This window comes from Shinella sp. HY16, from assembly GCF_028534175.1.
Classification (GTDB): Bacteria; Pseudomonadota; Alphaproteobacteria; order Rhizobiales; family Rhizobiaceae; genus Shinella.
Genome location: NZ_JAHYXL010000002.1, coordinates 57002 through 281814, shown reverse-complemented (window position 1 = coordinate 281814; position 224813 = coordinate 57002). Strand labels below are relative to the sequence as shown.

The 224813-nt window shown below is 60.4% G+C and carries 230 protein-coding genes and 10 pseudogenes (2 of these 240 running past the window's edge); 107 read left to right on the top strand and 133 right to left on the bottom strand.

Going from position 1 to position 224813, the window contains the following annotated elements; all coding sequences use genetic code 11:
• The 4 genes from K0P03_RS21580 to K0P03_RS21565 all read right to left on the bottom strand — a co-directional run.
• Positions 1-342, bottom strand: partial view of a hypothetical protein gene (locus K0P03_RS21580; protein WP_272790628.1) — the 5' portion only. 81 nt of this gene lie to the left of the window's left edge; 342 of the gene's 423 nt are visible here — the first part of the coding sequence; its start codon is at positions 340-342; the stop codon falls past the left edge of the window.
• A gap of 126 nt (positions 343-468) precedes the next feature.
• Positions 469-882, bottom strand: a complete 414-nt coding sequence (locus K0P03_RS21575) for an antirestriction protein (protein ID WP_272790627.1) — start codon at positions 880-882, stop codon at positions 469-471.
• Positions 882-1355, bottom strand: a complete 474-nt coding sequence (locus K0P03_RS21570; protein ID WP_272790626.1) for a hypothetical protein — start codon at positions 1353-1355, stop codon at positions 882-884. The genes K0P03_RS21575 and K0P03_RS21570 overlap by 1 nt, the downstream gene beginning before the upstream one ends.
• 79 nt (positions 1356-1434) lie before the next feature.
• Entirely contained in the window at positions 1435-3585 is a 2151-nt protein-coding gene (locus tag K0P03_RS21565; RefSeq protein WP_272790625.1) for a ParB/RepB/Spo0J family partition protein, read from the bottom strand.
• 144 nt (positions 3586-3729) lie between these two features.
• Between K0P03_RS21565 and K0P03_RS21560 the strand changes: the two genes are divergently transcribed.
• The 4 genes from K0P03_RS21560 to K0P03_RS21545 all read left to right on the top strand — a co-directional run bounded on the left by K0P03_RS21560 (position 3730) and on the right by K0P03_RS21545 (position 5891).
• On the top strand, positions 3730-3867 hold the full coding sequence (locus tag K0P03_RS21560; protein WP_156334215.1) for a hypothetical protein: 138 nt from the start codon (positions 3730-3732) through the stop codon (positions 3865-3867).
• Positions 3868-4180: 313 nt separating this feature from the next.
• A complete protein-coding gene (locus K0P03_RS21555) occupies positions 4181-4420 on the top strand; it encodes a type II toxin-antitoxin system VapB family antitoxin (protein WP_024271599.1) in 240 nt (79 codons plus the stop codon).
• Positions 4420-4863 (top strand): type II toxin-antitoxin system VapC family toxin, encoded by a 444-nt coding sequence (locus tag K0P03_RS21550; protein WP_272790624.1) that lies wholly within the window; start codon positions 4420-4422, stop codon positions 4861-4863. Before K0P03_RS21555 ends, K0P03_RS21550 begins: the two co-directional genes overlap by 1 nt.
• 273 nt (positions 4864-5136) lie before the next feature.
• Positions 5137-5891, top strand: a protein-coding gene (locus tag K0P03_RS21545; RefSeq protein ID WP_443020527.1) for an IS5 family transposase whose coding sequence is annotated in 2 segments (ribosomal slippage) — positions 5137-5478 and positions 5481-5891 — 753 coding nt in all. Because the reading frame shifts where the segments join, the coding sequence is not laid out codon by codon here.
• A gap of 167 nt (positions 5892-6058) precedes the next feature.
• On the opposite strand, the gene K0P03_RS21540 is transcribed toward K0P03_RS21545, so the two are convergent.
• Entirely contained in the window at positions 6059-6925 is an 867-nt protein-coding gene (locus K0P03_RS21540; protein WP_272790623.1) for a LysR family transcriptional regulator, read from the bottom strand.
• 110 nt (positions 6926-7035) lie between these two features.
• Here K0P03_RS21540 and K0P03_RS21535 point away from each other — a divergent pair, with 110 nt between their 5' ends.
• The 7 genes from K0P03_RS21535 (at position 7036) to K0P03_RS21505 (ending at position 12330) form a co-directional block, all read left to right on the top strand.
• Positions 7036-7443: a VOC family protein gene (locus K0P03_RS21535; RefSeq protein WP_272790622.1), complete on the top strand. Its 408-nt coding sequence runs from the start codon at positions 7036-7038 to the stop codon at positions 7441-7443.
• Complete coding sequence (locus tag K0P03_RS21530) at positions 7440-8111, top strand: SDR family oxidoreductase (protein WP_272790621.1); 672 nt, start codon at positions 7440-7442, stop codon at positions 8109-8111. Before K0P03_RS21535 ends, K0P03_RS21530 begins: the two co-directional genes overlap by 4 nt.
• Before the next feature lie 12 nt (positions 8112-8123).
• Positions 8124-9299 carry an MFS transporter gene (locus K0P03_RS21525; protein ID WP_272790620.1) on the top strand — a complete coding sequence of 392 codons (1176 nt, stop codon included), beginning with the start codon at positions 8124-8126 and terminating at the stop codon, positions 9297-9299.
• A gap of 17 nt (positions 9300-9316) precedes the next feature.
• Entirely contained in the window at positions 9317-10420 is a 1104-nt protein-coding gene (locus K0P03_RS21520; protein WP_272790619.1) for an alkene reductase, read from the top strand.
• A complete protein-coding gene (locus tag K0P03_RS21515; protein WP_272790618.1) occupies positions 10417-10764 on the top strand; it encodes a cupin domain-containing protein in 348 nt (115 codons plus the stop codon). The genes K0P03_RS21520 and K0P03_RS21515 overlap by 4 nt, the downstream gene beginning before the upstream one ends.
• A gap of 11 nt (positions 10765-10775) precedes the next feature.
• The gene (locus tag K0P03_RS21510; protein WP_272790617.1) at positions 10776-11177 is read left to right on the top strand and encodes a YbhB/YbcL family Raf kinase inhibitor-like protein; all 402 of its coding nucleotides are present in this window, start codon (positions 10776-10778) and stop codon (positions 11175-11177) included.
• A gap of 595 nt (positions 11178-11772) precedes the next feature.
• The gene (locus K0P03_RS21505; protein ID WP_272790616.1) at positions 11773-12330 is read left to right on the top strand and encodes a hypothetical protein; all 558 of its coding nucleotides are present in this window, start codon (positions 11773-11775) and stop codon (positions 12328-12330) included.
• Between the two features lie 23 nt (positions 12331-12353).
• Here K0P03_RS21505 and K0P03_RS21500 read toward each other — a convergent pair whose 3' ends face one another.
• The 7 genes and pseudogenes from K0P03_RS21500 to K0P03_RS21470 all read right to left on the bottom strand — a co-directional run.
• On the bottom strand, positions 12354-12926 hold the full coding sequence (locus tag K0P03_RS21500) for a hypothetical protein (protein WP_272790615.1): 573 nt from the start codon (positions 12924-12926) through the stop codon (positions 12354-12356).
• Between the two features lie 129 nt (positions 12927-13055).
• Positions 13056-13466, bottom strand: coding sequence for a SyrB-like regulator (locus K0P03_RS21495; RefSeq protein ID WP_272790614.1), 411 nt, complete (start codon positions 13464-13466; stop codon positions 13056-13058).
• Positions 13467-14186: 720 nt separating this feature from the next.
• Positions 14187-14933: pseudogene (locus tag K0P03_RS21490) on the bottom strand (IS110 family transposase); the annotation flags it as partial.
• 102 nt (positions 14934-15035) lie between these two features.
• On the bottom strand, positions 15036-16040 hold the full coding sequence (locus K0P03_RS21485) for a site-specific integrase (RefSeq protein WP_269704331.1): 1005 nt from the start codon (positions 16038-16040) through the stop codon (positions 15036-15038).
• Positions 16037-17404, bottom strand: coding sequence for a tyrosine-type recombinase/integrase (locus tag K0P03_RS21480; RefSeq protein ID WP_272790526.1), 1368 nt, complete (start codon positions 17402-17404; stop codon positions 16037-16039). The genes K0P03_RS21485 and K0P03_RS21480 overlap by 4 nt, the downstream gene beginning before the upstream one ends.
• Positions 17401-18630 carry a site-specific integrase gene (locus K0P03_RS21475; protein WP_269704327.1) on the bottom strand — a complete coding sequence of 410 codons (1230 nt, stop codon included), beginning with the start codon at positions 18628-18630 and terminating at the stop codon, positions 17401-17403. The genes K0P03_RS21480 and K0P03_RS21475 overlap by 4 nt, the downstream gene beginning before the upstream one ends.
• Before the next feature lie 157 nt (positions 18631-18787).
• Positions 18788-19042: pseudogene (locus K0P03_RS21470) on the bottom strand (IS110 family transposase); the annotation flags it as partial.
• A gap of 41 nt (positions 19043-19083) precedes the next feature.
• Between K0P03_RS21470 and K0P03_RS35700 the strand changes: the two are divergent.
• Positions 19084-19518 (top strand): asparaginase domain-containing protein, encoded by a 435-nt coding sequence (locus tag K0P03_RS35700; protein ID WP_367182433.1) that lies wholly within the window; start codon positions 19084-19086, stop codon positions 19516-19518.
• A gap of 98 nt (positions 19519-19616) precedes the next feature.
• Here the strand turns inward: K0P03_RS35700 and K0P03_RS21465 are convergent, their stop codons facing one another.
• The 4 genes and pseudogenes from K0P03_RS21465 to K0P03_RS21450 all read right to left on the bottom strand — a co-directional run bounded on the left by K0P03_RS21465 (position 19617) and on the right by K0P03_RS21450 (position 22104).
• Positions 19617-19913 (bottom strand): type II toxin-antitoxin system RelE/ParE family toxin, encoded by a 297-nt coding sequence (locus tag K0P03_RS21465; protein ID WP_272790612.1) that lies wholly within the window; start codon positions 19911-19913, stop codon positions 19617-19619.
• Positions 19910-20182 (bottom strand): annotated as a pseudogene (locus tag K0P03_RS21460) (type II toxin-antitoxin system RelB/DinJ family antitoxin); the annotation flags it as partial. The gene K0P03_RS21465 and the pseudogene K0P03_RS21460, both read right to left, overlap by 4 nt.
• A 143-nt stretch (positions 20183-20325) precedes the next feature.
• On the bottom strand, positions 20326-21111 hold the full coding sequence (locus tag K0P03_RS21455) for an IS5 family transposase (RefSeq protein ID WP_272790611.1): 786 nt from the start codon (positions 21109-21111) through the stop codon (positions 20326-20328).
• Positions 21112-21231: 120 nt separating this feature from the next.
• Entirely contained in the window at positions 21232-22104 is an 873-nt protein-coding gene (locus K0P03_RS21450) for a zinc metalloprotease HtpX (protein WP_272790610.1), read from the bottom strand.
• A 206-nt stretch (positions 22105-22310) separates the two neighbouring features.
• On the opposite strand from K0P03_RS21450, the gene K0P03_RS21445 reads away from it, so the two are divergent.
• The gene (locus tag K0P03_RS21445; protein WP_272790609.1) at positions 22311-22583 is read left to right on the top strand and encodes a hypothetical protein; all 273 of its coding nucleotides are present in this window, start codon (positions 22311-22313) and stop codon (positions 22581-22583) included.
• A gap of 438 nt (positions 22584-23021) precedes the next feature.
• Here K0P03_RS21445 and K0P03_RS21440 read toward each other — a convergent pair whose 3' ends face one another.
• On the bottom strand, positions 23022-23558 hold the full coding sequence (locus K0P03_RS21440) for a Crp/Fnr family transcriptional regulator (RefSeq protein WP_272790608.1): 537 nt from the start codon (positions 23556-23558) through the stop codon (positions 23022-23024).
• A gap of 114 nt (positions 23559-23672) precedes the next feature.
• Here K0P03_RS21440 and K0P03_RS21435 point away from each other — a divergent pair, with 114 nt between their 5' ends.
• From K0P03_RS21435 to K0P03_RS21410, 6 genes are all read left to right on the top strand, one after another.
• Positions 23673-25067: an ABC transporter substrate-binding protein gene (locus K0P03_RS21435; RefSeq protein ID WP_272790607.1), complete on the top strand. Its 1395-nt coding sequence runs from the start codon at positions 23673-23675 to the stop codon at positions 25065-25067.
• Positions 25068-25163: 96 nt separating this feature from the next.
• Positions 25164-26045 carry a carbohydrate ABC transporter permease gene (locus K0P03_RS21430; RefSeq protein ID WP_272790606.1) on the top strand — a complete coding sequence of 294 codons (882 nt, stop codon included), beginning with the start codon at positions 25164-25166 and terminating at the stop codon, positions 26043-26045.
• A 132-nt stretch (positions 26046-26177) separates the two neighbouring features.
• Positions 26178-26932 (top strand): IS5 family transposase gene (locus K0P03_RS21425; RefSeq protein WP_443020527.1). Its coding sequence is split into 2 segments (ribosomal slippage): positions 26178-26519 and positions 26522-26932, totalling 753 coding nucleotides; the frame shifts between segments, so codons are not numbered across the junction.
• A gap of 24 nt (positions 26933-26956) precedes the next feature.
• The gene (locus tag K0P03_RS21420) at positions 26957-27727 is read left to right on the top strand and encodes a carbohydrate ABC transporter permease (RefSeq protein WP_272790605.1); all 771 of its coding nucleotides are present in this window, start codon (positions 26957-26959) and stop codon (positions 27725-27727) included.
• Positions 27728-27736: 9 nt separating this feature from the next.
• The gene (locus tag K0P03_RS21415) at positions 27737-28819 is read left to right on the top strand and encodes an ABC transporter ATP-binding protein (RefSeq protein WP_272790604.1); all 1083 of its coding nucleotides are present in this window, start codon (positions 27737-27739) and stop codon (positions 28817-28819) included.
• Positions 28819-29880: an ABC transporter ATP-binding protein gene (locus tag K0P03_RS21410; protein WP_272790603.1), complete on the top strand. Its 1062-nt coding sequence runs from the start codon at positions 28819-28821 to the stop codon at positions 29878-29880. The genes K0P03_RS21415 and K0P03_RS21410 overlap by 1 nt, the downstream gene beginning before the upstream one ends.
• A 206-nt stretch (positions 29881-30086) precedes the next feature.
• Here K0P03_RS21410 and K0P03_RS21405 read toward each other — a convergent pair whose 3' ends face one another.
• From K0P03_RS21405 to K0P03_RS21395, 3 genes are read right to left on the bottom strand one after another with little or no spacing between them, the layout of a single operon-like run.
• Entirely contained in the window at positions 30087-33350 is a 3264-nt protein-coding gene (locus K0P03_RS21405; RefSeq protein WP_272791088.1) for an error-prone DNA polymerase, read from the bottom strand.
• A complete protein-coding gene (locus tag K0P03_RS21400) occupies positions 33347-34861 on the bottom strand; it encodes a Y-family DNA polymerase (protein WP_272790602.1) in 1515 nt (504 codons plus the stop codon). Before K0P03_RS21400 ends, K0P03_RS21405 begins: the two co-directional genes overlap by 4 nt.
• On the bottom strand, positions 34779-35537 hold the full coding sequence (locus K0P03_RS21395) for an ImuA family protein (protein WP_272790601.1): 759 nt from the start codon (positions 35535-35537) through the stop codon (positions 34779-34781). The genes K0P03_RS21400 and K0P03_RS21395 overlap by 83 nt, the downstream gene beginning before the upstream one ends.
• Positions 35538-35743: 206 nt before the next feature.
• On the opposite strand from K0P03_RS21395, the gene K0P03_RS21390 reads away from it, so the two are divergent.
• From K0P03_RS21390 to K0P03_RS21375, 4 genes are all read left to right on the top strand, one after another.
• On the top strand, positions 35744-37813 hold the full coding sequence (locus K0P03_RS21390) for an ATP-dependent helicase (protein WP_272790600.1): 2070 nt from the start codon (positions 35744-35746) through the stop codon (positions 37811-37813).
• Between the two features lie 3 nt (positions 37814-37816).
• Entirely contained in the window at positions 37817-38941 is a 1125-nt protein-coding gene (dinB, locus tag K0P03_RS21385) for a DNA polymerase IV (protein ID WP_272790599.1), read from the top strand.
• Between the two features lie 96 nt (positions 38942-39037).
• Positions 39038-39628, top strand: a complete 591-nt coding sequence (locus K0P03_RS21380; protein ID WP_272790598.1) for an SOS response-associated peptidase — start codon at positions 39038-39040, stop codon at positions 39626-39628.
• On the top strand, positions 39628-39885 hold the full coding sequence (locus K0P03_RS21375; protein ID WP_272790597.1) for a hypothetical protein: 258 nt from the start codon (positions 39628-39630) through the stop codon (positions 39883-39885). The genes K0P03_RS21380 and K0P03_RS21375 overlap by 1 nt, the downstream gene beginning before the upstream one ends.
• Positions 39886-39997: 112 nt before the next feature.
• Here K0P03_RS21375 and K0P03_RS21370 read toward each other — a convergent pair whose 3' ends face one another.
• The gene (locus tag K0P03_RS21370) at positions 39998-40249 is read right to left on the bottom strand and encodes a hypothetical protein (RefSeq protein WP_272790596.1); all 252 of its coding nucleotides are present in this window, start codon (positions 40247-40249) and stop codon (positions 39998-40000) included.
• 181 nt (positions 40250-40430) lie between these two features.
• Here K0P03_RS21370 and xth point away from each other — a divergent pair, with 181 nt between their 5' ends.
• Positions 40431-41213, top strand: a complete 783-nt coding sequence (xth, locus tag K0P03_RS21365) for an exodeoxyribonuclease III (RefSeq protein WP_272790595.1) — start codon at positions 40431-40433, stop codon at positions 41211-41213.
• Between the two features lie 2 nt (positions 41214-41215).
• Here xth and K0P03_RS21360 read toward each other — a convergent pair whose 3' ends face one another.
• On the bottom strand, positions 41216-42097 hold the full coding sequence (locus K0P03_RS21360) for a hypothetical protein (RefSeq protein WP_272790594.1): 882 nt from the start codon (positions 42095-42097) through the stop codon (positions 41216-41218).
• A 199-nt stretch (positions 42098-42296) separates the two neighbouring features.
• Between K0P03_RS21360 and K0P03_RS21355 the strand changes: the two are divergent.
• Positions 42297-42622, top strand: a pseudogene (locus K0P03_RS21355) (Ku protein); the annotation flags it as partial.
• Between the two features lie 306 nt (positions 42623-42928).
• Positions 42929-43380: pseudogene (locus K0P03_RS35695) on the top strand (IS110 family transposase); the annotation flags it as partial.
• 178 nt (positions 43381-43558) lie between these two features.
• On the opposite strand, the gene K0P03_RS21340 reads toward K0P03_RS35695, so the two are convergent.
• The 5 genes from K0P03_RS21340 to K0P03_RS21320 all read right to left on the bottom strand — a co-directional run bounded on the left by K0P03_RS21340 (position 43559) and on the right by K0P03_RS21320 (position 48035).
• The gene (locus K0P03_RS21340) at positions 43559-43930 is read right to left on the bottom strand and encodes a hypothetical protein (RefSeq protein ID WP_272790592.1); all 372 of its coding nucleotides are present in this window, start codon (positions 43928-43930) and stop codon (positions 43559-43561) included.
• 184 nt (positions 43931-44114) lie between these two features.
• Complete coding sequence (locus K0P03_RS21335) at positions 44115-44291, bottom strand: hypothetical protein (RefSeq protein WP_272790591.1); 177 nt, start codon at positions 44289-44291, stop codon at positions 44115-44117.
• 904 nt (positions 44292-45195) lie between these two features.
• Positions 45196-47001: a malto-oligosyltrehalose trehalohydrolase gene (gene treZ / locus K0P03_RS21330; RefSeq protein ID WP_272790590.1), complete on the bottom strand. Its 1806-nt coding sequence runs from the start codon at positions 46999-47001 to the stop codon at positions 45196-45198.
• The gene (locus tag K0P03_RS21325) at positions 46998-47771 is read right to left on the bottom strand and encodes an SDR family oxidoreductase (RefSeq protein WP_272790589.1); all 774 of its coding nucleotides are present in this window, start codon (positions 47769-47771) and stop codon (positions 46998-47000) included. The genes treZ and K0P03_RS21325 overlap by 4 nt, the downstream gene beginning before the upstream one ends.
• Positions 47772-47774: 3 nt before the next feature.
• Positions 47775-48035 carry a hypothetical protein gene (locus K0P03_RS21320; RefSeq protein WP_272790588.1) on the bottom strand — a complete coding sequence of 87 codons (261 nt, stop codon included), beginning with the start codon at positions 48033-48035 and terminating at the stop codon, positions 47775-47777.
• 153 nt (positions 48036-48188) lie between these two features.
• On the opposite strand from K0P03_RS21320, the gene catE reads away from it, so the two are divergent.
• The 3 genes from catE to K0P03_RS21305 all read left to right on the top strand — a co-directional run bounded on the left by catE (position 48189) and on the right by K0P03_RS21305 (position 51626).
• Positions 48189-50351 carry a catalase C gene (gene catE, locus K0P03_RS21315; protein WP_272790587.1) on the top strand — a complete coding sequence of 721 codons (2163 nt, stop codon included), beginning with the start codon at positions 48189-48191 and terminating at the stop codon, positions 50349-50351.
• A gap of 113 nt (positions 50352-50464) precedes the next feature.
• The gene (locus K0P03_RS21310; protein WP_023513649.1) at positions 50465-50965 is read left to right on the top strand and encodes a YciE/YciF ferroxidase family protein; all 501 of its coding nucleotides are present in this window, start codon (positions 50465-50467) and stop codon (positions 50963-50965) included.
• Between the two features lie 79 nt (positions 50966-51044).
• The gene (locus tag K0P03_RS21305) at positions 51045-51626 is read left to right on the top strand and encodes a cysteine hydrolase family protein (protein WP_443020590.1); all 582 of its coding nucleotides are present in this window, start codon (positions 51045-51047) and stop codon (positions 51624-51626) included.
• A 370-nt stretch (positions 51627-51996) separates the two neighbouring features.
• Here the strand turns inward: K0P03_RS21305 and K0P03_RS21300 are convergent, their stop codons facing one another.
• From K0P03_RS21300 to K0P03_RS21270, 7 genes and pseudogenes are all read right to left on the bottom strand, one after another.
• Complete coding sequence (locus K0P03_RS21300) at positions 51997-52305, bottom strand: DUF982 domain-containing protein (protein WP_272790586.1); 309 nt, start codon at positions 52303-52305, stop codon at positions 51997-51999.
• A gap of 163 nt (positions 52306-52468) precedes the next feature.
• Positions 52469-52663 (bottom strand): DUF2934 domain-containing protein, encoded by a 195-nt coding sequence (locus K0P03_RS21295; RefSeq protein ID WP_272790585.1) that lies wholly within the window; start codon positions 52661-52663, stop codon positions 52469-52471.
• Positions 52664-52740: 77 nt separating this feature from the next.
• A pseudogene (locus K0P03_RS35690) lies at positions 52741-53043 on the bottom strand (DUF982 domain-containing protein).
• An 88-nt stretch (positions 53044-53131) separates the two neighbouring features.
• Positions 53132-53515 (bottom strand): response regulator, encoded by a 384-nt coding sequence (locus K0P03_RS21285; protein WP_272790584.1) that lies wholly within the window; start codon positions 53513-53515, stop codon positions 53132-53134.
• Between the two features lie 281 nt (positions 53516-53796).
• A complete protein-coding gene (locus K0P03_RS35630; RefSeq protein WP_336314298.1) occupies positions 53797-54429 on the bottom strand; it encodes an HWE histidine kinase domain-containing protein in 633 nt (210 codons plus the stop codon).
• A 167-nt stretch (positions 54430-54596) separates the two neighbouring features.
• Positions 54597-54815 carry a hypothetical protein gene (locus tag K0P03_RS21275; protein WP_272790583.1) on the bottom strand — a complete coding sequence of 73 codons (219 nt, stop codon included), beginning with the start codon at positions 54813-54815 and terminating at the stop codon, positions 54597-54599.
• A gap of 97 nt (positions 54816-54912) precedes the next feature.
• On the bottom strand, positions 54913-56313 hold the full coding sequence (locus tag K0P03_RS21270) for a sensor histidine kinase (RefSeq protein ID WP_443020604.1): 1401 nt from the start codon (positions 56311-56313) through the stop codon (positions 54913-54915).
• A 286-nt stretch (positions 56314-56599) separates the two neighbouring features.
• Here K0P03_RS21270 and K0P03_RS21265 point away from each other — a divergent pair, with 286 nt between their 5' ends.
• Positions 56600-56980, top strand: coding sequence for a GFA family protein (locus tag K0P03_RS21265; protein WP_272790581.1), 381 nt, complete (start codon positions 56600-56602; stop codon positions 56978-56980).
• 111 nt (positions 56981-57091) lie between these two features.
• On the opposite strand, the gene K0P03_RS21260 is transcribed toward K0P03_RS21265, so the two are convergent.
• Positions 57092-57991, bottom strand: a complete 900-nt coding sequence (locus tag K0P03_RS21260; RefSeq protein WP_272790580.1) for a hypothetical protein — start codon at positions 57989-57991, stop codon at positions 57092-57094.
• Positions 57992-58262: 271 nt separating this feature from the next.
• On the opposite strand from K0P03_RS21260, the gene K0P03_RS21255 reads away from it, so the two are divergent.
• The 5 genes from K0P03_RS21255 to K0P03_RS21235 all read left to right on the top strand — a co-directional run bounded on the left by K0P03_RS21255 (position 58263) and on the right by K0P03_RS21235 (position 60605).
• Positions 58263-58922, top strand: coding sequence for a DUF6766 family protein (locus K0P03_RS21255; protein ID WP_272790579.1), 660 nt, complete (start codon positions 58263-58265; stop codon positions 58920-58922).
• A gap of 20 nt (positions 58923-58942) precedes the next feature.
• Positions 58943-59767, top strand: a complete 825-nt coding sequence (gene nadE, locus K0P03_RS21250) for an ammonia-dependent NAD(+) synthetase (RefSeq protein WP_272790578.1) — start codon at positions 58943-58945, stop codon at positions 59765-59767.
• A gap of 49 nt (positions 59768-59816) precedes the next feature.
• Complete coding sequence (locus K0P03_RS21245; protein WP_272790577.1) at positions 59817-60029, top strand: hypothetical protein; 213 nt, start codon at positions 59817-59819, stop codon at positions 60027-60029.
• Entirely contained in the window at positions 60019-60213 is a 195-nt protein-coding gene (locus K0P03_RS21240; protein WP_272790576.1) for a hypothetical protein, read from the top strand. Before K0P03_RS21245 ends, K0P03_RS21240 begins: the two co-directional genes overlap by 11 nt.
• Positions 60214-60392: 179 nt before the next feature.
• Positions 60393-60605: a hypothetical protein gene (locus tag K0P03_RS21235; protein ID WP_272791112.1), complete on the top strand. Its 213-nt coding sequence runs from the start codon at positions 60393-60395 to the stop codon at positions 60603-60605.
• 152 nt (positions 60606-60757) lie between these two features.
• On the opposite strand, the gene K0P03_RS21230 is transcribed toward K0P03_RS21235, so the two are convergent.
• From K0P03_RS21230 to K0P03_RS21210, 5 genes are all read right to left on the bottom strand, one after another.
• Positions 60758-61036: a hypothetical protein gene (locus K0P03_RS21230; RefSeq protein WP_272790575.1), complete on the bottom strand. Its 279-nt coding sequence runs from the start codon at positions 61034-61036 to the stop codon at positions 60758-60760.
• A gap of 11 nt (positions 61037-61047) precedes the next feature.
• Entirely contained in the window at positions 61048-61917 is an 870-nt protein-coding gene (locus tag K0P03_RS21225) for an SDR family oxidoreductase (protein WP_272790574.1), read from the bottom strand.
• Positions 61918-62112: 195 nt separating this feature from the next.
• Positions 62113-62364, bottom strand: coding sequence for a glycine zipper domain-containing protein (locus K0P03_RS21220; protein WP_272790573.1), 252 nt, complete (start codon positions 62362-62364; stop codon positions 62113-62115).
• A 97-nt stretch (positions 62365-62461) separates the two neighbouring features.
• Complete coding sequence (locus K0P03_RS21215) at positions 62462-63253, bottom strand: NmrA family NAD(P)-binding protein (RefSeq protein WP_272790572.1); 792 nt, start codon at positions 63251-63253, stop codon at positions 62462-62464.
• Between the two features lie 83 nt (positions 63254-63336).
• Complete coding sequence (locus K0P03_RS21210; protein ID WP_272790571.1) at positions 63337-64818, bottom strand: PQQ-dependent sugar dehydrogenase; 1482 nt, start codon at positions 64816-64818, stop codon at positions 63337-63339.
• A 535-nt stretch (positions 64819-65353) separates the two neighbouring features.
• Between K0P03_RS21210 and coxB the strand changes: the two genes are divergently transcribed.
• The 7 genes from coxB to K0P03_RS21175 all read left to right on the top strand — a co-directional run bounded on the left by coxB (position 65354) and on the right by K0P03_RS21175 (position 71899).
• Positions 65354-66301: a cytochrome c oxidase subunit II gene (gene coxB, locus K0P03_RS21205; protein WP_272791086.1), complete on the top strand. Its 948-nt coding sequence runs from the start codon at positions 65354-65356 to the stop codon at positions 66299-66301.
• Entirely contained in the window at positions 66298-68811 is a 2514-nt protein-coding gene (gene ctaD, locus K0P03_RS21200; RefSeq protein ID WP_272790570.1) for a cytochrome c oxidase subunit I, read from the top strand. Before coxB ends, ctaD begins: the two co-directional genes overlap by 4 nt.
• A gap of 5 nt (positions 68812-68816) precedes the next feature.
• Positions 68817-69194 (top strand): hypothetical protein, encoded by a 378-nt coding sequence (locus tag K0P03_RS21195; protein ID WP_272790569.1) that lies wholly within the window; start codon positions 68817-68819, stop codon positions 69192-69194.
• Positions 69191-69817, top strand: a complete 627-nt coding sequence (locus K0P03_RS21190; RefSeq protein WP_272790568.1) for a cytochrome c oxidase assembly protein — start codon at positions 69191-69193, stop codon at positions 69815-69817. The genes K0P03_RS21195 and K0P03_RS21190 overlap by 4 nt, the downstream gene beginning before the upstream one ends.
• Complete coding sequence (locus K0P03_RS21185; protein WP_272790567.1) at positions 69811-70875, top strand: c-type cytochrome; 1065 nt, start codon at positions 69811-69813, stop codon at positions 70873-70875. Before K0P03_RS21190 ends, K0P03_RS21185 begins: the two co-directional genes overlap by 7 nt.
• A 111-nt stretch (positions 70876-70986) precedes the next feature.
• Positions 70987-71604 carry a flavodoxin family protein gene (locus tag K0P03_RS21180; RefSeq protein WP_272790566.1) on the top strand — a complete coding sequence of 206 codons (618 nt, stop codon included), beginning with the start codon at positions 70987-70989 and terminating at the stop codon, positions 71602-71604.
• Between the two features lie 115 nt (positions 71605-71719).
• Positions 71720-71899: a hypothetical protein gene (locus K0P03_RS21175; protein WP_272790565.1), complete on the top strand. Its 180-nt coding sequence runs from the start codon at positions 71720-71722 to the stop codon at positions 71897-71899.
• Positions 71900-72230: 331 nt separating this feature from the next.
• Here the strand turns inward: K0P03_RS21175 and K0P03_RS21170 are convergent, their stop codons facing one another.
• On the bottom strand, positions 72231-73097 hold the full coding sequence (locus tag K0P03_RS21170) for a LysR family transcriptional regulator (protein WP_272791085.1): 867 nt from the start codon (positions 73095-73097) through the stop codon (positions 72231-72233).
• On the opposite strand from K0P03_RS21170, the gene K0P03_RS21165 reads away from it, so the two are divergent.
• The 5 genes from K0P03_RS21165 to K0P03_RS21145 are packed head-to-tail and all read left to right on the top strand — an operon-like array spanning position 72997 to position 76414.
• Positions 72997-73326, top strand: a complete 330-nt coding sequence (locus K0P03_RS21165) for a hypothetical protein (RefSeq protein WP_272791111.1) — start codon at positions 72997-72999, stop codon at positions 73324-73326. The genes K0P03_RS21170 and K0P03_RS21165 overlap by 101 nt on opposite strands.
• Positions 73296-74486 carry an MFS transporter gene (locus K0P03_RS21160; RefSeq protein WP_272790564.1) on the top strand — a complete coding sequence of 397 codons (1191 nt, stop codon included), beginning with the start codon at positions 73296-73298 and terminating at the stop codon, positions 74484-74486. The genes K0P03_RS21165 and K0P03_RS21160 overlap by 31 nt, the downstream gene beginning before the upstream one ends.
• A complete protein-coding gene (locus K0P03_RS21155) occupies positions 74483-74947 on the top strand; it encodes a cyclophilin-like fold protein (RefSeq protein WP_272790563.1) in 465 nt (154 codons plus the stop codon). The genes K0P03_RS21160 and K0P03_RS21155 overlap by 4 nt, the downstream gene beginning before the upstream one ends.
• Positions 74948-74964: 17 nt before the next feature.
• Entirely contained in the window at positions 74965-75360 is a 396-nt protein-coding gene (locus K0P03_RS21150; RefSeq protein WP_272790562.1) for a (R)-mandelonitrile lyase, read from the top strand.
• A gap of 37 nt (positions 75361-75397) precedes the next feature.
• Positions 75398-76414 (top strand): zinc-dependent alcohol dehydrogenase family protein, encoded by a 1017-nt coding sequence (locus tag K0P03_RS21145; protein WP_272790561.1) that lies wholly within the window; start codon positions 75398-75400, stop codon positions 76412-76414.
• Positions 76415-76887: 473 nt separating this feature from the next.
• On the opposite strand, the gene K0P03_RS21140 is transcribed toward K0P03_RS21145, so the two are convergent.
• The 8 genes from K0P03_RS21140 to K0P03_RS21105 form a co-directional block, all read right to left on the bottom strand.
• Positions 76888-77619: a Crp/Fnr family transcriptional regulator gene (locus K0P03_RS21140; protein ID WP_272790560.1), complete on the bottom strand. Its 732-nt coding sequence runs from the start codon at positions 77617-77619 to the stop codon at positions 76888-76890.
• 194 nt (positions 77620-77813) lie between these two features.
• Complete coding sequence (locus K0P03_RS21135; RefSeq protein ID WP_023512853.1) at positions 77814-78410, bottom strand: general stress protein; 597 nt, start codon at positions 78408-78410, stop codon at positions 77814-77816.
• 12 nt (positions 78411-78422) lie between these two features.
• Positions 78423-78740, bottom strand: coding sequence for a hypothetical protein (locus K0P03_RS21130; RefSeq protein ID WP_023512852.1), 318 nt, complete (start codon positions 78738-78740; stop codon positions 78423-78425).
• 210 nt (positions 78741-78950) lie between these two features.
• The gene (locus K0P03_RS21125) at positions 78951-79127 is read right to left on the bottom strand and encodes a hypothetical protein (protein ID WP_023512851.1); all 177 of its coding nucleotides are present in this window, start codon (positions 79125-79127) and stop codon (positions 78951-78953) included.
• Positions 79128-79156: 29 nt separating this feature from the next.
• Complete coding sequence (locus K0P03_RS21120) at positions 79157-79450, bottom strand: hypothetical protein (protein WP_023512850.1); 294 nt, start codon at positions 79448-79450, stop codon at positions 79157-79159.
• Between the two features lie 70 nt (positions 79451-79520).
• Positions 79521-79751: a hypothetical protein gene (locus tag K0P03_RS21115; protein WP_024271521.1), complete on the bottom strand. Its 231-nt coding sequence runs from the start codon at positions 79749-79751 to the stop codon at positions 79521-79523.
• A gap of 90 nt (positions 79752-79841) precedes the next feature.
• Positions 79842-80336: a BON domain-containing protein gene (locus K0P03_RS21110; RefSeq protein WP_023514019.1), complete on the bottom strand. Its 495-nt coding sequence runs from the start codon at positions 80334-80336 to the stop codon at positions 79842-79844.
• Positions 80337-80431: 95 nt separating this feature from the next.
• Positions 80432-80944 carry a sigma-70 family RNA polymerase sigma factor gene (locus K0P03_RS21105; RefSeq protein ID WP_023514018.1) on the bottom strand — a complete coding sequence of 171 codons (513 nt, stop codon included), beginning with the start codon at positions 80942-80944 and terminating at the stop codon, positions 80432-80434.
• Positions 80945-81083: 139 nt separating this feature from the next.
• On the opposite strand from K0P03_RS21105, the gene K0P03_RS21100 reads away from it, so the two are divergent.
• Complete coding sequence (locus K0P03_RS21100) at positions 81084-81314, top strand: DUF6894 family protein (RefSeq protein ID WP_023514017.1); 231 nt, start codon at positions 81084-81086, stop codon at positions 81312-81314.
• On the opposite strand, the gene K0P03_RS21095 is transcribed toward K0P03_RS21100, so the two are convergent.
• Positions 81307-82038, bottom strand: a complete 732-nt coding sequence (locus tag K0P03_RS21095; RefSeq protein WP_024271520.1) for a Crp/Fnr family transcriptional regulator — start codon at positions 82036-82038, stop codon at positions 81307-81309. The genes K0P03_RS21100 and K0P03_RS21095 overlap by 8 nt on opposite strands.
• 237 nt (positions 82039-82275) lie before the next feature.
• Positions 82276-82524, bottom strand: a complete 249-nt coding sequence (locus K0P03_RS21090) for a DUF6894 family protein (RefSeq protein WP_024271519.1) — start codon at positions 82522-82524, stop codon at positions 82276-82278.
• 375 nt (positions 82525-82899) lie between these two features.
• On the opposite strand from K0P03_RS21090, the gene K0P03_RS21085 reads away from it, so the two are divergent.
• Together K0P03_RS21085 and K0P03_RS21080 are read left to right on the top strand one after the other, a co-directional pair.
• Positions 82900-83082, top strand: coding sequence for a hypothetical protein (locus K0P03_RS21085; RefSeq protein WP_024271518.1), 183 nt, complete (start codon positions 82900-82902; stop codon positions 83080-83082).
• An 87-nt stretch (positions 83083-83169) separates the two neighbouring features.
• Positions 83170-83670, top strand: a complete 501-nt coding sequence (locus K0P03_RS21080; protein ID WP_024271517.1) for a YciE/YciF ferroxidase family protein — start codon at positions 83170-83172, stop codon at positions 83668-83670.
• A 164-nt stretch (positions 83671-83834) separates the two neighbouring features.
• On the opposite strand, the gene K0P03_RS21075 is transcribed toward K0P03_RS21080, so the two are convergent.
• The 4 genes from K0P03_RS21075 to K0P03_RS21055 all read right to left on the bottom strand — a co-directional run bounded on the left by K0P03_RS21075 (position 83835) and on the right by K0P03_RS21055 (position 86269).
• A complete protein-coding gene (locus K0P03_RS21075) occupies positions 83835-84800 on the bottom strand; it encodes an SDR family oxidoreductase (RefSeq protein WP_023516841.1) in 966 nt (321 codons plus the stop codon).
• A gap of 11 nt (positions 84801-84811) precedes the next feature.
• Entirely contained in the window at positions 84812-85168 is a 357-nt protein-coding gene (locus tag K0P03_RS21070; RefSeq protein ID WP_037409404.1) for a hypothetical protein, read from the bottom strand.
• Between the two features lie 400 nt (positions 85169-85568).
• Complete coding sequence (locus K0P03_RS21060) at positions 85569-85832, bottom strand: hypothetical protein (RefSeq protein ID WP_024271516.1); 264 nt, start codon at positions 85830-85832, stop codon at positions 85569-85571.
• A 149-nt stretch (positions 85833-85981) separates the two neighbouring features.
• Positions 85982-86269, bottom strand: coding sequence for a DUF2934 domain-containing protein (locus K0P03_RS21055; RefSeq protein WP_272790559.1), 288 nt, complete (start codon positions 86267-86269; stop codon positions 85982-85984).
• 265 nt (positions 86270-86534) lie between these two features.
• Here K0P03_RS21055 and K0P03_RS21050 point away from each other — a divergent pair.
• Positions 86535-88482: pseudogene (locus K0P03_RS21050) on the top strand (PAS domain S-box protein).
• A 97-nt stretch (positions 88483-88579) separates the two neighbouring features.
• Positions 88580-90118: a sensor histidine kinase gene (locus K0P03_RS21045; RefSeq protein ID WP_272790558.1), complete on the top strand. Its 1539-nt coding sequence runs from the start codon at positions 88580-88582 to the stop codon at positions 90116-90118.
• A gap of 9 nt (positions 90119-90127) precedes the next feature.
• On the opposite strand, the gene K0P03_RS21040 is transcribed toward K0P03_RS21045, so the two are convergent.
• The 3 genes from K0P03_RS21040 to K0P03_RS21030 are packed head-to-tail and all read right to left on the bottom strand — an operon-like array spanning position 90128 to position 92109.
• The gene (locus tag K0P03_RS21040) at positions 90128-90670 is read right to left on the bottom strand and encodes a DNA-3-methyladenine glycosylase (protein WP_023513066.1); all 543 of its coding nucleotides are present in this window, start codon (positions 90668-90670) and stop codon (positions 90128-90130) included.
• 27 nt (positions 90671-90697) lie between these two features.
• A complete protein-coding gene (locus tag K0P03_RS21035) occupies positions 90698-91384 on the bottom strand; it encodes a DUF72 domain-containing protein (RefSeq protein ID WP_023513067.1) in 687 nt (228 codons plus the stop codon).
• Positions 91384-92109, bottom strand: a complete 726-nt coding sequence (locus tag K0P03_RS21030; RefSeq protein ID WP_023513068.1) for an endonuclease/exonuclease/phosphatase family protein — start codon at positions 92107-92109, stop codon at positions 91384-91386. The genes K0P03_RS21035 and K0P03_RS21030 overlap by 1 nt, the downstream gene beginning before the upstream one ends.
• 85 nt (positions 92110-92194) lie before the next feature.
• Between K0P03_RS21030 and K0P03_RS21025 the strand changes: the two genes are divergently transcribed.
• Positions 92195-93127, top strand: a complete 933-nt coding sequence (locus K0P03_RS21025) for a lysylphosphatidylglycerol synthase domain-containing protein (RefSeq protein ID WP_272790557.1) — start codon at positions 92195-92197, stop codon at positions 93125-93127.
• On the opposite strand, the gene K0P03_RS21020 is transcribed toward K0P03_RS21025, so the two are convergent.
• A complete protein-coding gene (locus tag K0P03_RS21020) occupies positions 93025-94599 on the bottom strand; it encodes a phospholipase D-like domain-containing protein (protein ID WP_272790556.1) in 1575 nt (524 codons plus the stop codon). The two genes, K0P03_RS21025 and K0P03_RS21020, sit on opposite strands and share 103 nt — an antisense overlap.
• Before the next feature lie 134 nt (positions 94600-94733).
• On the opposite strand from K0P03_RS21020, the gene ku (K0P03_RS21015) reads away from it, so the two are divergent.
• Both ku (K0P03_RS21015) and ligD read left to right on the top strand, forming a co-directional pair.
• Positions 94734-95585, top strand: a complete 852-nt coding sequence (gene ku / locus K0P03_RS21015) for a non-homologous end joining protein Ku (protein WP_272790555.1) — start codon at positions 94734-94736, stop codon at positions 95583-95585.
• A gap of 2 nt (positions 95586-95587) precedes the next feature.
• Positions 95588-98131 carry a DNA ligase D gene (gene ligD, locus K0P03_RS21010; protein WP_272790554.1) on the top strand — a complete coding sequence of 848 codons (2544 nt, stop codon included), beginning with the start codon at positions 95588-95590 and terminating at the stop codon, positions 98129-98131.
• On the opposite strand, the gene ku (K0P03_RS21005) is transcribed toward ligD, so the two are convergent.
• The 13 genes and pseudogenes from ku (K0P03_RS21005) to K0P03_RS20945 form a co-directional block, all read right to left on the bottom strand.
• On the bottom strand, positions 98132-98929 hold the full coding sequence (ku, locus tag K0P03_RS21005; protein WP_130520285.1) for a non-homologous end joining protein Ku: 798 nt from the start codon (positions 98927-98929) through the stop codon (positions 98132-98134).
• On the bottom strand, positions 98929-99150 hold the full coding sequence (locus tag K0P03_RS21000; protein WP_024271507.1) for a hypothetical protein: 222 nt from the start codon (positions 99148-99150) through the stop codon (positions 98929-98931). Before K0P03_RS21000 ends, ku (K0P03_RS21005) begins: the two co-directional genes overlap by 1 nt.
• Before the next feature lie 21 nt (positions 99151-99171).
• Positions 99172-99612, bottom strand: coding sequence for a PPC domain-containing DNA-binding protein (locus K0P03_RS20995; protein WP_130520283.1), 441 nt, complete (start codon positions 99610-99612; stop codon positions 99172-99174).
• Between the two features lie 73 nt (positions 99613-99685).
• Positions 99686-100468, bottom strand: a complete 783-nt coding sequence (locus tag K0P03_RS20990) for an SDR family oxidoreductase (protein WP_130520281.1) — start codon at positions 100466-100468, stop codon at positions 99686-99688.
• Positions 100469-100479: 11 nt separating this feature from the next.
• A complete protein-coding gene (locus K0P03_RS20985) occupies positions 100480-101550 on the bottom strand; it encodes a DNA topoisomerase IB (RefSeq protein WP_130520279.1) in 1071 nt (356 codons plus the stop codon).
• A gap of 8 nt (positions 101551-101558) precedes the next feature.
• Positions 101559-103640, bottom strand: coding sequence for a glycogen debranching protein GlgX (gene glgX / locus K0P03_RS20980; protein WP_272790553.1), 2082 nt, complete (start codon positions 103638-103640; stop codon positions 101559-101561).
• 190 nt (positions 103641-103830) lie between these two features.
• Positions 103831-104877, bottom strand: coding sequence for a glutathione synthetase (locus K0P03_RS20975; protein WP_024271504.1), 1047 nt, complete (start codon positions 104875-104877; stop codon positions 103831-103833).
• A 9-nt stretch (positions 104878-104886) separates the two neighbouring features.
• Positions 104887-106734 (bottom strand): flavohemoglobin expression-modulating QEGLA motif protein, encoded by a 1848-nt coding sequence (locus K0P03_RS20970; RefSeq protein WP_023515298.1) that lies wholly within the window; start codon positions 106732-106734, stop codon positions 104887-104889.
• The gene (locus K0P03_RS20965; protein ID WP_037409346.1) at positions 106731-107561 is read right to left on the bottom strand and encodes an N-formylglutamate amidohydrolase; all 831 of its coding nucleotides are present in this window, start codon (positions 107559-107561) and stop codon (positions 106731-106733) included. Before K0P03_RS20965 ends, K0P03_RS20970 begins: the two co-directional genes overlap by 4 nt.
• Before the next feature lie 627 nt (positions 107562-108188).
• A complete protein-coding gene (locus K0P03_RS20960) occupies positions 108189-108482 on the bottom strand; it encodes a type II toxin-antitoxin system RelE/ParE family toxin (RefSeq protein WP_081870767.1) in 294 nt (97 codons plus the stop codon).
• Positions 108479-108787, bottom strand: a complete 309-nt coding sequence (locus K0P03_RS20955; protein ID WP_272790552.1) for a type II toxin-antitoxin system RelB/DinJ family antitoxin — start codon at positions 108785-108787, stop codon at positions 108479-108481. Before K0P03_RS20955 ends, K0P03_RS20960 begins: the two co-directional genes overlap by 4 nt.
• Positions 108788-109117: 330 nt before the next feature.
• A pseudogene (locus K0P03_RS20950) lies at positions 109118-109561 on the bottom strand (CoA transferase); the annotation flags it as partial.
• A 24-nt stretch (positions 109562-109585) separates the two neighbouring features.
• Positions 109586-111274, bottom strand: coding sequence for a GMC family oxidoreductase (locus K0P03_RS20945; RefSeq protein ID WP_272790551.1), 1689 nt, complete (start codon positions 111272-111274; stop codon positions 109586-109588).
• 160 nt (positions 111275-111434) lie between these two features.
• On the opposite strand from K0P03_RS20945, the gene K0P03_RS20940 reads away from it, so the two are divergent.
• From K0P03_RS20940 to K0P03_RS20920, 5 genes and pseudogenes are all read left to right on the top strand, one after another.
• Positions 111435-112361 (top strand): LysR family transcriptional regulator, encoded by a 927-nt coding sequence (locus K0P03_RS20940; protein WP_272790550.1) that lies wholly within the window; start codon positions 111435-111437, stop codon positions 112359-112361.
• Between the two features lie 402 nt (positions 112362-112763).
• Positions 112764-114302 (top strand): (6-4)DNA photolyase, encoded by a 1539-nt coding sequence (gene phrB / locus K0P03_RS20935; protein WP_272790549.1) that lies wholly within the window; start codon positions 112764-112766, stop codon positions 114300-114302.
• A 66-nt stretch (positions 114303-114368) separates the two neighbouring features.
• A complete protein-coding gene (locus K0P03_RS20930; RefSeq protein ID WP_023517552.1) occupies positions 114369-114830 on the top strand; it encodes a TspO/MBR family protein in 462 nt (153 codons plus the stop codon).
• 149 nt (positions 114831-114979) lie between these two features.
• Positions 114980-115522 (top strand): SDR family NAD(P)-dependent oxidoreductase, encoded by a 543-nt coding sequence (locus K0P03_RS20925; RefSeq protein ID WP_336314297.1) that lies wholly within the window; start codon positions 114980-114982, stop codon positions 115520-115522.
• A 179-nt stretch (positions 115523-115701) separates the two neighbouring features.
• Positions 115702-115968: pseudogene (locus K0P03_RS20920) on the top strand (IS110 family transposase); the annotation flags it as partial.
• A 95-nt stretch (positions 115969-116063) separates the two neighbouring features.
• On the opposite strand, the gene K0P03_RS20915 reads toward K0P03_RS20920, so the two are convergent.
• Genes K0P03_RS20915 through K0P03_RS20905 form a run of 3 tightly spaced genes read right to left on the bottom strand, consistent with a single transcriptional unit; the run spans position 116064 to position 119658 of the window.
• Positions 116064-117068 carry a site-specific integrase gene (locus K0P03_RS20915; RefSeq protein ID WP_269704331.1) on the bottom strand — a complete coding sequence of 335 codons (1005 nt, stop codon included), beginning with the start codon at positions 117066-117068 and terminating at the stop codon, positions 116064-116066.
• Positions 117065-118432 (bottom strand): tyrosine-type recombinase/integrase, encoded by a 1368-nt coding sequence (locus K0P03_RS20910; RefSeq protein ID WP_272790526.1) that lies wholly within the window; start codon positions 118430-118432, stop codon positions 117065-117067. Before K0P03_RS20910 ends, K0P03_RS20915 begins: the two co-directional genes overlap by 4 nt.
• Complete coding sequence (locus K0P03_RS20905) at positions 118429-119658, bottom strand: site-specific integrase (RefSeq protein WP_269704327.1); 1230 nt, start codon at positions 119656-119658, stop codon at positions 118429-118431. Before K0P03_RS20905 ends, K0P03_RS20910 begins: the two co-directional genes overlap by 4 nt.
• Positions 119659-119789: 131 nt before the next feature.
• Here K0P03_RS20905 and K0P03_RS20900 point away from each other — a divergent pair.
• Positions 119790-120578 (top strand): annotated as a pseudogene (locus K0P03_RS20900) (IS110 family transposase); the annotation flags it as partial.
• 676 nt (positions 120579-121254) lie between these two features.
• Here K0P03_RS20900 and K0P03_RS20890 read toward each other — a convergent pair.
• From K0P03_RS20890 to K0P03_RS20875, 4 genes are all read right to left on the bottom strand, one after another.
• Entirely contained in the window at positions 121255-121554 is a 300-nt protein-coding gene (locus K0P03_RS20890) for a DUF982 domain-containing protein (protein ID WP_130520265.1), read from the bottom strand.
• Between the two features lie 72 nt (positions 121555-121626).
• A complete protein-coding gene (locus K0P03_RS20885) occupies positions 121627-122100 on the bottom strand; it encodes an Hsp20 family protein (RefSeq protein WP_024271496.1) in 474 nt (157 codons plus the stop codon).
• A 247-nt stretch (positions 122101-122347) separates the two neighbouring features.
• Positions 122348-122638 carry a hypothetical protein gene (locus K0P03_RS20880; protein WP_130520263.1) on the bottom strand — a complete coding sequence of 97 codons (291 nt, stop codon included), beginning with the start codon at positions 122636-122638 and terminating at the stop codon, positions 122348-122350.
• Between the two features lie 94 nt (positions 122639-122732).
• Positions 122733-123005 carry an usg protein gene (locus K0P03_RS20875; protein WP_130520261.1) on the bottom strand — a complete coding sequence of 91 codons (273 nt, stop codon included), beginning with the start codon at positions 123003-123005 and terminating at the stop codon, positions 122733-122735.
• Positions 123006-123280: 275 nt separating this feature from the next.
• Between K0P03_RS20875 and K0P03_RS20870 the strand changes: the two genes are divergently transcribed.
• The 4 genes from K0P03_RS20870 to K0P03_RS20860 all read left to right on the top strand — a co-directional run bounded on the left by K0P03_RS20870 (position 123281) and on the right by K0P03_RS20860 (position 128276).
• Positions 123281-123595, top strand: a complete 315-nt coding sequence (locus K0P03_RS20870; RefSeq protein WP_130520259.1) for a co-chaperone GroES — start codon at positions 123281-123283, stop codon at positions 123593-123595.
• A gap of 60 nt (positions 123596-123655) precedes the next feature.
• Positions 123656-125284, top strand: coding sequence for a chaperonin GroEL (gene groL / locus K0P03_RS20865; protein ID WP_024271495.1), 1629 nt, complete (start codon positions 123656-123658; stop codon positions 125282-125284).
• Positions 125285-125459: 175 nt separating this feature from the next.
• Positions 125460-125681, top strand: coding sequence for an IS66 family insertion sequence element accessory protein TnpB (gene tnpB, locus K0P03_RS35685; protein WP_081870766.1), 222 nt, complete (start codon positions 125460-125462; stop codon positions 125679-125681).
• A 132-nt stretch (positions 125682-125813) separates the two neighbouring features.
• Positions 125814-128276 (top strand): PAS domain-containing protein, encoded by a 2463-nt coding sequence (locus K0P03_RS20860; RefSeq protein ID WP_272790548.1) that lies wholly within the window; start codon positions 125814-125816, stop codon positions 128274-128276.
• Positions 128277-128326: 50 nt separating this feature from the next.
• On the opposite strand, the gene K0P03_RS20855 is transcribed toward K0P03_RS20860, so the two are convergent.
• Both K0P03_RS20855 and K0P03_RS20850 read right to left on the bottom strand, forming a co-directional pair.
• The gene (locus tag K0P03_RS20855) at positions 128327-128581 is read right to left on the bottom strand and encodes a hypothetical protein (RefSeq protein WP_130520255.1); all 255 of its coding nucleotides are present in this window, start codon (positions 128579-128581) and stop codon (positions 128327-128329) included.
• 342 nt (positions 128582-128923) lie between these two features.
• Positions 128924-130312, bottom strand: coding sequence for an NAD(P)/FAD-dependent oxidoreductase (locus K0P03_RS20850; RefSeq protein WP_272790547.1), 1389 nt, complete (start codon positions 130310-130312; stop codon positions 128924-128926).
• Between the two features lie 135 nt (positions 130313-130447).
• Here K0P03_RS20850 and K0P03_RS20845 point away from each other — a divergent pair, with 135 nt between their 5' ends.
• Genes K0P03_RS20845 through K0P03_RS20825 form a run of 5 tightly spaced genes read left to right on the top strand, consistent with a single transcriptional unit; the run spans position 130448 to position 134185 of the window.
• Positions 130448-131086 carry a sigma-70 family RNA polymerase sigma factor gene (locus K0P03_RS20845; RefSeq protein ID WP_130520252.1) on the top strand — a complete coding sequence of 213 codons (639 nt, stop codon included), beginning with the start codon at positions 130448-130450 and terminating at the stop codon, positions 131084-131086.
• A complete protein-coding gene (locus tag K0P03_RS20840) occupies positions 131083-131736 on the top strand; it encodes a ChrR family anti-sigma-E factor (protein WP_272790546.1) in 654 nt (217 codons plus the stop codon). Before K0P03_RS20845 ends, K0P03_RS20840 begins: the two co-directional genes overlap by 4 nt.
• 3 nt (positions 131737-131739) lie before the next feature.
• The gene (locus K0P03_RS20835; RefSeq protein ID WP_272790545.1) at positions 131740-132555 is read left to right on the top strand and encodes a DUF1295 domain-containing protein; all 816 of its coding nucleotides are present in this window, start codon (positions 131740-131742) and stop codon (positions 132553-132555) included.
• Positions 132552-133589, top strand: a complete 1038-nt coding sequence (locus K0P03_RS20830) for an SAM-dependent methyltransferase (protein ID WP_130520246.1) — start codon at positions 132552-132554, stop codon at positions 133587-133589. Before K0P03_RS20835 ends, K0P03_RS20830 begins: the two co-directional genes overlap by 4 nt.
• Positions 133586-134185 carry a hypothetical protein gene (locus tag K0P03_RS20825; protein WP_245462384.1) on the top strand — a complete coding sequence of 200 codons (600 nt, stop codon included), beginning with the start codon at positions 133586-133588 and terminating at the stop codon, positions 134183-134185. The genes K0P03_RS20830 and K0P03_RS20825 overlap by 4 nt, the downstream gene beginning before the upstream one ends.
• On the opposite strand, the gene K0P03_RS20820 is transcribed toward K0P03_RS20825, so the two are convergent.
• A complete protein-coding gene (locus K0P03_RS20820) occupies positions 134150-134551 on the bottom strand; it encodes a DUF2177 family protein (protein ID WP_130520244.1) in 402 nt (133 codons plus the stop codon). The genes K0P03_RS20825 and K0P03_RS20820 overlap by 36 nt on opposite strands.
• A 120-nt stretch (positions 134552-134671) precedes the next feature.
• Here K0P03_RS20820 and K0P03_RS20815 point away from each other — a divergent pair, with 120 nt between their 5' ends.
• The 7 genes from K0P03_RS20815 to trpB all read left to right on the top strand — a co-directional run bounded on the left by K0P03_RS20815 (position 134672) and on the right by trpB (position 141591).
• Positions 134672-135052 carry a DUF2147 domain-containing protein gene (locus K0P03_RS20815; protein WP_130520243.1) on the top strand — a complete coding sequence of 127 codons (381 nt, stop codon included), beginning with the start codon at positions 134672-134674 and terminating at the stop codon, positions 135050-135052.
• Positions 135053-135071: 19 nt separating this feature from the next.
• Entirely contained in the window at positions 135072-135896 is an 825-nt protein-coding gene (locus tag K0P03_RS20810) for a DUF1365 domain-containing protein (protein ID WP_130520241.1), read from the top strand.
• 70 nt (positions 135897-135966) lie between these two features.
• Positions 135967-137250, top strand: coding sequence for an SAM-dependent methyltransferase (locus K0P03_RS20805; protein ID WP_130520239.1), 1284 nt, complete (start codon positions 135967-135969; stop codon positions 137248-137250).
• Between the two features lie 23 nt (positions 137251-137273).
• Complete coding sequence (gene hemH, locus K0P03_RS20800; protein ID WP_130520237.1) at positions 137274-138317, top strand: ferrochelatase; 1044 nt, start codon at positions 137274-137276, stop codon at positions 138315-138317.
• A gap of 209 nt (positions 138318-138526) precedes the next feature.
• Entirely contained in the window at positions 138527-139468 is a 942-nt protein-coding gene (gene msrP, locus K0P03_RS20795) for a protein-methionine-sulfoxide reductase catalytic subunit MsrP (RefSeq protein WP_130521559.1), read from the top strand.
• Positions 139468-140097 (top strand): protein-methionine-sulfoxide reductase heme-binding subunit MsrQ, encoded by a 630-nt coding sequence (gene msrQ / locus K0P03_RS20790; RefSeq protein ID WP_272790544.1) that lies wholly within the window; start codon positions 139468-139470, stop codon positions 140095-140097. The genes msrP and msrQ overlap by 1 nt, the downstream gene beginning before the upstream one ends.
• Before the next feature lie 267 nt (positions 140098-140364).
• A complete protein-coding gene (trpB, locus tag K0P03_RS20785; RefSeq protein ID WP_272790543.1) occupies positions 140365-141591 on the top strand; it encodes a tryptophan synthase subunit beta in 1227 nt (408 codons plus the stop codon).
• On the opposite strand, the gene K0P03_RS20780 is transcribed toward trpB, so the two are convergent.
• Positions 141503-144094, bottom strand: coding sequence for a YbcC family protein (locus K0P03_RS20780; protein WP_130521379.1), 2592 nt, complete (start codon positions 144092-144094; stop codon positions 141503-141505). The two genes, trpB and K0P03_RS20780, sit on opposite strands and share 89 nt — an antisense overlap.
• Before the next feature lie 4 nt (positions 144095-144098).
• On the bottom strand, positions 144099-145682 hold the full coding sequence (locus tag K0P03_RS20775) for a proton-conducting transporter transmembrane domain-containing protein (protein ID WP_130521381.1): 1584 nt from the start codon (positions 145680-145682) through the stop codon (positions 144099-144101).
• Positions 145683-145799: 117 nt separating this feature from the next.
• On the opposite strand from K0P03_RS20775, the gene K0P03_RS20770 reads away from it, so the two are divergent.
• From K0P03_RS20770 to tnpC, 9 genes are all read left to right on the top strand, one after another.
• Positions 145800-146717: a LysR family transcriptional regulator gene (locus K0P03_RS20770; protein WP_130521385.1), complete on the top strand. Its 918-nt coding sequence runs from the start codon at positions 145800-145802 to the stop codon at positions 146715-146717.
• Between the two features lie 73 nt (positions 146718-146790).
• Complete coding sequence (locus K0P03_RS20765; protein ID WP_272790542.1) at positions 146791-147699, top strand: DUF6671 family protein; 909 nt, start codon at positions 146791-146793, stop codon at positions 147697-147699.
• A 302-nt stretch (positions 147700-148001) separates the two neighbouring features.
• On the top strand, positions 148002-148472 hold the full coding sequence (locus tag K0P03_RS20760; RefSeq protein ID WP_130521327.1) for a fasciclin domain-containing protein: 471 nt from the start codon (positions 148002-148004) through the stop codon (positions 148470-148472).
• 7 nt (positions 148473-148479) lie between these two features.
• Positions 148480-148725 carry a hypothetical protein gene (locus K0P03_RS20755; RefSeq protein ID WP_229545361.1) on the top strand — a complete coding sequence of 82 codons (246 nt, stop codon included), beginning with the start codon at positions 148480-148482 and terminating at the stop codon, positions 148723-148725.
• Positions 148726-149017: 292 nt separating this feature from the next.
• A protein-coding gene (locus K0P03_RS20750; protein WP_443020527.1) for an IS5 family transposase occupies positions 149018-149772 on the top strand; the annotation gives its coding sequence in 2 pieces (ribosomal slippage) (positions 149018-149359 and positions 149362-149772; 753 coding nt in all).
• A gap of 74 nt (positions 149773-149846) precedes the next feature.
• Positions 149847-150374 (top strand): lipocalin family protein, encoded by a 528-nt coding sequence (locus K0P03_RS20745; RefSeq protein ID WP_272790541.1) that lies wholly within the window; start codon positions 149847-149849, stop codon positions 150372-150374.
• Positions 150375-150670: 296 nt separating this feature from the next.
• On the top strand, positions 150671-151081 hold the full coding sequence (gene tnpA / locus K0P03_RS20740; protein WP_037407864.1) for an IS66-like element accessory protein TnpA: 411 nt from the start codon (positions 150671-150673) through the stop codon (positions 151079-151081).
• A complete protein-coding gene (gene tnpB / locus K0P03_RS20735; protein ID WP_272790540.1) occupies positions 151078-151425 on the top strand; it encodes an IS66 family insertion sequence element accessory protein TnpB in 348 nt (115 codons plus the stop codon). Before tnpA ends, tnpB (K0P03_RS20735) begins: the two co-directional genes overlap by 4 nt.
• Before the next feature lie 45 nt (positions 151426-151470).
• Entirely contained in the window at positions 151471-153126 is a 1656-nt protein-coding gene (gene tnpC / locus K0P03_RS20730; RefSeq protein WP_272790539.1) for an IS66 family transposase, read from the top strand.
• Here tnpC and K0P03_RS20725 read toward each other — a convergent pair.
• From K0P03_RS20725 to K0P03_RS20690, 8 genes are all read right to left on the bottom strand, one after another.
• Entirely contained in the window at positions 153059-153553 is a 495-nt protein-coding gene (locus tag K0P03_RS20725) for a hypothetical protein (RefSeq protein WP_272790538.1), read from the bottom strand. The two genes, tnpC and K0P03_RS20725, sit on opposite strands and share 68 nt — an antisense overlap.
• An 84-nt stretch (positions 153554-153637) precedes the next feature.
• Positions 153638-154525, bottom strand: a complete 888-nt coding sequence (locus K0P03_RS20720; protein WP_272790537.1) for a cryptochrome/photolyase family protein — start codon at positions 154523-154525, stop codon at positions 153638-153640.
• A 47-nt stretch (positions 154526-154572) separates the two neighbouring features.
• Positions 154573-155280, bottom strand: a complete 708-nt coding sequence (locus tag K0P03_RS20715; protein WP_245462427.1) for an SDR family NAD(P)-dependent oxidoreductase — start codon at positions 155278-155280, stop codon at positions 154573-154575.
• A 38-nt stretch (positions 155281-155318) separates the two neighbouring features.
• Positions 155319-155927 carry a GTP cyclohydrolase I FolE gene (gene folE, locus K0P03_RS20710; protein ID WP_130521318.1) on the bottom strand — a complete coding sequence of 203 codons (609 nt, stop codon included), beginning with the start codon at positions 155925-155927 and terminating at the stop codon, positions 155319-155321.
• Between the two features lie 427 nt (positions 155928-156354).
• Positions 156355-156660 carry a hypothetical protein gene (locus K0P03_RS20705; RefSeq protein ID WP_130521316.1) on the bottom strand — a complete coding sequence of 102 codons (306 nt, stop codon included), beginning with the start codon at positions 156658-156660 and terminating at the stop codon, positions 156355-156357.
• Between the two features lie 186 nt (positions 156661-156846).
• Complete coding sequence (locus K0P03_RS20700; RefSeq protein WP_050746896.1) at positions 156847-158187, bottom strand: IS1380 family transposase; 1341 nt, start codon at positions 158185-158187, stop codon at positions 156847-156849.
• Between the two features lie 129 nt (positions 158188-158316).
• Positions 158317-159300: a TerC family protein gene (locus tag K0P03_RS20695; protein WP_165909502.1), complete on the bottom strand. Its 984-nt coding sequence runs from the start codon at positions 159298-159300 to the stop codon at positions 158317-158319.
• A gap of 387 nt (positions 159301-159687) precedes the next feature.
• Positions 159688-159906, bottom strand: coding sequence for a YdcH family protein (locus K0P03_RS20690; protein ID WP_130521312.1), 219 nt, complete (start codon positions 159904-159906; stop codon positions 159688-159690).
• Positions 159907-160005: 99 nt separating this feature from the next.
• Between K0P03_RS20690 and K0P03_RS20685 the strand changes: the two genes are divergently transcribed.
• Positions 160006-160917: a LysR substrate-binding domain-containing protein gene (locus tag K0P03_RS20685; RefSeq protein WP_130521310.1), complete on the top strand. Its 912-nt coding sequence runs from the start codon at positions 160006-160008 to the stop codon at positions 160915-160917.
• 168 nt (positions 160918-161085) lie between these two features.
• Entirely contained in the window at positions 161086-161346 is a 261-nt protein-coding gene (locus tag K0P03_RS20680) for a hypothetical protein (RefSeq protein ID WP_272790536.1), read from the top strand.
• A gap of 27 nt (positions 161347-161373) precedes the next feature.
• On the opposite strand, the gene K0P03_RS20675 is transcribed toward K0P03_RS20680, so the two are convergent.
• From K0P03_RS20675 to tnpB (K0P03_RS20620), 12 genes are all read right to left on the bottom strand, one after another.
• Positions 161374-161673, bottom strand: a complete 300-nt coding sequence (locus K0P03_RS20675) for a DUF982 domain-containing protein (protein ID WP_272790535.1) — start codon at positions 161671-161673, stop codon at positions 161374-161376.
• Positions 161674-161746: 73 nt separating this feature from the next.
• Positions 161747-162223: an Hsp20 family protein gene (locus K0P03_RS20670; RefSeq protein ID WP_130520328.1), complete on the bottom strand. Its 477-nt coding sequence runs from the start codon at positions 162221-162223 to the stop codon at positions 161747-161749.
• A gap of 151 nt (positions 162224-162374) precedes the next feature.
• Positions 162375-162629, bottom strand: a complete 255-nt coding sequence (locus K0P03_RS20665) for an usg protein (protein WP_272790534.1) — start codon at positions 162627-162629, stop codon at positions 162375-162377.
• 157 nt (positions 162630-162786) lie between these two features.
• On the bottom strand, positions 162787-163767 hold the full coding sequence (locus tag K0P03_RS20660; RefSeq protein WP_003501092.1) for an ExeA family protein: 981 nt from the start codon (positions 163765-163767) through the stop codon (positions 162787-162789).
• Positions 163764-165416, bottom strand: a complete 1653-nt coding sequence (locus tag K0P03_RS20655; RefSeq protein ID WP_003501095.1) for an IS481 family transposase — start codon at positions 165414-165416, stop codon at positions 163764-163766. The genes K0P03_RS20660 and K0P03_RS20655 overlap by 4 nt, the downstream gene beginning before the upstream one ends.
• The gene (locus K0P03_RS20650) at positions 165409-166011 is read right to left on the bottom strand and encodes a recombinase family protein (RefSeq protein ID WP_003501098.1); all 603 of its coding nucleotides are present in this window, start codon (positions 166009-166011) and stop codon (positions 165409-165411) included. Before K0P03_RS20650 ends, K0P03_RS20655 begins: the two co-directional genes overlap by 8 nt.
• A gap of 340 nt (positions 166012-166351) precedes the next feature.
• Complete coding sequence (locus K0P03_RS20645) at positions 166352-167272, bottom strand: LysR family transcriptional regulator (RefSeq protein ID WP_003501100.1); 921 nt, start codon at positions 167270-167272, stop codon at positions 166352-166354.
• A 12-nt stretch (positions 167273-167284) separates the two neighbouring features.
• Entirely contained in the window at positions 167285-168283 is a 999-nt protein-coding gene (locus tag K0P03_RS20640; RefSeq protein ID WP_003501101.1) for a phosphonate dehydrogenase, read from the bottom strand.
• 13 nt (positions 168284-168296) lie between these two features.
• Entirely contained in the window at positions 168297-169103 is an 807-nt protein-coding gene (phnE, locus tag K0P03_RS20635; RefSeq protein ID WP_006473411.1) for a phosphonate ABC transporter, permease protein PhnE, read from the bottom strand.
• Positions 169104-169173: 70 nt separating this feature from the next.
• Complete coding sequence (gene phnD, locus K0P03_RS20630; protein WP_046802286.1) at positions 169174-170022, bottom strand: phosphate/phosphite/phosphonate ABC transporter substrate-binding protein; 849 nt, start codon at positions 170020-170022, stop codon at positions 169174-169176.
• The gene (gene phnC / locus K0P03_RS20625) at positions 170019-170828 is read right to left on the bottom strand and encodes a phosphonate ABC transporter ATP-binding protein (protein ID WP_006473175.1); all 810 of its coding nucleotides are present in this window, start codon (positions 170826-170828) and stop codon (positions 170019-170021) included. The genes phnD and phnC overlap by 4 nt, the downstream gene beginning before the upstream one ends.
• A 208-nt stretch (positions 170829-171036) precedes the next feature.
• Positions 171037-171231: an IS66 family insertion sequence element accessory protein TnpB gene (gene tnpB, locus K0P03_RS20620; RefSeq protein WP_006473174.1), complete on the bottom strand. Its 195-nt coding sequence runs from the start codon at positions 171229-171231 to the stop codon at positions 171037-171039.
• A 596-nt stretch (positions 171232-171827) separates the two neighbouring features.
• Here tnpB (K0P03_RS20620) and K0P03_RS20615 point away from each other — a divergent pair.
• Together K0P03_RS20615 and groL (K0P03_RS20610) are read left to right on the top strand one after the other, a co-directional pair.
• Complete coding sequence (locus tag K0P03_RS20615; protein ID WP_130520419.1) at positions 171828-172142, top strand: co-chaperone GroES; 315 nt, start codon at positions 171828-171830, stop codon at positions 172140-172142.
• A 52-nt stretch (positions 172143-172194) separates the two neighbouring features.
• Positions 172195-173823 (top strand): chaperonin GroEL, encoded by a 1629-nt coding sequence (gene groL / locus K0P03_RS20610; RefSeq protein WP_130520332.1) that lies wholly within the window; start codon positions 172195-172197, stop codon positions 173821-173823.
• 375 nt (positions 173824-174198) lie between these two features.
• Here groL (K0P03_RS20610) and K0P03_RS20605 read toward each other — a convergent pair whose 3' ends face one another.
• The 5 genes from K0P03_RS20605 to K0P03_RS20585 all read right to left on the bottom strand — a co-directional run bounded on the left by K0P03_RS20605 (position 174199) and on the right by K0P03_RS20585 (position 176911).
• A complete protein-coding gene (locus K0P03_RS20605; RefSeq protein WP_130520334.1) occupies positions 174199-174474 on the bottom strand; it encodes a hypothetical protein in 276 nt (91 codons plus the stop codon).
• A gap of 97 nt (positions 174475-174571) precedes the next feature.
• The gene (locus K0P03_RS20600) at positions 174572-174952 is read right to left on the bottom strand and encodes a DUF6481 family protein (RefSeq protein ID WP_130520336.1); all 381 of its coding nucleotides are present in this window, start codon (positions 174950-174952) and stop codon (positions 174572-174574) included.
• 30 nt (positions 174953-174982) lie between these two features.
• On the bottom strand, positions 174983-175207 hold the full coding sequence (locus tag K0P03_RS20595; protein WP_130520338.1) for a hypothetical protein: 225 nt from the start codon (positions 175205-175207) through the stop codon (positions 174983-174985).
• A 120-nt stretch (positions 175208-175327) separates the two neighbouring features.
• The gene (locus K0P03_RS20590) at positions 175328-175537 is read right to left on the bottom strand and encodes a cold-shock protein (protein WP_130520340.1); all 210 of its coding nucleotides are present in this window, start codon (positions 175535-175537) and stop codon (positions 175328-175330) included.
• A gap of 372 nt (positions 175538-175909) precedes the next feature.
• Entirely contained in the window at positions 175910-176911 is a 1002-nt protein-coding gene (locus tag K0P03_RS20585; RefSeq protein WP_130520342.1) for a sensor histidine kinase, read from the bottom strand.
• Positions 176912-177075: 164 nt separating this feature from the next.
• Between K0P03_RS20585 and K0P03_RS20580 the strand changes: the two genes are divergently transcribed.
• Positions 177076-180186, top strand: coding sequence for a response regulator (locus K0P03_RS20580; protein ID WP_130520421.1), 3111 nt, complete (start codon positions 177076-177078; stop codon positions 180184-180186).
• A gap of 465 nt (positions 180187-180651) precedes the next feature.
• On the opposite strand, the gene K0P03_RS20575 is transcribed toward K0P03_RS20580, so the two are convergent.
• Positions 180652-180900, bottom strand: a complete 249-nt coding sequence (locus tag K0P03_RS20575) for a DUF982 domain-containing protein (protein WP_130520343.1) — start codon at positions 180898-180900, stop codon at positions 180652-180654.
• Between the two features lie 262 nt (positions 180901-181162).
• Here K0P03_RS20575 and K0P03_RS20570 point away from each other — a divergent pair.
• A protein-coding gene (locus tag K0P03_RS20570) for an IS5 family transposase (RefSeq protein WP_443020527.1) occupies positions 181163-181917 on the top strand; the annotation gives its coding sequence in 2 pieces (ribosomal slippage) (positions 181163-181504 and positions 181507-181917; 753 coding nt in all).
• Between the two features lie 144 nt (positions 181918-182061).
• Here K0P03_RS20570 and K0P03_RS20565 read toward each other — a convergent pair.
• The 5 genes from K0P03_RS20565 to K0P03_RS20545 all read right to left on the bottom strand — a co-directional run bounded on the left by K0P03_RS20565 (position 182062) and on the right by K0P03_RS20545 (position 186774).
• Entirely contained in the window at positions 182062-182364 is a 303-nt protein-coding gene (locus K0P03_RS20565) for a DUF982 domain-containing protein (protein ID WP_130520345.1), read from the bottom strand.
• Positions 182365-183249: 885 nt separating this feature from the next.
• Positions 183250-184851 (bottom strand): copper resistance CopC/CopD family protein, encoded by a 1602-nt coding sequence (locus tag K0P03_RS20560; RefSeq protein ID WP_272790533.1) that lies wholly within the window; start codon positions 184849-184851, stop codon positions 183250-183252.
• 57 nt (positions 184852-184908) lie between these two features.
• Positions 184909-185439, bottom strand: a complete 531-nt coding sequence (locus tag K0P03_RS20555) for a YcnI family copper-binding membrane protein (RefSeq protein ID WP_130520350.1) — start codon at positions 185437-185439, stop codon at positions 184909-184911.
• A gap of 222 nt (positions 185440-185661) precedes the next feature.
• The gene (locus K0P03_RS20550; protein ID WP_130520352.1) at positions 185662-186051 is read right to left on the bottom strand and encodes a DUF2946 family protein; all 390 of its coding nucleotides are present in this window, start codon (positions 186049-186051) and stop codon (positions 185662-185664) included.
• Positions 186052-186141: 90 nt separating this feature from the next.
• Positions 186142-186774, bottom strand: coding sequence for a hypothetical protein (locus tag K0P03_RS20545; RefSeq protein ID WP_130520354.1), 633 nt, complete (start codon positions 186772-186774; stop codon positions 186142-186144).
• A 695-nt stretch (positions 186775-187469) separates the two neighbouring features.
• Between K0P03_RS20545 and K0P03_RS20540 the strand changes: the two genes are divergently transcribed.
• The 6 genes from K0P03_RS20540 (at position 187470) to K0P03_RS20515 (ending at position 192737) form a co-directional block, all read left to right on the top strand.
• Complete coding sequence (locus tag K0P03_RS20540) at positions 187470-188144, top strand: helix-turn-helix domain-containing protein (protein ID WP_130520360.1); 675 nt, start codon at positions 187470-187472, stop codon at positions 188142-188144.
• Positions 188145-188230: 86 nt separating this feature from the next.
• Complete coding sequence (locus K0P03_RS20535; RefSeq protein ID WP_272790532.1) at positions 188231-188851, top strand: PepSY-associated TM helix domain-containing protein; 621 nt, start codon at positions 188231-188233, stop codon at positions 188849-188851.
• Between the two features lie 91 nt (positions 188852-188942).
• Positions 188943-190283, top strand: coding sequence for an IS1380 family transposase (locus K0P03_RS20530; RefSeq protein ID WP_050746896.1), 1341 nt, complete (start codon positions 188943-188945; stop codon positions 190281-190283).
• 103 nt (positions 190284-190386) lie between these two features.
• Positions 190387-191202, top strand: coding sequence for a PepSY-associated TM helix domain-containing protein (locus K0P03_RS20525; RefSeq protein ID WP_336314296.1), 816 nt, complete (start codon positions 190387-190389; stop codon positions 191200-191202).
• Between the two features lie 30 nt (positions 191203-191232).
• Complete coding sequence (locus tag K0P03_RS20520; RefSeq protein WP_130520364.1) at positions 191233-192153, top strand: copper uptake system-associated protein; 921 nt, start codon at positions 191233-191235, stop codon at positions 192151-192153.
• Positions 192150-192737, top strand: a complete 588-nt coding sequence (locus tag K0P03_RS20515; protein WP_130520365.1) for an SCO family protein — start codon at positions 192150-192152, stop codon at positions 192735-192737. The genes K0P03_RS20520 and K0P03_RS20515 overlap by 4 nt, the downstream gene beginning before the upstream one ends.
• An 88-nt stretch (positions 192738-192825) precedes the next feature.
• Here K0P03_RS20515 and K0P03_RS20510 read toward each other — a convergent pair whose 3' ends face one another.
• The 3 genes from K0P03_RS20510 to K0P03_RS20500 form a co-directional block, all read right to left on the bottom strand.
• Positions 192826-194223, bottom strand: a complete 1398-nt coding sequence (locus K0P03_RS20510) for an HD-GYP domain-containing protein (RefSeq protein WP_130520368.1) — start codon at positions 194221-194223, stop codon at positions 192826-192828.
• Between the two features lie 140 nt (positions 194224-194363).
• Positions 194364-195077 (bottom strand): anti-sigma factor, encoded by a 714-nt coding sequence (locus K0P03_RS20505; RefSeq protein WP_130520370.1) that lies wholly within the window; start codon positions 195075-195077, stop codon positions 194364-194366.
• A complete protein-coding gene (locus tag K0P03_RS20500) occupies positions 195074-195625 on the bottom strand; it encodes a sigma-70 family RNA polymerase sigma factor (protein WP_130520423.1) in 552 nt (183 codons plus the stop codon). Before K0P03_RS20500 ends, K0P03_RS20505 begins: the two co-directional genes overlap by 4 nt.
• Before the next feature lie 339 nt (positions 195626-195964).
• On the opposite strand from K0P03_RS20500, the gene K0P03_RS20495 reads away from it, so the two are divergent.
• Positions 195965-196690, top strand: coding sequence for a DUF4394 domain-containing protein (locus K0P03_RS20495; RefSeq protein ID WP_245462388.1), 726 nt, complete (start codon positions 195965-195967; stop codon positions 196688-196690).
• 508 nt (positions 196691-197198) lie between these two features.
• On the opposite strand, the gene K0P03_RS20490 is transcribed toward K0P03_RS20495, so the two are convergent.
• From K0P03_RS20490 to K0P03_RS20475, 4 genes are all read right to left on the bottom strand, one after another.
• The gene (locus K0P03_RS20490; RefSeq protein ID WP_130520372.1) at positions 197199-198086 is read right to left on the bottom strand and encodes a branched-chain amino acid ABC transporter permease; all 888 of its coding nucleotides are present in this window, start codon (positions 198084-198086) and stop codon (positions 197199-197201) included.
• Positions 198087-198108: 22 nt separating this feature from the next.
• Positions 198109-198813 carry an ABC transporter ATP-binding protein gene (locus tag K0P03_RS20485; RefSeq protein WP_165909459.1) on the bottom strand — a complete coding sequence of 235 codons (705 nt, stop codon included), beginning with the start codon at positions 198811-198813 and terminating at the stop codon, positions 198109-198111.
• A 116-nt stretch (positions 198814-198929) separates the two neighbouring features.
• Positions 198930-200084: an ABC transporter substrate-binding protein gene (locus tag K0P03_RS20480; RefSeq protein ID WP_130520375.1), complete on the bottom strand. Its 1155-nt coding sequence runs from the start codon at positions 200082-200084 to the stop codon at positions 198930-198932.
• A 19-nt stretch (positions 200085-200103) separates the two neighbouring features.
• Positions 200104-201978, bottom strand: coding sequence for a branched-chain amino acid ABC transporter ATP-binding protein/permease (locus K0P03_RS20475; protein WP_130520377.1), 1875 nt, complete (start codon positions 201976-201978; stop codon positions 200104-200106).
• 167 nt (positions 201979-202145) lie between these two features.
• Here K0P03_RS20475 and K0P03_RS20470 point away from each other — a divergent pair, with 167 nt between their 5' ends.
• Genes K0P03_RS20470 through K0P03_RS20450 form a run of 5 tightly spaced genes read left to right on the top strand, consistent with a single transcriptional unit; the run spans position 202146 to position 207242 of the window.
• Positions 202146-203027, top strand: coding sequence for a MurR/RpiR family transcriptional regulator (locus K0P03_RS20470; RefSeq protein WP_130520379.1), 882 nt, complete (start codon positions 202146-202148; stop codon positions 203025-203027).
• A 43-nt stretch (positions 203028-203070) separates the two neighbouring features.
• Positions 203071-203733 carry an isochorismatase family cysteine hydrolase gene (locus K0P03_RS20465; RefSeq protein ID WP_272790531.1) on the top strand — a complete coding sequence of 221 codons (663 nt, stop codon included), beginning with the start codon at positions 203071-203073 and terminating at the stop codon, positions 203731-203733.
• Positions 203734-203755: 22 nt separating this feature from the next.
• Positions 203756-205102: a glutamine synthetase family protein gene (locus K0P03_RS20460; protein WP_130520384.1), complete on the top strand. Its 1347-nt coding sequence runs from the start codon at positions 203756-203758 to the stop codon at positions 205100-205102.
• An 11-nt stretch (positions 205103-205113) separates the two neighbouring features.
• Positions 205114-205932: an N-formylglutamate amidohydrolase gene (locus K0P03_RS20455; protein WP_130520386.1), complete on the top strand. Its 819-nt coding sequence runs from the start codon at positions 205114-205116 to the stop codon at positions 205930-205932.
• Positions 205932-207242 (top strand): aspartate aminotransferase family protein, encoded by a 1311-nt coding sequence (locus K0P03_RS20450; RefSeq protein WP_130520388.1) that lies wholly within the window; start codon positions 205932-205934, stop codon positions 207240-207242. Before K0P03_RS20455 ends, K0P03_RS20450 begins: the two co-directional genes overlap by 1 nt.
• Positions 207243-207364: 122 nt before the next feature.
• On the opposite strand, the gene K0P03_RS20445 is transcribed toward K0P03_RS20450, so the two are convergent.
• The 3 genes from K0P03_RS20445 to K0P03_RS20435 all read right to left on the bottom strand — a co-directional run bounded on the left by K0P03_RS20445 (position 207365) and on the right by K0P03_RS20435 (position 218233).
• Positions 207365-208119, bottom strand: a protein-coding gene (locus tag K0P03_RS20445; protein WP_443020527.1) for an IS5 family transposase whose coding sequence is annotated in 2 segments (ribosomal slippage) — positions 207365-207775 and positions 207778-208119 — 753 coding nt in all. Because the reading frame shifts where the segments join, the coding sequence is not laid out codon by codon here.
• Positions 208120-209271: 1152 nt separating this feature from the next.
• Positions 209272-217680, bottom strand: coding sequence for a GH36-type glycosyl hydrolase domain-containing protein (locus K0P03_RS20440; RefSeq protein ID WP_272790530.1), 8409 nt, complete (start codon positions 217678-217680; stop codon positions 209272-209274).
• Positions 217681-217981: 301 nt separating this feature from the next.
• A complete protein-coding gene (locus K0P03_RS20435; RefSeq protein WP_130520392.1) occupies positions 217982-218233 on the bottom strand; it encodes a DUF1488 family protein in 252 nt (83 codons plus the stop codon).
• Positions 218234-218641: 408 nt separating this feature from the next.
• On the opposite strand from K0P03_RS20435, the gene K0P03_RS20430 reads away from it, so the two are divergent.
• Positions 218642-218983 carry a hypothetical protein gene (locus K0P03_RS20430; protein ID WP_130520394.1) on the top strand — a complete coding sequence of 114 codons (342 nt, stop codon included), beginning with the start codon at positions 218642-218644 and terminating at the stop codon, positions 218981-218983.
• A 128-nt stretch (positions 218984-219111) separates the two neighbouring features.
• Here the strand turns inward: K0P03_RS20430 and K0P03_RS20425 are convergent, their stop codons facing one another.
• From K0P03_RS20425 to K0P03_RS20395, 7 genes are all read right to left on the bottom strand, one after another.
• The gene (locus K0P03_RS20425; RefSeq protein WP_130520396.1) at positions 219112-219312 is read right to left on the bottom strand and encodes a hypothetical protein; all 201 of its coding nucleotides are present in this window, start codon (positions 219310-219312) and stop codon (positions 219112-219114) included.
• Positions 219313-219367: 55 nt separating this feature from the next.
• Positions 219368-219616 carry an acyl carrier protein gene (locus K0P03_RS20420; protein ID WP_130520426.1) on the bottom strand — a complete coding sequence of 83 codons (249 nt, stop codon included), beginning with the start codon at positions 219614-219616 and terminating at the stop codon, positions 219368-219370.
• Between the two features lie 144 nt (positions 219617-219760).
• A complete protein-coding gene (locus K0P03_RS20415; protein WP_130520397.1) occupies positions 219761-220051 on the bottom strand; it encodes a hypothetical protein in 291 nt (96 codons plus the stop codon).
• Between the two features lie 242 nt (positions 220052-220293).
• Complete coding sequence (locus K0P03_RS20410) at positions 220294-220806, bottom strand: hypothetical protein (protein ID WP_272816002.1); 513 nt, start codon at positions 220804-220806, stop codon at positions 220294-220296.
• Between the two features lie 465 nt (positions 220807-221271).
• Positions 221272-221559, bottom strand: coding sequence for a hypothetical protein (locus K0P03_RS20405; protein ID WP_130520403.1), 288 nt, complete (start codon positions 221557-221559; stop codon positions 221272-221274).
• A 46-nt stretch (positions 221560-221605) separates the two neighbouring features.
• Complete coding sequence (locus tag K0P03_RS20400; RefSeq protein WP_130520405.1) at positions 221606-222001, bottom strand: hypothetical protein; 396 nt, start codon at positions 221999-222001, stop codon at positions 221606-221608.
• A 220-nt stretch (positions 222002-222221) separates the two neighbouring features.
• Positions 222222-222797, bottom strand: coding sequence for a helix-turn-helix domain-containing protein (locus tag K0P03_RS20395; RefSeq protein WP_272790529.1), 576 nt, complete (start codon positions 222795-222797; stop codon positions 222222-222224).
• 245 nt (positions 222798-223042) lie between these two features.
• Here K0P03_RS20395 and K0P03_RS20390 point away from each other — a divergent pair, with 245 nt between their 5' ends.
• Entirely contained in the window at positions 223043-223363 is a 321-nt protein-coding gene (locus tag K0P03_RS20390) for a hypothetical protein (RefSeq protein ID WP_130520409.1), read from the top strand.
• Between the two features lie 108 nt (positions 223364-223471).
• Here K0P03_RS20390 and K0P03_RS20385 read toward each other — a convergent pair whose 3' ends face one another.
• The gene (locus tag K0P03_RS20385; protein WP_245462386.1) at positions 223472-224272 is read right to left on the bottom strand and encodes a helix-turn-helix transcriptional regulator; all 801 of its coding nucleotides are present in this window, start codon (positions 224270-224272) and stop codon (positions 223472-223474) included.
• Positions 224273-224757: 485 nt separating this feature from the next.
• Here K0P03_RS20385 and K0P03_RS20380 point away from each other — a divergent pair, with 485 nt between their 5' ends.
• Positions 224758-224813: the 5' end (the start) of a chemotaxis protein CheB gene (locus tag K0P03_RS20380; RefSeq protein WP_272790528.1), read on the top strand. It continues 763 nt past the right edge of the window; only the first 56 of its 819 coding nucleotides appear in the window; its start codon is at positions 224758-224760; its stop codon lies beyond the right edge, outside the window.

Below are 224813 nucleotides of genomic sequence, written 5' to 3'. Positions count from 1 at the left end.
GGCACGCTCGATCCAGTCGTCCGATGCCGCCCGGCCGGCCTTGAGGTCAGCGAGGAGAAGCTTCAGCAACCCAAGCAGGATTTCGAAGTGCCTGACCTTTCGCTCGGTCGTTTCCGAAAAGTGGGAGGGAATAGGGATTGCCTGACCGGAATAGGCGACATCGACCCCGTTCCATATGCCGGACACGTATGTCTCGCCGGCATCTTCGTAGCTCAGCTTCTCGCCAGACCAGTCATCGTCCTCGATGGCCTGCCGGCAGGCGAGCGCAGCGGTGTCGGCCTGGTAGGTGCGATGACGGTAGGCTGGCAAGCGGTAGCTTGTCTCAATGGTGTAGTCAGGCATCTCAAGCTCCTGAAACGAAAGAGCCCGGTCGCCGCTCTCGCGCCAACCGGGCTGGTGAAGTGTGAAACGATCTTTGAGTCTCAACTCACTGCGGAACGCCCGCGACCTCAGTCGTGCGAGTGGGCTTCAGTCGATTGCCTGGAAGATCTCCGAGGCCTCGGGATGATCCGCCGAATAGGCGTAGAGACGCTCATAGCCTTCGACGAGTCGATCGGACTGAAACTGGAATGACAGGTGCGAGAAGGCGAACATCGTGGCGATGATCCCGGCCGCCTCGGCGGAGACCTCGCCCTGGAAGCAGGTTACATCGCCGGTTATCCGGAAACGTGTCCGGGATCTGGGCGCGAGGAAAAGCGGCTTGCTCTCGTGCTCGTAGAAGTCCCAGGAACCGCCACGATAGTCGAGAGGGCTAAGCCTTTCCATCCAGGCATAGACGGCATTCTCGGCGACGATCAGGTGCGAAGGGCCGAAGAGGATTGGCAGGAAATCCTGACGGGCTGCGTCAGGGACGATCACCGCGCACGGGGTATCGTTCAACATCACGCCACCCTCCCTTCGACAATATCCGCGCAGATTTCCTCGACGCAAACCTTCTCGAGCCGGATATTGATGTGACCGCTCTCTTCGACCCAACGACGGGCGTCGGCCATGTTTGCGGCAAGGTAGAGCAGGATGCTGTGGGCGCCGTATTCCTGAAGGACACGAACTTCGCCGGCGAGGGGGCGACGGACAATCTCGAACGAAAGATCGCTATCGAGTGGGAAGGCTTCGCAGGCGGCGATCGCAGCATCGAGGTCCATTTGAAACTCGCCCGGTAGGAGCGAAATCGCGCCTGCCGTCGACCAGATGATGCTGGAACGAGGCGGCGTGCATCGCACGAGCCAACCGGCACCATTGCATTTCTTCCAGGCGGCGAGAGCATCGGCGTCCTCGTCGGATGGCCGCGGAACCGAATTGCGAAAGGAGATCATTGCGCCGATCGGCGCGCGTTCGTAGATGGTCAGGGCGGACATGTTCGTCTCCGAATTTCGAGAAACAGAAAGGCCCGGCGCGACGTCCGGGCCCTGGATCGATCGTTGGTGGTCCGAGGATTTATTCCGCGGCTTCGAGATGCCCGTCCTGATCGTCGTCAGCGTCGGCCGCAGTCTGCTCGCCATCCAGCTCCTCGGTCAGGAAGGCCGGCAGCACGACGTCGCCGGCTTCGACGGCCTTGTCATCGACGGTCACCGCATCGTTCGTCTCGGCAGTCCCAACCTCCTCAGCGACTTCGTCGGCGGGATAGCGCAACACTTCGGGGAGCCATCCGCTACCGTCGAGCAGCCGGGCCGCTTCGCGCGCCATGTCCTGCTTCTTCAGGTGATCGATAAGCTGGACCGACTGATCGCCCTTTGCTTCGCGAACGGCCTGCAGGATGTGCGCCTTGGTCACGCGGCCCAGATAGTTCTCGACCGTCGGCGTCCAGCCCGCACCCACCATGCCGAACCCGATCGTCTTGGCCAGCTGCACGGCATGCTGGTTTTCCCTGGTCCGGCGGTTCCATTGCTGGATCGTGGCGTTCAGCGACGTCGACGCGCAATGCGCAAACAGCGCCATCCGGCTGTCATGATCGAGGGCGATCAGATAGGCCCAAACCGCATCGGCGTCGCCAGGGAGATCGTGTCCCCAGTTCTCCTGGCGCTGTTCGATCTCCTTCGCCCAGACCGTGTCGGAAAGGCCCTGCGTCTTGGTCGAGACCGAATGCTGCACCGTGATTTCCAGGCAAGATGCCGTGCGGAAGTGATAGAAGGTGTTCAGCACGAGCAGGTGCAGCACGGTGATGAAGGCCATCATCGGCTCATTGGCGAGCGCATTCCTGAGCGCAAGCGTGCGGGCGGCGGTCAGGTCCTCGATGAGGCGTTCAGACAGCGGCCGGATCTTGCCGTCGTCCTCGTCCGGTTCCTCGACACCAACGGGCTTGCCGTTGATCGTCACACCACCACCTTCCGCGGCGGCCTCGTCGCCATCATCGCCATCGTCACCATCCTGCTCGTCGCTATCGCCTTCTTCCGCCTCGACGACGGGTTCGTCTTCCGGCCGGACGAAGCCGCGCTCGATTCTGACTTCGCCGTTGCCGGCCAGCGAGATGAAGGCGCCGCCGCGAGCGACATCCTCGGGATCGAGGATAAAGGGTCGCTCCTTCAGCGCCGTCAGCTGGGCGCCGAGATCCTCGAGATGCGCTTCCGTCTCCGCCGAATAGTCGTCGGCAGCTTCGTATTCTGCGTTGAGCTTTTCGAATTCTGCCGTCAGGGCGTCATGAAGCGTCAGCTCCTCCTCGGTGAGCTCCGGCTGCTTTCCGTAAAAGCGGCGAAGGCCGGCTGCGTGGCCGAAATGGAAGTCGATGGCGGAGTCGACCCACTTCCAGCCCTCGTCGGTCTTCAGCGCTTCGGTATCAGCCGTCAGCTTCTCCAATACGAGCTGTTCGAGCAGCGCCGGATCCTGGAGCCATCCGCCGTTGTCCTGCTCGAAGAGATCACGCATGACAATGCCGCCGGCGGCCTCATAGGCTTCGATGCCGACATAGACCGCACGGCGATCGCTCGCGCGGATCGCCGTTTCGGTGAGCAGCCGGCGGATATAAAAGGGGTCGGTGTTTTGCGTGCGCGAAACCGTCTCCCAGACCTGCTCCTGCCGGGCATGATCCTCGGTGATCGAAAACGCCATGACTTGGCCGAGTTTCATCTGGTCATCGCCATAGAGTTCGAGCAGGCGCGGCGACACCGAGGCCAGGCGGAGGCGCTGCTTCACCGTTGCAACCGAGATGTGGAAGCGAGCGGCGATCTCCTCCTCGTCGAGCCCCTGCTCGCGCAAAACCATCATCGCGCGAAACTCGTCCAGCGGATGAAGTTCGGTGCGCTTGACGTTTTCGGCGAGCGAATCCTCGGCTTCGAGCGTTGCGCCTTCGCTAACGATGCAGGGAACGCCCGTGGTCTTCGTCAGTTGCTTCCGATCGACCAGCAGCTTCAGCGCACGGTAACGACGGCCGCCGGCAGGAATGCGATAGATGCCGGTCTCCTTGCCCTCGGCGTCGCGTTCCGCGCGCACGTTGATGCTGGTCAGCAGCCCGCGGCGAGCGATGTCGTCGGCAAGTTCCTCGATAGAGACGCCGGCCTTGGTCTTGCGCACGTTCTGCTGGCTGAGGACGAGCTTGTTGAAGGGGATATCGCGCCCGACGTTGAGCGCGATTTTCTGAATGGCCTGTGCCATGTCAATTCTCCGCGGCGGACCGGCCGGAGCCTCTCTCCAGCCACCTCAATCCGCCACGAACGCCCCTTCCCCCCTCTCCCTTTTTTGCCGGCCCGCCACCCTCACCGTCTGCCACCAGCGCCCACGTCGCTCCTGGCGTCTCGCATGGACCTGTTCAGCCAGATCGCCATCTGCTGCCGCGTGATGGCGGTCGGCGCATGGATTTCCGTTATCGACGCACTGGCTGTCCTTGCCGCCCGAAACGCCGATGGCGGCGGTTGCGCCTTGCTCAAGACGTGCTGAAATCGAATGAAGGATGGAGATCGACGGGAAAGCGCGGGCAATCGATATCACATGCTACGTCTTTGGGTGCAATTCGTTGACGCGCGCATCCACATTCGGATTGTGACGCATGGTGCGGATCCATGGCGAGCAACCGGAGCCTCTGTCCAGCTCTCAACACGCCTCCGCCCCTCTCTCCCTCTTCCGTCGCCGCTCCCCTTTCCCATTCCCGACGCCCGCGCCATCGGCACGGTTCGGAAAATGGCGTGTTACGCACGGGGCTATTGAGGATATGAAAATAGGATATTATGATATCCTCAAAAGGATATGCTCCATGCCGCTCTATATCAAAGACCCCGAGGTCGACCGGCTCACGCAAGAGCTTATCAGCATCACCAAATCCAGCAAGGTCGATGCGGTCAAAGATGCTCTGAAACACGAGATTGCAAGACGCCGTGCCGCTTTGCCGCTCCGTGACCGGCTTGCAAAGTCCCTTGCCATGGCCCGCGAAGCTGGACCCTTTGCACCCGGGGATCACAAACGGGAAACCGATGAGATGTGGGGCGAAGACTGATGCTCTTTATTGATGCCTCCGTTGTCGTGGCGATTCTCTCCGAGGAAGAAGATGCCGCTGCCTTGATCGATCGGCTTGAGCACGACGGCGGCCCCTACTACGTCTCGGCCGTCGTGCGCATGGAGGCGACCTTGTCACTTGCGCGTCGGCTTTCTGAGGCTTCTGGACGAGACAAACCGGCTACCTCCGAAATGATGGGAAACGCACGTCGCCTTGTCGAGCAGTTCATAGCCGACCTGGACTGCAAGGAAGCAATGATTTCCGATGACGTGGGCACCATGGCCCTCGATGCCGCGCAGCAGTTCGGTAAGATCCTAAACCATCCTGCCAAGTTGAACATGGGCGACTGTTTCACCTACGCCTGCGCACGGGCTTATCGAGCTCGAATTGCCTACAAGGGCGACGATTTCACCTACACCGATCTTGGCTGGCACAACCATTAGGCTGGAGGCGTACCCCAGCCAAAGATGAGGTTCGCCGCCTCCACAAACTACATCGGCTAATGAGAATTCCGGCCTTCACCTTCATCCGGTTGATTAGGAGGTCGGGGCACAAAGATACCACCCGCCGCCGCTTTCGGCCGCTCCGCGACGTCCTCGCCTCCATCGATCGCCTGCTGGAGAAGTCCATTGAGAACATGCTAGGGTCCGGACCCAATAATTAGCTTTCCTTGAGCGCTGGGGCATGATTCATTGCCGCGACGAAAGGGCGGTGAGATGTCTGATTTCTTTTGGTTTTCCGATGCGCAGTGGGAACGGATCGAACCGCTCCTGCCAACGGATGTGCGGGGCAAGCCGCGCGTGGACGATCGTCGCGTGTTGAGCGGAATCGTCCACGCGCTGCGATGCGGTGGACGCTGGGCGGACTGCGCCGACGTCTATGGACCGAAGAAGACGCTCTACAATCGCTTCGTTCGCTGGTCCGAGCGCGGCATCTGGGAAGGCATCTTCAGCGCACTCGCCGGAGCCGAGGATGCGCCGGACAGATTGTTCATCGATAGTAGCTGCATCAAGGTCCACCGCTGCGCAGGCGGCGGAAAAGGGGGGCCATGGCTCATGGTATCGGCCGCACGAAAGGCGGACGGAACACCAAGCTCCATGCCGTCTGCGACGCGAAAGGTCGCCCTCACGTCCTGCTCCTGACGCCCGGCAACGTCCATGACTGCAAGGTGGCGAGGCTGTGTATCGAAGCCCTGCCGCCCACCGCGCAGCTCGTCGCGGACAAGGGCTATGACAGCCAGGCTCTGCGCGAGTGGCTCGACGAGCGCGGTACCGAGGCTGTGATCCCGCCACGTCGAAATCGCAAGGTCCAGTACGAGTACGACCGCGCCGTTTACAAGCAGCGCAACGTCATCGAGCGTATGTTCTGCCGTCTCAAGGACTGGCGTCGCCTCGCCACCCGCTTCGATCGCAACATCAAAAACTTCATGGGTGCCGTCGCTCTCGCCGCAGCCGTCATCTGGTGGCTCTAGTGAGTCCGGACCCTAAGAGGTTTACGCAGATTGCTTGCGTAGCTCCGGGCGACATCAAATAGCAGCGGCGGCATGTTCCTTAATTGCAGCCCGTGCTGATGCTGACCGATTAAGGCAGGATTGGCGGGGGACGGTTGAACCAATCCCGTCAACGAGATTAAGGATCATTAGATCCGTTCGGCGAGGAACTCAATGAATGCGCGGACCCGACGGATCGGATATGTGGCACGGGGGAAGAGAATTTGAAGGGCTGATTCAGAGGGTGGGGCAAATTCTTTCAACAGTTCAACTAGTGAGCCGTCTTCTAGGTTTTCCCGCACATCCCAAATCGATTTGAGGGCAATACCACGCCCTGCAAGGCACCACCGTCTTATCTGGGCGCCCGAATTGGCGATACGGTTTCCAGATACGCTTAACTCACATATCTGCTTACCAATGCGGAAAGACCACTCACGGTCCACGGCCTGCCCGAACTGCATGACGAGGCAATTGTGGTTGACGAGGTCATCCGGGTGCCGAGGTGTACCGTGTAGTTCAGTATAGGATGGCGCCGCGCAAATGACCCGGCGGTTGTCGCCGAGCTTCCTGATCATCAGGCTACTGTCCTTCAGGGCGCCGAAGCGTATCGCCAGGTCAAGCCCCTGTCCGACGATATCGACATAGCCATCAGACAACACCAGTTCGACGGTGACATCCGGGTGCAAGTCCATGAACTCGTCGATCAAGGGAACGATCCGGTTTTCGCCGAGATCGATTGGCGCGCTCAGACGGATCACGCCTGATAGCTGGTTAATTCCTAGCTTTACTTGCGTTTCAAGATCGTCGGCCTCCGCAACGAGCGTTCGGGCGCGTTCAAGCACCAACCGGCCTGCATCGGTCAAGCTTATGGAACGCGTAGTTCGATTGAGAAGCGTTGCGCCGTAATACGCCTCGAGACCAGCCAATCTGTCTGAGGCCGTTGCAGCCGACAGCCCGAAATCTCGACCGGCGGATGCGACACCCCGCTTTTCCACAATACGGATGAAAAACGCCAAGCTGTCCAATCGATCCATTATCCGAATATGCCGGATAATATTATCGAAATCTACTCAATTATCTTGGTTCTGCCGCTTCGCTATTTCTTCGAGCGAAAGGACGGCACCTCATGCAATTCGACCATCTCACCATCCGCACTCGCGATCTCGACGCCAGCAAGACGTTTTTCGAACAGGTGCTCGACCTCTCTGAGGGTCAGCGCCCGGCGATTATCCAGCGCATTCCGGGTTACTGGCTTTTCGACGGCGACCGGCCACTCGTGCATCTCATCGGAACAGTGCGCGGAGACCCCGGGCGCGCCGCAGAAGCGATTGATCACGTCGGCATTCGGCCCGACGGCTCCTACCACGATTTCCGCGCCCGCCTCGAACGGCTCGGCATTCCTTATTCGCTGATGGACGTGGCCGAGCTGCAGGAGCGCCGGGTCTTCTTCCACACCCCCGGCGGACCGCTCCTCGAAGCCGTTTTCGACGAGCCGGTACCCTCCCAACACAGTTCAAAGGACCAATCCCGATGACATTCACAGACACGTCCGTCTCCGTCGTCGTCGGCGGAGCTACCGGCATTGGCCGCGCGGTTGCCGAGGCGCTGAAAGCCCGCCCCGGCCGGGTCGAAATCGCTGGTCGCCGCAACAGCATCGACATCTCCGACGAAGCCTCGGTGGCGGCATACTTCAAGCAAGTCGGCCCGGTCGATCATGTGGTGGTCACCGCGGGGTCGAGCGCACCGGGTGGGGGCGTCACCCGGGTGGACCTCGGCGCGGCGAAAGCCGCCTTCGACGTCAAGTTCTGGGGATCGGTGATCGTCGCCCGTGAGGCCGCGAAACACATCCGCCCGGGCGGGACCATCACGCTCACTTCCGGGTTCCTCGCCCGCCGCACCGTTCCCGGTGCCTTCGTCAAGACGGCGATGAACGCCGCGCTCGAGGCGACGGCCAAGATGCTGGCGAAAGAGCTGGCGCCAATCCGGGTCAACATCGTCAGCCCTGGCCTGACCAGGACCGAAGCCTATTCCGGGATGGACGAAGCCGCGCGCGAACAGATGTTCGCAGGCGCCGCCGAACGCCTGCCCGCTGGCCGTGTGGCCGAGGCCGCCGACGTGGCCGCCGGCCATCTCTTTGTCATAGACAATCCCTCTGTCACCGGTGCCGTCATCGACATCGATGGCGGTGCGCTGATCAACTGAAGGACCAGAGGCATGTCACTCACCTCCAAGCTGCCGCTGCAGGTATGGATCCTGACACTGGCGGCCTTCGCCATCGGAACGGCTGAATTCGTCATTGCCGGCATATTGACCCAAGTTGCCGATGGACTGGGCATCACCGAAGGTCAAGCCGGTAATCTCATTACCGCCTACGCGCTCGCGATCGTCATCGGCGGTCCCATCTTGACCTTGTGGCTGGCGCGCTTTGGCAAGCGCAGGGTTCTAATCGGTCTGATGGTCTTGTTCGTTATCGCGAACCTGATCACGGCGCTGACGAGCGACTACAATGTCATTCTGTTGAGCCGCGTACTCGCCGGACTGACCCAGGGGCCGTTCTATGGCATCGGCGCCGTCGTCGCGACGCGACTGGTCGGCAAGGAACTGGAAGGTCAGGCGGTCGGCCAGATGTTCGCCGGGCTGACGCTCGCCAATGTGCTCGGCGTTCCGGGCGGTGCGTGGATCGGGAACCTCTATGGCTGGCAGGTTCCCTTCATGGTGGTGGCAGGGCTCGGCGTGCTGACGGCGATTGCGATCATGCTGGTCATCCCGCGCCAGGGTGCCGATGCGCCGCAAAGCGTGCGTAACCAGATCGGCGCTTTCCGCGACCGCAATCTCCTGGCGAGCTTGCTGATTACCGTTCTCGGCTGGGTCGGCTTCATGACTTTCTACGGATACATCGCCCCCGTTGCCGAACATGTGGCGGGCTTCAAGCGCTCGTCGTTGACCTGGCTGCTGGTCATCGTCGGCTTTGGCCTCGTCATCGGCAACAGCCTGGGAGGCAAGTCGGCCGATACCAATCTGCGCCGCGCCCTGATCGGATGGCCCGCCGCGACGATCGCCGCTCTGATCGTCATTGGCCTGGTCGCGCCGTTCAAGTGGCCCTTCGTCGTTGCGGCCTTCGTTTTCGGCATCGTCTCGTTTGCCAATGTCGCACCGATGCAGATGCGGGTCATGAAGTTCGGGAGTGCTGCGCCCGAACTCGCCGCGACCGCGAACATCTCGGCCTTCAACATCGCCAATGCACTTGGCGGCTTGATCGGCGGGGCTGTGATCGACAGCAGCTTCGGCGCCGCCGCTATTCCCTTCGCCGCCGCGATCGTACCGGTGATCGGCCTCCTCTTCATCCTCAGCCAGGAACACAAGCCCGCTCCTGTCGCCTGCAACGCCTGACCGAAAGGACTACCACAATGACTTCCTCTCTCTTCGAACCCTTCACCATCGGAACTCTGAACCTTCGAAACCGGATCGTCATGGCGCCGATGACCCGCTCGCGCTCGACCCAGCCGGGAGATGTGCCGAATGCGATGATGGCCGAATACTACGCGCAGCGCTACTCGGCCGGCGTGATCATCACCGAAGCCACCCAGATCTCTCCCGAGGGCAAGGGCTATTCCTTCACCCCGGGCATTCACTCCGACGAACAGGTCGCGGGCTGGACGCTGGTGACGAACGCGGTTCACGCCGCGGGCGGCCGGATCGTGCTGCAGCTCTGGCATGTCGGGCGGATGAGCCATGAGAGCTTCCATCCCGACGGCAAACCGGTCGCCCCTTCCGCCATCGCGCCGGGTGCGCAGGTGTGGATCGCCGATCCCGAGACCGGAGAAGGCGGCATGGTCGATTGCCCGACGCCACGTGGCCTGTCGACGCAGGAAATCGCGCGGGTCATCGACGATTACGGCAAGGCGGCGGAGAACGCCAAGGCGGCCGGTTTCGACGGGGTCGAGATCCACGCCGCAAATGGCTACCTGATCGACGAATTCCTGCGAGCGTCGTCGAACCATCGCACCGATGGATATGGCGGTAGCGTCGAAAACCGCATCCGCTTCGCGGTTGAGGTGGCCGAGACGGTGAGCAAGGTCATGGGGGCCGATCGCACCGGCATCCGGTTCTCGCCCTTCATCACGCAGCGCGGCATGGACGACCCGGAAGCGCCCGCCACCATCCTGACCCTCGCGAAAGAACTCGACCGGATCGGCCTTGCCTATATCCATCTCGCCGAGGCCGACTGGGACGATGCTCCGGAAACGCCACGCGACTTCCGGGTGGCGCTGCGTTCCGTCTTCTCCGGCAAGGTGATCGTCGCCGGCGGATACGACAAGGACAAGGCCGCGGCAATCATTGCCGACGGCCTCGCCGATGCGGTCGCTTTCGGCCGCCCCTTCATCGCCAATCCCGATCTGCCGCGCCGCTTCGCCGAAGGACTGACGCTGGCAGGGTTCGACGGGGCAACACTCTTCGGTGGCGATGCCGGAGGCTATACTTCCTATCCGGTCCACGGGGTCGCAGCATGACCGCACCGCTGACAGATCGGGAAATCGCGCAAGCCCGCGTGAACGACCGGATCGGCACAAATCTGGTGCTCGATACCGGGGCCATGCGCATCTGGCATCTGCGTCTGGCTCCGGGTCAGACCTTGCCCACGCATCGCCACGACCGGTCGTATTTCTGGACGGTGCTGACCGATGGGCGAGGCAGGTCTCGCTTCGACGACGGCCGTATCGCCAACATCAACTACCGCGCCGGCGACACGAAGCACTTCGATGATCTGAGTGCCGAAAACGGCTTCGTTCACGACCTCACCAACATCGGCGACGACGAACTCGTCTTCGTCACGGTCGAATTCGATGAAAAATAGAGGAAACTATCATGAAGACCATTTTTGCTGCCACAGCTGCGGCCACCACGCTCTTGGGCGTCATGTCGGCATCCGCCGATGAGTTCAACCTGACCAGCCCGGACTTGGCCGCCGGCGCGAGCATCGGCGCAAGCCAATATGCCAATGCGTTCGGTTGCTCCGGGGAAAATGCGCGCCCGGCACTGGCCTGGTCCGGCGCAACCAAAGGCACCAAGGGTTTTGCCGTGACCCTTTATGACAAGGACGCCCCGACCGGCAGCGGCTTATGGCACTGGGTTGTCACCGGCATTGCGGCTTCCGCAACCGGGATCGATGCCCAGGAACTGCCGGAGGGCGCGAAAGTCGGCATGAACGATGCAGGCGTCAAACAGTTCATCGGCCCATGCCCGCCTGTGGGCCGCCAGCATACCTAAGAGTACTCCGTCTATGCGCTGGATACCGACACGACACGCTGGGCGCACCGAACGATGCGACGGGCGCGCTGACGGGCTTCTTCCTCTGGCAGCACACGCTCGCCAAGGCGACGCTCGATTTCACCGCAGGTCCGCGCAAATAGCCAGCCGAATTACACATACACGAAAGGGAAGCACACCATGAAAGCCGTTGCACTCACCAAGTATCTCCAAGTTGACGATCCGGAGTCGTTTCTGGATGTCGAACTCGACACCCCTGAACCGACAGGGCGCGACATCCTGGTCGAGGTCAAAGCGATTTCGGTGACCCGGTCGATACAAAGATCCGCGCGCCCAAGGACAAGATCGAATAGACGCCGGGCGTGATCGGCTGGGACGCCAGCGGCGTGGTTGCCCGATGTCGAACCATTCCTTCGGCCGGCGAGCTTGCTCGCTTTCGAACTCGTCAGCCACGATCTGATCATCAGCGTCTCGTGCAAGCGAACCGGGCCGACATGTGCTGCTGCAAGAAGGTTGTGTTTTAGCACCAGCATCTGCTATTTGATCGCCTACGCGCCCTAGAGCGCCACATAGCTTCATGATCTGAGATATCTTCATGCGCTCGCAGCAACGCAACTTTGTCGTTGAATTCAAGTCCCGATCCCGGCAGAACAAGTCAAAGCCCACCTCTATATGGGGCGATACTGACCTGAAAGCCGTTGCACGTCAGGTCGAAGATCAGTCGGCGCACCTGTTTAAACGGTTCGAGGAAGCCGAACTGAAGAACGATACTCTTTTGCCAACCGATACGCTGCCTCACTTATCCGCTGCGGCGGCGATTGAATGTCCCGCCGATTTATTGGAGGGCAATGCGCCAGAGGTCGCCACAATATCAATCGCGCATGGCCCCGTAGACGCCCCTGTTGTTGAAACGCATCAGGCGAGTGAGCCCACTTTCATCGAGGCTTCCAAGGTTACAGCAAGAAGGAGAGCGATCCGACAGAAGCAGGCAAAGCGCTCTGCCGGCTTGCCCTCAGAACCGATGGATACATCAAGTTCAATTGCCGAACTTGCCGACCTAGAGGCGGAAAACAAGCGCTTGAAGGCATTGCTTCGCGAGCATCTGCTTGCAAGCAACAGGCGCCTCAAGGAAATGCTTCTACGCTTTTCGTGACACGGTTACGGATGCTCCCAGCCTCACGGCCCGCCGAAACGTGAAAGCAAGGCGCGCAGTTGCGCATTCTGGTGCCGCAGCTTCTCAGTTAACTTACGGGTCAAGGCGCGTATTTCTTCATCGACACCGGCAACCTCGATCTGAAATGGGTCGGCCTGTTGCCTTTCCGGTATGTCACGGCTCATCGGCCGCATTGTCATTCCGGTTGCGTCCTTGGCAGGGCTTCGTTTTCTTCGGTTGCCTTGCTTGGGCCTCGGTCTTGATGTTCTTAAGGGCGCCTCTTGCTCAAGTCCGTTCGAAGGTTTGTCTACGGGGGCGCCGACGAATTGGCGTTCCGCAGGCGCTCTTGGCCGATCATCGGGGACAGCATCCGAACCTGGAGCGCTGCCACTATCGATCAGGCTGACTAAAGGTGGAGAGGCACCTTTACCCTCAGGCGTCTCATCTGGTGCCAGTACCGGGATATATGGCGGCGCCTCTGGCGCGTCCGAAGTATCTGCCGATGATGTAGCGCCGTCAACCTTGACCGAAACCTGTTCTTCGGCCGCTTGACGCCTCGAAATCAGACTACTGATGATCTTCCAGGGTGACTTCATTGTGTTTCAACCTCGAGTGGGATCGCAACATGACGTCGCAAATCTCCCCTCCGGCTCACAGGTTGAGCCAGAAGCACACAGGGAATCTCTTTGAGCGGCCGAGCTGTTCCCCGTCGCGATTTTCGCCTCTTAGGCGATGCCCAGCCGCTTGCGCAGGTCCGTGTTTTCCGAGCGGAGCTTTTCAGCAAGAGACTGGCGAAGACGCTTGTTTTCTTCTTCCAACTGCAACAGTTCTGCCATCTCATCCATCGCCGACGCAGGCGCGATTGCGGCAGCAGCTTTGGTGGGTTTTCCAGGAGTGCGCCCTCGCTTGGCCTTGACCGGAGCCGGCTTGCTTACAGGAGCTGCCGAGTTGCCGGCTTTAGGACCACGCTTCTTGCGTTCCTTGACGGCCGCTTCCCCTTTGGGTGCTTCCTCAATCGCTGTTGCTTCAGCGATGGCTTTCGCGCGACGCGGTGCACGTGTTTTTTTCGCTACAGGCGCCACAGCATCAACCGATGCCACCTCGGATACTTCTGCCATATTCGTTTCGTCAGCCATAGTCGATCTCCCTCAAGCACACCATCCTTGTCCACCGCACGGAACGTCGTGTCAATACATTCCCCGAACTGCGGCTCAAGGCGCGAAGACAATGGCGAACAACGCGATGCAGTACACGACGCCAACATTAAGTTCGATGGCGCGGTGTTCCATGTTTCTGCTTTCCTTTCCGCTCAAACGCGCAAGTGCTGAAATAGCATTGACAGCGTGGCACACCGAAAATGCCAACACGATATCCAACTCCACGATGGCCAGGCTTCAACCTGAACTGATGGGGTGGATGCCCCCTCCAGCCGGCATCGGCATATGATGCCTGCTCAGCGCCATGGTGGCGCTTACGGAGGAGAGGCAGATGACAGCAGTCTACATTCTGGCGATTGACCTCGCGAAGCGTAGCTTTCAGGTCTGCGCGACGGATCGCGGCGGGGCGTGTGTGGATGCCCCCTGTTTGGCAAGAAGATTTTTTTGACGTCAGTCCGCGAACGAGGAATTCTATCGGTCGTGTGTCAGGCCTCATGATGTGGCCTGAGAGCCACGGGCCGGGATGCAGTTCGAAGAACAGAGACCACATCGGTTCAGAGAGCTTTGTGCTCGAGCGCCGGGACTGGTTTACCCCATTCTGAACATTGAAGTCCTTTCCGCATCGTTCCGTCAGTCGATCTTCTCACCGGGGCTTCTGGCCCCAGGCATCACCGCGTTGCTCTTCGAGAGAGCAGCGGATCACGCCATTCTGTAATTCTGCTCCCTCGTCATCATCGCCCAAATAATGCGGGCCATCTTGTTTGCGAGCGCGACAGCCGCGACCATTCGAGGCTTTCGTCCCAAAACGCCTCCCAGCCAATTGTCCGGCAACACGCCCTTGCGCACGATCCAGCGGATCAAGCTCATGGCTCCGACGATGAGCAATTCACGGATATCCGTTTGCCCCATCTTGCTCACGCCTCCCAGCCGGGTCTTTCCTCCAGTAGAATGCTGGCGGGGTACGAGGCCGAGCCAGGCAGCAAAATTCCGACCGCTTTTGAAAGCACGCAGATCGGGAGCAAACGCGAGGATTGCGCCCGCCGTCACGGGCCCGACGCCGGGAACAGTGCAAAGACGACGCATGTCTTCATTCGCCTTGGTGGCTTCTCGGAGCGTCAGCATCAGTCCGTCGATCTTTTCCGTCAGCAGCCCAATCTGATCCAAGTAAAGACGGCCAATCTCCCTGACGCTTTCAGGCAGATCATTCGTTTGGTCAGCGAGAATACCAACGACGGCAGTGAGATTGGCCGGTCCTTGCGCCACGGCGATCCCAAATTCGCCAAGGTGCCCACGCAACGCGTTAATAAGCTGCGTCCGCTGGCGGACAAAGCATTGATGGGTGCGGAAAGCCACGGCCCGAGCTTGGTGCTCTGCGCTCTTCACCTCGACATAGTGCATACTGGGGCGCAATGCTGCCTCGGCGATTGCTGCTGTGTCGGCCGCGTCACTCTTCTGGCGTTTGACTAATCACGAGGTCGTCGTAATGCGGAGGAGCGCGGCCTGATCGGCGGATTTTCGCCGTTCTTGTCGATGTTCCTCCGCATTATTTCAGAGTGTGTCGAGCCAGGCGAGCACGCTGGCATCGCGCTTCCAGGATGGCTGGCTGCCGGGTGTGGCTGGAACGGCGACCTTTTCCAGGGCTTTCCGCTTCGTTTCCAGATTGGCCCTGGCATAGTGGTTGGTCGTGTCGAGGCTGACATGACCGAGCCAGCTTCGGATGACCGTAATGTCGACGCCGGCCGAGATGAGGTGCACGGCGGTGGCGTGCCGGAAGGCGTGTGGCGTTACGTGCTTGGCACGCAGCGTTGGCATGGTTTCGGCCGCCGCCTTCACGTAGGCGGCGAGCTTGAACCGGACCCCGGAGGCGCTGAGCGGCTCGCCATAGCGGTTGACGAACAGCCGCTGGTCGGGCGCCCGTGGTTGCCGTTCAAGCAGTTTCCGCAGCAACATCACGGTTTCTGGCCAGAGCGGACAGATACGTTCCTTCCGTCCCTTACCGGTCAAACGCACGCAACTCGGGCTTTCGAACCGGATTGCTTCTGGGCAAAGGTCGAGCGCTTCCTGTATTCGTGCGCCGCTGTTGTAGAGGAACGAGAGCAGCGCATGATCCCGCATGCCCTCAATGGTCGAACGATCTGGCTGAGCGAGGATCGCCGTCACTTCCGCCGGATCCAGATAGCTCGGTTCCGACACCGGAGCGCGCTTGATCGGTATGTTGAGGATTTCCACGCATTGCGCGATCGATCCAGGATCCCTTGTGGCCACGAAGTGGAAGAAGCTGCGGATCGCCGCAAGCCGGCAGTTGCGCGTGCCGATCGTACCGCCACGGTCATGTTCGGCGTGACTGAGGAACGCGGCGACCTCGCTGGCGGCCAGATCGGCCAGCGTGATCATAGCCACCTTCTTCCCAGTACGCTGGGCGACGAACCGGAGCAACAACCGCCAGGTATCGCGGTATGATCGGACTGTATGGATGGATGCGTTGCGCTGCTCGACCAGCCATTCGTAGAAGAACGCGCGCAGCAGGGCCGGGAACCGGTCAACCTTGCTCATGGCCGCATCTCCTGCCCCATGCTGAGGCACGGTGCGCCAACTGCCCGGAACCGCTCATTCGCGTAATGCAGCAGCTCCTGCGTGACGGTGATGTAGACCAATGTAGAGTTGATATCCCTATGGCCGAGATAGGTCGCGAGGAACGGCAGGCGATCCTGCGGGTTGACACCCGTCCGGTACCATTCCAGGATTCTGTTCACGACCATCGAGTGGCGCAGGTCATGAACGCGAGGGCCCGCTTTTCCTCGCAATGGCTTCAACCCAGCGCGACGTATGACGTCAGAGAGCAACCACGTGATCATTTCCGGCGTGTAGTGACCGTCGCCTCGCTCGTGCCAGAACAAGCCGGAGCGCGCGTCCTGTGATCCACCGGCACGACGCCGTGCATCGACGTAGGCGCGAAGCTCGACTACAACGCTGTCGGGAAGCGGCAGTATCCGAGTCTTGAAGAACTTGGTCTGCCGGACGGTTACCGTACCGTCCCGCAGGTCAACGTCACCAAGATCGAGCCGGGCAAGCTCGCCGCGCCGCAAGCCTGCGCAATAGGCCAGCAGCAGCATTGTGTACATGCTCAGCGGCCGAAGCGGCACCCGTGGAGACGGATAGGTGCGGGCAACCTCGAGCATCCGCCGCACGTCGGCAGGCGAGTAGATATGAGCCTTTCGCCATTGCCTGGCCGCCTCCTTCCTCGGTCTCGGGTCCGGTCGCCGCACAGGTATCGACGGGTCGCGGTGACGAAGGATTTTCGCAAAGACGCGTTTGAGCTTTTCGCATTCCTCCACTTGGTGACGCGTGACATTCGTTGCCGCCCATCGATCAACCATGGCGCTCAGCGGTTCGGCCTCCGGTCCCGGATGCAGCTGCAGGAACCGGTCGAACCGCAAGAGCAACAGGGGCTGCGAAGTGTATTTGTATCCTCTGCGCCGCATCATCGCGACATGCTCAGCCATCATTTCGCCCAGCACGCTGCCGAACGGCCTGGGCTGGCGCAGTTCGGCGAGAGCCTGTTCCGGATCCCGCGACGCCAATGCCCGCCAGATGGGCATGCACTGCTTGATATTGCACGCATCTCGCAGAGCGGTGACGGGATTGCGTTCGATCGCGCCGATTTCCACCAGGCGTTCGAGGAACCGGTCAATGATGCGGGTGCGGTGTAGCCGCGTCGTCGCTGCCCAGCATTCGGCCGATTTACGCAGCCACGCAATCAGCACTTCCTGACCGAGTGCATCGTAACGTTCGGCCACATCCTGGAAGCCATGCAGGACCTGCCGATAACAGGCTCGGCTTTTCATGCTGTGCAGATCAAGGATCGCGACATGGCGGTCAATGATCGCGCGGTCGGGATCGGGCCAGCGGGCGGTCATGCCAGCACCTCCATTCCCGGCACGTCAAGCGCAATGGCCCTGAGGTCCTCGGTGGCGAGCTTGAGGTAGGGAGCCGTCGATCCCGTCGAACGGTGCCCCAGCACGTCGCCGATGACCTTTTGAGGCACCGCGACCCGCAACATCTCAACAGCGCGCGCATGGCGGAAGATATGGGGTCCACACTTACCAGGCGGTTGGACACCAGCGTCACGGAGCCACCGGCGAACCACGCTGTAAAGCTTGTCGAGCTTGCGATAGGGCGCGCGCGTGCGGAGGAAGATTTCCCTGGCGTCCGTCACGGGCCGCCCGGAACGCAGATAAGCAAGCAACGCTTCACCGACCGGCTCCATCAGGGGCAGCGATGTGCTGGCCCGCGTCTTGTGGTGGCGAACATGGATGGCTTCCGTCCGCCAGTCGATGTCCTCGATCCGCAGATTGCGGATCTCTCCAGACCGTAGCCCATATGTTGCAAGGAGTTGCAGGATTGCATGGTCCCGCAGCCCCGCTGGCGTCTTGTCCGCCCTCGCGGTTTCCAGCACCGCGGCGATCTGGTCTCGCTCCAGGATTGAGGGCACTCCTTCATATGCATAAAGCGTCGGAGCTATCACATGCCCTGACAGGTCCGTTGTGACGCGACCCGTGATGTGGAGATATCGCAGCAGCGAGCGAAGCCGCTCTGCGACAGACTTCAGCGAGCAGCGCGTCAGTTTCGGCGCGCGCAGATCCATGTAACGGTCTACGTCAACGACGCTCAGCCCCGCCAAGCCGCCGCTTCCGTAATCGATCTGCCAGGCAAGAAAGTTCCGGGCTTCCCACATCAGCGCTGCGACGCTGGAGCGAGCCAACCCGCGTTCCTCACGCAGCCAGATTTCGTATTCGTCACAAACTGCAAATCGGGCCACATCGGCCGCGCAGATAGGCTCGATTGCTGGCGGCCATTGACCGTGAGCAAGTCGCAACAGCGCATGAATTCCGGAGCGCGGAACCTCGTGCCAGCGTGCGCCGGGACGTCGACCACGCTCCTTTTCGAACTTTACGATCGCGTGCCGCAGGTATTGCTCTACCTGCACGTCGATCACGTCTGCGACCAGGATGCCCCGCTGTCCCAGATAATCGAGAAATCCAGATGCGTAGGTGCAGTAATTCCTCACCACGACCGGGCTGTATCGCTGACTGATAAGGGAGGAATTGAGTGCGGCAATTAGTTCGTGACGGATATAGGGCATTGGCGAGTCCTCTGTTGGTCGATTGACCCGCAGAGGTTCGGCACCGAATAATGCAAAGCAAGCCGATCGGAAAACAGCGAAAATCCGCCGATCAGGCCGCGCTCCTCCGCATTACGACGACCTCGTGATTAGTGAAGTTATGGCGAGGTGAGCATAACTTTACGAACGGCTTTACATAAATCGGCGGTATCAGCCGGACGTTGTGACCGCAGCCTTGCGCGACGCGACCCCAGAAATGACTGGTGGCGCAGGCCTCCATCGCGACGATGCAGGGCGAATGCTCGATCAAAAGCTGCTGCAAACGTGCCCGAGAAAGAACTCGATTAAATAGAACCGCCCCGCCGCGATCCGTCGCGCAGACCTGAAAGCTACGCTTCGCGAGGTCAATCGCCAGAATGTAGACTGCTGTCATCTGCCTCTCCTCCGTAAGCGCCACCATGGCGCTGAGCAGGCATCATATGCCGATGCCGGCTGGAGGGGGCATCCACCCCATCAGTTCAAGTACTCGCAGACATCATCCCGATAAACTTCCGTCAAATCGATAGTACAGCGGTCAGCTGTCAGGATTGGTCGGAGCTTGCAGAAACATGCTTGAAAATCGCGGCGGACCCTGATGTTGGAGGTATCGTTATCGGGCATGGCACAGCTAGTCTTGAAGAGACCGCTTGGGCGCCATCACTGGTCCTGAAGGTGAAGAAGCCGGTGGTGCTGACAGGTTCCACCTCGAGGACCGATTCAGGCCTGGTCGTCGATAGCAACCAGAACCACAGATCCAGCATCATTGCGGGCAGTGACATAGGGCCTGTCAAAGCGAGAATACTTTTGGCGTTATGTCTTGCGCGAGGCGACAGCAGAGTCGAGATCGAACGACAGTTCACGTCCTTGTAAAATGTCCTCCACCGGCGGAAGCGCGCACGTTCCAGAGATGCTTCCCGCTCTTGAAAGGAATCGAACCGTCGCCTCCCCTGCGAGAACGCATTCACCAACTAAGCGGTAGATGTCCCATGTACCGGCCATTCCTGCGCGCCGTGGAGTACGCGAAGAATTCGAACCGTCGTCTCGATAATAGCGTAGGGAGCGAGGTATGGCGTTCCATGGATGACGAGTTCGCGTGTCCCGTCAATTCTACGCACGCGCCCGCTGGCAGAAAAATCGAGCAGGCGGCGGGCGGCGGCTACGATCCGTTTATCGATCAGGACGGCTGCTGCGGGATTATCTGCCTCTACGTATGTGGAGATGGTGTCGCGATTCGACATCGCAAACGCAGACCAAGTAAGTTTCACGATTCTGGCACACCAGCTTTCAGGCGGGCCGCCGCTCGACGTTTGGCAAAGTGCGCCTCCGCCTCGTCGTCCGATAAATCCGGTCGAGTATCGTTTAACGCTTCAAGCACCATGGTCCGAAACCAGGCGTCATGTGCTTCACTGCCACAAAGGAGTTCAAGAGGCAGCGCCCCCTCGTTAGCAGTCCGGGTGAGCTTAATACGAACCGCATCAGATACCGTGAGGCTCATGCTTTCAAGCACTGCGGAAGCACGGCCCCGGACTTCGGAACGAGAATGTAATGCAAGTGAATGACGTTTTCCAGATAAAGTTTCACGTCGTCATTCCCTGCTCACGGCTCTCTGAATAGCCATTGATGGGAGTCTAACCTCCATAGAAAATCAAAATGGGGAAGATCTAGGGTCCGGACTCACTAGAGCCACCAGATGACGGCTGCGGCGAGAGCGACGGCACCCATGAAGTTTTTGATGTTGCGATCGAAGCGGGTGGCGAGGCGACGCCAGTCCTTGAGACGGCAGAACATACGCTCGATGACGTTGCGCTGCTTGTAAACGGCGCGGTCGTACTCGTACTGGACCTTGCGATTTCGACGTGGCGGGATCACAGCCTCGGTACCGCGCTCGTCGAGCCACTCGCGCAGAGCCTGGCTGTCATAGCCCTTGTCCGCGACGAGCTGCGCGGTGGGCGGCAGGGCTTCGATACACAGCCTCGCCACCTTGCAGTCATGGACGTTGCCGGGCGTCAGGAGCAGGACGTGAGGGCGACCGAGCGCCCGGTACAAGTCCTGAGGCGGCAGTTTCGTCAGATCCTTGGCGATCTCTTTGACGATAGCGCGTCGGAGCGTCGGCGGAAGCCTGAGACGGATGGCGCCGAGCATGCGTGGCTCGGCCACGACGACGATACGATCGAATTCCTGCGCGGCATAGGCCCGCATCAACGTATCCAGCATCATGCCGGCAAATCGAGCTTCCTGCTCCTGAACGGGGTCGGAGTGATACTCCATGGCGGAGCGCCGCGTTCCTTTTGCGGTGACGCTTCGACCCGGCCGATCCGCCATGATTTCACTCAGCTTCTTGTGATCGATCTCGAAGATCAGGTCGTCCAACCGGTCGCCCGTTTCCGCATCGGGCCGCAGCTGGCGGATGATCCTGCCGTGCGATCCATCGGCTATAAGTATCCAGGTCCTGTTCGTTCTCATCGGCTTTGCCCTCGCTTGTAAGCGGTCATGGCGCATCGGACCGCCGCCAGTCGATACTTTCTCCATTTTGACGATGCCGCAGCAAACTGCGTTGATGCTCGTCAATCCAGGCCGATGCCTTCACTGCCTGTTCGACAAGCTCGACAAAGGGCGGCGAACCGAAGTGCGGTTTCCCCGGTCGCCCAACCGTCGCACACGCTCGCGCGTCAGAGGATGTGTGCGCAGAATGCGGAGATCGGGCATGCGCCGGCCAGGAAACCTCGACTCCCAAAGATTTCTTTCCGCGCCTTCCAGCTTCCAGAGGGCGGCAACAAGCGCCTCCGGATCGCCCATCAGCTCGGCCGCGGTCGCGTCGGCCTGAAACTCCCGCGTGCGCGACAGCGCGAGCTGCAACAAGCTTGCGATCGTCGGCGAGACAATCAGCAGGACGATGGTCATCCAGGAAACCGGATTGTGCTCGAGGGCGGTCAGCGGAATGTTGAGGAGCAGCAAGAGAATGCCGGCATTTGCGAAGATCCCAGCCACCCGCGAGAATGCGTCCGCCAGCGCCATGATGCGCAGGTCGTTGTTGCAAATATGCGCAATCTCATGAGCGATGACTGCGACCTGCTCGCGCGGCGTCAGCAGCGCCAGCAATCCTCTGGAAACCATGATGGCCGCATTGGAGGGTACGCCGACAGTGAGAGCCTGTGGCGCGGGGTTCGACAGATACCAGATACGCGGAGTCGCGAGTAGACCGGCGCGTTCAGAAAGCGCTCCCGCAGCTGCCTGAAGATCGTGCAATTCGCGAGGGGAGAGAACGCGGGCGCCATAGGCGTAAAGAATCAATCGAGGCGGCAAGAACGATGCAATCGTCGCCCCCAGCGCAACAGTGAGGAAGGCAGCGAGCATCCCGCTCCAGCCCATCAGTCCGTAGGCGGACAGGGCCACGACGAGCGCAAGGCCAAGCACGATCGCCGCCGATTGCAGCGCGTCGATCAGTCGTTTTCCCAAGGAAGTTCGCGAAGCCACTGTGTTTCTCGGCTCGTTGCTGGCATCAGTTGACTAAAACCGAGAATCGGCGCCGCCGCTTTGACCCCCGTCAATGCCGCGCGACGCTGCGCATGTATTTGTTTCAACACAAGCGACTGCTCTGATCCTCATCAAGGATCGCAGCCGCACGGCTTATCAAAGGAACTTTGCTTGCGAAGGGGGTCGCTATGCCGCTGACGTTGAAATCCGGATTTCTGACATCTTCGGGAGACGAAGGAAGGCTGCTGATGGACTCTGGCGCGGGGATCGTGGTTGTCGAAATCTCCCACCACGCGCTTGAAGCCGTTGCCGACCCGCCCCGCGCTGACGAATTCAGACTGCAAAAATATATCGACACGTTCAGCCGCATCGCCAGCGAGAAGTACGACGAGAAGCAGCTCAATCCGGCCGGGCACATCCGCGTGACGTCGAAGGACGTTCGGACGTGGCACCCCGCATAGGCGCAACACAACATGGCTATCGCGGTTCCCGGTCGGGCAATTGCCCAAAAGGCTTGCAGCAGAGGCTTCGCAATCAGCTTCGACCAAAGACGACCGACGCTGCTCGCCAAATCGAGCTTCTCTCATAGTTACATTCAAAGGATTTTTAGAGAATCGTCCGTCTATTGTGTGGCCGGTTGCGCATTCGTGGGCAGAGTGGAATCAACCGGCGCAGACGCCGGCGACGTGAAAAACGAATAACCAACCAAAGCCAGGATGATCACGACAGCGGCATAGACCGCGATCTTTGCATTCCTATTCATGATAACCTCCATGATAGAATAAAATAGCCTTCTAAGGTTCGGCACTGGAAAGCGCTTTGCCGTGGATCAATCCGCCCGTGAAATCGGAGAAGCGAACATCTCCTCGCGGGCTTCCTCCTCTGGAGAACCCTGCCGTCTATCCCAGCAATTTCGCCTCTTCGAGGATTTCGAGGTGGCGAGGCGTCAATAATCGGATGACGCCGTCCCCCTCAAGCGCCCGCAACATGCATGCGAGCCTCGTGGTCGAAGTACCGAGATAGGCGGCCAGCGCGGTCCGATTGATCGTCATCGTCGTAATGGGATGGTGCCGGATGGAGACGACCGTGCGGTCCGTATCGAACGGCCGATATATCAGGCGTAGAAGGTAGTATCTGAGTTTGTCGAAGGGGGTTCCGCCGATCAGCGCGATCTGGTCGAGGTTGAGCGAAACCTGCGCCGTCAACGCCGCGAGAATATCTCTCGCGAGAGACGGGTCGGAGATCAGAGCCTCGTTCAACTCCCTTTGACTGATAAATTGAACAATCGCATCGGAAATGGCTTCCATTTCGACAGCCTGATGTCGAGAAAGCGGGAAGTGGATGACCTCGTTCGGTCCGTAGAGATCGAGAAGGCGCGTGTTACCGTTTTCCTGCAGGCGGCAAAGGCCGACGGCGCCACGGATCACCACGCCCATGGCGAAGACATGATCGCCGCATTGAGACAAGCTCGCTCCGCACGCAAATCGCCTGGTATGTCCAAGCCCACATGATAGCCATCCCACACCATCGAGCGCTGACGCTATTGCGGGATGAGATTTGAACGACGGATCGAGGAGGAATTTCCCGCTCTTCCTCTTCCCGTGATCGGCGAGCCGACCGACCTGCACGCCAAGCAGTTCGAAACGCTGACCGGCGCCGAGGTCGATGTGGTGCACATCCCCTTCGGCGATCTCTACCAGCGCATCATGATCCCGTTCCAGACGCAGCAAGCGGCCTATGACGTGTTGTTCTATCCCTCACTCTGGATCGGCGACCTGCACGATTTCCTCGCCCCGGTTCCGCCGTCCTACAAGGAGGTCAGCGGCATGAAGGACGTGACGGCCAACTACAAGGACGTCGCGACCTGGGGCGACAAGATGGTTCAATATCCGGTGGACGGCGACCGCCATTATATGAAGTACCGTTCCGATATCTTCGACAATCCCGACATGCAGGCGAAGTTTAGGGTGGAGACCGGCAAGGAGCTGCGTGTGCCGCAGACATGGGAGGAATACAACGCGGTCGCGAAGTTCTTCTCCGGATGGGACTGGGCGGGTGACGGTCAGCCGCATTTCGGCAGCGCCGAAGTCACCAAGCGCGACGATTTGATGTTCTCGGCATTCATCAGCCGCGTGGCGGCCTATGCGAAGAATCCGAGCGTCAAGGGCGGATTCTTCTTCGATCTGGAAACCATGGAGCCGCAGGTCAACAATCCGGGTTGGGTCAAGGGCCTGGAAATGTTCATCGACGCGCAGAAGGCCTTCCCGCCGGGCGGCGGCAATTTCCGCCTCGGCGACGAGATCTTTTCGTTCGGCGGCGGGCAGACGCTTATGAGCTACTCCTGGGACGACGCCTTCATTCAGGCTCAGGAGGCAGACAGCCCGATCCGCAACAAGGTCGGGGCGGCTCCCCTGCCGGGCGCGCATGAGGTCTGGAACCGCACGACCGGTAGCTGGGACAAGTTCGAAACGCCGAACGCACCGCCCTACATCACCTGGGGTTGGACATCGGCGGTGGCGAAGGCTTCGAAGAACCAAGACATGGCCTTCGACTATCTCTGCTTTTTCTCCAACGAGGCCAACACCACGCTCGACCTGCAGATCGGCCGCTTTGGGGTGAATCCGTATCGCACCACCCATTTCGATCCGAAGTTCTGGCAGGACAGGCTTGGCTGGGACCAAAAGGTGGCTGAAACCTACGTCCAGACGCTGAGCGGCATGGATGACAGTACAAACCGCGTCTTCGACCTACGGGTGCCGGGCGTCAACCAATTCATGTCATCGCTCGCCAACGGTGTCGCCGAGGCCATGGCCGGCCAGAAGAGCGCGCAGGAAGCGCTCGATGGCGTTGCCGCCCAATGGAAGGAAATCCGCGACAAGATCGGCACCGATCACCTGCGGGAGGCCTATGCCAACGTCGTCGCGCTCGAGGATCGCGGGCGCTGAGGCGACGCTCCTCACTCATACCGGGTTTTCCGGAAGGCGGGGCGGTCTCGACGCCCCGCCAGACCCTTCTCTTGCAATTGAAACGGACGGCCCGTCATGGACCAGACAGGACTTCGGTTCTACAAATCATGCTTCCTGCTGCCAGGCCTTCTGGTGCTGCTGGCGATCATCCTCTTTCCGCTCATTTTCACCATCCGGGTGTCGCTTTCCGGCTGGGACGCCATCTCGCCGGGCCTCGATTGGGCTGGCCTCGTGAACTACGCCGGTGTCTTCGCCGATCGACGGTTCTGGGAGGCGATGTGGCGGCTTTCCGCGATGGCGGTCAGTACCGTCCTTATACAGTATGTACTCGGTTTCGCACTCGCACTGATCGTGTGGCGCGAGATGCATTTCCGACGGTTCTTCCGTGTCCTGTTCCTCATCCCAATGATGACGACGCCGGTCATCATGTCGGTGATCTGGCGTACGATCTTCCATGAATCGCTGGGTCCGGCGAACGACTTTCTCGGCCTGTTCGGCCTCGGTCCGTATCCGTGGCTCACGTCGGCGAACTGGGCGTTCGCGGCCGTGATGCTGGTGGAAATCTGGCAATGGACGCCGTTCATGTTCCTGCTTTTGCTCGCTGGCCTGCTCAGCTTGCCGCGCGAACCCTTCCTGGCAGCCGCGATCGATGGCGCCGGGCCGATCCGCACCTTCTTCAACGTCACCTTTCCCATGCTGGCGCCGGTCTCTATCGGGGCGCTCGTCATCCGCCTGATCGAGGCGTCCAAGCTTATGGAAACGGTTTACGTGCTGACCTCCGGCGGCCCCGGAACAGCCACCGAGACGGCCGGCTACTACATCTACATTCGCGGCTTGCGCGATTTTGAGATCGGCTATGCAGCAGCGCTTTCCATCACCTATCTCGTCGTCATGATCGTGCTGATGACGATCATCGCCAAGCTCCTCGTTCGTCTTTTCATCGGAAGGAGCGCTTGATGTCGCTGTTCTCCACCCTGAAATATGCTGCCATCCTCATTTGGAGCTCCTTCGTTCTAGGGTCCGGACCCAATAATTAGCTTTCCTTGAGCGCTGGGGCATGATTCATTGCCGCGACGAAAGGGCGGTGAGATGTCTGATTTCTTTTGGTTTTCCGATGCGCAGTGGGAACGGATCGAACCGCTCCTGCCAACGGATGTGCGGGGCAAGCCGCGCGTGGACGATCGTCGCGTGTTGAGCGGAATCGTCCACGCGCTGCGATGCGGTGGACGCTGGGCGGACTGCGCCGACGTCTATGGACCGAAGAAGACGCTCTACAATCGCTTCGTTCGCTGGTCCGAGCGCGGCATCTGGGAAGGCATCTTCAGCGCACTCGCCGGAGCCGAGGATGCGCCGGACAGATTGTTCATCGATAGTAGCTGCATCAAGGTCCACCGCTGCGCAGGCGGCGGAAAAGGGGGGCCATGGCTCATGGTATCGGCCGCACGAAAGGCGGACGGAACACCAAGCTCCATGCCGTCTGCGACGCGAAAGGTCGCCCTCACGTCCTGCTCCTGACGCCCGGCAACGTCCATGACTGCAAGGTGGCGAGGCTGTGTATCGAAGCCCTGCCGCCCACCGCGCAGCTCGTCGCGGACAAGGGCTATGACAGCCAGGCTCTGCGCGAGTGGCTCGACGAGCGCGGTACCGAGGCTGTGATCCCGCCACGTCGAAATCGCAAGGTCCAGTACGAGTACGACCGCGCCGTTTACAAGCAGCGCAACGTCATCGAGCGTATGTTCTGCCGTCTCAAGGACTGGCGTCGCCTCGCCACCCGCTTCGATCGCAACATCAAAAACTTCATGGGTGCCGTCGCTCTCGCCGCAGCCGTCATCTGGTGGCTCTAGTGAGTCCGGACCCTAGCTACCCTCATGTGGGCGCTGACGACAAGCTTCAAGACCGCGAACGGCGTCACCGGTGGCCCGACATATCTCCCCTGGGCTGGCTATGACCCCTCCCTTTCCGGCTGGCGCAGCCTGTTTGGCGGCGCGGGTGGCATCGATATCGCCCGTCCCTATCTCAACAGCGTGATCGTCACAGGCAGCGCGAGCCTGATTTCCATCATGCTGGGTACGCTCGCCGCCTACGGTCTGTCACGTTTCACCTATCGCGCCGGCTGCGTGAAGAATGCTGACATCGTCTTCTTTTTCATTTCCCAGCGCATCATGCCGCCGATCGTGCTCGCAATTCCCTTCTTCCTGATGCTGCAGTTCATCGGATTGCTCGATACGAAGATCGGCCTGGTGCTCGTCTACATCGCCCTTCTGCTACCGATTGCGGTGTGGATCATGGTGGATTTCTTCGACGGCGTGCCCCGGCAGATCGACGAAATGGCGATGCTTGACGGGTGCACGCCCTTCGAGGCTTTCCTTCGTGTCGTTCTACCGAATTCGCTTTCAGGCATTCTCGTCGCGGCGATGTTCTGCCTGATCTTCGGCTGGAACGACTTCTTCTTCGCCTTCACGCTGACCTTCACTGATACCCAACTCCTACCCGTGGCGGTGGTATCGCTCAATTCGTCGGTCACGCCGTGGTGGAGCCTTTCGGCCTCGGCACTGGTCTCCGTCGCTCCGCTGATCGTGATCGCGATCGTCGTCGAGCGACTTCTCTCGCGCGGCACGCTTGCCGGCGCTATCCGCTAGGAAGATCCCATGAGCTTAATCCTGAATTCCCTGTCGCTCCGCCGCAACGGCGACATTCATCTCAACGACATCTCCCTGACGTTCGACCGAGGCCGCCTGACAACCGTGCTCGGCCGCACGCTTTCCGGCAAGACGACGATGATGCGCGCCATCGCCGGCCTGCAGGATATCGACGACGGCGCGTTGACACGCGACGGCAAGCCGTTCGGCGACCTGCCCACATGGAAACGTGACGTCGCGATGGTCTATCAGCAATTCATCAACTACCCCCATATGAGCGTCTTCGAAAACGTCGCCTTTCCACTGCGCAAGCGCAAAATGGCCAGGCATGAGGTCGAGCGCCGCGTGCGTACCGTGTTGGAGACGGTGGGCCTCAGCGCATTTCCGGAGCGCAAGCCCGCGCAGCTCTCGGGCGGACAGCAGCAGCGTGTAGCGCTGGCGCGCGCGCTCGTTCGCGAAGCAGGCGTCCTTTTGCTCGACGAACCGCTGGTCAATCTGGATTACAAGCTGCGCGAGCAGCTACGGGAAGAGTTCCGCGGTCTTCTGGCGAACCAGGCGGATGCGACGATCGTCTACAGCACTACCGAGCCCGCCGAAGCCATGATGCTCGGCGATCGGCTCGTCGTCATGCACGAGGGGCGGGTTCTGCAATCGGGTTATCCACCGGTTGTCTATGCGTCCCCAGCTTCCGCACTGGTGGCGTGCATCGTGACTGACCCGCCGATGACGATCATGCCTGGACGACTGACGGAGGATCGCATCGTCTTCGAAGGCGGATTGGCCCTAACCGCCCCGACCCGATGGCCCGCACTGGTGGAGGGGAACTATCGTTTCGGCATCCGCGCAAACGAGATCGTACCGGTCGACGAAGGCGGCATCAACGGGCGCGTTACCTTTGGCGAAGTCTCCGGGTCGGAAACATTCCTACATGTCGCGACCGCGCTGGGGGAAGCCGTCGTGCAACTCGAAGGGGTTCACCGTGTCGAGATCGGCCGCCAGATGGGCCTTTCCGTTGCGCCCGAACGACTGTTCGTCTTCGAGGATCATGAAGAGGGTGCCTTGCTGCATGCGCCCGGAAAGGGAGAAAGCTGATGGCAACGATCCAGCTTGAACAGGTCGGGCATCGCTATGGGACAGCAGCCTATGCGCTGGAGAAGACCGACATCATCTTTGAGGACAGCAAGACCTACGCCCTGCTCGGCCCTTCGGGCTGCGGCAAGACGACGATGCTCAACATCATCTCGGGCCTGCTCTATCCCTCCGATGGCCGCGTGCTCGTCGGAGGCGAAGACGCCACACGCACACCGACCGCGAAACGCAACATCGCCCAGGTATTCCAGTTCCCTGTTATCTACCAATCGAAGACTGTGTATGAGAATCTTGCCTTTCCCCTGCGCTGCCGGGGCTGGGAGACGTCTCGTATCGAGCCGCGGGTGGCGGAAATCGCCGAACTGCTCGGACTTTCATCAAGGCTCGGCCAGTCATCGCGGCGGCTGACGGCGGACGAAAAGCAGCTGATCTCGCTTGGCCGCGGCCTCGTCCGCAACGATCTCTCCGCACTCCTGATGGATGAGCCTCTCACCGTCATCGATCCACACATGAAGTTCGACCTGCGCCGCCGCATCAAGCAGGCGAGCGACAAAACGCGTCACACAGTCGTCTATGTTACCCACGACCAGAACGAAGCGATGACCTTCGCCGATGAGGTACTGGTCATGAGCGCAGGGCGCGTCATCCAGCGCAGCACGCCGCAGGACCTGTTCGAGAATCCGCGCAACCGATATGTCGGCAATTTCATCGGCTCGCCCGGTATGAATTTTCTCGGTGTCGAACGCCGCGACGACCGGCTTTACTGGCAGGAGCACCTTCTGTTCAGCAACCAACGCCTTTCCGGGCTGAGGTCGGACCAATGCGTACGGATCGGCATCCGGCCGGAACATATCGCCCTCGCTGCAGAAAATGAGGAAGGCATTTCTGCTGTCGTGCAAGGCGTGCAACATCAGGGCAGCGTCAATGTCATAGACATCGCCGTTGGAAACGAACAGCTGAAGCTGAAAATCGCCAGCCGCATCGCCATCGGCCCGACAATCCTCATCACCTTGCCGTCGTCAAGAATGCGCGTCTATGTGGATGATGCGCTGCTTGATCTGTAGGAAGTAGCGTTGTGTCTGGATGGCGCCCGCTTGGCAATGTAGTTTTGGAAGATGCTGAGCTTGCGGGTCAGGTGCAGTTACTATTTTGGGGCCGAGTGGGGTTTGTACGCTTCGCCTTGGCCCTACACTCCTACAACTGCAAAGCTCCTCGGCATCCGCTGCAACTGCGCTCGTTTCGTTCCGCAATGATCGGCTTGAGTTGGGAATTAATGAAAATTCCGGCTCTTTACCTTCAGCCGATCTATCAAGAGGTCCGGTAGGTAGATGTCACGCGCTGGCGCCGCCGCCTTCGGCCGCTCGCGCGGATCGGGCGCACCGTTACCGCGTGCGAACTCATCTCCTCGGCCATGAGGCAAAGGAAACTGCTCATCCCGCTCGCCCAGCCGGCCGAGATCGTCCGACAGGTCGAACAGCCGCTGCGCCACAAGATGGACGACATCCCCTTCCCGCTGGATCCTGCCGTTGATCGCCATCATCGAAGACGAGAGAAGAACGCGGCGCTGGCGCTCGAACAGGGAAGGCCAGACCACCGCGTTGACGATGCCGGTCTCGTCCTCGAGCGTGAGAAACATGACGCCCTTGGCCGATCCCGGCCGCTGGCGCACGAGCACCAGGCCGCCGGTCATCAGCCAGCGACCATCGCGCGTCCCCATGGCCTCGGCGCATGTGACCATGCCCTTCTGGCGAAGGTCATTGCGGAGGAAGGCGATCGGGTGCTGACGAAGGGTGAGGCCGGTGTGGGCATAGTCCTCGACGACCTCGTGTCCCGCCCTCATTGGGGGCAGGGCGACCGAGGGCTCTTGCACTTCCGCGACTTGATGCGCCTCGCGGTCGGCGGCGGCTGCCCAAAGCTCCAGCGGTTCGTCGCGCAGCGACTTGATCGCCCATAGGGCATTGCGGCGCTGGAACTGGAGTGACGGCAGGAAGGCGTCGGCCTCGGCGAGTTTCACCAGCGCGGCCGTCGGCACGCCTGATCGCCGCCAGAGATCATCGGCAGAGGAGAAAGGTTCGTCAGCGCGTGCGGCCACAATGCGAGCGGCATCTGCCGTCGAGAGACCTTTGACCACCCGCATGCCGAGACGGACGGCGCAATGACGGCTTCCTTCTATTTCCTCGAGCGTGCAGTCCCAGCGCGAGGCATTGACGCAGACGGGCCTGATCACGACGCCGTGCTGAGCGGCATCCCTCACGATCTGGGCTGGCGCGTAAAATCCCATCGGCTGCGCGTTCAAGAGCGCGGCGCAGAAGGCATCGGGGTGGTGACATTTGACCCAGCTCGAGGCGTAGGCAATCAACGCGAAACTGGCAGCGTGGCTCTCCGGAAAGCCATATGAACCAAAACCCTCCAGTTGGGAAAACGTGTTCTCGGCAAACTCGGTCGAGTAGCCGTTCTTGACCATGCCGGCGACCAATTTGTCCTTGAACTTCGAGACGCCGCCCGAGAACTTGAAGGTCGCCATCGATTTCCGCAATTGATCGGCCTCGCCGCCGGAAAAACCGGCGCAGACCATCGCCACCTTCATCGCCGACTCTTGAAATAACGGGATACCGAGGGTCTTCGACAGCACCGCCTCCAATTCGGGCGTCGGATAGTCGACCGGCTCCTTGCCCTCGCGGCGCCGGAGATAGGGATGGACCATATCGCCCTGAATCGGCCCCGGCCTGACAATCGCCACCTGAATGACCAGGTCATAAAATGTGCGCGGCTTCAGGCGCGGCAGCATCGACATCTGCGCCCGGCTTTCGATCTGAAAGGTGCCAAGCGTATCGGCCTTGCGGATCATCGCATAGGTGCGAGGGTCCTCGGAAGGAATGGACGCGAGATCCCATACCTCGCCCTTGTGCGCGGCCATCAGCGCGAAGGCCTTGGCCATGCAGGTCAGCATGCCCAAGGCCAGGACGTCCACCTTCATGAACTTGAGCGCCTCGATGTCGTCCTTGTCCCATTCGATCACCTGGCGATCGTCCATGCGCGCCGGCTCGATCGGCACGAGATCGTCGAGCCGATCATTCGTGAGCACAAATCCACCCGGATGCTGGCCAAGATGGCGTGGCGCGCCCATCAGCTGCTGCGCCAGTTCCAGGGTCAGCTTCAGCCGATAATCGGCGGCGTTGAGGTTGTTTTCCCGGATCTGGCGCTCGGAGACTCCTTCCGACCAACCCCAGACGCCGGACGAAAGCTGGCCGATCATGTCCTCCGGCAGGCCAAGCGCCTTGCCGACGTCGCGCAGGGCGCCCTTCGCCCTATATCGTGTGACGGTCGAACAGAGCGCGGCCTTGCTGCGGCCGTAGGTCTCGTAGATCCACTGGATGACTTCCTCCCTCCTCTCGTGCTCAAAATCCACGTCGATATCCGGCGGTTCGTCCCGCTCCTGGCTGATGAACCGTTCGAACATCAGATCGTTGGTATCAGGGTCGATGGAGGTGACGCCAAGGCAATAGCAGACGGCCGAATTGGCGGCCGAGCCCCTGCCCTGGCAAAGAATCCCTTTCGAGCGCGCAAAACGGACAATGGAATAGACGGTGAGAAAGTAGGGCGCATAGTTCATGGCCCGGATCAGCTCCAGCTCGTCCCGCAGGCACTTTTGCACTTTGTCGGGAATACCCTCGGGATAGCGATTGGCGGCCCCCTCCCAGGTGAACTTGACGAGCGACTGCTGCGGATCGAGTCCCGGCACGATCGCCTCTTCGGGATACTGGTATTGCAGCTCACCGAGATCGAACTTGCAGCGCTCGACGATCTCGCGGCCGCGCGCCAGCGCTTCCGGATACTCCGCAAAGAGCCGGTGCATTTCCTCCGGCGCCTTCAGAAAGCGATCGGCATGACGCTCCCGGTCGAAGCCGACATCGTCGATGGTGGTCCGGATGCGGATGCAGGTCACGACATCCTGCAGCTGGCGCCGGCTGGGATCGTGAAACAGCACATCGTTGGTGACGACAGTCCTGACCTTGAAGCGGGTGGCCATGGTGGCAATGCCGTGGAGGCGCATGCGGTCGTTCGGCCGGCGACGGAGGCACAGGCTGACATAGGCGTGGTCACCGAAAAGCTCTGCCATCTTGCGCAGCTGCACGCCACAGGTCTCGTCGGCCTCGTCGGGCACGAGCACCCCGATCATGCCGGCGGCGTGCTCGGCAACATCTGCGAAATCGATCAGGCACTTGCCCTTGCCGCCGCGCGCCTTGCCAAGCGAGAGCAACCGGGTCAGCCGCGAATAGGCCGGTCGATCCATGGGATAGACGAGGATAGACATGCCGTCAGTCAGATCGAGACGGCAGCCGACGACGAGCCGAATGCCGGTGGCCTTGGCCGCCTCCCAGGCGCGCACGATGCTGGCCAGGCTATTGCGATCGACGACGCCAACAGCATCGATGCCAAGCGCGGCCGCCGCCGCGAACAGTTCCTCGGCGCTGGACGCCCCGCGCAGGAACGAGAAATGCGTCGTGACCTGCAGCTCGGCATAGCGTGTCATCCGAACACCCCATGCACGAACCACAGATGCGAGCCGGTTTCCGGATCGATGCCGTCGCCGGCGCGATAGACCCAGTAGCGTTCGCCAAGCTCGTCCTCGACCACAAAATAGTCCCTGACCGCCTGGAACTCGCGCGGCCGGCGCCACCACTCCCCAAAAATCCGTTCCGGGCCGTCGGCGCGCACAACCTTCCGGCGCTTGCCGCGCCAGGTGAACACCGCCGGCGGCTGGTCCGGCAGCAGCGCGATCACCTCGATGCGCTCCGGGTGCGCGAAGAGCCGCGTCGGCCGCGGCCATTTGACGGCCCAGGCCTCGCCGACGTCAGGCGCGGTCGCCGCGATGCGCCGGACCGAACGCTCCGGCACGTCGGAGGCGACGGGCGCGACGCGAAAGAGCCGGTGGCCGCGAATGCCGAGAATATCGACCAGCGGCGTGATGTCGGCGATCTCCTCCTCGATCAGCGAGGAAGCGACCTGACGCTCCTCCAGCGGCTCGGCGAAAACTGCGACCAGCACCAGCTTCTCGATGCCGAAACCGGGATCGATGGTCTCGATGCGGTCGCAGAGCAACTTTGACAGCCGCGCCGGGTCGCGGACGGGTTTGGCAAGACCGGCTCGCAGATGCTGGCGTGTGTTGTCGACGCGATGGATGAAGAGGTCGCAGCGCCGCGCGCCAAGGCCGTTTTCCGCCAGCCGCGCCGAGAGCTGGCCGACCAGCCGGCGGACATATTTGGCGATGGTCTCTGGGGCACCGATCGGTTCGGCAAAATTCTTCGAGACCTCGATCAGTTCCGGCGTGCGGATCGGCTCGATCGGTTCGGCGATCCGGCCGAACATCTGGTCAAGCCGACGCGCCGGTTCCGGCCCGAACCGCAACGTCAGCGGTGCGCGCGGCATGGCCGAGAGCTGGCCGACCGTATCGATGCCGAGAACACGCAGGCCCCGGACGACCTCTGCAGGCAGCCGCAGGGCGACGATCGGCAGGTCGATGACCGCTTTCGTCACATCGCCCGACGGCACCACCGTCGTTTCCGCCGCCAGCATCCGGGCAAGCGCATGCGCGGCGCCCCAGGTGTCGGCGACAGCGGCGCGCGCCGTCAGCCCACGGCCGCGCAAGAGATTGATGAGGCCGGACACGAGAAGCGCCTCGCCCCCACGAAGATGATCGGCGCCCTCCGTATCGATGACGAGACCGTCGGCGCCGTCGACCGCAACGACGGGGCTATATTGCCGCAGCGTCCAAAGCGCCAGCCGCTCCAGCGCCGCCGCATCTTCGGCCGGGGCCGCATCGACCATGAGAAGATCGGCGACCATGGCCTGCGCTTTGCTGGCGGCCATGCCAATGCGCAGACCAAGCTTCTGGGCTGTCGGATCGGCGGCGGAGATCCATCGTTTCGATCCGCGGCAGGCAATCACGACCAGCGGCTTGTCAGCCGGCAAGGCTTCGCCAGCGCGCCGTCTGATCCGCTCGGTCGACAGCTGCGGGAAGTAGACAGATACGACCCTTGGCATCGGGGGCTCCAATTTCGAATTCGGCGCATTCGCCGGCCTTGACGCGCATCAGTTCCGCCAGCCAGCGCGCCCTGCCAACACCAGCCACCGGCAGTCTTTGCGACGGCAGGGTGCTGATGCGCCACCGCGTCGTCGAGGCCGTCGGCTGCCCATAGTCCGAAGCTTCGTTCTGTCGTCGCCATCGCCGAAGCACGATGCCCATGGCCCCTGTCTTCTCGGCCGCGAGCTGCAGGCGCCGTGAGACGGTCATCGGCAGACGAACGAGTTCACCGACAACGATCGCGAGGCCACGAAACGACAAGCCCTGCTCCATCGCGTCTAATACCTGCTCTTCACGGTCGCTTTCGCAAAACACCACACGATCCGGATGGAGCCCGGCCTGCGTCACGGCTGGGAAAAAAAGGTCCGGGCGCGTCATGCACCAGAGCACCTTGCCGCCGGACCGCGCCGCGACGCCCGCCACGAACAGTGCGGCCGCAGCCCCGTCGACCGTCCCTCCCCCGCCGCCGGCGATCTCGTGCAGCGCCCCGAAGGCGAGCCCTCCGCCCGGCAATGCCCGGTCGACCTCGGTAACCCCGAAAGGCAGCACCTGACGCGCGCGCGTTGCGCCGCCTTCGAGCTGCTCGATGCGCTCGCGAAGCTCGGCCAGCACGGGGTTGAGGGCATGGTTGGTCACGGCAGAATTGTTACTCCCTAGGGTTTCCAGCGGTTCTTGAAGCTGGTATGTTCATTATTTGTTCCGATTGCCCAACTGAGTCAATCGGGACTCCGGTCCGGAAGTTGCCCCTCGGCTAAGTCGTTGAAACGAATCCTTTAGCTGCATCAAGGAGATATCCCGCGATCGGAGGGGTAGGAAATTTTTCTTAGGCATGCTGGGGACAAATGGCGGCGGCGCATCTCGAAAAACTCAACGATCGGCAGCGCGAGGCCGTCGAACATGGCATTGGCCTGCAGGATGGAAAAATCGGCGGCCCGCTCCTGATTATCGCCGGCGCGGGCAGCGGCAAAACCAACACGCTGGCACACCGCGTCGCGCACCTGATCGTCAACGGCGCCGATCCGCGCCGTATCCTGCTGATGACGTTTTCGCGGCGGGCAGCCTCCGAGATGGCGCGCCGGGTGCAGCGCATCTGCCGCCAAGTGCTGGGCGACAATGCCGCCATCATGACCGACGCCCTGGCCTGGGCCGGCACGTTCCACGGGATCGGCGCGCGGCTCTTGCGGATGTATGCCGAGCAGATCGGCCTCAGCGTCGATTTCACCATCCATGACCGGGAGGACAGCGCCGACCTGATGAACCTCGTTCGGCATGACCTTGGCTTTTCCGCCAAGCAGAGCCGGTTCCCCACCAAGAGCACCTGCATCGCCATCTATTCTCGCGTCGTCAATTCCGAGGCCTCGATCAAGGAGGTCCTGAAATCCTCCTATCCGTGGGTATTGGAATGGGAGGAAGAGCTGAAGCAGCTCTTCGCCGCCTACACCGAGGCCAAACAAGCGCAGAACGTCCTGGATTACGACGATCTGCTGCTTTACTGGGCACAGATGGTTTCAGAACCGGAACTGGCCGAGGATGTCGGCAAGCGCTTCGACCACATCCTCGTCGACGAATACCAGGACACCAATCGTCTGCAGGCCTCGATCCTCATGTCGCTGGCCCCCGGCGGCCGCGGGTTGACCGTCGTCGGCGACGATGCACAGTCGATCTATTCCTTTCGCGCGGCGACCATTCGCAACATCCTGGATTTCCCGAAGGAGTTCTCGCCGAAACCCGCTGACGTCATCACGCTCGACCGCAACTACCGCTCGACGCAGCCGATCCTTGCCGCCGCCAATGCCGTCATCGAGCTGGCACGGGAGCGCTATACCAAAAACCTCTGGACCGATCGGGTCTCCGAGCAGCGGCCCATGCTCGTCACCGTCAAGGACGAGATCGACCAGGCCGCCTATATCGTCGAGCAGGTGCTGGCCAACCGGGAGATCGGCATGACGCTGAAACAGCAGGCCGTGCTGTTCCGAACCTCCAGTCACAGCAGCGCGCTGGAAATAGAGCTCACGCGGAGAAACATTCCCTTTGTCAAATTTGGCGGCCTCAAATTTTTGGACGCTGCCCATGTGAAGGACATGCTGGCGGTCATGCGATTTAGCCAAAACCCGCGCGACCGGGTTGCCGGCTTCCGGGTGCTGAAGCTGTTGCCCGGTATCGGGCCGCAGATCGCTGGCAAGATCCTCGACACGATCGCGACCGATCCCGAGCCGTTGCAGTCGCTCGCCGAAATCCCGCCGCCGGCCAAGACCGGCGACGACTGGCCCGCCTTCGTCACGCTGGTCACGGAGCTGCGAAAGGCGGAGGCCGCTTGGCCCGCGGAGATCGGCACGGTGCGGATGTGGTACGAGCCGCATCTCGACCGTATCCATGAGGATGCCGACACCCGCAAGGACGACCTGCTGCAGCTCGAACAGATCGCCAGCGGCTATGCGAGCTGCGAGCGGTTCCTGACCGAACTGACACTGGACCCGCCGGATGCGACCAGCGACCAGGCCGGGGTGCCGCTGCTAGATGAGGACTATCTGATCTTGAGCACGATCCATTCGGCCAAAGGACAGGAGTGGCGCGCCGTCTACATGCTCAACGTCGTCGACGGCTGCATGCCTTCCGATCTCGGCGCCGGCACCACCGCCGAACTCGAAGAGGAGCGCCGGCTGCTTTATGTCGGCATGACCCGGGCGCGCGACAATCTGACCCTTGTCACCCCGCAGCGCTTCTTCACGCATGGACAGTCTGCGACCGGCGACCGGCATGTCTATGCGTCGCGGACCCGCTTCATTCCCGCCACGCTCCTGCAGTATTTCGAGACGGCAACCTGGCCGAAGATCTCGGCCGCCGCCAGCGAGCGCAGCGCAAATCAGATCCGCGTCGATGTTCGAGAGCGCATGCGGTCGATGTGGAAATGAGCCATGCAACATGTCACGCTGATCGACATGATGGAGCAGAAGCCGGACCGGGAGGAGCGGGTCCGGCGCATCATCCATGTGGACATGGATGCCTTTTATGCCTCCGTCGAACAGCGTGACAATCCGGAACTGCGCGGCAAGCCCGTTGCTGTCGGCGGCGCGGCCGCCCGCGGTGTCGTGGCGGCGGCAAGCTATGAAGCGCGTGTGTTCGGCGTGCGATCCGCTCTGCCATCGATCTCTGCCAAGCGGCGCTGCCCGGATCTAATCTTCGTTCCGCCCCGCTTCGAAGTCTATCGAGCCGTTTCAGCCCAGATCCATGCGATTTTCGCCGAGCATACCGATCTGATCGAGCCGCTATCGCTCGATGAGGCCTATCTCGATGTCACCGACAACAAGCAGGGCATCCCGGTTGCGACGGAGATCGCCACCAGGATCCGCGCTCGTATCAAGGAGGTAACCGGGCTCAACGCATCGGCCGGTATCTCGTATTGCAAGTTTCTGGCAAAGATGGCCTCGGACCTCAACAAACCGAATGGACAGGCGGTCATCACGCCCAGGCATGGCCCAGCCTTTGTCGAGGGTCTCGCCGTCAAGAAATTCCACGGCGTCGGGCCGGCGACTGCCGCTAAGATGGAACGGCTCGGAATTTTGACCGGCGCGGACCTGAAAGCACAGTCCCTCGCATTTCTCCAGCAGCATTTTGGTAAGTCGGGCGCCTGGTACTACACGATTGCCCGTGGCATCGACGATCGGCCGGTCCGACCGGATCGAGAGCGCAAGTCCGTCGGCGCCGAAGATACCTTCATGACCGACCTCTTCGATCTCGATGCAGCGCGTGCGGAAATCTCCCCCCTAGTCGACAAGGTCTGGCGCCATTGCGAGGCCAAGAACCTTCACGGTCGGTCCGTCACGCTGAAGGTGAAATACACCGATTTCCAGATCATCACACGAAGCAAGACCGAAGCAGTCCCGTTCGGATCCGCGGAAGAGATCGTCGCTACCGTCCACTCCCTCCTTGCTCCGTTGTTTCCCACGGCGAAAGGGATCCGCCTTCTCGGCGTGACCCTGTCATCCTTCGGCGATGATATTGAACGGGGACCGGACGATCAGCTCCAGCTGGAGATCTAGGCGATCATTGATTGGCGCAGCCAATCGCATCGAAATCCTCAGTGCCCGCGCTAGATTATTGCCGAGCCAAGATATGACGGAGCTGCTGGAGGGATCATGTGCAACGATTATCGCCTGCTGGTCGAACTGGCCTCGGTCATCGAGGAGTTCGAGCATCTCAAGATGAATATCCGCTTTCCCGAGGGCAGGCCGAACATCGAGGCGCGCGAGGATATCAGGATCACCGACACGGCGCCCATCGTTCGCTCGGTCGAAGGCGAGCGCGGCGCTGGTGAACTTGACCAGCGGCGATGGAGCTGGCCGGGACCGAGCAGGAAGCCGGTCTACAATTTCCGGTCGGAAGGCCGCGAGTTCAGCTCGAACAGGGCTTTGATTTTGTGTGACGGCTTTTACGAATTCACGGACCCGGTCGAGAAAGGCAAAAAGCGCAAGAACAAGTGGCTGTTTCAGAAGGTCGGGGATCCGATCTTTGCCATTGCCGGCATCTGGCGCGCGACCGACGAGGTCGGCGAGGCCTTCACCATGCTGACCATGGAGCCCGGCCCCGATTTCGCAGCCTACCACGATCGCCAAATCGTGATCCTCGAGCGCGACGCCTGGGCAGACTGGCTCGATCCGTCCGTCTCGGCAGAATCGCTGATCAAGCCGCTCCCTGCCGGCTCCCTTTCCGTGGAGCAGGTCGGCTGATGCGTTTCTCCTTCCCGCATAGTCACGCCTTTCCCGGCGGCGAGGTTCGCGTCGAAGATGCGGAGGCTGCGGAAGGCATGTGTGTGGTCGAGTTCGGCGACGGGATCGCCATGATTGGAGAATGGCATCCGGACGGCGGCGAATTTCACCTTTCGGTCCCGGCCTATCGCACGGCGCGCGGTACGGATGTCGATGCGCGCCGCTGGCGGCTGGCCCGCGACAAGGATGGAACCTGGCGCTCGCGGCGATCCGCGTGATCCTGCCGGTAGCACTGTCCCGAAATGACGAAGGGCGCTCGAGCCTTTCGGGGAGCGCCCTTCTGACCCGGACGACTGCGAACGCGCGACGGATATCGTCGCTGCAGGCAGTTCATCGATGACGGGCAGTGAGCGATAAATGGGGAAAGCTATCCGGGAAATCAAGGCCATCGGGATTGCCGGTCACCTGTAGCGGTGCATCAAGGCAGGCATCGCAGATACCGCAGCCGTCATCGTCCATCGCCTGGTCCGTTTTTCCGCAACAGATGCAGGACGCGGCCTGTCGATCAGTCTTGGCGCACCGGCGCGGCAGAATGAATTCGGCCGTGTCATCAAAAAGAATATCGATGGGAATTGTCTTCATCGCGGTCGTCTCCAACGATCTTCAGCACAGATAGGAGCGCTCAAAATCTTTGCAATGGCAGGGAAAGACGTCCGGCGAGATCATCTTGCCGCACGCGTCCCTGGAGCTCCAAAGGCGCGGGGAACCTTTGAAATTCCGGGACGGTTTCCCCTTAGACCATCTCCGCGCGAGGAGCAGCTTCGTGAAACTCGCCACCTACAATGTCAACGGCATCAACGGCCGGCTTCCCGTCCTTCTGCGATGGCTGGAAGAAGACGCGCCCGACATCGTCTGCCTGCAGGAGCTCAAATCGCCGGACGAGCGCTTTCCCCGGCGCGAACTCCAGCGATTGGGATACGACGCCGTCTGGCATGGGCAGAAAAGTTGGAACCGTGTCGCGATCCTCGCCAGGGATGCAACCCCCATCCTGACGCGCCGCGGCCTGCCCGGCGATCCGGACAACACCCATAGCCGTTATATCGAGGCCGCTGTCGACGGCATCCTGGTCGGCTGCCTCTACCTGCCGAACGGCAATCCGGCGCCCGGCCCGAAATTCGACTACAAGCTGCGCTGGTTCGAGCGGCTCCACACCTATGCGGCCGATCTGCTGACTCTCGATCTTCCCGTGGCGCTGATCGGCGATTTCAACGTCATGCCGACCGATCTCGACGTCTATGCACCGGAGCGCTGGCGCGACGACGCATTGTTCCGCCCCGAGGTCAGGGCGGCCTATGCGGACCTTCTCGCCCAGGGCTGGACCGACGCCGTCAGCCACCTGCATCCGAAGGGACGGATCTATACCTTCTGGAAATACTGGCGGAACTCCTTCGAACGCGATGCGGGCCTGTGCATCGATCATCTTCTCCTCAGCCCGACGCTCGCGCCTTGGCTTCGGAAGGCGAGCGTCCGGCGTGGTCTACGAGGCTGGGAGCACACCAGCGACCATGCACCGGTGATGATCGAGATAGAGCCACCATCGGATTGAGGTCAGTCGGAAGTGCGTTTGCTCGCTCGACGCTCGCGCGCACTCGCCGTTCGACGCGCCTCACGCAACTCCTCAAGGGTCGGCAGCCACCAGCCCCGCCGACGTTCTTGTTCTCCCGGTTCGACCTTCGACGGCCAGGTGTGGACAAGCTCGTCAAGCGAAGGCGTTCGCCATGTGGCCCAGACATGGTCCTCGAGAAGGGCCGGATAGAGTTCGACGATGTCTTCGCGCTCGACCAGTTCGCCGTTGCTGTCGCTCACCACGACAATACCGTAGGCCGTGGTCGCAATCGGCCGATCCGGCGGTGGCAGATCGTCAACGGGAATCGGGATGCGCCGGCGCTTGCGTTCGGCCGCCCGGAGGCGGGAGGTCCTCTCCTCGTCCGTCCCTCTACGCGCCTCGGCGCGCTTGCGTCGTTCTTCAGGCTCGCACCGCTGTGCTTCCGTCTCGATGTCATGCCAGCGCTCGACGAGATCGTCATAGGAGGCAAAAGGCACCCGCCAGACCTTGTGCTCGCCATCCCAGCGCGCGAACGGCACCTGACGGATTTCCTCGACCAGCTTGCGCGAATAGGGCGTCTTGATGCGGAACCCTTCTTTGTCAACGCCAAGATAGGGGCTAAGGATCGGCTCGAACTCGAAGGCATCCCTGCCCCTCGCATCGGCATACGGATCGACACGCGACTCTTCCCTTGCCATCCAGCGATCTATGCGCCGTCGCGCGGTCTTTCCAGGGACGAGCCACGCCTTCCGCCGGTCGTTCCAGCGGGCGTGTGGAAAGGTTTCGCGAAACCGCTGTACCGTCATCCGGTCAAACGGAAACGAGACGGCGGCACGCTCGTCGTCCTCTATAGCGTCATGGCCAATGTCGTCACCGTCAACCATCCCATTGCCTTCCAGTTGCAATCCTCACAAAACGCACGCCATCTCGAAAAGATGCAGCGAATCAAAGGCATGATCGAGACTCGCAAAAGGAGAGGCGGAGATCGCTTAAGTCATTGATTTCCGATTCTTTTCGATGCGGAACAAATTCGCAAATGATTCGCTTGACTCGTTTTGGTTGCGTCGAGTCGGGAGTATCGAGATGGCCGGTCATCGTGCCCAGTGGAAGGGTTTCATCAAGTTCGGCGAGGTGAGTTGCGGTGTCGGCCTCTACACGGCGGCGAGCACGTCCGAGCGCATTGCGTTCCACACGATCAACAAAAAGACCGGCAATCGCGTCAATCGCGTCTTCATCGACAGCGACACCGGCAAGGAGGTCGAGCGCGAGGACCAGACCAAGGGCTTTGAGATCGAGAACGGCCAGTACATCATGATCGATCCTGAAGAGGTCGCGGCTACCATCCCGGAGAGCAACAAGACGATGACGTCTATTTCGACAAGCCCTACTATCTGGTGCCGAAGCGATTATCACGGCCGAAGGAAAGCTCATGACGGACAAGATCGATGCAACGCGTGAGCGGATGAGCCGGGCGATCTTCGATACTTGATATTGCTGATCTGGTGCGATTGATGCGCCACTTCGCTGATGCATTCAGGCAGGATCGGAATTAGGCACAAAAGGCCGGATCACGAGGCTTGCGCCCAATCCCCATTAAGAAGCCAAAAGAAGCGGAGAAGAGCCAAGATTGCGCACGATGACGTAGTTGCTGCCGGCATGTCTCAGTCTCCTCGTTGGTGGCAGACTGGTCCCAGTATCAACTGGAGGACATCATGATGAAACAGTATGTCGGATTGGACATCTCACAGAAGGAGACCGCCGTTTGCGTCGTGGACGAATCTGGTCGCCTTATCTTTGAGGGCCGGGCGAGATCGGATCCTGTTGTTTTGACGGCGCTTGTCGCGAAGAAGGCCCCACATGCGGAACGCGTCGGCTTCGAGACAGGTCCTTTGTCAAGCTGGCTCTGGCATGACCTGAGGCGGATCGGCGTGCCGGTGATTTGCATCGACGCGCGACGCGCCCATGCAGTGTTGTCGTCCCGATGAACAGAAGCTCTGAGTACGACGCGCGCGGCTTGGCCGAGCTGGTTCGCATCGGTTGGTATCGCGAGGTTGCGGTGAAGAAGAAGGCCAGCCAAAAGATCCGCTCTATGCTGATCGCGCGTCTCGCCATCGCGAGACAGTTCCAGCGCTGCGTCATCGAATCGACCGGAGACGGTCACGTGCTAATGGTTGCACCGCATCGAGGCTCAAGGGGCCGCAGTCGACACCGGGCTGCCCGATACCTACTTGCGTTGGTCGCAGTCGATCTACTCCGGCTACGGCACGCTCAAAACGAAGCAGGCTACCATTGTTGACCAGAGTGGCATCGTTGGGTTCCTTCGCAATGAAACGAACGCGTCCGCATCAATTTCCCGCACCGTCTGGGCTAACGCTCTGGCTATCATCGCCGGTGCTCGACGATTGGGTCGCATCACCATCGACAGGAACCGTTTCGCCGCCGCCCGGGACCGTATTGTCAATAGTATCCTGGGTGGGGCGCTGCATCTCTTTCGAGGTTGAGGATGTCTGTTCCGTATCAACTTTGGGGTCGGCGCGTTCGCCCCAAATCTCTACCGCTCCCCAGACAAGGAACGAAAGCGCCAAGCTGATGGCGAGCACTTTCACCACCGGCCGGCCAAGGCCGCCCTGCCGGGTTTCCCGCGCATTGTACTCCTGGCGCGCGGGATCGTGGGTGCGTGTCAACGGATCGCCGCGTTCATCCTGCTGATGAGTCATGGCTGGTACTCCCTGAAAATCGAGACAGGAAGGAAACTTACGGCGAAAGCTATTGTTCCGGAGAACTTCTTCCCGTCAAGAGGGGCGATAGATACCGGCGGTTCCGACTCCGCGCCACCTAGCCGAAGAGGCGTTCTATCCGCCCAACCTCAACCTTTCTCGCACGCTCCAGAGCATTCCTTCTTCAGCCGCGCTTCTCGCAAACGACGCGTTTTTTCTTCGCGGATCCTTCGTGGCGAAACTGCTGCGGGCTTCGGGGCATTTGGGAAACCAAGGCTGCGAGGTGATCTCGTTGTAGATTTTTTGCAGCGATCTCAGGTTCCTCGGGCTGGAACGTCCCCTTCAAGGGACGACTGTTCATCGTCGCCCCCTTTTGCCTGGGGCGGAAGCGCGCTACTGCTCACACGGATGGCGCCCGTATCAATTGCCACCCGCGTGTACACGATACGCTCGACCAGGCGAAAGTCCACCCCGCGAAACGAAACTCCTTCGACCACGGCTGGGGCGACCAATGCTTGACAGTCTGGCGCCGTTCTTACTCGTTGACGCCGTGAAACGTTCGTGCGGCCATTTCCACAAGAGCTGGATGTTTGAGTGGATCGTAGGTCGATCCCGGATACGTATCGAAGAGGTACTTCGCAAAGCTCTTCCGCGTCCGCTCGTCTTTCAAGAACCACGGTTTCGTCCTGATCTCGTCAAAAAAGCGCTTTCAGCGCGGCGAGTTCCTCGGGCTCGAAAGCACCAGCACTAGCTGGCCAGGACAAGGCGAACCTCATTTGGTTGCGGGCGCAACTTCAGCCAACCTGGAAAGCGCCCGGTACCAAATGCCACCCGTGGATGTTTCCTACATCGAGAGCACCAATTGTCGAGTCAATAATCAGGCGCCTAACACAATCATTCGTGAACAGATGACAACCGTCGAAAACCTTGGCACCAGTTTCCATACGATCGCAGAGGCCGCAAAAACTGAGGGGTTTGTGCTAATGGAGCACACTCTAAGGCTTCGCCTGTATCTCAAAGGATGTGGTGGTGGCGATCCCCGAGGGGTCGTCGTGCGCTACGCCGGTAATAAGCCCAGCCCCAGCTGTCTCAGGATGGCGGGTTCTGAACCGCCGTCGCGCAGAGCATCTCCTTCATCCGCTGAATCGCCAGGCGATCTAGATGCTATGCTCGTCATCGATCGCAAGCTCTTGTATGGCGCACGTCCTCAGCGCAGCGCCGACACGCGAACCGAGGTGGCGCAATGAAGTTCCGCGCCAACACCATCATGACCCAGCCTCGTCAGTGAAACTCCCCGAAGGCCGAACAAAGAGGAGGATCGACCAGGCGGGGACGGTATCCCGCTCCCCGTCCCGGCAGCTCGCATAAACGAGATCGCCGAGGTCTCCACCAAGGTCGCGAGGCTCGTCGGAGGCATTTGCCCGCAGCTGGAGCAGCCCGCCAATCAGCCGCCAGTCGACGAAGAGTTCCGCGTCCGTGTCCGATACGATGGTCCCCGCGTAGCCCTGGGCATCTGCGAGCAATGGGACCACGTACTGACGGCGGATGTCGATCAGCCGAGTCATGAATGCTCGCCAGTCCTCGCGCTCCGGCGCGTCCAGGTTTGACCAGTCGAGCTTTGACCCTGTGAAGGCCGTCCAATCGTTCGGATCCACGATATCCTCCGGCCCTGCCCCGGTGGGATAGCCTCCAAAATTCTCCGCCTCCCTGAATCGGTTCCGGTGGATGTCGGCGGCCAGATCTCCGCTATAGTCGGCAAAGAAGCGAAACGGACGGTCGCTGAGATGTTCGTCGCCCATGAAGACCAGGGGGATTTGCGGCGACAGGAAGAGAATTTCGGTCAGGAGACGATGAACCTTCGGGTCGAGTGACGCGTGTAGCCGGTCACCCAGCGCCCTGTTGCCGACCTGATCGTGATTTTGAAGAAAGTGTACGAAGGCTGTTGGTGCCAAGGATGCAGGATGCGGCAAGACTGAACCGACCGTGGCTTTGCCTTGGTTCAGATAGCCCTCCGTCAGTGCTTGCTTGATCTGCCGCCAAGGCCGCTCCTTGTAGGGCGCATAGTGGCCCTCGGCTTCTCCGGTCACAGCAACGTGCATGGCGTGATGGAATTCGTCGTTCCAGTCCGCCGCAAACAGGCGATGGCCATTTTCATTTGCCGCGAGCAAATCGCCGCCATTGCTGGAATTTTCTACAATAAGATGCACATGACGATCTGTGAACGCCGAATGCACCGTGTCGGAGATTTCCTGCAGAATGTGCGGCGTTCCGGCATCGACGATCTGATCGACGGCGTCGAGCCGAAGGCCATCGAACCGATACGCCTGCAGCCAATGAAGAACGTTTCCGATAAAGTAGGATCGTACTGCCGGCTCATCGAATGCAATACGAGGTCCCCACGGCGTGGGATCCTCACTATGGAAGAACTCGGGGGCATAGTGCGGCAGGAAGTTTCCTTCCGGTCCGAAATGGTTGTAGACCACATCAGGGAAGACCATCAGCCCGCACCGATGAGCAGCGTCAACGAAGTGCCGGAGATCGTCCGGCGTGCCATAGGCGTTGTGCGGTGCAAATTGGAATACACCGTCGTAACCCCAGCCCCAGCGGCCGGGAAACTGGGCGATCGGCATAAGTTCGATCGCGGTGAAGCCGATCTCCGCAAGTGCGGACAAGTGCTCGATTGCCGCGGTATAGGTTCCCTCCCGCGTGAACGTCCCGACATGGAGTTCATAGAACACAGCCTCTTCCCACGGGCGTCCGCACCAACCGGTTTGTTTCCACGCAAAACGGTCGGATGCGCATAGCAACGAGGGGCCATCGACACCCAGCGGCTGAAAGCGAGAGGCGGGATCGGGCACGCGCCTGCCATCGGATAGCACATAGCAGTAGAGAGCGCCCACAGGCTGATGGTCGAGACGGACCGCGAACCAACCTTCATCCTGCCGCTCCATCACCACCTGGCGGCCGTCGATGTCCAGCTTCAAAGAGGATTCGGCCGGCGCCCAAAGCCGGAACACTGTCGAGCCGTCCTTGCAAAAATGCGGCCCCCAGCCACCATCAACGGCCATCATCGCAGCAACCCCTGACCGCCGTCGACGAAGACCGAAGAGCCTGTCATATGCGATGCCTCGGCGCTGAGCAGAAAACGGATGACCTTGGCAACGTCGATTGCCTGGCCCGGCTTGCCATCGGTCAAGGGAATGCTGCCCTGCGGCCAAATGACAGGCACTTCCGTTTCCGCGCGGTTGCGGATTTCAGAGCCGGCGACAATGTTTGTGTCGATCGCTCCCGGGCAGACGACATTGACGCGGATGCGATGTTTTCCAAGCTCAAGGGCCAGCTGCTGCGCCATGGCCACCTGCGCTGCCTTGGACGCGCTATAGGCGGTCGCACCTGGATTGGTGAAAGTGTGTACCCCGTTGATCGACGATACGATGACAATTGCGCCGCCTCCAGCACGCTTCAGCAGCGGAACGGCCTTGTGAAGCGTCAGGTAAGTGCCGCGAAGATTGATGCTGATCGTCTCGTCCCATTCGGAGGGCATTAGATTCTCGATCGGTGCCCAGACGCCATTGATGCCGGCGTTCGCCACGACCGCGTCCAGGCGGCCGAAATGGGCCTTCGTTTTCTGGACGATATCACCAACGTCAGATTCATCAGACACGTCACCGGCAATCGCGATTGCCTCGGCGTCGGCCACAAGAGCCTCGCGCGTTTGGGAGAGAGCATTTTCGTCGCGGTCGAAGAGCACGAGACGATGGCCCGTTGACGCAAGAAGTTCCGCCGTCGCCCGCCCTATTCCAAATGCGGCGCCAGTAATCACCGTAACGGGAGACCCCATGGGTCAGCTCCGCACTTCGGACGTGAAGCCAGTGGTCTCGACAGCTTCCACGCTTATAGTCTCGTCTTCGATATCGCCTTGCTGTTGTGGATTGGAATCGAAAGCGGTGAGCTGGACCATGATTTCCTTGGCGCGCGTGACCGCGGCATCTTCAGATACATCATGCGCAACCATGCACACCGATACCTTCTCGCGGCCCTCCCCGACGAATTCAACCGTCGTCGTGCCTTCTGCGCTGCGAACATTCGTTTCGATGAGTTGCATAGTGACCTCCTATCAGGATGGTCAAAACCGAAGACGGGAGACGAAGTTCCTGTACGTTTGCGGACGGACCGGGTCGCCGAGACAACGAATGTGTCGGCATACGGAACCTTTCGCGGCTTGTGTTGTTGGCCATCCGCAAACAGGGAGCGCACCATGGCCAAGAGTACATCCTCGAAACCCGCATCAGCGAAATCCTCGAAAACCACGGCGACCACGGCGCAGGTCCACGATCAGAAGATGGCGCGTGGCAATGGCGGCGAGCTGCACCAGGTTGCCGAGGGCGAAACGCCCGTTCTGACGACGGCGCAAGGCGGTCCTGTCGCTGATGGCCAGAACTCGCTGCGCGTCGGCGCACGCGGGCCGCTGCTGGTCGACGACTTCCATTTCCGCGAGAAGATCTTCCACTTCGACCACGAACGCATCCCAGAGCGGGTCGTGCATGCGCGCGGATACGGAGCACATGGCTTCTTCGAGACGTATGAGTCCCTCGCTGCCTATACGAGGGCGGATATTTTCCAGCGCGCCGGCGAGAAGACCCCGGCCTTCGTGCGGTTCTCTACTGTCGCCGGCAACAAGGGCTCCTTCGATCTCGCCCGCGACGTCCGCGGCTTTGCCGTCAAGCTCTATACGCAGGAAGGCAACTGGGATCTCGTCGGCAACAATATCCCGGTCTTCTTCATCCAGGACGCCATGAAGTTTCCCGACATGGTGCATGCGGTGAAGCAAGAACCCGATCGCGCCTTCCCGCAGGCCCAGAGCGCGCATGATAATTTCTGGGACTTCATCAGCCTGACACCGGAAAGCATGCACATGATCATGTGGGTCATGTCGGACCGGGCCATTCCCCGCTCCTTCCGCTTCATGGAAGGCTTCGGCGTGCACACCTTCCGTCTCCTCAATGCGAAGGGTGAGCCCACGTTCGTCAAATTCCACTGGAAACCCAAGCTCGGTCTGCAATCCGTCGCCTGGAACGAGGCGGTGAAGATCAACGGCGCCGATCCGGACTATCATCGCCGCGACCTTTGGAACGCGATTCAGGCTGGTAACTTCCCCGAATGGGAGCTCTGTCTGCAGCTGTTCGATCAGGATTTCGCCAACAGCTTCGACTTCGATATCCTCGATCCCACCAAGATCATTCCCGAGGAGGTGCTGCCGGTGAAACCGGTCGGCCGCCTCGTTCTCGATCGCATGCCGGAGAATTTCTTCGCTGAGACGGAGCAGGTCGCCTTCATGACCCAGAATGTCCCGCCCGGCATCGATTTCTCCAACGATCCGCTGCTGCAGGGCCGCAACTTCTCCTACCTCGACACCCAGTTGAAACGCCTTGGCAGCCCGAACTTCACGCATATCCCGATCAACGCGCCGAAATGTCCCTTACATCATTTCCAGCAGGACGGGCATATGGCCATGCGCAACCCCGTCGGCCGGGCCAACTATCAGCCCAACTCCTGGGGCGAGGGACCGCGGGAATCGCCGTCGGCTGGTTTTCCGCATTTCCCTGCGGAAGAGCAGGGCCAGAAGGTGAGGCTACGCCCCGAAAGCTTTGCCGACCACTATAGCCAGGCGCGCCAGTTCTACATTAGCCAAACCCCAGCCGAGCAGCGGCACATCGCGGCCGCTCTGACCTTCGAGCTCAGCAAGGTCGAAACGCCAGTGATCCGCGAACGCGTCGTCTCGCATCTGATGAATATCGACGAGACCCTCGCCAACACCGTCGCCGAGAAACTAGGCTTCCAGTCCATGCCGAAACCCGCCGATGCCGCAATGCCGACACGGCAGGATCTGGAGGCCTCGCCTGCGCTGAGCATTGTGGAACGAGGACCCAAATGCTTCGAGGGACGCAAGCTTGGCATCCTCATCACGGACGGCGTCGATATCGACCTTCTGACCGGCCTGCGGGACGCCATCGCGGCGGAAAAGGCAGAGGTCGCACTGATCGCGCCGAAAGTCAGCGGCGTGACGGCGTCCGACGGTTCATGGGTGCCGGCGCAGTTCATGATCGACGGCGGTCCTTCGGTGCTTTTCGACGCGGTCGCGCTCCTGCCGGCCAAGGCGGCGATGGATGATCTTCTTCAAGAAGCGACCGCGCGGGACTTCGTCGCCGATGCCTTCCAGCACTGTAAGTTCATTGGCCACGTCGCCGATGCCCTCCCGCTCCTGCAGGTGGCCGGGATTGCCGACAGGCTCGATGAAGGTGTCATCGAACTGCCTGGCGAAAACGGCCTCTCTGCCTTCGTCGCGGAACTCGGCAAGCTGCGCCTTTGGGCACGCGAGCCCTCCGTCAAGCTTGGCAAGGCATCCGTTCCGCCTGCTTAGTCGGCAGCATTCTTTGCCGTGTGCGCGGGGAACAAAGGTCAGAAAGGCTGGTTGACTCCCCGCGCGATCGCGCCCGCCACTCTGGCAAACATTCACGACAACAGGAGAGACCCATGCCTACCAAGACAATGGAAGACCTTTTCCTCGACGGTATCAAAGACATCTACTACGCCGAGCGCAAGATCATTGCCGGCCTCAAGAAGATGATCCGCGGCGCCGAGGCCGAAGACCTGAAGGCCGCATTCGACAAGCACCTGCAAGAAACCGAGGGACAGGTCGAGCGGCTCGTGCAGGTGTTCGAGCTTCTCGGCAAGCCGGCGCGCGGCAAGACCTGCCCGGCCATCGATGGCATTCTCGAAGAGGGTCAGGAGATCCTCGAGGAATTTAAGGGCTCGCCCGCGCTCGACGCTGGTCTTCTTGCCGCCGCTCAGGCTGTCGAGCACTACGAAATCGCCCGCTACGGCACCTTGAAGTCCTGGGCCATGCAGCTTGGCAAGAACGACGTCGCCAAGCTGCTCGATCAGACGCTCGCCGAGGAAACCAAGACCGATCAGGCCCTGACGCAGCTTGCAGAGGCCAAGGTCAACCGCGAAGGCAAGACCAAGGCCGCATGATGCGGAACGGGCGGAGAGGCTGCTCTCCGCCCGTCCCTAAAATGCGAAAGACGCCCGGACCGATGCGATGGGAGTGGAGATGTACGGTGAGTGGCGACATATCTGCGTGGATATGCAGCGCATGTTTGCTGAAGACACGCCTTGGAAAGTCACCTGGATGGAGCGAGCCTCGCCACAAGTGCTGGAAGTCGCCAGCAACTATGCAGACCGAACGATCTTCTCCCGCTTTTTGCCGCCCGCCCGTCCGACCAATGCGACAGGCATGTGGCGCGCCTATTATGAGAAGTGGTGGATGATGACCGCCGAGCATCTCCCGGCCGAGATGTATGGCCTACTCCCCGAACTTGCCGCATTCACGCCGCCCGCCATCGTTTTCGACAAGCGGACCTATTCTCCGTGGATCGACGGACGGCTCAATGCGTTTCTAAGGGGCCAGGACGTCAAAACGCTTGTCATCACCGGTGGCGAGACCGATGTCTGCGTCCTTGCCACAGCGCTCGGTGCCATCGATCTGGGCTACCGTGCCATCATCCTGACGGATGCAGTCTGCAGCGGCACGGATGAAACGCACGACGCGTCGTTGAAACTGCTCGAAAGCCGGTTTACCGCCCAGATGCACGCCATGTCGACAGATGCGTTTTTATCATCGGTTTCCGGATAGGTCGGCATACAAGACTTCATAATTTCGCGATGAGACGAAGTGCACGCAGACAACCCGTGGGAACACCTTACCATTGGGGGCCGGCAGCGCAAACCGTCTTCCATACTGGATAACAGCTCAGATGACCGCCTCCATGCCACTGTAAGCGCCGGTTATGCCGCTTCACCTCCAGCACAACGCGGTCGCCGAGGCGCCGAGCCATGGCAAGCCTTCGGAAACGATCTGACAGCACGCCGGCGGTGCCGCTGCTTCGAACCCTTACGCTGGCATTTAGGAAGCTACGGCGACGGGTCATCCGGCTCTTAGCAAATAGGCGTCGCCCTCCAGGATGCGGGCGACTGGAAGCCGAAGACCGTCCATCCATTTTTCATCAGTGGCTAGATATCGAGCTCGTCCCAAGCGAACCGGTCGTTCGCATGATCGAGAGGATATTCGCTTCAACAGCGGCCGCGATAAATGCTTCCCGCGCTTGTGACAGTCCGTGATGTCCCTCCACGCACATCGCAGTCACTATGCAAGCCTGTTCGTAGCGCAGTCCGCGCTGAACGGGCCAACGGATCAAAAGGTAGTGTAACGCCTGCTCCGGGCCATGAACGGTTTCGCCACGCCCGGGTTGGAATTCGACGACGACAGGCGCGACCCACACACCCACAGTGGGCTTCTTCAATGCAATACCCATGATTTCCTCCCAGAACGTGGTCTGCATGGAGTGACAATAGGACTGGTTTTGGAAATTCAAATGACGGTGGCGCCTACTGTCCGATTCCGTACGAACGGAAAGCCGCTCGGCCCTTGCATTGGTCGAGCGGCTATTTGAAATGCTTTTGGTTGTACCTTCCGCCCTAACTGGGCGGCGGCGGGCGGCTCTCGAGCTTGTCAGGATCTCGTGCGCTCTCCTGCGTGTCGGCTCCAGGCTCAGCGTCAACCTCTTTCTGGGCCTGGATCCAGTGATCAAGCGCAACCCCATCCTGAGCGCCTTCGCGCTGCCAGATTGCATAGGCACGGGCGCGGATTTTGTCTTCACGATCGTTGGTCATCGGGCACCTCCTGCTGGTCATAAGAATTGAACCAGCGTCGTGCCGGTATGTTCCAACCGACGCGTGATGCGCAAACGCTAAGCGCTCATGCGCGGCGGCGATGACGGGCCAGACCGATGCCAAGTCGGCCGTAGGCCCTGAACGGGAAGGCCGGCTTCAAGGCAAGCAGCGACGAACGCCTCTCAAGCAACAGCGACCGGCGTCATTCGGTAAAGCGCCGCTCGGCATTTGTGACAAGCGCGTTTGTATCGCTCGCCATATCTGAGGGGCCATTCATTCTCGAGAAAGTCGACGGTTTCATGGACGCTTTCGAAGGAGCGCGTCACCCCATTGGGGAAAGATACCTGAAGGGGAACAGAGAAATATACGTCAGCCAGCATCGCAATCCTCCTTTCAATGACAATTCTGGCGCCACCTATTTGGTTTTGTGGCCCGGTTTTCAAGAGCCACTCAACAGCATCATCGAAGCTACCCGGCCAGTGCAAGAATCGAATTTACGAGCACTTTCAAATCCGTCGGCTTCCCGATGTTGCGAGCGTTGGAGAGTTCGGCATACTGAGCCAGTTCCTCGGGATCGCTGGCACTGGCAATGACGAACGGCACATCGAGCAGGTTCAGCCGATCAGCCACGGGCGTCACTTTTTCCCTTCCGAGATTGACGTCTAGCACTGCTGCGTCAGGCCGTCGTTTCGTGATAAGGTTGAGTGCGTCTCTTACCGATCCTGCCGGACCCAGAACCAGAAAACCAGCATCCTCAAGACATGCTTTCAGTTCCAGCCCGATGAACAGTTCATCCTCGACGACGAGAACGGCGAGCCTGCGTTCGATAGCATCTTTCGCAGGGTTGCTCATGGGACCTCACAGCGGGATTTGGATTGATGCGCTTAAACCGCTTCGATGGTAGTGAAGTTCCACGTGCCCGCCGAGATGCGCGGAGGTTCTCTCGATAAGCTCCGTTCCGTAGCCCCGCCGGCTCGGGAGCGACACAGGCGGCCCATCGATCCCCCGCCATTCGCATACCAGGTTGGAGGTCTCCTCAAGGCCCTCCTCCACGGCCCACGTGACATGGACCCGGCCACTTGCTGCAGACAAGGCGCCATATTTCAGCGCGTTCGTTCCCAACTCGTGGAAAATCATGCCGATGGCGAGGACCCGCGAACTGGGTACCTGGAGGGGGGCCCCGTGCAGTCAAGACGCCCCTCCCCCGCCTCGCCGACAGACCGGCGAAGCAGATCCTCAAAATCCGTCGCCTGATGGCTGGCGGCGATTTCCTGAGCGCGCAGCGTCGCCTGCAATCGTCCCAGCAGGCTATCGCGGTACTCGCCTGCCGTACGGTCCCGCGTCTCCGTCTGCACGGCGATGGCGCGGACGACCGCGAAGAGGTTCACCATCCTGTGGCGCGTCTCGGATATGATGAAGTCCTTTTCGGCGTCCCGGCGCTGGCGCTCGGTGACATCGCCGAAGATGACGAGAATGCTCGAACTGTTGTCGTCCGGATGCACCAGGCGCCGCGCATCCACCAGAAAGGTTCTCGGTCCGATCAACGGAAAATCGTGTTTCACCTCGAAGCCGACGACCGCCGCCGCCTTCGGGATCACTCCGGCGATCAGATGTCGCAGTTCGGGCAGGTTCCACTGACCATTGCCGAGGTCAAAGAAGTTCGTTCCAATAACCTCGTCGCGGTCCAGCCTGAACGCCTTGACAAACGCGTTGTTGGCCGTGGTCACGCACAGATTCTTGTCGAGAACGACGACGGCCTGACTCATGGGTATCGACGACACCTTGCGCCTGAACGTGGCCGGCCTTCAGCAGTCGATAAAGGTCCTCCAGCACCATCGTATCCACTCCTGGAATCGTCGCGCCGATGTCCTCGGACATCTCCTTTCCGACAGACTATGCCAGGCACTTCGTCCGGGATAGCCGGATTTGAAAATCATTGACGGATCTGGCCTTGCCCCGGGCCGGCCTCTTCATGCTTCGCCCGCCAGCGGGAGCAGGCCTCGTCAAGCTGCTCGAGCAGATCCTGAAACCTGTGGTCGGCTTCGCTCTCGACACGATACATGGACTGAAGACGACCACGCATTTCCGCGCTGTCGAAGAGTTTGTGTCGTTCCGACAGGGCCTTGCCGCTCTGATACCTGGACTGATGCAATGCCGTCTCCGTCAACCACCAATGGATCGGGAACAGGCAAGTGCACTGGATTGTTCCAGCGAAAGCCTGTCAACATCAGCTTGCGTCCAGGCTCGGGCTAGGACCCGGATATTTCGGCTCTCAGGGAGGCGTCCACATCGCAAATCAGGCCCGAGGGAGCAAAATCCAGCCGAACCTCGCCGTTGAGCTCGGCAGCAAGAAGACGTTCGATAAGCTTCGATCCGAATCCGCGCCGCGTCGGAACGACGACGTCCGGCCCGCCTTCCTCTCTCCACTGAAGCTTGAAACGCACGGTGTCCGGGCTGCCGTGCCAACGGATGCAAACGATCCCGCCCTCTCGCGACAGGGCACCGTATTTCGCGGCATTCGTTGCAAGTTCGTGGAAGGCAAGCGTCAGCGCCGTCACGGCATGCGCTCCGACATTGATCGCCGGCCCTTCGATACGGAACCGATCCGGCGCATAGGGCTGCAAAGCCGCATCGATCACTGTGCGCAGATCGGCCTCCTCCCAGTTCCCGGTTGTCAGCAGGTCATGGGCGCGCGCGAGCGATGCCAGGCGCTCGTCGAACGTCCTCACGGCATCGCGTTCGTCGTCGCCGTTGACAAATGTCTGACGCGCGATTGCCGTGACCGTCGACAGGATGTTTTTGATGCGGTGCTTTAGCTCGCCCATGGCCATGGCTTGAAAGCGCTCGAACTGCTTCTTCGCCGTGATGTCCCGCGCGATCTTCGACGCCCCGATGATCTCGCCCGCCCCACCATAGATGGGAGAAACCGTAAGAGATACATCCACGAGGGTGCCGTCACGGCGCCGGCGTCTGGTTTCATAGGGCGGCACATGCTCGCCCAGCCCGATCCGGCGAAAGAGGTCGTATTCCTCCTCGCCCTGGTCTTCCGGAATGAGCGTTAAAACCGACCAACCAACCATCTCTTCGGCACCGTAGCCGTAAAGCCGCTCGGCGCCTCGATTCCAACTGGTGATTGTCATGTCGAGATCGGCGCTCAGGATGGCGTCGTCGGTGGAAGCAATGATCGCCGCCAACCGTCGCTGCAGGACCTGCGCCCGCCTGAGTTCGGTCGTCTCGTTGACGATGCAGAACACGCCGGCGACCGAGCCCGTCGCATCGTGAACGGGCGAGTAGGAGATGTCGAAATAGACCGTCTCCGGGCCGCGCCCCCGCTCTATGTAAAATGGCCGATCCTTTGCCGAAACCGTCTCGCCCGTCTCCAATACCCGTTTGAGAAGCGGTTCGAGATCGGTCCATAGTTCCGCCCAATACTCGCGTGCGGGCCGACCCAACGCGTGCGGATGCTTGTCGCCGATGGTCGGTGCATAGGCGTCGTTGTAGAGGGCGAGAAACTGCGGCCCCCAGAACATGACGATCTGGAGATCCGCTCCGAGCATGATGTCGACGGCGGATCGAAGGTGCTGTGGCCATTCCGTGACGGGACCGATGCTCGTACGACTCCAGTCGAACGAACCGATCAACCGCGCCATCTCGCCCTTGTGGCGAGCAAACTCAAGACTCGACACAAAATTCCCCATCCGCAGGCAGGACCATTCAACGCGATTAGACAATCGCTACAGCACCATAGACAAGGCAAATCAGGAACATTGTCAAATGTTTGTGAGAAAGGCTATCGCGCATCGGGCAAACAACGGGATTAGGCGCGGAGTGGCGGATTGAAGCGAAGGCGTCTCTCGCCCGGGTCGCCGAGGCAGAACCGTCGACACGGGTGATCGTTATGGGCAGGCACCTTCACCGACGTTAGAGGACATCCACATGACAACCTTGTCAGGACAATGTCTCTGCCAGCAGGTTCGGCAATCTATCCATGGCGAACCGCTGCGAATAGGGATTTGCCATTGCACGGATTGCCGGAAGGAAAGCGGGTCTGCCTTCACCTTTTATGCCATCTGGCCGCGGGATCGCTTCCGCTATTCCGGCGAGACAGCCGCGCTGCAGGGCCGTTGTTTTTGCCCGCGATGCGGATCGCGACTGTTCTCTGTCGATGACCGGGAGGTCGAGGTCAAGCTCGGCATTCTCGACGATGCACCTACCTGCCTTACCCCAACCTACGAGCTTTGGGTCAGACGACGCGAACGATGGTTGAAGCCCGTGGAAGGCGCCGCACAGTTCGAAGAGGACCGCATTGAGCGCTGAAACGGTACCGTCCCGGCATTGGGATGGGTCCGGCCCTGCGTCGTCGGCAACAGGCGCCATGCTGCGCCTGATGCCATTTTTCGCGGGCAAGCCCGTCATCCGGCGTAAGACCTACGCCTTCACCACCAGTGCCGCCTCGTCATCGTCGCGCTGCCGTCCACCGAGAGCGGCAGCGGCGGAGGCAATGAAGGCGCCGACCAGCAAGGACAGAGCGCCGAGCAACGCGACCGTGGCGGCCGACTTTCGGGCATCGTCGGCAGCCTGAAGGACGGCATTCTTGGCGTCCTCGATCTGCTGCAGCACCTGGTCGACGCGCGTGCGGGCCTCTTCCTGGGGAATGCCAGCGCGAGATGCGACGATGGTCGCAACATAGGCGCGATCGGCTTCCGGAACCTCTCCCTTCGCTGCGCCCTGCATCAGGATGCGCGACACTTCGGCGGTAGCGGCCGCGTCGTCCGATTGCGCCCTTGCCGCCGCATCCTGCGAACGCAGGAGCAGATCCGTGAAGTATCCCGTTGCAAGATCTGGAGCCTCGTCGCTGCCGCCTGCCGCGGCCGTGGCACCGACGCTGGCGGGCGCTGCAACGGACGATGCCGCCTGCACGCCGCTTCCAACCAGCGAGGTGAAGGCGGACCCAGCAAGCCCGGCCACCACGACGGTCGCCAGCGCCCAGCTTAGAAAACCATGCGCGGTATCGCGGAAGAACACTTCGTCGGTATGGATGCCGGCCCATTTCGTGCGGAAGCGCCCGGTGAGATAGCCCCCAAGTGCCGAGGACAGCCACTGCACGATGACGAACCAGATAGCGGCCGTCACGCTGACCGTCGTGAACGAGGCGCTCTCTCCCGACCACGGCGAAACCATAGTGAGCCCGACGCCTGATCCTAGAAGGAGGAGGATAAGCGTTATCGCAGCCGCCGCTGTCGCGCCGCCGATGACCGGCCCCCATGCCAGAGCGGGAACATTGGATTCGATGCCGACGTCGGAAACGCCCGTCGAGTAGCTAGCCATTGTCGTCTCCTATCGCATGAACAGGACAAGCAGGATGACGATCGGCAGGGGAATGCCCAGGAGCCAGAGAAGAATACCGCGACCCATTTTGAAATCTCCTTCATGTCGTGAACGCGTCTTGCGCGTGGAAACGACAACCTCCACAGCGACCCAATGTTCCACGCCGTACCGATTGCTCGGTTTCACTGCCATTTCCAACACATAGCCTGGAGGAACATTGCCTTGCTCGCCGGGTTTCTGATGGGCGGGACCATGTGCGGAGTTTCGAGGAATGAAGGTGTTGAGAGAGAATGGTCTGACGATCGTGCTGATTGTCGCGACGATGACGACGCTCGTGGGAATGATGGCAACAGGAATCTCCGTCTACAATGACGAACTGGCGCGCCACCACCAGCCCGGCGTATCACTGGCTGCGTACCTTGCCAGCGGGCATTTCCTGTCCGCCCTCTTCGAGAACTGGGAAAGCGAGTTTCTCCAGATGTCCGCTTACGTTGCGCTGACGGCTTTCCTCTTCCAGCGGGGTTCGGCCGAATCCAGGGGTCCAGACGGGAGCGCGGAACAGGACGAAAATCCTGCCACCCACATCGGCGACCCGGATGCGCCGCTGCCCGTCAAGCTCGGTGGCCTCTCGCTCAGCCTTTATGCCTATTCCCTCGGCTTTGCGCTTTTCGCCCTCTTCCTCATGAGCTTTGCGCTTCACCTTAACCACAGCGCGGCCGCCGAGGCGGTCGAGGCGCTGAGTCACGGCAAGCCTCCACCGACGATCTGGCAGCATGCCGGCAGTGCGCAATTCTGGTTCGAGTCCTTCCAGAACTGGCAATCGGAGTTTCTGTCCACGGCCGTTCTCGTGGTCCTCTCGATCTTTCTGCGCTTTCGCGGCTCGCCAGAGTCAAAACCAGTTGCCGCACCCCATTCCAAAACGGGGGGATAGGCAATGTCCAAACAGACTTCATGGAGAAATGGGAAGTGATGGAGCAATCAGCGATCATCGAAGCTCTCGGGGTTCGACCCGATTTCGACTCCATGCATGAAATCAAACAACGGATCGCGTTTCTGAAGAGCTATCTCGTCGAAAGCCGGCAGACAGCCTATGTACTGGGCATCAGTGGCGGCGTCGATTCCCTCACGGCCGGCCTCTTGGCCCAGCGCGCCGTGCGGGAGCTTCGCGCGGAAGGGCGGGATGCCACCTTCCTCGCAGTTCGGCTTCCCTATGGCGTCCAGGCAGACGAACACGACGCCACCGCCGCGGTCGCCGCCATCGGCCCCGACCGCGTCCTTACGGTGGACATCAAACCCGCGGCCGACAGCCTGATGGCCGCCGTCGTCGTCGGCGGCATCGATCCTCTCCTGCGCCATCACTTCATCCTCGGCAACGTGAAGGCGCGCCAGCGAATGGTGGCGCAATATGCGATCGCCGGAACCGCATCCGGCATCGTCATCGGCACAGATCACGCCGCCGAAGCGCTTATGGGCTTCTACACCAAGTTCGGCGACGGCGCCGCCGATGTCCTTCCGCTTGCCGGCCTCAACAAAAGGCGGGTCCGCGCCGTGGCCGCCGCGCTCGGTGCACCGGACCACCTCGTCTGGAAAGTACCGACGGCCGATCTCGAATCTGATGCACCGCTGCAACCCGACGAAGACGTCTACGGTGTGACCTATGACCAGATCGACGACTTCCTGGAGGGTCGGCCCATCGCGCCGGCGGCGGCCGAGCGCATCCTCTCGGCCTACAGCGCGAGCGCCCACAAGCGCGCGCTTCCCGTCCCAGCGGGATGATGGAACATCGCGGGGGCGGATGGGTTAGGGTCTGGAAAGGAGATCCGACATGGGTATCGATAAACCCCGGGACGGTGCAACCGGCACGACTGACCAATCCCCGCGCTGGGAGGGCCCCGAAGAAACCCGGCCCCGCGGCTACCTTCCGGCCAAGGACGACCCGGACCGTGCGCGTGACGCCGCCGGTGAGACGAACAAGGACCCGGAACGCAGCCGCCCCTCCGACGCCTTGAAGGTGAAGGAACGCCGCGATGGAGAGTAAGCGCGAACGGAACGGCGCATTCGCGCCCTCTCAAGCCGATCGCAAGGCCGATGGCGTCGCCAGCGCAAAGCCGACCGTCATCACGGGTTCCGAAGACGCCACGGCAAATCGAACGCCACCCGGCAAGAAGCCACAAAAGGACTGGGACGTTGGTTTCGACGACGAACAACCCGACCGATCCTGAGGCGGCAACCATGAAGCACGACCCAAGGAACCTCGACAGAACGGCTGACGGCCGACGGAGGCCCGCATCGCAGGATTCGGACCGCGATGTCTCGGATCCGCATGCCGGCAGCGTTTTCGATGCGACCCATCCCGAAGCAAACGAGACCAAGCCTCCGCGGAACGAAGGAGACAGGAAACATGGAACACCGAACTGAATCACCGGCGGTAAAGTCGCTGCAGGAGGAGCAGGCTCATCAGGCAAGTGCCAACGCGAAAGGCACGCTTCAAAAAGGATTGGAAGATACGTTCCCTGCTTCTGACCCCGTTTCTGCCACGAACACCTCCACGGTGAAGACACATGTAGAACCGACAACGTCCGCTGAAGGCAAGCAATCCGAACGCAATAAATAAAGCACTGCCAGGAACAAGGCGGAGGCCATTCCGGAACAGTCGAGCTCGACGCGCTTAAATTCGATTGCCAGCGTCCCGCAGGGCCTCGGCAACCGCGTATCTGGCACGGGAGCCTTCCGTCAAACTTATATGAAGGTAGAAAAGCCCCGGTTTTACCGGGGCTCTTCTCGTCTGCCGACGGCGGCGGCAAGCAAGAGAAAGGCCGCCACACCGGCGACGCGTTGCCACCGCGCCATCCGTTCACCGTGGCGTCGGATTTTGATCCGCTCGCGCAGGCTGCCGACTTCGGCGCACAGCGCCGCAAGGTCATCGAGCACATCCTGATCGTTCGCGTTCAGGACGCCGACAAGAGGCGCCGCCTCCTCGATCTCCTGCAGATATTCGTGCCATTGCGCATCGCTCTCGAAACCATGTTTGCGTATGTCGGTCATCGTTTCCTCTCTCAGATCATGATTTCGCCGCCCGTGACGGGGATCACCGCGCCCGTCATGTAGCTGCCGAGGTCGGAGGCGAGCAGGACGAAGGCTCCTGCCAGTTCGGGGGGCTGGCCGGCGCGGCCAATGAGGGATTGCGTGCCGAAATCCTTCGTTTTCTCGGGTGGCATGGTGGAAGGAATGAGCGGTGTCCAGATCGGTCCCGGCGCGACGGCGTTCACACGGATTCCCTTGTCGGCGACCATTTCGGCGAGCCCTGCGGTGAAATTCGAGATCGCCCCCTTCGTCGCTGCATAAGCGAGAAGATGGGGCGACGGCTGGCGGGACTGGATCGAGGTCGTGTTGATGATGGCGCTGCCGGGCTTCATGTGCGGAATGGCCGCGCGGGCCAGGAAGAACGGCGCATAGATATTGGTCCGGAACGTACGGTCCCATTCCTCGGTACTGATATCGCCGATATCCGCATAGGTCCGCTGGAAAGCGGCATTGTTCACGAGGATATCGAGCTCGCCGAAGTTTTCCAGGCACTGCCGCACAAGATGGCGGCAGTGATCATCACTCGTAATATCGCCTGGAAGGACGATGGCCTTGCGTCCCGCCTCCCCAACCCAACGCGCGGTTCCATAGGCGTCCTGGTCTTCGCTGAGATAAGAAATCGCGATATCGGCGCCTTCACGCGCGAAAGCGATGGCGACGGCCCGACCGATGCCCGAATCGCCGCCGGTGATCAGTGCAACCTTCCCCTTCAGCCTTTCCGCTCCGACATAGGTCTCCTCGCCGTGGTCGGGAACCGGCTTCATCGCGCTCGTCAGGCCGGGTGGAGCTTGCTCCTGCGCGGGTTGCGGCGAAAGGGGGCGGCACGCATCGTTCTCGGACATCTCGGTCTCCATCGGCAACGGGCTTGCGCTTCGAACTAACCGCCCCTGGAGATGTTCCCGCATGGAGCGCAAACACCTGAAAACGTGACGCTCGTGCCGGGCAATCCTGATGAGAGGAAAACGTGGAATGGCATATGCCGGTGTGCGGGCAGACCCCAGAAAAAATGCCTGGGGTCCGCACCGGTGCGGTCGAACCTAGCAACGGTCGACGTACCTGTTACCGTACTGGTCCCTGTAGTAGCAGCGCCCTGGCTGATCCGCGACATTGCCAATCAACGCGCCGGCGACACCGCCGACCGCTGCGCCAACGGCTGCGCCGCGGACATTGCCGGTCGCAACGCCGCCGACAACGGCGCCCGTCGCGGCGCCAACACCGGCGCCCCGTTCCGTTGCCGTACATGCGGCAAGCGATAACCCGACGCAGGCAATAAGCATGAGCTTTTTCATGGTATCCTCCCTATCTCGACCTTGTGACAACCCGCAATCGCCCCACAAGTTCCCGGCCGTGGTGACCCGGATTGAAACGGAGGGCAGGCTTTGGTGCCTATTGTCCGCTCAGGCTTCTGATATGGTCGAGCAGGGCAACGTCGCCTCGCAGGAGAGCGGCCGGCAGGTGCGGCCCATCGACCGTCGCTGCGGTCATCCGCGCATAGGCACGGGCTGCTTCCGGCGAGAAGCCCACGGCGCGAAAGGTCTCCTCCCATTTGTCGCGTGGAATGGTCTCCAGCCGCACAGGGCGGCCGAGCGCCGTCGAGAGGGCGGTCGCGACATCGTCGAACGTGTACCGATGAGGCCCTTCGACATAGCGTATACCGACGTCGTCAGATTTGGAGAGAAGCCGGCTGGCGGCCGCTTTCGCGATGTCGACAGGCGAAACCATCGGCAGACGCATGTCGCCCGGAAAGAGTGTCTGCAGGACGCCTTCCCTCGCGGGTTCCAGCAACATGTCGAGGTTCGTGTAGTAGTAGGCCGCCCGGTTTATCGCCGTGGGAACGCCGCTTGCCTCGGCTTGCTGCTCGAAGTCGAACAGGACGGACAGGTCACCGATCCCCTCTCCCGGTTGGGCGCCATAGGTCGAGGCGACAACGATCTTTTCAAGGCCCGAACCGGGCAGGGCGTCCGTGATGGCACGCGCTGTCGCCGTTTCCGCTGCATCCGTATCGCCGCCCGGATCGTCCGGCGGATTGAGGAGAATGGCGCGGCGGCCTCGACGAAAGAGATCGTGCAACGGCGCGGTCTTCCCCACATCGAGAACGATCGGCTCGACATTCGCGGTGCGGATGTCGTCGGCCTTGCCGGCGTCGTGCACGATCGCGATGACCTTTCCCGGCCGCATAGAGCAGGTTCACGAGTTCGGACCCGACATGGCCGGTTGCTGCCAGAACGATGAACATTGTGCGCTCCTATCGCTTATGTCGTCTATTGTCCGTCTTCCGGCGAAACCGCAGGGGCGATATCAGTCTGGGCGGGCGTTGCAGATCCGTCGGCGGTCGCCGCATCCCCTGGCTTCTCGTCCAACGGCCTCGTCGACGTCCCTTCATTGGCAACCGATTCCGAAACCCTGTCCGTCGAGAGCGGCTGCGCCGTTATGGTCCCATCGGCGGCCGCGACGCGCCAGACGGTATTGCCGGCGTCATCGGCGATGAGCAGGGCTCCCGTTCCGTCCATGGCAAGACCGACCGGTCGGCCACGGGCCTCGTCGCCTGCTAGGAAGCCCGTCACGACATCCTGAGCGGCGCCGGATTGGCGCCCGTTGGCGAAGGGGATGAAGATGACGTTGTAGCCATTGAAGGCGTTTCGATTCAAGCTGCCGTGATTGCCGACGAAGGCACCGTCTCGGAACGCCTCCGGCATGGCGGAATCGTTGGCAAAGGCGAGGCCCAGCGCCGCGACATGGCTCGACAGCGCATAGTCCGGCACGATCGCCCGCTCGACCATGTCAGGACGCTGCGGATGAACCCGCGGATCGACATGCTGTCCGTAGTAGCTCCAGGGCCAGCCGTAGAAACCGCCCTCCTTCACCGAGGTGAGATAGTCGGGAACGAGATTGGGACCGAGCTCGTCACGCTCGTTGACCACCGTCCAGAGTTCGCCGGTCTGCGGGTGAAAGTTGAGGCCGTTGGGATTGCGCAAACCCGAAGCAAAGACCTTTGCCGCACCGGTCCGCCGGTCGACCTGCCAGATGGCTGCGCGCCCCTTTTCGGCCTCAATGCCCTGTTCCCCGGCATTGGAGTTCGAGCCAATGGACACGAAAAGGAAGCATGCGTCAGGGCTGAGGGCAAGGTCCTTCGTCCAGTGGTGGTTGATCGGCCCGCCGGGAAGCGGCGTCAGGATCTTCGGTTCTGCCGTGATCTCTCCGCCACCGAGCTCGTAGGAATAGGCGAGGATAGCGTCTGCTGCGGCGACGTACAGCGTTCCGTCATGCCATGCGACGCCGAACGGCGAGTTCAAATCCGTCAGGAGATCGCGCCGCTCATCCACCGTGCCGTCGCGGTTGGTGTCGCGCAGAAGCGTGATGCGGTTTGTCTCGCCGCCTCCCCCTCCGCCACCGGCCGCCATGCCCATGATCCAGCCGCGGATGATATCCTTCGGCCGATTCAGCGGCTTTCCAGGGGGCGCCTTCGATTGCACGACGAGGACGTCGCCGTTCGGAAGCATGTGTACGGTGCGGGGATTGGCGAGATCCTTGGCATAGGCGGAGGCCGAAAGGCCCACCGGGACTTCCGGTACTTGCCCTTCCCGCCAGCCGACCACCTTCGCCACCTTAAGCTCCGGCCACAGACTTTGCGACGGCTCAGGAAGTATCGGATCGGGGCCTATTTGACGCGAGGCATCAAAGTCATCGCTACCACTGCAGCCGGCGACCACAAGAGCAGCAAGAAGGAGTGCGCGCCTAGACATGAAAAGCCTCCTTCCGGCCCAACCAAGCGATCACGAGCATTGCGACCACGGTCACAATAGAGACCGCCAATCCATAGGGAACGACAGCCGTCCACCCGTCGGCTGTATGGATGAAGCTGTTCAATGCCGCCGCGAGGAGAACGACGATCCCCCGTAGGAGCGCGGGCCACGACGGGCGTACCGTCCAGATGGCGAGAACAAGCACCGCGATCACGAAGGCGAAACAGCCGAAGATCAACCCGGCAAGAAGCAGGCGACCGGAAATGACGCGAAAAACCGGTAGGCGGTGCGCATCAGGCAGCGGGTGACGGACGTTGTCTTATCAAGAGACATCGGCGCGAATGTGCTCCGTTTGAATTACCTCCTTACGCGCCAACGGATGGAATGTTCCGCGTACGGATTTCTTCGGAAGGCGCGGTCGTGTCGTGGCAGGATTGCCAACACACCCTTGCCGGCCTGCAAATGCGGGCCATATCGCTTCAGGAGATCCACAGGAGCGAGAACAATCTCCCGTCGCACCCTCCCCATCTTGCTGGTGCCATTGAGCGGGTGTTCCGGCGTCCAGTCGGCGCTCGCCCCCGCCGGTGAGGAGGCGGCTGCAACCTATCAGCTTCTTCTTGCCATGGTCGTTGGCGGCGTATTGATATGGTTTGCTGTGGTTGGACTACTTCTTCACGCAACACGGCGCCGGAAAACATCGTGGACCGAAGAGCAAGCGGGCCGGCTGATCCTGTTCGGAGGCGTTGCCTTTCCCGTCGCCATGCTGCTCGCACTCCTCATCTATGCCGTCTGGCTAATGCCGGCGATCCGGCCGTGGTTCGACCGGCAGACGCCGCAACCGGAGATGATCGAAGTCACCGGCGAGCAATTCTGGTGGCGCATCCGCTATCCGGCCGCCGACGACATGCCCGCCTTCGAGACGGCAAACGAGCTGCGTCTTCCTGTGGGCGAGCGGGTCGCCTTCTCGCTCAAGGCGGCCGATGTCATTCATTCCTTCTGGATTCCGGTGCTCGGCGGCAAGATGGATATGATTCCCGGCCGCACGAATACATCGTCCTTGCTGCCGACAAGGTCGGGTGTTTACCGTGCGCCCTGTGCCGAATTCTGCGGCACCTCTCACGCGTTGATGGCCTTTTCGGTCATCGTCATGGAACCTGCCGACTACGCAGCCTGGCGGCGCGCACAGACCACTGGTGCAACGGTCGGCGGGAGCGAAGGCGAGCGGCTTTTTGCCTACCACGGCTGCGCTGGCTGTCATGGCATACGGGGCATGACACCGGCGGTGAGCCTTGGCCCGGACCTGACCTTCTTCGGCCAGCGCCAGACGGTCGGGGCCGGTGTGCTTGCAAATACGGCCGAAAACGTCGCGCGTTTCATCCGCAATCCGGATGCCGTCAAGCCCGGCGCGAAAATGCCGGCCTTCGACATGCTGCCCGACAAGGACGTTGCCGCCATCACCGATTACCTCGTGAGGCTCAAATGACCGACACGGCCGAGCTTTCCGTCAGAGAACGAAAGGCACAGGAGGCCGAACTCCGCGACGTCTGGCGCACGCCCTCCGGCTGGCGCTACTGGACCTCGGTCAACAATACCGAGATCGGCCTGTGGTACGGCTCGGCCGCCTTCCTCTTCATGCTCTTTGCCGGAGTTCTGGCCCTTCTGGTGCGCGTTCAGCTCGCCGTTCCCGGCAACGATTTCCTCTCCGCCGACACATTCAACCAAGCCTTCACCCTGCACGGCACCGTCATGATGTTCCTCTTCGCCGTGCCGATCTTCGAGGCGGTGGCGATCTTCCTTCTGCCCTCGATGCTCGGCGCACGGGAACTTCCCTTCCCCCGCCTCTCCGCCTTCGGTTTCTGGAGCTTCGCGCTCGGCGGGATTTTCGTCTGCGGCTCCATCTTCTTCGGCGCAGCGCCCAATACGGGATGGTTCATGTACCCGCCGCTCGCCACCGACAAGGAATATTCGGGGATCGGCGCTGATATCTGGCTGCTCGGGCTTTCCTTCATCGAGGTCGCCTCCATCGCGGCCGCGGTGGAATTGATCGTCGGCATCATGAAGTGCCGCGCGCCCGGCATGCGCATCAACATGATGCCGCTCTTTGCCTGGTACCTCCTGATCGTCGCTGGCATGATCCTGTTCGCCTTTCCGCCGCTGATCGCCGGCGACATCCTGTTTGAAATGGAGCGGATGTTCGACTGGCCGTTCTTCGATGCGGAACGCGGCGGTGATCCGCTGCTCTGGCAGCACCTCTTCTGGATCTTCGGCCATCCGGAGGTCTACATCATCTTCCTGCCGGCGATTGCGCTCATGGCGATGATCGTGCCGACCTTCGCGCAGCGCCCCATCGTCGGCTATTCCTGGATCGTGCTCGCGGCCGTCGGTACCGGCTTCCTGAGCTTTGGCTTGTGGGTGCACCACATGTTCACAACCGGCCTGCCGCAGATTTCGCTCGCCTTCTTCTCGGCGGCCTCCGAGGCGGTAGCGATCCCCACCGGCGTGCAGATCTTTGTCTTCATCGCCACCATGCTTGCCGGTCGTGTCATCTTCTCCGTACCCATGCTGTTCGGGGCCGGCGGGCTTGCGATCTTCATTATCGGCGGCCTGACCGGGGTCATGGTAGCGCTCGTGCCGTTCGACTGGCAGGCCCATGACACCTATTTCATCGTCGCCCATTTGCACTATGTGCTGATCGGCGGCATGCTGTTCCCCGTCGTCGCCGGCATCTACTATTATTATCCGCTGCTGAACGCCCGAAAACTCTCCGACAGTCTGGGCAAGATCGCCTTCTGGCTGATGTTCATCGGCTTCAACGTTGCGTTCTTCCCGATGCATCTGGCGGGCCTGCGCGGCATGCCGCGGCGGGTCTTCACCTATCCGGCCGATATCGGCTGGGACTGGTTCAACCTGATCTCGACCATCGGCGCCTTCATCTTCGCGGCGGGCGTGCTCGTCGTCGTCGTCGATGTGCTGCGGCCGAAGCATCGCCAGCCAAAGGAAGAGCAGAACCCTTGGAACGCCGGTACGCTGGAATGGATCAGCGAACCGGAGGAGAAATGGGGCGTGCGATCCATCCCGATAATCGAGAGCCGCTATCCAATCTGGGACCAGCCGGACCTCATCGAAGGTATCAAGGCCGGCCGCTACTACCTGCCCGATGCGAAGGACGGCGCGCGCGAAACGCTCGTTACCTCCGTGCTCGATGCCGAGCCCATTCAATGCCTGCGTGTCGGCGGAACGTCTGTTCTGAGCATCCTCGCCGCGTTCTCGCTCGGCGGCGTCTTCATCGCGCTCACCTTCCATTGGTGGATCATGACGGCCGTCTCAGCCGTGATGACATTTGCCGCCATCGTCGCCTGGCTCTGGATGGGCACCGCCGTCATACCCCGGGAGGAGATGCGCGATGTCGGCCTCGGCAAGACGCTGCCACTCTACACCTCTGGGCCACAGTCGGTCGGCTGGTGGGCCATGTTCATCACCATGGCCGGAGACGGCACCGCCTATGCAAGCCTGATGTTCGGCTACTTCTTCTACTGGACCATCCATGACGATTTCACCGGTGGCCAGGCCGGCCCCGGCATGGTCTGGCCGCTGGCTGCCGCCGGTCTCTTCACGCTGGCCTGGTTCGCCATGCTGCTGGCGCGACGGGCCAATGGACGCGACGCCTCATCGCTCACCCACCTGTCGCTCCTCGCCTCCCTGCCGCTGACGCTTATGGCTGGGTGCGCCGGTCTCGCCGGGCCCTATTTCGCGGGCATGGACCCGACCGTCCATGTTTACCCCGCCATCGTCTGGGTCGTCACGCTCTGGACTGTGATGCATGGCGGTGTCGGTATTGTCATGCAGCTCTATTGTCTGGCGCGCAGCCTTGCCGGCCGGATGGATCGCCACCATGACATGGACCTGCGCAATGTCGTGCTCTACTGGCATTTCCTCGTCGTTACGGCGGTCACGTCCTTCGGCGTTCTCGGCCTCTTTCCGGAATTGAGGTGATGCCCATGCGCCTGATCCCGAAGGAAACCGAAAGTCTCTGGACCCTCTTTACCGCACCGACCATCTGGGCGCTGCATTTCCTCGCCTGCTACATCACCGCCGCCATCCATTGCGCAAAGGCGGACGCCGCCGCCTCCCTCGGGACGACGCGCCTCGTCCTCGGCATGATCACCGTCGCCGCCCTCACGGGCATTGCGCTCTCCGCCTATCTCGCCTGGCGGCAATGGGGGTTCGGCTCCGGCGATCCGCCGCATGACGAGCCGACACGCAGGGACCGTCTGCTCTTCCAGGGATTCGCGACCCTGCTCCTCTCCGGTCTCAGCCTCGTGGCGGTGCTCTTCGTCGCCGTGCCGCTCGTGTTCATCGGGGTGTGCCAGCCATGAAGCGCCTTGCCCGCATCCTTGGTTTCCTCCTGCTCGCGGCGCTCGGCGCGATCCTGCTCATGAGCTTCGGTGGCGGTTCGTTCACGGCTCACATGGTCGTCCATATGGGGATCGTCGCGATTGCAGCGCCGCTCATCGCCTATGGCCTTCGCGCCACGGTATTCGACCTGACGGACGGGGTCGGAATGACCCCCATGCTGGCCTCACTCGTCGAACTTGCGCTCGTCTGGTTCTGGCACCTGCCGGCGCTGAGAGCCATCGCCGAGGCGAGCCTTGCCTTCTCCCTCGTAGAACAGGCGAGTTTCCTGGTTGCCGGCGTCCTGCTCTGGCAGGCCTGCTTCCGTCCGAACGAGGGCCGCCTTGCCGGGACGATCGGCCTGTTGTTCACCTCCATGCATATGACGTTGCTCGGCGTTCTGCTGGCGCTCGCGCCACGCCCGCTCTATGGCGGCGGCGATGTGACCTGTTTCGGCATGTCCCTGCCGGCTGACGCCGACCAGCAGATCGGCGGTGTCGTCATGTTGATGGTCGGATCGCTCGCCTATCTCCTTGGCGGTGTCCTGCTTCTTGCCGGCGCCCTGCGCGACGGCGATGGGCTTGCCGTGGAGAAGCGGCGATGCTGATCGGCTGGAAACATTTCGTCGGCCTCCTTCTTGCCGGGGTACTGGGCGCATTTCTTCTCGCCTGGTCGGGGCTTATCGGTGTCAGTGCCAGCACCGGCCACTGGAAGGCGACCGACTGGTTTCTGCACTGGGTCATGCGGTCGTCGGTGCGCACCGCTGCTCTCGGCACGAAAGCACCGGCCTTCACCGAAGGCATGCTGCCGATGGCGGCGGGTCATTTCGAGGCGGGCTGCGCCATCTGCCACGGTTCGCCGGCCTTGGCACGGCCCGAAAGCGTTGGCAGGATGCTGCCCGCCCCACCCGACCTGAAAGACAAGGTTGTCACCTGGACTGACGCCGAGCTGTTCCAGATCGTGCAGCATGGCATAAGATTTACCGGTATGCCCGCCTGGCCGGTAGCGGATCGCGAGGACGAGGCCTGGGCCATGGTCGCGTTCCTGCGCCGCTATCCCGATCTCGATGCTAACCGATACCGCGCTCTCGCAGGCTATGCGGCCACGCAATCGACGACGGCGGATACGGCGCTTGAGGCCTGCAACGGCTGCCATATGCCGGAGCGCCTTAGCGCCAAAAGCCTCATTCCAGATCTCGCCGGACAATCGGCGCTCTATCTCGAGCAGTCCCTCGCGGCCTATGCGGATGGAACCCGGCCGAGCGGCACAATGGCCATGGCAATCCAGGGATTGAGTGAAGGGCAACGTCAAACGCTCGCCGGTCATTTCGCGCGCCAACCCTCGGCAAGCCTGCGATCAACGGCGGAGGGTATCCTCATCCGGCGTGGAGAATTGCTCGCCCTGAAAGGGGATCCCGGGCAACGCATTCCCGCCTGCCTCACCTGCCACGACAAGGCAGATGCAAACCCCGCCTATCCGCGGCTCTCCGGTCAGGCCGAAGCCTATCTCGCCAATCAGTTACGGCTCTTTGTCGGAAAGACGCGCGGTGGCGGCCCGTTCAGGGCCCTGATGATGCAGGCGGCCGCCCATCTCCAGGACGAGGACATTGCGGCGCTAGCCGCCTATTTCGCCGCGCGAGCGCGTCAGGATCCGGCAGCGCGATAATCGTGCTGGCTTCGCCGAACGACATGCGGCCCGCGCTCCCAATGTCTTGAGATGTGGGAACAATCGGCAGGGGAAGCGGTTGTGTATTCAACTCAACGTCGTGAGACAACCATGACCGTGACTGCGCTGGCGCTCAACTGCACCCTTAAGACAAAGCGGGCCGAAGACCCATCCTCCACCGATCGCATGCTGAAGCTGCTCGCCGCCGCGATGGAACCGCTGGGTGTGACAACGGAGTTCCTGCAGCTTGCCGACTACGACATCAAGTCCGGCGTTACCTCGGATGAAGGCAATGGCGATGCGTGGCCCGACATCCGCCGCAGGATTCTCTATGCCGATATCCTCGTCATGGGCACGCCCATCTGGATGGGCCAGCCTTCCAGCGTCTACAAGCGGACGCTGGAACGCATGGACGCCTTTCTGGAGGAAAAGGACGATGAAGGCCGGATGGTTTCGTACGGCCGGGTCGCCGCCGTTGCCGTCGTCGGCAACGAGGAAGGTGGACATCACGTCTCGGCGGAACTCTTTCAGGCGCTGAACGATGTCGGCTTCACCATTCCCGCCAACGCCGTGACCTATTGGGTCGGCGAAGCGAAGGGTTCGGTCAATTTCGTCGATTTGAAGGAAATACCAGAGGTCGTGCACGCCACACTAGACCTCGTCGCGCGCAACACCGTTCACGCTGCTCGCCTTTTCAAGGCGCAATCCTATCCCGGCCAGGTAAGCTGAGCATGCGAAGAAAAACCACCAACCGAGAGCCGCTCAGTCAACAGCCGAAGGGTTCGCCTCATTGCTCGCGATACGACATTCAAACGGCAGTGCGAGCCAAGTCAGGGAGACCAAAATGATCGATGATCCGAAATATCCGAAGCGGCCGGTGGAAGCTCCAGAGAAACCACCAGATTCGCTGCCCGATGTGCCCGAGCGCCCGATCGAAGAGCCGGGGCCGGACGTGGTTCCGGAAGAGACTCCGGACGTTACACCCGTTCCAGAGGAAGAAATTCCCGCGAAAATGCGGGGTTGAAGTCCCGATTGCCGGATAGCGCCAACCCCATGACATAGCCGCCCGATGGCGCCCGTCCTGAAGGATCTGTAACGATGGCACGCCCGCGGCTCGTGGCGGCGGGCTGCCCTTGGATTGGCCAGCCTTGCGACCGGCTTCCGATGCCTTTTCGCGGCCCTGCGCAAAATTGCCCTTTCCACCGCGACCGCTGTCGTTTTGATCGCGCTTGCCGGAAGCCTGGCGCGTCTGGTCACCCTTTTTGTGGCTCTGCTGACCAGCCTTACGATGCATCGTGATGCCGGCCCTGCGACCGACTAGGGGAAACAACACCTGGAAGTGACGTGTCCGAAGGCTATCGACACGCCTCACGGTCCCGCAAGGCGTCGAGCACGATTCTGAAAGCGGGGGCATTTTGCCGGCGGCTGGGATAGTAGAGATAGTAACCGGCAAAGGGCGGCGACCACGTATCGAGCACGACCTGAAGCCGGCCGGCGGCGATGTGGTCCGCCACAATATCTTCCGGCAGATAGGCAATGCCGTAGCCGGCAAGCGCAGCTTCGACCATTGGTAGGGTCGAATTGAAGGTAAGCTGGCCGTCTACACGCATGCGGATATCCCGATCGTCTCTCTGGAATTCCCAGGCGTAAAGCCCGCCGGCGGTCGTCAGGCGCAGGCAGATGCAATTGTGGTGCACGAGATCCTGCGGTGTCTGCGGAATGCCGCGCGCCGCAAAATAGCCCGGCGCGCCCACGGCAACCAGCCGCCAATCTGGACCGATGCGCACGGCGATCATATCCTTCTCCACCGTCTCGCCGAGCCGGACGCCGGCATCGAACCCGTCCTCCACGATATCGAGGAAACCGTTGTCCCGACTGAACTCGAGCTTGATATCGGGATATTCGGCAAGAACCGTCCGAAGCTTCGGCCAGACGAGATAATCGAGCGCGTGATCAGACAGGGTGATGCGCACCGTGCCGGACGGCGTGTCGCGATAGGCGGTCAGAGCTGCGATATTGGTTTCGATCTCGGCGATGCGCGGCGCCAGCGACTGGCGCAGCCATTCACCGGCCTCCGTCGTCGAGACGCTGCGCGTCGTGCGGGCCAGGAGCCGAAGCCCCATGCGCATTTCCAACCGCTTGATCGTATGGCTCAAAGTCGACTGGGTGATGCCGATCTTCGCCGCAGCCCTGGTGAAGCTGCGTTCCTCGGCGACGACCAGGAACCAAAGCAGGTCATTGAAATTATCGCGCATCGCCAACTCCGCAAGAGATGCATATCCAGCCTTATTTATGGGCCAGATCGATAAGTTCAAACGGATTCGCGCGACTAATTCCGGCAATCGCGCACTGCTATCTCTAGCGGCGAAACGGCCGGGCGAAGATCGCACCGGCCAGGTCTTTCAAGGAAAGCAGGCCGCATGGACGTTCCCTATGACGATCGACTGGTAAAGCCGCAGGCCGCATGGGGCGCGGTCTTCTCGATGGCACTCTGTGTCGCCGTCCTCATCGCCTCGGAATTCATGCCCGTCAGCCTGCTGACGCCGATTGCCAGTGATCTCGGCATTACCGAGGGGCAGGCCGGCCAGGCGATCTCGGTCTCCGGCATTTTTGCCGTCGCAACCAGCCTCGTCATCGCCAGCCTCGTGCGGCATATCGACCGCAAGCGCCTGCTGCTCTCCTTCTCGCTGCTCCTCGTCCTCTCCGGCCTCATCGTGACATTCGCCCCCACCTATACGGTGCTGATGATCGGCCGCGCCCTGCTCGGCATTGCCATCGGCGGCTTCTGGTCGATGTCCACCGCCATCATCATGCGTCTCGTGCCGGAAGAGGCCGTGCCCAGGGCATTGGCGATGGTCAATGCCGGCAACGCCATCGCCGCGACCGTTTCCGCCCCGCTCGCCAGCCTGCTTGGCGATCATCTCGGCTGGCGCGGCGCCTTCCTGCTTGTCGTGCCACTGGCGCTGCTCGCGCTCGTCTGGCAGTGGATCGGTATGCCGTCGCTGCCGCCCCGCGGGCGCAAGGGGCCGGGTAATGTGTTCCGGCTGCTCAAGCGCCGGCAGGTCGCGCTCGGTATGACGGCGATGTTCCTGCTGTTCATGGGCCAGTTCGCGCTCTTCACCTATCTGCGGCCCTTTCTCGAAACCGTGACCGGCGTCGGCATTTCCGCGCTTTCGGCAATCCTCCTCCTGATGGGCCTTGCCGCCGTCGCCGGCACCTGGGCCGTCGGCCATCTGCTGCGGTCACGGCTCGACAGCATCGTCATCGTCATTCCGCTCGTGATGGCGCTGCTCGCGGGCTCCCTGATCCTGTTCGGGTCCGTCCCGCCGGCCGTCACCGCGCTTCTGGTCGGGTGGGGGTTCTTCGGCACAGCCGCGCCAGTCGGGTGGGGCACCTGGCTCAGCCGCACGCTGCGCGACGACGCCGAGGCCGGCGGCGGCCTTCAGGTCGCCATCATCCAGCTTGCCATCACGCTCGGCGCAGCCGTTGGCGGCATCGTGTTCGACGGGTTCGGGTGGTGGAGCGCCTTCGCCCTCGCCGCCGTCCTTCTGTTCGGCGCGGCGCTTGCAGCCGCGGCCGCCGCTCTCGACCACGGGAGGACTGCCGCATGACACCATCCCGCATCACCCGCCGGACGGCACTTCAGGCCACCCTCTTCGCCGCCATAGCCCCGCCCCTCGGCCTTACCCGTTCATCCCATGCGCAGGAGGCCGTGCCCATGAACATCCGCATTGCATTCAACGGCCAGACGATGACGGCGACGCTGGAAAACAATCCATCGGCCCGCGACTTCGCATCGATGCTGCCGCTCCACGACCTCACGATCGACAACTATGCGGACAACGAGAAGATCAGCTACCTGCCGCGCAAGCTCACGGAAGAAGGCAGCGGCCCGTTCGGCAACGAGCAGCCCGGCGATCTCTGCTATTATGCGCCCTGGGGCAATCTTGCCTTCTTCTATTCCGGCTACCGCTGGTCACGCGGGCTGATCCGGCTCGGCCGCATCGACGGCAGCTTCGATCCTTTGCTGACGCGCGGGCAATTCCCGCTGCACATCGACCGTATTCGCTGAAAGACAGGAGAAATACCATGGAGATTCTACGCGCAGGAACACGCCCTTCCGCCAGAGGCCCCGAAAGCTGGTTCACGGGCACGGTGCGCATCGACCCGCTGTTCAACCCTTTCGATGGCGAGCGCGTGCAGGGCGCGCAGGTCACCTTCGAATCCGGCGCGCGAACAGCCTGGCACACCCATCAGCTCGGCCAGACGCTCATCGTCACCGCCGGCTTCGGCCGGGTGCAGCGTGAAGGTGGCCCCATCGAGGACATCCGCCCCGGTGACGTGGTCTGGTTCGCACCCGGCGAAAGACACTGGCATGGCGCTTCGCCCGAGGTCGCCATGACCCATATTGCGCTCCAGGAGGTCAAGGACGGCAAGGTCGTCGACTGGATGGAGCATGTCACGGACGCCCAGTACGGCGTTTGAGACAATCCGTTAAACCCGCCATTCAAAGGACGATCCCATGCTAGGAACAGTGCTTTACAGCCCCGGCGACATCCGCTGCGAGGAAGTCGCCGAACCGGAAATCCTCCACCCCACCGATGCCATCCTCAAGCTTGCCGCCACCTGCATCTGCGGCTCGGACCTGTGGCCCTATCGCGGGCTGCAGCCGCTGAACGGACCCATGCATATGGGCCATGAATATTGCGGCGTGGTCGTCGAGGTCGGCAGCGCGGTGACGAGCGTCGAGCCCGGCCAGTTCGTCATCGGCTCCTTCTGCTGCTCGGACAATACCTGCGCGCATTGCCGTTTCGGCTTCCCCTCCTCCTGCGAGAACCGCGAGTTCATGAGCCGGGCGCAGGCGCCGCTGCTGCGCGTGCCGCTTGCCGACGGCACGCTCGTCGCCACGCCGCATATGCCGGATGCCGACCTGATCCCGAGCCTGCTCGCCGTCTCCGACGTGCTCGGCACCGGCTGGTACGCCGCCGATGCCGCCCGCGTTCAGCCCGGCGGCACAGCGGTCGTCGTCGGTGACGGCGCCGTCGGCCTGATGGGTGTGCTTGCGGCGAAACAGGTGGGCGCGGAAAGGATCATTGCCATGAGCCGCCACAAAAGCCGGCAGGATCTCGCGCTCGAATTCGGCGCGACGCATATCGTTTCCGAACGGGGCACCGACGGCGTCGCCCGCATCAAGGACCTGACGGACGGCGTGGGCGCGGACTCCGTGCTCGAATGCGTCGGCACGCAGGAATCGATGTCGCAGGCGATCGCCGCCGCCCGCCCCGGCGGCTCGATCGGCTTCGTCGGGGTGCCGCATGGCGTATCGCTTGACGGCCAACAGCTGTTCTTCGCCCAGAAGAACCTGCTCGGCGGCCCCGCGCCGGTGCGCCGCTTCCTGCCGCATCTGATCGACCTGGTGATGAGCCGGAAGATCGATCCCGGCCGGGTCTTCGACATCGAACTCCCCTTGCAGGACGTCGCCGAGGGCTATCGCGCCATGGACGAGCGACGGGCTATCAAGACGCTACTGCGGCTATAATCTTCGCTGCTTCGCGTCAGTCCGCCGCAATTGGATCAGCAAAAGGATATACGCATATAAAGCGTTGAAGAGATACGAACCGATGCTCCTGCCATACCTCCAGAACACATCGATCTTAAACTGAAAATAGGTCGCGGTAGCTGTTCGACATGGCCGGCCCGCCAATCCCCATGATCCGACTTCTGGCCGGCGCGTTCACGGGCAACGGCAGAATCTTTGCGCGCTCGGTCCGGCTATGAGTATTCACTCACGCAAAGATTGCTGTTGCGCCCACGACAAACAGTATAGCGCAAGAACAATCTATGCCGGCGATTGGTCTTGCTCTTCGCCAGCGCGGCAATGCAAAGCAGGGCGTAATACGCCAGATTTAGGCCGGCCCATAGCACGAGATGACTGCGGGCCGAACGTGCGCAAAACACGTTGCAAATTTGCACTAGCTCATGATCTAAACGAACTCTCCTCCGGATTGCTTGTCACTTCACCATTTCCGACGATAAATCACTCATCAAACGCCGATATTCCGCTTCGGGTCGACCATAGCAATCATGTGCGAAAGCCTCGAGGGCCAAGCGATCGCGGATGACGACACTGCCCCGCAGTGAGCGGATGAGGCCTTCGCCTTCCAGGACGTGGAGCGCGGTCGTCACACTGGGGCGCCTGACACCGAGGAGCACCGAGAGGAGTTCGTGCGTTACGGCCATCTCATCGCTGCGGCAGCGGTCGTGGCACATGAGAAGCCAGCGGGCGAGGCGCGCGTTGACGTCATGCACCGCGTTCGAGACCGCCGTGTGCGCCAGTTGAACGGCGAACCCCTCCATGGACCGGTTCATGATTTGCACGAAAGGTTTGCTCTGGTCCATCCAGCGACGGAAATCATCGAACTCCATGCTGTAGCCTTCGGCATCGAGCTGAACCGTGACGTCGTACGAACTGATCCGCGCACCGGTGACCGCGGCAGTCGGGATATATCCGTCGAAGCCGAAAATACCGGCTTCCGCGCGCCGCCCAAGCGGCGTCATGATCACCACAGACCCTATACCGGAGGTCAGGAAATGCACTGCGTCGATCGGCTTGTCACGATGTGCCAGTGGCGTGCCCTTTGGAAAGACATTGTGTGTCAGATCCGGCGCCAGCATCTGGAAATCGATTTCCGGCAGAAGCTGCAGGAGATTGTTGAGGGGCGCTGAGCGCAATGGGGCGGTCATGTTCACGCCTCCAGTTTCTGGCCGAGGCTTGTTTCGGAGCGTCCGGCTCCCAGAGATAATGGAACGAATTTACGCCTTCTCGCCGCCCTGGCAAGGGCGGGCAAGAACCGGGCACACTGATCGACGGGATATAAGGATGGCCGGTCCGCAGCTCGCGGACCGGCCTTCTTCAAAGCGAGAAATACGGTTTGCAGTCAGCGCCGATAACGCAGACGCTCCTGCTCGATTTCTGCGGGTCCGTAGGGATCGAGCGTTTCGTCGAAGCGCGTCCAACCCTGTTCGGTATAGGCCGCGCGCCGCTCGACCGGATCGACCCAGTTCGACTGGCGCAGAACCGCCTCGGCTTCCGCATAGAGGTTCTCCTCGACCCGGGCGGTTACAAGCGTGCCGCCGCGGCGCACGCCTTCCGCATAGACATGGGCATGCTCCTCCGGCACGCCGGATTCCGTCATTGCACCGATGATGCCGCCTGCCGCGCCCCCCGCGACCGCACCTGCGGCAGCGCCGGCCGCGGTTGCGGCAAGCCAGCCGGCGGCGACCACCGGACCGACACCCGGTATGGCCATAATGCCAAGGCCGGTCAGGAGGCCACCGACGCCGCCGACGGCTGCACCGATCCCGGCACCCGTTCCGGCGCCTTCGGCGGCATTCGTGTCGCCGGTCTGCCGTTCGTCCACGTTGTTCGAGACGATGCTGATGTCATCCGAGGGAATGCCCCTCGCTTCGAGGGCGCGGACAGCGGCGCGTGCATCGGAGTAGTTGTCAAAAAGTCCGGTAGCGGTTTTCTTCATGGAAATATCCTCTTAGTTGGCGACGATGTTGCCCTGGTAGTCGAGCGCGACGTTGACGGACTTTCCGTCCTTCATCGCGGTGCCGCGCCAGAGGCCCTTGTCATCGAGCGTGAGCCCGGTGACGTCGGCATAGCCCGCTTCGACGATGCGCTCCCTGGCCTGTTCCTCGGTGAAGCTGTTCGCGCCTTCGACCGGCGCAGTGGCGTTCTTGTCGTCCGGAGTCGCGATCGCCGGGGTATCGCCATCGGTGGCAGGCGCCGTGGAGGTTTGAGCGAAGGCGCCAAGGGTCGATGCGCCGACAAATGCAGCGGCGAGCAAAAGCTTTTTCATGATGTCTCCTCGTGTTCAGCCGTTGAAGGCAAGGAGCAAACCGGGATACGGGCGTTTGGTTCCGCGTAAATTTTGAGATTTCTTAAAATAACTTCAGGCTGATGCCGGATTTTTCACTTGGCGCGAGCCGGCAGCAACACCGTCCAGCCCAGAGGACAAACGTGCCCCGCCGACGTGTTTCATTCGGCGAGGCCCAACGGGCTTTCCAGGTCAGCGAAGGCCAGTCTGTTTGGCCGGTTCGTCGTTCTCGTCGGGGTTCGGATTGGGCTCCTCATCGGGCAGGTACTCGGGCTCCGGCTCCTTGATCGGCGGGCTTGGCTCGCCAATGGGCGGCAGGTCGGGAACCGGATTCGGGCCGGGGCCGGGTTCGGTCGGAATAATAACCATGGGAAACTCCTTACTGGTTTGACAGGCCCCTATTGCGCCTTGACATTGCGCGCGCCGGCATGGCGGAAGGCCCGTTCGGCCTTGAGAAGATCGAAACGCGCGATATCGGCGGAAACGCGGATTTCGCCGTGGAGCGGCGCGTCGGCGCGGGTGGCGTCACCGCCGGAAGGCGCCGTGCCAGCCGTGTTTGCGTCCGTATCGGGCTCCACGAACACATCGGTACGGGCAATTCCGCATTGCTGTACGAGATGCTCGACAGCGCGGTCGGCGGCCTCTCGGGTCGCGAATGTCGCCCACATGGTTTTCGTGCTGTCATCGGACATTGCACCTTCTCCTCTTCTTCAGGGATCAGGGTTGCAACGCGGCAAGGGAGCGATGGTTCAGAATAGAGTGCTAGGCGCTATCCCGCGTGTAGAACATGCGGGCAGTGGCCTCGATGATGGAGCGGTGCTTGACGGGGTCGAAGGTGACGGCGGGGAATGTCTCGAAGAGATACTTGGCAAAACTCTCCCTCGCCTCCTCCGACGCATCGAACCAGGGTTGCGAGGTGAGTTCATCGAAGACCGACTTCAATGCGCCCAACTCGTCCGGCTCGAAAGTCCCCTTGGAAGTGTAGCTGCCCACGCCCGCCTCCTCTGTGCGACAGGCATGAGTTTAGGTCCGTATAGGTGCGATTCAAAGCGGCATCATGGTACGAAATCGTACGGAGGAACTTCAATCCGTAACGTCGCGAGGCAAATGGCTGTCGACACCACGCGCGAGAAGCCCGTCAGCCTCTACGTCACGCACCCCTTTCACACGGCGCAGGAAGCCGATGAGGTGGCGGCGGTCCTCTTCGCTATCGACGGCGCCGTCGAGCACCGCGACGCCGTCGCGGATCGTGAGCTCCAGCGTTGCAAGATCGACCCTGGCGTCGTTTTCGAGCGTGTCCATAATGCGCGCCTCGAGATCGTCGTCGCCGATGATATCGCCCGTCTCATCTGCAAACGACAGTGGCGCGCCGTCGACATCGCGTGCAGCGGGATCACGCGTGATCGAGACTCCCCCGTTGCCCAGCTGATCCAAATCAGCGCCGGGGCTTGCGTAAGGCAAGTTCTGCGCGGCTCGACGTGCATCGTCATCGTCCGGATAGGGCCAGCCGTCGCGGGTGTCCCGCTCCTCGTAGTCTCGAAAATCCTCCTTACGAGATACTGTCTTGCGATCGGCCATCGTCTTGCTCCGCGGTTTGATCTGGGAATGATGACAGCCAACCGCTCAGACCGGCCTTTGTTCCAGAGAACAGCCGCGACCGCGCCGCTATTTCGTCATTGCGCGCCGGGTCGGCCGATGTCGTCTTCGAGCATCTTGCGCGCACGGTTGACCCTGCTTTTCACCGTGCCGATCTCGCAGTCGCACAGCCGTGCGGTATCGATGTAGCTAACGCCCATCGCCACGAGCAGCAACGTACGGCGCGAGCGCGGCGGAAGGCGACGCAGGGCGCAGCGCAGTTCGCTGCGGCGAACCGCCCATTCCTGCGGCGGCATGATGCTCGCCCGTTCTAGCAGGCCGTCGTCCAGTCCGACAGGCTCCCGGCAGCGGCGGCGATATTCCGTGTTGAAGCTATTGCGCATGATCGTGAAGAGCCACGAGCGGAGTTTTGTATTGGGGTGAAACTGTTGCGAGGACCGAAGCGCTCGCATCACCGTTTCCTGGATCAGGTCCTCCCGGTCGCTCGCCGAACGGGTCAACTGCTGGGCGAAGCGCCTGAGCGCGGGCAGCTGGGCTTCTATGCCGGCGTAGACCGTCTGAGAAACGGGTTCGGAGACCAAGGCGTCCATTCATTCCTCCATTTCGAAGGAAACGAGACGGGCCCGCGGAGGTTGCCGTACGATAGCGTACAGATGGGGCTGGAAAGAAAATGGAACACTTGGCGGCTTCGCCAGTCCCTATGGGAGCAATGACGCTGCGAGGCGATCCATGACCCACTACTTCTTCCACATCTGCAGCCGAACGGAACGGATCGAAGACCGGGAGGGTGCGGATTTCGATACGCTGGACGCCGCCCTCGCTGAGGCCCGTCTTGCAGCGCGCGAGATTCTGGCCGAGGATTTGCGAAAGGGGCACGTCGATGAAACGCGTCTCTTCGAAATCGTCGATGAACGGGGGGAGCTGATGGCGCAGGTGCCCTTCAAGGAAGCGATCAGCTAGCCGGCCGCGAGACGACGGCGCCGATGAGCCGCTCGTATTCCTTTTCGCATTCGCCATAAGCGTCGCGCGCAAAGGCTTCCAGGCCAGCCCGGTTACGCACGCTGACGACGCCGCGCTCGGAGTAGATGAGCTTCTTACCCTCCAGCACATGAAGCGCCGTCGTCACGCTGGGGCGTCGCACGGCGAGCATGATCGACATGAATTCGTGCGTCAGGCTGATATCCGAACCGTCCACCCGGTCGTGGCACATCAATATCCATCGGGCGAGCCGTTCGTCGATATGGTGCACGGCATTGGAAAGCGCGGTATAGGCCTGCTGGACAGCCAGTGCCTGCGTGTAGCGCGCAAGCAGCCTTTGAACCTCGCGATCTTCCGTCAAAACCGCTTTTAAGTCTGCAACGGGAAGACGGTAAGCCTGGCCTTGCATCTGCATGTGGATAGAGAATGGGTCGGCGTCGACATCAAGGACCGCCGATACCGGACACATGCCGTCCCTTCCGATGATCCCGATTTCGCTACGCTGCCCCTCCGGCGAGCGGATGACGACGGATGCAATGCCGCTCTCGAAGAAATAGGCGTGTTCCATCGGCTGATGGGGGCAAGACAGCTGATGCGAACGGGGGAGATCGACGCACTCCAATTGCGCGGCGAACCGCTGCAGGCTTGCTTCCGCTAAACGCCGTAACAGGGTGTTTCGAAACCTGCCCTGCCATACGTCATCCATCCAACGATCCCATGCGGTTAAGCGACCGCATATCCGCCAGAGGCTTCGGTCTTCCTAAAGTCAATGGCTGTCCATCTATGACCATAAAATCGGCGAGACAACCCAGAGTCTGGCGTCGGTACGGAAGCGGACAGAGGAACGGAAATGTGTGCGCTGGTCGGCATGGGCCGCGAAGATGGCACGCCGGTTTTCGCCTGCGGTGAGTGACCGCGTCGGCGAAAGGGCCTGCCCCCGCTGTCACACCTCCTGGGCGCCGTGCGGGATCGCTTCAAGAACCAGCCGGAAGGTGACGATGGGAACGCGGTTGGCATCCTGCAATTCGACGGAAATACTGTCCACCGGCTCATTCGGCAAACCATCGATGGCCATCTCGGCGAGAAGCGTCCTTGCCTCGTCCTTGGCCTTTTCCATATCCGCGAATTCGAAACCGCGATCAGGCTGCAGTACGCCGTCCTGATCCTGGATCTTGAAATAATACCGTTCCATTGCCGCCTCCCGGATTGAGAAGACAATGGCAAAGCGGGGCAAACGTTCCGTAACCGAGCACGCCGCGCAAAGGATAGGGCGGCCAACGCTCGGGGGAGCTTTGGCAACGAAGGACTTGAGGCCTCCGCCCAATCGCCAAACGGCAACTGCGCCCTCCCTTGCGGGAGAGCGGAATGTGTCACGACGAAGAGGCGAGATGAAGCGGTGTGCCGACTTATGCCGGCTCCGTACGAAACCGTACCGACCCGCCGAATTGCAGCACCTTTCGGTTGGACAGAAGCCGGAACATGTACGGTTCCGTACAAACACTCAGCCGGCAGGAACATCCCCTTCCCCAATTCATTTACGTGACACCACCAGCGGGGGAGCGACGTCATGCAACATTTCGACAAGAAGCGTTCGAAACTATCCGTCAACGTGTTCGACGTCATCGCGTACTGCCGATCGCACAACATCGATGAGCGGGAGACCAGAAAGCTCGTGCTCATTGTCGGCCGTTTTGCGAGCAGGCTTGAAATCCAGATGAATCTTACGAAACGGCCTGCGCGCTTCCGATAGCGCTTTGTCCGGCACCCGGAACAATCACGGAAAGCACTTGATGAAACCGGAGCTGATCAACGGCTCATTCCAAGCGAGGAGATTGAAATGCCCACGAAAACAATGGAGGACCTCTTCTTCGATGGGGTCAAGGATATCTATTACGCCGAACGCAAGATCGTCGCGGCGCTCAAGAAGATGATCCGCGGCGCCAAGGCCGAAGAGTTGAAGTCCGCGTTTGGCAAACACCTGCAGGAAACGGAAGACCAGATCGAGCGCCTCGTTCAGGTGTTCGAAATCCTCGGCAAGCCTGCCGGCGGCAAAACCTGCCCGGCCATCGACGGCATCCTCGAAGAAGGCCAGGAGATCCTGGAGGAATTCAAGGAATCGCCTGCGCTCGACGCCGGTCTGCTGGCAGCCGCACAGGCCGTCGAGCACTACGAAATCGCCCGCTACGGCACCCTGAAGTCATGGGCCCTGCAGCTGGGGCACAAGGATGTCGCCCAGCTGCTCGAACAGACACTTTCGGAAGAAATGAAAACCGACCAGGCGCTGAGCCAACTCGCCGAAACGAAGGTGAACCGCGAAGGCAAGGCCAACGCTGCCTGAACGCGCGGGGTGGGCAGTTCGGTTGAAAAAATGCAGGAACCGCCCACCGCTTCATTGCGCAACACCCTGCCTCAAACAAAGGCTCCCGCGCTCGACGGGGGCCTCAATGCACAGACAACATCCTTTGAAAGTTGTTTCCAGGTATCGGCCTGGTAGCTGGCTGCTCAATAGCCGCCAATGATGGGGAGCACCTCGCCGGTGATGTAGCTGGAGCACTGCGGCGACGCGAGGAAGACATAGGCCGGGGCCAACTCCTCAGGTTGGGCAGGTCGTTTCATCGGCGTGTTAGCGCCGAATTTTGCAACGTCCGCCGCCTCCTTGTCCGAAGGGTTGAGCGGCGTCCACACCGGTCCCGGCGCTACGGCATTGACACGGATACCGCGCGGCACGAGCTGGCCGGCGAGCGAACGCGTAAAGGCATGAATGCCGCCCTTGGTGGTGGAATAGTCTAAGAGGTCTTTCGACCCTTTAAGACCGGTAACGGAGCCGGTGTTGATGATCGCTGACCCGGGCTTCATATGCGGTACCGCCGCCTGCGCCATGAAGAAGTAGCCGTAAAGGTTGGTCTTCAGTGTCTCGTCGAAATGCTCTTCGGAAAGATCGACGATGTCCCTGCTGTGAACCTGGAAGGCGGCATTGTTGACGAGAATATCGAGGCGGCCGAGATCCTTGACCACGCACTTTACCGTATCGGCGCAAAACGCCTTGTCCTTGACGTCGCCGGCAAAGGCGATGCAGCGCTGCCCTTCCGCCTCCACGGCAGCGATCGTCTCCGTGGCGTCGTTTCCTTCCGCAAGATGTGCGATCGCGACATCCGCACCTTCTCGGGCAAAGAGGACCGCAACCGCTCGTCCGATGCCGGAATCCCCGCCCGTAATCAGCGCCACCCTACCCTTAAGCTTCTCCGAGCCCTTGTAGAAGGGCGCGTCGTACATCGGTTGTGGGTCGAGCTTCGCCTCATCACCCGGCTTAGGCTGATGCTGCTTGGGAAAGGGAGGGACAGGATAGAGGCGCGCGCCGGCCTGCATGGCCTGCGGCTTCTCGACCTCTCCTTTGTGGTCAGCCTCCGCGACCTCTGCCTGAATATCACGCTGTTTCGCCGCTGTACGGGCGGTTTGACTGCGGGCCATGGCCGGTCTCCTCAAATCTCGGTTGGGCGAATGTTGTCGACGCGGACAGTGCCGGCGACGACCTCGCGCGGTCCGTCGACCGAATATGAGGGGTTACGCTCGTCAACCACCGTGTAGAGCTTTTCGTTGCGAAACGCGCTCGAAGAAGTCGTGGAGTTGCCGTCCCCTGGCAGGGCATCAATTTCCATGTAGTCGAGCTCGGCTTCCGCGGCCACAACACGCGCATCACCACTCGAGCGGGCGCGCACAACCACTTCGCCGTGATTGGGTGCAATGTCCCAGTTGGTGTCCGTCGCGGAAGCGATCGGAACCAGCCGGAAGAGCTTCAGCTCTTCAGGATCGGAATAGTTGGGGACGGGCGTCGGCATATCCTGGCGCGGAGCATTTTCGTCGAAACCCACGGACCAGTCCTGGCTGGGCGTTTCCACACCCGGCGGTGTGCGATGTATTGTGGCATCGTTGCTGCCCGTGATGACGCGCGGCTTCGCGCTGGATACGCCGTCATTGGTCCGGCCCGCCTGCGAAACCTTGAATTGCGGCACCGCATCGGCATGAATGATTTTTTCGCGGCCAGTCTGCGCCGAGACAACGCTATCTGCGCCCGGCATCACGCGAGGAGCAACCGGCACAACCTGATCGTCCTGCTCCCGATACGCGCCTTCTGTCTCCCGGCGGCCTCGGTCATGCAGCGCTTGATCACCCGTGACTTCGCCAGCCAGTTGTTTGAAATAGCCGGAAATCTTCTCGATCATACCCATAGTTTCATCCTCATGTCCTGGTTTCGAGGCGCGCTATCGCAGCCTTGAGAATTCTCCTGATCTCGTCATCCGCGATCTGCTGGGCGGCAAAGGCCGTATCGGGCTCCACGCCCGGATCCTCCTGATGGTCGATGACCGTCTCGTTATCTCGCGCCATGGCAATCAGGGCGTCGCGCGCTTCGGGAATCGAGCCGAGGATCGAAACGAGTTCGACAAGCAGCCGTCGGTGCGCGTTGATCCTGCCTTCCAGATGGGCTGATGTTTCGCCGGCCATGCACGCCTCCCGAGCTAGAACGCAAACGGGAGGAGTGAACGATTGTTCCATTTGTTGCCGCGGATGCGCGCAACCGGAACAGAGCCAATCCTCGCAGGGCCGCCATTTTACGTCCCGGTGGCGGCCGGTCTGCACCGGTCCCGCGCAAGCTACGGCCCTTCCGTGCGCTTGATCTTCCGGCGCGCCGGCTCTTTCCCGGTCGTGATCACGACCTCATTTGTGGCGGCAGCCGGCACTGCTTCGACAGCGCCTGCATTACCGCCGGCTCTCTCGCCCAGCACGGAAAATCCCCTGAAGGGACCTGCCGGCTTGTGTTCCTCATCAAACTCCGACTCGGCGATGAGCCAATGCCGCAGCTCGCCACCTGGCGGACACCCTTCAGCCTGCCAGATTTCATAAGCGCGTCGGCGAATTTGTTCGGGCTTATGCATGGTCATGAAAACTCCTTTTTGGACGGCGTGGCAGAGCCGACGCTTCGCCTTGGCAATAGGCAAGGGCCGCCTGCTCCCGCTTCTGCATGAAGGTTGTGAAATCCATCGCTTCCTCCGTGAACTCGAAGGCGGAAACGGTCGGCGACACGGAATGTTTCAATCCCTTTGGCTCCAATGCTGCACAGGCCTTCGGAGCACGAAAAAGTATCGGGGCCGCGGAACCTTTCCCAACCTTCCACGTTTGATGCAGTTGGCTTTGGTGGGGGACAGCATGAATGGGGATGGGGCATCGGCCCTTGTCGGTGAAGACCGGTACAAGCTGCTGGTTGATGCGATCACGGATTATGCCATCTACATGCTGGATCGGCAGGGCAATATCGTCAGCTGGAATGCCGGTGCGAGCCGCTTCAAGGGGTATGAGGCGAAAGAGGTGCTTGGCACGCATTTCTCCCGCTTTTACCGTTCCGACGATCGAGACAGGGGTCTTCCCTCGTTGGCCTTGAAATATGCCGCTGAAGAAGGCCGCTTTGAAGGTGAAGGCTGGAGGGTGCGCAAGGATGGATCCGAATTCTGGGCGCATGTCATCGTCGATCCCATACGCGATAACGGCGGCGATCTTATCGGCTTCGCGAAGATCACCCGCGACCTGACAGAGAGGAAACAGGCCGAGGAACAGCTTCGCAAGACGGAGCAGCAGTTCCGCCTTCTCGTGCAGGGCGTCACGGATTACGCGATTTACATGATGGATGCCGACGGTCACGTCTCGAGCTGGAATGCCGGCGCGGAACGCATCAAGGGCTACCGGCCGGATGAGATCATCGGCAAGCACTTATCCAACTTCTTTCCTGAACAGGACAGGCTTGCCGGCATTCCACAGCTGGCGCTCGAAACCGCGGCGGGATGGCCGGTATGAGTCGGAAGGCTGGCGGCTGAGGAAGGACGGAACACGCTTCTGGGCCAACGCCGTCGTCGACGCTATACGCAGCGACGACGGTTCGCTGATCGGCTTTGCGAAGATCACGCGCGACATAACGGAAAAACGCGATGCGCAACAGGCGCTCGAACTGGCGAGAGAAGAGCTTTTCCAGGCGCAGAAGATGGAGGCTCTCGGCCAGCTGACCGGCGGCGTCGCCCACGACTTCAACAACCTGCTGATGGCGGTTCAGGCGAGCCTCGATCTTCTGAAACGACGCATCTCACCCACGCCCGAGGCCCAGTCCCTGATCGACAATGCCTTGCAGGCGACGCGACGCGGAGCATCGCTGACTCAACGGTTGCTTGCCTTTTCCCGCCGTCAGGATCTGGATTTCGAACTCGTCGATCTCTGGGTGCTCATTCGCGGCATGACGGACATGCTGCAACGGTCCATCGGCCCGGCGGTCGTCGTCGAAACACATTTTCCGCTGAATCTGCCTTCGGTGCGAACCGACCCCAACCAGATGGTGAACGCCCTCCTCAATCTGGCGATCAACGCACGCGATGCAATGCCGGAGGGTGGCCGCCTGCTCATCGGCGCGCGGCTGGAGACCCATGCGCACAAAGCCCATCCCGAGCTGCGGGAGAAAGCCTATCTCTGCCTCTACATCCAGGATGAGGGACATGGCATGGACCCGGACACGCTGAAGAACGCCACCGCGCCGTTCTTTACGACGAAGGGCGTCGGCAAAGGCACCGGGCTTGGGCTCTCCATGGTGCAGGGCCTGATGGCGCAGTCCAGCGGCAAGCTGGTGCTTCACTCCGTCGAAGGCGCAGGCACGACAGCTGAACTGTGGCTCCCGATCGCTGAGGCCGGCGTGGAGGAAAAGCAGGAGGAGCATACTGTACCACCTCCGTTTCCGGACAAGGTCGATGCGCTTAGCGTGCTTGCCGTCGATGACGATCCGCTTGTGCTGATGAACACTGTGATGATGCTGGAAGATATGGGCCATAGCGTCTGCGAGGCCAGCTCGGGTACCAAGGCCCTTACGTTCCTCGCCGAACGGAACATCGACCTCATCGTCACCGATCAGGCCATGCCGCAGATGACCGGTTCCCAACTTGCCGACATCGTGCGGGAACGCTGGCCGGGCATCCCGATCGTGCTCGCTACGGGCTATTCGGAACTGCCGCCTGAGGCCCGCGCCGATCTGCTTCGCCTGTCGAAGCCCTTCGGCGAGCGGCAACTGGAAGATATCATAAAGCGGGCCATGTCCGGCGACACCAGGCTATCGAGGCGATAGGTACGGTAGATGACCGACCACGGTCGGCTTTACGAAAGGCGGGACAGAACTCAACCTTCCGGCTAAGGTTGACCGACGCACTTGGGGGATAGTGGTGTTGCGCGGGCTGAACATCCATTTCACGCTGGCGAGGGCGGCTGCGATGATCATCATCGCCATGTTCGTCTCGTTGCTCCTGATGCTCGGCCTGTGGCTCAACACAAGCTACCGGGACGCCGTTCGCCGCACCGAGGAGCGGGCCATTGCAGCCTCAAAGATCGTCGCAAGCAATGTTTCGCTGCTCGATTCCCTCGCGCGACAAGCCCTCCAGCGCATCGACGAGACGCTCGGCGAAAGCCTCACGCCACAGGCCTCCGCCACCGTGCGCAACATCAATGAGGCGGTCGCGAACCTGCCTGGTCAGGTGAAAGCCTATGTGGTCGACGAGAAGGGTACTACCCTCTATTCGACCGATCCCATGGTGAAGCCGATCAACATCGTCGACCGGCCCTATTTTTCGGATTTGGCGAAAGGCGCGAAACAGCATATTTCGAGTTTGCTGATCAGCCGCCTCAACGGCGAGCAGATTTTTGCCTTCAGCCGCAGGCTTGAGCGAAACGGCCGCTTCGCCGGCGCCGCCGTCGTTTCCTTCGAGGTTGGCGCGGTCCTCGCCGAAGTCTGGGAGGCCGTGGATCTTGGCCCGAATTCAACCGTGAGCTTCGTGCGCTCCGATGGCCAGCTCGTCGCGCGCTATCCGCTCGCCGACGGGCCGCTCGACATGAGCAAATACGTGCTGTTCACGGATTACCTCATCAAGGCGCCGGATGGCACCTACGAGGCCATCTCGCCGGTCGATGGCGCCCACCGTATCGTCGCCTATCGAACCGTCGACGGTACCGGGCTGATCGCGCTCGCTTCGGCTGACCACGATTTCGGCATCCAGCGATTCTGGCGGGATGTGACGGTAGCAATCTCGGTACTGGTCCTCGCTAGCGTCAGCCTGCTGGCCGCCGGCCAGTGGATTCGTCATCTGCGGCAGCGCGATGCCGCCCAGTCCCAATTGCTGCGAAATGCCCTCGCGGACAACCAGCTGCTCCTTCGCGAGATACACCATCGCGTCAAGAACAACCTGCAGGCCGTCCAGAGCATCATCCAGCTTCAGCGTCTGCCGGCGGAAATCCAGCGGTCGCTTGCTGACCGCATCTCCTCCATGGTCGCGGTGCACGAGCAGATCTACCGGCACGACGAATTCTCCCGCCTTTGCGCACGGGACCTCATAGCCTCCGTTGTCGAGAAGCTGGTAAGCGCCTATGGGGCTGCCGTTACCGTTGATTACGACATCGACGAGATCGCCGTCTCCACCGACAATGCGACCCCACTCGCCTTGCTGACCAGCGAACTTCTGACCAATACCCTGAAATATGCCTTTACCGATGGCCGCGAGGGAAGAATTTCCATCGCGCTCAAGTCAATCGGGGAGCGCCGCGCCCGCCTCACGGTGCGAGACAACGGCGTCGGCTTCGATCCGCAGACCATGCAACAGGGCATGGGAAGCCGCCTGATCAGAGGCGTCGTCAATCAGTTGAACGGCACCCACACCTTCGACGGAAGTGATGGAACGACTTTCACCGCCGAGCTTGATATCGTGGAATCGTAGGAGCGTGGCTCAAGTCGGGCGGCTCAGATAACGCGATCCCCTGACGGCGAAGCGCCATGGGCGCTCGGCAGCCTTGGTGATGCCGATACGCACACCACTTATCAAAGCAGGCACGTCGGAGGAAGCCTCCAGGGAAAAAGGATCGGCAAGAACCGACAACCCGTTCATTTCCCCGGTGATGGCCAGCGCCTTGCACAGATTGCCCGGCCCAGCACACAGCTTGCGTGCCTCGCCGACTGCCCGCCGCGCCATCATCGTCTCCAGCCCGTGTGTCGGTTCGAGCGCGCGAATGAGCACGGCGCTGCCGCGCTCGCACACGATATTGAAGCACCAGTGCAGGCCATAGGAGCGATAGACGTAGGCCCGTCCCGGCGCCCCGAACATCGCCGCGTTCCAAGTCGTCTGCCCGCGAAAACTGTGTGATGCGTCGTCGTCCTGCCTATAGGCTTCCGTTTCAACGATGAGCCCGCCGACGCCATCGACCAGCAGACGCGCGCCGAGAAGATCGGCAGCGACGGCAACCACGTCGCGCGCAAAGAAATGTTCATCCATCCCGCCGGCCCGCCATGTAATCCCGCATCACCAGTGCACTTTCGATGGCGGCGCCCGAGGCCGTGTTGTCGAAGACGCACCAGCTCTCCGCACCGAATTGATCGGCGATGCGACGGATGTCGGCATCGTCGTAGCTGGAGTGATTAATTTGGGTCGTGCCGTGCAACGGGACATATTCCGGCGCCTCACGAAAATCGGATACGGGCCATACGGGCGCGGATCGGCCAGAACACGACCGATAGCGTATTTCTGAAGAAGCACGCGGGCGGGTGCGGACGCCCAGCTTTTATGGCGAGGCTCGAGCACGAGCGGGCCGGTAAAAATGCGGCGCATGGCCGAGAAAGCCTCTTCGGCTTCGGCGGCGTCGAATCTGAGGCTCGGCGGCAATTGGCACAGCAAAGGGCCAAGTTTTCCCTCCAGCACAGAAATCTCGTCCACGAATACATCGAAGAGCGGGCCGATGTTCCGTAGGCGCGCCTCATGCGTGATATCGCGCGGTATTTTCACTGCGAAAAGAAAATGCGCTGGCACCGCACTTGCCCAGCGCACGAACGTCTTCTTCTGGTGATGGCGATAGAAGGTCGAGTTGATCTCGACGCCGTTGAAGACGGCGGCATAGCGTTCGAGGCCACTGCCCGTCTTTGGAAAACGGCCCGCGACCGTCTTGGGGATCGACCAAGCGGCTGTTGCGATGAAAGGCCCATTGTGCCGCATCACGCGATCTCCAGGTCCGCACAGAGCGGCAGGTGGTCGGATGCCCGGCGGGCGAGTGGTGTGTCGTGGACGAAGGTCCGGCGAACGGAAATCCCCTCACCGATGAAGATATGGTCGATGCGCAGCAGCGGCAGGCGGGAGGGAAAGGTTGAGACGGGCCGGCCGCCGGCATCTATCTGCACATCCCGAAAGCGCCGCGCGAGCATGCGATAGGACGGCGAGCGCGAGACCGCGTTGAAATCACCGGCAAGGATGACGCGCGCATCCTCCGCCATCGGCGCCCCCAGCCATCCCGGCCCGATCAGAGCTTCGGTCTGGCGTACACGTTCGGCGCCAAGCAGGCCAAGATGGGTGACGAAAATCTGTAGTACTACGTCATCGACGGGCACCTCCACCCACAGGGCGCCCCGCGACTCGCCGCGCGAGGGAAGCCCATCGGCCTTGACGAGACGGGTCGGCAGCGCCGTCAGCAGCGCGTCGCCATAACGCTCCTCCTCTAGGTGCAGCGCGGGATGGAAGTGCGAGGCCATGCTGAGATGGTTGGCGATGGTCTGCGCTTGATCGACCCCGCCGCTGCGCGCCCGCGCGACGTCCACCTCCTGCAAAGCAACGATATCGGGCTCACATTCGGCTATGACCTCGGCGATGCGCCCGGGATCGAGTTTCCGATCCGTGCCGAAGCAACTGTGCACATTGTACGTCATGATCCTCAGCTGCCTGCCCATACCTTCCTCTCGTCGTTTCGGACGTTTCGGGAACACAAAAGCTCCGTTTTCGTTCCGCTTCGACTGACCAGGAAGGATGCGCCGCATGAAACGAACCCATATCCTCCACGCGCTCGTCGCCCTTGCGGCGCTCGTCGCGGGATTGTTGATCTACCGGACGCTGGCGCAATATTCCTGGGGCGATATCCGCACCTCCCTCTCCGCCATTCCCAGGGGAAACTTCGCCCTGGCGCTCGCCTTCGCGGCCTGCTCCTACCTCTGCCTCACGGTCTTCGACTTTCTGGCGCTGCGCTATGTCGGCAAGCCGCTTTCCTATCCGCGCGCCGCGCTCGCCTCCTTCACCAGCCTTGCCATCGGCCACAATGTGGGCGTCGCGGCGCTCAGCAGCGGCGCGGTGCGTTACCGTTTCTATTCTCGTTGGGGTCTCGATACCGAGGAGATCGCCAAGCTGATCGTTTTTTGCGGTGTGACCGTCGGGCTCGGGCTGATCACGCTGGCCGGGTTCTGCCTCATCCTGCTTCCCGGCACCGCGGGAAAGATCGCCCGGCTCGGAACCACCGCATCCGCCACGCTCGGCGTGGTCTGCCTTGCGCTCGGCGCTACCTATCTGGCGCTTGCCGCTTTCCTGCGCGGTGAGCTGAAGATTCGCAGCTGGCGTTTCGCACTGCCGCCGCTGCATCTTGCGGCGCCGCAGATTCTCGTCGGTACGGTCAACTTCGCCTTTGTCGCCGCCTGCCTACACCAGCTTCTGAACGGAGAAACCAGCTACATGGAAACGACCGCCGCCTACGTGGTGGGCAATCTTATGGCACTGCTGAGCCATGTGCCCGGCGGGCTCGGTGTGCTGGAAGCGACAATCGGTTTCCTGCTCGGCGGATCAGCCTCCATCGGTGCGATGATCGCCTTCCGCGTCATCTATTTCTTTATTCCGCTGCCGCTCGGGCTGCTCTCGCTACTCGCCAGCGAGTCTTTTCTGGGATCAAGCACCGACGCCGGTTTGCGCAAGGGCGCGAGCTGACGGCTCAAGAAGCTTTGCACCGCGCCAGCCAAGGCCGAGAATGGCCACCAGGGGGCGACAGGGTCCACAAGGCCGGTTCCCACGACCGGCGCAACCGCTCCCTTTCCCCCCGCATCGCGGAAAGGCCGCAAACCGCGCTGACGGGTGTTGAGCGCATCGATCGTCCGGCCTAACATGCTTTGCGCGCGAAGCGCGCAAGCAAAGGTGGCCGGATCGATATCCAGGTGCTCGGCAAGCAGGCGGTCCCGAAGCGCGAGAATGCCACCGCGCTCGGCGTCGGAACGGGCTTCGATTGCAATATCGAGCTCAGTATCCAGCCCCTCGCTGCGCTGGTTGAGGTTGGACGAGCCGACACGCAAGAAGGTGTCGTCGACGATCACCAGCTTGGAGTGGATAACGATCTCCTGTTCCGTTCCATCGGGCTTCGGCACGACAGGGTAGAAGGCGCGCATGCGACCGTGTTTGTCACACTGGCTGAGGCGGCGGATGAAACGGTCGCGGTTTGCGCCGAGCACGAGGCGCTCGATGGTGCCGTGCGAACTCAGCGTCGAGATGACGACCACCTCCGGCCCATTCGGCTCGGCAAGCCGCGCGCACAGCAGGTCGCAGACCCGGTTTGACGCGAAATACTGACTCTCGATATAGATATGGCGCCGTGCCGCCTTGAGCGCCGCGACTGTCAGGTCTATTGCCTCGGTTACGGCGGCGTGTCCACGGACGGCAGGCTCCGTGCGTGCGAAGGCGACCTCTACGTTCGTCATCATATCTGTCGTGCCTTCGAGATAGATTTGCGTCTGAGGCGCAACCGCCGGAACGGTCTCGTCCGTAGCAAAAAGCCAGCGGCGGCGGGCGATATCGCCCGCGAGACGTGCCGCATCGCCCTCAAGCGCCACTTGCATGTCGTGCACCGGTTCGTAAGGCTTGCCAGAGGGAAGCTTGCGCCTGGGATCGTCGACAAGGTGATCGCTCGTATCCCAACGCTTGGCTGTGAGATCGATACCGCCGACGAAGGCGACCGTATCGTCGACGACGACGAGCTTCTGGTGATGCGAGCCGCGGATCGGATGGCGGCTATCGAAGGCGAGCACGATGCGCGGATGGGAGGACCAGCGCCGCTTGCGAAACATTTTCAGCGATTTGCCGGAATAGACCGGCCCCATGGCCCAGACGAGCACGCGGACGGTCAGCTCCGGCCGCTCCTCCACGAGTCGCAGCAAAAAAGCGCCGAGCGTCAGGGACTGCGGCACTCCGGGTTGCATCGGAATATCTGGATTGAAATCCCAGCCGACAATCCAGACTTCCCGGCGCGCCTGTTTCAGAACGCGTTCCAGTACATTGAAATAGGCCTGTCCATCGATGAGCACGGCGAGGCGGTCTGCCGTCGCCGTGCTCCAGGCATTCTCTCCGGGCCTGATGATCGGGGCACTGATATCGATATCGGGAACGAGCAACGCGTCCACTTCGTTTCGCACTCTCTGCCGCCTTGTCTAGTTTGCCTCTGCAGCGCGGAAATTCGCGGCATTGGCTTTGGTTCCGCGCTTCTCACTGGCATCGGAACATTTGGCCACTGCCAGCATTGCCTTCGCTTCGAAGCGGGAGAACGAGCGTGGCACCGAGAGCGAACTGGAAAGGCTTCCTGAAGGTGGGCGAACTGGTGTGCCCGGTCGCCCTTCATACCGCTGCATCGACCAGCGAACGTGTCGCCTTCCACATGCTCAACCGCAAGACTGGCCATCGGCTGCACCGGGAGTTCGTCGACAGCGAGACGGGCAAGGTGGTGGCGCGCGAGGATCAGGTGAAGGGCTATGAGGCGGGCGAGAACGACTATATCGCGCTCGATCCCGAGGAAATCGCCGCCGCAGTGCCGGAGAGTGACAAGACGCTGGAGATCGAGGCCTTCATCGCTTGCGACGAAATCGACGACCTCTATTTCGACAAACCCTATTATCTCACACCATCCGACCGGCATGGCGCCGAGGCCTTCGCACTCATCCGCGAGGGCATGAAGACTGCAAAGGTGGCAGCCGTGGCTGAAACCGTGCTCTTCCGCCGGGTCCGCACCCTCCTGATACGCCCGCAGGGAGAGGGTCTCATCGCGACCACTCTCAACTACGATTACGAGGTTCGCTCGGCCGAGGAGACATTTTCGGAAATACCCGACCTCAAGCTCAACGGCGAGATGCTGGAACTTGCCGAACATATCATCAAGACCAAGAGCGGCCGCTTTGACCCCACGAAATTTGACGACCGCTATGACGCGGCCCTGGCCGAAGTGGTGAAGGCCAAGGTCGAGGGCCGCAAGATTAAGACTACGCGACCGAAGCCAGAGGGCAAGGTCATCGATCTTTTGGAGGCCCTGCGTCAGAGTGCAGGGAAGGACAAAACACCCGCCAAGCGCAAGGCGAAGAAAACTGCGGCAACAGGCAAGACGGCCGCAAACCGCCGCAAGGCAGGATGAGCATGGCGACGCTCGACACCTACCGGCAGAAACGGAACTTCAAGTCCACCTCCGAGCCGCGCGGCCGCAAGGCGCGCAAGAGCGGCCACAGCTTCGTCATCCAGAAGCACGACGCGACGCGACTGCACTACGATTTCCGGCTCGAAATGGATGGCGTGCTCAAGAGCTGGGCGGTGACACGCGGCCCAAGTCTGGTGCCGAGCGAAAAACGTCTGGCGGTGCATGTGGAGGACCATCCGCTTGCCTATGGCGATTTCGAGGGCACGATCCCCAAAGGGGAATATGGCGGTGGCACCGTCATCGTTTGGGACCGTGGCACCTGGGAGCCGATCGGTGACGCGCGGAAAGCCTATGCCAAGGGGCACATGGAATTCACGCTCGACGGCGAAAAACTGCATGGCCGCTGGCATCTCGTTCGCATGCACGGCAAACCCGGCGAGAAGCGTGAGAACTGGCTGCTGATCAAGGCTGACGACGAGTTCGCTGCGGTGGAGGGCGAAGACGATCTGCTCGACGAACGCCCGGAATCCGTCAAGACGGGCCGGGATATCGAAGACGTCGCCGGAGAAGAACCGGGCTGGTCCTCGAAGACTGGCCGCATCCGAAAATTGTCGAGGAAAGCGAAGGAAAGAAAACAGGAAGAGGCGACCGTCGAAGCACCCGATCCCTCCGGCATCAAGGGCGCACGCAAGGCGAAGCTGCCGGGCTTCCTTCCGCCAACACTGGCAACGCTCGCGACTTCGCCGCCAGCCGGCGAGCGTTGGCTGCACGAGATCAAGTTCGATGGCTACCGGCTGCAGGCCCGCATCGAGGCCGGCCGCGTCAAGCTCTTGACCCGCAGCGGGCTGGACTGGACGAAGAAGTTCGGCAAGGCCGTGGTCTCCGCCCTCGCCGCCCTTCCCGTCGGCACGGCGCTGATCGACGGCGAGCTCGTCGTCGAGACGGTCGCCGGCGCATCCGACTTTTCCGCCCTTCAGGCCGATCTCAGCGCGGGGCGCGACGACCGCTTCACTTTCTATCTCTTCGATCTCCTCCATCTTGGCGGCTACGACCTGACCCGCCTGCCGCTGGAAGCGCGCAAGGCGCTGCTGGAAAAGCTCGTGCCGGGAATGCAGGGCATCCTGCGCTACAGCGGCCATTTCGACGAGAACGGAGCGCTCGTGCTGCGCCATGCCTGCCGCCTCAGCCTTGAGGGCGTCGTCTCCAAGTTGCGGGACGCGCCCTATCGCGAAGGCCGCAGCAAGAGCTGGATAAAGTCAAAATGCTCGGCCCGGCAGGAATTCGTCATCGGCGGCTACGCGCCATCCACCGTCTCGCGCCAGGCCATCGGCTCGCTCGTGCTCGGCGTCTACAGGAACGGCAAGCTCGAGCCCGTCGGCCGTGTCGGCACCGGCTTTTCCGCCCCCGTCGCCGCCGATCTGTTCAAGCGCCTCTCGCGCATGCGCACCGACGAGAGTCCCTTCGGCCGCAAGCTGACGGCCGAGGAAGCCCGCCAGGCGCGTTACGTGCGGCCGGAACTGGTTGCCGAAGTGGAGTTTCGCGCCTGGACGGGTGACGGGCATTTGCGCCATGCTTCCTTCCGCGGCCTGAGGGAGGACAAGCCCGCAAAGGAGGTCGTTGCCGAGATGCCGAAGTCAAAGACTGGCGCCGCACCGAAAGCCGAAAAACCACCCCGCCGCACCGTGCGCCTCACACACCCGGACCGGGTCTACTGGCCCGACGAGGGCGTCACCAAGGAAGGGCTTGCGGACTACTACACCGAGGTCTGGCGCTACATCGCCCCGCATATCGTCGGCCGGCCGCTCGCGCTTTTGCGCGCGCCAACCGGCATCGAGGGCCAGACCTTCTTCCAAAAACACGCCTGGAAAGGCATGACCGCCAAGATCATCGAGGTGCAAGATCCTGCGAACAAGGACGATGAGCCCTACGTCGCGATCGAGGATCTCGACGGCTTAGTAAGCCTTGTTCAGTCCGCCGCTCTGGAAATTCACCCTTGGGGCTCGACGCTCAACGACTGGGAGCGGCCGGACCGCATCATCATGGACCTTGACCCCGGCGAGGGCGTGGAGTGGCAGGCCATCATCGACGCGGCCGAGGAAACACGCAGGCGCCTGGAGGCAGCCGGATTGGAGGCCTTCGTCAAGACATCCGGCGGCAAGGGCCTGCATGTCTGCGCACCCTTGAAACCCTCCGCCCGCTGGCCGGCGGTCAAGGCCTTCTGCAAGGCCATCGCCGATGCGATGGCCAAGGACAGCCCCGACAAATATGTTTCGACCATCACGAAGTCGAAGCGGCGCGGAAAGATCCTCATCGATTACCTGCGCAACCAGCGCGGCATGACGGCGGTGGCGCCCTATTCCACCCGCGCCCGTCCGGGCGCGGCAGTGTCCATGCCGCTCGCCTGGGAAGAGCTCAGCGCCGACATCGGCCCGGCCTATTTCACCGTCAAAAATACACCGGCACGCCTTCAGGCGCTGAGCGCCGATCCCTGGGCAGATTTCCGCAAGGCGGCAGTGCCGCTGAAGGCTGCTAAGGCGAAAGGCTGATTACTTGCCCTTGCTTTCCGCCTTGATGCTCCGGCGCAAGGCATCCATGATGTTGATGACATTGCCCGCCGTCGGCGGTGGTGTTTTGGCCTTGGGAGGGCGCTTTCGGCCCTTCTTCTTCGCCGCGATGATATCGAGCAGCCGGTCCTGCACCGGATCGTCCGCCATCTTCGGATCCCATTTTTGGGTGCGCTCCGAAATCAGCGTCTTGACCAGCGCCAACGCCTTAGAATCCGGTTTTGTCTGTTTTAGACCGGCGAAATAGTCCTCTTCGCTACGCACTTCGTCACCGTAGCGCAGCGTCCACAGCACAATTCCCTTTCCGCGCGGTTCCAGCATCACGGCCCGCTCGCGGCGGTAGAGCACCAACCGCGAAATGCCCACCGTGCCCGTTGAGGTCATGGCTTCGCGGATAACGGAAAAAGCCTCCTCGCCGACCGTGTCTCTCGGCACCAGGAAATGCGGAGAATCGTACCAGATCCATTCGATGCTCTCACGCGGCACGAAGGTCTCGATGTCGATGGTACGGGTGCTTTCCAGCGCCACCGCCTCGATCTCGTCATCCTCCAGCATGACATAATCATCCTCGCCGCGCGGATAACCCTTCACCTCCTCGTCCTCGTTCACCGCCCTGCCGGTGACCGCATCCACATAGCGGCTGACGACGGGATTACCTGTCTTGCCGTTGAGCGTGCGAAAACGCACCTTGTCTTCCTGCGAAATCGCCGGCGACATCGCAACCGGGCAGGTCACCAGCGAGAGCTTGAGGTAGCCTTTCCAGAACGCACGCGGCGCCATCAGTCTTTCCTTTCGAGCGGCAAATGTTTCGACAAGGCGAAACGCTCGGCGAACGCGATATCCTCCTGCGTGACGATCGGGATGGGGTCGGAGAGGATGGCAAGCAGCGTTTCGCGCGAAATCGAATCTTCCTCCAGAGCTTCCATCAGCGCGCCGCGCGTTTCACGCTCGGCACGAAGCAGTGCTGCAAGCGCCAGGATCAATCTGTCCTTATTGTCCATGACAGCCTCCCAATCCGTTTGCTAACCGACGTCGATCAGCGCCATGCCGAGATCGGCCCGATGCCGCCGCCGCAATTTGACCGGCGTTTCGCGCAGCACGACCTCCAGGGTGGGGCGGACGTAGCCTTCCAGAAAATGACCTCCCTTCGTGCTTGCGTCCTCAAATCCGAGCACGACATGCAGGTGCAAGCTCGCCTTGCCCGCGTCATCGACCGCCACGTCTCCCAGCATGCTGAGCACTTCCGATTGAACCTCGACAGGTATCTTTCGGTAAGTCTTCGTCTGGAATTCGAAGAAGGCGATGGTGGCCACACGGAAGGCGCCGATCGCGGTAATCGATGCCGCGGTCACCCCTTCCCTTTCGGCAAAGGCGGTAATGCACCCGAAAGCTTCATCGCCCTCATCAAGAACCAGGATGAACGTGCGTTCGCCTGCATCGTCTGCCAGAAGTTTGTGCTTCATGTCCGTTCTCCCTGATCACAGGAAAAGGCCCGAAGCCGCTTTCTGTTCCACAGGCGAAGACCGCGCCACGGGCTTAACGCAAGAGGCCTTGCCCACCGTCGATCCACAGCGGGACACCCGTAATGTGCCGCGCCTTCGATGAGGCGAGAAAAAGGATCGCGTCAGCCACCTCGTCGACAGTCCCGGGTTCGCCATGCGAGACCGGGATATCGCCTTCGGGCCATTTGACGGGAATACCGCTCTCGTCAGCTCCACGCTGTTCGGTGTTCTCGTCGATGTTGGTCTCGATCGCGCCCGGGCATATCGCATTGACGCGGATACCGGCCTTGCCGAGCTCCAGCGCCAATTGCTGCACCATGGCCAGCTGCGCGGCCTTGGTCGCGGAATAGGCGGTGGCACCCGGTGTGGTGAAGGTCCGCGTTCCATTGATCGAGGATACGACGATAATGACGCCCTCGCCCGCCTTCTTGAGATAGGGCACGGCCAGATGCAGCGTCAGATAGGTGCCGCGCAGGTTCACGGCGATCGTCTCGTCCCATTCGGCGGGTTTGAGATCGTCGATCGGAGCCCAGACGCCGTTGATACCGGCATTGGCGATCACGACATCGAGGCCACCGAAGGCACCGACAAGCGTCTCCACGCCGTCGCGCATTGACGCTTCGTCCGCGACGTCAGCCGTAAGCGCCAGTGCCTCACCGCCCTGTCGGCGGATTTCTTCGGCAACCGCCTCCACCTCCTCACGCGTACGGCTCAACAGGCAGACGCTTGCACCATGACGGGCAAGCGCCAGCGCCGCAGCCTTCCCGATCCCTGATCCGGCGCCAGTGACCAGCGAGACCTTTTCTGCAAACAGCATGGCAAACTCCTTCAAAGCGCCGGTCGTTCTTCAAGCTCAGCCGGTGCTTTTGCGCGTGCGCGGCGATGCGCGTTCCGGCGACATTCGAGAAAGCGCAGCAGGCGTTCTTCCTCCGCCCTCAACCCTTGAAGCGCAAGCGCCGGGCGATGGAATGCGCGCTGCAATGCATCCGGCTTTTCGGCAAGCGCTATGATATCGGGATGGATGTAGCTCGACCGCGCAATGGCTGGCGTATTGTGCAGGACCGCGGCGGCCGCTTCGGACATATCCTTGATGGTCGCCCGCTCACCTGCCGCGATGGCATGGCGCGCCACGGAAAACGCAGCGAGGCTGCCTGCCCAGGTGCGAAACGTCTTTGCGGAAACAGCAACGCCAGAAATGTCCGCAAGATAGGTGTTGAGCCGACCTGAATCGATCGGCCGCACCTGTTCCGCCTCATCCTTCCACACGAACAGCTGGCGACCCGGCAGACCGGCACACTCTTCGAGCAGGCGCTGCAGGCGGGGATGCTTCAACATCCGGCGCACGCGCTTGCCACCCTTGGCGGTGAAACGAAGCTCGATAGCGCCTTCGGCAAGCGAAACATGGCGTTTCAGCAGCGTCGTCGCGCCATAAGTCTTGTTCTCCTCTGCATAACTCCTGTTGCCGACACGAAGTTGCGCCTCGTCGAGCAACACAGTGATCGCCGCCAGCATCGTATCGATCGTGCCGGGCATCCCGTCGAGATCGCGCCGTACCGCCCGCCGTAATCTCGGCAGCGCCCGGCCGAAGGCGATGAGCTGGGCGAATTTGTCACCGCTCTTCAGCCGCTGCCAATCCACATGATAGCGGTATTGTTTTCGCCCTCGAGAATCAAAGCCCGTTGCCTGCAAATGGCCGTTGGCCTCGATGCAGATCCAGACATTCTCATAGGCCGGCGGCAGGCCGAGCGACGAGATTCGCGCCTTCAGCGCGGCATCGCGCACGAGGGATCCATCAGGAAGTCGATAACAGAAGCTACGGCCGGTACGCTGGCGCCGGATTCCAGGCTCGCTGTCGGAGACATAGACAAGCCCGGTTTCTTTAAGGTTCTCCGGCGCCATCGAGACCTCTAGGCTGGTTCGAAGACGGCGACGCTGGCGCCGTAGACCATAGCCGGGCTTTCGGCCGCGTGCTCGGCGAATGTATCCTCCGCCGCTCCCGTATCGAGCACCCGCCTCCATTCGGCAATGCCGTTCACCGCCGGCAGCGTCACCCGACAATCTGCGCCTGCATTGAAGACGAGGAAGGCCTGGTCAGGACCCTCGCCGTTTACAGATTTCGAAACAAACAGGCCGAGTGCCCGAAGGTTGCCATCCGCCCAGGCTGCATCGTCCACGAAGGTACCGTCAGGCTTATACCAGGCGATCTCGACAGAACCGTCTTCCGCCGCCTCCCCCGTCAGGAACCGCTCCTGCCGAAGCGCCGGATGCGCCTTTCGGAACGCGATCACGCCCTTGCAGAAATTGAGGAAAGGATTGTCGAGGCCGCCCCAATTGATCCAGCCGACTTCGTTGTCCTGGCAATAGGCATTGTTGTTGCCCTGCTGGCTGTTGCCGAGTTCGTCACCGCCAAGCAACATCGGCACACCCTGGCTCAGCATCAAGGTGGCAATCATGTTGCGCCGGCGGCGGCCACGGGCATCATTGATGGCCTCATCCTCCGTTACGCCCTCCGCGCCCATATTGTGCGAATGGTTGTCAGAATGGCCGTCGCGGTTCTCTTCTGCATTCGCCTCGTTATGCTTGTCGTCATAGGAAACGGTATCCATAAGGGTGAAACCGTCATGGGCGCTGACGAGGTTGATCGACGCCGTGGCGCCACGATCGGAATGGTTGAACTGCGGGGCAGAGCCGGTGAGCCGCGAGGCAAGCCCGGAAACGAGCCCGCCGTCCCCCTTCCAGAACCGGCGCACATCGTCGCGATACTTGTCGTTCCACTCGCGGAAGGGATGCGGGAAGCCGCCGACCTGGTACCCGCCATCGCCGACATCCCAGGGCTCGGCGATCAGCTTCACGCCGGACAGGATCGGATCCTGCCGGATCGCATCGAAGAAGGTGCCATCGCGGTCGAACTCGATGTGGCGCGTGCGGCCGAGCGTGCTGGCCAGATCGAAACGGAAACCGTCAACATGCATGACGCCGACCCAGTAGCGCAAGCTATCGAGCACCATGCGCAGCACCATGGGGTGGGCGACGTTCACGGTGTTGCCAGTACCCGTCGTATCGTAGCTGTGGCGCAGATCTTCCGGCGACAGGCGATAGTAGCTGAGATTGTCGAGCCCGCGGAAACTGAGCGTCGGGCCACGCTCCGAGCCTTCGGCCGTGTGGTTGTAGACGACATCCATAATCACTTCGATGCCGGCGGCATGGAAGCGCTTGACCATGGTCTTGAACTCGGTGATCGCCCGCCCGGAAAGGAAGCGCGGCTGCGGCGCGAAGAAGCCGAGCGTCTGGTAACCCCAGTAGTTGCGCAAGCCCTTTTCAAGAAGGTGGCGGTCATCTGGGAAATACTGGATGGGCAGCAGTTCGATGGCGGAAATGCCGAGTTCGACTAGATGTTCGACGATCGGATCACTCGCCATGCCCATGAAGGTGCCGCGCAGTTCCTCCGGCACGCCCGGATGGGTCATCGTCATGCCGCGCACATGGGCTTCATAGATGATCGTCTCGGTCCAGGGCCGGCGGATCGCCGCGTCACCCGCCCAGTCGAAGTCCGAATCCTGCACCACGCCCTTCACCATGAAGGGCGCGCTGTCGCGGTCGTCGAAGGAGAGGTCTTCCGCCGCGTCGCCTATCCGATAGCCGTAGAGCGCATCGTCCCACTGGATTTCGCCGAGGATCTGTTTGGCGTAGGGATCGAGAAGCAGCTTGTTGGGATTGAAGCGATGGCCGGCTTTCGGCTCGTAGGGACCGCTCGCCCGATAGCCATAGACGGTGCCCGGCTTAAGGCCGGCAATGTAGCCGGACCAGATATCCCCTTCGCGCTTCGGCAACGCAAGCCGAGCCGTTTCTTCTCTGCCGTCGTCACTGAAGAGGCAGAGTTCCATCTGTTCGGCATGCGCGGAAAAGACCGCGAAGTGCGTTCCCTCGCCGGTAAATTCGGCACCCAGCTCGGACTTCATGAAATCGAGTTCGGAAAACGAATAGCTCATGCGAGTCAATCCCCTTCGATCAAGCTGCACCGCGCCCGCACACAACGGAACCTGCAGAGCGATGGCGCAACGCGACATGGGGCGGATTGTTCCGAGCTTGCGATGCCTCACTATACGGAGCATCTGCCCGACGCCGTCGCGCAACCGGATTACAAACGGTACCGAGAATAAAGGTGCAAAGCCCCTCGACTCAAAGCATCGCGAGCCGGCTGTTTTCCAGGCTGCCGCCATAGGCATCGCGCGCAGCGATCTTCTCCTCGAGCGAAGCGATCACGCTGTCGGAGAAATTGGTCTCGTAGAGCTGTGCGATATTGTGCAGGCCGCCCGGCGTGAAGACATTGATCTCCAGCACCTTCTCGCCGACGATGTCGAGGCCGACGAGGAACATGCCGTCCTCTATCAGCTTGGGCCGCACCGCATCGATGATACCCAGCATGGCGGGCGTCACCTCGACCGGAGCCGGCCCGCCGCCGACATGGATATTGGAGCGGATTTCGCCCTTCGCGGGTACGCGGCGGAAGGCGGCATACTTGCCGTCGCGCATCAGCGGGTGACCGTTCATCACGAAGAAGCGAACATCGCCCTCGCTCGCCTCGGGCATGAAGCTCTGGGCAATCAGGTAACCTTCCCCACTCACGGCCTCGAATATCTGATTGAGGTTATGGTCCTTGTGAGAGGCAACCTTAAACACGTTCTTGCCGCCGGAGCCCTGGAGGGGTTTGATGATCGCCCCTTTCTTCTCACCTTCAAGGAAGCTGCGGATCTCGTCGATATTCTTGGAGATCAGCGTGGCGGGACGCACGGCAGCGGGAAACTCCTGCAGGTAGAGCTTGTTCTGCGCCTTGGAAAGACCGGCGGGATCGTTGACCACTAGTGTCCCGCGCTGCGCCGCCAGCCGACCGAAGAGCGGACCAGCATTCACAGTCCAGGACCGCTCCGGCCCTTCCAGCGAGGGATCGTTGCGCAGGAACAGCACGTCGATCTCCGACGCATCGAAGGTGCGCATCTCCGTCTGGTCGCCCTGCAAATCCTTGTGCAGCGTTTCCAGCTTCTTGTAGCCGGCGGAGGGTAGCATCAGCCCGCGGATGGAAAGGCTGTCATCCGGGCGCAGCACGAACCCGGCAGCCGTGACATAGCAGATTTCATGGCCGCGGTTCAGCGCGGCAAGCGCCAGCGTCGTGGTGGTGTAATGCGGTGTTTCGTCTGCTATCGAATTGACGAAGAAAGCGATGCGCATGAAGGCCTCCTATGCAACGAGGTCGATGGGGGTAAGCCCGGCGCGAAGCCGATCGAGACGATCGCCAGCACCCGACAGGAACTGCGGCACCAGACGTGGCGGCTTGAGGAGGCCGCGCAGACTCAATTCCTGCATGACAGAGAAATGGCGCGCGGCAATCTTGCCGAGCCAGAACGGCTCCAGATCGCCGCCGCCGCGAAGATGGGCGAGAATTTCCAGAAGGCCGCGCAGATAGATCGCATCCTTGGCAAGCCCGCCGCCGCGGTGCAGCCTCAGCGCGATGTTGAAGGCCATGGGCGGCACAAAACCATGATCGCGCGTCAGCAGCCGGTAGGTCTCCACGAAATCGGCGCCGTTCAACATGGCCGCGCAGGCAACAACGCGCGCCGCAATCATCCGGAGCCGCGCGACCGTCATGCCACCGACAAGATATTCCGCCAGAACCGCCAGCCCTTCCTGCGCCCCTTCATATCCGGCAAGGCCCGAACGGAAGAGCCGCAGGCCATGGCCCGAACCGTTGCAATAGGTGAGCAGATGCACGCCGACCTCGTGGCTCAGCAGCGCATCGACCCGCTCGCGCGCCATCGTCGTCGTCCGCGCAATCAGCAGGCGGTCGCTGGACACCATCAAGCCGGAGGGAAGGTCGTCACGCACCTCGACATCCGGCGAAAAGTCGGGGAACTGCGTGGCGTAGCGGGCGATCATCGCCTTGGCGCGCTGCGCCACATAGCGATGGTTCGCGGTTTCCGGCGGGTGCTTGCGCCCCAGTCTGGCGGTCGCTTCGAGAATATCTCCAGCCACCTTTTCCAGCCTTGCATCCACGGCGCCATAGAGCGCCCTGCTCATCTCGACGAAACGGTCATCCCCCCGCGCGGCCAGCATAGAAAGCTGGAGGTCGAGTTCCTGCTGTTTTTCGCGGTAGAGCCCTTCTAGAACCGGATCCTCGAAGCGGTCAAGCCCGATGGTAAAGAGAGCCTTCTTGCGCGCCGCGATATCGATAGAGAGCGGGCGGTAGAGGAGATTTGGCGCGCGCGTGTACCCTGCCCCACTGAACTCCTCCCACGCGGCTTCCGCATTGATCGGCGTGACCGCGAGCAGGAAATCGAAGCTTCGGGAAATATTGTCCATAGCCCGGTCGGCGCGCGTCACCGCCTCCACGAAGACGCCGCGGCCAAGCGCGCGATGCGTTGCGGGCGCAAGCGCCGTCTGCGTGCGGGTGAATTTGCCGGCCGCGCGCAGGCCGGCATCGACCAACTGGGCGACGAGACGGCTCTGGAGCTCGGGATAAATCTCACGCGACTTCGGCACGCGGTAGATCGGCGCGAAACGAACAGTGAGCGTGGGAAATTCCGGCAAACGGCGCGCAAGGCCAGCACTGGGATCGTCGGCAGGAGCAGCACGCGCGACCTGCGGGGCGCGATAGCGGGCTTCGAGCTTTTCAACCCCGCTGACGAAAGCTGTGAGCGCCGCGTCGGCACTTTCCGCCGACACCGAAACGCTTATCTGGAATGGCGCGAGATAGGGCGCGTCCTGCGCCAGCCGATCGGCGGAAAGCTCGCCAAAATCCAGCACCAGGAACGCACCAAATTGTTCGCGCATCTTTTCGCCGACGAGACGAATTATAGCGGCGGCCTCAGCGAGATTGGCGGCCAGCAGGTAGGACGCATTTGCCATGGTGACGGCGCGCGCGGCCGGCGCGGCCCGGCGCCCGACATACACGGCGATAAACGGCAGGGGCCGCTCGATATAGAGACGGCCGCGCCCGGCGAGATCGAGGCGAGTCGGCGGCCCCGCCTCCAGTGCGGCGGCGACACGGGCTAGATCGTCCACCGGTGCGGACCGTTTGCGCGCACTCATGGTCGCCGGTCCGGCATGTCGGCAAGTGCCACTTCCAACACGGGCAAGGTGCCACGGATCGCAGCACGTAGCGCTGCTATGGCTTCAAGGTCCGGTTCACCGGTCCACTCGTCCATGAAAATCTTCTTGAATTCGACCGCAATGGCACAACCTGTTTTCGGAAAATGCTCATGAATGAATCGCGTCTGCTCACCCTTGCCGGCAAAAGCAACGTTCTCGCGCACATCCAGCCGCCGACCCGGAAAAGGCTGCTCCCGAAGACATGCCATGAAGGCATCAACCACCGGCGCCCAATAGGCCCGGTCCATGGAGGACGTGCCGATGTTGATATCCGGAGCCGCTTCCTGCACGGTCGGCGCAGCCAGCGCGCCGTCGCGGCGATGGTTGTAGCTGTGTACATCAAGGAGCACGAAGCGGCCATGCTCGCGCTCGATGCCCCGCAGAAACTCAAGCAGCATGGCATAGTAGCCATCATGCTGGCGCAAAACGCTTTCCACCATGTCAGGAGTCGGCTGCGTATCCCACAGGTCGAGGCCCCAGGCCTGCTCGGGTCGCAGATAGACGGCACCCTCCCGCGGCCGGTTTAGGTCCATCTCGAACCGGGAACGATGAACGACCACGCGATTGACAAGATCCCCGATGGTCATTGCGGTGAACGGATCCTCCTCCCGCAACCGCTCCTCAGGCGTCAGCGCCATCAGGTCCGCCAGGTCCTTACGCAGGAGATGCCCGTCATGGATGGCCGTGCCGACAAGCGGGGAACCGCCGCGCTCCACAGACCAGAGTATATCCTCGCGCAAGTGTACCATCTTCGTTCGCGTTTCCATGCCGCCATAACGTTGCAGTTGCAAACGAGTTCCCGGCGATGGGGTGCCGGAGCGCATACATTGTCTCGAGATATCCAAGGACGTCTGGTGTGCGACCATCGCCGCGGTGGGAGACGAAGGATGGTCTGTCGACAAGGGCGGTGGCCTTGACCATTCATGGGCAGTGCTTGAACGGGACGGCATACGGATAGAGATGGAATGCGATTTCTGGGCAGAGGAGATATGGTTGTCGTTGCTGCCGGCGCTGCAAAATTGAAAGCTTCTCTTTCAGCAGCCCTACTCATCAGGCTGGGACTGCCTTGAGGACAGGGCCGCAGATTCAATTCGATCCAGAGCCGACCGTCAGGCATTCTGCACCTGGAGGCGCCTATGACTTTATCGTCTCGATTGTCGACGAGCGGACATACATCTACCCATGGCATCGCGGCTGGACTGATACCCATACGATCTGGATGGCGATCGAGGTCCACTCGATGGCCTCGCGAGTTGCGCTGAAACGTTTGAGCAATGGGCTCCTCGACACCCTGGCTGAGAAAGGGACACTGAGCGATATTCTTCCCTTCGGAGCGCCTGACTTCTTTGCTATTGATGGGAAGCGAATCGTCGCCCCCCGCGCGAACGTAGTCATTAGCCAGGCGGCAGATGTTCTGGCCATTCCTGCGCGCCATGGAGTACGCGAAGACTTCGAACTGTCGTCTCGGTAATGGCATAGGCAGCGACGTAAGGCGTGCCATTGATGACGAGTTCGCGTGTCCCGGCAATTCTACCCAAGCGCTCACTGGCAGGAAAATCGAGCAGGCGGCGGGCGGCGGCTACTATCCGTTCATCGATCAGGACGGCTGCTGCGGGGTTATCGGCCTCGACGTAAGTGAAGATGGCGTCACGATCCGACAACGCAAAAGCCGACCAAGTAAGTTTCACGATTCTGGCACACCAGCTTTAAGGCGGGCCGCCGCTCGACGTCTGGCAAAGTGCGCCTCGGCCTCGTCGTCCGATAAATCCGGTCGAGTATCGTTTAACGCTTCAAGCACCTTGGTCCGAAACCAGGCGTCATGTGCTTCACTGCCAGAAAGAAGTTCAAGAGGCAGCGCCGCCTCGTTAGCAGTCCGGGTGAGCATAATACGAACCGCATCAGATACCGTGAGGCCCATGCTTTCAAGCACTGCGGAAGCACGGTCCCGGACTTCAGAATCAATACGTGTTTGTACGAGAGCGTTTGCGGCCATGGCTATCTCCATATTCAACGAGAATGTAATGCAATTGAATGACGTTTTCCAGAAAAAGTTTCACGTCGTCATTCCCCGCTCACGGCTCTCTTTAATGCTCTTGAGATCCCATCAGGGGTGAGTAGCGGCCTGCACCGTGGCAGAGTGAGGTCGCTAGAAAACTCTCTGGAGGCCAACCATGCCGATAACAGCAGATCAATCTCAAACGCAGACCGCTACTCTCGTCGATCTTGGCGCAATTTTCGTCTCGTTGGAATTCTTATGTTCATTTGCAAGCGGCGTGGCCACGACTGTTTCGTCCAGCCAATAATGGCTGGTCCTGCCTGGTGTATCCGTGAAGACGCCGGACGAGGCCGCGATCACCGTCTCGAAGGCCCGCCAGTCCCGGCGAAGCTCATCGTCGGAGGCGAAGCCGGGGATCGACAGGGTGATCAGCTCCGGTCGTGCCTTGCGGAGCGCCGCAAAATCGATCCCGAGCCGGGCGAGCACGCCGGGACGGAAATTCTCGACGACGATATCGGCCTCGGCCACCAGCGCTTTCGCCTCATCCAACCCCTTCTCCGTCTTGAGATCGAGGGTAACGATCAGCTTACTACGGTTGAGGATGGCATTGGCGGGATTGTCCCAGAGCGGACCGCCGGGCGGATCGACATGCACGACGGTCGCGCCGAGATCGCCAAGGATCATGGCCACGGCCGGGCCTGCTATATATTGCCCGAAATCAACCACCCGAACGCCGGAAAGCGGAAGCGGGGAACGTGCGATCGATGTCATTTCTCTTATCTCCCCAAGAATTCTCTATGCGCGCGCATCGGCGACGATCCAGCCGGCCGCCTTTTCGGCGATCATCAGCGTCGGCGCATTGGTGTTGCCGCTGGTGATCTTCGGCATGATGCCCGCATCGACGACGCGCAGGCCCTCGATGCCCCGCACCCTGAGGCGGCTGTCCACCACCGCCATCGGATCGTCGTCGCGGCCCATCTTCGTCGTCCCGACCGGATGAAAGATGGTGTTGGCGATATCCCCCGCAAGCCGGGCCAGTTCCTCGTCGCTCTGGAACTGCAAGCCGGGCTTCCATTCCTGCGGCTGATATTTCGCCAGTGCCGGCTGCGACACGATCCTGCGTACCTGCCGCAGGCTTTCGGCAGCGATGCGGCGGTCCTCTTCCGTGCTGAGATAGTTCGGCGCAATCGCCGGGGCGTCTGACACCTTATCAGAGCGAATGCGCACGCTCCCGACGCTGGTCGGGTTGAGATTGCACACACTCGCGGTAAAGGCCGGTACGTTGTGCAGCGGTTCGCCGAAAGCGTCGAGGCTGAGCGGCTGGATGTGATATTCCAGGTTGGCGTGGGCCTGGCCGTCGTCCGACCGGGTGAATGCGCCGAGCTGCGAGGGCGACATGCTCATCGGGCCGCTGCGTTTCAGCACATATTCCAGCCCGATCATCGCCTTGCCGAACAGGCTGTTGGCGAGCGTGTTCAGCGTCTTCGCGTTACCGACCTTAAAGACGGCGCGGATCTGCAGATGGTCCTGGAGATTTTCCCCGACGCCCGGCAAGTCATGCACAGCCTCGATGCCGTGGCGCTTCAGCAATCCGGCCGGACCGATACCTGACAGTTGCAGGATCTGCGGCGAACCGATTGCGCCGGCGGACAGGATGACCTCCCTGCGGGCGCGCACCTCTGCGCTCCGCCCCTGCCGCTGGACCACGACGCCTGCGCAACGCTTGCGGCCGGAACCATCGGCCTCAAGGATCAGCCGTTCGACATGGGATTGCGTCCAGATCGTCAGGTTCGGGCGGTTCTTCGCAGGACGCAAGAAGGCCTTTGACGTGTTCCAGCGCCAGCCGGAGCGTTGGTTGACCTCGAAATAGCCGACGCCCTCGTTGTCGCCGCTGTTGAAATCGTCGGAGCGCGGAATGCCGGCCTCGACAGCCGCCTCTGCAAAGGATTCGAGGATGTCCCATTTGAGCCGCTGCTTCTCGATCCGCCACTCGCCGCCATGGCCGTGCATGTCGGAGAACCGGCTGTTGCCGCCGGTTTTGGGATCCGCACCGTTGTCCAGCCGGTAATGGTCCTCGTGCGCCTTGAAATCGGGCAGGCAGTTCTGCCAGGACCAACCTTCGTCCCCGGTCTCTGCCGCCCAGCCGTCGAAATCACGCGCCTGGCCACGCATATAGATCATGCCGTTGATGGAGGAGCAGCCGCCGAGCGTCTTGCCACGCGGGTAGCGCAGCGACCGCCCGTTCAGGCCGGCATCCGACTCGGTCTTGTACAGCCAGTCGGTGCGCGGATTGCCGATGCAATAGAGATAGCCGACCGGAATATGGATCCACGGATAGTCATCCTTGCGACCGGCTTCCAGCAACAGGACGCGCGTCGCCGGATCGCGGCTGAGGCGGTTGGCGAGCAGGCAACCGGCGGAGCCGCCGCCTACAACAATATAATCAAAAGTATTGTGGGAAGGGGGGGAAGCGTTGCGCGTCATTGTTCTGCCCGCCTGCTCCAACGGAACAACGCACAGTCATAAGCTTCGACATCTTGCCGTGGCATGCCAGCCTCCCTGCCTACATTGTTCAAAGCCATAGCGGAGGTTCAGCCGGAAAATCCAATGACAAATGATAGAAGGCATTATAAATCAAATTAATATGCTGCAGTCGATCGACCTGAGAACATTGAGGGCATTCGTCACCGTGGCGCGGGAGAGCAACGTCACCCGCGCCGCGGAGCTGTTGCACGTCACGCAGCCGGCCGTGACGCTGCAACTGAAACGTCTTGCCGCAGAGACTGGCCTCTCCCTGTTCCGGCGGACCTCCACAGGCTTGGAGTTGACGCAGGAGGGGGCGCTGCTGGCGGCCAAGGCCGAGCAGGTGCTAGCGGCGTTGACGGATTTCGGCCAGACAGCAGGACATCTATCGACACGCGTCCGAGGCAAATTGCGGATCGGCACGATCATCGACCCGGAGTTCACGCGACTTGGCGCGTTTCTGAAGGCGCTCATCGAAAGCGGACCAGGCATCGAAACCACGCTGCGTCACGGAATGAGCGGCGATGTGCCGGAGGGGCTGAGGCGAAATGAACTCGATGCCGGTTTCTTTCTCGGCGACCCGAGAGACTATGACCACGCCGCCGATAGCGCCGGTGAGAACAACGCACCGCTGTTTCATGCCCGCGAGCTGGCGCAACTGACCTATCGCGTCGTCGCGCCGCCGGCGCTTGCCGGTTTCGTGCGCGGCGCCGATTGGTCCCAGCTCGCATCGTTTCCCTGGATTGGCACACCACAGGCCTCGGTCCACAATCGATTGCTGTCGCGCCTGTTTGCCGATTTAGGCGTCCGCCAAAATATCGTCGCCCAGGTGGATCAGGAGACGTCAATGGTCGCCATGGTCCGGACAGGGGTGGGACTGAGCCTTTGCCGAGAGTCGATTGCCCTTCATGAACAACAGGCACACGGCCTCGTCCTCGCTGAGAATATCAAGATCTCCACGACCCTGAGTTTCCTCCACCTGGAGGCTCGCAACCAGGATCCGACGATACTCGCCGCCTTGGATGCGATCAGGCGGGCGTGGGGCTGATTTCATGGGGCTGTGGTTGTAATTACCATTGGAATGGCGTTCACCCCGGACGCGAACGGCGAATCCAGAATAGGCGATTTCGACCATGCGAAGGGCCTCCAAAGTCAAGAAATTTAGGCCAAAGCCACCTTCGATCTGGGCCGCTGGCTATAGAAGACGCGGATCGAATGCGCCTAACCGGCTCAGTTCTGTCTGGAACCAACAGCGGAAGGATTGTAGCGAATTTGGAGAAACCAGGCTTGATGATTGATGTGGAACTCCGAGCGCTCCGCCGCGTGTTGCGTGATTGGAAAACTCCTATCGGCTGATCATTGCAGACCTGCGCTAAATTTGAGGTTGTCACTCCTACAGCTTTTGCAGCGAAGCCAATCCGATGTCATCCAAGTTGCGTAAAACGTCTCAATGTCAAAGCTCATTCTTATCCTTGGCGACCAGCTCTCTTTGAATATCTCGTCGCTGGAAGGCGTCGACGAGAAGCACGATACGATCCTGATGTGCGAGGTGATGGCCGAGGCGACCTATGTCGGGCATCACAAGAAGAAGATCGCCTTTGTCTTTTCCGCCATGCGGCACTTCGCGGAAGAGCTGCGCGCGAGTGGCTATCCCGTTCGCTACACGCGGATCGACGACGAAGCAAATGCTGGCTCCTTCGGCGCTGAGGTGAAACGAGCAATCGACGATCTCAAGCCGTCTGCAATCTGCGTCACGGAGGCCGGCGAGTGGCGCGTGCGCCTCGACATGGAGACATGGGCTTCCAGGTTCGGCATCGACGTCGATATCCGACCGGATCGCCGCTTCCTGGTATCGCATGACGAATTCAAGGCGTGGGCCGAGGGCCGAAAGGCCCTAACGATGGAGTTTTTCTATCGCGACGTGCGCCGAAAGACCGGCTTGTTGATGAATGGAGACGAGCCGGTCGGCGGACGGTGGAATTTCGATGCTGAGAACCGTCAACCCGCTAAGCCTGACCTGTTTCGCCCGACCCACATGACGTTCGCGCCAGATGATATCAGCAGGCATGTGATCGACACCGTCGCCCTTCTGTTTCCGCAAAATTTCGGCACCCTGGAACGCTTCGGCTTCGCCGTCCGGCGATCCGATGCAGAACAAGTCTTGTGGGAGTTCGTAGCCGAGTTTTTGCCGAACTTCGGTGCAACGCAGGACGCGATGCTGCAGGACGACCCGAACCTCAACCACTCTCTCCTTTCATTCTACATAAACATCGGACTTCTCGACGCACTCACAGTCTGCCGTGCCGCTGAGCGCGCCTATCTCGAGGGCAATGCGCCGCTCAACGCCGTCGAAGGCTTCATTCGCCAGATCATCGGCTGGCGGGAATATATGCGGGGCATCTATTGGCTCGCGGGACCCGACTATGTTGACAGCAACTTTTTCGAAAACACCCGACCGCTCCCGGCTTTCTACTGGTCTGGTAAATCCAAAATGAACTGTCTGGCGACCGTCATCACCGAGACCATCGAAAACGCTTATGCGCATCATATCCAGCGCCTGATGATCACTGGCAATTTTGCGCTGCTAGCCGGCATCGATCCCAAGGCGGTGCATCAATGGTATCTCGAGGTCTATGCCGACGCCTATGAATGGGTCGAGCTTCCAAACGTCATTGGCATGAGCCAATTTGCCGATGGCGGCTTCCTCGGCACCAAGCCTTATGCGGCGAGCGGCAATTACATCAACCGCATGTCGGATTACTGCAGCACGTGCCGGTTCGATCCCAAGCAGCGCATCGGCGGGAGCGCATGTCCCTTCAACGCACTGTATTGGGATTTCTTGGCGCGCAATCAGACCAAGTTGAAATCAAACCGCCGGCTCGCTCAACCCTATGCCACCTGGGCAAGAATGAACGATCGGACACGCCACGAGATACGAAAGCAAGCCGAGAGCTTCCTGGCTGACCTTAGTTCGGGAAAAATGTCATAATCGCGAACCACGACGAAAGCTGAAGTCCACGGCTGGCTTTGTGACTAAAACGAAGGGACATTTGCAATGAAAGTATCGTACGGCAGTTATACCGCCCTACTCATCTTTCTGGTGCTGGTATTGGCTACAGGCTTCACCATCGGCCTGACGATCCGACCGGGCGAGTGGTATCAATCACTGGCAAAGCCATGGTTTACCCCACCGAATTGGCTTTTCGCGCCGGCGTGGACGCTTATTTACGTCTTGATCGCCGTTGCGGGCTGGCGGGTCACAATCCGTGAAGGGTTCAATTCCACCGCCTTCCGGCTGTGGATAGTGCAGATGCTTTTGAACTGGACCTGGACGCCTGTATTCTTCGGGTTTCACCAGATCGGACTCGGCCTTGCCGTGATCGTCTGCCTCTTGTCAATCGTTGTTTCTTTTATGATCAGGGTCCAGGACCGATCGGCGCGCTGGTGTTTCGCACCCTATGCGCTTTGGCTTGTCTATGCGACGTCACTGAACGCCGCGATCTTCCTCTTAAATTAGGAGAGGGATAGTGAAGGCTCTTTTGATCGGATCCTCTGGCGGTATTGGCAAACCACTGGCGGCGCGTCTGCGGGTTGACCTTGGTTCTGATGCCGTCGCAACGCTTTCGCGGAGCGAAGACGGTTTCGACCTCAATGATGAGGCATTCATTGATCGAACGGGCAGCTCGCGATCTGGGCGACAGGTATGGCGCGTTCGATCTAGTCATCAACGCGACAGGAGCGCTGTTGATCGACGGCCATTCTCCTGAGAAGACGATCAAGGCACTGAGCGCCGATGCGATGATGGCGCAGTTCCGCGTCAATGCCATCGGGCCAGCGCTTCTGCTAAAGCACTTTCATTCGCTGCTGCCTCGCAAGACGCGGAACGTGTTTGCCTCCCTGTCGGCGCGCGTTGGCTCCATTAGCGGCAACCGCCTGGGCGGATGGATTTCCTACCGCGCCGCCAAGGCGGCGCAGAACCCGATCATCAAGACGGCGGCTCTGGAGATCGCTCGAACACATCCTCAAGCGATCGTGGTGGCCCTCCATCCGGGAACGGTCGCAACGAAATTGGCACGACCATTTTTGAAGGCGCATCAGAGCGTGGCACCGGACTATGCAGCTGCTAGACTGCTCGACGTCATTGCGAAACTTGGCCCTTCACAATCGAGCGGATTTTATTCTTATGACGGCCAGCAGATCGAGTGGTAGTTAGGGAATGACACACCTCGTCGTGTCGGTTTTTGCGACGAGAGTGGTCTCGCAGCATCGTGGTCTGAATTTTTTTGAACAGGATACGTTGAACGCGGCCAACTATTGGTTATGGGACGGCCCGCCCTTCCGAGGACATCGAGTATGATGTCGCTCTTTTGAAGGGAAGGAGCCGAGCCATGCAGATTTCCATACTCGGTATCGACATCGGAAAGAATAGCTGCAGCGTCGTTGGTGTAGATGACGACGGCGCTGTGGTTGTCCGGCGAACGATGCGGCGACAGACATTGATAAAATTCGTCGAGCAGCTACCGACATGCGTTATTGCGATGGAGGCCTGCTGTGGTGCTCACCATCTTGGCCGGCTCTTTATCGTGAGAGGTCATGAGGTTCGGCTGATGTCGCCGGAATACGTCCGTCCTTATGTGAAGTTATGGCGAGGTGAGCATAACTTGACTAATCACGAGGTCGTCGTAATGCGGAGGAGCGCGGCCTGATCGGCGGATTTTCGCCGTTCTTGTCGATGTTCCTCCGCATTATTTCAGAGTGTGTCGAGCCAGGCGAGCACGCTGGCATCGCGCTTCCAGGATGGCTGGCTGCCGGGTGTGGCTGGAACGGCGACCTTTTCCAGGGCTTTCCGCTTCGTTTCCAGATTGGCCCTGGCATAGTGGTTGGTCGTGTCGAGGCTGACATGACCGAGCCAGCTTCGGATGACCGTAATGTCGACGCCGGCCGAGATGAGGTGCACGGCGGTGGCGTGCCGGAAGGCGTGTGGCGTTACGTGCTTGGCACGCAGCGTTGGCATGGTTTCGGCCGCCGCCTTCACGTAGGCGGCGAGCTTGAACCGGACCCCGGAGGCGCTGAGCGGCTCGCCATAGCGGTTGACGAACAGCCGCTGGTCGGGCGCCCGTGGTTGCCGTTCAAGCAGTTTCCGCAGCAACATCACGGTTTCTGGCCAGAGCGGACAGATACGTTCCTTCCGTCCCTTACCGGTCAAACGCACGCAACTCGGGCTTTCGAACCGGATTGCTTCTGGGCAAAGGTCGAGCGCTTCCTGTATTCGTGCGCCGCTGTTGTAGAGGAACGAGAGCAGCGCATGATCCCGCATGCCCTCAATGGTCGAACGATCTGGCTGAGCGAGGATCGCCGTCACTTCCGCCGGATCCAGATAGCTCGGTTCCGACACCGGAGCGCGCTTGATCGGTATGTTGAGGATTTCCACGCATTGCGCGATCGATCCAGGATCCCTTGTGGCCACGAAGTGGAAGAAGCTGCGGATCGCCGCAAGCCGGCAGTTGCGCGTGCCGATCGTACCGCCACGGTCATGTTCGGCGTGACTGAGGAACGCGGCGACCTCGCTGGCGGCCAGATCGGCCAGCGTGATCATAGCCACCTTCTTCCCAGTACGCTGGGCGACGAACCGGAGCAACAACCGCCAGGTATCGCGGTATGATCGGACTGTATGGATGGATGCGTTGCGCTGCTCGACCAGCCATTCGTAGAAGAACGCGCGCAGCAGGGCCGGGAACCGGTCAACCTTGCTCATGGCCGCATCTCCTGCCCCATGCTGAGGCACGGTGCGCCAACTGCCCGGAACCGCTCATTCGCGTAATGCAGCAGCTCCTGCGTGACGGTGATGTAGACCAATGTAGAGTTGATATCCCTATGGCCGAGATAGGTCGCGAGGAACGGCAGGCGATCCTGCGGGTTGACACCCGTCCGGTACCATTCCAGGATTCTGTTCACGACCATCGAGTGGCGCAGGTCATGAACGCGAGGGCCCGCTTTTCCTCGCAATGGCTTCAACCCAGCGCGACGTATGACGTCAGAGAGCAACCACGTGATCATTTCCGGCGTGTAGTGACCGTCGCCTCGCTCGTGCCAGAACAAGCCGGAGCGCGCGTCCTGTGATCCACCGGCACGACGCCGTGCATCGACGTAGGCGCGAAGCTCGACTACAACGCTGTCGGGAAGCGGCAGTATCCGAGTCTTGAAGAACTTGGTCTGCCGGACGGTTACCGTACCGTCCCGCAGGTCAACGTCACCAAGATCGAGCCGGGCAAGCTCGCCGCGCCGCAAGCCTGCGCAATAGGCCAGCAGCAGCATTGTGTACATGCTCAGCGGCCGAAGCGGCACCCGTGGAGACGGATAGGTGCGGGCAACCTCGAGCATCCGCCGCACGTCGGCAGGCGAGTAGATATGAGCCTTTCGCCATTGCCTGGCCGCCTCCTTCCTCGGTCTCGGGTCCGGTCGCCGCACAGGTATCGACGGGTCGCGGTGACGAAGGATTTTCGCAAAGACGCGTTTGAGCTTTTCGCATTCCTCCACTTGGTGACGCGTGACATTCGTTGCCGCCCATCGATCAACCATGGCGCTCAGCGGTTCGGCCTCCGGTCCCGGATGCAGCTGCAGGAACCGGTCGAACCGCAAGAGCAACAGGGGCTGCGAAGTGTATTTGTATCCTCTGCGCCGCATCATCGCGACATGCTCAGCCATCATTTCGCCCAGCACGCTGCCGAACGGCCTGGGCTGGCGCAGTTCGGCGAGAGCCTGTTCCGGATCCCGCGACGCCAATGCCCGCCAGATGGGCATGCACTGCTTGATATTGCACGCATCTCGCAGAGCGGTGACGGGATTGCGTTCGATCGCGCCGATTTCCACCAGGCGTTCGAGGAACCGGTCAATGATGCGGGTGCGGTGTAGCCGCGTCGTCGCTGCCCAGCATTCGGCCGATTTACGCAGCCACGCAATCAGCACTTCCTGACCGAGTGCATCGTAACGTTCGGCCACATCCTGGAAGCCATGCAGGACCTGCCGATAACAGGCTCGGCTTTTCATGCTGTGCAGATCAAGGATCGCGACATGGCGGTCAATGATCGCGCGGTCGGGATCGGGCCAGCGGGCGGTCATGCCAGCACCTCCATTCCCGGCACGTCAAGCGCAATGGCCCTGAGGTCCTCGGTGGCGAGCTTGAGGTAGGGAGCCGTCGATCCCGTCGAACGGTGCCCCAGCACGTCGCCGATGACCTTTTGAGGCACCGCGACCCGCAACATCTCAACAGCGCGCGCATGGCGGAAGATATGGGGTCCACACTTACCAGGCGGTTGGACACCAGCGTCACGGAGCCACCGGCGAACCACGCTGTAAAGCTTGTCGAGCTTGCGATAGGGCGCGCGCGTGCGGAGGAAGATTTCCCTGGCGTCCGTCACGGGCCGCCCGGAACGCAGATAAGCAAGCAACGCTTCACCGACCGGCTCCATCAGGGGCAGCGATGTGCTGGCCCGCGTCTTGTGGTGGCGAACATGGATGGCTTCCGTCCGCCAGTCGATGTCCTCGATCCGCAGATTGCGGATCTCTCCAGACCGTAGCCCATATGTTGCAAGGAGTTGCAGGATTGCATGGTCCCGCAGCCCCGCTGGCGTCTTGTCCGCCCTCGCGGTTTCCAGCACCGCGGCGATCTGGTCTCGCTCCAGGATTGAGGGCACTCCTTCATATGCATAAAGCGTCGGAGCTATCACATGCCCTGACAGGTCCGTTGTGACGCGACCCGTGATGTGGAGATATCGCAGCAGCGAGCGAAGCCGCTCTGCGACAGACTTCAGCGAGCAGCGCGTCAGTTTCGGCGCGCGCAGATCCATGTAACGGTCTACGTCAACGACGCTCAGCCCCGCCAAGCCGCCGCTTCCGTAATCGATCTGCCAGGCAAGAAAGTTCCGGGCTTCCCACATCAGCGCTGCGACGCTGGAGCGAGCCAACCCGCGTTCCTCACGCAGCCAGATTTCGTATTCGTCACAAACTGCAAATCGGGCCACATCGGCCGCGCAGATAGGCTCGATTGCTGGCGGCCATTGACCGTGAGCAAGTCGCAACAGCGCATGAATTCCGGAGCGCGGAACCTCGTGCCAGCGTGCGCCGGGACGTCGACCACGCTCCTTTTCGAACTTTACGATCGCGTGCCGCAGGTATTGCTCTACCTGCACGTCGATCACGTCTGCGACCAGGATGCCCCGCTGTCCCAGATAATCGAGAAATCCAGATGCGTAGGTGCAGTAATTCCTCACCACGACCGGGCTGTATCGCTGACTGATAAGGGAGGAATTGAGTGCGGCAATTAGTTCGTGACGGATATAGGGCATTGGCGAGTCCTCTGTTGGTCGATTGACCCGCAGAGGTTCGGCACCGAATAATGCAAAGCAAGCCGATCGGAAAACAGCGAAAATCCGCCGATCAGGCCGCGCTCCTCCGCATTACGACGACCTCGTGATTAGTAAAGGCGCAGAAGAATGATGACAGAGATGCCGAAGGCATTGCCGAGGCAGCATCTCGTCCGACGATGCGGTTTGTCGAACTAAAGAGCCAAGAGCAGTTGGATATCCAGACGCTGCACCGGGTTCGATCACGGCTGGTTGCGGAGCGAACGACCTTGATCAATCAGCTGCGTGCCGTTCTTCTTGAGAGAGGTGTCATATTCGCCGCAGGCCGCGTGAAGTTCGAGAGCGCTCTGGACGGTCTCCTTGCCGAAGCTGATGAGGTCTTGTCTGTGCGTATCCGCAGCCTGGTCATCGAATTGAGGGACGAATGGCGAATGCTTGATAAGAAGATCGGCGCGGCGAACGCAGAGTTCTTGACACTCGCCAGGCAAAACAGCGCGATGCGCCGCCTGACATCGATTCCCGGCATTGGCGTGCTTAACGCCACGGCACTTGTTGCCGCGATTGGTGACGCCGGCAGTTTTAAGCATGCCCGAGATCTCGGAGCGTGGCTGGGGCTTGTGCCACGACAGTTCACCACCGGAGGCAAGGCACGTCTGCTTGGGATAACAAAGCGCGGTAACACCTACCTGAGAACCTTGCTGATCCACGGAGCTCGAGCGGCAATGCACACGCTCAGTCAAAGTGATACGCCAATCGGGCAATGGCTCCAGACGATGTTGTCCCGAGGCGTCCAGCGCAATGTCGCGATCCTGGCTCTGGCAAACAAGCTCGCGCGGATCGCCTGGGCGGTGTTGCGCAAAGGACAGCCCTATGAGCGGACCTATGGTATAGCTGTAATCTGAGTTATGGCTGCCGAGAGCGCAGCCTACAATGTTTGCGAGTGGAATGGAGATGGCCTGACAGTTGATCGGCGTTCAGATAGCCCAGGCGTGGAAATGGTTCTTTGAAACCGTGTTGGTTATCGTGGCTCTGGACGTGCGGATATCCATCTTGGCTACGGCCTGACCGTAAGACCGAATACGTTGAAGCAGACTGCACGGGAAATCAAAAAACAACTTGCAAACAGGGCGGGCCATACGTTTCCACGCAGAACTGGGTCGGCTGGGCGCTCAGTCTGCGTGGAAACCATCTGCGGCATCATCTTTCAGAAAGATAGCAGAAAATGTTTCCGGAGCCTGTAGTCGTGCTCGAGCCCGTCTCCGGTTTTCGAGAAGGCACCGACACTTTACGCTCAATAATGACAGCGGCGATCAAGGACTCTTAGCGCCGCCTGTGCCTCGTCGATCGAGACGGGGCCGGGCGTTCCCTGCAGGTGCCGCAGCGACGGTTGCGAATCCACTTCGTAGAGGTCGGATGCCCAAGGCCGCGAGAATTGCCCTGCGATCATAGACCGAAAGGGCCGGCGCGCCGACAAGATCGATCGGTCGGCAGAGCCGAAATCCTGGAACCAGCACCAACGGCCCCATTGCCACTGCATCATGGGCAGCTCGTTCTATCTCGCTGTGTATGGCCACCTCCTCACTGGATATGCGGATCCCGATCACGCCGCAGGCGAGACGCGGCGATGGCGCTCGTGTCCGGCGCCATCAAATCATGTTTCTCGGCAAATGCCGCGAACAGGCCGCGGGCTGTCTCGGCCTCGATTTCGCCGCGCAGTGCCGCGCCGCAAGCCTTCAAGGCGACCGCATGGGCATTATCCCTCAACCTCACTGGCCATTCGCAAAGATAACGATACGCATCCGTTGCGCTTTGCACCTCGACCGGAAAGCCCAAGCCGACAAGGATGGTAACTGGTTCTTTGAACATGTCGGGTTTCATCGCTGTCTCCTTCCCAACCCGGAATGCCAATGGGCGCCACGAGGATGGCGCCCTGTCAATAAGCAAGCCTGATCAAGCCGCCTTCTGCGCTTCGATTTGAGCCGGAGTGACTGACGGTAAGGCAGGCGTGGTCTGGATCGAAATCTTCCTGGGCTTGAGGGCCTCCGGGATTTCATGAACAAGATCGATTGACAGTAGACCATTGCCGAGATCCGCGCCGTTCACCCTGACATGGTCGGCCAGCTCGAACCGGTGCTCGAACGGACGCCCGGCAATGCCGCGATGCAGGTAGGCATCGGCAGAAGCCTCCTGCTTCTTGCCGGCGACCGTCAGCAGGTTAGATTGGAAGGTGATGTCTAGATCGTCTTGGGCAAAGCCGGCGACCGCGATTGAGATCCGGTAACTGTCATCACCTGTCTTAACGATGTCATAGGGCGGCCAGTCGCTAATCGAGCGGGCGCGCTGGGCGTTTTCAAGAAGATTGAAGACGCGATCGAAGCCAACGCTCGAACGGAACAGCGGTGCATAGTCGTAAGATGTTGCCATAGCCATATCCTCCTTGAAGCAACATGGGTGCAGAAGCGCCGAAAGACGGCGCTTCCAGCAAACGCCAGCTCTATGTCCAGCAACTGGCGGAAAACGATTTGGTTTTTGAGAATTCTCGATTCAAGATCCCTGGCGCGAAAATTTCGCACCCTATAAGATCAGATGATTTTCAACTTCATCCGCTAGCATCTTTCCCGGGAAATGCCGCACCCTGCCCACACGCCGACAAGTCTACTTCATCGCCCCTTCAGTGAAGAGATCGACTGATAACCCGATGGGGATACGCAGCCTTAAACTGCGCCATCATCGCGCTGGCCTGCTGCAGCACACGCTCGGTCTTTTCAGGATTATCGCGAGCAAGTTCGTCGGCATTTACTCGCATTGCTTCTGCCATACTGGCGGACGCCATTGCGAACTTCCCTTCTTCGTAGACCAGCGCTTCTTTTGAAGCGGTCTCAAGCCACCGGGCAAAGTCCACGATGATCTCTTCGCGTTCATCGATCCCAACACTCTTGATGATATTGATATTCTCTTCCATGCAGGTGTTACTCCATACGCAATCGGCGCTCACACCGAGTTCGATGCCTCGGGCGGTCGATGAGCTAGGAAGCGGAAAAATCATATTCAAGAGTTCAATTGAGCTTGAACTCGCCCTCGACACGCCGCCATTCCTTCGGACCGATCAGCCGCTGGTGGGAATAACGGACTGAGTGGAGAGGCCCGTCTAGCTTCGCCTGCCAGAAATTGAGAAACCTGTGCATCTCCGGAAAATCGGGTGCGAGATCGTAGTCCTGCCAAACGTAGGTCTGCAGGACGGATTCAAAATCGGGAATGCGATAGAGGATATGTGCGGTGGTCAGTCCATAACCGTTGAGCTGACGCTCAAAATCCGATGAGAAGTGCATGCTTCATCTCCGTTTTATGACGATGCAAAGGTGACTGAAAATCTTGCAGTCATCAATGGTTTTCTGAAAGCGAGAATGCTGTTTATTGCGCCTTTCCAGCATGTTAGCAGCCGTCAACATTGAGTGCTGTTTTTCTTCTTCAGCCTCTTGAAATCGAAAAATGCCGAAAATAAATCTTGCCCGCGAACGCTCAATGAGGTTCGCACCCGCCCGGACTGGTCATCCGGTCCGGCCTGGGTCTTCAACGTCATCATTTTTGCTCAACGGAGGAAAACATGTCGTTCCGACCGCTTCATGATCGCATTCTCGTCCGCCGCGTCGAATCCCAGGAGAAGACCAAAGGCGGCATCATCATTCCCGATACGGCGAAAGAAAAGCCCTCTGAGGGCGAGGTCGTCGCCGTCGGTACTGGTGCTCGCAACGAGGCGGGCCAGATCCAGGCCCTCGACGTCAAGGCAGGCGATCGCATCCTATTCGGCAAATGGTCTGGCACCGAGATCAAGACCAACGGTGAAGAACTGCTGATCATGAAGGAAAGCGACGTTCTGGGCATCATCGAGGCCCAGGCTGAGCAGAGACAAGCCGCCTGAGGAGCTCTCCTTACAAATCAACCTATCAGTCAAATAGCTGCCTATTGAGGAGTTAGACAAATGGCTGCCAAAGAAGTCAAATTTAACACCGATGCCCGTGAACGCATGCTGCGTGGGGTCGATGTTCTTGCCAATGCGGTAAAGGTCACGCTCGGTCCGAAGGGCCGCAATGTCGTCATCGACAAATCCTTCGGCGCGCCGCGCATCACCAAGGACGGCGTTTCGGTTGCCAAGGAAATCGAACTGGAAGACAAGTTCGAGAACATGGGCGCCCAAATGCTGCGCGAGGTGGCCTCGAAGACCAACGATCTGGCCGGCGACGGTACCACCACTGCCACGGTCCTCGCCCAGGCGATCGTCAAGGAGGGTGCCAAGGCGGTCGCTTCCGGCATGAATCCGATGGACTTGAAGCGCGGCATCGATCTTGCCGTTGACGCCGTCGTCAAGGAACTGAAAACCAACGCCCGCAAGATCACCAGCAATTCCGAAATCGCTCAGGTCGGTACCATCTCGGCGAACGGTGATTCCGAGATCGGCCGCTATCTGGCAGAGGCGATGGAAAAGGTCGGCAACGAAGGCGTCATCACCGTCGAAGAGGCCAAGACTGCGGAGACCGAACTCGAAGTCGTCGAGGGCATGCAGTTCGACCGCGGCTACCTTTCGCCCTACTTCGTCACCAATCAGGACAAGATGCGCGTCGAGCTCGACGAGGCCTTTATCCTGATCCACGAAAAGAAGCTCTCGAACCTTCAGGCGATGCTGCCGGTTCTGGAAGCCGTCGTTCAGTCGAGCAAGCCTCTGCTCATCATCGCGGAAGACGTCGAAGGCGAGGCGCTCGCAACGCTGGTCGTCAACAAGCTGCGCGGCGGCCTGAAGATTGCTGCCGTCAAGGCTCCGGGCTTCGGCGACCGCCGCAAGGCCATGCTGGAAGACATTGCGATCCTGACGGGCGGCACCGTCATCTCGGAAGACGTCGGTATCAAGCTTGAGAACGTGACACTCAACATGCTCGGCCGTGCCAAGAAGGTGGCGATCGAGAAGGAAAACACCACGATCATCGATGGCGTTGGCTCCAAGGCAGAGATTGATAGGCGCGTCGCACAAATCCGGGCGCAGATCGAGGAGACCACCTCCGACTACGACCGGGAGAAGCTGCAGGAACGGCTTGCCAAGCTTGCCGGGGGCGTTGCCGTCATCCGCGTCGGAGGCTCGACGGAAGTCGAGGTGAAGGAGAAGAAGGACCGCGTCGACGACGCGCTGCATGCAACGCGTGCCGCCGTCGAGGAAGGCATCCTGCCGGGCGGTGGTGTCGCGCTGCTTCGCGCCGTCAAGGGTCTCGACAATCTCCAGACGGCAAACCAGGATCAGAAGGTCGGGATCGAGATCGTCCGGCGCGCTATCGAAGCGCCGGTGCGCCAGATCGCCGAGAATGCTGGAGCCGAAGGTTCCGTCATCGTCGGCAAGCTTCGGGAGAAGAGTGAATTCTCCTACGGCTGGAACGCTCAAACTGGCGAGTACGCCGATCTCTACTCCCAGGGCGTCATCGATCCAGCCAAGGTCGTGCGCACAGCACTCCAGGATGCCGCCTCGGTTGCCGGCCTGCTGGTGACCACGGAAGCGATGATCGCCGAGAAGCCCAAGAAGGATGCCACATCAGGCCTCCCTGCCGGAGCCGGCATGGACTTCTAAGTAGCAATCGGTGAGGCCCGCCCCTTCCGCCGGGGCGGGCCTTCCGGAAAAATGACAATGACAGCACCCATTTCGAGCGATGATGCACGACTGTGGTTGGCGATATCGTAATGCGGGTACGCGGTGATATCGATCCGGATCAGTTGGCGGGCATTATCGGCGCGGTGCGCAAGGCATGATCGCTTCCGGCGTTGTGGTTTACGTGTCTTGCAAACCGGTGGACTTCCGCAAGGGAGCCGCATCGTTGATGGCATTAATGCGGGATGGCGGCCTCGGCCCGTTCAATGGCGCGCTTTACGTCTTCCGGTCGAAACGGGCGGACCGTGTGCCACGTTTTTTAACGGGATCGATCGCCTCCAATCAGCAGCCGGCAACTCCCCTCCGGTATCGATCGTAGCATGACCTGTTTCTACCGCGCACAGGCGGACCAAAGCGCGTGACCGTTTTTTAGGATTTCCACAGGGTTATCGCGCTTTTCAATTGTTGGGACTTTCCCATATAAGCCTGCGACACGTCGAGAAACGGCAATATGACCCTTATTCCCAACACACGCAGCGAGATGAACCAGCTAATCCAGGAGATCGACTGGAAGAAGACGCCCTTCGGCGCGGAAACAGACTGGCCGCAGGAACTGCGCATGGTGCTGAGTTTGTGTCTCAACACCGCCCTTCCGACGGCCCTTTACTGGGGGGACGACCTTCGCCTTCTGTACAATGACGCCTGGGCGCCGATTGCCGGGGAAAAGCATCCATGGGCCCTGGGCCGTCCAGCCCGCGAGGTCTGGGCCGATATTTGGCATGTGATTGAGCCCCAGCTCCTCGCCGTTCTGCAAACCGGCACGGGGTTTTCGGTTGCCGATCAGATGCTGCCCATGCAGCGCGGGGGCCGCATACAACAGACCCATTGGGATTACAGCTTCGCACCGATTTTCGGACAGAACGGCAAGGTCCTCGGCATATTCAACCAGGGCAACGAGACAACAGCGCGCCTGTCGGCGGAACGGGCGCTGCGCGCCAGTGAGGAGCGACTGGAATATGCGCTGGGCGCATCGGATACGGTGGGCACCTGGGACTGGGATATACCTAATGACCGGGTAATCGCCGATGCGCGCTTTGCCAAACTCTATGGCGTTCCGCGCGAAAAGGCCGGCGTCGGCGCACCGATCGCCGATTTCTTCAACGCCATTCATCCTGACGACCTTCCCCATGTGGAAAAGGCGTTCGCGGCGACTTTGAAGGGCGGCGGTGTCTTCTCCCAGGAATACCGTCTCGTGCAGGCGGACGGTGCGCACAAATGGGTTATCGCCGAGGGACGGCCGACGCTAGCGCCTGACGGAACGCCCCTGCGCTTCCCCGGGATCAGCTTCGATATAACCGACCGAAAAAATGCGGATGCCGCGCTCCGCGACAGCGAGGAGCGCTTCCGGGCAATCACGAACTCCATCGACCAGATGATCTGGTCTACGACCCCAGACGGATATCACGACTACTACAACCAGCGCTGGTACGATTTCACCGGCGTGCCTTCAGGCTCAACTGATGGCGAGGGCTGGGCCGCAATGTTCCACCCGGAGGATCAGGACCGCGCCTGGAGCGTCTGGCGGCATTGCCTGCAAACCGGAGAGCCCTATCACATCGAATATCGGCTCCGTCATCGAAGCGGAAAGTACCGCTGGGTGCTGGGGCGCGCGCAGCCTGTGCGCAGTGAGGACGGCGCAATCACCCGCTGGTTCGGTACCTGCACGGACATCCAGGACATCATCGACGCGCGTGAGGTTCTCGCCCGGTCGCGGGAAGAGCTTGAAAAGGAAGTGCAGGAGCGCACCGTCAAACTCTTGGAAGCCGAAGCACAGTTGCGACAGGCGCAAAAGATGGAGGCGGTCGGGCAACTCACCGGCGGCGTCGCGCACGACTTCAACAATATGCTTGCGGTCATTTTAGGCGCTATGAACCTCCTCGAAAGGCGCCTTGCGCGCGGCGAAACCGATCTCGCCCGTTATATTGACGCCGCCAAGGACGGTGCAAACCGGGCAGCCGCTCTCACCCAACGTCTACTAGCCTTTTCCCGACGTCAGCCACTCCAGCCCGAAATCATCGAACCCAACCGCATGGTCGCCGACATGCGCGAGCTGCTGACAAGGGCGCTCGGCGAGCAGGTTCAGGTCGAAACCGTGCTGGCCGCGGGCCTATGGCGCATAAATGCAGATGTCAGCCAACTTGAGAACGCGGTCCTCAATCTCGCGGTCAACGGCCGAGATGCCATGCCGAACGGCGGCCGGCTCACCGTCGAAACCGCGAACACATTCGTCTCCGAGGACTATGCCCAAGAACACACGATATCGCCGGGCCAATATGTGATGATTGCGGTCACCGACACCGGCACGGGAATGAGCGGCGACACTCTCGCAAAGGCCTTCGATCCCTTCTTCACAACAAAGGAAGTCGGCAAGGGGTCCGGGCTCGGCCTGAGCCAGGTTTTTGGCTTCGTGCGCCAGTCCGGCGGACACGTGAAGATCTATTCCGAGCCAGGCCACGGAACCACCGTAAAACTGTACCTACCCCGTCATTACGGCGAGACAGAAACCAGAGAGATATCGCCGCAGAATGCTGACCCTGCGCGCGGCGTCCGTGGCGAACTCATATTGGTGGTGGAGGATGACGAGCGGGTGCGCAATTTCTCCGTCGAGGCGCTGCGTGAACTCGGTTATTCGGTGGCGGAAGCCGCTAGCGGCGCGGCAGCACTCGCCTTGTTGGGAGAAGGCCTGAAGCCCGCCCTCCTTTTTACAGATATTGTGATGCCTGAGATGACGGGCCGTGAACTCGCCACCCTTGCGTCGGAGAAGTTGGGGGAACTGAAGGTCCTTTATACAACCGGCTACACCCGAAACGCCGTCGTTCACAACGGTATACTGAACGCCGGAACTCACCTGCTTCAAAAGCCCTTCAGTCTGGAGCAGCTAGCCGAGAAGGTTCGGCGTGTAATGGATGGCTAATCGGCGCTCGCTTTGAAGTCAGGAGACGGTAGCCCGCCTGTCTCGACGCATCACAAGGCGAAATCGAAGACAGCATTCGCGGCCTGGGCGGCGCATTCGATGTCGAAGTCTTCAACATCGTCCAGTTGACGAAGAAAGGTCTGCCAGCACGACATGTCGCGCATCATGACCGCTAGGTGCCGTGCGCCGAAACCATCGATCATTCCAAGCGCGGTGGCTCGGGATCTCAAAACGCGCGCGCCGAGAGTTGATCCCTCGAGAACATTGACCGCACCCAACAAACCACTTTGGTCGTCAAACAGCACATCCGACGTTTCGTCGCTGTTAGCCGGAGCCCCAGATCTTTCGCGACCTGCGCGATCGAATCGGACACAGCGGTCGGACGCCAGGACCAATCCCGTGGCCAGACGACATCGTGCAAGACACGATCCATCGCGAAGCGAAATCTGCCGAGGAAGGTCCCATAGCGCCGATACGCCGCAAGGTTCTCAAATGCGCCTATCGCGGCTTCGAGCTTCTCATGGTCGGCTCGGGTTCGATCCCGAAGCGCAAACCGCCTTCACTGTGTCCCATGTATTCCCATCACATAAAGGGGATCGTCGCAGGACCTGCGCGAGGGAAGATCCTTTCACTCTGGGGACGTGGTATCAGACTGGTGGGCAGGAAGCATCGAGAACTTCAGGAGAATCTGAAGGCGCACGCAATCGAGCGCCCTGCAGGATTCGGAATATTCGATCGGATTCGCCCTCGACGGACCATGGCCGCATATTTCCTCCCAAGGTTTCGCCAACGGCCAGACCCGCCTGAATGGCATCCTCGTGGAAGCCGGAACCGAAATAGGATCCGCAGAACCACGTATTGGCTTCACCCTGAAGCGACCATAGTTGCTTTTGCGCAGCAAGCGTTGCGGCGTTGAAGAGAGGATGCTGGTAAAGTCCACGCCAGATCACCTTGTCTTCGGCAGGAGCGTGCAAGGGGCTAAGCGTGACGAAACAGGGACGAGGATCGGAAATCCCCTGCAGCCGGTTCATCCAGTAGGTGACGCAGGGCTTGCCCACCGCCGTGCGGTCACGTCCGGATTGCGCGAGGTAATTCCAGCTTGCCCAGACACGCCTGCGGCTTGGCATCAAGGTTTCATCGCGGTGAAGGACCGTCTCGTTGTCGCCATAGGTGAACGCGCTCAGCAGCTCGGCTTCGCGTGGCGAGCGGTCGGCAAGCATCGCCAGCGCCTGGTCGGCATGGGCGCCGATCACGACGTGATCGAACCATTCGGCCTCGGCGCCGCCCACGGAAATCTCAACCGCGCCGTTGACGCGGCGGATTGACTTCACCGACGCATTTATCCGGATCCTGTCGCGGAATGGCGCCGTAAGACGCTCGACATAGGCGCGGCTTCCGCCATCAACCGTTCGCCAGATTGGTCGGCGCATGAATTTCAGCAAGCCGTGGTTCTCGCAGAAGCGCACGAAGGAAAGCGCCGGATAATTGCCGATCTCAAGTGCCGGTGTCGACCAGATCGCAGCAGCCATCGGATAAAGGTGGTCTTCGCGAAACGCCCGCCCGAAGCCGGCGCTATCGAGATAGTCGTTGAGGCTAGCGGAAGGATCGAGATCGCGCACGCCGTTTGGCGCCTGACGGTAGAAACGCACGAGGTCTCGCAGCATCGACCAGAAGCGCGGGCTGGCAAGGTTGCTGCGCTGCGCGAAAAGTCCGGCAAGGTTCGTGCCAGCATATTCCAGCTTACCACCGTCCATCGACACGGCGAAAGACATGTCCGAGGCCCTGGTTGGTACGTCGAGATGCGCAAACAGGGCCGTGAGGTTTGGATAGGTCGCTTCGTTATAGACGATGAAGCCGGTATCGACTGGAGCGCCACCTGCATCCACGGTGTGAGAGTGGCCGCCGATACGGTTGTCCGCCTCGAAAACCGTCACATCGTGACGCTGCGACAACAACCAGGCCGCTGAAAGACCGGCGATGCCTGTGCCGACGACCGCGATTTTGAGTGGCCGATCCGATTGAGGAAAATGGCGCATGACGATCCTTTTGCGGCTTTCGAACTCTGGACAACTATCTGTATCCTTTACGAGCGTAGGAATCTGACGGATCACTGCGAAGGACCGATTTCGTGGCGTGTGATCCGCTGACGAAAATGCCGCGTAGAAGGACGCATGAATGAAGTTTCGAGCCCGATACAGATTGATCGCAAACCAGGTGCGCCGACAGGCCGGCGGCTTGCCGTGGTGAGTTCAAGGGACACACAACAGCCCCCCTCGCCCGGTGCACTTGTTGAGTTGATGCTGAAGGTCGCGCAAGATCGGGATCGTCAGGCTTTCGCCCTTCTTTTCCGCTACTTCGGGCCGAAGCTGAAGACCTTCTTCCTGCGCTGGACAATGTCGTCCGCAGCCGCGGAGGATCTCGTTCAGGAGACAATGCTGACCGTCTGGCGCAAGGCATCGTATTTTGATGCCGAACGCGCCGGGGTCGCGACCTGGATCTTCACGGTCGCGCGCAACATTCGCATTGATCACTTGCGACGGCAGAAGGACCCCTCGGCTCTGCCGCCAGATCCTGAAAACGCAGCCGATACGGTCGAGGACGGAATGCTCGGCGCCGAGCGGGATGCGGCGGTGCGCGACGCGCTAACCGCGCTCTCGCCCGAGCAACAGACGATCATCCGCCTCTCGTATTTCAGCGAGAAATCGCAGACTGAAATCGCCGATGAGCTGGGCATCCCGCTCGGCACCGTGAAATCTAGAACACGCCTGGCCATGAACCGGCTTCGCGGGCTGCTGGAAGACAAATCATGACCACCACACATCACGCAACCGACGAGACCCTGATGCGCTACGCCGCCGGCACGCTTGCCCCCGCGCCCGCCATCGTCGTCAGGGCGCATTTGGCAAGCTGCCCGGCCTGTCGCGCCCGCGTCGGCGAATATGAAGCGCTGGGGGGCGCGCTTCTGGAAGAAACGGAAGCGACGCAAATGTCGGCAACCGCATTGAGCGACGTACTTGCCATGCTGGACGATGAGGACGCCGCCGCCCCCTTCACACCGCCGCCGCGGGCGCCGGTGGAGATTGATGGCATTCGCCTGCCGGACGCTTTGCGCGGCTGCGATATCGGGCGCTGGCGCTGGATCGGCCCTGGTATGAAGATGAGCCGGGTCGGCGTGCCACAGGATCCCGATGCCAATCTTATCCTACTCAAGGTTGGCCCCGGCCGCGCCCTTCCAGACCACGGACATGTCGGCACCGAGTTCACCTATATCGTATCGGGTTCATACACCGATCGTTTCGGAACATTCGGTCCAGGTGATCTCGCGGAAATGGACGAAGACGTTGATCATCAACCGGTCGTCGATAATGGCGATGATTGTATTTGCCTTGCCGCTATGGAGGGTAAAATGCGCTTCAACAGTGTCATCGGCCGCATGCTGCAGCCGATCTTCGGGATTTGAACCATGCCTGCGGTGGCGCTCTTCCTTTTTCTGGCCGCTGCTATCTCGCTGGGCATGGCAGCCGTTTGGCTCGCGGTCGTGAAGGGGGCGGGATCCGGCTGGGTCGATACCGTCTGGTCCTTTCTCGTGGGCGGGGCGGGTGTGGCTGCCGCGCTTGTTCCGGTTTCGGACTGGCAGAGCGATGGGCAGCGACGGCTTCTCATGGCAGCGGTGGCCGCGCTCTGGTCTTGTCGTCTCGGCCTGCATATCCTGCGGCGCACGCTCAAAGGCGGTGCGGATCCTCGATACACGAAACTTCAGGAGGAATGGGGCGAGCGCTGGCGCGGGCGTCTCTTCCTGTTTCTGCAAATCCAGGCCGCCGCCGCGCTTCTCCTGACCACCACGATCTTCACCGCAGCACGCAACCCGGCCATGGGCTGGCAGTGGAGCGATATTGCCGGCATCGCGATCATCGTCATCGCCGTCGTCGGGGAAGGCATTGCCGATGCGCAGCTGGCACGGTTTCGCAGCGACGACACCAATGGGGGCAAGGTCTGCGATGTCGGTCTTTGGGGCCTGTCGCGACATCCCAACTATTTCTTCCAGTGGCTCGGATGGGTTGGTTATGCAGTCGTGGCTATCGGCCCTGCCGGCGACTGGGGCTGGGGCTGGCTGGCGCTTGCAGGCCCTGCCCTGATGTACTGGCTGCTGGTGCACGTTTCAGGGATTCCGCCGCTTGAGGCGCACATGATGCGTTCACGTGGCGCTGCCTTCACCGCCTATGCCAGGCGCGTCAACGCCTTCTGGCCGGGCGCGCAAAAACGGGAGCAGACCACATGAACCTTGCCGAGACCGCCATCACCGCCGCCGAGCGGCTGCCGTTACCCGATCATGCCCTGCGGTTCGGCATCAGCCGGCTCGTTGGCCGCACGCGCCGACTGCTGGCGGAGGGGACCGGTCCGACGGACCAGGACTTTGCGCGTTCCATGAGCGAATGGCCCATCGCCGTGCACACGGATGACGCCAATGCCCAGCACTATGAGCTTCCCGCGGCATTCTTCTCGCTGGTGCTCGGCCCGCGCCGTAAATATTCATCCTGCCTCTATGCCTCGCCCGCCACGACGCTCGCAGAGGCGGAAATCGCGGCTCTGGAGGAGACGTGCCTTCACGCGGACCTCGCAGACGGGCAGGATATTCTCGAGCTCGGCTGCGGATGGGGATCCCTCTCGCTGTTCATGGCAGAGCGCTTTCCGTCCGGTCGCATCGTCTCCGTTTCGAATTCATCCTCGCAGCGGACCTATATCGAGGCGGAAGCCAAACGCCGCGGCCTTCGCAATCTGACCGTGATCACCGCGGACATGAACACATTCTCACCGGACGGCACCTTCGACCGCATCGTGTCGGTGGAAATGTTCGAACACATGTCCAACTGGCATTGCCTGCTCCAGCGTGCACGCAGCTGGATCCGAGACGACGGGCGGCTTTTCCTGCATGTCTTCTCGCATCGCAAGACGGCCTATCGCTTCGACCATGCAGACAAGGCGGACTGGATTGCGCAGTATTTCTTTACCGGCGGCGTCATGCCCAGCCATGGACTGGTTCGCGCGTTCGACGACAGTTTCACCGTCGAACGGGACTGGCGTTGGAACGGCAAGCACTACGAGCGCACCGCGCTGGACTGGCTCGACAATTTCGACCGAAACCGTGACGCGGTCCGCGCCATCTTCGAGGCAACCTACGGCAAGGACGCATCCGTCTGGATGCGGCGCTGGCGAATGTTTTTCCTCGCCACGGCCGGGCTCTTCGGCCATGCCGGTGGAGAAGAATGGGGCGTAAGCCACTATCGCCTCAGCCCCGTCGGCGCGGGCCGGTGATCTTCTTTCTGAAACACCTCACCGCGATGGTGCGGGCCTACGCACACCATCGCGACCCGCGTGTCGCTGCGGCGAACGTGATTTCCTTGCTGGTCGCGTCGAATCAGCCCTTTTACCCGCTCTATCTCTTCTGGTTGGTGAGTGCCGACATCACCGCCGCCTGGTTCACGTTCCTGTCGACACCGTTCTTTCTCGCCGTGCCGGCCGTGGCGCGCCGGAATGACGTGGCAGGGCGGGCTCTGCTGCCGCTGACGGGGATCGGCAATACCGTGCTTTCGGCGTGGCTCTTCGGCACCGCCTCGGCAGTCGAAATCTTCCTCGTTCCGTGCGGGATAATCGCGCTTCTGCTGTTTCGCCCGCGGGAACGTGTCGTCGCCCTCGCGATTACCGCGCTCGCCTTCGGCGTTTTCCTTCTATTGCACGATGTCTATGCTCTCCCGCTCACGCAGTACAATGCGGCGCAATACGCCGCCCTGGCGCGGTTAAACGTAATGAGCGCCGGCATGCTCACCGCCTTCGTCGCCATACTGTTCTCAGGGATTCTGGCTGAGGCGGAACGGTCAGCCGATACGGCTCGCCACGAGAAAGCCGGCTGAGGCGCCGGTCGCCGTGACGAAGGCTCCCCAAGGAATGTCGGCGAGCGTAACGGAAAGCGGCCAGTCCTTAAGCGTCGCCTGGTTGGTGAGGTCATACGTCGCGTAGGCCACCAGGCCGAGGATCGCACCATTCAGCGCAGCCTTGCCGAGTCCTCCCCCGTCGAGCGCGGGCATCACGGCGAAAAATACGATGCCGGCAACGTAAATCAGATAGAAGACAACGGCCGGCGCCAGATGAAACTGCGGCGCCAGTTTGTCGCCCAAGAGCGGCCTATAAAGCATATCGGCCATCGTCGAAAGCCAGATGGCATCGACGATCAGAAAGGCGATGCCCGTCGCCAGATAGGCGATGACGATGGTTTTCATACCGATGTCTCCCATTACGTTCGTCGACATTTCTACGCCTTCGTCGCTCTGGCGGATCACCTCGGGTGAACCGATCCGCCCGCGCGTGCGTATTCAAGGAAAAGCAACGAGGATGGACCGATGAGGATAGCCGTTCTGACTGCATTTTCCGCCCTGATGCTGACTGCCGCGGCATCCCACGCGCAGCAATCGGCCGATCCGAGCGGTGTGTGGCTGCGCGATGACGGGAATGCGCGCGTGCGCATCGCGCCATGCGGACGCAATATCTGTGCCACCAATCTCTGGATCAAGGATACCAGCAAGGGCGAAAAAGCCGGCGACCGCCTGATCATGTCGCTTCAACCCAAATCGCCGGATACATTATCAGGAACTGCCTTTGATGAGAAACGCGAGCGGACCTATTCGATCACGGTGCAGGTTTCCGACAATTCGCTTCTAACGCGTGGCTGTATTCTCGGCGGCGTGCTTTGCAAGAACGTGCGTTGGCAGCCAGCCCGATGATGAACGGAAAAAGCAAGGCATGAAGCAGATTCGGGTCAACAGCATGGCTGACAACGGCCCGCCGCCCTCTGCGGCCGGCACGCTTTACCCCGGAAAGGTGATGCATCAGAGGCTCCATCCCTTCGGCCATCGCTTCAGCTATAGTGTCTTTTCCCTTCTGGTCGATGTCGACCGGCTTGTCGATCTTGCCGGACTGACCCGCCTCCTTGCCGTCAACCGCGCGGGAATCCTGTCGTTCCACGAACGCGATCACATCGAAGAGAACGGTGAGACGCTGCGACAGTTCGCCGACCGCCTGCTGGCGCGCGCCGGTCTCGAAAGGCCCGCGGCCCGTATCCTGCTGCTCGCCTACCCGCGCATGTTCGGTTATGTCTTCAACCCGCTCTCGACCTATTTCGCCTATGATGACGAAGACCGGCTGATTGCCATCATCTATGCAGTCAGGAACACCTTCGGCGAACGCCACAGCTACGTGGCACCGGTCCTTGCGGGCGACATCAGCGCCGCCGGCATTCGGCAGACGCGAACGAAGGTCTTTCATGTTTCCCCCTTCATGGACATGGGGCTGCGCTACCACTTCCGCATCCTCCCGCCCGGCCGGACTGTCCGGCTGCGAATTCATGAAACCGCAGGCAAAGAGCCGGTCATGGCCGCCACGTTCAATGCGAACGCGGCGCCCCTGACGGACGGCATGCTGGCGCGCTGCCTGATCCGTTTCCCCTTCATGACGATGAAGGTGATGGCCGGTATCCATTGGGAAGCCTTCAAGCTTTGGCTGAAAGGCGCACGCTTCCGCACAAGTCCGCCACCGCCGGAAACGGCAAGTTACACAGACACGGTGTGAAACGGCTTTGAGCGCACGGCGTCCGAAGCGCCCGCACCTATAATTTTATCGATTTTTTCAGGAAGACATCGTGGTCGCATTAGCAAGAATATTCAGGCGTGGTCTTGGCGAAAACAGAGCGAGGATCGGACTTTTCGCGCGCGCAATGAACGCCGTCATCGCATCTGTCGATATCGGGAAAATCACAGTTGTCCTGCCCTCAGGCGAACGTAGTGAACATATCGGCACACGTCCGGGGCCTTCGGCGGCGATCAATATTCACAGATGGCGGGCCGTCCGCCGGCTCGCGACAGGCGGTGATCTCGGCTTCGCGGAAGCCTATATCGATGGGGACTGGTCGACGCCAGACCTGGAAGCCTGCCTGGAATTGGCCGCACGCAACATCGATATGCTTGACGGAAAGATTTCAGGCCACCTAGCGGTCAGGCTGCTGCACCGGTTCCGCCATGCGCTGCGCGCGAACAACAAGACCGGCAGCCGGAAGAACATCGCCTATCATTACGACCTCGGCAATGCCTTCTACAGGGAGTGGCTCGACCCGAGCATGACCTATTCCTCAGCGCTCTACACGGAACCGGCCCTCAGCCTGGAGGAGGCCCAAAGGGCAAAGATAGAGCGGGTCAAACAGCTCCTGTCGATCAAGGGAGGCGAGCAAATTCTGGAGATCGGTTTCGGTTGGGGCGCACTCGCAGCAAGTCTCGCACATGCGGGCGCCACGGTGGATGGTGTAACGCTATCCTCAGCGCAACTGGACCATGCGACGGAGTGCATCCGGGCCAACGGCCTGCAGGAAGCGGTCCGCCTGCAGTTGAAAGACTATAGGGATGTCACGGGAAGCTTTGACCGGATCGTGTCCATCGAGATGCTGGAAGCGGTTGGAGAGGCCTATTGGCCGCTGTTTTTCAAGACTCTGCAGCAAAGGCTTCGCGCGGGCGGACGCGCCGTGCTTCAGGTCATCACGATCGACGAGAGCCGTTTTGCCGCATATCGAGGCGGGGCAGATTTCATTCAGCGACATGTCTTCCCTGGCGGCATGCTTCCGACCAAAGGCATAATTCAGGAGCAGGCCGCGCGCGCAGGACTTCAATTGGTGCAATCCGAGTATTTTGGATTGGATTATGCTCGAACGCTCCTCGAATGGCGGCGACGCTTCCATGCTGCTTGGCCCAGGATTAGCGCATTAGGTTACTCCGAACAGTTCCACCGGTTGTGGGACTATTATCTTTGTTACTGCGCGGCTGGTTTTAAGGCCGGAACCATAGATGTCGGCCTGTATGTACTCCAACGGCCTGCCGACCCAACTCGTTCGAGGCGGGAAACTGCCGCGTTTCTCCCCGTGCTTCCTGGTAACTGAAATCGGCATCACAAAGAATGCGAATGACATCTGCAAAAATCGAACACAGCCATCCGCCCGTCAAACACGGCAAGGTCGGCGTCCTGCTCGTCAATCTTGGCACGCCAGATGGCACCGACTACACCTCGATGCGCCGCTACCTGAAGGAATTCCTGATGGACAAGCGTGTCATCGAGTGGCCGAGGATCGCCTGGTATCCCATCCTCTTCGGCATCGTGCTCAACACCCGCCCCGGCAAGGTGGGCAAGGCCTATGAGACGATCTGGAACAAGGAAAAGAACGAGAGCTTCCTGCGCACCTATACCCGCAGCCAGGCCGAACTGATGGCCGGAGCCCTCAAGGACCATGCCAACGTCATCGTAGACTGGGCCATGCGCTACGGCCAGCCGTCTATCGCATCGCGCATGGACGCGCTGCAGAAGGCTGGCTGCGAACGCATCCTCGTCTTCCCGCTTTATCCGCAATATGCCGCCGCCACCACGGCCACCGTCAACGACAAGGCCTTCGAGACGCTGCTGAAGATGCGCTGGCAGCCGGCGCTGCGCACCGTGCCGCCCTATCACGACGACCCGACCTATATCGACGCGCTCGCCGTCTCCATCGAAAAACATCTCGCAACGCTCGACTGGGAACCGGAAAAGGTACTTACCTCCTTCCACGGCATTCCGAAGAGCTATTTCGAGAAGGGCGACCCTTACTATTGCCAATGCCAGAAGACCGCACGCCTGCTGCGCGAACGCTTGGGCTGGTCGAGCGACAGGCTGGTCGTCACCTTCCAGTCCCGCTTCGGGCCGGAGGAATGGTTGCAGCCCTATACCGACAAGACAGTTGAAAAGCTGGCACACGAAGGTGTCAAGCGTATCGCCGTGCTTAATCCGGGGTTCGTTTCCGACTGCCTGGAAACACTGGAAGAGATCGCAGAGGAGGCTGCCGAAAGCTTCCTGCACAACGGCGGCGAGAAGTTCGCGCACATCCCCTGCCTGAACGATTCGCCGGAAGGCATGAAAGTGCTGGAGAAGATCGTTAGGCGGGAGCTTTCCGGTTGGGTGAACCCCAAGGCGCCGTAGTAGGTCTTACGATACTGCCTGCTGGGAATTCCTCTTGAATAGACCCAGTATCGCTCTGCTTCTTTCGGTCTAAGCGGCAAGACGGACGTAAACGATCGCGTGCCCATCACGGCCCCGACACGAAAATTTGCTCGCTGTAGTCGTCTCTTGATTTCAAACTCTGCGGCTGAGGAATTAGCAAACATGCACGAACAACAAGGGTAAGCACAATGTTCCTCTATCGCCCGCCACGAATCGCAGCCTCGGAAATCACCCCGCAAAGCTGTTTCTTCAGTCGTCGCTCGTTTCTGGCCGCTTCCGCCGGCGGCGCGATCGCGGCTGTCGGCACACCAGCCTTCGCCGAAGCCCTGAAGGCGTCGAAGACCCGCTACATGGTTGACGAGACCCTGACGCCCGAAAAGGACGTCACCAGCTACAACAATTTCTATGAATTCGGTCTGGGAAAGGGCGATCCGGCAGCAAACTCCGAAAATTTCAAAGCAACGCCATGGACGGTCAAGGTGGACGGCTTGGTCGGCAAGCCGAAGGAATTCGGCCTCGAGCAGCTGCTGGCGATGCCGCTGGAGGACCGGGTCTATCGCATGCGCTGCGTCGAGGCTTGGTCAATGGTCGTTCCTTGGGTGGGCTTTCCGCTTTCGGCCCTGCTCGACAAGGTGGAGCCGCTGGGTGACGCGAAATATGTCGCGTTCGAAACGGTCGTACGGCCGGAGGAAATGCCGGGGCAATCGGGCTACTTCCAGTCGCTGCCCTGGCCCTATGTCGAGGGCCTGCGGCTCGACGAGGCCCGCCATCCGCTGGCGATCCTCGCCGTCGGCGTCTATGGCAAGACGCTGCCGAACCAAAACGGCGCGCCCATCCGCCTGGTCGTTCCCTGGAAATACGGCTTCAAGGGCATCAAGTCGATCGTGAAGATCACCCTCACCGACAAGCAGCCATCCTCGACCTGGAACCTTTCCGCACCGGACGAGTACGGCTTCTACGCCAACGTCAATCCTGACGTCGACCACCCACGCTGGAGCCAGGCGAGCGAGAACCGCATCGGCGAAGGCGGCTTCTTCGGCGCGAACCGTCGGCCGACCCTGCCCTTCAACGGCTATGCCGAGGATGTCGCCAGCCTCTATAGCGGCATGGACCTTCGGGCGAACTACTGATGGCCAGCCTCCCCGCCCTGCCCCGAAAATATCATGCGACCTCGATCTGGCTGCTCTATGCCGCCGGTCTCATGCCTGCCGCCTATGGCTTCTGGCTCGAGGCGACGGGGCGCCTGCCGGGCAATCCCGTGAAGGAGATCGAACACCTGCTCGGCCTGTGGGCGCTGCGCTTCCTCGTGGCGACGCTGACGATCACACCGCTGCGCGATCTCGCCGGGATTAACTGGATCCGCTATCGCCGCGCGCTCGGGCTGCTCGCCTTCTGGTACGTGCTGATGCACTTCCTGACCTATATGGTGTTCGATCAGTACCTGATTTTCTCCGCCATCCTCACCGATATCGCCCGCCGCCCCTTCGTCACCATCGGCATGGCCGCCTTCGTGATGCTCATTCCGCTGGCGCTGACCTCCAACAACTGGTCGATCCGCAGGCTCGGGCCGCGCGGGGTGAAGCTGCACAAGCTTGTCTATTTCATCGCCGCAGCCGGAGCGCTGCACTTCGCCATGTCGGTGAAGGTCGTGGGGCTGGAACCATGGATCTACATCGCGCTGGTGACGCTATTTCTGGCTTGGCGCGCGGTGCGGCGGAACTGGCGCAACCATAATAGGGCATACCCTCGACCTACGTAGTGCGCTTATCGCCCGATATGCGCAACGAGTTGCTTTCAGTTATGCCGGATGCACGGCACAACAAGCATGCCACTATAGCCACCGGGCGGGCAGAAATAGCCCGCAGGCAACCGCGAAAATAAGGCGGTTCCAACTGCACTCACATTTTACAAACAATCCGAAGTCGTGCTCAGAGACTCAAAGCGATTGGCTTCGACGCTTATTTCTCCGGATTTGCGATCCACATGGCGCGTTGAATCGTAAGATGGTTCGATTGGAGAAATTGACATGGAAACATATAAAGCCCGAATGCCGGACGTGGATGGTTTCTTCGGTACATTCGGCGGACGGTTCGTAGCCGAGACGCTGATGCCTCTCCTCCTGGAGCTGGATGCAAAATGGCAGGAAGCTAAAGCGGATTCGTCCTTCTGGGCGCGCTTTGAGCTGTTGTGTCGACACTACGTTGGTCGGCCAAGCCCTTTGTATCTGGCGGAGCGCTTGTCTGCCTCGATAGGTGGTGCGCGTATTTATTTAAAGCGCGACGAACTCAACCACACTGGCTCCCATAAGATAAACAACTGCGTCGGGCAAATCTTAATGGCGCTCCGAATGGGAAAGAAACGCATCATTGCTGAAACCGGCGCAGGACAGCATGGCGTTGCAACTGCAACAGTTGCAGCACGGTTCGGTCTCAAATGTGTAATTTACATGGGATCAAAGGACATAGAGCGGCAGGCGCCAAATGTATTCAGGATGCGCCTTCTTGGGGCCGAAGTTCATGCAGTGACTTCGGGGAACGGAACCCTGAAGGACGCTATGAACGAAGCGCTTCGCGATTGGGTTTCGAACATAGATGACACGTATTATCTCATCGGGACCGTCGCTGGCCCCCATCCGTATCCCGAAATGGTTCGGTCTCTCCAGGCTGTCATCGGCCATGAAGTGCGACGGCAAATAGTTGAATATGAGGGAAGACTTCCGGATCTTCTGGTGGCAGCTGTAGGTGGAGGCTCCAATTCAATCGGACTGTTTCATGCCTTCCTTGATGACTCAGAAGTATCGATGCTTGGCGTGGAAGCCGGCGGCCGTGGTATAGAGAGCGGAGATCACTGCGCATCGTTGTCAATGGGCCAGCCTGGCGTTTTACATGGAAATAGAACCTACCTTCTGCAAAATGACGACGGGCAAATTAGAGAGGGTCATTCAATTTCGGCAGGGCTTGATTATCCCGGCGTTGGTCCAGAGCACGCCTGGTTGAAAGAAACTGGCAGAGTTTCATATACCTCGGCCACAGACACCGAGGCGCTGAGCGCGTTCCGGCTTCTTGCGGTGGAGGAAGGCATAATTCCAGCTCTCGAGCCGTCGCACGCATTGGCTGCTACGCTAAAGATTGCTCCTCTCATGCCAAAGGAGGCCATTGTCATCCTCAATCTCTGCGGCCGTGGTGACAAGGATATTTTCGCGGTTTCGGAATTCTTCGATGCGGACGCAAAGCGAGTGATGGAGCCGGGCTAACTGGGACATGAACAGTAGATGAGGTGTTCTCGCATCCAGTACCCGCCACCAATGGAGAGCACCTCATCATATTTCTTAAGTCCCTTTTCGTATCGCACGCGCGGGGCGCCATGGTATTGTTCCCAATGTGCTGACACGGTTCCCAGATCAAGCCGTTAGCGTAGCGCCACGCCATGTGACCTTTCTCGTCAAGAGCAAAGAGATTTAGCCAGCCGTTATCGAACAGTGCGCGAACCTGGGTATGTTGCGTCAAGATCGCGGTGATCGCATCCCTCGGAGCTTCCACGGCAACCGTCAGCCGTAGAGGCTCGTGAATGAAACCTTCTCCATCATGCACAGATTGCCAAGGAAGGCCCGCACGTAAATTGCCCCCGTTGCCTTCGACGACTCCGATGCCGCCAACGACATTGTGGAGCAACTTGTTGCCAGCCCCGAAGAGAGCCGGCGCGACCGACGAACCAAAGTATTGCAGACTAATCCAGCTCGCGACAACAACAGGTGCGGTCAGGATGAGCTCAAGAATTTTATAGTCCTCATCCTTGCGCCAGACGTAATCATGGAGAAAGACCTGTCCATCCAAGGACCGACCGGAGGTTCGGAAACGCGGTGCAGCGATGAAAGCTCGGCAGCCAGCAAGTCCTAACTCGGGCCAAACTTCCGCCCAGTCCTGACTACGCGTGATCACGTTGTCTGCCGTCGCTCGTGGCAGGCGTTTCGACCGTTCGGCTCGTGCTAACAGTCCGGCATCGGCGAGCCAATGACGAATGCGAACGATGTCCCCGCGTGCAATGCCATCTCCGAGATCATAATCGAATAGAGTTACAGTGTCAGTCGTCGTGTCGTGCAGCGCACCAAGGAAAATGGTGTTAGAAGGAATGTTGATCCCTTTCATAGATAGCTTCTCACGCACTGGCTGCTCGTTTAGCAGGCTCGCCAGCAAACGCGCGTTGACGTCACCTGCATACCCGCCACAAGCTCCGCAATGTAGTGCGCTAGCGTAGGGATTATTGACCACGTTTGCACCATGGCCAACAACAAGTACGCAGCGCCCAAAGCCCTCCGTAAGCGACATGGCCTCCAACACCATCTCGGCCATACTTGCCCGCGTAGTCAAATCGAGGCTTGGGCTAAAGTGCGGCTTGGCGACGTCTGCCCGCTTACTTTTGCCGAAACCGAGACCATCGCGCACGAGTTTACCAGCATAAACCGGCCCCATCGCCTCAACGAAGGCAAATGAGGAGACCGCCGCGAGCTTGAATCGACCCCAGGCACGCGTTGCGCGCGCGCTTAGCCGTGCCCCCGCATCGGTGTCTCCTTTTTGATCCACGGCGCTACAAGTGAAAACGGAAGGGTTCAGGAGAACTGGCAGACGTTGTTCGGGAACGTCGGACGCGAAATCCTTATGACTTATACCGAGACCGAAGAAACCGGCAAAGCCTATCGTGCGGATTCCTGGATCCAAGCTTTCGAGGGATCGCCGGAAAACCTCAGAACGCACGTCGATGCAGAATGCCGCCTGCAGCACCGGCTGCACTTCAGTTACATTGGCGGGCTTTGGTTCGGCAAGTGTACAGGCGAGCTTACGTTGGCCTGAGCGCTCGGCAGCTGACAAGAGAATGCCGTCGATCGCCGTGTCGAATTCTACCGAGACTGGCGCCCTATGGGTCCGCCGCACCTTTACCCATTCCGTATCGATGGCCGACCTGTGGCAAATGTAGAGCGCCTCTTCGAAGATCAGCCGCACAGCGAGCAATTCAAGCACGGTCGTATCATCCCTGCCCTCCAACTCTGCCTTGAATTGGATGTGTCGTGCCAACTGGACCCATCCGCCAAGCGTCAGCAGAAGCTGATGAAAATAAGTACCGGGCTCGGCGCCGAGACCAAGCGTAACGGATGCTCGTTCGATGGCTGCTTGTGGGGTTTCGGGCGCGTCGGTGACATAGAAGCAAAAGTTCTTTAGACCGTGGATTTCCGTCGTCAAATCGTGGGTAGCAAATTCCCGCCAAGCGGCATAGAGACCATTGCGACGGGATGCAGCCCAAAGGGCCTGCCCTTCATCGAAGAAGCCGGACGCGAAAGAACCGATGCGGTCATAAACTAGTGAGGGCCAATCCGTGCCCGTGGCTTGTGCCGCGAGTTCTGAAATAGTTGGCAAAGGCGCAAGATGCTGCGGCTCAGCGGCAGCGGCAATCTTAAGTTCACGCAAGTCTATTCGATTAAAAAGTACACTCGCGTCAAGGGCGGCGATGAGATCTTCGTCCGCGATCTCACCATTGGCAATCTTGGCCGAATAGTGCTTACGGGGTAGTGCGAGCCGTATGCCGCCAATCCGAGCGAGCCGCGCTGCCGTCTGATCGAAGCGATCGTTTACCTGCCCGAGAAAGGGATTGACGGCTACGGACGTTGTCAGCGGCCAGGCCGGTGGAACAGCCCCTACCGCCTCCTTTGCTGCTCGCACCAGTGCTTCGCCATACAAGGTTTCGACTTTACCTACATCGGCCATGGATTCACTCCTTTACGAATTCAGACGTCGGTGACACCGATCGTGTAATAGTCCAGCCGCCGAGCAGACGGTCGAAGAGCGCATTCACATAGAGGCCATTGGTAAGATGAACCCTGAAGCCGGCCGCTGCCGGATGATAGGCCCATAGCGGGAACAGAGACTGAGCCAACGCCACCAAGCCAAAGGTGGCGACAGCGAGCAACATAAGCGTCCATTCGAGTGGGCCGGGCTGCGGTGCTGTCGGCAACGTGCCGTTCAGCAGATCATCTGATATCCACTGCAGGGCGAAGTAGGCTGTGGCTGCCGCTATCGAATAAAGGGTCGTCCGCCACGTCAGCGCTCGTGGTGCGGCATCTGCTAGACCTTGAGCAATGAGATAAGCTACCCCGAATATGAGAATCGCGCCCAGAGCCATCGCCTGCGGCGGTTTGTCCACGATTCCAAAGATCACCCCAAACACAGCGTAAATAAATAAGGCCAAAAGGAAAGCGCGACCGACCGCGCCTATGTTTGGAATTGTAACCGGGCCTGGACGCCGGATGGCAGAGACCGTTTCGACGGCGCAGCCACAAGAAAGAAAAGCGTGTGCTTTATAGAGGGAGTGAGCGATGATGTGGAGAAGTGCGATGGGGAAAAGCGCAAGGCCGCATTGCAAGATCATGAAACCCATCTGCGCCACAGTAGACCAAGCCAGTGAAGTCTTCACCGCAGATTGCGTAAGCATGACCAGGCTGCCGAAAAGCGCTGTGAACCCACCCACGATGACCAATATGGCCAGCACCAATGGAGCGTGCAACATAACGTCGGCAAGCCGTATGAGCAGAAAGCCTCCGGCGTTTACAACGCCGGCATGCAGCAGGGCGGAAACCGGCGTTGGCGTCTCCATGACTTCGGTCAGCCAGCCATGGGTCGGAAACTGCGCTGACTTGAGGAGGGCCGAGATCGCCAGAAAGGCTGCGGCAGCACTCGTCAGCGGCGTGCCATCCCCGCCACGCGCGATGGCAAGGATCGTCGCGATATCGCCTGTCTTAAAATCAATCGACAAGAGGACCGCAGCGCAAATAAGGGCCGCGTCGCCAGTGCGTGAGATGATGAATTTCTTGCGCGCGGCACGCTGCGCCGCGGGGCGTTGCGGATAAAAAAGCAGAAGTTTGTGGAGCAGCAGACTAGATGTGATCCACCCCATGACAAGTTGCAAAAACGTGCCTGCTTGAACCATCAAGAGGACGGCAGCGATGGTCGCAGCCATCCACCCTGTGAAGGCGCCCTGGCGCCGTTCTCCGTCCAGGAAATTGCCAGCATAACGCAGCACTATCCAGCCAATGAATGAGACGAGCAACAGCATCAGGACACTGACCAGATCGAGGCGCGAGGAGAATGCAAAGTAATCGTACCCGATTGCCAGACCTGTTACAGGTCCATTCAAGGCGAGCACGATGCCCGACAGGATTGCAACGACAATCGAGGCAAGAGCCGTTAATTCAGCTATGCGCACGGCCAGACGAGGCCGAAGGCTGGACGCCGTAAAACAATAGAAGGAAGCACCCGCAAGGATCAGCGGCGCTATTAAGGGAAGACTCGTGATCATAAAGGTCTCCATGCACATTCGACACTTGGCAAAGCGTCGATACGAGGCGTTGTTATCACCCGGCTAGAGATGGAAAAAATTCATTGTTTTCACGAAATCGTTCTATAAATTGGAATGATGTCAGAGTTGAACTATCATCACCTTCGCTACTTTCGTGCCGTCGCACACGATGGAAATTTAACGCGTACGGCTGAACGGCTGAACCTCTCTCAGTCGGCTCTTTCCACACAGATAAAGCAGCTGGAAGGGCGCTTGGGCCATGCCCTTTTCGAGCGCCGCGGACGGCAGTTATTTCTAACAGAAGCGGGGCGTATCGCGCTCGATCATGCGGACGCGATCTTCGCCTCAGGTCAGGAACTCGTCGAGACGTTGAAGGAAACCGGCAGGACCCGCCGTGCGATCCGGATAGGCTCGCTCGCGACACTCTCTCGCAATTTCCAGATTGAGTTCTTGCGGCCGATCCTCGGGCGCCCAGACGTCGATATGATACTGCGCTCGGGTAGTACAAGCGAATTGCTTGGCGCGCTTGAGGCACTGAGCCTTGACATCGTATTGCTGAATCAAGCCCCAATGACGGATTCCGTCACACCATTTGTCACCCAGCAAATCTATCAACAGCGAGTGAGCTTAGTGGGCAAAATGCCTTACAGTAAATCTCGTGCTAGCCTTGTGGATCTCCTCACCGACCACCCCGTCGTTCTTCCGTCGCTCGAAAGTGGGGTTCGCTCGCAATTTGACGCTCTCGTAGCACGACTTGGAATCACACCTCAGATTGCTGCAGAAGTGGACGATATGGCGATGATGCGCGTCCTCGCTCTGGAAGGAGCCGGTCTTGCCGTTCTTCCTCCTATCGTTGTCAAGGGTGAACTGGAGACCGGCAAGCTCATCGAGTACGACGCCCTTCCGGGCATGGTCGAGACATTTTACGCCATAACCGTGAAACGTCGTTTCCCAAATCCGCTCGTATCATTTCTGCTAAAACCCTTCAAAGCCGCAGCGACTACAGAAAACCCATTCATTAAAAAGAATGAATAGATCGAAACAATGAATTTTTAGAGCTCCAGTTCGCGCGCTATGGAGAATAGTGCGATCGTTTGGAGCAGCTGAAATGAATATTTCTGATCTATCTCGCAAACAATGCACGCTCGTCCACGCAGAATCCAGGGATTCGAGCCTTTCGTCATCAATTTACTCCAAGTTACCAAGGCAGGTTGCGCTTGGAACCATGCACGGAAAGGAGGCAGCGCTTTCGCCCTCCTTTGCCGATATAGATGTTCATCTGGCGGTTCCTCGCGATCTCAACACGGATAGCTTCGGAACCTTCACCAGCGAAGTGAAGCGAGCGGGCACCATACTCGACGCCGCTCGAGCAAAAGCAAAAGCGGCGGCCGCGTTAAGCGGCCTGCCGATCGGCATCGCAAGTGAAGGCTCCTACAGTCCACACCCATTCATTCCGCTCGGTCGGGAGCTTATCTTATGGCTCGATATCCGATCCGGGGTCGAGATCGTCGATATGATCATCGATGAGTCTCCGAATTTTGCCCATATTGACGTGGAAGACGTCAACGAAGCGGACAAATTTTTGAACGCGATTGAGTATCCTCAGTATGCTTTAATCGTGAGTGTCGTCGGCACAGACGTGGTGACCGCAAAGGGCATAAGAGATGCTGCGGCTTTGAGCGAGGCGGTCAGAACAGCCGTTACACAATCACCCTGCAGCTTGGCGCGCATCCAGACAGACATGCGAGCGCACATGAACCCTCGACGCATGTCCGTCATTGCCAAGCTAGGCAAGCGCTTTGTCAAACGCCTAATGACCGCCTGTCCCCAGTGCGACCATCCCGGGTGGGGCTGGGTTGGAACAGCGGCGGGGCTATGCTGCAGCGAATGTAATTCGCAAACGCAATTGCCGTCTCATGATGTTATGGGTTGCGCCGCTTGCGGCAATGAGCAGTTAGTTGAAAGGTCAAATGGCGAGCGCGCTTCCCCGACATTCTGCTCAGTATGCAACCCGTAATACCACTTAAAGATTTTGACCGATGGTCGCATCATGCCCGAAACTGCTTCAGCACACCGCGAACGTTAAACAGCGCATATTGTGCTTCTCTACGCCGCGAGCACGAGGCGGTACGATGGCCACGGCGCGTCTTCAGGCCTACGAAAGTTGTCGCACCGGACTGTTCCCGTACTTCCCGTCAGAAAGAGTATTGGAATTTCTGGACCCAAGCCATCTTCACTGATCCGATTTCTATAAGTGCTCGTAGATGAAGGTGTTCAAAAACCGCGTATGGCACGCGACAGAGACGGAAGGAACGCATAATGAAGAGACTTTTTCTTGCATCCACACTCGCCCTTTCCTCCGCAGCGTATAGCGCTCACGCAGCTGACATTGTCGACACCGCGCAGGCAAATGGTCAATTCAAGACCCTTGTGGCAGCGGTAACAGCAGCAGGCCTTGCCGACACCCTTAAAGGCGCCGGTCCTTTCACTGTTTTTGCACCGACTGACGATGCCTTTGCGGCTCTCCCGGCTGGAACCGTGGAGGACCTTCTGAAGCCGGAAAACAAGGACAAGCTATCCAAAATTCTCACCTACCATGTTGTTTCCGGCAAGGTGATGTCAAAAGACCTCAAAGACGACATGAAGGCAGCCACCGTTAACGGCGCTGACCTTTCCGTTGATCTGGACAATGGCGTTACTGTCAACGAGGCAAAAGTCGTGAATGCGGACGTAGCAGCCGACAATGGCGTTATTCACGTGATTGACAAGGTCCTCATGCCCCCGATGTGAGGTAGTAATGGCGCCTCGCATTTTAGGTACTAAATCTGCTTACGCGGGGCGCCACCATTTACATTGCATTTTCAACTTAAATAAAACGGCTCCTGTAAATATCGCTCGAGAAGGCCTGCAAAAAACTACAGGTATGGAAGCAAACAGAAACCGTTATAAAGTGTCGGAGTCTAAAATGGCCGGCGAAATCAAACCAAACATTATCTATGATGTTGTTGGAAAAGGAGTATTCGTCGAATTCAACGGCCGATAGCACTACCTTGAGGGCCCGTTTCCAAACAAGAAGAAAGCGGAAGAAGCCGTGATGCTATTTTGCAGATCAGCAGGTTGGCTTTCGGTTTCGGAAGATCGCGAGAGACAAGATCATTAATGATCCTAGGAAAAAATATTCCCTTATTGTTCGTAAATATTTTCGAATTTACGGCGTTAATTCTTTATGTTTTTTATCTAATTTATTATAAGGACTACATTAGGGTCCGGACCCAATAATTAGCTTTCCTTGAGCGCTGGGGCATGATTCATTGCCGCGACGAAAGGGCGGTGAGATGTCTGATTTCTTTTGGTTTTCCGATGCGCAGTGGGAACGGATCGAACCGCTCCTGCCAACGGATGTGCGGGGCAAGCCGCGCGTGGACGATCGTCGCGTGTTGAGCGGAATCGTCCACGCGCTGCGATGCGGTGGACGCTGGGCGGACTGCGCCGACGTCTATGGACCGAAGAAGACGCTCTACAATCGCTTCGTTCGCTGGTCCGAGCGCGGCATCTGGGAAGGCATCTTCAGCGCACTCGCCGGAGCCGAGGATGCGCCGGACAGATTGTTCATCGATAGTAGCTGCATCAAGGTCCACCGCTGCGCAGGCGGCGGAAAAGGGGGGCCATGGCTCATGGTATCGGCCGCACGAAAGGCGGACGGAACACCAAGCTCCATGCCGTCTGCGACGCGAAAGGTCGCCCTCACGTCCTGCTCCTGACGCCCGGCAACGTCCATGACTGCAAGGTGGCGAGGCTGTGTATCGAAGCCCTGCCGCCCACCGCGCAGCTCGTCGCGGACAAGGGCTATGACAGCCAGGCTCTGCGCGAGTGGCTCGACGAGCGCGGTACCGAGGCTGTGATCCCGCCACGTCGAAATCGCAAGGTCCAGTACGAGTACGACCGCGCCGTTTACAAGCAGCGCAACGTCATCGAGCGTATGTTCTGCCGTCTCAAGGACTGGCGTCGCCTCGCCACCCGCTTCGATCGCAACATCAAAAACTTCATGGGTGCCGTCGCTCTCGCCGCAGCCGTCATCTGGTGGCTCTAGTGAGTCCGGACCCTAATATAATACCTGAAGCTTAGTGCGCCACGGAGATCATAACCTACACTAGGGAGAACTTCATGAAACACCTCACGCTCGCGGTCGGCACCGCTCTGTTGGCAGCGTTCCTGTCAGGTGGTGGTGGGGCTGCATACGCTGCCCCCAAGGTCGTCAAAGTCGGGCTGGATCACTACCGCGGCACTTGGCTAGAGATCGGTCGCACACCCATGCTCCTGACGGACGGATGCGTCGCGGGTTACTCGACCTACCGACAAGGTAAAGCACCGAACGAGGTCTTGGTTGAGGATGGTTGCCGAATGGAGACGCCGGACGGCCGTCTCAAGACAGTTCGCGGAAACGGCAAGATCCAAGACTTTGGATCGACGAATGCGAAGATGCGCGTTCGCTACCCGTTGCTGATCACGTTCAACTACTGGGTGCTCTACAAATCACCTGACAAATCCTGGTTCATCAGCGCCAATCCATCCATGACGGACCTTTGGATCTATGCCCGTGCCGTCCCCTCCAAGACGAAGCTCGAGCGTATGATAAGTAAAGCGAGCGAACTCGGATATAACGTGCGCAAGCTAGAGTTTCCGCCTCAGTGAGACGTACCGAATGAATCGCTGAAGGATGTCGCCTTTTCAAACCCGTTCACCATCGTCCAGCTTCTTCAGAAACGTGGATGCGCTGTTCCGATACGCCTTCCTTGTTTCAGGGCGCATACGATCCCAAGAGGAGTAAATCTGGGCGAGACGATGGTTTGTGGAGAGGCTATCAGCGTTTCGAACGATGAAATCCCAATACAGGGCATTGAACGGACAGGGTAAGCCCACGGTGAGGGCCGCCTTGTGAGGTGACGCTGAACATCGGAAGTCCTAGTGCAAACACTAGGGATAGTCCTATGACGAAGCATCCGATTGAAGTGATCACGTCTGTTGAGCGCCGTCGACGCTGGTCTCGCGAGGAGAAGGAGCAGTTGGTCGCTGCCTGTCTTGAACCTGATGCGGTGATCTCAGAGATTGCCCGCGCGGCCGGCATCCATGTCAGCCAGCTCTTCCGTTGGCGCAAGGAGCTTTGCCAGGTCGATGGGCCGTCGGCAGGAGCGGCAAGCATGTTGGTGCCGGTAATCGTGTCTGAGACCGCTTCGGCAGGCTCGCCCGCTATACCGGAGCCACCCGCACCATCCCATCCCCGACGCAAGCGCAGCGATGTAACGATCGAACTTGGTCGTGGCCGACGCGTCCGCGTGGATAGCGACATCGATACCGAAGCGCTTGGCCGTATTCTCGACTGTGTGCTGGGACTGCGATGATCCCGGTCCCTACAGGTGTAAAGGTCTGGCTGGCGACAGGCCATACCGACATGCGCAAAGGTTTTCCGGGTCTGTCGTTGATGGTGCAGGAGGCGCTGAAGGGTGACCCGATGTGCGGGCACCTGTTCGTATTCCGCGGCCGCGGTGGTGGCCTGATCAAGGTGATCTGGCATGACGGCCAGGGAGCTTGCCTGTTCACGAAAAAGCTTGAGCGTGGACGCTTCATCTGGCCATCGGCAGCCGATGGCACGGTGGTAATCACGCCTGCGCAGCTCGGTTATCTGTTGGAAGGCATCGACTGGCGAATGCCGCAAAAGACCTGGCGGCCGACGTCCGCCGGGTGAGCGAAAGCACTGGAATGGCGGGGTCGAATATGATTCCATCCTGTCATGAGCGATGCGACCGAAGAGCTTCCGGACGACCTTGCCAGTGCGCTTGCACTGCTGGCCCAGGAACGCGCTCGACGTGTTGCAGCCGAAGCAGAAGCGGCGACCGCCAAGGCTGAAGCCGCCAGCGCAAAGGCACTCGTGTCGCATTCCGAGGCGCTGATCGCGCGGCTGAAGCTGGAGATCGACAAGGTTCGCCGTGAACTTTACGGCAGCCGGTCCGAGCGCAAGGCGCGGCTCCTTGAGCAGATGGAGCTGCAGCTCGAAGAGCTCGAAGCGGACGCCGGTGAAGATGAACTGGCTGCGGAGATCGCAGCCAAAGCTTCAGCCGTCAAAGCCTTCGAGCACAAGCGGCCATCACGCAAACCGTTTCCCGAACATCTGCCGCGCGAACGCGTCGTCATCGCCGCCCCGACGGCTTGCCCTTGCTGCGGCTCGGCCAAGCTGTCGAAGCTCGGCGAGGACATTACCGAGACCCTGGAGGTCATTCCGCGTCAGTGGAAGGTCATCCAGACGGTGCGGGAGAAGTTCACCTGCCGCGAGTGCGAGAAGATTGCGCAGCCGCCGGCCCCCTTCCATGTGACGCCCCGCGGCTTTGCCGGGCCGAACCTGCTGGCGATGATCCTCTTCGAGAAGTTCGCTCAGCACCAGCCGCTCAATCGCCAGAGCGAACGCTATGCCCGCGAGGGCGTCAACCTCAGCTTGTCGACGCTGGCCGACCAGGTTGGTGCTTGTGCCGCGGCGTTGAAGCCCATCCATTCGCTGATCGAGGCGCATGTTCTGGCGGCCGAGCGGCTGCATGGCGACGACACCACCGTGCCGATCCTGGCGAAGGGAAAGACCGATACGGGCCGCATCTGGACCTATGTCCGGGATGACCGGCCGTTCGGAGGGCTATCACCGCCGGCGGCACTCTACTATGCATCGCGAGACCGGCGGCAGGAGCATCCGGAACGCCATCTGAAGACCTTCACCGGCATTCTGCAGGCGGATGCCTATGGCGGTTACAATCCGCTGTTCAAGGTAGACCGCGATCCCGGTTCCTTGACGCAAGCACTGTGCTGGGCGCACGCGAGGCGCAAGTTCTTCGTGCTCGCCGACATTGCGGCAAACGCCAAACGTGGAAGGAACGCCGCGCCGATCTCGCCCATGGCCCTGGAAGCGATCAAACGGATCGATGGTCTGTTCGACATCGAACGGGAGATCAACGGGCTTGCCGCCGACCAGCGCCTGGAGCGCCGGCGCAAGGACAGCCAGCCACTCGTCGAAAAGCTGCACGGCTGGCTCCAAACCGAGCGGGCAAAGCTATCGCGCAGTTCTCCCGTCGCAGAGGCGATTGACTACATGCTCAAGCGTTGGGATGGCTTCACGTCATTCCTCGAGGATGGCAGGATTTGCCTGACGAACAATGCGGCCGAGCGAGCCCTGCGAGGCTTCGCGCTCGGCAGGAAGTCCTGGCTCTTCGCCGGATCGGACCGTGGTGCTGACCGTGCCGCGTTCATGGCGACACTGCTCATGACCGCCAAGCTCAACGACATCGATCCGCAGGCATGGCTTGCCGACGTTCTCGCCCGCATCGCCGACACGCCGATCACCAGGCTGGAGCAATTGCTTCCGTGGAACTGGCAGCAAGACACGCTGAACGCTCAAGCGGCATAACCCGCGGCCTCCACCGGAGGATTACCGGACAGGCGTCCTTCCCGCTCTTCTTCGAAACGTCGTATCGGCATCCGCCGCAGTAGTTTGACATACGTGCGATGTAGGCGCCGCTCGCGGCATAGGGCTTGGACGACATGAAGCCGCCGTCGGCAAACTGACTCATGCCAATGACGTTGGGCAATTCCACCCATTCGAACGCGTCGGCATAGACGGCCAGATACCATTCGTGGACAGCATAGGGGTCCAGGCCCGACAGCATCGAGAAGTTTCCAACGACCATCAGGCGCTGGATGTGATGCGCATAGGCGTGTTTCATCGTCTGCTTAATGACGGATGAAACACAGGCCATGTCCGTTTCGCCGGTCCAGAAAAAATCCGGAAGGGGTCGTTTGGCATCGAAAATGTTGCTCTTCTCGTAGCCCGGCATCTTCAGCCAATAGATGCCGCGGATGTATTCGCGCCAACCGATGATTTGTCGAATAAACCCCTCGACGGAATTGAGCGGCGCGTGTCACTCCCGATAGGCACGTTCGGCCATCCGACATATCTCTAAAGGATCCAGCAAGCCGATATTGATATAGAAGGACAAGAGCGCGTGGTTGAGGAATGGTTCCTCTTTCAGCATTGCGTCTTGCGTTTTGCCGAAATCGGGAAGGAAGTCTCGAACGAAGGCATCCGCCGCTTTTTGTGCATCGGAGCGGGTCACGGCAAAGGAGAACTGGGCCGTCGACCCCATATTACGCGGAAACGTGCGCTCGACGAGGTCGAGGACATCCCGTGTCACCGCGTCCGGCGGAAAGCGTGGATGCGTTGGACGGAAAAGGTCTGCCTGGGCGGGCTTGCGATTGTCTGCGTCAAAGTTCCACCGTCCGCCTTCCGGATCCTTTCCATTCATGAGGAGACCGGTGCGGCGGCGCATGTCGCGGTAAAAATATTCCATCGTCAGCGCGCGGCGGCTTTGTGTCCATGTCTGAAAGTCCTGTTTGGACACCAGAAACCGGGTGTCTGGGCGAATTTCCACTGGCAAGCCAAACGCAGATTTCCAAGGTTTCATGGCTTGAAGAGCGCGCCATTCGGACGCTTCGGTTACGATTATGCGCTTTGGCGATATTGCCGCGACCGTGCGGTCGAGTTCTCCGGTGAACGAACCCGTGTTGTCTAGATCGTCCAGATGGACATATCGGACGTCGAAGCCTTTTTCGCGAAGCTCGATGGCGAAATGCCGCATGGCCGAGAAGATCAGCGCCATCTTCAATTTGTGATGATGTGCATAGGTGGCTTCCTCGATCACCTCGCACATCAAGATGATGTCCCGCCCGGGATCGGCAGCTTCAAGGCTCGAAAGCGACCACGTCAGCTGATCGCCGAGTATGAATATGAGATTGCGGACAGTGCTCATGGGAGGCGACTTTGCAAACCGTGTGGATATGGAGCACCAATCTACGGCTACCAGGCGATGGCGGTTCCGTCATAGGCGAAGAACCCGCCCGTACGGTCCGGCGTCAGACCGTCGAGCATCTCCAGGATGCGGCGCGCTGCATCATTGGGCTCGAAACGCTTGTGCCCCGACGCGAATGGCGCGGACAGGTCTGTTTTAACGGTGCCCGGATGCACGGTGACGAGCAAGGATGAGGGGTTCGTCCGGCTCACTTCAATCGCGGCGGTGTGAACGATCTGATTGAGAGCGGCCTTGGACGAACGGTAGGAAATCCATCCTCCGAGCGCATTATCACCAATAGAGCCCACGCGCGCCGACAAAACTGCAAAGATCACGCGCTTTCGTCGCGCGAGCAACGGAACGAAATGCTTGAGTATCAAGGCAGGTCCTATGGCATTGAGCGCAAATTGCGCCATCATTAAGTGCTGTGAAATTTGACGAAGCGACTTCTCTGGTCCGAGCCCATTGATGGTCAGTGCGCCTGTAGCACAGACGATAAGATCGAATGCCTCCGACTTCATCCTGTCGGCGGCGCGCAGCACAGAATATTCGTCCGTAACATCGAAAGCGTCATCTCTACGCGAAAGGCATTCGACCTTGCCGCAGCCGGCATCCATCTCCAACTGCCAGCGAAACGCCTGACCTATTCCGCCGCTCGCCCCAAGGACCAAGGCGGAGTACCCGTGAGATAATGATCGCATCAGCGTTTCGGTCATTTCACGCTCTTTAGGTTGCAACAGTCACCGTAAGCGTTTCATTTCCGCGCCAGCATCATGAAGCGCGCCTGCCGCTCCGCCGACACATCGAACTGGCCGGTGAACACGGTGGTCAACGTCTTGGCGCCTTCCTTGCGGATGCCTCGCATCGCCATGCACATGTGCTCAGCCTCGATCATCACTGCAACACCCTGCGGCCGGAGGCATTCATCCAGAGCCTTTGCGATCTGCGCGGTCATGGTTTCCTGGGTTTGAAGCCGGCGGGCATAAAGTTCGACGAGCCGAGCCAGCTTTGAAAGCCCGACCACGCCCCTGTCCGGAATATAGGCTATGTGGGCGATCCCATGAAACGGCACCATGTGGTGCTCGCAATGGGAATGAAACCCGATGTCCCTCACAAGAACCATGTCCTTGTAACCAGCTACCTCTGAGAACGTTTTGGAAAGAACATCCTCCGGCACCACCTCGTAGCCGGAAAACAGCTCGCGATACGCCTTCGCAACCCGATTCGGCGTTTCAAGCAAGCCTTCCCGGTTGGGATCGTCTCCGGCCCAACGAAGAAGAGTCCGCACTGCTTCTTCCGCTTCCTCTTGAGTCGGACGATATGCCGCTGACAAACGGCAGCCCTGGTTGGCGACAGCATCCATTGAAATTCTCCATATACATCTCTCCCGTTTTACGCGGATTGGGCTGTTTCGGATCAATGTGTGGACGTACATCTGCGTTGATCTGAGGCTCTCAATCCACGGAATGGCGAAGGCCCTCGTCAAAAACTTCAATCGCGATTGCGTCTCGGTAACCCCCTTGCCAGACGCATGATCGCACAACTGCCAACCAGTGAACCATCGATCGGATTTAATCCGGCTATTCATCTGTCGCAGCCCCGACTGGAGCGGCACATATGCTTGGAGAAGAAGCAGTTTTTCACCGAAAGCGTAGATCACTTTGAACTCAAAAACCGCGTGAAGCTCCAGCAACAATCAAAAGTTTGTGCATGGCGCGATGCCACACCGCGGATTTCGCCGTCAGAGAGCAGCGTGCATTCATCTCCGTTGCGTGTACTCTGCACACGGATCAAGAGCCGCTCACAGCTGACGCATTCAGCGCTCGGATCACGTCAGAGCAGGCCGGATCTTTCCGATCAAGCAAATCCTCTCTACGTGTAAAGCCAACCGAGACCCGGATCGCCGTCGTCGCAGCCCAACCCCAGTCGCTAGTGGCGCGCTCAATCAGCTTCGGTCCTTGCGACGCGATGCAGGCTTGAGCTTGTGCGAGGATCGCCACCGGTTGGCGGGCTGCCCGCACCTTCTCCCCAATTTCGGCCTGCAGCGGATAGACAACGAAGGATGCGACCAGGCTTACGAAAATATCAGAGATCATTGGGCCGTTCTCTTAGCCGCCTTAATGCATGGCGCGGGCCGTTTTGGCGACGAGATGCGAGGCTTTTGCTGGCTGCGCGACACCGCAGGCAAGTTTTTCCAGTCGCCGGAGTTGATCCGTCGCGATGGAAGGCGGGGTTTGCAGGTTGAGGTCAGGGGTCGTTTTGGGGCGTCAGCGCCCCGTTGGCTATGTCACGAGCCGCGGGATGCGATCCAGGACGATGCGCAGGATGCGCTGATCCGGGCAGGATGTCGGCAGGTGCAGGCGGATCTGGGTTTTCATCTCGACCACGCGCGCGGCAATCTTGATGAGGCGCAGTCGCAGCGTGTCGAATTGGGCGACGGCAAAGCTGGATCGTTTCGGCATTGCGGCGCGCAGGCCCCACATCAACCAGTAGGCGCCAGCATGCAAGAACAGCCGGAACTGGTTGGCCGCCGCTCTCGTACAGGAGGTCCGGTCGGCGGCGAGATGCGTCTTCCATGACTTGATGTGGTTCTCGGCCGCTCCACGCCGGCAGTAGACGTCCTCGTAGAGCGCTTTGGCCTTGCCACCTGCAAGGTTGGTGACGATGAAGCGGGTGTCGGCGCCTTGGGCGCCAACCTCGACGCGGGCGATGATGCGCTCGACGCGGCTCCAGCTGGCGGCGCCATCAAAGAATTCCTTGAACCTGCGGACCTTGCCCGTCTTCGCCGACGCTTCGAACCGCGCCACCGTGCTGGTTTCCAGGTCTGCGACATGCTTGCGCAAGGTGGTGGTGGGCGCGAGACCGAAGATGAAGTCGACATGGTTGGCGCGGCACCAGTCAATGACCTGCGGGCTGCAGTAATGACTGTCGGCCCGGATCAGGATCCGGGTGTTCGGCCAATTGCTCCGGATCGCCTGCACCAGGCGGCGCAAGTGGGGACGGATTTCGACCCCGCTCGGCCGCTTTGCCGGTCGCAGAACCGCACCGACGAACCGTCCCGCGTCATCGAACACAACAATCGGCTGGAAGCCATATTCATCGTAATGGGCATTGAACAGCCGCAATTGCTGGCCGCCATGCACGGCGTCAAAGGTGTCGTCAATGTCGAGCACGATCCGCTTGGGAACTTGCCGGAAAGAGACGCAGTAAAGGTCGACCATCGCCCGGCCCATCGCCACCAGTTCCCGCACGCCGGGCAGGTTCTCCAGCCGGCAGATCGTCGATTGCGAGGCCAGGTTACGACCCGACGGCAGCGCGTCCTGGGCCATCTTGAAGACCGGATCGGAACGCAGACGGTTGGCATCGTTGCCATCCTCGTAGCCGGCAGCGATCATCTTCATGCGAAAGCCGATCATGTCGGCCAGGCTATGGATGGTCTGGTCCGGGCAGCGCGGATCGTCGATGCAGCGCGCCAGACGGTCAGCCACCCGCAGCCGCTTCTCGACTTCGGCAAGAGCGAGAACCCCACTGTTGGACGACAGCATGCCGCCATCAAAACGGGCGACAACGCACTTGCCGCGAACAGATGACAAACCGGGCAGCGCTAGCGTAGGATCATTCATGGCGGGTGCGGTCTCCCAGAAACGACGCGGATCGGCGTAAGCAACCAAATCCTACGTCATTTCAACGGCTTGAACCACATCCGCCAACCCCTCATGAATTATTCGGGTTAGCTTTTGATAAAACGATGTTTAAGCAGGATTCGTGTCGTCGCGTGTTTTCACGAGGCTCCAGAACACGCCCGCCGCGATGATAGCGAAGGTAATCCCGAGCGAGAGCGCGGCGGGAAATTTCTCGAGGCCAAGCAGATCTGCGACAAAAATCTTTGAGCCGATGAACACGAGAACGATGGCAAGGGCCGGCTTCAAATATTTAAATCGATGGATCATGGCTGCCAGTGCGAAGTAGAGCGCGCGAAGTCCCAGGATCGCAAAGATGTTCGAGGTGTAGACGATGAACGGGTCTGTAGTGATCGTGAAGATCGCAGGAACCGAGTCGACTGCAAAGACGATATCGGCGAGTTCGACCATGATCAAAGCTAGGAACAGCGGTGTGACAAACCAGGTCAAGCGGCCGGTTAGTGGATCCTGTTTCTTCACGAAGAAGGCCTGACCGTGATGCCCTTCAGTGACGTTTAGCCGCCGGCGAAGGAAGGAAATGATGGGATTGCCAGCCAGCTCCGGCTCTTTATCGCCGATCCAGAACATTTTGACGCCTGTGATGATCAGGAAGGCGGCGAAGACATAGAGCACCCAGGAGAACTGAGAGACGAGTGTTGCACCCACTCCGATCATGATCGCGCGAAGCACGATCACACCCAAAATGCCCCAAAACAGCACGCGATGCTGGTAGATCCGGGGAACGGCAAAGAAGGAAAAGATCAGCGCGATGACAAACACATTGTCGAGCGCCAGGGTCTTTTCCACCACGAAACCCGTGAGATAGTTCATCCCCGATTCAGGACCGAGCTGCCACCAGATAAATCCTCCGAAGGCTAGGCCGAGCGAAACGTAGACGGATGAGAGAAGCAGACTTTCCCTGACCTCGATCTCGCGGCTTTCGCGGTGGAGAACGCCCAAGTCAAAAATCAGGAGTGCAAGCACGATACCGAGGAACCCTAGCCACATCCAGGCGGATTTTCCCAGCCAATCAGCGAAAAGAAACGTTAACTCCACGTGAGAAACTCCAGCCGGCGATCCTGTTTTTTTGAAGTCCGACATCACGAAAGGACCGGCATCTTTCGTCAGAGGGGCCCGGACTGCGATAGGAAATTGAGGGGGATGGGTCCGCTGCTGGGACGAACAAAAGTGTATTCCTGCGTTCGGCGAGCTGACCTTGCCTTTCGCCGAATTTCCAGCTCTTCTCTGATGTGACCCACGCATCGCAGCGATCAACTGCGATAGTCTGGTCAGGACATAGTAGTCTTACTCACACCGACTGAGCGCGTCCCAAATCGTTTTTGAGCGTTCGGTAGCCACTGACGAGCTTGTGAAGAGCGTCGTTAGCCTCTCAAGATCTGTGATCTTGTAGGCTGATGTATTTGTACATTGTCATCCCTTACTCTAGAGCTTGAATGATCTTCGTCTGACGACAGGGATGAGGACCGGTGTGCTCTGGCGGTTGTGACGCTCGATGAGCTCGATCTGCTCCCGGAAACGCAGCTTCAATTTCTTAAGCGCGCTCAAGCGGAGGACATCTGGTGCTGGCCGCGACTGTTCGTCGTCGATACGAGACTGGACATGCGCCTTGCGGCTACGAAGTGACTTCAAGAACTGGTCCATTTGATTTTCCTTTCGTTGACCACACAAACATCGGGTAATCTCTCCAATAGTTCCAATTCATTGTTGCAATTCCGGCGATAGTTCATAACTATAGGAAATATGCCCTACCGCCCTACTCTTCGCCAACTGGAATACATAGTCGCGCTCGATAACTTGCGGCACTTCGGGAAAGCCGCGAAACACTGCCATGTCTCGCAGCCGACCCTGTCCGTTCAGGTTGGATTGGTGGAGAAGTCCCTAGGCGTCACGCTCTTTGAGCGCACACCGAGCAGCGTCATCACCACACCGATTGGATCCGAGATCGCGCGAGGCGCTCGACTGGCGCTTGCGTCGGTCGACGACATAGTCGACAGAGCGGTCGGCGATACGAAAACTCTAGGCGGAGTAGTGCGGCTCGCAACGGCGCCGACGTTCGGTCCTTACTTTCTTCCGCGTTTTCTTCCTGGCCTTCATCGCAAGTTTCCAAGTCTCAAAATCTACATTCGAGAAGACCGCCCGGTCGACATTGAAGACGCCGTGGCGGCGGGTGCGCTGGACTGCGGTCTTGGACCGGCGCCTGAGAGATCGGATTTAAAGTTTCGACGCATTGGGAACGAGAAACTATTCTTAGGCGTGCCCGCAGACCACCCACTTTCGGATAAGCGGTCGGTTGGGATTTCTGATCTTGTCGATGAAACGCTTTTGGCACTCGGCAGTGGTCACAGACTCATGGAAAACGTGCACCATCTGGCAGCAGCTTCGGGCGCCATTGTTGTTGACGACTACGAAGGCACAAGCCTTGATTCCATTCGTCAAATGGTCTCGATCGGAATGGGATGTTCGCTCTTCCCAGAGCTTTACGCACGCGCGGAGTTTAGAGAGGAGGACGATGTGAAGTTGCTGTCAATCGACGATTGGAGCGAGCGGCGTGAGGTAGGATTTTATTGGCGAGAAAGCAGTGGGCGTCAAACGCACTACGAGACGTTGGCAAACGAGGCGGATGAGGTTTCGAAAAACGTTGGGATTGCCTGAGCATAGTGTATTAGCCGCGAGCTACAACGCTCCCGCCAAGATAGTTCGCGAGATCAATGAAAGACGAATTGCGATCGTGTCCCATAGAGTAGTGTAGCTGGATTTCATGGCTGTCTATGATTGCGGGTAGGGTCTAGTTGCTCATGAGCAAGCTGAGGAACAACATCGATGACTGACGACATGATGAACCTGCGATCACTCGATCGGAAGAGCGCCGAAGCTGATTTTGCGGCGCGAGATCATCGGCTTCGCGATCGCGGGCTGGAAATACGGGCGGGCACCATCGCGCCGCGCAGTTCGAACCTTCGTACCGGCGGCTATGTCCGAGGTTGCTCGGCCCGCCAGGTTGCCGAAAAAAGACCTAACGGCGGTCACCCCAAGGGGCCTATATCCAAGGCGTTTCGACCCGATCCGTCGATGATCCGGTAAGGCATGGGGATATCGGGCATCCGCACCTCATCGAATATGAGGACCGCGGTCACGCCGTCGTCGGTGCGCGATGACAGGGTCACCCGAGGGTACCAAGAGGTCGTGTTTCTCGGCAAATGCAGCATAGAGACCGCGAGCGATCTCCACCTCCACCTCCCCCCGCATTGCTGCGCGGCATGCGTTCAGCGCTATCGTGTACGAGGCATCCTTGTTCAGGTGAGGCCGATCGACCAAATGTCTGTAGGCCTCGGCCGCAGTCCGGATTTCCATTGGAAAGCCGAGACCAACGAGTATTTGGACAGGTCTCTTAAACACATCGGGTTTCATATCGTCCTCCTTCCCAACCCGTCATGCCGTTGGGCGCCGCTCCACCGGCACCCGTTGTCGCATCGTTCACTTCTTACGCGGCCTTCTGGCCCTCGATCTGTGCGGGAGAACCAAGTTTTCCGAGCGCAGGCGCGCTCTCGATCGAAATCTTGCGCGGCTTCATCTCCTCGGGAATCTCGCGGACAAGTCCGATCGAGAGGAGACCGTTATTCAGGTCTGCACTATCGACCCTCACATGGTCCGCAAGCTCGAAGCGATGCTCGAATGGCCGGGACGCGATGCCGCGATGCAGGTAGCCCTCCGCCGACGCATCCTGTTTCCTGCCGGTTACAGTAAGCAGGTTCGACTGAAAGGTTATGTCGAGATCGTCTCGCGCGAACCCCGCGACGGCAATCGCAATCCGATAGCTGTCATCGCCGGTCTTGACGATGTCGTAAGGGGGCCAGTCGCTGATTGAGCGTGCACGCTGCGCATTTTCCAGCAGGTTAAACACACGGTCAAAGCCGATGCTCGACCGAAAGAGCGGCGCATAATCGTAGGATGTTGCCATAACCATATCCTCCTTGAAGCAACATGGATACGGGGCGCCGAAAGACGGCGCTCCCAGCAAGGCCAGCCCTGATCCAGCGGCTGGCGGCAATCGATCTGGTTTTTGCCTAGTCGATCTTCAAGGGCCTCATCCGAATTTTTTTCAGACCAGTTCAATGCAGCCTGAACTCGCCCTCGACGCGCCGCCATTCGTTCGCGCCGATCAGGCGCCGATGGGTGTAGCGCACCGAGTGCAGCGGCCCATCCAGCGACGTCTGCCAGAAGTCGAGAAATTTGCGCATTTCGGGAAAGTCCGGTGCGAGATCGTAGTCCTGCCAGACATAGGCCTGGAGAACGGATTCGAAGTCGGGAATGCGATAAAGGATATGCGCAGTTGTCAGGCCGTAGCTGTAGCGGCTTGCCAACATAAGCGCCTCTGCTCGCAAACATCGGCATTTTCTGCTCGAATTATCTGACAATGGAGCGGGCGTCGTGCTCACGCTCCCTGCCAATGTGCTCGCAAACATCCGGGTCTGCTTGCAAACATCCCCCACGTGCTCAGATTAATTGCCAGCGACGGCATGGTCAAACCGGGACGCCTGCCTGTCGTAGTTGCTCGGTCAGCTGACGGGAATATTCGGGATCAAGGGTGCCCGCCAGGAAGGCGCGGATATCCGACGGCCGAGCATTGAGGTGCGTGACCAGAGCCGTCGCATCGTAACCATTTCGGGTCAACGTCGGTTCGAGATCGTCGATGGCGCGGGACAGGACCTGCTCGACGATTTCGGCGGTAACCGGCTTGGCGCCGAGGCGAAAGCCCTGCTCGAATGCGAGGGTGAGATGCATCTCGATCTGAAGCGGCGTGCGCAAACGTTCGGCGATGAGGTCGATGGCTTCTTCCTCGAGGAGTTCGCCAACCTTTACGCCTTCGGCCGCACAGGCGCCAAGCAGCCAGGCAACATAGTCGCGGCGCGCGGAGCCGATCCCCTCGTAGTCAAAAATGGTCGTGCGGTAGCCAATCTCCTCCATTTGCGGCCGGCGCAGATCATTGCGCAACCGGGGATGCCCGACAAGAAGTACGGAAAGGAGCACGCCGGCGTCGGCGACCACCTCCATCAGTCGCTTCAGGCCGGTTAAGGTCTTGTGGTGCAGGTCATGGGCCTCGTCGACCACGAGGACGATCGGCCGTTTGCCTTTTTTCATGATGTCGCGCAGGTCGCGCTCCCGGCGCTCGGCCTGCTTGGGGATCTTGACCTGCGCACGATCGCCGGGAGACAAGTCGTAGAACAGGGCTTCAATGAGCGATGGCAGCGAAGTGCGCCGCTTGTCGACCGCCAGCGATTTGGCGAGTGCGACCTTGCCGGCTTTGGTGAGTTCGGCCTCGATGCGGCGCAAAAGGTGGGTTTTCCCCGAACCGACCAGGCCGGAGACCACGACAAGCCGACCGGTCTGGACGGCCGCACACACCTCGCGGATGATCGTGCGCTGATGCTCGGTCTCAAAGTTGCCGGCCCCTTGGAAAGGCCGGTCGAGGCCGTAACTGGATTGAACGTCAGCGAGCATCATTCTTCCTTTCTTCGCGCCTGGAAGCGTTCGCGGATACGGGCCGCGATCATCTTTTTGTCGAGTGTTTCTCCAAGCAGTTCATTGATGAAGGCGCGGTCACCGGCATTCATCGCGCCGATCGGCCGGCCGAGCTGGTCGGCGATGGCCCCACGGGCTGCGAGGCCATTTGGATAAGCGGTCTCTATTGCGGGTTCCGGAAACGGTGTCCGCCGTACACTCAGCCCAGCCGTGGTCGGGGGCAGCGAAGGCAATGGACGATCCCCGCCGGTGACCGCGGCGCGGGGGAGCCCAAGTTGGTCTGCCAGGCGCACCACCTTGTCGAGCCGCTCTTCGAGCTTGCTCTTCTGGTATTTGCGATAGCGAAAGAGGGGAACCGCCCCGCGCGAAGGTTGGAATGGACCGAAGCGCTTGCCCTCATGCTCGACGAACAGTTCCTGATCGAACAGGCCCCAGAGCAAGGTCACCGTTTCGCCGGCAAGTTCGGGCTCGACCTCATAGGATGCGCCTTCGACCGATACGGTCGCGTCTCCAGCAACCGTCCGTCGTTCCGGTTCGCGCGCAAAGGCGCAGAACCGCTCCCAGGAGCACATCGCCCGCACCCCGTCAGGAGGAAGATGCCGCAGCCAATCCTCGATGCGTGCATGAGACTCTGTGCGATGGTCGCCGTTATTGTAGGTGACCAAGGCGCGCCTGAGCCAAAGGTTGGCTTCCTCTTCGTCCTTCGGCTTGTGGAAATGATAGAGGGTCTCGTGCACTTCCTTGATCGTGCGAAACGGCCGCTCGACCTTGCCTTTCGCTCGCGCCGGCGTGCGCCGCTCGCTGTCCGACGGGGGCATATGCGTGAGAACCCGGACACCAAGGCTACCCATGACGGACTGGAAAACGCGCGAGCGGCTCACCGGCCCGTTATCCATATGGATGGTCGTTGGAATCCCCTGAAGCGGCAGTTCCGGTTCAGGCTTGGCGGCGAAGGCATTGTAGAGAAAGCGCAAGGCGGACTCCGCGTCCTCGCCGTAGACGGAGCGGTATTCCTGATAGCTCGCGCCGGAGCGATCATCGACCACGGAGAACAGCATCAGCGTCGGCCGGCCGCGCCCTTCCTCGACCCAAAGCGGCGCTTCCACCTGCTTCAGGTCGGACGGGCTCATGTCGAAGTGCCAGAGTTCGTTGGAACGCCGCGCCTGGAATCGGACGGCAGCCACCGGGCGGGTGACGCGCGCATAATCCAGGCCGGAAACACGCAGCAGCCGATCGACCGTTGCGCGTTTCAAGATGCCGGGCGGTGCACGGACCAGGCCATCGGGCGTCACCACGCCGTCTTCCTCAAGCAGCTTGATGGCGCGCGCCGTGGAGATATGCCGCCCCTTCCGGTTCGCCGTTCTGATCTTCAGGGCCGCGATGATTTCGGCATAGGTTTCCATCTCCGGCTGCGGGGCGATCCGGGAGGTTCCGTGATCGGCGCGCCGTACGGATTTCGGGCGGTTCAACTCCCGCAGCGCCCGATACAGGGTCCAGATCGAGATGCCGTAGGCATCGGCGGCACGAGCAACAATCTCGGTACGGCCTGGATCACGGGGAGAAAGCAGCGACAATCGGCGTCGAAGATCGACAAGAGCCTCTCCGGGCGGCCGCTTTCTCCGCTCAGCCATGGACGTCCTCGGATTCCACTGTTTTGGGAGAGCCACCCTTCTTGCCGATATGACGATAGAGGGTTGCAACAGAAACCCCCATGCGCTGCGCAATATTGCGTACCGGTATGCTGCCTTCCTTCATCAGGGCGCGCGCCGCGGCAATATCGCCCGGGCGCATCGCGGGCGGGCGGCCACCCTTGCGGCCACGTTGCCGCGCCTCGACCAGTCCAGCCGTCGTGCGTTCGCGGATCAGAGCACGTTCGAACTGGGCGATCGCACCGAAGACATGGAAGGTCAGCATGCCGCCCGGCGTCGTCGTATCAATGCTCTCGGTCAAGGACACGAGCCCGATCTTCGCGCGCTCCAACTCTTCCGCCGTCGCGATGAGCTTCTTTAGCGATCGCGCCAACCGATCGAGTTTCCAGACAACGAGCGTGTCACCAGTGCGAAGCACGTCGGAGAGAATTCGGCCCAATTCCGGGCGGTCATCGCGAGCGCCTGACCCGCGCTCGGTAAACACCTTCTCGCAACCGGCGCGTCTCAGCGCCTCAAGCTGAAGCTCCGGATTTTGATCGATCGTGCTGACCCTGGCGTACCCGACCCGCATAGCCATCCAAATGTTCTTGAAAGTCGTTGGACACATAGCATTTTGCGACAACCGTTTCTATAACAGTTTTGAGAAGATTCCATCGCGCCATTCAAGGGGCGTGACGGCATGCGCTATGGCATGCTCAAAAACCCTCGTTTATGACAAACGATCCATGGAAACCAACTATGTGTCTGACGGCCGAATATTCGCGACATGGAGCAGGGAACCTTACGCATCGAAAATCGGGCGGTCCCCGATCTTGTCCCCCTTGTATGGGATACTCCGGGAATTGAGGCGGCGATACCAAAGGATGCGGTCGGCCAGGCCGTTACCATGTTCGAGCCGCAGGAATGCGCCAACTACTTCAAATCTTGCGGATATGACCCCGAGTAATGTGGACGTGCTCTAGGTCACCCAGAGGGGCGCTCGCATCGAGTATAACCTTAAGCGCGATTGCTTCCGGTGAACCATCCTCCATATGTACGGGATGTACAGCCCACACAGACTTTTCGAGAACCACATTCTCAACAGAAACCTCATAAAGCCTACCCGACGCGAGCTCATCGAGGACAGTGCTCCTCATCACGATCGAAATGCCGAGACCAGCTCGAACTGCATGCTTCACAGCCTCAGTGCTCCCGACATTGAATGAGATTGGGAATTGCTCTGCCGCTTGGCCGAAGGCCTCGCGGAGCACGGATCCGGTACCGGTTCCACGTTCTCCGCCAATGAGGGACTCTTGAAATAACTCTGCCGCTTCAATTGTTTTTCGCGTCCTCCAATTATGCTGTGGGGATACGATTATTACCAGCTTTTCCTTCCGCCAAAGGCGGGCTTGATATCCTTTTCGATCGTCCCACCATTCGGTAAAGGCTAGATCAATCTCCTTCCTCAAGAGCTTTTCGATGATTTCAGGATTTGAGGCAACGGCCACCTCAGGTGGCCGGCCTTGAGCATCCTGTAAACGCTTCAAGTGGACTGGCAAAATATAGGTACCGATGTTAGTACTGGCACCCAACGTAATCCGGCCGCTGTGCAGGCGGTCCAGAGATCTCTTCGTGACGGTCAAAAGGCTGCGTGCGAATGGCAAGAATACGAGCCCTTGCCGAGTCGGCACACACTTGTCCTTCCTCCTCTCGACCAGCCGCACCCCTAGTATATCCTCCAATCGTTTCACATTATGTGAGACAGTCGGTTGGGATATCTGAAGCCGTCGCGACGCCTCGTGAAAGCTGCCAGTTTCGATTACCTCTATGAATGCTGCGACATGCGAAAGGCTAAACATTACTTTCTCTAATCAAGGAATTAGTTGAACCTCGTTAATTGCCGCACGAGGTCTTCGGCCTTGGACAAAATCTATAATGTTGTCAGCAGCCTCGTGCTCGATAGCCAAACGCGACTTCGCCACTGCTGAGCCTATGTGGGGTGTCAAGATCGAATCATGTTCGCGATTGAGGAGACCCCCGTGGACCTTGTCAGGCCGGTCGGGTCTGGCCCAGTCCTCCATCTCATAAACATCAGCGGCGTAGCCTCCCAAGCGCCCCGCCTGCAATGCAGCGACAACAGCCTCTTCATCAACCACGCTTCCGCGTGCAGGATTAATAAGAAGTGCTCCTTTGGGCATTTTGGCGAGTTGTTCAGCGCCGAGGAGATGCTTCGTTTCGGCCGAAAGCGGGAGTGCACACACAAGAAAGGTAGACGACGAGATCAACTGGTCAAATTCAAGAGGCTTTACGTTCAGTCTGATCTCATCGGCTTTGTCCAGGGATTGACGATCCCAGTACGACACAATGGCGCCGAAGGTACTTAGGCGCTGTGCTATAGCTTTTCCGATCGCTCCCATCCCTAAAATGCCGATTGCTGTGCCCTGCAGCCCAAGGCCGTAAAACCGAGGGCGCCAACCTTTGTAATCCCTCCTGACGCTCTTGTCGCCTGGCAGAATGTGCCGCCCAAGAGCAATCATCAGACCGATTGTAAGTTCGGCTGTCGGGTCAGTGAGAAGATCGGACACTATCGTGACGTGGACTCCACGCTGCGTGCAGGCTTCGATGTCGAAGTTATCGAAGCCTTTCAGCGCACATGCCACAAGTTGAAGATCGGGAGCGTGCGCGAGTACAGACGCGTCGATCATGTCCGGCATGAACGCCATCATCGCCTTGGCGTCGCTCAATTCTGCGAGCAGTTTCTCGCGGGGCCATGTATCATCAGTATCGTTGCAAACTAAACGAGCGTGGGGAGATAGCTTTGAGATAATCTCCTCGTGGACGCGATGGGTGATTACTACCTTTGGGAGCATTTAATTTATCCTTCTATTGCAGCTGGCGGCGGAGGAGAGCGCCGACCTGGTCAACGATGGTGACCATCAGAAGGACAACGAGCATGATCGCAAGAACCTCCTGATAATTCATGATCCGGAGGGATGTCATCAACTCGAAACCGATACCACCAGCTCCCACAGTGCCCAGGATTGTCGAGGCGCGGAAGTTGTACTCCCACCGATAGATGGTCACATCGGCCAATTGCGGTAGAACTTGTGGCAAGATCGCCCGCGTCACGATCTGGAACGGCGACGCACCAGCTGCGCGTGCGGCTTCTATAGGCGCATTATCGCAATGCTCGATCGCCTCCGCAAAGAACTTGCCCACCATGCCAACCGAGTGAAGACCAAGAGCCAGCACGCCTGGGAGCGCTCCAAATCCCACTGCCGCCACGAAGACGATGCCCATAATCAGCTCCGGGATCGACCGTAGACCATTCAACAATCCACGCGAGATCATATAGATGACAGCGTTGGGTGCTGTTTTCCCTGAGGCGAAAAAGCCAACTGGAAGTGATATCAGTACCGCGATCGCAGTCCCAGCTATACTCATCGCCAGAGTGTCGATGAGAGGGCTGATCCACTCCAAGCCTCGGTTGAAATCCGGGGGAAACATTTCCGTACCGAGCTGCCAGAGCGCAGGAAACCCAGATCCCAGACGCTCCAGATCAAGAAGACCGGAGTGATAACTGCTAACAATGATCACACACGCAATTGCCAACGCGATCACGCCAGCTCTGGTCCAAGCTTTGTTTTGATGTTGAAGGATAGAGTCGTAGTCGGCCGACGGCTGTGTCATCACATATCCTGGAAGAAAGGACGCAGGCCAGCGCCTGCGTCGAAAGGTGAGAAACTGTCTCGAACGCGCCTTACTGACTCAGGTCCAAGTTCAGCACTTTACCGAGCTCACGGACGACGTCGTAGGCTTTGTCATCGATCGGAGCGAACCCATCGGCTTTGAAGGATGCCAATACCTTTTCGTCTTTAAGGTCGATGAAGGCTTTGGTGATCGCCTCTTTCAACGAAGTGTCAAGATCCGACCGCATGGTCCAGGGGTACTGCGGGAACGGATCGGACTCGGCGAGGGCGATAACTTTCTTAGGATCAATGGTGCCACGAGCGACCATTGAATTGTAGATGGGCAACGAAAGTCCGCCAATCTGAGCATTGCCATTCTGCACTGCAATAGCCACGGCATCATGCGACCCTACGAAGTTCTCGCTATAGTCTTTTCCAGCCTCAACTCCGGCCTTAAGCAGCATAGATTTCGGGATAAGGTGGCTTGAGGTGGAAGCCACGTCCCCAAACGCGACCTTTTTCCCTTTTGCATCTTCAAGGCTTTCGATGCCAGCCTCTGCATTGGCGACAACTACAGCGCGATAGGTAGTTTCGCCATCCTTCATAACTGCTGCGAAAGGCTCGATATCAGCCTTGGTTTTCGCGAGCGTGTAAGAGAGCGGCCCGAAATAAGCCAACTCAAGCCGGCCGAAACGCATCGCTTCGATCATTGACGAGTAGTCGGTCGTTACGATCAGTTCAATCTCCCGACCGAGTGTCTTCTCAAGATACTCCTCGAGAGGACGATTGTTTTTGATGACAGTGGCGGCGTTCTCGTCCGGTAGCAACGCGACGCGCAATGTCTCTGGATTTGAGCCAGCATGCGCCAACGAACTCCAGCCAAGAACGGCGAGGAATGCGAGGGACAGAAGCTTCTTCATAATGCGGCCTCCATGGCAGCTAAAGGTTGATCATACTCGTAGTTGGACAAATCTTGTGTTGTGGTCGGATTTCTTGGGGCGCTGCGGTAGATCGACGCACACATTTGATCGGTCAGTTCGTCGACAGCGGCGTCCGCAACCACTTCCCCGTCGCGCATAGCAATGACCCGGTCGCCGAACCGGCGAGCTAGATCGATCTGATGAAGGCTGATCACAGCAGTGATGCCGTCGGCTGTGCATATTTCGCGAAGCTGCGACAGGACCTCGACAGCCGTTTCAGGGTCCAGACTTGCAACGGGCTCATCTGCAAGGACCAGTTGGGGCTTCTGGACCAGCGCGCGCGCAATGCCCACCCGTTGCTGCTGACCGCCGGATAGTTGATCCGCCCTGACGAGAGCCTTATCAAGAAGGCCTACGCGTTCAAGGCATTCCAACCCCAGCCTTCGATCCGAACGCGGCATAGGGAACAACGTACGCCAGCCAGAGTGGTAGCCCAGGCGGCCCGTCATGACGTTGTCGAGCGCGCTCAAGCGCCCTATGAGTTGGTGCTGCTGGAATATCATCCCAGTTCGCCTTCGGTGAATGCGAAGCTTAGTTTCCGCATCCAGAGCACCAATATCGTTAGAAGTGATCGAACCAGACGTCGGCGCAACCAAGCCGTTGAGTGTCCGGATGAGGGTAGATTTGCCTGCGCCGGATCTACCGAGGAGCACGACGAACTGACCCTGGTTGAACGTCAATGTCGTTGTCTTCAAAGCTTGGGTGCCGTTGGCATAGGTCACGGCAACTCCGTTCAGAGCCAGCATCACAATAATCCTGATCGTTAGTGGTGCATCGATTGAATATTTGCATCACTATGGGCGACATATGACGTCCGTTTATCAGGCTCGTGAAACTTCAATGACAGCACTTAAACTCAGCTCTACCTCCTCGCGTAGCTGCGATGGAGAAATTTCACCCAGAGCCGCCTGATCATGACGGCCCGGTCCCAATTCTACACCACCTTGACGGATGCTATCCCATATTCGGCCAGATAAACCGGCCCTTCTCCAGCCGCCGGGTAAAAAGGCAGGCGCCCAGACCATCATGCCAGATGATCTTCAAAATATCCGATCTGCGGCCCCTGAAGACGAAGAGATGCCCTGACAACGGATCATGCTGCAGAACCTCCTGCACCCGAAGCGCCAAGGAGGGAAAGCCACAGCGCATGTCCGTATATCCGCGCCTTCCTGGCGGGCACCCTTGATCCCGAATATTCCCGTCAGCTGACCGAGCAACTACGACAGGCAGGCGTCCCGGTTTGACCATGCCGTCGCTGGCAATTAATCTGAGCACGTGGCGGATGTTTGCAAGCAGACCCGGATGTTTGCGAGCACATTGGCAAAGAGCGTGAGCACGACGCCCGCTCCATTGTCAGATAATTCGAGCAGAAAATGCCGATGTTTGCGAGCAGAGGCGCTTATGTTGGCAAGCCGCTACACGTAGCCTTGGAGCTGGCGCTCGAGATCTGATGCAAACCGCATGCTTTCATCTCCGTTGTTCGACCCCGGAATGATGCCGCCATCATTCACGATCATCAACAAATTTCATTGTTCAAATTCGATTTTATCGTAGCATTACAGTATTTTAGCAGCCACTTCCGACGAGTGCTGATTTTTTTCGGCCAGCCTCTTGAAATGAGAAAATCGACAATCCAGATTTTTGCGCGCAGGGCGCTCATGAGAGGTCCTGTACCCGCCCGGACCGGTCATCCGGTCCGGCTCCGGGTGAACATCGTCATCACTGTTTGTCCATTGGAGGAAAACATGTCGTTCCGACCGCTTCACGATCGCATTCTCGTTCGCAGGGTTGAATCTGATGAAAAGACCAAGGGCGGGATCATCATTCCCGACACTGCCAAGGAAAAGCCGCAAGAGGGCGAGGTGATCGCCGTCGGCCCGGGCGCGCGCAACGACGCCGGGCAGGTTCAGCCGCTCGACGTCAAAGTCGGTGACCGCATCCTCTTCGGCAAGTGGTCTGGCACGGAGATCAAGATCGCCGGCGAGGATCTGCTGATCATGAAGGAAAGCGATGTCATGGGCATCCTCAAGGGCCGAGCCGAACAGAAGAAAGCCGCCTGAGCGGTCCCACCCATCCAACCAGTCACAAGCTGCCTATTGAGGAGTTAAAGAAATGGCTGCCAAAGACGTCAAGTTCAGCACCGACGCCCGTGAACGCATGCTGCGTGGGGTCGATGTGCTAGCAAATGCTGTGAAAGTGACCCTTGGCCCCAAGGGGCGCAATGTCGTGATCGACAAGTCCTACGGCGCGCCGCGCATCACCAAGGATGGGGTGTCGGTCGCCAAGGAAATCGAGCTTGAGGACAAGTTCGAGAACATGGGCGCGCAGATGCTGCGCGAGGTCGCCTCGAAAACCAATGATCTCGCTGGCGATGGCACGACGACCGCAACTGTGCTCGCCCAGGCCATCGTCAAGGAAGGCGCCAAGGCGGTTGCTTCCGGTATGAACCCCATGGACCTGAAACGCGGCATCGATCTCGCCGTCGATGCCGTGGTGAAAGATCTCAAGAAGAATGCGCGCAAGATCACAAGCAACTCGGAGATCGCGCAGGTCGGAACCATTTCCGCGAACGGCGATGAGGAAATTGGCCGTTATCTCGCGCAAGCCATGGAAAAGGTCGGCAATGAGGGCGTCATTACGGTCGAGGAGGCAAAGACCGCGGACACCGAACTCGAAGTGGTCGAAGGCATGCAGTTCGATCGCGGCTATCTCAGCCCGTATTTTGTGACCAATCAGGACAAAATGCGTGTCGAACTCGAAGAACCCTACATTCTCATTCATGAGAAGAAGCTGTCGAACCTTCAGGCAATGCTTCCAGTCCTGGAAGCGGTCGTCCAGTCGGGAAAACCGCTGTTGATCATCGCGGAGGATGTGGAAGGTGAAGCGCTCGCGACGCTCGTCGTCAACAAGCTCCGCGGCGGTCTAAAGATCGCAGCCGTGAAGGCACCGGGATTTGGTGATCGCCGCAAGGCAATGCTCGAGGACATCGCCATTCTGACCGGCGGGACTGTTGTGTCGGAAGACCTGGGCATCAAACTGGAAAACGTCACCTTGAATATGCTTGGTCGCGCCAAGAAGGTCGCCATCGAGAAGGAGAATACCACCATCATCGATGGTGTCGGCTCGAAGGCGGAGATCGACGGACGTGTCGCCCAGATCCGCGCGCAAATTGAAGAAACGACCTCGGACTACGACCGTGAGAAGCTGCAGGAGCGCCTCGCGAAGCTGGCGGGCGGCGTCGCCGTTATCCGCGTCGGCGGCTCCACGGAGGTCGAGGTGAAGGAAAAGAAGGATCGTGTAGACGACGCACTGCATGCAACCCGCGCGGCTGTCGAGGAAGGCATCCTACCCGGCGGCGGCGTTGCGCTGTTGCGGGCGGTGAAGGCGCTCGACACCATCCAGGCGGCCAATCAGGACCAGCGGGTCGGTATCGATATCATCCGCCGGGCCATTGAGGCGCCCGTTCGGCAGATCGCCGAAAATGCCGGTGCGGAAGGCTCCGTCATCGTCGGCAAGCTGCGCGAGAAGGCCGATCTTTCGTTCGGCTGGAATGCGCAAACCGGTGAGTACGGCGACCTATATGCTCAGGGGGTGATCGATCCGGCGAAGGTCGTCCGCACCGCGCTTCAGGATGCCGCGTCCGTAGCAGGCCTGCTCGTAACGACGGAAGCGATGATCGCCGAGAAGCCCAAAAAGGAAACCGCTCCTGCCCTCCCCGGTAGCGCAGGCATGGATTTCTAAGCGACACACCGCTGGTCCGTCCTGCACAAGGGCGGACCAGTCCCGGCATTTTTACGCTGTCTGTTCACTCAAGATAGAATTCGGGCGATAGCGTGGATGCGACCACCTCGGCTTCCCAGTAGCCGAACATGCGTTCGGCGGCCTTCTTCCAGCGTACGATTGTGCCTGAAAGATATTACCGATGATTGCGTCGAAGGAGAACTCTACGATGGCGCGAGGCGTTCTGTGCTGTGTTCATCCATGCCGACCGCTTGGCTTATCGCGGCGTTGGAGTGATTTAGGCAGGAGCCTTACATAGCAGCCTCGCAGACCACAAGAAAAGTTCAGGTACGGTAGCGTATAAAGACCGGCGGTTCGGATGACCGTCTATCGTGTTCAGGCACGATCGTAGGTAAAGGAGGTCAGCAGCGTCGTCACGAAATTGCTTGCCCGTTCCTTGACCAGCATTTCGGTCCACTCGCTGGTTCCGCGAAGCCTCAAGTCGGTCTGGATGCTGTCGACGGCCGCTTCTTCGATCCGCTTTATATGGGCGCTGAAGGCTGCTTCACCCGCACCATGGTACATGTCACGGATGACCATGCGCAGGATTTCCTGGATCGCTATCTGCCAGGCCGTATTGATGGCCTGCAGTTCGTTCGTGTTCGGTGCCATCAAAGGCTCCCAAGGAATGAGTAAGTTCGAGCGCGACTGTATATCACGCCTTGATCTATTCCACGGCCGCCTCCATTGGAAAGCGGGCGCTTGGACGTTAAGCCTGCCGGGCCTTCCGGGCGGCGTAACGTCGGTCGCGTTCGGCCTTGCGAGCGGCCTCATCTTCAAGGACACGCGATATCCGAGCGTTTTCAGCGGACTGTCGCGCCTCAATCTCGGCTGCGGCGGCTGCCTCGATGGCTGCCTGCTTTTGCGTGGCAAGAGTTTCGAGGCGGGTGCGCTCCTCGATTTTCAGTCGTTCCCGTTCCGCACGGCGCGCTTCGCGGGCTTCAACAAGTGAGATGCGCTCCGCCTGTCGGGCGGCTTGAACCGGCTCTGCCGCCGTCTTTGCGGCCCGGTAGGCTGTGAGAAGAGCGGCCTTGGCGTCTGCAGCAGCGGAGCGTCGGTCGGTGAGGTCGTTATTTTTGGCGGGTCTCAAATCATTATCCTGATTTAGCGTTTGGGATGATCAACTGGCCTTGGATCGTTTGGCAAGAAGCGCCGATGTTGCAGACATCCGGTCTGCTTGCTCCTTGGCGAGGCGCGCTTCGCGCAGCCTGACTGTCTTGGCGTCGCGTGCTTGAGCTTCGGATTCGAGCTCTTCCGCCGCATTGTTCTTGGCGAAGAACTCCGTCTGGAGATTGCCGAAGGCGGTCTCGGCCTGCTGGCAAGATTTACTATATGTCTCTTTCACTGAATGACCTGATGTGGCTTGAGGCCAGAACGAAAAAGGCCAGGCATGGCGCCTGGCCTAAAAGTGATAATTGCTTCCGGCAGTGCCAGTACATCCGTGGTCAAAGGGAAGCAGCCATCCTTAGGCAGCCTGCAGATTGCAGGCCGACATCTTACCCGACTTCTTGTCGCGCTCGAGGTCGAAGCCGATCTTCTGGCCTTCGACGAGATCGCGCATTCCAGCGCGCTCGACAGCCGAGATGTGAACGAAAGCGTCAGCGCCGCCATCGTCAGGCTGAATGAAGCCGAAGCCTTTGGTGGAATTGAACCATTTAACTGTGCCAGTGGTCATTGTGAACCCTTTCAAGCATAGAGTGAAGAACTGCGGAGCGGATGCCACGCAGACGAAAACCGACTATTTTTGAAAGAGAAGTTCGCTTAGAGCGCGGTGCCAATCGCGCGGTAGACAAAGCTCGGCAAGCAAAAGATCGATGACCCGTCTATATGGGGTCTCGGGCCACTCGTCAACGCTTAGTTTTCAAAACCCCTAAATGCACCTATAGAGTGTTCTTTCCTTCGCGGTTGCGGTGGCAGCCTGAACGTTCGTCCTGGTCTCACGAGGGGTCAATCTGGATCGTTTTATGATGGCGCCGCGGTCCGATACTGGGTCGAAGCGAGACGAACGGTTTCACGATCAAAGTGAAACGATCGGTGGACTGCCCCTTCAGGAAGAAAGGAGGCTCTCCTTCATCCGAAGCGTCACAACGACGCCGCCCTCGACCCAGTTGAAGTCGATCGTGCCGCCCAATTGCCCCGAGATTGTTCTATGCAACAGCTTACTGCCATACCCTTCCGGCGATCTCGGCAGGTGAGCACTCTCGCCACCATGCTCACTCCATACGATCTCGATATCGCCATCGAGCGAAGCCCCGGAAATGTCGAGTAATCCCGTATCGTTGGAGAGCGCACCGTATTTCAGCGAATTCGTCGCCAATTCATGAATGACCAGCGCAAGGCTGGTCGCAGCCTTTTCGCCCAATCCCATGCGAGGGACCGCTACGCGAATGCGGCCGGCGAAGGCGCCCACGTCATCATAAGGCGCCAGCAGGACTGTAAATAGGTCGCCAAGCAAGGCCGCGCTCCCCTGGCTATCCGGGAGGGGGCGTACAAGTTCATGGGCGCGGCCAAGAGCCGTCAGCCTTTGCGTCAACTGCTTGGCCATCTCCTCCTTGGTATCGGTCGAGCGCGACGTGATTTTGGTGAGACCCGCGGCTAGGGCGAGCAGGTTCTTGACGCGATGGCTCATCTCCCCGGCGAGCAGCTCGTGACCTTCCTCGGCCTGCTTTCGTCCTGTGACATCAAGGAAGATGCCCGTCATTTTGTTGGTCGCAGCATTCCCCTCGTTACCCTGGCCTCGCGCGGAAACCCATCGAACGTCCGACGTGGTGGTCAGAATGCGGAAATCGATCTCAAATGGTCCGTCGATGGAACGGGTAGCGACGAATGCCGCTCTGACACGATCTCTGTCGGCTGGATGCACCTTTGCAGAAAGATGTTCGAACGTGAGTTCGGTCTCATAGGGAATGTCCCATAGCTCGTATGCCTTGGCATCCATCACAAATGTGTCGTCATGGATGATCCAGGTCCAAAGGGCCACCCCAGCCGACTTGATCGCCCGCCTGAGTTCGTCTGCACTCCATTCAGGCTGAGACTTTGCTTGGCTCATTTCTCAAACTCTTTCACCCAATGCAAAAACTGACCTCGCTTCAGAACTACCGGGCTGGAAAAGCGTTATCAATGGCCTAATTGAGGCCTACGATCTCGAATGGAAATGTCATGACCCCACACGCTGCGGCTCGATACCAGGATATTTTCGTCGGCAACGGTGAGATGGCGCATATGATGCGCCAGCACGATTGGGCGGGCACATCTCTTGGCTTGCCGCACACTTGGCCTGAGGCACTGAAGGTTGCAGTCCGGCTCTTGCTGACATCGAAATTCGAGATGTGGCTCGGCTGGGGGCCGGACATCGCCTTCTTTTATAATGACGCTTATCGCCCTACACTGGGCAACAAGCACCCCAATGCACTTGCCGTCCCAACGAAAGTACTATGGGCCGAAATCTGGGACGATATCAAAGAGCGTCTGGAAACCGTCTACCACACCGGTCAGGCGACATGGGACAGAGCGCTCCTCCTTCTTCTCGAGCGTAGTGGCTACCCCGAAGAGACCTATCATACCTTCTCATATAGCCCGCTTATCGGCGATGGCGGTAAGGTCGAAGGTGTTTTTTGTGCGGTCACCGAGGAGACCGAGCGGGTCATCGGTGAACGCCGCATGGCGACGATGCGGGCTCTTGCTTCCGGGCTCGCTGCGGCGGACACGAAACACGACGTGTTCAAGGTTTCACGCGAAGCCCTCGGGGAGAACCTTCAGGACCTCCCATTTAGCGCCCTTTATACATTTGACGACGAGAGAAATGCGAGGCGTCAATGGATCTGCGGCGCGCCGGATGATTTCGCTCTCATGCCTGAAGAGATTCGCCGTGGTGCCGATTTGTGGAATATTGAACCCGCTTGGTCGGAACAGGACGTCGCTCTGATAGACCTGTCGACGGCCAATGATGTTCCATCCGGCCCATGGCCGAGAAGCCCAACTCAAGCCGCGGTAATTTCCCTCGCCGGTCAGGGCGGAGACAGGCCGAAAGGGATATTGATCAGTGGGCTCAATCCTCACCGAGCCGTTACCGAGGACTACCTCGATTTTCTGAAGCTGATTGCCGGCCAAATCACCTCCCGTCTGGCGAGTGCCGAGGCATTCGAAACAGAAAGGCGGCGAGCCGCCGCATTGGCCGAGGCCGCTGAATTGCGGGAAAGAGCGGCAGACGCCCTTGAGCAACTCAACCGCCAGCTCTCCTCGGAAATCGAGTTGCGCACAGCGGAACGCGACCGCATGCGCGCCCTTTTTCAACAAGCCCCGAGCTTTATGTGCATATTGAGCGGGCCCGACCATGTATTTGAACTAGCCAACGACGCCTACCTGCAGCTGGTTGGCCATCGCCAGATCGTTGGTCTGAGCGTTCGTGATGCACTTCCGGAGGTAAACGGGCAAGGGTTCTTCGAGTTGCTCGATGGCGTTTTCCAGTCAGGAGAACCTTACATCGGCCGAAACCTGCCGGTATCGCTGCAACGCGAAGGCGAAGATAGACTGGATGAGCGGTTCATCAACGTCATTTACCAGCCGATTTTCGATGCGAATGGAGCCGTCACCGGTATTTTCGTGGACGGTTTCGATGTCACACACCAGAAGCGCGCGGAAGATCAGCTCCAGAGCCTCAACCACACACTTGAGCAGAGGGTGGAGCAGCGCACCCACGAGCTGAGAAGCGCTCTCCTCGATCTGGAGAAGGAAACCCTCGAGCGCGAAACCGCTCAGGTCGCATTAAGGCAGGCGCAAAAGATGGAGGCGCTGGGCAATCTCACCGGCGGCGTTGCCCATGACTTCAACAATCTTCTGCAGGTCGTAAGCGGTAACCTGCAACTTCTAGCCAACGACATTTCCGGGAACCTGCGAGCCGAGCAACGTCTTGAGAACGCGTTGGCGGGAGTCGCCCGCGGGGCAAAGCTGGCATCGCAGCTGTTGGCATTCGGTCGCCGTCAGCCGCTCGAACCCAAGGTCGTCAACGTTCGCAAGCTTATCCAGAACATGGACGACATGCTACGGCGGGCATTGGGTGAAGAAATAGAGCTTGAGACCATCGTCTCCGGTGGCCTTTGGAATACCTTGATCGACCCCGGTCAGCTGGAGAATGCGATCCTGAACCTGGCGATCAATGCGAGGGACGCGATGGAAGGCCGCGGGCGCCTCACCATTGAGACTGCGAATTCCATTCTCGACGACGACTATGCGCGGCTACACGAGGACGTGCGTCCCGGGCAGTACGTTCTTGTCGCGGTCACCGACACCGGAGCGGGCATATCGCCTGATATTATCGAGCATATCCTTGAACCGTTTTTCAGCACGAAGACGGAAGGGAAAGGAAGCGGACTTGGATTGTCCATGGTCTATGGATTCCTGAAGCAGTCCGGCGGCCATCTGAAGATATACAGCGAAGTTGGCCATGGCACGACAATGAAGCTCTATATGCCGCGCACGATGCAGACCGAGGACAGTCTGGCGGATGCAAATGCGATACCGGCAAAGGGCGGCACGGAGACCGTTCTCGTTGTGGAGGACGACGACGCGGTTCGGGAGATTTCGGTGGCGCTGCTAACTGATCTTGGATACCGCGTTCTCAAAGCCCACGACGCGCAGTCGGCATTCGCCATCGTGAACAGCGGCATCCCCATCGACCTGTTGTTTACTGACGTCGTGATGCCAGGCCCGATGCGCAGCACGGAGCTCGCCAGAAGGGCCAAGGCACTATTGCCCGATATGGCAGTGCTTTATACGTCGGGATACACGGAAAACTCGATCGTCCATGGTGGCAGGTTGGATGCTGGCGTTGAATTGCTATCCAAGCCTTACACCCGCGACGCGCTCGCGCGCAAAGTCCGTCATGTCTTGAGCAACGCGCAGCAACACAAGATCGCAGTGGAACGCCTCGAGCGTGAAGAGCGACCGTCTGTGTTGAAGTCCCAGGTTCAACGACATACGGCGCTTCGTGTTCTCGTCGTTGAGGATGAACCGCTCATCCTTATGTCAACGATCGATATGGTGGAGGAACTGGGCCATACCGTCCACGAAGCCAAATCCGCTGAAGTCGCACTGGGCTTGGTGGAAACCCAAAGCATTGATGTATTGCTGACAGACGTGGGTTTGCCCGGTATTTCCGGGATTGACCTCGCTCAACGGGTCCGGGAGCGCTGGCCGAATGTACGGATCGTGTTCGCCAGTGGCGATGATAGCGCGAAAGCGGCTTCTGGTATTGTCGATGCCGATCAGCTTTCGAAGCCATTCACGATTGATAGCCTACGTGCCGTATTGGCCGAAGCAAGCTAGAAGAGGCGAACCGGCGCGGGAGGTTGCCCCATATGGCGGCCCTAATCCATTCGAGGGCGCGCCGGTCGGCTCTTTCGTCGAAAGGACTTCGCCTATGGATAGAACGCGGACATCGACCTACAAGGCCCGGGCGGGCGCAGCCAGATAATCTATTCATTTAAGGAGATGTACTCAGCACTAAAGGGCCGGAGCTACGTGCGACGTGGTGGTCACGTACAAAGAGCACGGACTTTCATGGCTCACTGCGTGCACGGCCAGGCGATCTATGGGGATCCCGTCGAGATTTCTATCGCCCGCTCATCTTCACACCAGCCGGCGTCCGCGCCGTGACGCGGCTGAAATTGTATCACCGCCGGCCTCCTGTCGTCTTCAAGAATGAATCCGCTGCCGAAGTGCGCCCAAAGATTCACGCCTCGGCGTTCCAGTGCCACCGCGCGTCGCAAACTGCGAGGCGGCATGTCAGGCTTACGCGACAACGGCCACATTTGCCTCGCGAGCTGCGGCAAGGAATGCCAGTCGAGCACGCGATAGAGAGCATTCTCCTTCAATAGCGCGAGCGCAAAAGACAAGCGCGCGCTGGAAAGCTCGGCCATAGGTCACCGGCCCTTTTTCCGCCAGGACGAACATGGCGTTTCGAACGTCTTTGATCTCCATGGCACGGCGCATGCCTGGCAGTACAATGGCGAGATCGCGATCCCAAGTTACAGAAAGCATTTCGTATTTCCCTGTCAAATCGGGACTATGAATGCAGATTGTGTGCAGGTGGTTCCGTGTCAGTTCGATGAAATTTGCATGAGAAGCGCGGCATGACAGAGGCCCATCTTCTCGACGAGAAAGTCGCCAGATGCGCGGATCAAGTAAGACGTGAACCGCGCCGATTACGGGCTGAAGCTCTACAAGCTAGGGTCCGGACCCAATAATTAGCTTTCCTTGAGCGCTGGGGCATGATTCATTGCCGCGACGAAAGGGCGGTGAGATGTCTGATTTCTTTTGGTTTTCCGATGCGCAGTGGGAACGGATCGAACCGCTCCTGCCAACGGATGTGCGGGGCAAGCCGCGCGTGGACGATCGTCGCGTGTTGAGCGGAATCGTCCACGCGCTGCGATGCGGTGGACGCTGGGCGGACTGCGCCGACGTCTATGGACCGAAGAAGACGCTCTACAATCGCTTCGTTCGCTGGTCCGAGCGCGGCATCTGGGAAGGCATCTTCAGCGCACTCGCCGGAGCCGAGGATGCGCCGGACAGATTGTTCATCGATAGTAGCTGCATCAAGGTCCACCGCTGCGCAGGCGGCGGAAAAGGGGGGCCATGGCTCATGGTATCGGCCGCACGAAAGGCGGACGGAACACCAAGCTCCATGCCGTCTGCGACGCGAAAGGTCGCCCTCACGTCCTGCTCCTGACGCCCGGCAACGTCCATGACTGCAAGGTGGCGAGGCTGTGTATCGAAGCCCTGCCGCCCACCGCGCAGCTCGTCGCGGACAAGGGCTATGACAGCCAGGCTCTGCGCGAGTGGCTCGACGAGCGCGGTACCGAGGCTGTGATCCCGCCACGTCGAAATCGCAAGGTCCAGTACGAGTACGACCGCGCCGTTTACAAGCAGCGCAACGTCATCGAGCGTATGTTCTGCCGTCTCAAGGACTGGCGTCGCCTCGCCACCCGCTTCGATCGCAACATCAAAAACTTCATGGGTGCCGTCGCTCTCGCCGCAGCCGTCATCTGGTGGCTCTAGTGAGTCCGGACCCTAGGCATCATCAGCCGTCTTCGCGACCGGTGCGCCGGCTATCCTGCAACGCTCGCGACTCGCGGCGGCGGCACGACGCGGGCTATTTGCAAGAGAGGCCGCATCGGCAGCCTCTCCAGTCTCCAGGGGCTCCTATGCGGACAGGCGTCCACCACCGGAGCGCGACCGGATCATCCACGGCATGACGCCGGGAGATTTCACCAGAATGCCCTTCTTCTCTCCAAAAGAGCGAATGGCATTGCGCCCAGTTTTTACCGGTTTGTGACCGTCGAAGGCCATGTAGCAGGTCTTCAATGCCGCGTCGTGAACGATATCACGATCTCTTTCAGGCCATTCTTCCAGAAAATCTATGGCGTCTTCCAGGCACGTTATCTCTCGGATCAGTTCTCTGCGTTCCCTCAGATATACGGGCCTATCAAATACCTTCGAGTTCATCTCTACCTCACTGAAAACGTTGGTGATCAACAAGGGTGGTGTCGGGATCGAGCACCGACCGAGGATGTATTTTCCTAGGTTTTCGGTTTCAAGATCAGTCTCAGCAGCGCCAGTAAAAAACACGACAAGATGGCGCCACGAGCCTATGGGGGGCACCCTCAAACCTCAATCTTCGATGACGACGCCTTATCGATGAACCACTCCCCTAACTCACTGTGATCGCCCCAGTGAACACGAGGGCAGTAACGTCGAGGTCGAACCGCTCTACGGCCTTTGACGTCCTCCCAGGGACCGGTTCGACTAAATGCAGAAAAAAGGAATGCTTCCGGCGGTGCTGTCGCTCAATCTCAGTGTCCGAAATCCTCTGCCCCACGTAGATTCCGTCATCGACTTTGTGTCCCTCGACCAAAACAGAATGCTTCACCGTGAATTTTACTGGGATGATGGTCATTGGTTTCCTCCAGTTGGCAGCACTTTGACACGGACCTGACGGAAGAAGAACTCGACTACATGGTAAAGACCTATGTCATAAGCGCTGGCATGCGTTGATACCGTTCGTCCAGTCTTGACTTGCCGCCCGTCTCGCGGCCTTCGGCGAGCATTTCCCCCGATCCTGCTGATGCTCGGCCTTGCCAGCCGATTGTCCGCGCTGCGCTTCTGGCAATGATGCTGGTGATCGAGATCCTCGTCTATCCAGGCGCCTGGCGAGCCACGGCACTTGCGCTGCCTGCCTGCTGTTCATAGCGGTGCGCAGACCGAGGCGGGTTTTCGCTTAATGCGGTTATCGCATGTCGAGTTTGTCGGTCAGCGTGGACTACATACTCGAGGTTTCTTTGGGGCTCTTGAAACGGAAGCGTACCTTTGGCCCCAGCCAAATCCGAGTAGTTACCGAGCGATTTCAATTACGACCTGTAATTTGACTATCTCGAAGTCGCTAACAAGCACATCTATCCTCAGCTGCCATTCCCCCGATAACGGAAGGACCACGCCTTCGCTCCGCCAAGTTCCATCTTTGAGGGTGGCTTTGCGCCGCATCGGCTCGACGCCAGCCTGAGAATTGGAGAATACAAACACCACCTCTTTCGGCACCATCGCCGAAAAGTCCGGCGCCATGACCAAAGCGGAAACCTCAACGGGGCCGGCACGGCCGGGCGTTATGGTTACCTCTGCAATGGCCTTGTCGGAGTGAATGTGAACCGACACCGGCTGAGCGGCGACGACGGCGAGCGCCCGCGGCGGCGGTGTAAACCGCCAAGTGGCCGCAACCGCCAGAATTGCCAAGACCAGAATGGTTTCCACGAAAACGACGCGCGCAAGCCTGTGCCTTGCTTTCCCCTCTCCAGCCTGTGCGGGTTTGGTCAGTGCCCACCGATTGAACGAGACCACCAGGAACAGCACCAGTATGAGGCCCAGCTTGGCGAGCAGAACGTTTCCGTAGGCGGTGTCGAGCAAGGCTGCCGGTCTCTCGACCTGAACGATTGCGAGCGCAATGCCTGCAATGATAAGGATGCCGACGGCGACCGGAATCAACCGAGCAAATCTCGCGAGCGCCGCCCGCCCGGTTTCAGCATCATGCCGCAAGGCATGGATCAGCGGGAGAAGGGCGCCGGCCCAGATGGCGATTGTCAATGAATGCAGGAACACGGCAGGCCGCATCAACAACTGAGGCGCGGCTGCACTAGCATGGCCGCTCAGCGCCAACGCGGCGGCGCCTGCGATCAGCGCAATTGACGCGACGGCTCGGCCCATGGCCGAACCCTGGACCCACAGCGCCACTACCGACAAGAAGAAAGCGCCGATCAGGAGAATGACGGTGCGGCCAAAACTCGTCTCGAATCCTGCCATCCAAGCCGCCGACGTGACCAATTCGGAAAGTGGAAGGTCAAGCGAGTCAAGACCCTGCAAGCCTGCTGATGCCAGGGTCGCGATCACGCCGATCGCGATCAGCGCGGACGTCAAGCGTTTCACACCGCCCGTCGGTGGTATGAGCCAACGAAGTGCGAAGGTGCCGCCAATGCCGAGGAACAGCCCGGCGTATAGACCAATCTTCGAGATCCATAAGGCCGCGCGCACGAACCAGTCGACGCTCTCCGTCGCTCTCGGCTTTGACGCACTCGATGCTCCTATGGAGAAGATGCTGGAACCGCCGACCGGATGGCCGTCCTCCGAAACAACCCGCCATGTCATGACATAGGTGCCGTCCACGAGATCATCGGGCGGCGTGATCTCAAGCGTCTTGTCGCGAAGAGCGAAGCGTTCAAGGTTTGTCGTGGCGCCATCGGGACGCACGAGCTTCAGGACGAGCGGCGAGACGGGCTCGCTGAAGGACAGCGAAAACATCGTCGGAGGTGTCGCAACCACCGTGCCATCCGACGGCGTTGCTGATGTCAGCGATGCATGCGCCAGCGCAGCCATTGTCAGACAGGACCAGGTGAGACCTGTGATCAAAGCCAGAAGGCCAAGCCGACCGAGGCGGTGGTTTCGCATGCACATTCTCCGGACTGGGTAGATTGGCTGGCGCCCCGAGAGCGCCAGCCGAAGTTATCAGTGGCCGCTCACGGCTTCGAGCAGCTTGACGCCTGGAGCCGGCAGCTCCAGATCGTCTTCAGACTGGCCTGCGGCCGGGATTTCGATCCAACGCTCGGCAGCGCCGTCCGGGCATTCCTGCACGACCGGAAAATAGAGCGTTTCGCCTGCCTTCAGATCTTTCGTCAGATAAACGCGCAGCACGAATTCATCGTATTCGTCATCACCGAGGTTGCCGCCGCTCCAGACGATCTCCTTAACGCCTTCGCTCGTCGGCGTGCCGTAATAGTCGTAGGACTTGGCGTAGGCGCCCTTGACCTTTTCCAGGGTCCAGCCGGCCTTCGGCTGCGGCTTGACCGCGATGACGCCTTCCGGAATCTGCACGCGAAGGACATTGGTCGGCTTGCCTTCGCAGCCGTGCGGCACCTGAAGGATGGCACGGTAGGTCGACCCGACAGGGGCTTCCTTGAGCTGCAGGGAGACATGGGCAAGGGCGGCCGAGGTGCCGACCGCAAGGGCTGCAATGGTAACGAGGGTATGCTTCAGCATAGGTATTCTCCTGAATTGCCGGTCATCCCGCCGGCGGGTTTTAGAAACGGGTGGAGATAGCGGAGTTCGGTCTTTCCAGACGGCATCGAGGAGATGATGAACATAATGGCGGCGCAGGACATCCGATCGCCGTTATCTTGCGTTCACGCAGAGGCACCGTGATCGCGAGTAAACTCGCGATAGGTCTTCATCATCATGCTCGTCGTAAGGAACGGTCGCCCATCAGGCGAAGGGAGGCGCCCGAGGATTGCCGGGAAGGCTATCGAGTACAGAATGGAAAGGTTCCGCAAACCTGATGACGGGCCGCTGAAGCGGTTCGGAAAGCGGGTTGAACAGGACCGCGACAGACGTATCCGCCGGAACGAAGGAATGGACTAGCCCGCAAGCCAGTGTGCAGCATTCCGGGAGTAATGGACGATCCTTGTTCGGCGTGGAGCCGGAATCGTCACCTTCCGCGCTGTTGATGCACAGCATGTTGCCGAACGCATCGACCATCGGTGTCGCGGCATTCGCCGCCATCGCGAAAGTGCCGAGAAGGATCTGCAACGCCATGACGATGGCGACGGCTACTGCCACCAATCCAAACCTGCCATGTCTTCGCCGCTTCGTCATTCAGACCTCTCGCATTATGTCTTAGCAATGCGCTGACACACTGAACAGAGCCCATTCACCGCCGAATTGTCGCATCACCGCCAATAGTGATCATCGAGATGGCGCGGCTGCGGTCTTTTCAATTTGTTTCGCTTGTCGGCGAAGGCCAAACGCCCCTACCATCCCCAACCCGCCAAGCCCCACCGTCAAAGATGAGAGGGATACGAACGACGGCCAGTGTTCAGGTACCGAGCGCCAGTGCGGCCCGACGATCTCCGCGGTGTTGAAGGAAGAATTGCTATAGGCGCAGCCGATGAGGGTGGCGCCACTCATAATCATCTCGTGTTCGATTTCCGAGATGAGAAGGGTGGCACGGGCGGCAAGGCGCGGCACCTCCCGTGCGCGAAGCAGGACAGCCTTTGTGCCCGCGAGATCGGCATGGCCGCACTCGTTGAACGGGCTCGCCTCATCCGACAGCGTGCCAGGCACGAGGGTCCAGAGACAGCGCGCGTGCTGCGCCTTGGCAAAGACCATGAGCTTGTAGAGATCGCGATCGTCGTAGGAGCCGAGCGAACCCAGCGCAAGAATCCGCGTGCGATAGGCGGACAGGATCGCCATTTCGCCATGCGTGACGAAGGGGATCGAGATACCGCTCGTATCCTGCGGCACGCGGTTGCGGTGCGCGAACGCATCGCCCGCGAACAGGCACAAGACGGTCAATATGCCAAGCGCACGCGTTTTCACCGGCCTAACCGATCTCCAAATCCAATACAGGGAGGGTAGATAAATCAACGCCCACCTGCAAGCACGCCTGGACGCGACACGTCCTCACCGTCGCATGCTTAGGGGTTACTAATGACTTATAGCGGCAAGGCCATCTTGCCGCATTGAGGGCGTTGGAGAATCCGATTATGTTCGCGCCGTGTCCGATGGCACAGAGGGGCATATGGTCGAGGGCTTTCACCGAGTTGAGCAGTTTGGGGTGCGCATACTCTGCGCGCTTGCCTTGCTGCTTGTCGGGTTCGCTCACACGCCCCCGGCGATTGGCAGCCATGGCCTTTCGCCAAGCGAGCTCGCCGAGTTCGTACTGCCTGATGGCACTCTTCCGGTTCTGTGCCTTCCCTCCGAGGATGGATCGACAAAGAAGACGGACCACGTCGGCAAACAGGGTTGCGAGGCCTGCCGGCTCTCAGCCTCTGTCCTCCTGCCGTCTCCTGCCGATGCCGTTGGAGAGCGTATCCTTCGCGCCGGCGAGCATATCGTTCCGGTGCGCGTCGAAGCGTTCTACCGTCAGCTCTTTCCCCCGAACGCGTCCCCGCGCGGCCCCCCGTCCGGCCTGACAGCCTGAAGCGCTGCTGCTCTTGCAGCGGCAAACTCAGCCTGCGCCGGGGTCATCCGTCTGAACGGATCCATTCCGGTGCGTTGCCGGATTATGTTCCATGTTCGACAGGACCATCGTGGGTGCCGCAGCACCCGTCATACTCATCGACTCTCCAACACGGCCGAGGTGCAAGCCTCCTGCCCGTATCGCGGCCCGCACGCAGTTCATCTTTCATGGCGCAACGCGGCCGAGCGGTTTGCGGATCGTCGACGGCTGCATCGCCCTCTTCCAGGAACTCGCTGACGGACGTCGACTGATCCTCGACATTCTCGGCCCAGGAAAGGAGGTAAGTGCCGAACTTCTCGATCTGCGCCAGTGCAAGGCGATCACGCTAACCTCGACACAGATCGAGACGATCGAAAGCCTCCGCGAGCCATCTTCGCTCGAAGGCGCGCTACGCCAGATGCTGTGCCGTGCACAGGAGCATGCCTTGCTCCTCGGGCGCAAGACCGCTGTCGAACGCGTCGCAAGCGCCATACTCGATCTAGCCGCACAATTTACCCGCAGACGAAGAAACACGGCTGGCGGCCGAGCCACGTTCACCCTCTTTCTCACCCGTGCCGATCTTGCCGACTGGCTCGGACTGACGCTCGAAACCGTCAGCCGATGTTTTGGGGTGCTGAAGCGCTCCAAGCTGATCGCATTCGACCAGCCCGAACGCATCACGATCCGCGATCGCGCCGCCTTGGAAGCGATCGCGCTTGGCCGAGCAGGCCGGCACGCGCAGATCTGATCCAAAACCCTGGGGAACTATCCATGACAATGACAGCAGACACATCGCCAATCCGAGCGGACGGAACTTCACCGCGGTCCTTCTATGTGGCCGCCTGGCGATGGCACTTCTATGCCGGCCTCTATGTCGCGCCGTTTCTCATCATGCTCGCCGTCACCGGCTTGATCATGCTCTGGTCGTCGGTTCTGGTTGGTCGTGACGGCGAGAAGATCTTTGCCGTCACCCCTTCCGGTCAGGCGGTCCCTGTGTCCGTACAGGCTGACGCCGCAGCCGCGACGGTACCGGGCGGAACGCTCGTGCAATATATCGTGCCGAGAACCGGCGAACAGCCTGCGGTGTTCCGCATCAACGCTGGCGACACGTCGACAATGGTCGCTGTCGACCCCTATTCCGGCGTCGCGTTGGGGTCATGGGATCGCCGGGATGCGCTCTATGACCTCGCAAACGTCATCCATGGGACGCTTCTGATTGAAACGGTCGGCGATCGGCTGATTGAAGTCGCGGCCGGCTTCGGCGTGGTGCTGATCGTGACCGGCGTGTTTTTGTGGTGGCCGCGGGACGGACGCGGCTTGGCGCGTTCGCTCGTGCCCAACCTGTCGGGGCGCGGCCGACAGCTGTGGAAGTCGCTTCATCAGACAATCGGTGTCTGGGCCGCAATCGTGCTCGTGATTTTCCTTGTGTCGGGACTTAGCCCGAATAATTCATGAGGGGTTGGCGGATGTGGTTCAAGCCGTTGAAATGACGTAGGATTTGGTTGCTTACGCCGATCCGCGTCGTTTCTGGGAGACCGCACCCGCCATGAATGATCCTACGCTAGCGCTGCCCGGTTTGTCATCTGTTCGCGGCAAGTGCGTTGTCGCCCGTTTTGATGGCGGCATGCTGTCGTCCAACAGTGGGGTTCTCGCTCTTGCCGAAGTCGAGAAGCGGCTGCGGGTGGCTGACCGTCTGGCGCGCTGCATCGACGATCCGCGCTGCCCGGACCAGACCATCCATAGCCTGGCCGACATGATCGGCTTTCGCATGAAGATGATCGCTGCCGGCTACGAGGATGGCAACGATGCCAACCGTCTGCGTTCCGATCCGGTCTTCAAGATGGCCCAGGACGCGCTGCCGTCGGGTCGTAACCTGGCCTCGCAATCGACGATCTGCCGGCTGGAGAACCTGCCCGGCGTGCGGGAACTGGTGGCGATGGGCCGGGCGATGGTCGACCTTTACTGCGTCTCTTTCCGGCAAGTTCCCAAGCGGATCGTGCTCGACATTGACGACACCTTTGACGCCGTGCATGGCGGCCAGCAATTGCGGCTGTTCAATGCCCATTACGATGAATATGGCTTCCAGCCGATTGTTGTGTTCGATGACGCGGGACGGTTCGTCGGTGCGGTTCTGCGACCGGCAAAGCGGCCGAGCGGGGTCGAAATCCGTCCCCACTTGCGCCGCCTGGTGCAGGCGATCCGGAGCAATTGGCCGAACACCCGGATCCTGATCCGGGCCGACAGTCATTACTGCAGCCCGCAGGTCATTGACTGGTGCCGCGCCAACCATGTCGACTTCATCTTCGGTCTCGCGCCCACCACCACCTTGCGCAAGCATGTCGCAGACCTGGAAACCAGCACGGTGGCGCGGTTCGAAGCGTCGGCGAAGACGGGCAAGGTCCGCAGGTTCAAGGAATTCTTTGATGGCGCCGCCAGCTGGAGCCGCGTCGAGCGCATCATCGCCCGCGTCGAGGTTGGCGCCCAAGGCGCCGACACCCGCTTCATCGTCACCAACCTTGCAGGTGGCAAGGCCAAAGCGCTCTACGAGGACGTCTACTGCCGGCGTGGAGCGGCCGAGAACCACATCAAGTCATGGAAGACGCATCTCGCCGCCGACCGGACCTCCTGTACGAGAGCGGCGGCCAACCAGTTCCGGCTGTTCTTGCATGCTGGCGCCTACTGGTTGATGTGGGGCCTGCGCGCCGCAATGCCGAAACGATCCAGCTTTGCCGTCGCCCAATTCGACACGCTGCGACTGCGCCTCATCAAGATTGCCGCGCGCGTGGTCGAGATGAAAACCCAGATCCGCCTGCACCTGCCGACATCCTGCCCGGATCAGCGCATCCTGCGCATCGTCCTGGATCGCATCCCGCGGCTCGTGACATAGCCAACGGGGCGCTGACGCCCCAAAACGACCCCTGACCTCAACCTGCAAACCCCGCCTTCCATCGCGACGGATCAACTCCGGCGACTGGAAAAACTTGCCTGCGGTGTCGCGCAGCCAGCAAAAGCCTCGCATCTCGTCGCCAAAACGGCCCGCGCCATGCATTAAGGCGGTTAGCTGGGCCGGCATCTGGGGCGAGCGCATGACGCAGGCCTGGAGCACATTTCCGGCGGAGAAATGGGACAACGTCCCGCTTTCGGACGCAACCCACGCCAGCATGAACCATGGCGGGGTGAAGGCCGTCGCCTGGGCGCTCGAACAGACGCCCATGCCGGCCTCCGGCTCGCACGAAGGTCATGCAGGCATCCCGGACGGACAGTCGGTCGATCTCGACAGCGTCGTCGCTCTCGCCCGCACGATAGGCTTTGACGGCCGCTTCCAGCTCTCGTTCCCGAGCGGTGATAGCGGTGTCTGGACGCTCGCGCGAGACACGATGAGCAATGACAGCGCGGACCCGACGTCCGACCGTACCGTTCACATCGACCGCTATACCGGCAAAATCCTCGCCGATGTCGGCTTTTCCGATTACGGCGCGGCAGGCAAGGCGATGGCTGTCGGCATCGCGTTCCATGAAGGCGACATGGGCGTCTGGAATATCGCACTCAACACAGCCTTTTGTCTCTCCGTCATATTCATTTCGGTCAGCGGTGTCGTGATGTGGTGGAAGCGTCGGCCGTCCGGCGCAAGACGCCTGGTCGCACCCGCTGTGCCGGAGAAGATCGGCGTCTGGAAATCCGCCGCCGTCATTATGATCGCCGTGTCCCTGCTCTTCCCGCTCACCGGTATCGTTCTCGTCACCGTCCTTGCTCTTGACCTGCTGTTCATTCGGCATGTGCGGCCGGTCAAGCGCGTTTTGAGCTAACCCCTAATTCGTAGAAATTGGAGACTATCCATGAAGACGCTTATCGCCACACTCCTCCTCGTCACCGTGAGCCTGGCTTTGCCGGGCTCGGCCCTCGCCGAAGGCTTCAAGGTCGGAACCATTGAGATCAACCACCTCCATTCCCGCGCGATGCTGCCGGGTGCAAAAGTCGGGGGCGGCTACCTGAACATCACCAACACTGGCGCCGATGACCGTTTGGTGAGCGCGACCGCCGAGCGCGCGGGTACCGTGCAGCTTCATGAGATGAAGATGGACGGTGGGATCATGGTGATGCGCGAGCTGAAGGACGGCATAGCCGTGCCCGCGCACTCGACGGTCGAACTGAAGCCGGGCGGCTACCACGTCATGTTCATGAAGGTCAGTGAAGGCTTCAAGGAAGGAGAAGAGATCAAGGCCACCCTGACATTCGAAAAGGCCGGATCGGTTGAGGTCGAGTTCAAGGTCGGCCCCGCCGCAGGCTCAGCGGCCGCGGCGAGCGACGACGAGCATGCCAATGCGCACGAGCATCACAAGCCGCTCAGTGAGGCATCGGCTGTCACGGGCGATCCGCAACTCGATATCCCTGCCAAACTCAAGTCGATCTTCGAAACGCCGGACAAGACCCTTTCCGTCGCACCCGTCGTCGTCGAGGGCGATTGGGCGATTGCCGGCTGGACGCAAGACGCACGCGGCGGCCGTGCGCTCCTGAAGAAAAAGGGTGACGGTTGGAGCATCCACCTCTGCAGCGGCGACAGCCTAAAGGATCCCCATGCCCTCAAGACGATGGGCTTGTCCGACGAGCATGCAACGTCGATTGTGGCTAAGCTTGCCGAGGCGGAGAAGCATATCGCGCCGGAGACAGTCACGCTCTTTGCGAGCTTCGAGGGCACAGTCATGGTCGAGGGCGGCGACGCCCCGGCACATGGTGAGCACGAGGGGCATGCAAAATGACACCGCGAAACCCGTTCGTACTCATCTTTGCGTCTATCGGAACGATCTTTGGAGCGGTTCTTGTCGGCGTGATCGTCTGGGTTGCCATGAACAGTCCTCGTCCAGGACCGTTTGACGTCAAATTCTCACTTGTCGATGACAAGGGCGAACAGGTCGACCAAGGCCTGTTCAAGGGAAGCCCGTCGCTCGTTTATTTCGGGTACACGAATTGCCCGGAAGTGTGCCCGACCACGCTCTTCGAGGTTGCCGGATATCTAAAAGATCTTGGACCGGAGGGATCTGGCCTCAAGACTTACTTCTTCTCTGTCGATCCCGAACGTGACACGCCGGAAGTGATGCACGGCTATGTCACGGCATTCACGGACAGGATCAGGGGCATCACTGGCAGACCCGACGAGATGCAGAAAGTCATCGAGGGCTGGATGATTTATGCGGCCAAGCTGCCCAGCGAGGACGGCGACTACCACATGAGCCACACCATGTCGCTTCTGCTGATCGGCGCCGACGGACGCCTCAAGGGACTGCTGCCTTATGGCGCTGAGCGCGATCGCGCTCTCGAGCAAATCCGCAAGACGCTTCTCTGAAGAACGGTGGTGCCCACGATACGACTTGCACCGCCTCCATAGTGAAAATCGCTTCATTGTTCGGAGCACGCTTGGTCGACATAGTCGGCTATGCAGCTTGCGGCTTGGTTTGCAGCGGTACCGAACCGGATCTGGTTTCGCTGTCTCCCAACGCGACTTTGGCCAGCGCACGCTCAAGCGCCTCGATGCAGATCGGATCGTGCGACTTGCCTGCGTCCTCCCACAAGATCGCAAGGGCCTTGGCGATCGGCATAGCGGCTCTGTAGGGTCGGTCGGCGGTCAGAGCATCGAAGACATCCGCCGTCGAGACAATTCGGACCTCCATCGGAATATTCTCCGCCATTAAACCACGCGGATAGCCTTTCCCATCCAGCCGTTCATGGTGTGCCCCCCCGATCAGTGCCGCCTCGGAGAACGCCCCGATGGTAGACAGGATATGCTCTGAAAACTCGGCATGCCTCTTCATCTTGAGCCATTCATCCTCGTCAAGCTTGCCGGGCTTGTCGAGTACGCTGTTGCTGACACCGAGTTTGCCGACGTCGTGCAGCAAGGCAGCCCGCTTGAGGAGCCGGCGGGCCTCGAAACCGATGCCCATTTCCTCCGCGATCAGGTCGGTGAAGAGTGCCACACGATCACTGTGGCCGGAAGTATATGGGCTCTTGGCGTCGATGACCTTGGCGAAGCCGGCAGCAATGTCATCGAGGTAGTCGTCATCAGCCATAATTGCATGTTGACCCGGTTCGGAGGCCAACACGATTGCCTCCACATCGGAAGAGGACAAGGCATCCCAGAAAAGGCGGTTCTCTGACACGCGGACAAAGGCCTTGACCAAGGAGGGATCGAACCAATCGCCCTTGCGCTTCTTGACTTCCTTGAGTGCACTTTTCCGGCCGCCACTGACATGAAATATGTCGATTACCTGAGCCAGGAGAGCAATACGGGAAAACAGCGGTATCTGGTCGCCGGCGAGCCCATTCGGCTTTCCGCCCCCGTTCCAATGCTCGTCGAGTCCAAGGATTCCCTGGGCTACGCTTTCGGAGAACCGCATCTGTCGAGCGATCTCGGCGCCGCGCTGGCAACGCGTCTGAATGAGTTCGGTGGAGAGCTCTCCACCGTTTTGCAGAATGTTCAAAATACTGCGAAATCGCTCGGCAAGGCCTGACTGCATGCCGGTGTGGCTGATGACGAACCGGAGGACCTGGGTGAGACTGCCGTCAACCAGCTTGAAATCGCGTTTGAAATTCAGATCATCGGCGAGATAGAGTTCGCAGATGCGCGCGGCGTTGCTGCTACAGCCGAGATCCTTCAGCAAAAGCGTATAATAGAGATCATGCAATTGAACGTCATCAAGGCCGATCTCGCGACCGACATGCATGCCGATATAACAGCATCGGATGCAATGCCCCTCAGGTTGCCCCTCGGTCATATCGAGCGCCTTGCTCAAAGCTTCGATGATTTCCGCCAAGCGGATTTGAACGCCCGTCATAAGCTCGACCTCGTTGATAGCCGAACATTAGTTGAAGAAGGTTGTAGAAGGATTGAGCAACCGACGTTGGCGCAAAAATAAGAGCGCGACAGTCTACCCGGCAGGCCAGTTCCGCTTATTTCGCGAGGAAACAGAGATACTTACCGCGTCAATTTGGCGAACCCCTTCGCGAGAATAGGCCCGGTGGGGCGTTTGCTCCGTGAACCACCCGCTTCCTCGAGGGTTATCTCGTACAGCTGCGCATCTGCAGGCTTCGGAAGTGACCACCCGGCTAGCCTTGCCGAACGTGACCCGTTCAGCACCCCGAGAGACATTGGCCCCATTTCGATCGAGGGTAGTGTCCAGACCTGCATTGTCTTGTCGTCCGGAACCGTAAAATCCGTGAGCAGCCTCACATTGGCCGAGTCGTTTCCAAAGTCCTCAACTACGGCCTGGACTTCGCCGGCCTCATTCATAAGCACCGCCACAACAAGGGGCTCGACCTGTCGCGTTATGCTCCATGTCAGGCCTATAGCCAAAACGATCGAGGCAGCGATCGCCGATACGGCGGCCGCTCGCCAACCGGAGCGATGATTGTCGTTGACCGCCTTGGCGGGATTTGCCGCAATCGCAAGCGATGTCCGTTGCTGTTCGGTCAGTCTGGAGGAAATCGCATTCCATAGGCTCGGCGATACATCCGTCGGCGCGAGACCTGTATCGAGCGGCAAGAACCGTTCGTACGCCTCAGCCACGGCCTGCTTCAAAGCTGCATTGAGCTCGATTTCCGCCTCAACATATGCCCTGTCGCCGTCCTCGAGCAGACCAAGCACATACTCGTCAGCGATGACGGAGATTTCGTTGGATTCGAGGTTCATGCCATGCACTCCCGCAGCGAGGAAAGGCCCCGCCGAATCCAGGACTTTGCGGTGCCCAGCGGCAGCCGCAACCGTCCGGCAATCTCGCCGTGGGTGTACCCACCCACATACGCCATCAGGATGCCGCGTCTGCGCACGTCATCCAGCCTGCTCAGGCATTCGTGCAACCGGCTGCCCCGATCCAGCTTATGCCAAGCCGACATGATCTCATCCAGTTGGTCGGCATCCCGCAAGACCTCCAGCTGGCCGTCTTCGACCAAATCCTCGCGACGCCCGTCACGCAGCAGATTGAGAGCCCGGTTGCGGACAATTGCATAAATCCACCCCCGCGCCGAACCGCGTGCCGGCGAGTATTGGTGCGAATGGGTCCAGATGCGGATAAAGCCTTCCTGCACCACTTCCTCGGCAAGCTCACGGCGCCTCAAAATGCGTTGCGCCACGGCGACGAGACGTCCGGCTTCCTGGTCGAATATCCGCTTCAATGCATCCTGGTCGCCTTTTGCACAATCGGCAAGCGCTGCTTCAAGGTCTGTCGACTGGTCTGTCACCAAGGCCAAGCGCGGTCTCCTCCTGGTGGCTTGCTATAAGCATATCTGTCGTAGTCGCTGTTGCCATGCGGGTAACCGCTCGTCCAGTCCATAAGCTCGGCCGGCCCCGAGTTCACTATATCGTGACGACACACCGCAGGGCCGCGTGGATGCAGGGTCGGAAATATTTTTCAGGTCTGCATCCAGAGCAGTCTCTCAGGTGTCTTACGATGGAGAGCGCGCAGGTGGCTCATGCCGAAGGCTCTCAACCAAGCAGAAACACAACTGGAGACCAACATGACCATTGCTCGCACCGCATTTGCCGCCTCAACTGTTCTCGTCATATCCACGACTGCTGTCATGGCTGCCCCGGTCCTCGGCCTCACGGGTGAGAAAACCTTGATCATGTTCGACACGGCGACACCCGCCGTCAGCAAGACGATCGAGGTTACCGGCGTTGACAAGCTTGTGGGCGTCGATTTCCGCCCAGGAAACAAGACAGTGATCGGCGTGACATCTGAACACGCGATCGTGTCCATCGATCTGGAGACCGGCGCCGCAACCGAAGTCGCCAAGATGGACAAGATGCTCACGCTCACGGAAGCGCCTGTCGTGGTCGATTTCAATCCCGTGGCAGATCGCCTGCGTTTCATGACAGGCACCACGAACCACCGCGTCCATCCTGATACAGGTGCCGTGACCGTCGACGGTACGCTCGCTTTTGAAGAGGGCGATATGCACAAGGGTGAAACGCCGGACATCGTTGCGGCGGCCTATACAAACTCGATTGGAAAGCCTGAAAAGACGGCGATGTACAATATCGATGCGACCATCGGCGCCCTCGTCCAGCAGACCAAGCCGAATGACGGAACGCTGAAGGCGATTGGAAAACTCGGCCTCAAGGAGAAGCCCGCCACCTACGCCTTCGATATCCAGGGTGAAGAGGGCGGCAAGAACACCGCTTTCCTCGTAGCGAGCAAGGCTCTCTACACAGTCAATCTGGAAACGGGTGCGGCAACGGAGATCGGCGCTATCGATGGCCTTGAGAACGAGATCCGCGACATCGCAGTTCTGCCATCCATGTGATAGGTTGGCGCAGAAGCTGTCTTGAACGCCATTTGGTGAAACCGTTTGCACGATATGATCGGCCGCCCCAACGGTGCGGTCGATCTCACTTTACCGGAGAGTGCAATTCACGGTACGACAATTACGTGCACCTGATCACACATTTCAAGGAGCTCGCGATACTCAGCCGAACGCGAAAGACGATCACTATTTCCGAATGTTAGCATAGACCCGCCGGGGCCACCCTCCGGTGCCAAATGGGTTCAATTTCTCGTGCTTATACACACTGGAAGGCGTGCGAACCACCAATCCCGGTATTCAGTTATGGATTTGCTCTTGAATGGGCTCGAGCCAGCGGCCCGATAGTTGCGTCTTTGGCGGGCTGAGGTTCTCTATAATTCTGCAGGCGCCTGAAAGCGCTATATTCAGCTATCCGGGGCCCAGCAGGAACAAGTTCTTTTCACCCACATTGTGCCCTCGTCTTTGCACCGGCGAATCCAGGGCATCCCAGGTGAGCAGGACACCTCGCTCAGAGCTTCACGATCGCCTTGCGAGCCAACAAGCCTTGCGGTGCGAACAACAGAACTGCAATGACAAGCAGAATGGTGAAGGCGTCGCGATAGCTGAGTAGGCTTTCCGGCAGGTAGGCCTGCAAGAAGACCTCGATGAAGCCGAGCAGAAAGCCGCCGGCGACGGCGCCCGAAAGGCTGCCGAGGCCACCGATGATCGCCGCGATGAAGGCCTTGAGCACCGGCAGGAAGCCCATCAGCGGATCGACGCTGCCGCGTTGGGCCACCCAGAGAATGCCGGCAACACCCGCCATGAGGCCGGAAATCGCGAAGGCCGTGGCAACGACCGCATTGGCGCGGATGCCCATCAGGCGGACGATGGCGAAATCCTCCGATGCCGCCCGCATGGCGCGGCCCAGCACCGTGGTGCGCAGGAAGAGGTTGAGACCGACCAGCATGATGACCGTGACGAGAATGGAAATCGCCTGGATGACGCCGATATGCAGACCGCCGATCTCGATGGTGCCGGACAGGCTCATCGGCATCGGTACCGGCTTGGGGCGAGCGGAAATGAAGTTCTGGAACAGCACGCGCAGGATGGCACTGACGGCAAAGCTCGTCAGGAGCAGCGTCGTGCCGCTCGCGCCGCGCACCGGCCGGAAGGCGGTGCGCTCCATCAGCAGCACCAGCACGATCGCGACGGCTAGCGCGAAGATGACGGCAAGGCCGAAGGGCATCCCGACGATCAGTGCGAAGCAGAGGCCGTAACCGGCGACCGTCATCAGTTCGCCATGGGCGAAGTTGATGAGGCCCATGATCGAGAAGACGACGGCAAGACCGAGCGCCAGCAGCGCATAGGTACCCCCGAGGCTCAGCGCATTGACCAGCTGCTGCAGGAACATGTCCATGGATGGTTTTCCTTCTTGCCGGTCACGCGCCGAGATAGGCGCCCTGGATTTCGGTGGAATTGCGCAGATCGGCAGCGGAGCCTGACAGCACGATGCGGCCGTTCGCCATGACATAGCCGGCGTCGGCGATCTCCAGCGACAGCGAGACATTCTGCTCGACGAGCAAGATGGTCAGTCCACGCTGGCGCAGGCCGGCGATCAGCTCGAAAATCTGGTCGACGATCTGCGGGGCAAGGCCGAGCGACGGCTCGTCGAGCAGCAGGAGATCGGGCGAGGACATCATGGAGCGGGCGATCGCCAGCATCTGCTGTTCGCCGCCGGAGAGTGAGCCCGCCTTCTGATGCAGGCGCTCCCTCAGGATGGGAAAGCGCGACAGCATGTCCTCGCGCACCGCGTCGATCTGCCCCCTGCCCTTGTGCATGGCACCGCCGAGGAGAAGGTGTTCGTCGACCGTGAGGGTCGGGAAGATGCGGCGCCCTTCCGGTGTCAGGGTCATACCCATGCGCACGATCATCTCGGGCGGCAAGGTGGAAATGTCCTTGCCGGCGAAGGTCACGCGGCCGGCTTTCTTGGCGGCAAGGCCAACGAGCGCATTGAGCGTCGAGCTCTTGCCGGCGCCATTGGCACCGAGGAGGGTGACGATCTCGCCCTTGCGGACCTTGAGATCGACGCCCTTCAGCGCCTCGACCGGCCCATAGGCGACCTTGAGGCCGCTGACCTCGAGCATCGGGGTCTCGTCGGAAATGTCACGCGTCATCGGGCAAATCCTCGCCGCGGCTCATCCGCCCCGGCCAACAGCAGGAAGATTGCCCTCCGGCACGACCGGAGGGCATCACTTGAACATCACGGTGCGGGAACGTCCTCGGCCGCCGGCACACCCTGGCTGACCAGCGAGCGGTTGCCGCCATCGATGCGCACGAGCGAGACGGAGCGCAGCGGCATGCCCTGCGTACCGACATAGCTGATCTTGCCGGTCACGCCCTCGACGCCGTCGAGCGACGCGATGGCTTCGCGGATAGCTGTCGAGTCCACGCTGTCAGCCTTGGTGACGGCCGCCTCGATGACCTTGCCGAGATCGTAGCCGTTGGCGATGTAGACCGTGTCCGGGTCCTGGCCGAACTTCGCCTTGTACTTCTCGTTGAAGGCGGCAAGCGGGCTGCCTTCCGTCGCGAAGCCTGCCGTGGTGAAAACCACGCCGTCGACGAGCGGACCGAGACCGAAGGTTGTCGGGGAATCGATGCCATCGCTGCCGAGGATCGGCGTGGTGACGCCCGCACCGCGCAATTGGCGGATGAAGGCCGGGAAATCCGGTTCATAGGCGGCGGTCATGATGACGTCGGGCGCCGGGTTCAGCGCCTTGATCTTGGTGACTTCGGCGCTGAAATCCTGCTGGCCCATGCTGTAGGTGCCTTCGCCGACGACTTCGCCGCCCTTGCCCTTGAAGCTGGTCGCGAAATATTCCGGCAGCTTCAGCGTATACGCGGTATCCGGCGACTTTAGCACATAGGCGGTCTTGAAGCCCTTTTCCTTGGCATAGTTCGCCAGCACCGCGGCCTGCACGTTGTCGGCCGGGTAGTTGCCGAACATGTAGTCGCCGACGGCGAGCGGCATGGTCGGCGTCGTGGCGCAGAAGGAGAAGGCCGGGATCTGCGCAGCCTGGGTGATCTGGCCGGCGGCGATCGACGGGTCGGCGTCGCAGGGCGTGATGAGGATCTTGATACCCTCGTCGACCAGTTCTTGCGCCACGAGCGCGGTCTGGGCGGCATCCGAGCGGGTATCTTTGGCGATCAGCTTGATCGGGAATTTACCGGCGATGCCGCCGGCCGCGTTGATTTCGTCGACGGCCATCTGCAGGCCTTTCAGCGATGGCTGGTCATAGGGCGCAAGGCCGCCGGTCTGCGCGGTCGCAAGCCCGACGACAAGGTCCTCGGCAAGTACGGGGAACGCGAGGGCGCCAAGCGCGGTGGACAAGAACAAGGCCTTCAATGTCGTTTTCATTCTTATTCTCCTCTGGTGGTTATGCGGGCTTGCCGGCGGTATGCGGATCGAGATCCGGCATGGCGGCGTCGATTGCGGACTTCGTCTGCTGTGCCGTCGAACGGCGGCGACCGATATAGGCTTCAATGACGGCGGGATTGGCCTGGATTTCAGCGGGCGTGCCGATTGCGATCTGCTGGCCCTTGTTGAGCACCACGACCACGTCGCAGAGCCGCATGATGAGCTTCAGGTCGTGCTCGACGACGAGGAGCCCGAGGCGGTGCTTCGTGCGGATACGGTCGAGCACGGTCATCAGTTCCTGCGTTTCGGCCGGGTTCATGCCGGCGGCGGGCTCGTCGAGCAGCAGGTAACGGGGTTTCAGCGCCAGCGCGCGGGCAATTTCCAGCCGCCGTTGCGCACCGTAGGACAACGTGTCGGCAAGCTGGCCCTCGACAGTGCCGAGACCGACTTCAACCAGCGCCTCGCGGGCAAGGCCCACGGGATCGCGCTCGCCGGCGACGGCGCTTGCGGCGACCGTGACGTTTTCCAAGACGGTGAGGTTTTTGAAAAGACGGATATTCTGGAAGGTGCGGGCAAGGCCGGTGACCGGCACCCGATGCACCGGGAGCGACGCGACATCTGTGCCATCGATCATCACCCGGCCGGTGGACGGCGGCACCACACCCGAGACGCTGTTGATGAGCGTCGACTTGCCGGCGCCATTCGGGCCGATCAGGCCCGTAACGAGGCCCGGACGGATTTCGAAGTCGGCCTTTTCCAGCGCGACCAGCCCGGAGAAACGCTTGCCGACATTTTCGACGCGCAGCGTACCGGTATCCCTGGGCGTTGCCTGCACCGGCTGCCCGGCCATCGGCTTGACGACGCCCGCGGCGAGGCGCTTGAGGAACGGCACCTGCTCGTCGATTTCGCGCACGCCGAGCAGGCCATCCTGAAGGCGATACATGACAAGCAGGATGGCAAGGCCGATGCCGATATCGGTGAGACCGAACACCGTCGGCAGCGAGAAGACGCCGAGATCGACGCCGCCTTCCAGCTTTCGCAGCAGTTCCACGATCAGCATGATGACGGCCGAACCGACGACCGCACCGGAGACGGTGGTGATGCCACCGAGGATCAGCATTGCGAGCAGCATGAAGGTGAAGTTGAAATAAAAATCCTTCGGCGAGAAGGCGCCGATGAAATGCGCAAACAGCACGCCCGCCGCCCCGGACAGGATCGCACCCAGCACCCAGGCCAGGAAGCGGTGCAGGCGCACATTGACGCCGACGGCCGTCGAGGCAATCTCATCCTCCCGCGAAGCGCGCAGCTTCATACCGGCGGCGCTATCGCGATAGATACGCGCGACGGCGACCGCGAGAATGGCGAAAGGAAGCGCGACCCAGATATTCACCGCACGGGGAATGCCGAAGAAGGTCTGGCTGCCGCGGGTAAAGTCGCTGGAGGCGACCAACACGACATGCACGATGACGAGGAAGCCGAGCGTACAGATCGAGGCCGAGGAGCCGCCGAGCCGGGCAACCGGAATGCCGATGGCGACCGCCACCAGCGCGACGACGACAAGCGCCACAAGAAGGGCCGGCAGAAACGGCATGCCCCAGCCCATCAGCCAGTCCGGCAGATTCGGTAGTGCTGTCTTCTGCACGATCGGATTGATGGTCAGGAGGCCGGACGCATAGGCGCCGACGGCCATGAAGCCGACATTGCCGAACGAGATGATGCCGGAATTGCCGCTGTAGACGCCAATGCCGATGACGGCGATCACGTTGATCAGGAACAGCGTCACCAGCCGTTCCCCTGCCCCTGGAAAGAGGCCTTTCGCCACCAGGGCCGCGACCACCAGGGGGAGCACCGTCGCGATGATCCCGACGACGGTTCCGCGCCTTATGCGCACCATCAGCATTCTCCCGATTTGCGGCTTCTTTTGTCGAGCCCGTTCCCGCAACAAACGTTAATCGAGAAACCGCGTATGTCAATCTTGTTTCATTTTTTATTGTCTGCTAGCAAGAATGTAACAAAATTAAAATCGCGCCACGAACGCCGATCACGAGAGGGAGGCAAGGAATGGCCATTCGAGACCGCCTGACGGACGGGGAAATCGCCTTCACACGGGCGGAGCTGAAAATCGTGCGGCAGCTGCTGTCGAACTATCCGGCAGCCGGGCTCAACACGGTTGCGCATCTCGCCGCGGCCGCCGATGTCAGCAACCCTACGGTCGTGCGCTTTGCCAACAAGCTTGGCTTCGAAGGCTATCCAGAATTCCAGGCGGCGCTTCTCAGCGAAGTGCAGGAGCGGATGAGCTCGCCGCTCTCCATGCTCGACACGCGCAAGCCGTCCCTGGAACAAGAGAATTTCTACCAATACTTTTTGCGTGCCAGCATTCACGCGCTGGAAGCGTCGATGCAGATGCTGCCGCCCGATGATTTCGAGGCCGCCATCGATGCCGCCGCCGATCTCAACATGCGCGTTCATTGCCTCGGCGGACGGTTCAGCGGCTTCCTTGCCGGTCTTCTGTGGTCGCATATGAAGCAGCTGCGCGGCGAAACGCGCTGGATCAACGGCTCGCAGGCCGATCAGGTCGACCAGCTGGTCGATCTCGGCAAGCGCGACGTGCTCTTCGTCTATGACTACCGACGCTACCAGATCGACACGATCCGTTTTGCCCGACAGGCGGCCAAGCAGGGTGCGCGCATCGTGCTCTTCACCGACCGCTGGGTTTCGCCGATCGCCGAATTCGCCTCCGTTACGCTGATGGCGCCGGTCGATACGGTCTCGCCCTATGACACGATGGTGCCCGCCATCGCCCAGACTGAGGCGCTGATCGCCGGCCTGACCGCGCGCCTTGCCAACCAGTCGCGCGGCCGCATCGAGCGCATGGAGGAGCTGCGCCGCAGCTATGCCATCACCGAAGACGCCTACAGCCCGCCGGTCGACGGTAGCAAATGACATTGCGCCCGAACGGCGAACCGACATCCATTGGAGGACAGACATGACTGCGATTGAAGTGCAATACGGCAAGGACCTGCTGCGGCGCGACAGCACCTACAAGGCCGGCATGACGGCCCTGCTCTATGTCGACATGCAGCGCATTTGGTGCGAGCCGAACCTCGACCCGACCCATCCGCAGGATGCCGACAGCTACTACCACCGCCGTCTGCGCGAAAAGGTCATCCCCAACCAGGTCCGCATTCTCGAAGCGGGCCGCAAGGCCGGCTGCAACGTGCTGCACACCATCATCGAAAGCCTGACGCTTGATGGCCGCGACCGCTCGCTCGACCACAAGCTTTCCGACATGCATGTGCCGAAGGGCTCGCCCGAGGGACAGGTGATCCCGGCGCTCGCGCCCATCGACAACGAGATCGTACTGCCGAAAACCTCCTCCGGCGTCTTCAACTCGACGAACATCGACTACGTGCTGCGCAACCTCAACACCCGCTACCTGATCATCGCCGGCGTCGTCACCGACCAGTGCGTCGACATGGCCGTGCGCGATGCCGCCGACCGCGGCTATCTCGTCACGGTCGTCGAGGATGCCTGCGCCACCTACAGCCAGGAACGCCACGACGCGGCGATGCGCGCCTATGCCGGCTATTGCTGGATCACGGACACCGACACCGTCGTCAGCCGCCTCGGCGGGCTCGGCCGCACCTGATCGTTTCAAGAAGGGGATCACCATGACCGAGAGCAGCAACGGCAAGGCCTTCGCCGACCTGACGGAACTTGCGACCTTCGTCACGACCGACATTGCCGGCATCACCCGCGGCCGCAGCTTCGCGGCCTCCGAGATCGAGGATTACCTGCGCAAGGGCGTGGGCTGGGTGCCGGCGAACCTCGCGCTGACACCGTTCGACCTCATTGCCGACCCGAACCCCTGGGGCTCGGCCGGCGACCTGCGGCTGATGGCCGATCCCGCCAGCAAGGCGCGCGTCACCTGCCTGCCGGACGAGACGCCGCTGCACTTCTACCATGCCGACATCACGGACCTCACGGGCGAGCCATGGGAGTGCTGCGTGCGCAGCTTCCTGAAGGCGACGCTGGCCGAATTCGAGAAAGAAGCCGGTCTCAGGGTCATCAGCGCGGTCGAGCAGGAATTCCAGGTGCTCGGCGCCGACTGGCCCGCAGCCCCTGCCTTCGGCCTGCGCGCCCAGCGCCGCGCCGAACCCTTCGGATCCCTGCTGATGACCGCGCTGAAGGAAGCCGGCGCCGAGCCGGAAATGTTCCTGCCGGAATATGGCAAGGACCAGTTCGAAGTCACCTGCCGCCCCGCCCCCGCCCTTGTCGCCGCCGACCGCGGCGCGACGATCCGCGCCGTGACCCGCGAGGTTGCCGCCCTCTTCGGCTGGACCGCCAGCTTCGCGCCGAAGACGGACCCCAACGGCGTCGGCAACGGCGTGCACCTGCATGTCAGCTTCACCGATCTCGACGGCAACCCCGTGACCTTCGACGCCTCGCGCCCCGGACGGCTCTCCAAGGTCGCCGGGTCCTTCGCGGCCGGCGTCATCAGGCACCTGCCGGCGCTTGCCGCCTTCACCGCGCCCTCCGTGCTCTCCTACATGCGCCTCGTGCCACATCACTGGAGCGCGGCCTATACCTGCCTCGGTGAAAAGAACCGGGAAGCGACGCTGCGCATCTGCCCGACGCTCGACCTGCCCGGCAGCAACCCGGCCAAACAGTTCAACATGGAATACCGCGCTGCGGACGCCTGCGCGAGCCCGCATCTGTCGCTGGCCGTCGTGCTGCGTGCCGGCCTCGAGGGCATTCGCGCCGGGTTGGAACAGCCGCCATTGATCAACACCGACCCGTCGGAATTCTCCGCCGAGGAACAGGCGAGGCTCGGCATCCGCCGCCTGCCTTCCAGTCTTTCGGAGGCACTCGATACGCTGGCTGCCGATGACGTGGTGACGGGCTGGTTCTCGAAGGATTTCCTCGACTGCTATTTCGCCATGAAGCGCAAGGAGATCGAAATCGTCGAGGGTCTTTCGCCCGAAGACCTCTGCGCCCGCTACGCCACCGTCTATTGATTGGGCAGATCATGACCTCAAGCAATGTCATTCCCCATCCCGAGAACCGGTGGCGGCACGATCCGGCCCTGCCGCTGCTCGCCATCGACGAGCCGCCGCCCTATAGCGTGATCAATCCCAATGGGACCTCACCCTACCTGCTGCTTTGTGAACATGCGTCCAACCGTATCCCGAAGGCGCTCGGCGACCTCGGTCTGCCGGAGACGGAGCGCCGACGCCACATCGCCTGGGATATCGGCGTCAACGCCCTGTCCCAGCATCTCAGCCGCATGCTCGATGCGCCGCTATTCATGACGAACTATTCGCGGCTCGTCATCGACTGCAACCGTCCCCTCGGCGTCCCCTCGGCCATGCCCGAAATCAGCGAAACGACCAAGATCCCCGGCAATATCGGCCTGACGGAAGCCGAGAAGGCGCAGCGCATCGAGACGTTGTTCACGCCCTATGCCGAGGCCGTCGCGAGACGGCTAGACCTGTTGCAGCAACAGGGCAAGCGCCCGATCGTCGTCGGGATCCATTCCTTCACGCCTGTTTATTTCGGCAAGCAACGCCCATGGCACGCCGGTATCCTCTATGGACAGGCAACCGGCTTCGGCCAAATGCTAGTCCGGGAACTCCAGGCAGAATCCGGCCTCACCATCGGCGACAACGAGCCTTACATCATCCATCGGGATGAGGACTATACGGTGCCCGTCCATGCGGACGCACGCGGCCTGCCGGGTGCCCTCATCGAGGTGCGGCATGATCTGATCGACACGCTTTCCGGCGTCGGCGAATGGGGTGACAGGCTCACCCGCTGTTTCAAGGCGGCATTGCAGGAGCAGGGCTGATGGAGGACAGTCTCTACGACAGGGATGAAGCGGCCATCGGCACCCTGCAGAAACTGCGCTTCTTCCCGCTTGCCATCAGCGGCGGAAAGGGTGCGCGGCTTGTGGAGGAGAATGGCCGCGAACTCATCGACCTCTCCGGCGCCTGGGGCGCGGCGAGCCTCGGCTACGGCCATCCCGCCATCGTCGAGGCCGTCTCCACCGCCATCGCCAACCCTGCCGGCGCAAGCATCCTTTCCGCCTCGAACGCACCGGCCGTGGCGCTTGCCGAAAGGCTGCTGGCGCGTTTTCCCGGTCGCGGCGGGCATAAGGTCTGGTTCGGCCATTCCGGCTCCGATGCCAACGAAGCCGCCTATCGGGCGATCGTGAAGGCAACCGGCCGCACCGGCGTCATCGCCTTTGTCGGCGCCTATCACGGCTGCACCGTCGGCTCTATGGCATTTTCCGGCCACAGCGTTCAGGCCGGCGCAGCCAAGGCGGATGGGCTGATCCTTCTGCCCTACCCCGATCCCTACCGCCCCCATGAGGGCGATCCGACGGGCGATGCCATCCTCACGCTTCTCAGGGAAAAGCTGGCTGTGGTTCCGGCCGGCTCGATCGGTGCGGCCTTTATCGAACCGATCCAGTCAGATGGCGGCTTGATCGTTCCTCCCGATGGTTTTTTGCGCAAGTTCGCGGATATCTGCCGCGCCCATGGCATTCTCGTCGTCTGCGACGAGGTGAAGGTGGGCCTTGCCCGCAGCGGCCGCCTGCATTGCTTCGACCACGAGGGCTTCGTGCCCGATATCCTGGTGCTCGGCAAAGGCCTTGGCGGCGGCTTGCCGCTCTCAGCCGTCATCGCACCGGCCAATATCCTCGATTGCGCCAGCGCATTTGCCATGCAGACCCTGCACGGCAATCCGGTCTGCGCCGCCGCAGGCCTTGCCGTGCTCGAAACGATCGACCGCGAAAACCTTGCCGCAGGCGCGGAGCGCAAGGGAAAATTGCTGCGCGACGGTCTGGCGTGGCTTGCCGAACGCCACACCCTCATCGGCGACATTCGCGGCCGGGGCCTTGCCTGCGGCGTCGAACTCGTACTCGACCGCCAAAGCCGTGCGCCGGCGCGCGTGGAGACCGCAAAGCTGATCTACTGCGCCTACGAACTCGGCGTCGTGCTCTATTATGTCGGCATGAACGGCAATGTGTTGGAAATGACACCGCCGCTGAGTATCACAGAAAATGATATTCACCAGGCAATAGAGCTGCTCGATAGAGCCTTCTTCGAGCTCCCAACGATATCGGACGAAGTCCTTTCGAGGTTTTCTGGTTGGTAGTGGTGTTCGGTACACGCAGCGCAAGTCTTTCAAAAAGTCTGCAAAATCACTCGCTCAAGTACGATTGGTCCGTTGACCTTTCCCGGTTGAACTCATCCATTTTGAACTAGGGTCCGGACTCACTAGAGCCACCAGATGACGGCTGCGGCGAGAGCGACGGCACCCATGAAGTTTTTGATGTTGCGATCGAAGCGGGTGGCGAGGCGACGCCAGTCCTTGAGACGGCAGAACATACGCTCGATGACGTTGCGCTGCTTGTAAACGGCGCGGTCGTACTCGTACTGGACCTTGCGATTTCGACGTGGCGGGATCACAGCCTCGGTACCGCGCTCGTCGAGCCACTCGCGCAGAGCCTGGCTGTCATAGCCCTTGTCCGCGACGAGCTGCGCGGTGGGCGGCAGGGCTTCGATACACAGCCTCGCCACCTTGCAGTCATGGACGTTGCCGGGCGTCAGGAGCAGGACGTGAGGGCGACCTTTCGCGTCGCAGACGGCATGGAGCTTGGTGTTCCGTCCGCCTTTCGTGCGGCCGATACCATGAGCCATGGCCCCCCTTTTCCGCCGCCTGCGCAGCGGTGGACCTTGATGCAGCTACTATCGATGAACAATCTGTCCGGCGCATCCTCGGCTCCGGCGAGTGCGCTGAAGATGCCTTCCCAGATGCCGCGCTCGGACCAGCGAACGAAGCGATTGTAGAGCGTCTTCTTCGGTCCATAGACGTCGGCGCAGTCCGCCCAGCGTCCACCGCATCGCAGCGCGTGGACGATTCCGCTCAACACGCGACGATCGTCCACGCGCGGCTTGCCCCGCACATCCGTTGGCAGGAGCGGTTCGATCCGTTCCCACTGCGCATCGGAAAACCAAAAGAAATCAGACATCTCACCGCCCTTTCGTCGCGGCAATGAATCATGCCCCAGCGCTCAAGGAAAGCTAATTATTGGGTCCGGACCCTAAGCCCTGGCCCCCGAGAGGACCAGAGAATGGAGCGCAACCGTTTCATGGACAGACAGATCTCGGCCTGCTGAAAGAGTATGAGGCCGGCACGCCAGTAGCGTAGCCTTACCGTAAGCGCGCCTCATCGATGCTAGTGTCTATAAGTTCGGAGGCATGGATGTTCAGCTGACAGGCGGCTGAAGACGCTGGAAGAAGCGGACACGATGTCAATTGACGCAACCTAGCCATCCCGCTTCAGCAAAAGTGATGGTGTGGAACGGCCCTTCGCACCGGCATCAAGGATGCCCACTGCGCGCGAGGCGGTCATTTTGCAGGATATGGCTCTTAATGAGGGGCGAACTGGCGACCCTGTTGGTGAATCCTCGTCCGCATTGGATTTCTCTTACCAACCCATCGTCTTGCTGCTTGTGTGGCTGCGCATCTTGCGGCCGAGGTGCAGTTTGATGAAAGCACTTGTTCGCCGAGCGTGACTCCGCATTGCGGTTACATCTCTACTCCCCATGCAAGCACAATTTGGGGCAGGTACCACGGTTGTGATATCGACACGTAGAGGCTAGCGCCGCGCCGTGAGGCGTGTTGAACGAATGCCGTGCCTGAAGTTCAGGCCACCGCCGCCCGCCGGCCCGGAAATTTGTGGATTTCTACGCGTTGGAAGATGGGGGGTGTTTGTACGTCCGAATGCGCATGCCCTCCAAGGCTGCAGGCGCCTGGCTCACACCAGTTGCCACGCTCCTGCGGAAGCCGCCAGGTGTACATATCTTCGCTCCGGTCCTTTTCGTCGTCAGGCAATTCCCGGTAGAGGCCCTCCAGAAAGACGCTTTTCCATTCCCCCCAAGTCACCAACTACTCAACCTCCACGCGGGCGCGTAGACTGAAGTGAAGGTCGTCTATCTTCTTTCCTGGCAAAGAAAAACTGTAGAAAACCCGTTTCTGATAGATGTAATGGATCGGCGCAACATGGGGCGGGTTACCGGAGATGTATCCTAAAATCCGGCAAACAGGCCTCGAGCACCAAACTTACCGTTTGTATCGTGATAAATTCCAAGCTGGCGCAACTTTCGAGCTTGATCACCACTTCATACAACGAACACCAGAACATGCCTGCCACCATCCACGGGCAAACGTATCGGACCGCTAGCGTAGGGCAACGACGCGCCGTCCAACGTCGCGGAGGGCGTGCTGTTTGGTCGATCGGAAGCCCTTCTGACCTGGATATCGTAGCAAGTGTCTCCCATTCTGAACGCCACCTCGACCTGCGGCCATGATGCCGGCAGGCAAGGGTCCATCACGAGCACTGCGCCTTCCCGGCGCAGGCCGAGGATGCCCTCGATGCCGGCGCGGTACATCCAAGCGGCGGAGCCTGTGTACCATGTCCAGCCACCGCGCCCGACATGGGGGGCGACCGAGTAGACGTCGGCGGCGACCACATAGGGCTCGACCTTGTAGCGTGCTGCCGCTTCGGGTGTGTTTGCATGATTGATCGGATTCAGCAGGGCGAAGAGATTGTGTGCCTTATCGCCTTGCCCCATCCGCGCGAAAGCGAGGATCGCCCACATGGCAGCGTGGCTGTACTGGCCGCCGTTCTCACGCAGGCCCGGCGGATAGCCCTTGATGTAACCCGGGTCACGTGGAGTCGCGTCAAAAGCTGGTGTGAAGAGAAGGGCAAGCCCCTCCTCTTTGCGGATCAGATGGCGCTCCAGCGACGCCATGGCGGCGGCGGCGCGGGCGGGATCGGCAGCGCCGGATAGAACCGCCCAGGTCTGGGCGATGCTGTCGATCCGGCATTCGTCATTGTCCTTCGATCCCAGCCATGAGCCATCATCGAAGGTGGCGCGCCGGTACCAAGCCCCGTCCCAGGTTTCCTGTTCAATGGAAGCCTTGAGATTCTCTGCATGCGCCTTCCAGTGTGCGGCTCGTTCGGGGTCGCGGCTCTCCGCAAGCGGCGCGAACAAGTCGATTGTGCCGATCAGCATCCAGCCGAGCCAGACGCTTTCCCCTTCACCGCCCTCGCCGACCCGGTTCATGCCGTCGTTCCAGTCGCCGGTGCCAATCAGGGGCAGGCCATGACGGCCGGTGAGCGTGACGGCCTGGTCGAGGCCGCGGGCGCAATGTTCGAAGAGCGAGGCCGTCTCGCCGGAGGGCGTCGGCTGGAAGAAGGCATCGTGTTCCCCCTCGGCGAGGACTGGTCCATCCAGAAACGGGATGACCTCATCGAGGATCGCCGCATCGCCGGCCGTTCCGACATAGGTCGCGGTGGCGAAGGCGAGCCAGACGCGGTCGTCGGAAATTCGCGTGCGAACACCCGCGCCCGAATGGGGCAGCCACCAATGCTGCATGTCCCCTACGGCAAACTGCCGGCCTGCCGCGCGCAGGATATGCGCCCGTGTCTCCTCCGGCCGGGCGAAAGCCAGCGCCATGCCGTCCTGCAACTGATCGCGGAAACCATAGGCACCGCTTGCCTGATAGAAGGCCGAGCGAGCCCATATGCGGCAGGCGAGCGTCTGGTAGAGCAGCCAGCCGTTCAGCATGATGTCCATCGCCCGATCCGGTGTCCTGACCTGCACGGTCTGCAACAGCGTCTGCCAATGCGCGTTCACGTCGGCAAGAACCGCGCCGAGATCGGCGGCGCGGTAGCGGGTGATCAGCGCGCCGGCTTCCTCCGCCGAAGCGGCTTCACCGAGGAAGGAGACGAGTTCGATGCTTTCACCCGGGTCGAGTTCGATCGTGCATTGCAATGCAGCGCACGGATCGAGGCCCGCGCCGACCTTGGCGCCGAGCGGCATTCGTCTTGTAAGCGCCGCCGGTCGCGCGGAGCTCCCGCCCCGCCCGAGGAATTCCGTGCGGTCGCCGGTCCATGCGGTCTGCCGTCCACCGAGATCGGCGAAGGCGACGCGGCCGGGAAAACCCATGGCCGATCGATTGCTAGCGAAGATCGCGCCCGTCTCGACGTCCAGGGATGTTGCAATGAACGGCGCGCTTGCACCCCGCAGGGTGCCGAGCACCCATTCGGCATAGCTCGTGATCGACAGGCGGCGCGGCCGCGACGAATGGTTGGTCAGCGTCAACCGCGAAATGCGGATGGGATCGGCAAGCGGCACGTAGGAGAGCAGGTCGCTTTCGATCCCGTGCGCCCGATGCGCGAAACGGCTGTAACCGAAGCCGTGGCGCGCCACATACCGTCCGGAATCTCGGATCGGCTGGGGTGTGGGGCTCCAGAGGTCGAGTGTCTCCTCGTCGCGGATATACAGGGCCTCACCGGAGGGGTCGCAGACCGGGTCGTTGGACCATTGCGTGATCTGGTTCTCACGGCTGTTTTCCGCCCAGCTATAGGCGCTGCCGTCCGCCGACACCTGGAAACCGAAGGCGGGATTCGCGATAACGTTGATCCAGGGCATCGGGGTCGTCGCGCCGTTTTCCAGCACGGTCACATATTCCGTGCCGTTCCTGTCGAACCCGCCCAGCCCGTTGAAGAATTCTAGATCCACCGGTGGCGCGACCATCTCGGCCGAGGATTTCGAGGGAAAGGGCGGCGGCAGAGGAGCCGAGCGCTCGATGCCGTCGGAAAGACGCGCCAACTGATCGGCGATCAGGCCACGATGGGCCGAAAGCACGACGCGCGCGGTGGCGTTCAGGAGGTTTTTCGTCTCCTGGTTCAGGAAATCGGCGCGCAGCACGTGCACCGCGCCCTGTGCCGGCGTGTCGCCGAAACGCGGGCGGGACTGGCTGGAGCGCACGGCGGCCTCGACGGCGTTCTGCAGATCCTGCACATAGGACGCAGCGCGCTCGTTGACGATCACCAGATCGACGGCGAGCCGCTTGATGCGCCAGTATTCGTGCGCGCGCAGCATCTGGCGCAGCTGCGGAAGGTCTTCGGCATCCTCGATGCGCAGCAGCACGATCGGCAGGTCGCCGGAAATGCCGTAGGGCCACAGGCCCGACTGCGGCCCGGCACCGGCAAGGATGGCATCCGACGCGGGGCGGAAGCGCGCGTCGGCATAGAGGATGGGCGCGGCAAGACGCTGGAAGTCCGCAGCCTCCTCCAGATCCATGTCGAGATGGTGAAGCTGCACCTGCGCCTGGGTCCAGGCAAGCGTCTTCGCCCGCTCGAAGGCGCTCCTGTCGTGGTGCTTGTCGATCCGTTCGAGGAGCTCTTCCCGCGAGCCGGCGACGACCGTCCAGAAGGCGACGCGCGCCACCTTGCCGGGAAGCACCCGCACGCTGCGGCGCAGCGCGAAGATCGGATCGAGAACGGTTCCCGCGGTGTTGGACAGCGCCTGCCCGTCGTGGATGGCCGCGGCGGTGGCGATGGAACGGCCGCGCCCGAGGAAACGGGCGCGATCGGATTCGTATTGCGAATCGGCAACCGCATCGCCCTCGACCACCGCGAAATGGGCGGCCCAGATCTCGGCCTCCGAAGGCGCGCGGCGGCGCCGCGTGGCGATGAGCGCGCCGTACTCCGGCAAATACTCGGTCTCAACGAACATCTTGTCGAAAGCGGGATGCGCGTTGTCGGTCGCCGGCGTGGCAAGCACCAGTTCGGCATAAGAGGTCAGCTCGATCTCGCGCACTCGTCGCCCGCTATTGGTGAGGCAGATCCGGCGCACCTCGCCGTCATCTTCGCCGGAGACGATGACATCCATCTCCGTCGTCAGCGTCTCGTCATGGCGAATGTATTGCGCGTGATCCTCGCCGAAGACCACCGAGGCCTCGGCCCTGTCGCCCGTTGCCAGGGGGGTGAGTGAAAAGACTGTGCCAGTCTGCATGTCCCTGAGAAAGATGAAGGCGCCGCAATCGTCGCGGGTCGCATCTTCGCGCCAGCGCGTGACGGCGATATCGCGCCAGCGGCTGTAGCCGCCGCCCGAGGCCGTCAGCATCACCGCATAGCGCCCGTTGGACAGGAGATGCGTGACCGGCGCGCCGGCGACGGGCAGCGCCAGCCGGCGCACCGACGGCGCCGGGTTCAGGGAAATTCCTGCGGATGCCTTGACCTCCTCGGCGCGCGGGCGGGCAATCGCCACGTCGCGCGGCATGCGCTCCGACAGCAGAAGCTCGCTGGCCATGATCATCGGCTCGCGGTGGAACCGCGCCCGCATGCGCCCGTCCTGCAGGAGGACGGCAATGGCGACGATGGTCATGCCCTGATGGTGGGCCATGTAGCTGCGGATGATCTCGACGCGGGCATCTTCGGGCAGGCGGGCGCGGGTGAAATCCAGCGCCTCGTAGAAACCGTGAACGCCGCGCGCACCGAGGGATTCGAGATGCCGGTAGTTGTCGAGCGCGGCATGGGGATCGACCATGGCGGCAAGGCCGGTGGCATAGGGGGCGATAACCATGTTGCCTGACAGCCCGCGCTTGAGGCCGAGCCCCGGCACGCCGAAGTTGGAATATTGATAAGTGAACTCTATATCGCGCGCATTGAAGGCGGATTCCGATATGCCCCAGGGCACGTGCCGCGATCGCCCATAGGCCTCCTGCCTCGCGACGATCAGCCTGTTTGTGTCGTCGAGCAGGCTTCCCGCCGGTGCGCGCATCACGAGCGAAGGCATGAGATATTCGAACATCGAGCCCGACCAGGAGATCAGCGCCGAGCCGCTGCCGAGCGGCGTCGCCGCCCGACCGAGGCGGAACCAATGGCGCGTGCTGATATCGCCCTTAGCGATGGCGAAGAAGCTCGCAAGCCGGGCTTCCGAAGCGAGAAGGTCGTAGCAGTTCGGGTCGAGCCCGTTGTCGGCGAGCGAATAGCCGATGGACAGGAGCTTCCTGTCGGGATCGAACAGGAAGGCGAAATCCATGTCGAGCGCCATGGTGCGGGCTGTGTCCGAAAGCGCCTGAAGCCGGGCTTTCACGGAGGCGGCATCGTCGCGGAAGACCTGCCGGTCGCGCGCGGCCTGTGTGACGGATCGGGCGAGCGCGCCTATCCAGAACGTAAGATCGGCGGCCGTGCCGTCATCGGCAGGTGCTGCCTGCTCGGCCAGTTTCAAGGCCTTGTCAAGAAGCCGTGTCAATGCCGGTGTTGCGGCCTCGATGGATTGGGGGCCACGCACGAGGGCTTCAGCCTCGTCGAGAATGGCTGTCAGGCTGGCACCGGGATTGCCGGCCGTCTCGCCGAGAGCCATGCGGGTGAGCGCCAGCGTATCACCGAAACCCTCCCCGTCTTCCGCCGGCGGCGTCCCGGCCCACTCCTCGCAGGCATTCGCAAACGCGATCAGGTGGCCGGCGAGATTGCCGCTATCGACGGAGGAGACATAGGCGGGAGCGAGGGTTCTGAGATCGCGCGTATCGTACCAGTTGAAGAAATGTCCGTTGAAACGATCAAGCCGCTTGAGCGTAGAGAAAGTCGCTTCCAACCGTTCAAGCGCTTCAAGGGTCCCCACCCAGCCGAAGTCGCGCGCGGCGACCGTCGAGAGAAGATAGAGGCCGATATTGGTCGGCGAGGTGCGGTGGGCGATGGCGGGCAGCGGGGTTTCCTGGAAATTGTCCGGCGGCAGCATGTTTTCCAGCGGGGTAACGAAGGTCTCGAAGAACCGCCATGTGCGTCGCGCGACGAGCCGGAGTTCCGCCGCATCGCCATCCGAAAGCGCCCGGCCCGGCCGTGCTGTCGGCGACCGGCTGACCCAGAGCGCGATGGCGGGCGTGGCCGACCAGAGGAGCGCCAGCAGCAGAGCCAGAGGCCAGGCGGCCGGCGAAAACGCGACGGCAGCAGTGAGAAGGATCAGCGCGGTCGCCGTGCCGCCCGCCATGTCGCGGTAGAAGCCGGCAAGCGTCAGCCGTGTCCGGTTTCCGGACGTCGCGGCGGTCGTCCACTCCAAGAGTTTCCTGCGCGTCACCATCAGCCGGCCAGCGGTTCTGAGCACGGCGTCGCAATTGCGCCATGCCTGATCGGGCAGGAAGGAGAGGACAAGCGCGGCCTGCATCGCGGCGAGCTTGATGTCGCCGGCAAGTCTGACGGCATGGCTGCTCAGCTGCAGGCCACTGCGGCGCGGCAGGATGGCGAAGGCTACCGGCAGGAAAGCGGGAAACGCGATGCAGGCCGCGATGAGCAACGCACCTGTCACGCCCGCCTGCAACGGCATCGCGCAACAGGCTACGAGCGCCGCGAATATCGATGGTGCAATGAGGGTACGGCGCAGATTGTCCAGCATTTTCCAGCGGCCGAGTGCGGGAAGCGCCCGCCGTCCGAATATCCAGGGCAGCAGCTGCCAGTCGCCGCGCGCCCAGCGGTGCTGGCGCCGGGCGGCGACGTCGTAGCGCGACGGAAAATCGTCGACCACCTCGACATCGGAGGCAAGCCCCGCCCGCGCGAACGTGCCCTCGAAAAGGTCGTGGCTGAGAAGGGTATTCTCGGGTATGCGCCCGGCCAGCGCCGCCTCAAAGGCATCGACGTCATAAATGCCCTTGCCGGTATAGGAACCCTCACCGAACAGATCCTGATAGACGTCGGAAACGGCCGCGGCATAGGGATCCATGCCGCCGGGCGCGGAAAAGACCCGCTGGTAGAGCGAGCCTTCGCGGCCGATGGGAAGCGACGGGGTGACACGCGGCTGGATGATCGCATAACCATCGACGACCCGCTGCTGCCCGATATCGAAGCGCGGCCGGTTGAGAGGATGCGCCATCTTGCCGATCAGCCGCAGGACCGTGTCGCGCGGCAGTTTCGTATCCGCGTCGAGGGTGATGACATAGCGCACGTCCGGCGGGACGGACGGCGACTTTCCGCCGAGCGCCATGAAGCTGGTGTCAGTGGCGCCGCGCAGCAGGCGGTTGAGCTCGTGCAGCTTGCCGCGCTTGCGCTCCCAGCCCATCCAGAGGGTCTCGCCGGCATTGAACCGGCGCTTGCGGTGCAAAAGCAGGAAGCGGTCGCCAGAAGGACCCGGCCCGTGCCGGTGATTGAGGTCGGCCATGCCCTCGACAGCGAGCGCGAGAAGCGCACCATCGCCCTCGACGGTCTCCTGCGACGCATCCTTCCCGTCGGTCAGCAGGGCAAAACTCAGGTCGCCGCCAGCGCCCGAGAGATGATGGACCTCCAGCCGCTCGATCTGCTCCAGCAGGTCGGCACGATTGCTCAGGAGCGTCGGCACGACGACCAGCGTGCGTGACGACGATGGGACACCCTGCGCGAGTTCCAGTCCCGGCAGACCGGTCGCGCCGTGGCTCCAGCTCACGAAGCGGTTGACGAGCGCCGTCGCGATATCGCTTGCCGGCAACAGCGCCAGCATCGCGAAGACGATCATGCCGGGCGCCGAGAGACCAGTGATAGACAGCAGCCATAGCGCAAGCGCCAGAAGCATCGCCGTCATGAACCCGATCGCCCCGGCATAGCCGGCAATGCCCGTGCGCGCCGCCAGCCGCCCGGCGATTAGGTGCCGGGGCGGGCGGAACCCGATCGTGCGCTCGAAGGCCGGCCGCCCTTCCGCGATCAGATGGTAGCCCGGATCCGCGACACGTTCGGCCTGCGAGGCGGTATCGTCTGTGACCGCTGCGGCCTGTGCCGCTTTCACCGCCTGCCCGGCAATGTCGAGTTCCGACAGGTCCGAGCCGCGGGCGAGGTCTTCGATGGCGCTGCGATAGAGGTTGCGCGTGGCGAAATCCATGCGGGCGAAGCTGCCGTCGGCCGAAAGGCGCGCATCGACGAGGCTGACCTTTTCAAAAAGATCGGCCCAGTCGACATCGCTGATCAGCCGCATGCTGGTGATGATGTTCCTGATCGTGACATTCGACGCGCCCTGGCGCTGCTGGGCATGCCGCACCACAGCGTCAACCGAACTGTGCTGCCTCGCCAGCCGCGCCTCCAGCCAGCCATGCGCCGGTGTCGTGCTGGGGTCCTGGTCGCGCAGCCGTTTGGCAAGCTGGGCCGCGAAGAGCTCGGGCAGGGGGTCGGCGGAGACCTTTTCAAGCGCGCTGCCGCGACCCTCGTTCGCCAATAGCCGGTCGGCCAGCGCATCCGCCTCGGCACGCATCCGGCGCCCGGCGGTGATCTGGTCGGCAAGCCTCCGCAGGTTCTCGACGAGCACGATGCGCAAGGTGATCGCCACGGCCCACAACTCGCCGATAGTCAGCGGCTGAACCTTTTGATAGGCAGCGATGAAGCGGACGAGCGTCTCTGGATCGAAATGGCTGTCGGTGTGCGCGACGAAGGCCCAGGCAATGCCGAAGACGCGCGGATATCCGGCGAACGGCCCCTCGGCGAGTTTTGGCAGCTGCCTGTAATAGTTGGGCGGCAGGTCGTCATGTATCTCGCGGATTTGCTCCTCGACCAAATGGTAGTTGTCCAGCAGCCATTCGGCCGCCGGCACGACGCCGCGCTCGTTCTCCACCTCCAGGGCGCTGGCACGGTAGGCGGCAAGCAGGACTGCCGCGTTGCTCTTAAGGCGCTTGTGCAGCGACTGGACGGACGGCGGCCGCTTCGTTACCGGTTGGGCAAGCGCAAGGGTCGCGGCGTGCTGCTCGAGCCGTTCGATGCCGAACAGTTCCTCCCGCACGGGCATGGGATCGTTCCATGGCATGCCCGGTGCCCGGCGGAAACCGAATCCGGACGACGGACTGTTGCCCTCGCCTTTCCCGTCCGTAACTACTTGCGGCTCCGGCGCCGACTTGGAGCCCACCTCAGGATGGTGGGTCCTTTCGGCAACGGCGGTTTCCGAATTGCCGATGTCTTGCACGCCACGCTCTTGGCCTCTGGCCATAATCATTCCTTTGCCCAGATGCGGCCAGGCAGCCGGCCGGGCGAAACCCGGCAATCGTGTCGGGGATGTAGGTCGCCGAAGCTTCGTCCGGGAGCGGACGCTCTCAGCCGAAATCGGCGCGCGTCAAGACGTAAACCGGCTTTCGGCCAGCGGAATAGGCGCGCCGCGCCGCCTTGTAGACAGAGACGCGGGCATCGTCGAAAGCCCTGAGATAACCGGCTTCGGAAATCACTCCCGGGAACAGGTCCGCCCCCGCGAAGAACGGAATCTCGAACATGCCGTCATGACCAATAAAACGGATACGCTTGCCGGCCTCTTCATAGCTTCGGCTTTGGTTTGGAAAACTGAGACTCATGGAACGCTCCTTACGGTGACGGCGCCTCTTCGATACGAAAAGCCGCTATGAGCACCGGAAATAATCCCGCCGGCGCTGTTCAAAAATAATGTCATCAAAAAATCTGATGCAGGCTGCACAAAATTCCAAAAACTCAAATAAAGCATGTAACTCATTACTGTAAATTCTCATCGACAACCCACGAGTTCATGTGTTTTTCGATTGAATTCATCATATCACAAAAATTGAAATCATGTGTTTTTGTTTTGCAACCGGAAAAAAATGAGGGAATTCAAAGAAAAATCTTTAATTTCATTTGCTTTCTGCGCGTTGAGGCGCACACTGAAACTGTCCGGATTGCCATTGGCTCCAGGTCCGAGCGCGGGCCCTTATCGATCCCGATAATCATCGATTATAGGGAGTAACGTCATGTCATTCAGTTTGAACATGGAAAAAGCAAAACCCTACATGGTGGGTTTCGTTCTCGGCCTCGTGGCTGCGCCGCTCATCGCCTTCAATGCGGGATGGGTTTCGACCACCAGCGCACGTATCGAGGCGGTCAAGACCGCACGGGTAGAGACTCTTGCGGGCATATGTTCTGCCTCGGCCAGCCGCATCGCCACCGCCAGCAGCACCGATCTGGCAACCTACAAGGGATATGAAAACCGTACGAAGCGGGATGAACTCGTTGCCGCCGCGATGGCCGACATCCAGGTGCCAGCGGATCTTCTCAGCAAGGTCACTTTCGATTGCGGGCGCACATTGTCCTGACAAGCACTGAACTCACAAGATACGAAGCCGAAGGCGTTTTCGCCTTCGGCTTTCAGTTGGAGTAATGCTTGAATTTGGAGCAGACAGCCGCGCCTGTCATGCAGCTTCCGACCACACCTGCTCCGTTGCTACTTTCGCTTCAACTTCGGCAAGGGTGCAGGATTGGACACCTCTTTCGCCAGGCGGAGCGCGCGCAGCTTCTCGGTCTTCTTTTCCCACGTTGCGGCCTCCCGATCGATGATCCTCCAGGCGACCGAGTTGGTCTCCGACGCCTTTTTATCCGCAGTAGTCTTTGTCGGCTTGAAAAACCGTTCGCTATTCGCTGTCATCCGTCAACTCCTTCACCCCGCAACGACTGATCGTCATCCGGGCGCCGCTTATCTGTCACGATTGTGATGCGACCACGAAGTCGATGGCGTCCCGAACCGTCAGGAATTCCTCGGCCGGCTCGTCAGGAATGGCGATGCCAAACTCGTCTTCGATGAGCATCACGATTTGGACCACCTCCAAGGAATCAGCGCCCAGGTCATCGACAATTGAAGCGTCATCGACGACCTTCGATTTCTCGACAGCCAACTGTCCGATGATGATGTTTTTCACACGCTCGGCAATATCGGCTCTTCCGTCTTCCATGGCGATGTGTCCTGATGAAGAATAATTACTGGGACGCTGCCGGCTGACGCGATTGGGAGGGATGAAGGCGATCATAGCGGCTCTGGTCCGGGCGGTAGGACCAAACAAAACCAACCGCCAAAACCAAGACAACAAGAATCACCGTCAGACGATTGGGCATCGTGGCCACGCGGCGGTGGAACCGCCCTCGTTTTCCCAAACCTCGACACCGGCGCGCTGTTCTTGCGCGCGCGTTTTGCGAGATAGAGGATAGTTTCCGGCATCGATCGTCGCCGACTTGATCAATCGGATAAGATTTGCCGCATCCTCATTCATGGTTCCCTGCCCGAGCACAAGGCTGTGGGTCTCATAGTCGGCGTTCTTGAGAATCTGCCGGAGGACGGTTCGGCGGTGCGTTCCCGGAATATCGGGGCCCTTGAAGATGAGGATTACCATAGCCAACCCTCCATGAAGAGGATGAGGATCATCGTCAGGCTGGCTGCAAAAAACACATAGCCACCCGCGGTGGTCCATACATGTCTTTGCTGTTTGTGGAAGAATATGGAAGACATTGAGTCCTCCTTCATTTCAGGGCCAGGGTAACCAACCCTCAAACAGCAGCGCCCTTGTCAATGGCTGCTGGAACACCAACCTTGCGCCCGATACCACGCATTGGCAAGCCCTCAATTGGGGCCGTTTCATGCCGATAGCGCTCCGAAGTCAGTGGTCGATGGATGAGACGGCGAAGCGTACTGCTCGTCATCGATGGCTTTTGAAAAGTGCGCCATTGCTGAAGGTCGCAAGGCTTCCGCCCCAACAGGCGTGAGGCAACAATGCGCACCAAGCGAAATCACCTGCTGTTTTTGAAGCCACGCAAGAGCATCACGGCTGACCTTTTTCCCAATTTCGGAGCGCGGCCGATAAAAAGCGAAGTCCGGTCGCACGAAGACAAGAGACACATTGTCATCGAGACATCTGACAAGGCTGGCGTCAGGCGCATCCAGGTTGTTCTTTTGCTGTCTGTCGTTGATGACGTCGCTCACATTATTTGTGACAGCGTGGTTACGGCGCTTTGCCTGAACGCGGTTACAAGCGCCTACCACATCTACATCCTGACCGCGGGAGGGCTTCGATGACCCTGAATGCAAGGAGGACGAGAAAGCCGTGCTCAAAATGACCGAAAGAACCACCGAAACCGAAATCACATTCACGCATCCGTTTCACCTCGAGTCCCTTTCGGAGCCTCTGGAAGAGCGCCGATTAGCCCGCCTGCTGCGCCACCGGCCACCGCGCCTGCCACTGCGCCCGCCGCCGTGGCAGCAAGCCATCCGGCGGCAACCACCGGCCCGACGCCGGGAATGATGAAGGTGTCGTCGCCCTTCCCGGCGAGTATGGGCTTTCCGCCTTCGCATCGGAAATCGGCAAGCTGCGCGTGTGGGGACGGGAACCTTCTGTAAAGTTCGGCGAAGTCTCGGCGGCGATCAACTAAGGCCAATGCGAGGCGGTGCTTTTTCCGTGTCATGGGTCCTGCATGACCTCTCCTCCAGCCTGCGTCGACGCCGGCTGGCGTAGCTGCGTGGAATTCAGTCGCTCGAACGCGCTCTGTTCAGGGCGAAACATCCAGACCAAGGTGATCGAAAGGACAACGAGGAAGGCCGATAGCATCAAGCGACTGATCATATCGCATCGCCTTTCGTCGCGCCGCCCTCGTTTTCCCACACCTGAAGGCCAGCATCATCTGCGGCTCGGGGCAGATGACGCGCCCTATGTTCGAGGTTGTGCAACATGAAAGGCGGTTCGATAAGACCGGCCTTGAACTGGCTGATCCCGAACTTCGCGGCGGAGCGACTGCGCTTCGTCTCCGTTCCTCCTTCCGCAATCTGATAATCCGAACGCTTCAGAATATCGCGAACCAGTCTTATGTCTGCGGCGTGCGTATATTGTTTTGGATAAGTGGAAGACATGTCGTCCTCCATTCACATCGGGAGGTATGTGTGCTTCGCACTCTGCTTATCGGTGGACAGATTTGTTGTGGGAGGCGTGGTTCGGAGCGCCGCCTTCATTCTCCCATCCCTGCAGATCGTTTTCGCCAGATCGCAAGGGCACGCTGACCGGACGAAATTCCGCCTTGCAAATAAGCGGTAGGCCTTGGATAGCATGCCGAGGCCGAAGGGGGGCAAAGAGTACCTTGTACTTCAGTGGGCGACCGAAAGATCGTTCAAGTTGCTCCATCAGCCTGTGCGGCGAGGCTTTGCCGGAGTGGACCAACCGCATCAGCAGTTTGGTGGCCGTGTTGAATTTTTGCCCGTTCTCAGCAAGGGCATCCGGGCTGTAGCCCGCCATGCGCAGCGCGGACCGGACCATTTCCCGCGATGAGATTTCAGAAATTCCAGCACCGGAAGACATGTCGTCCTCCTTTGATTGGGGCCAGGGTAACCAACCCTCAAACAGCAGTGCCCGTAACATTGGCTGCTGAAGAAATCAGTGTGGGCCCACCTGGTGCCGAAAGCAAGGGTACAAATAAGGTCAATTCGGTTCACTCTTCCAGTGCGCAGATTCGCCATTGTTTTGCAGCGTGCGATGCCTCGCACCCCAACCATATCATCGAAGCGATGAGACGCCCTTATTAAGCTCTTGAGATCCCATCAGGGGTGATTATCCGTGCCGGGCGGGCATTTTTCCCTGATCGCTGCCAGAGCGGCGGGGAAGTCTTTTTGAAAACGTCGCCTTCCAGTTCGTTCTGCGCATAATGACGAGGACGGGCCGAAAGCTTGGCAAAGCCGAGCGCCTTAAGTTCGCGGCCCACCGCCGTCTCGTCGATGGAAATGCGGAACTCCTCGAACAACCACTGGGCCAGGTCCTTGCGCCGCCAGCGCACCACGCCATGAATGGCCGGAATTGGGCCGCTTTCCACAAGTTGAGCCAGCGCCTTGCGCTGCGCGTCGTTCAGTTTCGACCGAGCCCCGGGCGCTTTGGTGTTCATCAATCCATCGGGACCGCGCTCATTGAAGCGCACGACCCAGTCACGAACGATCTGTACCGTCACGCCGCCGATCTCGGATGCATACTGTCTGGACCCACCGTCATAGATCGAAGCAAGAGCCAGAAGCCGGCGAACTTGCGCGGCGTCCCTGGCTTTCTTCGCAAGCCGTCTCAGCGTCGAGCCGTCATAGTCCATCCGCAACGAGATCGCTCTCGTCATGCCGAACCTCCGTTCGACACAGGGAGTCAGAAATTCGATGATTTGGGAACCCCTCTACGAGAGGCCGTCAGCGCGCGTTGGTATTAGAGCAACAACTTCAAGGCAATTTAACAGGAAGAACGGCGAGTTTCATTTGCTTCCCCTGCCCCAAGGCGCAAGATAAAACTGTCCGGATTGCCATTGGCTCCAGGTCCGAGCGTGGGCCTTATAGATCCCGATAATCATCGATTAGAGGGAATAAAGTCATGCCATTCCATCTCAGCATCGAAAATGCAAAACACTATCTGGTGGGTTTCATTCTCGGCCTTGTCGCCGCGCCGCTCATCGCGTTCAACGCGGGATGGGTTTCGACCGCCAGTGCACAAGCCGAGGCCGTGAAATTCGCGCGCGTGGAGACGCTTGAGGGCATATGTTCCGCCACCGCAAGCAGCACCGATCTGGCAACCGTCAAGGGGTATGAAATCCGCGCCAAGAGGGACGAACTCGCCGCCGCCTTGGCGGATATCCAGGTGCCGGCGGACCTTCTCAGCAAGGTCACCTTCGACTGCGAGCGTACATTGTCCTGATCCTCGCGCGATAGACCGAAGCGCGATCAGGACGGCAAAAGCCCGGTCCGGATAAAAGCTCCCGGGCCAGAAATCCGGCAGCCGGCAGAGCCCGATCCGGGTCCGGGTTCAAGCCCTGCCGATTTCACAGGCTTCGTCGGACATAATATCACCGACCTTGCAGGCGGCCTCCGTCCGGTTGGTGGCGCCAACCTTTTTCATGATACTGCGAATATACACCTTCACCGTGCTCTCACAGAGATTGAGTTCTAGGGCGATGAGCTTGTTCGCCTTGCCACGGCGCAGCGCATCGGCAACGGACAGCTGACGCGCCGTGAAAACGTGATGGCCACATCGCTCACGGGAATAGCGGCCCAAACGGCCGCGCACCGCCAGCACGCTGCTTGCCGGAACAAACCGACCGCCGGCGATGGCAAGCGCAAGTGCCTTGATGCAGACATCGATATCGACGGTGTTCGGAATGAAGCCTTGCACGCCTCGGTCGATGACCTGCAGTACGTGATCAAGTGTCTGAATGCCGGACAATATCACCACAGGCACTGGCTCAAGCGTCGTCACGAACTGCGCGATCTCGTCCATGAACTGCGGCGCCACGACGTCCCTGCCGACGATGTTGACAAGAGCGACGCGGAGCGTGCCAAGGCCTGCCTTGCGCTGCTGCCAGCTGACAAGCCCGGAAAAGGTGAAAATGCTGATGCCGAACTGATGCGTATCAAGACTGTTGGCAAGACATTCCCGGTCGAGGTTCCTTTTGTCGAAGATCGCGACATAGTCGCTCGGCGCATATCCCTCCGGCTCCCCGTCCACGTTTTCCCTGGAATAGGCTCGCATATCGCTGCCGGCTAAATCTCGGGCCTGGAGAATTTTGATCGGCTCCTCTTCGCAAGCCCCCTCGTTGTCTTTCGCCATTGTGGCCCTCATTCGTCTATCGGTCGAAGTGACACGCCCGTCCCGCATTCCTGCGGCCACCGCGCGCTGCGCAAGCACTTTGAGGGATTCCGCGATCGGCAGGGTCTGGTTCCCCTCGATATCGCAGCGTCGGCCTCGCGAAAATTCTTCTTCGAACGCGTAGACGCCGGCAATGGAAGGCGCCTCGCCTTCGGGAAAATCGATCTAAACCGGGAATAGTATCCGCAAAAAAGAAGATATTTATGCAACGCAGAAATGCTTTGAGAGGCAAGGTGAAAAACACTCGCCAAGAAAACACCATCCGGTTCGGTCCGATTTATTTTTTAGTTACTAATTATTTATCAAAAAAAATCTGCACGAACAGATTCGGATAATACGTATAGTCAAGGGTATACAATTTCTGCGACAATACCCATACTGTGCCAAATTCCTATTCGCGCATATTGAACCCTCAGAATGCGTGCAAAATCCCCGAGAAGTCGCCCATGAATTCGAGCCATCCCTTTGCGCACGCCTCGTCGGGGTTCGACGGCACCTCCGG

Excerpts from the sequence above, each read along its gene's own strand:
- ligD (WP_272790554.1), top strand. The coding sequence starts at position 95,588 with ATGGCGACGCTCGACACCTACCGGCAGAAACGGAACTTCAAGTCCACC.
- tnpB (WP_272790540.1), top strand. The coding sequence starts at position 151,078 with ATGATCCCGGTCCCTACAGGTGTAAAGGTCTGGCTGGCGACAGGCCAT.
- K0P03_RS20715 (WP_245462427.1), bottom strand. The coding sequence starts at position 155,280 with ATGACCGAAACGCTGATGCGATCATTATCTCACGGGTACTCCGCCTTG.
- K0P03_RS21485 (WP_269704331.1), bottom strand. The coding sequence starts at position 16,040 with ATGAGCAAGGTTGACCGGTTCCCGGCCCTGCTGCGCGCGTTCTTCTAC.
- K0P03_RS21080 (WP_024271517.1), top strand. The coding sequence starts at position 83,170 with ATGCCCACGAAAACAATGGAGGACCTCTTCTTCGATGGGGTCAAGGAT.
- K0P03_RS20645 (WP_003501100.1), bottom strand. The coding sequence starts at position 167,272 with ATGTTTAGCCTTTCGCATGTCGCAGCATTCATAGAGGTAATCGAAACT.
- K0P03_RS21245 (WP_272790577.1), top strand. The coding sequence starts at position 59,817 with ATGGGTATCGATAAACCCCGGGACGGTGCAACCGGCACGACTGACCAA.
- K0P03_RS21310 (WP_023513649.1), top strand. The coding sequence starts at position 50,465 with ATGCCTACCAAGACAATGGAAGACCTTTTCCTCGACGGTATCAAAGAC.
- K0P03_RS20580 (WP_130520421.1), top strand. The coding sequence starts at position 177,076 with ATGGCGCATATGATGCGCCAGCACGATTGGGCGGGCACATCTCTTGGC.
- K0P03_RS20720 (WP_272790537.1), bottom strand. The coding sequence starts at position 154,525 with ATGAGCACTGTCCGCAATCTCATATTCATACTCGGCGATCAGCTGACG.
- K0P03_RS20405 (WP_130520403.1), bottom strand. The coding sequence starts at position 221,559 with ATGTCTTCCACTTATCCAAAACAATATACGCACGCCGCAGACATAAGA.
- K0P03_RS20560 (WP_272790533.1), bottom strand. The coding sequence starts at position 184,851 with ATGCGAAACCACCGCCTCGGTCGGCTTGGCCTTCTGGCTTTGATCACA.
- K0P03_RS21455 (WP_272790611.1), bottom strand. The coding sequence starts at position 21,111 with ATGAGAACGAACAGGACCTGGATACTTATAGCCGATGGATCGCACGGC.
- K0P03_RS21340 (WP_272790592.1), bottom strand. The coding sequence starts at position 43,930 with ATGACTCATCAGCAGGATGAACGCGGCGATCCGTTGACACGCACCCAC.
- K0P03_RS20765 (WP_272790542.1), top strand. The coding sequence starts at position 146,791 with ATGAATATTTCTGATCTATCTCGCAAACAATGCACGCTCGTCCACGCA.
- K0P03_RS20915 (WP_269704331.1), bottom strand. The coding sequence starts at position 117,068 with ATGAGCAAGGTTGACCGGTTCCCGGCCCTGCTGCGCGCGTTCTTCTAC.
- K0P03_RS21190 (WP_272790568.1), top strand. The coding sequence starts at position 69,191 with ATGAAGCGCCTTGCCCGCATCCTTGGTTTCCTCCTGCTCGCGGCGCTC.
- tnpA (WP_037407864.1), top strand. The coding sequence starts at position 150,671 with ATGACGAAGCATCCGATTGAAGTGATCACGTCTGTTGAGCGCCGTCGA.
- ku (WP_130520285.1), bottom strand. The coding sequence starts at position 98,929 with ATGGCGCCGCGTGCGTTCTGGAAAGGCTACCTCAAGCTCTCGCTGGTG.
- K0P03_RS20975 (WP_024271504.1), bottom strand. The coding sequence starts at position 104,877 with ATGCGCATCGCTTTCTTCGTCAATTCGATAGCAGACGAAACACCGCAT.
- K0P03_RS20430 (WP_130520394.1), top strand. The coding sequence starts at position 218,642 with ATGTCATTCAGTTTGAACATGGAAAAAGCAAAACCCTACATGGTGGGT.
- K0P03_RS20815 (WP_130520243.1), top strand. The coding sequence starts at position 134,672 with ATGAGGATAGCCGTTCTGACTGCATTTTCCGCCCTGATGCTGACTGCC.
- K0P03_RS20840 (WP_272790546.1), top strand. The coding sequence starts at position 131,083 with ATGACCACCACACATCACGCAACCGACGAGACCCTGATGCGCTACGCC.
- K0P03_RS20965 (WP_037409346.1), bottom strand. The coding sequence starts at position 107,561 with ATGGAAACGCGAACGAAGATGGTACACTTGCGCGAGGATATACTCTGG.
- K0P03_RS21085 (WP_024271518.1), top strand. The coding sequence starts at position 82,900 with ATGCAACATTTCGACAAGAAGCGTTCGAAACTATCCGTCAACGTGTTC.
- treZ (WP_272790590.1), bottom strand. The coding sequence starts at position 47,001 with ATGATGGCCGTTGATGGTGGCTGGGGGCCGCATTTTTGCAAGGACGGC.
- K0P03_RS20640 (WP_003501101.1), bottom strand. The coding sequence starts at position 168,283 with ATGCTCCCAAAGGTAGTAATCACCCATCGCGTCCACGAGGAGATTATC.
- K0P03_RS21110 (WP_023514019.1), bottom strand. The coding sequence starts at position 80,336 with ATGGCCGATCGCAAGACAGTATCTCGTAAGGAGGATTTTCGAGACTAC.
- K0P03_RS20910 (WP_272790526.1), bottom strand. The coding sequence starts at position 118,432 with ATGACCGCCCGCTGGCCCGATCCCGACCGCGCGATCATTGACCGCCAT.
- K0P03_RS20810 (WP_130520241.1), top strand. The coding sequence starts at position 135,072 with ATGAAGCAGATTCGGGTCAACAGCATGGCTGACAACGGCCCGCCGCCC.
- K0P03_RS21480 (WP_272790526.1), bottom strand. The coding sequence starts at position 17,404 with ATGACCGCCCGCTGGCCCGATCCCGACCGCGCGATCATTGACCGCCAT.
- K0P03_RS20550 (WP_130520352.1), bottom strand. The coding sequence starts at position 186,051 with ATGACGAAGCGGCGAAGACATGGCAGGTTTGGATTGGTGGCAGTAGCC.
- K0P03_RS20575 (WP_130520343.1), bottom strand. The coding sequence starts at position 180,900 with ATGCTTTCTGTAACTTGGGATCGCGATCTCGCCATTGTACTGCCAGGC.
- K0P03_RS20450 (WP_130520388.1), top strand. The coding sequence starts at position 205,932 with ATGGAGGACAGTCTCTACGACAGGGATGAAGCGGCCATCGGCACCCTG.
- K0P03_RS20680 (WP_272790536.1), top strand. The coding sequence starts at position 161,086 with ATGACTGACGACATGATGAACCTGCGATCACTCGATCGGAAGAGCGCC.
- K0P03_RS21265 (WP_272790581.1), top strand. The coding sequence starts at position 56,600 with ATGACAACCTTGTCAGGACAATGTCTCTGCCAGCAGGTTCGGCAATCT.
- K0P03_RS21000 (WP_024271507.1), bottom strand. The coding sequence starts at position 99,150 with ATGGACAATAAGGACAGATTGATCCTGGCGCTTGCAGCACTGCTTCGT.
- catE (WP_272790587.1), top strand. The coding sequence starts at position 48,189 with ATGGCCAAGAGTACATCCTCGAAACCCGCATCAGCGAAATCCTCGAAA.
- K0P03_RS21195 (WP_272790569.1), top strand. The coding sequence starts at position 68,817 with ATGCGCCTGATCCCGAAGGAAACCGAAAGTCTCTGGACCCTCTTTACC.
- K0P03_RS20940 (WP_272790550.1), top strand. The coding sequence starts at position 111,435 with ATGCTGCAGTCGATCGACCTGAGAACATTGAGGGCATTCGTCACCGTG.
- K0P03_RS21160 (WP_272790564.1), top strand. The coding sequence starts at position 73,296 with ATGGACGTTCCCTATGACGATCGACTGGTAAAGCCGCAGGCCGCATGG.
- tnpC (WP_272790539.1), top strand. The coding sequence starts at position 151,471 with ATGAGCGATGCGACCGAAGAGCTTCCGGACGACCTTGCCAGTGCGCTT.
- K0P03_RS21420 (WP_272790605.1), top strand. The coding sequence starts at position 26,957 with ATGTGGGCGCTGACGACAAGCTTCAAGACCGCGAACGGCGTCACCGGT.
- K0P03_RS21415 (WP_272790604.1), top strand. The coding sequence starts at position 27,737 with ATGAGCTTAATCCTGAATTCCCTGTCGCTCCGCCGCAACGGCGACATT.
- K0P03_RS21140 (WP_272790560.1), bottom strand. The coding sequence starts at position 77,619 with ATGACCGCCCCATTGCGCTCAGCGCCCCTCAACAATCTCCTGCAGCTT.
- K0P03_RS20395 (WP_272790529.1), bottom strand. The coding sequence starts at position 222,797 with ATGACGAGAGCGATCTCGTTGCGGATGGACTATGACGGCTCGACGCTG.
- K0P03_RS21570 (WP_272790626.1), bottom strand. The coding sequence starts at position 1,355 with ATGTCCGCCCTGACCATCTACGAACGCGCGCCGATCGGCGCAATGATC.
- K0P03_RS21375 (WP_272790597.1), top strand. The coding sequence starts at position 39,628 with ATGCGTTTCTCCTTCCCGCATAGTCACGCCTTTCCCGGCGGCGAGGTT.
- K0P03_RS20725 (WP_272790538.1), bottom strand. The coding sequence starts at position 153,553 with ATGCCGGGCTACGAGAAGAGCAACATTTTCGATGCCAAACGACCCCTT.
- K0P03_RS21525 (WP_272790620.1), top strand. The coding sequence starts at position 8,124 with ATGTCACTCACCTCCAAGCTGCCGCTGCAGGTATGGATCCTGACACTG.
- K0P03_RS21535 (WP_272790622.1), top strand. The coding sequence starts at position 7,036 with ATGCAATTCGACCATCTCACCATCCGCACTCGCGATCTCGACGCCAGC.
- K0P03_RS21220 (WP_272790573.1), bottom strand. The coding sequence starts at position 62,364 with ATGAAAAAGCTCATGCTTATTGCCTGCGTCGGGTTATCGCTTGCCGCA.
- K0P03_RS21075 (WP_023516841.1), bottom strand. The coding sequence starts at position 84,800 with ATGGCCCGCAGTCAAACCGCCCGTACAGCGGCGAAACAGCGTGATATT.
- msrQ (WP_272790544.1), top strand. The coding sequence starts at position 139,468 with ATGGCCAGCCTCCCCGCCCTGCCCCGAAAATATCATGCGACCTCGATC.
- K0P03_RS21090 (WP_024271519.1), bottom strand. The coding sequence starts at position 82,524 with ATGGAACGGTATTATTTCAAGATCCAGGATCAGGACGGCGTACTGCAG.
- K0P03_RS20655 (WP_003501095.1), bottom strand. The coding sequence starts at position 165,416 with ATGGCTGAGCGGAGAAAGCGGCCGCCCGGAGAGGCTCTTGTCGATCTT.
- K0P03_RS20700 (WP_050746896.1), bottom strand. The coding sequence starts at position 158,187 with ATGAATGATCCTACGCTAGCGCTGCCCGGTTTGTCATCTGTTCGCGGC.
- K0P03_RS21135 (WP_023512853.1), bottom strand. The coding sequence starts at position 78,410 with ATGAAGAAAACCGCTACCGGACTTTTTGACAACTACTCCGATGCACGC.
- K0P03_RS20660 (WP_003501092.1), bottom strand. The coding sequence starts at position 163,767 with ATGATGCTCGCTGACGTTCAATCCAGTTACGGCCTCGACCGGCCTTTC.
- K0P03_RS20495 (WP_245462388.1), top strand. The coding sequence starts at position 195,965 with ATGGCTGCCCCGGTCCTCGGCCTCACGGGTGAGAAAACCTTGATCATG.
- K0P03_RS20685 (WP_130521310.1), top strand. The coding sequence starts at position 160,006 with ATGCCCTACCGCCCTACTCTTCGCCAACTGGAATACATAGTCGCGCTC.
- K0P03_RS21380 (WP_272790598.1), top strand. The coding sequence starts at position 39,038 with ATGTGCAACGATTATCGCCTGCTGGTCGAACTGGCCTCGGTCATCGAG.
- K0P03_RS21025 (WP_272790557.1), top strand. The coding sequence starts at position 92,195 with ATGAAACGAACCCATATCCTCCACGCGCTCGTCGCCCTTGCGGCGCTC.
- K0P03_RS20465 (WP_272790531.1), top strand. The coding sequence starts at position 203,071 with ATGACTGCGATTGAAGTGCAATACGGCAAGGACCTGCTGCGGCGCGAC.
- dinB (WP_272790599.1), top strand. The coding sequence starts at position 37,817 with ATGCAACATGTCACGCTGATCGACATGATGGAGCAGAAGCCGGACCGG.
- K0P03_RS21255 (WP_272790579.1), top strand. The coding sequence starts at position 58,263 with ATGAAGGTGTTGAGAGAGAATGGTCTGACGATCGTGCTGATTGTCGCG.
- K0P03_RS21520 (WP_272790619.1), top strand. The coding sequence starts at position 9,317 with ATGACTTCCTCTCTCTTCGAACCCTTCACCATCGGAACTCTGAACCTT.
- K0P03_RS20745 (WP_272790541.1), top strand. The coding sequence starts at position 149,847 with ATGAAACACCTCACGCTCGCGGTCGGCACCGCTCTGTTGGCAGCGTTC.
- K0P03_RS20995 (WP_130520283.1), bottom strand. The coding sequence starts at position 99,612 with ATGAAGCACAAACTTCTGGCAGACGATGCAGGCGAACGCACGTTCATC.
- K0P03_RS20505 (WP_130520370.1), bottom strand. The coding sequence starts at position 195,077 with ATGAACCTCGAATCCAACGAAATCTCCGTCATCGCTGACGAGTATGTG.
- K0P03_RS21510 (WP_272790617.1), top strand. The coding sequence starts at position 10,776 with ATGAAGACCATTTTTGCTGCCACAGCTGCGGCCACCACGCTCTTGGGC.
- hemH (WP_130520237.1), top strand. The coding sequence starts at position 137,274 with ATGACATCTGCAAAAATCGAACACAGCCATCCGCCCGTCAAACACGGC.
- K0P03_RS21445 (WP_272790609.1), top strand. The coding sequence starts at position 22,311 with ATGCCGCTGACGTTGAAATCCGGATTTCTGACATCTTCGGGAGACGAA.
- tnpB (WP_081870766.1), top strand. The coding sequence starts at position 125,460 with ATGATCGCTTCCGGCGTTGTGGTTTACGTGTCTTGCAAACCGGTGGAC.
- K0P03_RS20890 (WP_130520265.1), bottom strand. The coding sequence starts at position 121,554 with ATGAAACCCGACATGTTCAAAGAACCAGTTACCATCCTTGTCGGCTTG.
- K0P03_RS21120 (WP_023512850.1), bottom strand. The coding sequence starts at position 79,450 with ATGTCCGATGACAGCACGAAAACCATGTGGGCGACATTCGCGACCCGA.
- K0P03_RS21180 (WP_272790566.1), top strand. The coding sequence starts at position 70,987 with ATGACCGTGACTGCGCTGGCGCTCAACTGCACCCTTAAGACAAAGCGG.
- K0P03_RS21060 (WP_024271516.1), bottom strand. The coding sequence starts at position 85,832 with ATGGCCGGCGAAACATCAGCCCATCTGGAAGGCAGGATCAACGCGCAC.
- K0P03_RS21260 (WP_272790580.1), bottom strand. The coding sequence starts at position 57,991 with ATGGCTAGCTACTCGACGGGCGTTTCCGACGTCGGCATCGAATCCAAT.
- K0P03_RS21565 (WP_272790625.1), bottom strand. The coding sequence starts at position 3,585 with ATGGCACAGGCCATTCAGAAAATCGCGCTCAACGTCGGGCGCGATATC.
- K0P03_RS21430 (WP_272790606.1), top strand. The coding sequence starts at position 25,164 with ATGGACCAGACAGGACTTCGGTTCTACAAATCATGCTTCCTGCTGCCA.
- K0P03_RS20675 (WP_272790535.1), bottom strand. The coding sequence starts at position 161,673 with ATGAAACCCGATGTGTTTAAGAGACCTGTCCAAATACTCGTTGGTCTC.
- K0P03_RS21475 (WP_269704327.1), bottom strand. The coding sequence starts at position 18,630 with ATGCCCTATATCCGTCACGAACTAATTGCCGCACTCAATTCCTCCCTT.
- K0P03_RS21575 (WP_272790627.1), bottom strand. The coding sequence starts at position 882 with ATGTTGAACGATACCCCGTGCGCGGTGATCGTCCCTGACGCAGCCCGT.
- K0P03_RS20485 (WP_165909459.1), bottom strand. The coding sequence starts at position 198,813 with ATGCTCGAGGTCAGCGGCCTCAAGGTCGCCTATGGGCCGGTCGAGGCG.
- K0P03_RS20845 (WP_130520252.1), top strand. The coding sequence starts at position 130,448 with ATGAATGAAGTTTCGAGCCCGATACAGATTGATCGCAAACCAGGTGCG.
- K0P03_RS21505 (WP_272790616.1), top strand. The coding sequence starts at position 11,773 with ATGCGCTCGCAGCAACGCAACTTTGTCGTTGAATTCAAGTCCCGATCC.
- phnD (WP_046802286.1), bottom strand. The coding sequence starts at position 170,022 with ATGAAGAAGCTTCTGTCCCTCGCATTCCTCGCCGTTCTTGGCTGGAGT.
- K0P03_RS21225 (WP_272790574.1), bottom strand. The coding sequence starts at position 61,917 with ATGTCCGAGAACGATGCGTGCCGCCCCCTTTCGCCGCAACCCGCGCAG.
- K0P03_RS20770 (WP_130521385.1), top strand. The coding sequence starts at position 145,800 with ATGTCAGAGTTGAACTATCATCACCTTCGCTACTTTCGTGCCGTCGCA.
- K0P03_RS20970 (WP_023515298.1), bottom strand. The coding sequence starts at position 106,734 with ATGAGTGCGCGCAAACGGTCCGCACCGGTGGACGATCTAGCCCGTGTC.
- K0P03_RS21550 (WP_272790624.1), top strand. The coding sequence starts at position 4,420 with ATGCTCTTTATTGATGCCTCCGTTGTCGTGGCGATTCTCTCCGAGGAA.
- K0P03_RS21155 (WP_272790563.1), top strand. The coding sequence starts at position 74,483 with ATGACACCATCCCGCATCACCCGCCGGACGGCACTTCAGGCCACCCTC.
- K0P03_RS20870 (WP_130520259.1), top strand. The coding sequence starts at position 123,281 with ATGTCGTTCCGACCGCTTCATGATCGCATTCTCGTCCGCCGCGTCGAA.
- K0P03_RS21325 (WP_272790589.1), bottom strand. The coding sequence starts at position 47,771 with ATGGGGTCTCCCGTTACGGTGATTACTGGCGCCGCATTTGGAATAGGG.
- K0P03_RS20650 (WP_003501098.1), bottom strand. The coding sequence starts at position 166,011 with ATGGCTATGCGGGTCGGGTACGCCAGGGTCAGCACGATCGATCAAAAT.
- K0P03_RS21400 (WP_272790602.1), bottom strand. The coding sequence starts at position 34,861 with ATGCCAAGGGTCGTATCTGTCTACTTCCCGCAGCTGTCGACCGAGCGG.
- K0P03_RS21390 (WP_272790600.1), top strand. The coding sequence starts at position 35,744 with ATGGCGGCGGCGCATCTCGAAAAACTCAACGATCGGCAGCGCGAGGCC.
- K0P03_RS21055 (WP_272790559.1), bottom strand. The coding sequence starts at position 86,269 with ATGACCATGCATAAGCCCGAACAAATTCGCCGACGCGCTTATGAAATC.
- K0P03_RS35630 (WP_336314298.1), bottom strand. The coding sequence starts at position 54,429 with ATGAGTCAGGCCGTCGTCGTTCTCGACAAGAATCTGTGCGTGACCACG.
- K0P03_RS20860 (WP_272790548.1), top strand. The coding sequence starts at position 125,814 with ATGACCCTTATTCCCAACACACGCAGCGAGATGAACCAGCTAATCCAG.
- phnC (WP_006473175.1), bottom strand. The coding sequence starts at position 170,828 with ATGCTGGCTCTGAACGGAGTTGCCGTGACCTATGCCAACGGCACCCAA.
- trpB (WP_272790543.1), top strand. The coding sequence starts at position 140,365 with ATGGAAACATATAAAGCCCGAATGCCGGACGTGGATGGTTTCTTCGGT.
- K0P03_RS20440 (WP_272790530.1), bottom strand. The coding sequence starts at position 217,680 with ATGCCCGTGCGGGAGGAACTGTTCGGCATCGAACGGCTCGAGCAGCAC.
- K0P03_RS21035 (WP_023513067.1), bottom strand. The coding sequence starts at position 91,384 with ATGCGGCACAATGGGCCTTTCATCGCAACAGCCGCTTGGTCGATCCCC.
- K0P03_RS20385 (WP_245462386.1), bottom strand. The coding sequence starts at position 224,272 with ATGGCGAAAGACAACGAGGGGGCTTGCGAAGAGGAGCCGATCAAAATT.
- K0P03_RS20555 (WP_130520350.1), bottom strand. The coding sequence starts at position 185,439 with ATGCTGAAGCATACCCTCGTTACCATTGCAGCCCTTGCGGTCGGCACC.
- K0P03_RS21125 (WP_023512851.1), bottom strand. The coding sequence starts at position 79,127 with ATGGTTATTATTCCGACCGAACCCGGCCCCGGCCCGAATCCGGTTCCC.
- K0P03_RS21285 (WP_272790584.1), bottom strand. The coding sequence starts at position 53,515 with ATGAGCAACCCTGCGAAAGATGCTATCGAACGCAGGCTCGCCGTTCTC.
- K0P03_RS21555 (WP_024271599.1), top strand. The coding sequence starts at position 4,181 with ATGCCGCTCTATATCAAAGACCCCGAGGTCGACCGGCTCACGCAAGAG.
- K0P03_RS20755 (WP_229545361.1), top strand. The coding sequence starts at position 148,480 with ATGGCGCCTCGCATTTTAGGTACTAAATCTGCTTACGCGGGGCGCCAC.
- K0P03_RS20875 (WP_130520261.1), bottom strand. The coding sequence starts at position 123,005 with ATGCACTTCTCATCGGATTTTGAGCGTCAGCTCAACGGTTATGGACTG.
- K0P03_RS21335 (WP_272790591.1), bottom strand. The coding sequence starts at position 44,291 with ATGAACAGTCGTCCCTTGAAGGGGACGTTCCAGCCCGAGGAACCTGAG.
- K0P03_RS20760 (WP_130521327.1), top strand. The coding sequence starts at position 148,002 with ATGAAGAGACTTTTTCTTGCATCCACACTCGCCCTTTCCTCCGCAGCG.
- K0P03_RS20705 (WP_130521316.1), bottom strand. The coding sequence starts at position 156,660 with ATGATCTCTGATATTTTCGTAAGCCTGGTCGCATCCTTCGTTGTCTAT.
- K0P03_RS21040 (WP_023513066.1), bottom strand. The coding sequence starts at position 90,670 with ATGGATGAACATTTCTTTGCGCGCGACGTGGTTGCCGTCGCTGCCGAT.
- K0P03_RS21095 (WP_024271520.1), bottom strand. The coding sequence starts at position 82,038 with ATGGATGACGTATGGCAGGGCAGGTTTCGAAACACCCTGTTACGGCGT.
- K0P03_RS20480 (WP_130520375.1), bottom strand. The coding sequence starts at position 200,084 with ATGAAAACGACATTGAAGGCCTTGTTCTTGTCCACCGCGCTTGGCGCC.
- K0P03_RS21440 (WP_272790608.1), bottom strand. The coding sequence starts at position 23,558 with ATGGGCGTGGTGATCCGTGGCGCCGTCGGCCTTTGCCGCCTGCAGGAA.
- groL (WP_130520332.1), top strand. The coding sequence starts at position 172,195 with ATGGCTGCCAAAGACGTCAAGTTCAGCACCGACGCCCGTGAACGCATG.
- K0P03_RS21185 (WP_272790567.1), top strand. The coding sequence starts at position 69,811 with ATGCTGATCGGCTGGAAACATTTCGTCGGCCTCCTTCTTGCCGGGGTA.
- K0P03_RS20540 (WP_130520360.1), top strand. The coding sequence starts at position 187,470 with ATGTTCGACAGGACCATCGTGGGTGCCGCAGCACCCGTCATACTCATC.
- K0P03_RS20615 (WP_130520419.1), top strand. The coding sequence starts at position 171,828 with ATGTCGTTCCGACCGCTTCACGATCGCATTCTCGTTCGCAGGGTTGAA.
- K0P03_RS21300 (WP_272790586.1), bottom strand. The coding sequence starts at position 52,305 with ATGGGTATTGCATTGAAGAAGCCCACTGTGGGTGTGTGGGTCGCGCCT.
- K0P03_RS20665 (WP_272790534.1), bottom strand. The coding sequence starts at position 162,629 with ATGTTGGCAAGCCGCTACAGCTACGGCCTGACAACTGCGCATATCCTT.
- K0P03_RS21495 (WP_272790614.1), bottom strand. The coding sequence starts at position 13,466 with ATGGCTGACGAAACGAATATGGCAGAAGTATCCGAGGTGGCATCGGTT.
- K0P03_RS21515 (WP_272790618.1), top strand. The coding sequence starts at position 10,417 with ATGACCGCACCGCTGACAGATCGGGAAATCGCGCAAGCCCGCGTGAAC.
- K0P03_RS21560 (WP_156334215.1), top strand. The coding sequence starts at position 3,730 with ATGGACCTGTTCAGCCAGATCGCCATCTGCTGCCGCGTGATGGCGGTC.
- K0P03_RS20470 (WP_130520379.1), top strand. The coding sequence starts at position 202,146 with ATGGCCATTCGAGACCGCCTGACGGACGGGGAAATCGCCTTCACACGG.
- phnE (WP_006473411.1), bottom strand. The coding sequence starts at position 169,103 with ATGACACAGCCGTCGGCCGACTACGACTCTATCCTTCAACATCAAAAC.
- K0P03_RS20415 (WP_130520397.1), bottom strand. The coding sequence starts at position 220,051 with ATGGTAATCCTCATCTTCAAGGGCCCCGATATTCCGGGAACGCACCGC.
- K0P03_RS21305 (WP_443020590.1), top strand. The coding sequence starts at position 51,045 with ATGTACGGTGAGTGGCGACATATCTGCGTGGATATGCAGCGCATGTTT.
- ctaD (WP_272790570.1), top strand. The coding sequence starts at position 66,298 with ATGACCGACACGGCCGAGCTTTCCGTCAGAGAACGAAAGGCACAGGAG.
- K0P03_RS21270 (WP_443020604.1), bottom strand. The coding sequence starts at position 56,313 with ATGGCGCGGTTGATCGGTTCGTTCGACTGGAGTCGTACGAGCATCGGT.
- K0P03_RS20820 (WP_130520244.1), bottom strand. The coding sequence starts at position 134,551 with ATGAAAACCATCGTCATCGCCTATCTGGCGACGGGCATCGCCTTTCTG.
- K0P03_RS21405 (WP_272791088.1), bottom strand. The coding sequence starts at position 33,350 with ATGACACGCTATGCCGAGCTGCAGGTCACGACGCATTTCTCGTTCCTG.
- K0P03_RS21230 (WP_272790575.1), bottom strand. The coding sequence starts at position 61,036 with ATGACCGACATACGCAAACATGGTTTCGAGAGCGATGCGCAATGGCAC.
- K0P03_RS20670 (WP_130520328.1), bottom strand. The coding sequence starts at position 162,223 with ATGGCAACATCCTACGATTATGCGCCGCTCTTTCGGTCGAGCATCGGC.
- K0P03_RS21175 (WP_272790565.1), top strand. The coding sequence starts at position 71,720 with ATGATCGATGATCCGAAATATCCGAAGCGGCCGGTGGAAGCTCCAGAG.
- nadE (WP_272790578.1), top strand. The coding sequence starts at position 58,943 with ATGGAGAAATGGGAAGTGATGGAGCAATCAGCGATCATCGAAGCTCTC.
- K0P03_RS21150 (WP_272790562.1), top strand. The coding sequence starts at position 74,965 with ATGGAGATTCTACGCGCAGGAACACGCCCTTCCGCCAGAGGCCCCGAA.
- glgX (WP_272790553.1), bottom strand. The coding sequence starts at position 103,640 with ATGAGCTATTCGTTTTCCGAACTCGATTTCATGAAGTCCGAGCTGGGT.
- K0P03_RS20515 (WP_130520365.1), top strand. The coding sequence starts at position 192,150 with ATGACACCGCGAAACCCGTTCGTACTCATCTTTGCGTCTATCGGAACG.
- K0P03_RS20420 (WP_130520426.1), bottom strand. The coding sequence starts at position 219,616 with ATGGAAGACGGAAGAGCCGATATTGCCGAGCGTGTGAAAAACATCATC.
- K0P03_RS21320 (WP_272790588.1), bottom strand. The coding sequence starts at position 48,035 with ATGCAACTCATCGAAACGAATGTTCGCAGCGCAGAAGGCACGACGACG.
- K0P03_RS20850 (WP_272790547.1), bottom strand. The coding sequence starts at position 130,312 with ATGCGCCATTTTCCTCAATCGGATCGGCCACTCAAAATCGCGGTCGTC.
- K0P03_RS20435 (WP_130520392.1), bottom strand. The coding sequence starts at position 218,233 with ATGAGTCTCAGTTTTCCAAACCAAAGCCGAAGCTATGAAGAGGCCGGC.
- K0P03_RS20520 (WP_130520364.1), top strand. The coding sequence starts at position 191,233 with ATGAAGACGCTTATCGCCACACTCCTCCTCGTCACCGTGAGCCTGGCT.
- K0P03_RS21295 (WP_272790585.1), bottom strand. The coding sequence starts at position 52,663 with ATGACCAACGATCGTGAAGACAAAATCCGCGCCCGTGCCTATGCAATC.
- K0P03_RS20955 (WP_272790552.1), bottom strand. The coding sequence starts at position 108,787 with ATGGCCGCAAACGCTCTCGTACAAACACGTATTGATTCTGAAGTCCGG.
- K0P03_RS20880 (WP_130520263.1), bottom strand. The coding sequence starts at position 122,638 with ATGGAAGAGAATATCAATATCATCAAGAGTGTTGGGATCGATGAACGC.
- K0P03_RS21530 (WP_272790621.1), top strand. The coding sequence starts at position 7,440 with ATGACATTCACAGACACGTCCGTCTCCGTCGTCGTCGGCGGAGCTACC.
- K0P03_RS21435 (WP_272790607.1), top strand. The coding sequence starts at position 23,673 with ATGAGATTTGAACGACGGATCGAGGAGGAATTTCCCGCTCTTCCTCTT.
- K0P03_RS20905 (WP_269704327.1), bottom strand. The coding sequence starts at position 119,658 with ATGCCCTATATCCGTCACGAACTAATTGCCGCACTCAATTCCTCCCTT.
- K0P03_RS20780 (WP_130521379.1), bottom strand. The coding sequence starts at position 144,094 with ATGGCCGATGTAGGTAAAGTCGAAACCTTGTATGGCGAAGCACTGGTG.
- K0P03_RS20510 (WP_130520368.1), bottom strand. The coding sequence starts at position 194,223 with ATGACGGGCGTTCAAATCCGCTTGGCGGAAATCATCGAAGCTTTGAGC.
- K0P03_RS20425 (WP_130520396.1), bottom strand. The coding sequence starts at position 219,312 with ATGACAGCGAATAGCGAACGGTTTTTCAAGCCGACAAAGACTACTGCG.
- K0P03_RS21410 (WP_272790603.1), top strand. The coding sequence starts at position 28,819 with ATGGCAACGATCCAGCTTGAACAGGTCGGGCATCGCTATGGGACAGCA.
- K0P03_RS20460 (WP_130520384.1), top strand. The coding sequence starts at position 203,756 with ATGACCGAGAGCAGCAACGGCAAGGCCTTCGCCGACCTGACGGAACTT.
- K0P03_RS20835 (WP_272790545.1), top strand. The coding sequence starts at position 131,740 with ATGCCTGCGGTGGCGCTCTTCCTTTTTCTGGCCGCTGCTATCTCGCTG.
- K0P03_RS20985 (WP_130520279.1), bottom strand. The coding sequence starts at position 101,550 with ATGGCGCCGGAGAACCTTAAAGAAACCGGGCTTGTCTATGTCTCCGAC.
- tnpB (WP_006473174.1), bottom strand. The coding sequence starts at position 171,231 with ATGCGCTGTGGCTTTCCCTCCTTGGCGCTTCGGGTGCAGGAGGTTCTG.
- K0P03_RS21240 (WP_272790576.1), top strand. The coding sequence starts at position 60,019 with ATGGAGAGTAAGCGCGAACGGAACGGCGCATTCGCGCCCTCTCAAGCC.
- K0P03_RS21235 (WP_272791112.1), top strand. The coding sequence starts at position 60,393 with ATGGAACACCGAACTGAATCACCGGCGGTAAAGTCGCTGCAGGAGGAG.
- K0P03_RS21370 (WP_272790596.1), bottom strand. The coding sequence starts at position 40,249 with ATGAAGACAATTCCCATCGATATTCTTTTTGATGACACGGCCGAATTC.
- msrP (WP_130521559.1), top strand. The coding sequence starts at position 138,527 with ATGTTCCTCTATCGCCCGCCACGAATCGCAGCCTCGGAAATCACCCCG.
- groL (WP_024271495.1), top strand. The coding sequence starts at position 123,656 with ATGGCTGCCAAAGAAGTCAAATTTAACACCGATGCCCGTGAACGCATG.
- K0P03_RS20690 (WP_130521312.1), bottom strand. The coding sequence starts at position 159,906 with ATGGACCAGTTCTTGAAGTCACTTCGTAGCCGCAAGGCGCATGTCCAG.
- K0P03_RS20565 (WP_130520345.1), bottom strand. The coding sequence starts at position 182,364 with ATGAACTCGAAGGTATTTGATAGGCCCGTATATCTGAGGGAACGCAGA.
- folE (WP_130521318.1), bottom strand. The coding sequence starts at position 155,927 with ATGGATGCTGTCGCCAACCAGGGCTGCCGTTTGTCAGCGGCATATCGT.
- K0P03_RS20475 (WP_130520377.1), bottom strand. The coding sequence starts at position 201,978 with ATGGTGCGCATAAGGCGCGGAACCGTCGTCGGGATCATCGCGACGGTG.
- K0P03_RS20930 (WP_023517552.1), top strand. The coding sequence starts at position 114,369 with ATGAAAGTATCGTACGGCAGTTATACCGCCCTACTCATCTTTCTGGTG.
- K0P03_RS21105 (WP_023514018.1), bottom strand. The coding sequence starts at position 80,944 with ATGGACGCCTTGGTCTCCGAACCCGTTTCTCAGACGGTCTACGCCGGC.
- K0P03_RS20400 (WP_130520405.1), bottom strand. The coding sequence starts at position 222,001 with ATGTCTTCCGGTGCTGGAATTTCTGAAATCTCATCGCGGGAAATGGTC.
- K0P03_RS21210 (WP_272790571.1), bottom strand. The coding sequence starts at position 64,818 with ATGTCTAGGCGCGCACTCCTTCTTGCTGCTCTTGTGGTCGCCGGCTGC.
- K0P03_RS21030 (WP_023513068.1), bottom strand. The coding sequence starts at position 92,109 with ATGGGCAGGCAGCTGAGGATCATGACGTACAATGTGCACAGTTGCTTC.
- K0P03_RS20530 (WP_050746896.1), top strand. The coding sequence starts at position 188,943 with ATGAATGATCCTACGCTAGCGCTGCCCGGTTTGTCATCTGTTCGCGGC.
- K0P03_RS21145 (WP_272790561.1), top strand. The coding sequence starts at position 75,398 with ATGCTAGGAACAGTGCTTTACAGCCCCGGCGACATCCGCTGCGAGGAA.
- K0P03_RS21360 (WP_272790594.1), bottom strand. The coding sequence starts at position 42,097 with ATGGTTGACGGTGACGACATTGGCCATGACGCTATAGAGGACGACGAG.
- K0P03_RS21070 (WP_037409404.1), bottom strand. The coding sequence starts at position 85,168 with ATGCCGACGCCCGTCCCCAACTATTCCGATCCTGAAGAGCTGAAGCTC.
- K0P03_RS21215 (WP_272790572.1), bottom strand. The coding sequence starts at position 63,253 with ATGCGGCCGGGAAAGGTCATCGCGATCGTGCACGACGCCGGCAAGGCC.
- K0P03_RS20455 (WP_130520386.1), top strand. The coding sequence starts at position 205,114 with ATGACCTCAAGCAATGTCATTCCCCATCCCGAGAACCGGTGGCGGCAC.
- K0P03_RS20990 (WP_130520281.1), bottom strand. The coding sequence starts at position 100,468 with ATGCTGTTTGCAGAAAAGGTCTCGCTGGTCACTGGCGCCGGATCAGGG.
- K0P03_RS20775 (WP_130521381.1), bottom strand. The coding sequence starts at position 145,682 with ATGATCACGAGTCTTCCCTTAATAGCGCCGCTGATCCTTGCGGGTGCT.
- K0P03_RS20585 (WP_130520342.1), bottom strand. The coding sequence starts at position 176,911 with ATGAGCCAAGCAAAGTCTCAGCCTGAATGGAGTGCAGACGAACTCAGG.
- K0P03_RS20945 (WP_272790551.1), bottom strand. The coding sequence starts at position 111,274 with ATGACGCGCAACGCTTCCCCCCCTTCCCACAATACTTTTGATTATATT.
- K0P03_RS20605 (WP_130520334.1), bottom strand. The coding sequence starts at position 174,474 with ATGGCACCGAACACGAACGAACTGCAGGCCATCAATACGGCCTGGCAG.
- K0P03_RS21500 (WP_272790615.1), bottom strand. The coding sequence starts at position 12,926 with ATGAAGTCACCCTGGAAGATCATCAGTAGTCTGATTTCGAGGCGTCAA.
- K0P03_RS21130 (WP_023512852.1), bottom strand. The coding sequence starts at position 78,740 with ATGAAAAAGCTTTTGCTCGCCGCTGCATTTGTCGGCGCATCGACCCTT.
- K0P03_RS20590 (WP_130520340.1), bottom strand. The coding sequence starts at position 175,537 with ATGACCACTGGCACAGTTAAATGGTTCAATTCCACCAAAGGCTTCGGC.
- K0P03_RS21100 (WP_023514017.1), top strand. The coding sequence starts at position 81,084 with ATGACCCACTACTTCTTCCACATCTGCAGCCGAACGGAACGGATCGAA.
- K0P03_RS20390 (WP_130520409.1), top strand. The coding sequence starts at position 223,043 with ATGCCATTCCATCTCAGCATCGAAAATGCAAAACACTATCTGGTGGGT.
- K0P03_RS20490 (WP_130520372.1), bottom strand. The coding sequence starts at position 198,086 with ATGGACATGTTCCTGCAGCAGCTGGTCAATGCGCTGAGCCTCGGGGGT.
- K0P03_RS21165 (WP_272791111.1), top strand. The coding sequence starts at position 72,997 with ATGCGCATTTCCAACCGCTTGATCGTATGGCTCAAAGTCGACTGGGTG.
- phrB (WP_272790549.1), top strand. The coding sequence starts at position 112,764 with ATGTCAAAGCTCATTCTTATCCTTGGCGACCAGCTCTCTTTGAATATC.
- K0P03_RS20830 (WP_130520246.1), top strand. The coding sequence starts at position 132,552 with ATGAACCTTGCCGAGACCGCCATCACCGCCGCCGAGCGGCTGCCGTTA.
- K0P03_RS20885 (WP_024271496.1), bottom strand. The coding sequence starts at position 122,100 with ATGGCAACATCTTACGACTATGCACCGCTGTTCCGTTCGAGCGTTGGC.